At 60.4% G+C, this 230,686-nt stretch carries 182 protein-coding genes, 2 tRNA genes, 3 pseudogenes and 1 riboswitch (2 of these 188 running past the window's edge); of the genes and pseudogenes, 101 read left to right on the top strand and 86 right to left on the bottom strand.

What is annotated here, in order from left to right; genetic code table 11:
* The 18 genes from J3P75_RS25620 to J3P75_RS25535 all read right to left on the bottom strand — a co-directional run.
* Positions 1-83: the 5' end (the start) of a hotdog family protein gene (locus tag J3P75_RS25620; RefSeq protein ID WP_090280456.1), read on the bottom strand. 382 nt of this gene lie to the left of the window's left edge; the window shows 83 of its 465 coding nt (coding positions 1-83); its start codon is at positions 81-83; its stop codon lies off the left edge, out of view.
* A complete protein-coding gene (locus J3P75_RS25615) occupies positions 80-1,276 on the bottom strand; it encodes a beta-ketoacyl-[acyl-carrier-protein] synthase family protein (RefSeq protein ID WP_434708645.1) in 1,197 nt (398 codons plus the stop codon). The genes J3P75_RS25620 and J3P75_RS25615 overlap by 4 nt, the downstream gene beginning before the upstream one ends.
* The gene (locus tag J3P75_RS25610; RefSeq protein WP_434711369.1) at positions 1,273-1,728 is read right to left on the bottom strand and encodes a hypothetical protein; all 456 of its coding nucleotides are present in this window, start codon (positions 1,726-1,728) and stop codon (positions 1,273-1,275) included. The genes J3P75_RS25615 and J3P75_RS25610 overlap by 4 nt, the downstream gene beginning before the upstream one ends.
* Positions 1,729-1,887: 159 nt before the next feature.
* Positions 1,888-2,613: a class I SAM-dependent methyltransferase gene (locus J3P75_RS25605; RefSeq protein ID WP_434708644.1), complete on the bottom strand. Its 726-nt coding sequence runs from the start codon at positions 2,611-2,613 to the stop codon at positions 1,888-1,890.
* Positions 2,610-3,857, bottom strand: a complete 1,248-nt coding sequence (locus J3P75_RS25600) for an NAD(P)/FAD-dependent oxidoreductase (RefSeq protein WP_434708643.1) — start codon at positions 3,855-3,857, stop codon at positions 2,610-2,612. The genes J3P75_RS25605 and J3P75_RS25600 overlap by 4 nt, the downstream gene beginning before the upstream one ends.
* A complete protein-coding gene (locus J3P75_RS25595; RefSeq protein WP_434708642.1) occupies positions 3,844-5,007 on the bottom strand; it encodes a sodium:proton antiporter in 1,164 nt (387 codons plus the stop codon). The genes J3P75_RS25600 and J3P75_RS25595 overlap by 14 nt, the downstream gene beginning before the upstream one ends.
* Positions 5,004-7,343 (bottom strand): MMPL family transporter, encoded by a 2,340-nt coding sequence (locus J3P75_RS25590; protein ID WP_434708641.1) that lies wholly within the window; start codon positions 7,341-7,343, stop codon positions 5,004-5,006. The genes J3P75_RS25595 and J3P75_RS25590 overlap by 4 nt, the downstream gene beginning before the upstream one ends.
* Positions 7,327-7,929, bottom strand: coding sequence for an outer membrane lipoprotein carrier protein LolA (locus J3P75_RS25585; RefSeq protein WP_434708640.1), 603 nt, complete (start codon positions 7,927-7,929; stop codon positions 7,327-7,329). The genes J3P75_RS25590 and J3P75_RS25585 overlap by 17 nt, the downstream gene beginning before the upstream one ends.
* Positions 7,926-8,351: an acyl-CoA thioesterase gene (locus J3P75_RS25580; RefSeq protein ID WP_434708639.1), complete on the bottom strand. Its 426-nt coding sequence runs from the start codon at positions 8,349-8,351 to the stop codon at positions 7,926-7,928. Before J3P75_RS25580 ends, J3P75_RS25585 begins: the two co-directional genes overlap by 4 nt.
* Entirely contained in the window at positions 8,344-9,888 is a 1,545-nt protein-coding gene (locus tag J3P75_RS25575) for an HAL/PAL/TAL family ammonia-lyase (RefSeq protein WP_434708638.1), read from the bottom strand. Before J3P75_RS25575 ends, J3P75_RS25580 begins: the two co-directional genes overlap by 8 nt.
* Complete coding sequence (locus J3P75_RS25570; RefSeq protein WP_434708637.1) at positions 9,869-10,816, bottom strand: glycosyl transferase; 948 nt, start codon at positions 10,814-10,816, stop codon at positions 9,869-9,871. The genes J3P75_RS25575 and J3P75_RS25570 overlap by 20 nt, the downstream gene beginning before the upstream one ends.
* The gene (locus tag J3P75_RS25565; RefSeq protein WP_434708636.1) at positions 10,813-11,547 is read right to left on the bottom strand and encodes a glycosyltransferase family 2 protein; all 735 of its coding nucleotides are present in this window, start codon (positions 11,545-11,547) and stop codon (positions 10,813-10,815) included. The genes J3P75_RS25570 and J3P75_RS25565 overlap by 4 nt, the downstream gene beginning before the upstream one ends.
* A gap of 168 nt (positions 11,548-11,715) precedes the next feature.
* Complete coding sequence (locus J3P75_RS25560; protein WP_434708635.1) at positions 11,716-13,395, bottom strand: ApeI family dehydratase; 1,680 nt, start codon at positions 13,393-13,395, stop codon at positions 11,716-11,718.
* Positions 13,392-13,937 (bottom strand): hypothetical protein, encoded by a 546-nt coding sequence (locus tag J3P75_RS25555; RefSeq protein ID WP_434708634.1) that lies wholly within the window; start codon positions 13,935-13,937, stop codon positions 13,392-13,394. The genes J3P75_RS25560 and J3P75_RS25555 overlap by 4 nt, the downstream gene beginning before the upstream one ends.
* The gene (locus J3P75_RS25550; RefSeq protein WP_065615459.1) at positions 13,934-14,188 is read right to left on the bottom strand and encodes an acyl carrier protein; all 255 of its coding nucleotides are present in this window, start codon (positions 14,186-14,188) and stop codon (positions 13,934-13,936) included. Before J3P75_RS25550 ends, J3P75_RS25555 begins: the two co-directional genes overlap by 4 nt.
* A 9-nt stretch (positions 14,189-14,197) precedes the next feature.
* Positions 14,198-14,470, bottom strand: a complete 273-nt coding sequence (locus J3P75_RS25545; protein ID WP_434708633.1) for a phosphopantetheine-binding protein — start codon at positions 14,468-14,470, stop codon at positions 14,198-14,200.
* Positions 14,448-15,260 carry a lysophospholipid acyltransferase family protein gene (locus J3P75_RS25540; RefSeq protein WP_434708632.1) on the bottom strand — a complete coding sequence of 271 codons (813 nt, stop codon included), beginning with the start codon at positions 15,258-15,260 and terminating at the stop codon, positions 14,448-14,450. Before J3P75_RS25540 ends, J3P75_RS25545 begins: the two co-directional genes overlap by 23 nt.
* A complete protein-coding gene (locus tag J3P75_RS25535) occupies positions 15,236-15,961 on the bottom strand; it encodes a beta-ketoacyl synthase chain length factor (RefSeq protein ID WP_336355889.1) in 726 nt (241 codons plus the stop codon). The genes J3P75_RS25540 and J3P75_RS25535 overlap by 25 nt, the downstream gene beginning before the upstream one ends.
* Before the next feature lie 357 nt (positions 15,962-16,318).
* Here J3P75_RS25535 and J3P75_RS25530 point away from each other — a divergent pair, with 357 nt between their 5' ends.
* Positions 16,319-17,089, top strand: a complete 771-nt coding sequence (locus J3P75_RS25530) for a ParA family protein (protein ID WP_434708631.1) — start codon at positions 16,319-16,321, stop codon at positions 17,087-17,089.
* 132 nt (positions 17,090-17,221) lie between these two features.
* Here the strand turns inward: J3P75_RS25530 and trxC are convergent, their stop codons facing one another.
* Positions 17,222-17,656 (bottom strand): thioredoxin TrxC, encoded by a 435-nt coding sequence (gene trxC / locus J3P75_RS25525; RefSeq protein ID WP_434708630.1) that lies wholly within the window; start codon positions 17,654-17,656, stop codon positions 17,222-17,224.
* A 198-nt stretch (positions 17,657-17,854) separates the two neighbouring features.
* On the opposite strand from trxC, the gene J3P75_RS25520 reads away from it, so the two are divergent.
* On the top strand, positions 17,855-18,289 hold the full coding sequence (locus J3P75_RS25520; protein ID WP_434708629.1) for a helix-turn-helix domain-containing protein: 435 nt from the start codon (positions 17,855-17,857) through the stop codon (positions 18,287-18,289).
* 7 nt (positions 18,290-18,296) lie between these two features.
* On the opposite strand, the gene selO is transcribed toward J3P75_RS25520, so the two are convergent.
* The 5 genes and pseudogenes from selO to J3P75_RS25495 all read right to left on the bottom strand — a co-directional run.
* Positions 18,297-19,760: a protein adenylyltransferase SelO gene (gene selO, locus J3P75_RS25515; protein WP_434708628.1), complete on the bottom strand. Its 1,464-nt coding sequence runs from the start codon at positions 19,758-19,760 to the stop codon at positions 18,297-18,299.
* 48 nt (positions 19,761-19,808) lie between these two features.
* Positions 19,809-23,162: a mechanosensitive channel MscK gene (mscK, locus tag J3P75_RS25510; protein WP_434708627.1), complete on the bottom strand. Its 3,354-nt coding sequence runs from the start codon at positions 23,160-23,162 to the stop codon at positions 19,809-19,811.
* 34 nt (positions 23,163-23,196) lie between these two features.
* Positions 23,197-24,939 carry a potassium/proton antiporter gene (locus J3P75_RS25505; protein ID WP_434593104.1) on the bottom strand — a complete coding sequence of 581 codons (1,743 nt, stop codon included), beginning with the start codon at positions 24,937-24,939 and terminating at the stop codon, positions 23,197-23,199.
* 318 nt (positions 24,940-25,257) lie between these two features.
* Positions 25,258-25,857, bottom strand: a pseudogene (locus J3P75_RS25500) (methyl-accepting chemotaxis protein); the annotation flags it as partial.
* A gap of 303 nt (positions 25,858-26,160) precedes the next feature.
* Positions 26,161-26,817 (bottom strand): annotated as a pseudogene (locus J3P75_RS25495) (MCP four helix bundle domain-containing protein); the annotation flags it as partial.
* Positions 26,818-27,159: 342 nt separating this feature from the next.
* On the opposite strand from J3P75_RS25495, the gene J3P75_RS25490 reads away from it, so the two are divergent.
* The 4 genes and pseudogenes from J3P75_RS25490 to J3P75_RS25475 all read left to right on the top strand — a co-directional run bounded on the left by J3P75_RS25490 (position 27,160) and on the right by J3P75_RS25475 (position 29,726).
* Positions 27,160-27,390, top strand: a complete 231-nt coding sequence (locus tag J3P75_RS25490) for a hypothetical protein (RefSeq protein WP_007909525.1) — start codon at positions 27,160-27,162, stop codon at positions 27,388-27,390.
* On the top strand, positions 27,387-27,689 hold the full coding sequence (locus J3P75_RS25485; RefSeq protein ID WP_186619599.1) for a cell division protein ZapA: 303 nt from the start codon (positions 27,387-27,389) through the stop codon (positions 27,687-27,689). Before J3P75_RS25490 ends, J3P75_RS25485 begins: the two co-directional genes overlap by 4 nt.
* A gap of 99 nt (positions 27,690-27,788) precedes the next feature.
* Positions 27,789-28,811: pseudogene (locus J3P75_RS25480) on the top strand (cache domain-containing protein); the annotation flags it as partial.
* A gap of 69 nt (positions 28,812-28,880) precedes the next feature.
* Positions 28,881-29,726, top strand: a complete 846-nt coding sequence (locus tag J3P75_RS25475) for a methyl-accepting chemotaxis protein (protein WP_434598484.1) — start codon at positions 28,881-28,883, stop codon at positions 29,724-29,726.
* A gap of 66 nt (positions 29,727-29,792) precedes the next feature.
* Here J3P75_RS25475 and J3P75_RS25470 read toward each other — a convergent pair whose 3' ends face one another.
* The 3 genes from J3P75_RS25470 to putA form a co-directional block, all read right to left on the bottom strand.
* Positions 29,793-30,491, bottom strand: a complete 699-nt coding sequence (locus J3P75_RS25470; RefSeq protein ID WP_434708625.1) for a hypothetical protein — start codon at positions 30,489-30,491, stop codon at positions 29,793-29,795.
* Positions 30,492-30,666: 175 nt separating this feature from the next.
* Entirely contained in the window at positions 30,667-32,469 is a 1,803-nt protein-coding gene (locus tag J3P75_RS25465) for an acyl-CoA dehydrogenase (RefSeq protein ID WP_434708624.1), read from the bottom strand.
* A 245-nt stretch (positions 32,470-32,714) separates the two neighbouring features.
* Positions 32,715-36,668 (bottom strand): trifunctional transcriptional regulator/proline dehydrogenase/L-glutamate gamma-semialdehyde dehydrogenase, encoded by a 3,954-nt coding sequence (gene putA, locus J3P75_RS25460; protein ID WP_434708623.1) that lies wholly within the window; start codon positions 36,666-36,668, stop codon positions 32,715-32,717.
* Positions 36,669-37,125: 457 nt separating this feature from the next.
* Here putA and putP point away from each other — a divergent pair, with 457 nt between their 5' ends.
* The 4 genes from putP (at position 37,126) to J3P75_RS25440 (ending at position 42,329) form a co-directional block, all read left to right on the top strand.
* Complete coding sequence (gene putP, locus J3P75_RS25455) at positions 37,126-38,610, top strand: sodium/proline symporter PutP (protein WP_434708622.1); 1,485 nt, start codon at positions 37,126-37,128, stop codon at positions 38,608-38,610.
* Between the two features lie 348 nt (positions 38,611-38,958).
* On the top strand, positions 38,959-40,974 hold the full coding sequence (locus tag J3P75_RS25450; RefSeq protein WP_434708621.1) for a type VI secretion system tip protein VgrG: 2,016 nt from the start codon (positions 38,959-38,961) through the stop codon (positions 40,972-40,974).
* Positions 40,964-41,677 carry a DUF4123 domain-containing protein gene (locus tag J3P75_RS25445; RefSeq protein ID WP_434708620.1) on the top strand — a complete coding sequence of 238 codons (714 nt, stop codon included), beginning with the start codon at positions 40,964-40,966 and terminating at the stop codon, positions 41,675-41,677. The genes J3P75_RS25450 and J3P75_RS25445 overlap by 11 nt, the downstream gene beginning before the upstream one ends.
* 334 nt (positions 41,678-42,011) lie before the next feature.
* Positions 42,012-42,329, top strand: a complete 318-nt coding sequence (locus J3P75_RS25440; protein WP_434708619.1) for a hypothetical protein — start codon at positions 42,012-42,014, stop codon at positions 42,327-42,329.
* Positions 42,330-42,395: 66 nt separating this feature from the next.
* Here J3P75_RS25440 and J3P75_RS25435 read toward each other — a convergent pair whose 3' ends face one another.
* Genes J3P75_RS25435 through J3P75_RS25425 form a run of 3 tightly spaced genes read right to left on the bottom strand, consistent with a single transcriptional unit; the run spans position 42,396 to position 43,965 of the window.
* Positions 42,396-42,812, bottom strand: a complete 417-nt coding sequence (locus J3P75_RS25435; RefSeq protein WP_434708618.1) for a hypothetical protein — start codon at positions 42,810-42,812, stop codon at positions 42,396-42,398.
* Positions 42,809-43,381, bottom strand: a complete 573-nt coding sequence (locus J3P75_RS25430) for a type VI secretion system amidase effector protein Tae4 (protein WP_434708617.1) — start codon at positions 43,379-43,381, stop codon at positions 42,809-42,811. The genes J3P75_RS25435 and J3P75_RS25430 overlap by 4 nt, the downstream gene beginning before the upstream one ends.
* The gene (locus tag J3P75_RS25425; RefSeq protein WP_434708616.1) at positions 43,381-43,965 is read right to left on the bottom strand and encodes a PAAR domain-containing protein; all 585 of its coding nucleotides are present in this window, start codon (positions 43,963-43,965) and stop codon (positions 43,381-43,383) included. The genes J3P75_RS25430 and J3P75_RS25425 overlap by 1 nt, the downstream gene beginning before the upstream one ends.
* Positions 43,966-44,126: 161 nt before the next feature.
* Between J3P75_RS25425 and J3P75_RS25420 the strand changes: the two genes are divergently transcribed.
* Together J3P75_RS25420 and J3P75_RS25415 are read left to right on the top strand one after the other, a co-directional pair.
* Positions 44,127-44,258 (top strand): hypothetical protein, encoded by a 132-nt coding sequence (locus tag J3P75_RS25420; protein ID WP_434708615.1) that lies wholly within the window; start codon positions 44,127-44,129, stop codon positions 44,256-44,258.
* Between the two features lie 360 nt (positions 44,259-44,618).
* Positions 44,619-45,458 carry a 23S rRNA (adenine(2030)-N(6))-methyltransferase RlmJ gene (locus tag J3P75_RS25415; protein ID WP_434708614.1) on the top strand — a complete coding sequence of 280 codons (840 nt, stop codon included), beginning with the start codon at positions 44,619-44,621 and terminating at the stop codon, positions 45,456-45,458.
* A 129-nt stretch (positions 45,459-45,587) separates the two neighbouring features.
* On the opposite strand, the gene msrA is transcribed toward J3P75_RS25415, so the two are convergent.
* The 5 genes from msrA to aceE all read right to left on the bottom strand — a co-directional run bounded on the left by msrA (position 45,588) and on the right by aceE (position 55,708).
* Complete coding sequence (msrA, locus tag J3P75_RS25410; RefSeq protein WP_434708613.1) at positions 45,588-46,253, bottom strand: peptide-methionine (S)-S-oxide reductase MsrA; 666 nt, start codon at positions 46,251-46,253, stop codon at positions 45,588-45,590.
* A gap of 223 nt (positions 46,254-46,476) precedes the next feature.
* Positions 46,477-49,173, bottom strand: a complete 2,697-nt coding sequence (locus J3P75_RS25405) for a putative bifunctional diguanylate cyclase/phosphodiesterase (protein ID WP_434708612.1) — start codon at positions 49,171-49,173, stop codon at positions 46,477-46,479.
* A 243-nt stretch (positions 49,174-49,416) separates the two neighbouring features.
* The gene (locus J3P75_RS25400; RefSeq protein ID WP_434708611.1) at positions 49,417-50,814 is read right to left on the bottom strand and encodes an alkaline phosphatase D family protein; all 1,398 of its coding nucleotides are present in this window, start codon (positions 50,812-50,814) and stop codon (positions 49,417-49,419) included.
* Between the two features lie 275 nt (positions 50,815-51,089).
* Entirely contained in the window at positions 51,090-53,051 is a 1,962-nt protein-coding gene (gene aceF / locus J3P75_RS25395; RefSeq protein WP_434708610.1) for a dihydrolipoyllysine-residue acetyltransferase, read from the bottom strand.
* Between the two features lie 11 nt (positions 53,052-53,062).
* Complete coding sequence (gene aceE, locus J3P75_RS25390; protein WP_206414728.1) at positions 53,063-55,708, bottom strand: pyruvate dehydrogenase (acetyl-transferring), homodimeric type; 2,646 nt, start codon at positions 55,706-55,708, stop codon at positions 53,063-53,065.
* Between the two features lie 384 nt (positions 55,709-56,092).
* Here aceE and glnE point away from each other — a divergent pair, with 384 nt between their 5' ends.
* From glnE to J3P75_RS25335, 11 genes are all read left to right on the top strand, one after another.
* Positions 56,093-59,032, top strand: coding sequence for a bifunctional [glutamate--ammonia ligase]-adenylyl-L-tyrosine phosphorylase/[glutamate--ammonia-ligase] adenylyltransferase (gene glnE / locus J3P75_RS25385; RefSeq protein ID WP_434708609.1), 2,940 nt, complete (start codon positions 56,093-56,095; stop codon positions 59,030-59,032).
* Between the two features lie 310 nt (positions 59,033-59,342).
* Positions 59,343-60,377 carry a lipopolysaccharide heptosyltransferase II gene (gene waaF / locus J3P75_RS25380; protein ID WP_090280601.1) on the top strand — a complete coding sequence of 345 codons (1,035 nt, stop codon included), beginning with the start codon at positions 59,343-59,345 and terminating at the stop codon, positions 60,375-60,377.
* Between the two features lies 1 nt (position 60,378).
* Positions 60,379-61,440 (top strand): lipopolysaccharide heptosyltransferase I, encoded by a 1,062-nt coding sequence (gene waaC, locus J3P75_RS25375; RefSeq protein WP_434708608.1) that lies wholly within the window; start codon positions 60,379-60,381, stop codon positions 61,438-61,440.
* Positions 61,440-62,561 carry a glycosyltransferase family 4 protein gene (locus J3P75_RS25370; RefSeq protein ID WP_206414731.1) on the top strand — a complete coding sequence of 374 codons (1,122 nt, stop codon included), beginning with the start codon at positions 61,440-61,442 and terminating at the stop codon, positions 62,559-62,561. The genes waaC and J3P75_RS25370 overlap by 1 nt, the downstream gene beginning before the upstream one ends.
* The gene (rfaP, locus tag J3P75_RS25365; protein WP_434708607.1) at positions 62,561-63,367 is read left to right on the top strand and encodes a lipopolysaccharide core heptose(I) kinase RfaP; all 807 of its coding nucleotides are present in this window, start codon (positions 62,561-62,563) and stop codon (positions 63,365-63,367) included. The genes J3P75_RS25370 and rfaP overlap by 1 nt, the downstream gene beginning before the upstream one ends.
* Positions 63,367-64,101 carry a lipopolysaccharide kinase InaA family protein gene (locus J3P75_RS25360; protein WP_434708605.1) on the top strand — a complete coding sequence of 245 codons (735 nt, stop codon included), beginning with the start codon at positions 63,367-63,369 and terminating at the stop codon, positions 64,099-64,101. Before rfaP ends, J3P75_RS25360 begins: the two co-directional genes overlap by 1 nt.
* A complete protein-coding gene (locus J3P75_RS25355) occupies positions 64,098-64,850 on the top strand; it encodes a lipopolysaccharide kinase InaA family protein (protein ID WP_434708604.1) in 753 nt (250 codons plus the stop codon). Before J3P75_RS25360 ends, J3P75_RS25355 begins: the two co-directional genes overlap by 4 nt.
* Entirely contained in the window at positions 64,850-66,295 is a 1,446-nt protein-coding gene (locus J3P75_RS25350; protein WP_434708603.1) for a lipopolysaccharide kinase InaA family protein, read from the top strand. The genes J3P75_RS25355 and J3P75_RS25350 overlap by 1 nt, the downstream gene beginning before the upstream one ends.
* A gap of 140 nt (positions 66,296-66,435) precedes the next feature.
* Positions 66,436-68,190: a carbamoyltransferase family protein gene (locus tag J3P75_RS25345; RefSeq protein ID WP_434708602.1), complete on the top strand. Its 1,755-nt coding sequence runs from the start codon at positions 66,436-66,438 to the stop codon at positions 68,188-68,190.
* The gene (locus J3P75_RS25340; RefSeq protein WP_434708601.1) at positions 68,183-69,091 is read left to right on the top strand and encodes a glycosyltransferase family 2 protein; all 909 of its coding nucleotides are present in this window, start codon (positions 68,183-68,185) and stop codon (positions 69,089-69,091) included. Before J3P75_RS25345 ends, J3P75_RS25340 begins: the two co-directional genes overlap by 8 nt.
* A gap of 59 nt (positions 69,092-69,150) precedes the next feature.
* Complete coding sequence (locus J3P75_RS25335) at positions 69,151-70,596, top strand: hypothetical protein (protein ID WP_434708600.1); 1,446 nt, start codon at positions 69,151-69,153, stop codon at positions 70,594-70,596.
* A gap of 3 nt (positions 70,597-70,599) precedes the next feature.
* Here J3P75_RS25335 and J3P75_RS25330 read toward each other — a convergent pair whose 3' ends face one another.
* A complete protein-coding gene (locus tag J3P75_RS25330) occupies positions 70,600-71,253 on the bottom strand; it encodes a toluene tolerance protein (protein ID WP_434708599.1) in 654 nt (217 codons plus the stop codon).
* Between the two features lie 125 nt (positions 71,254-71,378).
* Here J3P75_RS25330 and msbA point away from each other — a divergent pair, with 125 nt between their 5' ends.
* The 7 genes from msbA (at position 71,379) to J3P75_RS25295 (ending at position 79,631) form a co-directional block, all read left to right on the top strand.
* The gene (msbA, locus tag J3P75_RS25325; RefSeq protein WP_434708598.1) at positions 71,379-73,199 is read left to right on the top strand and encodes a lipid A export permease/ATP-binding protein MsbA; all 1,821 of its coding nucleotides are present in this window, start codon (positions 71,379-71,381) and stop codon (positions 73,197-73,199) included.
* On the top strand, positions 73,193-74,089 hold the full coding sequence (locus J3P75_RS25320) for a GNAT family N-acetyltransferase (RefSeq protein ID WP_434708597.1): 897 nt from the start codon (positions 73,193-73,195) through the stop codon (positions 74,087-74,089). Before msbA ends, J3P75_RS25320 begins: the two co-directional genes overlap by 7 nt.
* Positions 74,090-74,093: 4 nt before the next feature.
* Positions 74,094-75,488, top strand: a complete 1,395-nt coding sequence (locus J3P75_RS25315; RefSeq protein WP_434708596.1) for a PIG-L deacetylase family protein — start codon at positions 74,094-74,096, stop codon at positions 75,486-75,488.
* Positions 75,489-75,558: 70 nt separating this feature from the next.
* Positions 75,559-76,980, top strand: a complete 1,422-nt coding sequence (gene hldE, locus J3P75_RS25310) for a bifunctional D-glycero-beta-D-manno-heptose-7-phosphate kinase/D-glycero-beta-D-manno-heptose 1-phosphate adenylyltransferase HldE (RefSeq protein ID WP_434708595.1) — start codon at positions 75,559-75,561, stop codon at positions 76,978-76,980.
* 129 nt (positions 76,981-77,109) lie between these two features.
* Complete coding sequence (locus tag J3P75_RS25305; RefSeq protein WP_434708594.1) at positions 77,110-78,084, top strand: glycosyltransferase family protein; 975 nt, start codon at positions 77,110-77,112, stop codon at positions 78,082-78,084.
* A gap of 1 nt (position 78,085) precedes the next feature.
* Positions 78,086-78,772, top strand: coding sequence for a hypothetical protein (locus J3P75_RS25300; protein WP_434708593.1), 687 nt, complete (start codon positions 78,086-78,088; stop codon positions 78,770-78,772).
* A 58-nt stretch (positions 78,773-78,830) separates the two neighbouring features.
* On the top strand, positions 78,831-79,631 hold the full coding sequence (locus J3P75_RS25295; RefSeq protein ID WP_434708592.1) for a hypothetical protein: 801 nt from the start codon (positions 78,831-78,833) through the stop codon (positions 79,629-79,631).
* 1 nt (position 79,632) lies between these two features.
* On the opposite strand, the gene J3P75_RS25290 is transcribed toward J3P75_RS25295, so the two are convergent.
* The 4 genes from J3P75_RS25290 to J3P75_RS25275 all read right to left on the bottom strand — a co-directional run bounded on the left by J3P75_RS25290 (position 79,633) and on the right by J3P75_RS25275 (position 83,148).
* Positions 79,633-80,601, bottom strand: coding sequence for a metal ABC transporter ATPase (locus J3P75_RS25290; protein ID WP_090280655.1), 969 nt, complete (start codon positions 80,599-80,601; stop codon positions 79,633-79,635).
* A gap of 31 nt (positions 80,602-80,632) precedes the next feature.
* Positions 80,633-81,445, bottom strand: a complete 813-nt coding sequence (locus J3P75_RS25285; protein ID WP_434708591.1) for an aldo/keto reductase — start codon at positions 81,443-81,445, stop codon at positions 80,633-80,635.
* The gene (locus J3P75_RS25280; protein ID WP_434708590.1) at positions 81,442-82,617 is read right to left on the bottom strand and encodes an NAD(P)/FAD-dependent oxidoreductase; all 1,176 of its coding nucleotides are present in this window, start codon (positions 82,615-82,617) and stop codon (positions 81,442-81,444) included. The genes J3P75_RS25285 and J3P75_RS25280 overlap by 4 nt, the downstream gene beginning before the upstream one ends.
* Positions 82,618-82,815: 198 nt before the next feature.
* Positions 82,816-83,148, bottom strand: a complete 333-nt coding sequence (locus J3P75_RS25275; RefSeq protein ID WP_434708589.1) for a DMT family transporter — start codon at positions 83,146-83,148, stop codon at positions 82,816-82,818.
* A 108-nt stretch (positions 83,149-83,256) separates the two neighbouring features.
* Here J3P75_RS25275 and J3P75_RS25270 point away from each other — a divergent pair, with 108 nt between their 5' ends.
* From J3P75_RS25270 to J3P75_RS25260, 3 genes are all read left to right on the top strand, one after another.
* The gene (locus tag J3P75_RS25270; RefSeq protein ID WP_434708588.1) at positions 83,257-84,153 is read left to right on the top strand and encodes a LysR family transcriptional regulator; all 897 of its coding nucleotides are present in this window, start codon (positions 83,257-83,259) and stop codon (positions 84,151-84,153) included.
* Positions 84,154-84,164: 11 nt separating this feature from the next.
* Positions 84,165-85,439 (top strand): lipid IV(A) 3-deoxy-D-manno-octulosonic acid transferase, encoded by a 1,275-nt coding sequence (waaA, locus tag J3P75_RS25265; RefSeq protein ID WP_434708587.1) that lies wholly within the window; start codon positions 84,165-84,167, stop codon positions 85,437-85,439.
* 128 nt (positions 85,440-85,567) lie between these two features.
* Positions 85,568-88,315, top strand: a complete 2,748-nt coding sequence (locus J3P75_RS25260; protein WP_434708586.1) for an RHS repeat domain-containing protein — start codon at positions 85,568-85,570, stop codon at positions 88,313-88,315.
* An 80-nt stretch (positions 88,316-88,395) separates the two neighbouring features.
* Here J3P75_RS25260 and J3P75_RS25255 read toward each other — a convergent pair whose 3' ends face one another.
* Positions 88,396-89,829, bottom strand: coding sequence for a TolC family outer membrane protein (locus J3P75_RS25255; RefSeq protein ID WP_090280671.1), 1,434 nt, complete (start codon positions 89,827-89,829; stop codon positions 88,396-88,398).
* Between the two features lie 206 nt (positions 89,830-90,035).
* Positions 90,036-90,141: riboswitch (TPP riboswitch) on the top strand.
* A 147-nt stretch (positions 90,142-90,288) separates the two neighbouring features.
* On the opposite strand from J3P75_RS25255, the gene thiC reads away from it, so the two are divergent.
* Both thiC and cytX read left to right on the top strand, forming a co-directional pair.
* A complete protein-coding gene (thiC, locus tag J3P75_RS25250) occupies positions 90,289-92,178 on the top strand; it encodes a phosphomethylpyrimidine synthase ThiC (protein ID WP_206414740.1) in 1,890 nt (629 codons plus the stop codon).
* 183 nt (positions 92,179-92,361) lie between these two features.
* On the top strand, positions 92,362-93,654 hold the full coding sequence (gene cytX / locus J3P75_RS25245; protein ID WP_434708585.1) for a putative hydroxymethylpyrimidine transporter CytX: 1,293 nt from the start codon (positions 92,362-92,364) through the stop codon (positions 93,652-93,654).
* On the opposite strand, the gene J3P75_RS25240 is transcribed toward cytX, so the two are convergent.
* Positions 93,623-94,369 carry an RsiV family protein gene (locus J3P75_RS25240; protein ID WP_434708584.1) on the bottom strand — a complete coding sequence of 249 codons (747 nt, stop codon included), beginning with the start codon at positions 94,367-94,369 and terminating at the stop codon, positions 93,623-93,625. The genes cytX and J3P75_RS25240 overlap by 32 nt on opposite strands.
* 229 nt (positions 94,370-94,598) lie before the next feature.
* Here J3P75_RS25240 and J3P75_RS25235 point away from each other — a divergent pair, with 229 nt between their 5' ends.
* The 9 genes from J3P75_RS25235 (at position 94,599) to J3P75_RS25195 (ending at position 104,105) form a co-directional block, all read left to right on the top strand.
* A complete protein-coding gene (locus J3P75_RS25235; protein ID WP_093105471.1) occupies positions 94,599-95,216 on the top strand; it encodes an NUDIX domain-containing protein in 618 nt (205 codons plus the stop codon).
* Positions 95,207-95,659 carry a DUF1249 domain-containing protein gene (locus J3P75_RS25230; RefSeq protein WP_434708583.1) on the top strand — a complete coding sequence of 151 codons (453 nt, stop codon included), beginning with the start codon at positions 95,207-95,209 and terminating at the stop codon, positions 95,657-95,659. Before J3P75_RS25235 ends, J3P75_RS25230 begins: the two co-directional genes overlap by 10 nt.
* 100 nt (positions 95,660-95,759) lie before the next feature.
* Positions 95,760-96,575, top strand: coding sequence for a 3',5'-cyclic-AMP phosphodiesterase (gene cpdA, locus J3P75_RS25225; protein WP_434708582.1), 816 nt, complete (start codon positions 95,760-95,762; stop codon positions 96,573-96,575).
* 291 nt (positions 96,576-96,866) lie between these two features.
* Positions 96,867-97,475, top strand: coding sequence for a YqiA/YcfP family alpha/beta fold hydrolase (locus J3P75_RS25220; protein ID WP_434708581.1), 609 nt, complete (start codon positions 96,867-96,869; stop codon positions 97,473-97,475).
* 41 nt (positions 97,476-97,516) lie between these two features.
* Positions 97,517-99,424 carry a DNA topoisomerase IV subunit B gene (gene parE, locus J3P75_RS25215; protein ID WP_093105463.1) on the top strand — a complete coding sequence of 636 codons (1,908 nt, stop codon included), beginning with the start codon at positions 97,517-97,519 and terminating at the stop codon, positions 99,422-99,424.
* Entirely contained in the window at positions 99,424-100,413 is a 990-nt protein-coding gene (locus J3P75_RS25210; RefSeq protein WP_434708580.1) for an esterase-like activity of phytase family protein, read from the top strand. The genes parE and J3P75_RS25210 overlap by 1 nt, the downstream gene beginning before the upstream one ends.
* Positions 100,410-100,934, top strand: a complete 525-nt coding sequence (locus tag J3P75_RS25205) for a retropepsin-like aspartic protease family protein (protein ID WP_434592995.1) — start codon at positions 100,410-100,412, stop codon at positions 100,932-100,934. The genes J3P75_RS25210 and J3P75_RS25205 overlap by 4 nt, the downstream gene beginning before the upstream one ends.
* Positions 100,935-100,941: 7 nt before the next feature.
* Positions 100,942-103,206 (top strand): DNA topoisomerase IV subunit A, encoded by a 2,265-nt coding sequence (gene parC, locus J3P75_RS25200; RefSeq protein ID WP_203420485.1) that lies wholly within the window; start codon positions 100,942-100,944, stop codon positions 103,204-103,206.
* A 185-nt stretch (positions 103,207-103,391) separates the two neighbouring features.
* A complete protein-coding gene (locus J3P75_RS25195) occupies positions 103,392-104,105 on the top strand; it encodes a PqiC family protein (protein ID WP_090280706.1) in 714 nt (237 codons plus the stop codon).
* Positions 104,106-104,482: 377 nt separating this feature from the next.
* Here J3P75_RS25195 and J3P75_RS25190 read toward each other — a convergent pair whose 3' ends face one another.
* Positions 104,483-105,988, bottom strand: coding sequence for an AhpA/YtjB family protein (locus J3P75_RS25190; protein WP_434708579.1), 1,506 nt, complete (start codon positions 105,986-105,988; stop codon positions 104,483-104,485).
* Positions 105,989-106,121: 133 nt separating this feature from the next.
* Here J3P75_RS25190 and serB point away from each other — a divergent pair, with 133 nt between their 5' ends.
* Positions 106,122-107,336: a phosphoserine phosphatase SerB gene (gene serB, locus J3P75_RS25185; protein WP_090280709.1), complete on the top strand. Its 1,215-nt coding sequence runs from the start codon at positions 106,122-106,124 to the stop codon at positions 107,334-107,336.
* Between the two features lie 167 nt (positions 107,337-107,503).
* Here the strand turns inward: serB and J3P75_RS25180 are convergent, their stop codons facing one another.
* The 4 genes from J3P75_RS25180 to J3P75_RS25165 all read right to left on the bottom strand — a co-directional run bounded on the left by J3P75_RS25180 (position 107,504) and on the right by J3P75_RS25165 (position 112,591).
* On the bottom strand, positions 107,504-109,249 hold the full coding sequence (locus J3P75_RS25180; protein WP_434708578.1) for a molecular chaperone: 1,746 nt from the start codon (positions 109,247-109,249) through the stop codon (positions 107,504-107,506).
* Between the two features lie 67 nt (positions 109,250-109,316).
* Positions 109,317-110,177 carry an archaetidylserine decarboxylase gene (gene asd / locus J3P75_RS25175; protein ID WP_434708577.1) on the bottom strand — a complete coding sequence of 287 codons (861 nt, stop codon included), beginning with the start codon at positions 110,175-110,177 and terminating at the stop codon, positions 109,317-109,319.
* A complete protein-coding gene (locus J3P75_RS25170; protein ID WP_434592977.1) occupies positions 110,174-111,010 on the bottom strand; it encodes a rhodanese-like domain-containing protein in 837 nt (278 codons plus the stop codon). The genes asd and J3P75_RS25170 overlap by 4 nt, the downstream gene beginning before the upstream one ends.
* Before the next feature lie 42 nt (positions 111,011-111,052).
* Positions 111,053-112,591: an HDOD domain-containing protein gene (locus J3P75_RS25165; protein WP_434708576.1), complete on the bottom strand. Its 1,539-nt coding sequence runs from the start codon at positions 112,589-112,591 to the stop codon at positions 111,053-111,055.
* Positions 112,592-112,757: 166 nt separating this feature from the next.
* Between J3P75_RS25165 and motA the strand changes: the two genes are divergently transcribed.
* Both motA and motB read left to right on the top strand, forming a co-directional pair.
* On the top strand, positions 112,758-113,609 hold the full coding sequence (gene motA, locus J3P75_RS25160; RefSeq protein WP_024011357.1) for a flagellar motor stator protein MotA: 852 nt from the start codon (positions 112,758-112,760) through the stop codon (positions 113,607-113,609).
* A 3-nt stretch (positions 113,610-113,612) separates the two neighbouring features.
* Complete coding sequence (gene motB, locus J3P75_RS25155; protein ID WP_332765261.1) at positions 113,613-114,653, top strand: flagellar motor protein MotB; 1,041 nt, start codon at positions 113,613-113,615, stop codon at positions 114,651-114,653.
* A 276-nt stretch (positions 114,654-114,929) separates the two neighbouring features.
* Here the strand turns inward: motB and J3P75_RS25150 are convergent, their stop codons facing one another.
* The 4 genes from J3P75_RS25150 to rsgA form a co-directional block, all read right to left on the bottom strand.
* Positions 114,930-115,415, bottom strand: coding sequence for a toll/interleukin-1 receptor domain-containing protein (locus J3P75_RS25150; protein WP_206414748.1), 486 nt, complete (start codon positions 115,413-115,415; stop codon positions 114,930-114,932).
* A complete protein-coding gene (locus tag J3P75_RS25145; RefSeq protein ID WP_332765257.1) occupies positions 115,415-116,374 on the bottom strand; it encodes a caspase family protein in 960 nt (319 codons plus the stop codon). Before J3P75_RS25145 ends, J3P75_RS25150 begins: the two co-directional genes overlap by 1 nt.
* Before the next feature lie 2 nt (positions 116,375-116,376).
* Positions 116,377-116,784, bottom strand: coding sequence for a TIR domain-containing protein (locus tag J3P75_RS25140; protein WP_090280733.1), 408 nt, complete (start codon positions 116,782-116,784; stop codon positions 116,377-116,379).
* Positions 116,785-116,993: 209 nt separating this feature from the next.
* Positions 116,994-118,025: a small ribosomal subunit biogenesis GTPase RsgA gene (gene rsgA / locus J3P75_RS25135; RefSeq protein ID WP_434708575.1), complete on the bottom strand. Its 1,032-nt coding sequence runs from the start codon at positions 118,023-118,025 to the stop codon at positions 116,994-116,996.
* A 107-nt stretch (positions 118,026-118,132) separates the two neighbouring features.
* On the opposite strand from rsgA, the gene orn reads away from it, so the two are divergent.
* From orn to J3P75_RS25085, 10 genes are all read left to right on the top strand, one after another.
* Positions 118,133-118,675 carry an oligoribonuclease gene (gene orn, locus J3P75_RS25130; RefSeq protein ID WP_053116764.1) on the top strand — a complete coding sequence of 181 codons (543 nt, stop codon included), beginning with the start codon at positions 118,133-118,135 and terminating at the stop codon, positions 118,673-118,675.
* A gap of 362 nt (positions 118,676-119,037) precedes the next feature.
* Positions 119,038-120,063 (top strand): hypothetical protein, encoded by a 1,026-nt coding sequence (locus tag J3P75_RS25125; RefSeq protein ID WP_434708574.1) that lies wholly within the window; start codon positions 119,038-119,040, stop codon positions 120,061-120,063.
* Positions 120,064-120,128: 65 nt separating this feature from the next.
* On the top strand, positions 120,129-120,740 hold the full coding sequence (locus tag J3P75_RS25120) for a trimeric intracellular cation channel family protein (protein ID WP_203420498.1): 612 nt from the start codon (positions 120,129-120,131) through the stop codon (positions 120,738-120,740).
* A gap of 167 nt (positions 120,741-120,907) precedes the next feature.
* On the top strand, positions 120,908-121,939 hold the full coding sequence (locus J3P75_RS25115; protein WP_434708573.1) for a hypothetical protein: 1,032 nt from the start codon (positions 120,908-120,910) through the stop codon (positions 121,937-121,939).
* 183 nt (positions 121,940-122,122) lie between these two features.
* On the top strand, positions 122,123-122,719 hold the full coding sequence (locus J3P75_RS25110) for a hypothetical protein (protein WP_434708572.1): 597 nt from the start codon (positions 122,123-122,125) through the stop codon (positions 122,717-122,719).
* Positions 122,716-123,930: a hypothetical protein gene (locus J3P75_RS25105; protein WP_434708571.1), complete on the top strand. Its 1,215-nt coding sequence runs from the start codon at positions 122,716-122,718 to the stop codon at positions 123,928-123,930. Before J3P75_RS25110 ends, J3P75_RS25105 begins: the two co-directional genes overlap by 4 nt.
* A gap of 358 nt (positions 123,931-124,288) precedes the next feature.
* Positions 124,289-124,540: a hypothetical protein gene (locus J3P75_RS25100; protein WP_434708569.1), complete on the top strand. Its 252-nt coding sequence runs from the start codon at positions 124,289-124,291 to the stop codon at positions 124,538-124,540.
* A gap of 339 nt (positions 124,541-124,879) precedes the next feature.
* A complete protein-coding gene (locus J3P75_RS25095; RefSeq protein ID WP_434708568.1) occupies positions 124,880-125,866 on the top strand; it encodes a hypothetical protein in 987 nt (328 codons plus the stop codon).
* A 78-nt stretch (positions 125,867-125,944) separates the two neighbouring features.
* Entirely contained in the window at positions 125,945-130,681 is a 4,737-nt protein-coding gene (locus J3P75_RS25090) for an RHS repeat domain-containing protein (protein ID WP_434708567.1), read from the top strand.
* Positions 130,682-131,033: 352 nt separating this feature from the next.
* The gene (locus J3P75_RS25085) at positions 131,034-132,530 is read left to right on the top strand and encodes a leucine-rich repeat domain-containing protein (protein ID WP_434708566.1); all 1,497 of its coding nucleotides are present in this window, start codon (positions 131,034-131,036) and stop codon (positions 132,528-132,530) included.
* Positions 132,531-132,608: 78 nt separating this feature from the next.
* On the opposite strand, the gene queG is transcribed toward J3P75_RS25085, so the two are convergent.
* Positions 132,609-133,679 (bottom strand): tRNA epoxyqueuosine(34) reductase QueG, encoded by a 1,071-nt coding sequence (queG, locus tag J3P75_RS25080; RefSeq protein ID WP_434708565.1) that lies wholly within the window; start codon positions 133,677-133,679, stop codon positions 132,609-132,611.
* A 63-nt stretch (positions 133,680-133,742) separates the two neighbouring features.
* Between queG and J3P75_RS25075 the strand changes: the two genes are divergently transcribed.
* The 12 genes from J3P75_RS25075 (at position 133,743) to J3P75_RS25020 (ending at position 148,734) form a co-directional block, all read left to right on the top strand.
* On the top strand, positions 133,743-135,242 hold the full coding sequence (locus J3P75_RS25075) for an NAD(P)H-hydrate dehydratase (protein WP_434708564.1): 1,500 nt from the start codon (positions 133,743-133,745) through the stop codon (positions 135,240-135,242).
* Positions 135,230-135,700, top strand: a complete 471-nt coding sequence (gene tsaE / locus J3P75_RS25070) for a tRNA (adenosine(37)-N6)-threonylcarbamoyltransferase complex ATPase subunit type 1 TsaE (RefSeq protein WP_434708563.1) — start codon at positions 135,230-135,232, stop codon at positions 135,698-135,700. The genes J3P75_RS25075 and tsaE overlap by 13 nt, the downstream gene beginning before the upstream one ends.
* A gap of 51 nt (positions 135,701-135,751) precedes the next feature.
* Entirely contained in the window at positions 135,752-137,131 is a 1,380-nt protein-coding gene (locus J3P75_RS25065; protein WP_394505899.1) for an N-acetylmuramoyl-L-alanine amidase, read from the top strand.
* Positions 137,128-139,035 carry a DNA mismatch repair endonuclease MutL gene (gene mutL, locus J3P75_RS25060; RefSeq protein ID WP_203420505.1) on the top strand — a complete coding sequence of 636 codons (1,908 nt, stop codon included), beginning with the start codon at positions 137,128-137,130 and terminating at the stop codon, positions 139,033-139,035. The genes J3P75_RS25065 and mutL overlap by 4 nt, the downstream gene beginning before the upstream one ends.
* The gene (miaA, locus tag J3P75_RS25055) at positions 139,035-140,006 is read left to right on the top strand and encodes a tRNA (adenosine(37)-N6)-dimethylallyltransferase MiaA (protein ID WP_434708562.1); all 972 of its coding nucleotides are present in this window, start codon (positions 139,035-139,037) and stop codon (positions 140,004-140,006) included. The genes mutL and miaA overlap by 1 nt, the downstream gene beginning before the upstream one ends.
* 95 nt (positions 140,007-140,101) lie before the next feature.
* A complete protein-coding gene (gene hfq / locus J3P75_RS25050) occupies positions 140,102-140,368 on the top strand; it encodes an RNA chaperone Hfq (RefSeq protein WP_090280768.1) in 267 nt (88 codons plus the stop codon).
* A 12-nt stretch (positions 140,369-140,380) separates the two neighbouring features.
* Entirely contained in the window at positions 140,381-141,682 is a 1,302-nt protein-coding gene (hflX, locus tag J3P75_RS25045) for a ribosome rescue GTPase HflX (protein ID WP_090280771.1), read from the top strand.
* 96 nt (positions 141,683-141,778) lie between these two features.
* A complete protein-coding gene (hflK, locus tag J3P75_RS25040; protein ID WP_093105372.1) occupies positions 141,779-142,945 on the top strand; it encodes an FtsH protease activity modulator HflK in 1,167 nt (388 codons plus the stop codon).
* Entirely contained in the window at positions 142,945-143,814 is an 870-nt protein-coding gene (gene hflC / locus J3P75_RS25035; protein ID WP_039756857.1) for a protease modulator HflC, read from the top strand. The genes hflK and hflC overlap by 1 nt, the downstream gene beginning before the upstream one ends.
* Before the next feature lie 313 nt (positions 143,815-144,127).
* On the top strand, positions 144,128-145,315 hold the full coding sequence (locus J3P75_RS25030; RefSeq protein WP_090280774.1) for an ATP phosphoribosyltransferase regulatory subunit: 1,188 nt from the start codon (positions 144,128-144,130) through the stop codon (positions 145,313-145,315).
* A gap of 54 nt (positions 145,316-145,369) precedes the next feature.
* A complete protein-coding gene (locus J3P75_RS25025; RefSeq protein ID WP_101157743.1) occupies positions 145,370-146,659 on the top strand; it encodes an adenylosuccinate synthase in 1,290 nt (429 codons plus the stop codon).
* 140 nt (positions 146,660-146,799) lie between these two features.
* Positions 146,800-148,734: a methyl-accepting chemotaxis protein gene (locus J3P75_RS25020; RefSeq protein ID WP_093105364.1), complete on the top strand. Its 1,935-nt coding sequence runs from the start codon at positions 146,800-146,802 to the stop codon at positions 148,732-148,734.
* 90 nt (positions 148,735-148,824) lie between these two features.
* Here the strand turns inward: J3P75_RS25020 and J3P75_RS25015 are convergent, their stop codons facing one another.
* The 4 genes from J3P75_RS25015 to J3P75_RS25000 form a co-directional block, all read right to left on the bottom strand.
* Positions 148,825-150,390, bottom strand: coding sequence for an ABC transporter permease (locus J3P75_RS25015; protein ID WP_434708561.1), 1,566 nt, complete (start codon positions 150,388-150,390; stop codon positions 148,825-148,827).
* Complete coding sequence (locus J3P75_RS25010; RefSeq protein ID WP_434708560.1) at positions 150,390-151,400, bottom strand: extracellular solute-binding protein; 1,011 nt, start codon at positions 151,398-151,400, stop codon at positions 150,390-150,392. The genes J3P75_RS25015 and J3P75_RS25010 overlap by 1 nt, the downstream gene beginning before the upstream one ends.
* Positions 151,401-151,592: 192 nt before the next feature.
* Positions 151,593-151,679 (bottom strand) — tRNA-Leu (locus J3P75_RS25005).
* Between the two features lie 179 nt (positions 151,680-151,858).
* A tRNA-Leu gene (locus tag J3P75_RS25000) sits at positions 151,859-151,945 on the bottom strand.
* Positions 151,946-152,171: 226 nt separating this feature from the next.
* On the opposite strand from J3P75_RS25000, the gene rnr reads away from it, so the two are divergent.
* The 7 genes from rnr to dnaB all read left to right on the top strand — a co-directional run bounded on the left by rnr (position 152,172) and on the right by dnaB (position 159,469).
* Positions 152,172-154,802, top strand: a complete 2,631-nt coding sequence (gene rnr, locus J3P75_RS24995) for a ribonuclease R (protein WP_434708559.1) — start codon at positions 152,172-152,174, stop codon at positions 154,800-154,802.
* On the top strand, positions 154,799-155,566 hold the full coding sequence (gene rlmB / locus J3P75_RS24990; protein WP_434708558.1) for a 23S rRNA (guanosine(2251)-2'-O)-methyltransferase RlmB: 768 nt from the start codon (positions 154,799-154,801) through the stop codon (positions 155,564-155,566). The genes rnr and rlmB overlap by 4 nt, the downstream gene beginning before the upstream one ends.
* Positions 155,567-155,872: 306 nt before the next feature.
* On the top strand, positions 155,873-156,295 hold the full coding sequence (gene rpsF, locus J3P75_RS24985; protein ID WP_016771938.1) for a 30S ribosomal protein S6: 423 nt from the start codon (positions 155,873-155,875) through the stop codon (positions 156,293-156,295).
* Between the two features lie 29 nt (positions 156,296-156,324).
* A complete protein-coding gene (gene rpsR, locus J3P75_RS24980; RefSeq protein WP_002551829.1) occupies positions 156,325-156,555 on the top strand; it encodes a 30S ribosomal protein S18 in 231 nt (76 codons plus the stop codon).
* 36 nt (positions 156,556-156,591) lie between these two features.
* Entirely contained in the window at positions 156,592-157,485 is an 894-nt protein-coding gene (locus J3P75_RS24975; protein ID WP_095187324.1) for a hypothetical protein, read from the top strand.
* An 18-nt stretch (positions 157,486-157,503) separates the two neighbouring features.
* Complete coding sequence (rplI, locus tag J3P75_RS24970) at positions 157,504-157,950, top strand: 50S ribosomal protein L9 (protein WP_003221136.1); 447 nt, start codon at positions 157,504-157,506, stop codon at positions 157,948-157,950.
* Positions 157,951-158,071: 121 nt separating this feature from the next.
* Positions 158,072-159,469 (top strand): replicative DNA helicase, encoded by a 1,398-nt coding sequence (gene dnaB / locus J3P75_RS24965; RefSeq protein ID WP_008016882.1) that lies wholly within the window; start codon positions 158,072-158,074, stop codon positions 159,467-159,469.
* 37 nt (positions 159,470-159,506) lie between these two features.
* On the opposite strand, the gene J3P75_RS24960 is transcribed toward dnaB, so the two are convergent.
* The 3 genes from J3P75_RS24960 to J3P75_RS24950 all read right to left on the bottom strand — a co-directional run bounded on the left by J3P75_RS24960 (position 159,507) and on the right by J3P75_RS24950 (position 169,624).
* Positions 159,507-164,138, bottom strand: a complete 4,632-nt coding sequence (locus tag J3P75_RS24960) for an NEL-type E3 ubiquitin ligase domain-containing protein (RefSeq protein ID WP_434708557.1) — start codon at positions 164,136-164,138, stop codon at positions 159,507-159,509.
* Between the two features lie 84 nt (positions 164,139-164,222).
* Positions 164,223-166,616: a hypothetical protein gene (locus J3P75_RS24955; protein ID WP_434708556.1), complete on the bottom strand. Its 2,394-nt coding sequence runs from the start codon at positions 166,614-166,616 to the stop codon at positions 164,223-164,225.
* A 386-nt stretch (positions 166,617-167,002) separates the two neighbouring features.
* Complete coding sequence (locus J3P75_RS24950; RefSeq protein ID WP_434708555.1) at positions 167,003-169,624, bottom strand: hypothetical protein; 2,622 nt, start codon at positions 169,622-169,624, stop codon at positions 167,003-167,005.
* Between the two features lie 212 nt (positions 169,625-169,836).
* Here J3P75_RS24950 and J3P75_RS24945 point away from each other — a divergent pair, with 212 nt between their 5' ends.
* The 5 genes from J3P75_RS24945 to J3P75_RS24925 all read left to right on the top strand — a co-directional run bounded on the left by J3P75_RS24945 (position 169,837) and on the right by J3P75_RS24925 (position 180,680).
* Positions 169,837-172,149: a YgiQ family radical SAM protein gene (locus J3P75_RS24945; protein WP_434708554.1), complete on the top strand. Its 2,313-nt coding sequence runs from the start codon at positions 169,837-169,839 to the stop codon at positions 172,147-172,149.
* Between the two features lie 413 nt (positions 172,150-172,562).
* Positions 172,563-173,705 (top strand): IS481 family transposase, encoded by a 1,143-nt coding sequence (locus J3P75_RS24940; RefSeq protein ID WP_434707542.1) that lies wholly within the window; start codon positions 172,563-172,565, stop codon positions 173,703-173,705.
* Positions 173,706-173,939: 234 nt separating this feature from the next.
* Entirely contained in the window at positions 173,940-177,233 is a 3,294-nt protein-coding gene (locus tag J3P75_RS24935) for a DUF2126 domain-containing protein (protein WP_434708553.1), read from the top strand.
* A gap of 70 nt (positions 177,234-177,303) precedes the next feature.
* Positions 177,304-179,790: a circularly permuted type 2 ATP-grasp protein gene (locus J3P75_RS24930; protein ID WP_434708552.1), complete on the top strand. Its 2,487-nt coding sequence runs from the start codon at positions 177,304-177,306 to the stop codon at positions 179,788-179,790.
* Positions 179,790-180,680, top strand: a complete 891-nt coding sequence (locus J3P75_RS24925; protein WP_434708551.1) for a transglutaminase family protein — start codon at positions 179,790-179,792, stop codon at positions 180,678-180,680. The genes J3P75_RS24930 and J3P75_RS24925 overlap by 1 nt, the downstream gene beginning before the upstream one ends.
* A 205-nt stretch (positions 180,681-180,885) precedes the next feature.
* Here J3P75_RS24925 and J3P75_RS24920 read toward each other — a convergent pair whose 3' ends face one another.
* Positions 180,886-181,083, bottom strand: coding sequence for a hypothetical protein (locus tag J3P75_RS24920; RefSeq protein WP_332765198.1), 198 nt, complete (start codon positions 181,081-181,083; stop codon positions 180,886-180,888).
* Positions 181,084-181,150: 67 nt separating this feature from the next.
* Positions 181,151-181,738: a TIGR00730 family Rossman fold protein gene (locus J3P75_RS24915; RefSeq protein ID WP_434708550.1), complete on the bottom strand. Its 588-nt coding sequence runs from the start codon at positions 181,736-181,738 to the stop codon at positions 181,151-181,153.
* Between the two features lie 339 nt (positions 181,739-182,077).
* Here J3P75_RS24915 and azu point away from each other — a divergent pair, with 339 nt between their 5' ends.
* On the top strand, positions 182,078-182,521 hold the full coding sequence (gene azu, locus J3P75_RS24910) for an azurin (RefSeq protein ID WP_093105336.1): 444 nt from the start codon (positions 182,078-182,080) through the stop codon (positions 182,519-182,521).
* A gap of 116 nt (positions 182,522-182,637) precedes the next feature.
* Here the strand turns inward: azu and nadE are convergent, their stop codons facing one another.
* From nadE to J3P75_RS24895, 3 genes are all read right to left on the bottom strand, one after another.
* Positions 182,638-183,465: an ammonia-dependent NAD(+) synthetase gene (gene nadE, locus J3P75_RS24905; RefSeq protein WP_434708549.1), complete on the bottom strand. Its 828-nt coding sequence runs from the start codon at positions 183,463-183,465 to the stop codon at positions 182,638-182,640.
* 4 nt (positions 183,466-183,469) lie between these two features.
* Positions 183,470-184,693, bottom strand: coding sequence for a nicotinate phosphoribosyltransferase (pncB, locus tag J3P75_RS24900; RefSeq protein ID WP_203420521.1), 1,224 nt, complete (start codon positions 184,691-184,693; stop codon positions 183,470-183,472).
* 215 nt (positions 184,694-184,908) lie between these two features.
* On the bottom strand, positions 184,909-185,808 hold the full coding sequence (locus J3P75_RS24895) for a LysR family transcriptional regulator (RefSeq protein ID WP_434708548.1): 900 nt from the start codon (positions 185,806-185,808) through the stop codon (positions 184,909-184,911).
* Between the two features lie 162 nt (positions 185,809-185,970).
* Between J3P75_RS24895 and amaB the strand changes: the two genes are divergently transcribed.
* The 8 genes from amaB to J3P75_RS24855 all read left to right on the top strand — a co-directional run bounded on the left by amaB (position 185,971) and on the right by J3P75_RS24855 (position 196,048).
* The gene (gene amaB / locus J3P75_RS24890) at positions 185,971-187,461 is read left to right on the top strand and encodes an L-piperidine-6-carboxylate dehydrogenase (RefSeq protein ID WP_434708547.1); all 1,491 of its coding nucleotides are present in this window, start codon (positions 185,971-185,973) and stop codon (positions 187,459-187,461) included.
* Positions 187,462-187,615: 154 nt separating this feature from the next.
* Positions 187,616-188,899: an L-pipecolate oxidase gene (gene amaA, locus J3P75_RS24885; RefSeq protein WP_434708546.1), complete on the top strand. Its 1,284-nt coding sequence runs from the start codon at positions 187,616-187,618 to the stop codon at positions 188,897-188,899.
* A 367-nt stretch (positions 188,900-189,266) separates the two neighbouring features.
* The gene (locus J3P75_RS24880; protein WP_126359604.1) at positions 189,267-190,400 is read left to right on the top strand and encodes a branched-chain amino acid ABC transporter substrate-binding protein; all 1,134 of its coding nucleotides are present in this window, start codon (positions 189,267-189,269) and stop codon (positions 190,398-190,400) included.
* Between the two features lie 241 nt (positions 190,401-190,641).
* A complete protein-coding gene (locus tag J3P75_RS24875) occupies positions 190,642-191,556 on the top strand; it encodes an ABC transporter permease subunit (protein WP_041480712.1) in 915 nt (304 codons plus the stop codon).
* Positions 191,557-191,559: 3 nt separating this feature from the next.
* Complete coding sequence (livM, locus tag J3P75_RS24870; protein WP_434708545.1) at positions 191,560-192,864, top strand: high-affinity branched-chain amino acid ABC transporter permease LivM; 1,305 nt, start codon at positions 191,560-191,562, stop codon at positions 192,862-192,864.
* Complete coding sequence (locus tag J3P75_RS24865) at positions 192,861-193,733, top strand: ABC transporter ATP-binding protein (protein ID WP_093105315.1); 873 nt, start codon at positions 192,861-192,863, stop codon at positions 193,731-193,733. Before livM ends, J3P75_RS24865 begins: the two co-directional genes overlap by 4 nt.
* Positions 193,730-194,446 carry an ABC transporter ATP-binding protein gene (locus J3P75_RS24860; RefSeq protein WP_203420527.1) on the top strand — a complete coding sequence of 239 codons (717 nt, stop codon included), beginning with the start codon at positions 193,730-193,732 and terminating at the stop codon, positions 194,444-194,446. The genes J3P75_RS24865 and J3P75_RS24860 overlap by 4 nt, the downstream gene beginning before the upstream one ends.
* Positions 194,447-195,283: 837 nt before the next feature.
* Positions 195,284-196,048 (top strand): SDR family oxidoreductase, encoded by a 765-nt coding sequence (locus tag J3P75_RS24855; protein ID WP_434708543.1) that lies wholly within the window; start codon positions 195,284-195,286, stop codon positions 196,046-196,048.
* A 93-nt stretch (positions 196,049-196,141) separates the two neighbouring features.
* Here the strand turns inward: J3P75_RS24855 and J3P75_RS24850 are convergent, their stop codons facing one another.
* The 7 genes from J3P75_RS24850 to J3P75_RS24820 all read right to left on the bottom strand — a co-directional run bounded on the left by J3P75_RS24850 (position 196,142) and on the right by J3P75_RS24820 (position 201,401).
* Positions 196,142-197,275, bottom strand: coding sequence for an AGE family epimerase/isomerase (locus J3P75_RS24850; RefSeq protein ID WP_434708542.1), 1,134 nt, complete (start codon positions 197,273-197,275; stop codon positions 196,142-196,144).
* A gap of 183 nt (positions 197,276-197,458) precedes the next feature.
* Positions 197,459-198,031 carry a HupE/UreJ family protein gene (locus J3P75_RS24845; protein WP_434708541.1) on the bottom strand — a complete coding sequence of 191 codons (573 nt, stop codon included), beginning with the start codon at positions 198,029-198,031 and terminating at the stop codon, positions 197,459-197,461.
* A gap of 27 nt (positions 198,032-198,058) precedes the next feature.
* Positions 198,059-198,673, bottom strand: coding sequence for an urease accessory protein UreG (ureG, locus tag J3P75_RS24840; protein WP_434708540.1), 615 nt, complete (start codon positions 198,671-198,673; stop codon positions 198,059-198,061).
* A gap of 12 nt (positions 198,674-198,685) precedes the next feature.
* The gene (locus tag J3P75_RS24835; RefSeq protein ID WP_434708539.1) at positions 198,686-199,360 is read right to left on the bottom strand and encodes an urease accessory protein UreF; all 675 of its coding nucleotides are present in this window, start codon (positions 199,358-199,360) and stop codon (positions 198,686-198,688) included.
* Positions 199,357-199,857, bottom strand: coding sequence for an urease accessory protein UreE (ureE, locus tag J3P75_RS24830; protein WP_434708538.1), 501 nt, complete (start codon positions 199,855-199,857; stop codon positions 199,357-199,359). The genes J3P75_RS24835 and ureE overlap by 4 nt, the downstream gene beginning before the upstream one ends.
* 289 nt (positions 199,858-200,146) lie before the next feature.
* A complete protein-coding gene (locus J3P75_RS24825) occupies positions 200,147-200,779 on the bottom strand; it encodes a TetR family transcriptional regulator (protein WP_093105297.1) in 633 nt (210 codons plus the stop codon).
* A 154-nt stretch (positions 200,780-200,933) separates the two neighbouring features.
* Positions 200,934-201,401, bottom strand: a complete 468-nt coding sequence (locus tag J3P75_RS24820) for a hypothetical protein (protein WP_434708537.1) — start codon at positions 201,399-201,401, stop codon at positions 200,934-200,936.
* A gap of 385 nt (positions 201,402-201,786) precedes the next feature.
* On the opposite strand from J3P75_RS24820, the gene J3P75_RS24815 reads away from it, so the two are divergent.
* Positions 201,787-203,862, top strand: coding sequence for an AsmA family protein (locus J3P75_RS24815; RefSeq protein WP_434708536.1), 2,076 nt, complete (start codon positions 201,787-201,789; stop codon positions 203,860-203,862).
* 106 nt (positions 203,863-203,968) lie between these two features.
* On the opposite strand, the gene J3P75_RS24810 is transcribed toward J3P75_RS24815, so the two are convergent.
* Both J3P75_RS24810 and J3P75_RS24805 read right to left on the bottom strand, forming a co-directional pair.
* Positions 203,969-204,502 carry a ferritin-like domain-containing protein gene (locus tag J3P75_RS24810; RefSeq protein WP_090280893.1) on the bottom strand — a complete coding sequence of 178 codons (534 nt, stop codon included), beginning with the start codon at positions 204,500-204,502 and terminating at the stop codon, positions 203,969-203,971.
* A 92-nt stretch (positions 204,503-204,594) separates the two neighbouring features.
* Complete coding sequence (locus J3P75_RS24805; RefSeq protein WP_434708535.1) at positions 204,595-205,524, bottom strand: LysR substrate-binding domain-containing protein; 930 nt, start codon at positions 205,522-205,524, stop codon at positions 204,595-204,597.
* A 108-nt stretch (positions 205,525-205,632) separates the two neighbouring features.
* Here J3P75_RS24805 and J3P75_RS24800 point away from each other — a divergent pair, with 108 nt between their 5' ends.
* From J3P75_RS24800 to J3P75_RS24790, 3 genes are all read left to right on the top strand, one after another.
* Positions 205,633-206,271 (top strand): FMN-dependent NADH-azoreductase, encoded by a 639-nt coding sequence (locus tag J3P75_RS24800; protein WP_434708534.1) that lies wholly within the window; start codon positions 205,633-205,635, stop codon positions 206,269-206,271.
* Positions 206,271-206,576 carry a DMT family transporter gene (locus J3P75_RS24795; protein ID WP_434708533.1) on the top strand — a complete coding sequence of 102 codons (306 nt, stop codon included), beginning with the start codon at positions 206,271-206,273 and terminating at the stop codon, positions 206,574-206,576. The genes J3P75_RS24800 and J3P75_RS24795 overlap by 1 nt, the downstream gene beginning before the upstream one ends.
* A 92-nt stretch (positions 206,577-206,668) precedes the next feature.
* Entirely contained in the window at positions 206,669-207,547 is an 879-nt protein-coding gene (locus J3P75_RS24790; protein ID WP_434708532.1) for an alpha/beta fold hydrolase, read from the top strand.
* A gap of 96 nt (positions 207,548-207,643) precedes the next feature.
* Here J3P75_RS24790 and J3P75_RS24785 read toward each other — a convergent pair whose 3' ends face one another.
* Positions 207,644-208,531 (bottom strand): DMT family transporter, encoded by an 888-nt coding sequence (locus tag J3P75_RS24785; protein WP_434708531.1) that lies wholly within the window; start codon positions 208,529-208,531, stop codon positions 207,644-207,646.
* A gap of 96 nt (positions 208,532-208,627) precedes the next feature.
* On the opposite strand from J3P75_RS24785, the gene J3P75_RS24780 reads away from it, so the two are divergent.
* The 3 genes from J3P75_RS24780 (at position 208,628) to J3P75_RS24770 (ending at position 211,135) form a co-directional block, all read left to right on the top strand.
* Complete coding sequence (locus J3P75_RS24780) at positions 208,628-209,422, top strand: AraC family transcriptional regulator (RefSeq protein WP_434708530.1); 795 nt, start codon at positions 208,628-208,630, stop codon at positions 209,420-209,422.
* 63 nt (positions 209,423-209,485) lie between these two features.
* Positions 209,486-209,791 carry a PsiF family protein gene (locus J3P75_RS24775; protein ID WP_090280913.1) on the top strand — a complete coding sequence of 102 codons (306 nt, stop codon included), beginning with the start codon at positions 209,486-209,488 and terminating at the stop codon, positions 209,789-209,791.
* A gap of 330 nt (positions 209,792-210,121) precedes the next feature.
* Positions 210,122-211,135: an AI-2E family transporter gene (locus J3P75_RS24770; protein WP_203420543.1), complete on the top strand. Its 1,014-nt coding sequence runs from the start codon at positions 210,122-210,124 to the stop codon at positions 211,133-211,135.
* 133 nt (positions 211,136-211,268) lie between these two features.
* Here the strand turns inward: J3P75_RS24770 and J3P75_RS24765 are convergent, their stop codons facing one another.
* Entirely contained in the window at positions 211,269-212,543 is a 1,275-nt protein-coding gene (locus J3P75_RS24765; RefSeq protein WP_434708529.1) for an Hsp70 family protein, read from the bottom strand.
* A 292-nt stretch (positions 212,544-212,835) separates the two neighbouring features.
* On the opposite strand from J3P75_RS24765, the gene J3P75_RS24760 reads away from it, so the two are divergent.
* From J3P75_RS24760 to J3P75_RS24750, 3 genes are all read left to right on the top strand, one after another.
* The gene (locus J3P75_RS24760) at positions 212,836-213,780 is read left to right on the top strand and encodes a DnaJ C-terminal domain-containing protein (RefSeq protein ID WP_434708528.1); all 945 of its coding nucleotides are present in this window, start codon (positions 212,836-212,838) and stop codon (positions 213,778-213,780) included.
* A 23-nt stretch (positions 213,781-213,803) separates the two neighbouring features.
* A complete protein-coding gene (locus J3P75_RS24755) occupies positions 213,804-214,109 on the top strand; it encodes a chaperone modulator CbpM (RefSeq protein ID WP_093105256.1) in 306 nt (101 codons plus the stop codon).
* 360 nt (positions 214,110-214,469) lie between these two features.
* Positions 214,470-215,669, top strand: coding sequence for an SET domain-containing protein (locus J3P75_RS24750; RefSeq protein ID WP_434708527.1), 1,200 nt, complete (start codon positions 214,470-214,472; stop codon positions 215,667-215,669).
* Between the two features lie 57 nt (positions 215,670-215,726).
* On the opposite strand, the gene ureC is transcribed toward J3P75_RS24750, so the two are convergent.
* The 11 genes from ureC to urtA all read right to left on the bottom strand — a co-directional run bounded on the left by ureC (position 215,727) and on the right by urtA (position 226,155).
* Entirely contained in the window at positions 215,727-217,427 is a 1,701-nt protein-coding gene (gene ureC, locus J3P75_RS24745; RefSeq protein ID WP_258450658.1) for an urease subunit alpha, read from the bottom strand.
* Positions 217,428-217,552: 125 nt separating this feature from the next.
* Positions 217,553-217,861, bottom strand: coding sequence for an urease subunit beta (locus tag J3P75_RS24740; RefSeq protein WP_208938918.1), 309 nt, complete (start codon positions 217,859-217,861; stop codon positions 217,553-217,555).
* Positions 217,861-218,394: a GNAT family N-acetyltransferase gene (locus tag J3P75_RS24735; protein WP_434708526.1), complete on the bottom strand. Its 534-nt coding sequence runs from the start codon at positions 218,392-218,394 to the stop codon at positions 217,861-217,863. Before J3P75_RS24735 ends, J3P75_RS24740 begins: the two co-directional genes overlap by 1 nt.
* Positions 218,395-218,399: 5 nt before the next feature.
* Positions 218,400-218,933: a GNAT family N-acetyltransferase gene (locus J3P75_RS24730; protein WP_434708525.1), complete on the bottom strand. Its 534-nt coding sequence runs from the start codon at positions 218,931-218,933 to the stop codon at positions 218,400-218,402.
* A gap of 8 nt (positions 218,934-218,941) precedes the next feature.
* Entirely contained in the window at positions 218,942-219,244 is a 303-nt protein-coding gene (gene ureA / locus J3P75_RS24725) for an urease subunit gamma (RefSeq protein WP_042608931.1), read from the bottom strand.
* A 227-nt stretch (positions 219,245-219,471) separates the two neighbouring features.
* On the bottom strand, positions 219,472-220,311 hold the full coding sequence (locus tag J3P75_RS24720; RefSeq protein WP_434708524.1) for an urease accessory protein UreD: 840 nt from the start codon (positions 220,309-220,311) through the stop codon (positions 219,472-219,474).
* A 43-nt stretch (positions 220,312-220,354) separates the two neighbouring features.
* Positions 220,355-221,053 carry an urea ABC transporter ATP-binding subunit UrtE gene (gene urtE, locus J3P75_RS24715; protein ID WP_203420552.1) on the bottom strand — a complete coding sequence of 233 codons (699 nt, stop codon included), beginning with the start codon at positions 221,051-221,053 and terminating at the stop codon, positions 220,355-220,357.
* A 133-nt stretch (positions 221,054-221,186) separates the two neighbouring features.
* A complete protein-coding gene (gene urtD, locus J3P75_RS24710; RefSeq protein ID WP_434708523.1) occupies positions 221,187-222,056 on the bottom strand; it encodes an urea ABC transporter ATP-binding protein UrtD in 870 nt (289 codons plus the stop codon).
* Positions 222,053-223,132, bottom strand: a complete 1,080-nt coding sequence (gene urtC, locus J3P75_RS24705) for an urea ABC transporter permease subunit UrtC (protein WP_258450655.1) — start codon at positions 223,130-223,132, stop codon at positions 222,053-222,055. The genes urtD and urtC overlap by 4 nt, the downstream gene beginning before the upstream one ends.
* Positions 223,132-224,634 carry an urea ABC transporter permease subunit UrtB gene (urtB, locus tag J3P75_RS24700; protein WP_434708522.1) on the bottom strand — a complete coding sequence of 501 codons (1,503 nt, stop codon included), beginning with the start codon at positions 224,632-224,634 and terminating at the stop codon, positions 223,132-223,134. The genes urtC and urtB overlap by 1 nt, the downstream gene beginning before the upstream one ends.
* A 255-nt stretch (positions 224,635-224,889) precedes the next feature.
* Positions 224,890-226,155 carry an urea ABC transporter substrate-binding protein gene (urtA, locus tag J3P75_RS24695; RefSeq protein ID WP_434708521.1) on the bottom strand — a complete coding sequence of 422 codons (1,266 nt, stop codon included), beginning with the start codon at positions 226,153-226,155 and terminating at the stop codon, positions 224,890-224,892.
* 300 nt (positions 226,156-226,455) lie between these two features.
* On the opposite strand from urtA, the gene J3P75_RS24690 reads away from it, so the two are divergent.
* On the top strand, positions 226,456-230,686 hold the 5' portion of the coding sequence (locus J3P75_RS24690) for a DUF4329 domain-containing protein (RefSeq protein WP_434708520.1). 578 nt of this gene lie beyond the right edge of the window; the window shows 4,231 of its 4,809 coding nt (coding positions 1-4,231); the start codon lies at positions 226,456-226,458; its stop codon lies beyond the right edge, outside the window.

Genomic DNA, 230,686 nt, shown 5'->3' with positions numbered 1-230,686 from the left:
TCGTCGTCGAAACGCTCGATCGCGTCGATCAGAATCATGTCACCGGCGTGGGGCAACAATTCCGCGAGCGGCCAGGGGGTCATGGGGCGTCTCCGATAATCAGGCTGACGTTGTTGCCGCCGAAGGCAAACGAATTGCTCATCAGGTAGCGCGGTGCAATGGACGACAGGCGCGTGCTCGCGGTCACCCAGTTCAGCGCAGGCAGGGCAGGATCGGCCGCGCTGTCCCATACGTGCGGAGGCAAGGCGTGATCGTGGTTGTCGGCACTCAGGCTCAGCCAGCAGAACGCCGCTTCCAGCGCGCCGGCAGCGCCGAGGGTGTGGCCAGTCAGCGGCTTGGTCGAGGAACAGGCGACGCCTTCGGCAAACAGCGCTGCGACCGCCAGACTTTCCATGGCGTCGTTGTGCTGGGTCGCCGTGCCGTGCAGGTTGAGGTAGTTGATTTGCGCTGCTTGCAGCTGCCCGCGGCTCAAGGCTTTCTGCATCGCTTGCAGAGCGCCGCGACCGCTCGGCTCCGGCGCGGAAATATGGTGCGCATCGGAACTGGCGCCGGCACCGAGCAGCGCGATAGCCGGGCCTGCGCCTGGCTGTTTGCTCATCACGAACAGCACTGCGGCTTCACCGATGTTGATGCCGTTGCGGTTGGCCGAGAACGGATTGCAACGCTCGTCCGACATCGCTTCCAGTGAAGAAAAACCGTTCAGGGTCAGTTTGCACAGGCTGTCGACACCGCCGCACAGGACGGCGTCGCACAGGCCCAGATCGAGCAGGCGCTGAGCGCTCATCAACGCCCGGGCGCTGGAAGTGCACGCAGTGGAAATCACATACGCCGGGCCGCTGAGTTGCAGCCACTCGGCAAGAAAATTCGCCGGGGCGCCGAGTTCCTGTTGCCGATAATCGTATTCGGCCGGGAAATGCTGCTCACGGATGTAGTGCGCCAGACCCCGGCTGGCCTCGTCGATGCCCGAGGTGCTGGTGCCGAGCACCACGCCGATGCGCTCGCGGCCGTAAGTCTGGATCGCTTGCTCGATGTCGTCGCGGATCTGCAGCGCGGCTTCGAGCAGCAATTGATTGTTGCGCGTGCTGTGCTCGGCCAGTTCCGCCGGGATCGGCGCCAGCTCACCGGGCACGGCGGCCACCGGCAGCGCGCGCTGCGGCACCCAGGCCGATTCCCGGCGCAGGCCCGAGCAATCGCCGGCAAACAGCTTGCTCGCGACTTCATGTTTGTCACGGCCCAGCGCGCAGATCACACCGAGGGCATTCAGATAAGCGGTCATGGCGTGGAATCACCGAGCGGAGAAACGCGGTAGTGCGGGCCTTGCGGCAGATTCAATTCGAAGCTCAACGGTTGTGCATAGTCAATGGTCCAGCGCGCGGGCAGGGAGCGCTGCTCGTGCTGTTGCTGCGCGGCGGGATAGTTGCGCAGCAGTTCGCCGGACGGGGTCAGGGCGAACAGCAGCGCGGCAAACAATTCCCGCGCCTCGGGGTTCGGCGGCAGCAGACCATCGGCCTGCCACTGGCCGTCGATCAATTGCTGACGGGCTTGCGGGATGCCCAGCGGATCCATCATCGACCAGCGGATGCCCGGGCCTTCGCGCTGGATTACCAACAGCCAGTCCTGACGCTGCCCGGCCTGCTGGCGCTCGATGTGCAGTTGCAGCGGCAGGGGCAAGGTCGGGTTGGCTGCGGGCAGCGGCGCCTGACTGGCGCAGGCACTTAACAACAGCATCGCGCCGATCACCAACAGTCGCAGCACAGAGACCCCTGTGGGAGCTGGCTTGCCAGCGATAGCGACGGCACATCGAATATTTTGGTTGGCTGACACACCTCTATCGCTGGCAAGCCAGCTCCCACAGGTTTTCGGGTGTGCAGGTCGATGGCTGTACATTCAGGAAATTCCTGCCAATGGCTTGCGCGCGACAACATTGACCAAGGTTTCCTCACGCTGCCCAAACGGCTTCGGTTTGCGAAGCCCCAAGCGCTCCAGCAAACCGAAATCCTTCGACCGGCTCCACCACAGGTACGGGTAAGACACATTGCGCTGGTCAAACTCGAAACCCTGCTCGCCAATCATCTGCAGATACTGCGCCGCGCTCTTCTGCACATGCATCGGATGGCGGAACAGCCAGCGGATTACCCAGGTATCGATGTAAGCCTCGGTGGACTCGGCGAACAGCAGATAGCCGCCCGGTTTCAGTACGCGATAGAACTCGGCGAGGGCTTTTTCCTGCTCGACCAGGTGATGGAACGTCTGATGGCAGAACAGCAGGTCGACACTGGCGTCCGGCACATTGAGCTTGGCACAGTCGCTGCCGATCAACTCGACGTCCAGTTCCAGACGTGCTGCTTCAGCAGCACTCAGTTCGAGGCTGTGCCGATCGGCGTCGATACCGATCAGGCGCTGCGGGGCGAAGGTCTGGCGCAGATGAGCGAACGACTTGCCCTGGCCGCACCCGGCGTCGAGCAGCACCGGTTTTTGCGGCAGCGCCTCGCTGAACAAGCCCCGCAGATCATTGATCGCCACGCGCAGTACATGGTGCTGCCAGGTGTGGCTGCGCAGGAACCAGAAACCGAAGCGGGTTTCTTCGACGTAGCTGTCGCTCAAGTGGTTCATGTGGCGTCCTTTGCACAGAGTTCGGAAATCATTTTCAGGCGTCGGCGCGCTTCGCTGACGAACGGGTTGCGTTCGTCCCAGGCGTAACCGGCGAGAATCGAGCAGATCATCCGGCGAATGTCCGCCTGACCATTTTCATAAAAGATCACGTCCTGAAAGGTGCCGGCGTACCAGCCCTCGACGTAGCAGCGGAAGGTGTCGACGCCGCGCTTGAGCGGCTCGGCAAACTCGCTTTGCCAATCGACCGCTTCACCCTGCAACTGACGGTGCAGCACCGCGGCGGCCATGCTCGCCGAGCGCATGGCGATGGTCACGCCGGAGGAAAACACCGGGTCGAGAAATTCCGCGGCATTGCCGAGCAAGGCAAAACCCGGCCCGTGCAGGGTTTTCACATTCGCCGCGTAACCGCCGAGGGTTCGTGCCGGGGTATCCCACACGGCATTGTTCAGTACGCCGGCCAGACTCGGCGTTTCCCTGATGAAGCCGCGCAGGCAGTCGTCCAGATCAGCGTCGCGACCGTCGAAGTGTGCAGCGGCAGCCACCACGCCCACCGAGCAACGGCCATTGCTGAACGGAATCGTCCAGAACCACACGTCGCGGTGTTCAGGGTGGGTGGTGACGAGAATTTTCTCGCGGTCGAAGGCCGGGTTGTCGATGTGATCTTCGACATGCGTGAACACTGCCTGGCGCACGGGGAAATTCGACGGTGCCTCCAGATCCAGCAAGCGCGACAACACCCGCCCGTAGCCGCTGGCATCCAGCACGAAATCGGCTTCAACGCGGTACTCGTTGCCGTCCTCGCGACGTACATCAAGCTGTGGTCGGGTCCGCTCGAAATCGACCCTGACGATGGCATCGCCGTAACGTATCTCGGCGCCTTGCAACGCCGCTTGATCGGCCAGCAGTTTGTCGAAGTCGGCGCGTTGCACCTGAAACGTGGTCGGCTTGCCATCGGTGAAGGTGTCGCTGAAATCGAAGGCGCTGTAGCGCTCGCCCCAGGCGAAGGCAGCGCCGGTCTTGCGCTGGAAACCGGCGGCATTCACCGCGTCGAGCATGCCGGCCTCTTCGACGAAATCCAGGCAATGGCTGAGCAGGCTTTCACCAATGGAAAAGCGTGGGAAATGCTGGCGCTCGATCACCAGCACATCGTGGCCCTTGCGCTTGAGCAGGGCGGCGGCGATGGCACCGGACGGGCCGGCACCGATGATCACTACCTGACGCGATTGCAGTTCAGCGATTGGCACGGGAACTCCGGGGCAAATGAGATTTGATAGTCAGTGGTGCGCGGTGCAGACCGATCAGCGCCGGCAACAACGTTGCAATCAGGCCCATCAGCATCAAGGCAAAGTACAGCGCCGGGCTGATCAGTTGTTGCTGCAACAGCAGATTGAGAAAAACGATTTCGCTCAGGCCGCGAATGTTCAGCAGCACGCTTTCGCGCCAGCGGCTGGCGCCTGCGAACGAAGCCCCGGCCCAGCCGAGGCCGAGCCAGTTGCCAAGCAGTTTACTGGCAATCGGCAACAGCAGCAGCGCCGCCCATTGCAGTGCGTCGAGGCTGGCGAACGCGCTGTGCACATCGATCTGGACGATGCCGAAAGTCAGGATCAGCGGAATCGCCAGCCACGTCTGCAAACGGTTCATCCACAGCGCGGGCAAGGGCAGCACCAACGGCATTTTCAGGGCTGCCATGCACAGCAGGTAACCGATGCCGAGAATCAGCGCGTTGAGTTTGTAATGCTCGGCCATCACCAGCAGCGCAAAGAAGCCGAGGCTGAACGTCAGCGGTCGACGCACACCGCACAGGCGCAGCAGCAACGGCACGCCAGTCAGGGCCAGCGGCAGCAACAGACTGCTCAGGTGCAGACTGCCCTGAGCGAGGCCGAATAGCGTCCAGCAGGTCAGATCGATAAGGATGGCGGTCTGCACCAAGCGGCGCGTCGCGGCGGGCGGGTAATCGATATGGCGCAGATACAGATACAGCACCGGAATCGCGGTAATCGCGAACACCAGCCCGATCGCCAGCGAACTCAGCCACGCTTGCGCCGGCAACAGCCAACACGCCGCCGCCAGACCCGCAGCGAAAGGCACAGCGAAACTCGGTACGGCGATCTTCAGGCTTTGCCGATCCAGTTTCAGATCGATGACATCGCTGAGAATGTGCCCCAGCAGCAAGGCAAAACTCAGGCTGTACAGGCTCTTCAACCAGTCTGGTGCAATCAGTTGCGCGCCGCTGAGCTGCCAACTCGGCTCGACCCAAAAGTACATCAACAGCGGCAGACCGAAACTGGCCAACAGTAACTGGCTGACAATCGGGATCAGACCGAAGTGGCGGCCAACGCGAGTCGCCACGGCGAACAAGGCCAGGGCCAACAGCCAGAAAACCGCGATCATCATGTTCGCGGCTCCGTAACAGCGGCGCTGTGCGCGGGACGTCCGGCCCACGGCGCGAGCATGAAGCTGAATGCCAGACCGAGGCTCACCGACAGACCGAAGTTGCTCACCGCCGGCGTGCTGGACACCGCTAGCAGACCGAACGACAGCCAGGTCGTCACCGCTGCCAGCAAGGTGCCGAGCAAACTTACCGCCGCACCGCCGACCTGTTCACGCATGAGAATCGCGTAGTCGACACTGATCGCGGTCACCAGCAGCAGGCCGAACAGACTGAACAACGTCAGCGGCTGACCGAGCCAGCCGAGGCTGGCCAGGCTGCACAGCGCCGCGAGCAGTGGCAGGGCGACGATGCGCAACGCGCCACCGAGGCCGAACGGCAACATCAGCACCAGCACGATCAGCACGCAGGAGGCGAGCTTGAGTTCGGCGGCGCTGACCTGCGTGGCGGCGAAGACTTCATTCAATTCGCCGAGACGATCGACCAGTCGCACGCCCGGCAAATCCAGCGCCTGCACTCGCAGCAGCGCCGGGTTGTTCAGGCCTTGCAGGCTGGTGATCGCCGCGACGCCATCGTCGGTCGGGCCGAGCCACAGCGTGCGGTACGGTTCGCCCAGCGGACCGGCCAGTGCGGCGTCGATGTCTTCGGCAGGCACAGTCTGCAACTGCTGTAGCTCGGCTTGCAGCGCCGCGAGCGGTACGCCGAGATCGAGCAGTGGCTGCCAGTGCTGTGGCAGTTGATTCAGCGCGGCGCGCACCCGCTCTTGCTGTGTTGGCGGGCTGACCAATTGATCGAGCGCCAGATAGCCTTGCAGCTTGTCGAGATTGACCAGTTGCTGCAGGCGCTCGCTGAGCGCCGCCTGACGCTCGAGCAGTTGTTCCTGGTTGGCGGCGCGAACGAGGAAAAACTGGCTGGTCGGCTGATAACCGGTGATGTGCGCAATGGTTTGCGCTTCATCGGTGAGCTGTTGCGGCGCGCCGACCCACTGGCGGATGTCGTTCTTGCTTTGCAATTGCATCAGGCCACCGGCGCAGAAGGCAATCAGCAGCGCCAGCAGCACCGGCGTACGAACGCGTTCAAGCAGTCTTTCGCGCAGCGTGACCAAGCGTTCGGCCAGTTGCAGCGGCCATTGTGCCGGACGCAGTTCGAGGTTGTTCAGCAGCGCCGGCAGCAGGCAAACGGCGGATAAATAAGCGCCGAACAATCCGGCCGCAGAGAACACCGCAATCTGCGTCAGCGCCGGGAACGGTGTCCACGCCAGCGCCAGATAGCCGATGGCGCTGGTGACCAGACTCAGCGTCAGCCCGGAAAGCGTCAAACGTAGCGCCGGCCAACTGCACCACGGCTTCAGGCTCCAGCTTTTCGACAGGTAATGCAGCGGGTAATCCACCGCCACCCCGATCAGGCTGGAGCCGAGCACCAAGGTCATCACGTGCATATGGCCGAACAGCGCGACACACGCGACCGCGCCAAACAGCATGCCGACCAGCACCGGCACGAACGCCAGCAACACCCGCCAGCGGCGGAACGCGAGTAACAGCAGCAACAGAATGCCGACCGTGGCACCGCCACCCACCCAGGTCATTTCCCGGGTCGCCTGCTGCTGGCCGTTGGCGGCATACAGCAAGCCGCTGGCGGCCAGCAGTTGCACGTCGGATTTCGCCGCTTGCGCGCGACTTTGCGCGAGCAGATCCGCGACTTGCAGCGGCAGGTTCATGTCGAAGGCGTTGCCGCGGGTACGCGCCCGCAGCAGCACCCAGCTCTTGCCGTCGGCGTCGGCGATCAACGCGCCGCTGCCGATGTCCAGTTGCACCGCGCCGTGTTGCGGCTGGCTATTCTGGATGCGCCCGGTCAGGCCCAGCCAGTCCTCTTGACTCGAGACCAGACTGAAACCGCTGAACGGGTCGAACAGCGCCTGAACCCGTTGCTGAATGAACGCGTCGGGATGTTCGATCAGCAATTGCCGGTCATCGGCCGAGAGCATCGCCAGCCGCCCTTGCAGCAGTTGCGCGCGCAGGGCCGGCAGATCGGCTTGCAGGTTCCACTGCACGGCCTCGAACAAGCCGCTGGCCTGCCATTGCTCGCCCAGCATCTGCGCCATGGCCACCGCCTGCTGGCGATCGGCGTGGCCGACCAGCACCAGCATCTCGCGGTTGAGCGGTTCCTGCATGCGCTGTTCGGCGCGCTGTTCGAGGGCGTCAGGCTGGGTGCCGGGCACCAGTTCCATGAGGTTCGCCGACAGTGGCGGACCGGTGCGCCACTGCCAGCCGGCCAGCGCAACGACCGCCAGCAGCAGGATCAGAAACAGCCACGGCAGCCAGCGTTCACTCGGCAAAGTCATGTTGCTCCGCGTCGCTCAACGGCTGCTCGGCCGTGCTGTTCTGCATGCGCAGTACGGTGCTGTCGCCTTGGGTTTCCAGCAGTTCGATGGTCTGCACCAGCGCACCGCCATCAATGTTGATCTGTTTGAACACTTGCTGGAGCAGCAGCGAACGCGGAGTCAGGGTCAGTTGCCACTGTTGCGCATCGCCTTTCAGGGCCAGCTCGAAATCCCGTTGCAGGCCGCTGCTGTCGCCTTGCAGTACGGCAAGGAACAAACGGTTCTGCTCGGAACCGGCGCTCTTGTTCGGCAACAGTTGCCAGCCCGCGCCGTCACGCCGGGCGATGCCCTTGGCGCTGATGCGGTAGTCCTGTTGCAACGGCGTTTTCAACAGCCACAGCAAACCGTGATTTTTCGCCAGGACGAAGCTGCCCTTGCTGATCAGCGGCTGTGGCAGGGCGCGCAGGTGTTTTTCCTGAACGAACTGGCCGTGGATGACCTCCGGCTTCGCCAGTTGTGCGCTCAGTTGTTGCAGGTCGAAGGCCTGGGCCAGTGACGAGATGAGCAGCAGCGTCAACGCGCCGAGGCTTTTGACGAGAACGTTCATCGCAGCATCCTTTCTACGGCGTCGGTAAAGACTTTCGGCGACACCAGTTGCATCTCACGGCGGCTGACTTCGACGGCGACCTGCACCGAGCTGGCGCGGGTCAGGCGCTCACCGGTTTGCAGGTCGGTGATCAGGTAGTTGATCTTCAGACGGTTTTCCCACTCGACCAGGCTGGCGCGCACATTCAACCTCTGGCCGAACACCGCGCCGCGCACGTAGCGCAGTTGCAGGTCGATCACCGGCCAGGCGTAACCGGACTCGACCATCGCCGTGTAGTTATGGCCGATCTTGTCCAGCAGCGCACACCGCGCCACTTCCAGGTATTTGACGTAATGCCCGTGCCAGACCACATGCATGGTGTCGACGTCAAAGAACGGCACGAGGATTTCCGTGTCGGCGTGCAGCACTCCTACGCTACGCATGCAGCCTCCAGTGTTGCGCGGCGATGCGTTGCAGGCACAGGCGCAGCTCGCCTTCCAGCGCGCGGTCTTCGATGACCGGCGGGAAGTCTTTGCTCAGCGCTTCATGCATGGCGGCCAGTGCTGGTGGCAGCGGCCGCGCATCGTCAGCTTGAGCGCGCAGCCATACGCCCTGATTGGCGGCGAGCAAGGTGGCGGCGGCGACCTGTTCGGTCAGCTCCAGCACGCGGATCGCATCGCGGGCGGCGATGGTGCCCATGCTCACCTTGTCCTGATTGTGGCACTCGGTGGAGCGCGAGAACACGCTGGCCGGCATGGTGTTTTTCAGCGCCTCGGCAGTCCACGCGCTGGTGCCTATCTGCACGGCCTTGAAGCCGTGATTGATCATCGCCCGATCCGCTGGAGCGCCGGAAAGGTTGCTCGGCAAGCCATGGTTGTAACGCTCGTCGACCAGCAACGCCAACTGTCGATCAAGCAGATCGGCGACGTTCGCCACCAGATTTTTCAGGCTGTCCATGGCGAAGGCGATGTGCCCGCCGTAGAAGTGCCCGCCATGCAGCACGCGCTCGGCTTCGGCGTCGATGATCGGGTTGTCGTTGGCGCTGTTCAGTTCGGTTTCGATGAACGAGCGCAGCCAGTTCAGGCTGTCGGCCAGCACGCCGAGCACGTGCGGGGCGCAGCGCAGCGAGTAACGGTCCTGCAGGCGATGCAGCGGCGCGGTCGGTGCGTCGATCGCCAGATCCTTGCGCAACCACGCCGCCACCTGCATTTGCCCTGGATGCGGTTTGGCCGCGAACAGCCGCTCATCGAAATGCTCGGGATTGCCTTGCAGCGCCACCACGTTGAGCGCGGTGATGCGCGTGGCCAGTTGCAGCAGGTAGTCGGCACGGGCGAAGGCGAGACAGGCAAGGCCGGTCATCACCGCAGTGCCGTTCATCAGCGCCAGCGCTTCTTTGGGCCGCAGCACCAGCGGCGTCCAGCCGAGTTCACGGTGCACATCGGCGGCCTCGCGGCGTTCGCCACGCAGCAGCACTTCACGCTCGCCGGAGAGCGTTGCGGCGACATACGACAACGGCGTCAGATCACCGCTGGCGCCGACCGAACCTTCTTCAGGAATCAGCGGCAGGATGTCATGTTCGAGGAATGCGTGCAGACGCTCCAGCAACTCGACCCGCACTCCCGAAACGCCGTGACACAGCGATTGCAAACGCGCCGCCAGCACTGCGCGGGTGGCTTGCGCGTCGAGCAGTTTACCCAGGCCGCAACCGTGAAACGTGTAGAGGTGACGCGGCAACGCTTCGACGTGATGCAGCGGTACCGCCACCACGCAGGAGTCGCCATAACCGGTGGTCACGCCGTAAATGACGCCTTCCTTGTCCAGCAGCGAATCGAGAAACCGCGCGCCTTTGGCGATGCGTTCGCGGTAATCGGCATCGTTCTGCAACTGCACGGGCGCCTGACGGTTGGCCAGGGCCAGCACGTCTTCGATGCGCAAGGGGCGTTCGCCGAAGGTTACCGGCTCAGGAATTGGCGTGGTCATCGGTTTTCCAGAAAGGGTAGAAGTTGAACCATTGCTGTGGCGCTTCGAGGCAATAGTGACTCAGGCGCTGCGCATAACGGCTGGCCCACTGATGAATGACCTGCTCGCGCTCGCGGCGCGTCCACACCACAGCGTCGGCGAACGGTTCGAGGGTCAGGCGATAGTGGCCGTCGGGTTGTTTCAGGCACATCAAAAGATTGACCGGGCACTTCAACAGGCCGGCCAGCAACCACGGCCCTTGCGGAAATGGCGCCGGGTGGCCGAGAAAGTCGACGGTGACGCTGCGCCCGCCATGCAGCGGCACGCGGTCGCCGGCAATCGCCAGCCACTCGCCGCGCTCCAGCCGTTCGTGCAGTTGCAGCATGATCAACGGGTCGAGTTCGCTGACCTGGATCAGTCGCAGATTGGTCGCCCCGGCCTCGCCGAGCAAACGGTTGAATTGCTCGGCGTGCTTGGTGTGCACCAGCACGTTCATGGTGACTTTTTCGCCGATTTCCGCCAGTGCGCGGCAGACCTCGAGGTTGCCCAGGTGCGCGCCGACCAGCAGCTGACCACGACTGCCGCGCAACTGCTTGCGCAACAACGCCGGGTCGATGATTTCGATCTGCTCGATGCGCAGCTTGCCGTTCCACACGTCGAGCTTGTCGAGCAGCGAATCGGCAAACGTCATGAACTGGCTGAAGACGCGCCAGTGGCTCGGGCGCAGATCTTCGCGCTGGCTCCATTCGGCCAAGCGCTGCTGGTACTGCCAGGCGCTGCGCCGGGCGATGCGGCCGAACAGGAAAAAATACAGCACGATGCCATACAGCAAAGGGCTGAGCAGGCGGCGGCCAAGGACCTTGGCGGCCACCGCGGTGAATTTCATCAGCAGGAAACTGCCGCGCTCTTCGCGGTCGGCCCAGTGCTTGTTGTCGACTTCTTCGCTCATGGTTTGCACCGACGCCAGAGGATCACCGGTAAACGCAGCAACATGCCGAAGAACAGCCGCGTGTGCATGCTGGAAATCAGCGCGTTGTCATGGAACAGGCGAAAGTGCGAGACCCCGTCCAGCGGGTAATGCACGCTGGTTTGCAGCCAGCGCATCGGCTGATTGCGCCATGCCAGACGCACAAGGATGTCGGAATCGAAATCCATGCGCTTGCCGACTTTCGCCGAGTCGATCACCGCCAGCGTCGGCGCCAGCGGATACACGCGAAAGCCGCACATCGAATCGCGGATCTGCAGCGACAGCGTGTTGATCCACACCATCACATGCGTCAGGTAGCGCGCATACAAACGGCCCTTGGGCACGCTTTCATCGAACAGCGGATAACCGCAGATCATCGCCTCGGGATGCGCACGGGATTCGGCGACGAACCGGGCGACATCCTGCAAATCGTGCTGACCGTCGGCGTCGACCTGCAGGGCATGGCTGAAACCCAGCCGCGAGGCTTCGCGCAACCCGGTCATCACCGCGCCGCCCTTGCCTTGATTGGCGGTCAGACGCACCAGAAACGCGTCGTCACGCTGGGCCAGGCCATCGAGCACACGCGCGCAGGAAGGCGCGCTGGCATCGTCGACCAGAATGCACGGCAGGCCTTGGGCGAGGAGGGCGTCGACTACGGTGCCGACGGCGGTTTCATGGTTGTACACCGGAATCACGGCGCAGGGCTTATGCATGTCGGTTCTCCACAGGGAGACCGCGTTGGCCGCTTCGCGGGCAGGCTCGCTCCCACAGGGATTGTGCGAAATTGGCGCAGGGCTTATGCATGCAGAATCTCCTCTGACACACCGCAAACCCTGTGGGAGCGAGCCTGCTCGCGATTGAGTGCGCAGCACTCAGCGAAATCAACCATGTTCAACACCCAGCAAGATCCGTCCACTGGAACACGTCGCCGTGTCATTGCGATAGGCAAAATACAACTTGCGTCGCTCGGCATCGAAACGCAGGTGCAGTTGAATTTCATCACCCGGGCGCACCAGTTGCTGGAATTTCAGCACTTCCATGCCGGCGAATGCACCGTCGAGCTTCAGTAACTGACGGCCGAGATTCAGCGCCCACTCCACCTGCACCAACCCAGGCAAAACCGGCGCTTTGGGAAAGTGCCCACTAAAGTAGGCCAGGTCCGGCGGCACGCTGAGTTGCAGACTCCACTCACCGTCCGTTTCGATCTGTTCCAGCACTTCAGGCGCTTTCGGGCGCGGCGCAATCAGCAAGGCGTCGACTTCGGCCTGGGGCAGTTTGCCCTGGCTGTTGAGCGGTAACTGCCGCAACAGCCGCCAGCGCCGCGGCAGGGCCAGCGCCTCGCAATGTGCCTTGAGGTGTTCGCGCAGCGACTTGGTCAAGCCGCGGCGGCCGTGTTCGCGCAAGGCAAACAGGCCAGCGTCGCTCAGCACCAGCAATGCACCGAGCGAGGCGCGATTTTCCTGCACCACACCCAGACGCGCTTCGGCGACCCACGCGTGGGCAACCAGGGCCTGTTCGAGCATGGGCAGAGAGATGCGTTTTTCTTCGAGTTTGACGATCCGGTCGAGGCGCCCGAGCAGTTCGAAACGCCCATCAGCGGCGATGCGTGCGGCGTCGGCGCTGTGCTCGACATGCCCCGCCGGCAAGTAAGGTGAGGCGATCAGCAGTGCGCCGTCGCTGTCTTGACTCAGTTCGACCGCGGCGAACGGTTGCCACAGTACGTCGCCCTGACGCCAGGCAATCCCGCCGGTTTCCGAGCTGCCGAGAATTTCCGTCGGCCATTGCTGCAAGCGTTGCTCGAGGCTTTGCGCGGCCTCAAGCGGCAGCGCGCCGCCGGAGGAAAATACCCGGCGCACCGCGCTCAGCGCTGGCCAGTCGAGGTTGTCGCCCATGCGCTTGAGCAATGCCGGGCTGGCGACCCAGGCGAAGGCTGGATGTTCGCGGCTGGCGCGCTGCATGTCTTCGGGGAATGCCAGTTGTTTGCGCACGAACGGGCGCCCGGCGCACAGCGGCCACAGTACGCGAAACAGCAAACCGTAGATGTGCTGGGTGGCGACGCTGCCGATAATGCACGCCTCGCCCAGATCCGAGCCCCACAACTGCTCCAGCGCCTCGACTTCATTGGCCAGTTGCCGCAGGGACTTGTCGATGCGCTTGGGTTCGCCGCTGGAGCCCGAGGTGCACAGGCTCAGTCGGCATTGATCGAGATCCAGCGCGGCGCCCGGCAAGGGGGGCTGCTGAAGTTGATCGAGGCGGGTATCGCCAGGCTGATCGGTGAGCCATAGGTCGACATCCCCCGCCCAGCGCTGGCGAGTTTGCCCTTGCAGATCCGCAGGCAACAGCACACTGACGCCTGCGCGCCAGGCAGCCAGCAGCGCGATGGCCAGTTCGGCCGCGTCTTGCAGATGCACCGCCAGACTGCGAACACCACGTGCTTGCAGACCGGCGGCGACGCTCAGCGCCTGGTCGCACAGTGCGGCATGCTCAAGTGCCGGTGCGTGGCTGACAGCCCGCAGCGGTTGGGCCTTGAGCAACAGGTGCTCAAGTTTTATCCAGTTCATGTACGGCCTCTTACCCGTTGTCGTATCAGCCATTCAATGGCAAACATCAGGCCGATCAATCCATAGGAGATCAGGCCGGTGTACAACATCCACCAATCCAGCGGCGCCCACAGGGTCAGGAGCGCGGCGCACAAACCGTTGCAGAAGAAAAACACACTCCAGGCCAGCGTGACCTGACGCGTGTAGCGAATCGCCTCGGGTGGCAGATACGGCTCACGCAGGCGCGCCAGCCGCTCGACCATCGGCGTGCCGAACGTCAGGCTCGAGGCGAACAGCACCAGCATGAAGCCGCTGATCAGCACCGGGTACCAGCGCAGCAATTGCGGGCTGTCGAACAGCGCCAGCAGCACGCAAAAGGCGATCGCCACGCCGGCCATCCATACGCTGCCGGGTTTGCGCTCACCACTGAGCACCCGCGCCAGCCACAGGCTGCCCAACAGCAGGCCGAACTGCCACGGCGCGAAGTGCTCCATGCCGAAATACACCGCAAAGGGGTACAGCAGGCCGGCCAATAGCAGGCCGAGGCCGATCAATCGGCTCATGCGGCCGGTTGAACCAGACGGTAAACCGCCTCGACCACGTCGCCGACGGTGCGCACCGACTTGAATTCTTCGGCGGCAATTTTCTTGCCGGTCTGGCGTTTGATGTGATCGATCAGATCGACCGCGTCGATGCTGTCGATCTCCAGATCCTGATACAGATTGGCGTCCATGCTTACGCGGGCCGGATCGAGCTCGAACAGCTCGACCAGGGCATCGCGCAGGGTGTTGAAAATATCGTCACGAGTTTGCATGGTCCGGTCTCAAGCTGCTTTGGCCGTGACAAAAGCCGCAAGGCTCGCCACGTTGGTGAAATGGTTGCGAGTGTCTTTGGCATCGGCGTCTATCTTGATGCCGTATTTTTTCTGGATGGCCAGGCCCAGTTCCAGCGCGTCGACCGAATCCAGGCCCAGGCCTTCGCCAAACAGCGTCTGCTCGTCACCGATGTCGTCGGGGGCGATGTCTTCGAGACCGAGGGCGTCGATGATCAGCAGTTTGATGTCACGCATCAGGCTAGCGGTGTTCAGTTCGCTCATCTTCGGCGAGCTCCTTAATGAAATAGTCATGCAAATAATCGTTGAGCTTGCGCGAGGCCTGCGGGGCAGGTCCTTGCGCGGCGAAGGTCTGTGGGTCTATATCGGCGCCCACGCGAAAACTGAAGTGCACGCGGCGCTTGGGGATGCGGTACCAGGGTTCGGCTTTGGTCAGGGTGGTCGGGCTGACCTTGATCATCACCGGCGTGAGTATTTTCGCACCGCGCAAGGCAATCGCAGCGGCCCCCCGATGAAAGGCCGGCGGCTGCCCCGGCTGGGTGCGAGTGCCCTCCGGGAAGATGATCAGGGTCTGGCCGTTTTGCAGGGATTGGGCGGCGGCGTCGAGCATGTCCATGCTGCCGTCATTGCTGATGTACTCGGTACTGCGCAGCGGGCCACGGGTGAAGGGGTTTTCCCACAGGCTTTTTTTCACCACGCAATTGGCCTGGCGCACCATACCGATCAGGAACACCACGTCGATCAGCGACGGGTGATTGGCGATGATCATCTGCCCCGGTCGACCGAGGCGCTCGGCGCCCTGTATTTCGTAGGTCAAGACACCGGTGCGGGCCATGAAACGCACGAAAAACCAGAACAACCGGCTGACGGTCTTGCGTGCCCGTTGCCGGTGCGCAAGGGCATCGCCGGGCAGGCAGTTGAGCAATGGAAATACCAGCACGCGCAGGCACAGGCCGCCCAGCCCGAACAGGCCGAAGCTGGCGGCGGTGGCCAGCAAGCGCCAGTAATAGGCGTCGCGGTTTTTCTCGGTCACGGGTTGCGTTGCCAGGTCCATACACGATTTTTCCACGCATGTTGGCAATGGGGTTGCTGGCCGAGCAGGGTACGCAGCAGGTTCAGCGCGTGTGGCCAGTGCGCCTTGGACCGTGTTTGCGGGGCGCTGTTCAAGGTCAGCCGCCAGTCGGTACCCGGCGTGAGCAGAAGCCCGAGCGCATAAGGGAATGGCACGTCATCGACCCATGCCGAATAGGCCGCTGGCGGTTGCTCCTCGGTAATCACCAGCAGCACCGCCGGCGCGCCTTCAGCGAGCAGGGCCGCGGCCTCGAGCATGCCATGTTCGAGGCCGTCACCAGCGGCGGCGAGGGCGGTCATTTCACTGGTTTCGCCGCGCATGATCGACCACAGGCCGATGATCGCGTTGTGCACCGAGAGGCTGAACTGGGTGGGCGACAGCGGCTGTTCATTGGCCAGGTCGCAAAGGATGTCGAAGGTGCGCGGGGTTTCGCCGTGGCGCGAGACGAACACCAGCGGCAGGTTGTCCCGTCCGTCGGCCAGCGGCCAGCCGACGCTGAAGGCCATTCGCGCCAGGCGGCTCAGGCGGCGGCGCTGCATGGCCGGCAAAAACGACACATCGGGCGCGGCATCACTGCTCTGCAGCACGACCGGTTGTCGGCTCCAGGCCTGCCAGGCGTCCACGCTGTCGAGCCCGGGGGCCCACGCGCGCCATTGGGCGATGTTGAAGTTGATCACGGACATTCATCCCGCCCCTGCGGGCAATTATTGACGCGTTGAATCGCCCAGGCCGCGGCAGGCCTGACGTGGCGCTCGGCGCCGGGTGGCGCGCATTATCCCGGTGCGACGGGTGTGTAGCAAATGCTGGTTACATTTTGCCCAACGAAATGTACCGACCGGTTCAGTGGGGCGACTGTCACATGGCCATTATCCAGATTCTCAGCGGCGTGTCTGTCGGCCTTCTCGGCGATCAGTGGCGGTAATCACGCTTTCTGACCGCGGACTTTTGCCCCTGAGGTTGTAGTCCGCGTCCGTGAAGGTAGCGAAGCGAGGTCACGCGCATCTACACTCGGTCATTCTTTGATACACGGAGGTTTTGTCATGCGGCGCGTGGTGTTCAATCAGAAAGGTGGCGTAGGCAAGTCGAGCATTGCCTGCAATCTGGCGGCGGTCAGCGCCAGCGAGGGTTATCGCACACTGTTGGTCGACCTCGATGCCCAAGCCAACTCCACTCAGTATCTGACCGGGCTGACCGGCGACGACATTCCGATGGGCATCGCCGATTTCTTCAAACAGACCCTGTCTTCCGGGCCGTTTTCCAAGAAGAACCAGGCCGACATCTACGAAACCCCGTTCGACAACCTCCATATCATCACCGCCACCGCCGAACTGGCCGACTTGCAGCCCAAGCTCGAGGCCAAACACAAGATCAACAAGCTGCGTAAATTGCTTGATGAGCTGGACGAAGATTACGACCGTATCTACCTCGACACGCCGCCCGCGTTGAACTTTTACGCGGTATCAGCGTTGATCGCCGCTGATCGGGTGCTGATTCCCTTCGACTGCGACAGTTTTTCCCGTCAGGCGCTGTACGGACTGATCGCCGAAATCGAAGAGCTCAAGGATGACCACAACGAAGGCCTGGAAGTCGAAGGCATCGTGGTCAATCAATTCCAGGCTCGGGCCAGCCTGCCGCAGCAGATCCTCGATGAACTGATCGCCGAAGGTCTGCCGGTGCTGCCGGTGTACCTGTCCAGCTCGGTGCGCATGCGCGAATCCCATCAGGCCAGCATGCCGCTGATCCACCTCGATCCACGGCACAAGCTGACCCAGCAGTTCGTCGAGCTGCATGACCTGCTCGAAGGCCACTGAACCCCCGAACCCCACGCAAATCCCCTGTAGGAGTGAGCCTGCTCGCGATAAGGCCGTCACATTCAACACTTGCATTGGCTGACACGACGCCATCGCGAGCAGGCTCACTCCTACAGTTGGATCGGCGGTGTATCAGATCCCCTGGCTGCGCAACCAGGCCATCAACTGCGGCAACGGAAACGCACCACTTTGCCGCGCCACTTCCCTGCCGTTCTTGAACAGAATCAAACTCGGAATCGAGCGAATCCCCAACTGCGCCGACAACTGCTGATTGGCCTCGCTGTCGAGCTTGGCCAACCGACACTTGCCCGCCAGCTGCGCCGCCGCTTGTTCGAACACCGGCGCAAACGACTTGCACGGTCCGCACCAGTCCGCCCAGACATCCACCAGCAGCGGCAGATCGCCCTTGATCTGACTGGCGTAATCGCCTTGCTTGAGTTCGAAGGGTTTGCTTAACAACACCGCCGATTTGCAGCGCCCGCATTTGGGCTGATCAGTGAGGCGCTCGGCGGGGATGCGGTTGAGGCCGTTGCAGGACGGGCAGGGGATGAGGAGTGGTTCGGGCATGATGGGCTCTCCGGCGGAAGTCTATGAGACTGATCTGGAGGCAAAGTCACCATTATCAAGGATCGGTCCGTAGGTCATTACCTTCGCTATTGGGGGAAATGGCCTACGTGCGTTAGTGCGGCGGCTGACTATCTGTATCTGATCGAATCAGTAATCTTGTGCGGACCTGAACAAGTTATCTTTTGGACGTCCATCTTTATGACCGTCAAAACAATTAACCGCCTCTCACTCTCGGAGCCTGTAAAGGGTTCTGAATATCGAAATACGGGTCTCTTCCCTCATTCGCTGCATCCTCCAGAAAGTGAAGATGACTACGATACCTTGGTGTTAGTGCTCGACGAACTGCTAGAGATTACGGGCGACGATGAGTCGCATCCTTTGATGAGCCTTGTCGATATTATCGGTGACTGGATCGAGGAGTGGGATCACACCCATCACCCCATGGCCCAAGCGAGTGGCGAAGAGGTTCTCGGTTACATGATGCGTGAACACGGTCTGACCCAAAGCGACTTGCCGGGCGTCGGTCCTCAATCCGTCGTTTCGGAAATTCTCAGTGGCAAGCGCAAGCTGAACCTGCGCCAAATTCGCTGGTTGGCTGAGCGCTTCAATGTGCCCATCGACGTGTTTACCTGATTCTGGCTCAGGAAGAACAACTGATCTCCAGATGCTTGCCCCACTCCGGCGGCCGTTCGGCGTAACTCTCCATCCCCGGCTGCTGCTCAAACGGGTTGCTCAACACTGCGTGCAGTCGGCGCACTTCGGCGTAATCGCCTTGCTCGGCCGCGTCGATGGCTTTTTGCGCCAGGTAGTTGCGCAGGATGTACAGCGGATTGACCGCGTGCATCCGCGCGCGGCGCTGCTCTTGATCGGTATCGCCGTCGCGAGCGACACGGGCGACGTAGCGTTCGCCCCAGGCATCGAAACCCTTGATATCGACGAAGTCATCACGCAAGCGGGCGACGGCCTGTTCGGCTGACTCTTCACCGAGGCGGCGGAAGAACAGTGTGTAATCGACGCCGCTGTTCTGCATCAGTTGCAGCAGGTTTTCCAGCAGTTGCTGGTCGTCATCTTCGGCAGTGGTGAAGCCGAAGCGGCGGCGCATCAGGTCGAGGTAATGTGCCTGGAACAGTGGTAAATACAAGCCGAGGGCTTCGCGCAGGGCTTCGACGCTGATGAACGGTGTCAGTGCCTGGGCGAGGGCGCTGAGGTTCCACTGGCCGACCGGCACCTGATTGCTGAACGAGTAGCGGCCTTGGTCATCCGAGTGGTTGCAGATGAAGTTGGCGTCGAAATCGTCGAGGAAGGCGAACGGGCCGAAGTCGAAGGTGATGCCGAGGATCGACATGTTGTCGGTGTTCATCACGCCGTGGCAGAAGCCGTAGGCCTGCCATTTGGCGATCAGTTCGGCGTTGCGCTCGACGACCTCGCGGAACATCGCCAGATACGGTTCCGGTTGTTCCAGGCATTCGGGGAAATGCATCGCCAGCACGTGCTCGCCAAGCTGTTTTTGCTGCTCGGGGCGCTTGGTGTAGTAGAAATATTCGAAATGGCCGAAGCGGATATGACTCGGTGCCAGGCGCAGCACCATCGCCGCGCGTTCCTGTTTCTCCCGCCAGACCGGCGTGTCGGAGCCGATCACGCAGGCCGCGCGCGAGGAAGGGATGTTCAGCGCATAGAGGGCTTCGGAAGCGAGGAATTCGCGGATCGATGAACGCAACACTGCACGGCCATCGCCCATGCGCGAAAACGGCGTCTGCCCGGCGCCCTTGAGGTGCAGGTCCCAATGTTCGCCGGCGTTGTTGTAGACCTCGCCGAGCAGCAAACCACGACCGTCGCCCAGTTGCGGCGTATAGCCGCCGAACTGGTGGCCGGAGTACACCATCGCCCGTGGCTCGGCATCCGCCCACAGCTTGTGGCCGCCGAACAGTTCGGCAAATTCATCGGTTTCGGCCGTCGCCGGGTCCAGATCGAGCAGGGCCAGTGCGGCCGGGCTGGCCACGACCAGCCGTGGATTATCGATCGGCTCGGGCAGTACGTGGGCGGAGAACGCGTCGCCGAGGCGGGCGAAGCGATTGTCGAAAGTCAGTTCGTCGAGGGCTTTCACGGGCCGGCTCCAGCAGAATGTCCGAGCATTCTGCTGGGACCATAGCGGTTAGTCGAGTTTGCTCGGCGGCGGTTCCGGCAACGGTTTCTCTGCGTCGACGACCGGCGCGATGGTTTTGTTCTCTGGCTCCACCGGCACCATCTTGTATTCCTGACCGTGCAGATTCTTCAGATAAATCTCCATCTGCCGGAACGAGATGTTGATGTGCTGCTTCTTGAACTCGCGGTTGATGAAGCGGTTGACCTCATCGAGTACCGGGTTGCGGTCGCCGAGGTCGCGCACATGCATGCGCAGCTCGTGGTCGAGAGTGCTTTCGCCGAAATTGAGGAAATACACGTGCGGCTCTGGTTCCTTGAGCACGCGCGGGTTCTCGCGGGCAGCCTTGAGCAGCAATTCCTTGACCAGATCCAGGTCGGAGCCGTAATCCACACCAAGTTTCAGGGTGACGCGGGTGATCGTGTCGGTCAGCGACCAGTTGATCAACTGGCCGGTGATGAAGGTTTTGTTCGGGACAATGATGTCCTTGCGGTCGAAGTCGGTAATGGTAGTGGCGCGAATGCGGATCTTGCTCACCGTGCCCGACAGGTTGCCGATGGTGATGGTGTCGCCGATCCGCACCGGACGTTCGAACAGGATCATGATGCCGGAGATGAAGTTGGCGAAGATCTCCTGCATACCGAAACCGAGACCGACCGACAACGCCGCCACCAGCCATTGCAACTTGTCCCAGCTCACGCCGAGGGTCGACAGGGTCGAGACGAAGCCGACGCCGGCAATCACATACGACAACAGGGTCGTGGTCGCGTAGGCGCTGCCCTGAGCCAGATCGAGCTTGGACAGCACGAACACTTCAAGCAGACCGGGCAAGTTGCGCGCCAGGGCGAAGGTGATGCCGATGATGATCAGCGCGCCGAGCATGTCGCCGATGCTGATCGGCACCATGCTCATGTTGGCGCCGGTGCCGCTGGTGTATTCGTAGAGGGTGATGTTGTCGAGGTACGAGAACACCGAAATCAGGTCCGACCAGACCCAGTACAGCGCGGCGATGAAGCCGCCGAGCAGGGCCAGACGGATCAGGCGCAGGGACTGCTCGTTGACCTTTTCGATGTCCAGCGTCGGCTCTTCGATCACCGCTTCACCGTCGCCGGCCTCTTTCGCCGCCTGCCGCTTGGCCAGCGCACGCTGGTAAGCCAGGCGTCGTGCGGCAACGCTCAGACCGCGAACGAAGGTGGCTTCGATCACCAGCCAGAACATCAGCAGATACAGCGTGTTGATCAGTCGGTCGCTGAGTTTCAATGCGGTGTAGTAGTAGCCGAAGCACACCGCGACAAACAGGGCGATCGGCAGCAGGGTGAACAGCACGCCGACGGCCTTGCGGAACAGTGAAGTGTTTTCGTGGGTCGGGCTGGCAATCAGCAAGCGGCTGAGCAGCCACGCCATTAGTGCGTAGCAGGTCAGCACCACCGGCATGCCAAGCACGTCATCGGCTAGCGCGGCCGGTTGCAGTTCTGCGACGGCCACGATGGTCACCAGCGCCATCACCACCAGTCCGAGGCGACGGATCCAGCCCTGGAGGAATTCGACCTGTGGCTTTTCCCAGCGGAAGTGCAATTCAGCCACGCCGCCCGGCGCCAGAATCCGGTAGGCGGTGTAGAACACCAGCCACGCCTGGCCCATCTGCAGCAGCGCAGCGCCCATGTTGGCGTTCTGCCCGCGCGCGTCGATCTGCAAGGCCAGACCGCACAGCGCCAGACCCAACGCGACGGGCATCGCGAGCAGAATATTGATCAGGATCGCCTGCGGCGTATGCCACTGGCTGTCGCGTTTGAAGTGACCGATGTCCTGATGGACTTTGTTCAGCCGCGCATAAAGGTTCTTGCGCCGCCACAGCAACGCGCCGATCAACAGCGCCAGCGGCAGGAACAGCAGCGGTCGCTGAGTCAGGCCGTCGATCAGTTCGCTCAGGCTCGATGCCCACGGCAGGGTGTTGACCTGACGCTCCAGGCGTTCCGGCACGCCGCGCATCCATTCGACATCCAGCGGTTTGTTGCTGGGAATCCAGAACATCTGTTCATCGAGGGTCGCGCGCAGGCTCTGCGCGGTGCTGAGCAATTGCTTCTGGTTGAGCTGCAGGGTGATCGATTCGTTGAGCACGGCGCTCAATTCGCGGTTCAGTCGCTCCAGCAGATCCGCGCGGGTGTTGGCCAGATCGAGCAGGCTCTTGCGCAGTTGCGGGGTGACCTGCTCCGGCGGTTGCGTGGCCAGCAGGTTGTCGACGTAGGTCGCCGGGTTGCTGAGTAATTCGCGCTGCTGGCTGACTTCGAACTGGTACAAACGGATATCGGCAATCTGATCGGCCAGATCGCGGTCGACCTTGAGATGCGGCAGCGCCTGTTTCTGTTTATAGAGAATCTTCGACAGCAGCAGGCTGCCCTTGAGCACGTTGATCTGCTCGTCGAGCGCTGAATCGCTCTGGGTCAGGCTGTCGAGTTGCTGTTTGGTCTGCAGGTTCTGCTGGGTGACTTCGTTGAGCCGATCAGTGCTTTTGAGCAGATAGTCGGAAAGTTTGAGGTTGGCCGTACTTTCACTGGCGAGCAGGCTGCTGCCGCCGGCCTTCTGCGCTTCGATCGACTGCTGGGTCACGGTTTCCTGCGACTGCGCCAGACGCTTCTGGTTGATCAGGGTTTGCAGTTCCTGAATCTCGCGGTCGAGGCGGTCGGATTTTTCCGAGAGGAGGTCATGTTGAGCGTTGCCCAGATCCTGCAACTGGCTGTTTCCGGCCAGTTCTTGACGGCGCAGCGGGATCAACGCATTCAGCGCTGCCAGCTCGGCATTCAACTGGTCGCGCTGCTCGGCGCTAACGGTTTTACCCGCATCCTTGCCGGATTTGAGGATGTTGTTGATCTGCTGAATACGCGTCTGGCTGGCAGAGATCTCTGCCTGGGCGCGCTCAGGGCGAGTCTGCGCGGTGATGATCAGGCTGTTGGCGTCGGCCAGGGCCTTTTGCAAGTCGCTTTGCTGGGTGGAGCGCTCGGTGAGGATCTGCTCCAGCTGTGGGATGGACTCCTTGGCGAAACGCTGCGCCACCGGCACCACGGCGGTGGCTTTGAGGCGTGCCAGCTCGCGGGTGTTTTCGATGGTCTGCTTGGGGGCGCTGGCCAGTTGCTGTTTGAGATCGACCAGTTTCTGCTCGTAATCACGGCGATTGGTCAACTGCGTGAGGGTGCTCTGCAGCACGCCCTGCAAGGTCTTTTTATCGGCGTCCGGCAGTTTGCTGTCGGCAAGCTTGTCGAGGCTTGCCTGCACGGCATCGCTGGACGGTGGTTCGGCGGCGTACAACGGGCCGACAGTGAGACTCAGGCCCAGCAGGGCCGCGGCGAAAAAGGAGCGCAGGGTAGGCATAGAGACCGGTCAAGCAAGTGAGAGTGAACGCAGTTTAGAGGAAGAGCCCGGGGCCCGGGCGACTTCCTTCGGGGAATCTGACGCCCACTTTGCCGATCTTGTTCCCGTCCATGACCGCCACGGTCCAATGGGTGTTGTTCCACTCCACCTGGTCGCCGACGATGGGCGCACCACCAACTTTCTGCGCAATGAAGGCGCCCAGGGTCATGTCCGGATCGATGCCCTCGGCCGGTAAGCCATAAAGCGCCGCAACCGCTTTAAGCTGGGCGTCTCCTTCGAGTACGAAGTCGCCGAAAAAGCGCAGATCGAGGCCGCGCTGCGGCGCCTGACTGAACAGTTTTCCGAGCGCGCCGAGGTTGTGTTCATGGCCAATAACACACAGCAAATCATCGACTTCCAGCACCGTACTACCCGACGGATGGAGCAGTTGCTGACCACGAAACAGGGCTGCGATGCGGGTGCCTTCGGGCATTTTCAGCTCGCGCAGGGGCGAGCCGATGCACCATTTCTCCGCGCCGAGCTTGTAGACGAACAGCTCCCACTCACTGGTGACATGGACTTCCAGTGCCGAGCGGGAAATCGGCGCCGGCTCCGGCGGCACCGTCACCTTCAACAGTTTCGCCACCCACGGCAGGCTCGTGCCTTGCAGCAGCAGCGACACCAGCACGATGAAAAACGCCAGATTGAAATACAGCTGCGCATTCGGCAGCCCGGCCATCAGCGGGAACACCGCGAGAATGATCGGCACCGCGCCACGCAGGCCGACCCAGGAAATAAAGGCTTTTTCGCGACCATGGAAAGCCTTGAACGGCAGCAGGCCGACCATCACCGACAGTGGCCGCGCAAACAGAATCATCCACAGCGCCAGAGCAAGCGCAGGCACGGCGATCGGCAGCAGATCGTGCGGGGTGACCAGCAACCCCAGTACCAGAAACATGCCGATCTGTGCCAGCCAGGCCATGCCGTCGAGCATGTGCAGGATGCCATGACGGCTGCGCACCGGACGGTTGCCGATCACCAGACCGCACAAATAAACGGCGAGGAAGCCGCTGCCGTGCAAGGCATTGGTCAAGGCGAACACCACCAGCCCGCCGGCGATCATCAGAATCGGATACAGACCGGTCGCCAGGTTGATCCGGTTGACCAGTTGCAGCAACACCCAGCCGCCGCCGAGGCCGATCACGCCGCCGATGCCGAATTCGCGGATCAGGTGGGTCAGCAGGCTCCAGTGCAGGCCGGTCTGGCCGCTGGCAAGCATGTCGATCAAGGTGACGGTGAGAAACACTGCCATCGGGTCGTTGCTGCCGGATTCGATTTCCAGGCTGGCACTGACTCGCTCGTTGAGGCCCTTGCCGCCGAGCAGCGAAAACACTGCTGCGGCGTCAGTCGAGCCAACGATGGCGCCGATCAGCAGGCCTTGGATCAGGTTCAAGTCGAACAGCCACGCTGCGGCCATGCCGGTGAGCCCGGTGGTGATCAACACACCGACGGTGGCCAGCGATAGCGCTGGCCATAACGCCACGCGGAAACTCGACACCCGCGTGCGCAAACCGCCGTCGAGGAGAATCACCGCCAGCGCGAGGTTGCCGACCAGATAAGCCGTGGGGTAGTTATCGAAAATGATCCCGCCGCCATCGACCCCGGCGGCCATGCCGACCGCGAGAATGATCACCAGAATCGGAATGCCGAGGCGCGAGGAGAGTGAGCTGACCAGAATACTTGCGCCTACCAGCAACGCGCCGATCAAGAACAGGCTGTTGATGGTCGTCGCATTCAAAGGCAGTACTCCAGAAGCGTAAAGACGGGCACAAACTGACCATGCAGTCTGCGTGCCAGCGATTCTAACCTGTTGAAATGTGATGCTGTCAAAAAGCTTTTGCAGCGAGGCATCCGGATCTGCGCTCGGCGGGCGACCGCTGCCCACCCTAGCCCTCTCCCGGAGGGAGAGGGGACTGATTGCGGTGTTTATGCGAGGTGCGCCGGCCTGCGATTGCGAGTCGAACTCAGGTTTGAACAGCATGAAGATCTGCTCCCTTTCCCCCTCTCCCTCTGGGAGAGGGCTGGGGTGAGGGTGCTTTTGATCTTGATCTGCTGATTAAAGGCTGAACCGCCCAACCATGTTGTTCAGATCCAGCGCCAGCCGCGACAACTCATTGCTCGCCGCGCTGGTCTGGTTCGCCCCGGTCGCCGATTGCACCGACAGATCACGAATGTTGACCAGATTGCGATCAACCTCGCGCGCCACTTGCGCCTGCTCTTCGGCGGCGCTGGCAATCACCAGGTTGCGCTCGTTGATTTCGACGATGGCGCTGTTGATGGTGTCGAGCGACATACCGGCACCACGGGCGATGTTCAGCGTCGATTCGGCGCGCTCGGTGCTGTTGCGCATCGAGTCGACGGCGTGTTCGGTGCCGCTCTGGATGCTGCCGATCATCCGCTCGATCTCGCTGGTCGACTGCTGCGTGCGATGAGCCAGCGCGCGGACTTCATCGGCAACTACCGCAAAACCACGCCCGGCCTCGCCCGCGCGGGCCGCTTCGATGGCCGCGTTCAGCGCCAGCAGGTTGGTCTGATCCGCCAGGCCGCGAATCACGTCGAGCACCTTGCCGATATCGCGGGATTCATTAGCCAGATCGCCGATCAACGAAGCGGTGCTCTGCACATCGGCGCTCATGCGTTCGATGGCGCTGACGGTTTCCTGCACCAGATCGCGACCGTCGCCAGCCGACGTGGTGGCATTTTTCGAGGCTTCCGAAGTGCTGACGGCGTTGCGCGCAACTTCTTCTACGGCGCTGGTCATCTCGTTGACCGCGGTGGCCGCCTGTTCGATTTCGTTGTTCTGCTGAGTCAGGCCACGGGCGCTTTCGTCGGTGACGCTGTTCAGCTCTTCGGCGGCAGAGGCAAGCTGGGTAGCCGAGCCGGAGATGCGCTGCAGGGTGTCGCGCAGTTTCGCTTGCATCTTGGCCATGGCCGCGAGCAGACGCCCGGCCTCATCGCTGCCATCGACATGGATCGGCTGGGTCAGGTTGCCTTCGGCGATGGTTTCCGCCGCATCGAGTGCCTTGGCGATCGGCTTGGTGATGCTCACGGTCAGCAGCCACGCGAACAGCATTGTCAGGCCGGAGGCGATCAGCAGCAGGCTGACCACCAGATTGAAAGACATCGAATACTGATCCTTGGCCCCCTGGTCGATGTCGGCGATCTGCTGAGTATTGATGTCCAGCAAGCGTGCCAGCGCGGTGTTCACCGCTTCCGAATTGGACAACAGGTCGGTGTTGAGCAGTTGCTGCAACGCATCGATCTGATTGTTGCGCGAGAGGGTTTTCATCCGCTCTTCGAGCTGGCGGTATTGTCCCAGCAACTGCACATACTGATCGTACGCCGAGCGTTCTTCAGGGCTGGAGATCAGCGGCTCGTAAGCACGTTGCGCCTCGGTGATCTGGCGGTTGCGCATGTCGAACAGCTCGATGGTTTTCTGCTGCACGTCCGCTTCGCGGTTGATCAGCAGGCGATACGACAGAACGCGCAAGCGCAGGGTCAGCTGGGTGAATTCATCCAGTGCCTTGATCGACGGCACACTGGTGTTGGCGATGTCTTCGCCCGCCGAGCGGATCTTGCTCATCTGATTCAAGGCGAAGACGCCGAGAATCAACATCAGGCCGCCGATCAGGGCGAAACCGGTGAACGCCCGGGGGGCGATATTCATATTGCGAAGGGACATGGGCGGATACCGAAAAGGGCCGCATCCATGCGGGTTGAGCTGCTGTATGGCTGACTTATCGGTCATACGACTAAAGTCTTGAGTCGGTGTGCGCATTTGTCGCAGCGGGAGCGGGGCGACGAAGTGCAGGAACCAGATCGGCCGATCACAGTCTTTTAAACTCGCGGGAACGGTCCCCCGCCAGGAAAATCAAGGCCTTGCGCCGGTTTAACCCTGGCATCCGTGGTGACTTTTCTTTATCGTACGCGCCCTTTGAAAAACGCTTGGAAGATCAAAATGTTGGAAGCATCCCTCAGCCAATTGGAACAGCTCGTCAGCGACCTGGTGCAACAGAACCAGACCCTCGCGCAGACCAACCAGACCCTGTCCACGGAACTGGCCCAGGCCAAGGATGAAAACGAAAGCCTGCAACTGAACCTGATGGAGCAGGAAGAAAAACACGGCGCCACCGCTGCCCGCATCCAGGCACTGGTTGATCGCGTCAACGCCGGCCCTGTCAGCGCATGAACCACGGCACAGCAGGGGTAAAAGTCATCTCGATTCTCGGGGAGGACTATTCGATCAAGGCACCGGCCGGGGAAGAACAGACCCTGCTGGACGCGGCCATGATGCTCAAGGCCACCCTGGAAGACACCAAGCGCAAATACCCGACCCTGATCGGCGACCGTTTGCTGGTGCTGGCGGCGATGAATCTGTGCTCGCAGCAGATTGAAATGAAGAAGCAGCATCAGGAAGAACTCGACCGTTATCAAGAGCAAGTCAGCGCCACGGTCGACACCATCGCCAAGACCATCAATCAGGGTTGAGGCTGTTGGGCACAACCAAAGAATAGATTGTCGATTGCGCTGTATACAATCGGCACGGCTGTTGCAGTGTTTCAGCCACTTATTCTTTGGGGGTGCTCCATGCAGTGGTGGCGACGCAGTATTCAATGGCAGCTGATTCTCGGCATGGGCGCAGCCCTGCTGTTCAGCATTCTGATCGTGGTTGGCATTTATACCCTGGTGGTCAATCGCCTCGCCCAGTCCTATCTGGTCGAGCAGGCCCTGCCGTCGAGCATTGAAGCGACGCGCAACGATATCGAACGCATCCTCGTGCAGCCGCTGACGGCAGCCAAGGACATCGCCAGCAATTCCATGGTCCGCGATTGGCTCGCGGCAGGCGAAGACAGCGGCAAACTCGCGGGCTTCGCGGAGTATCTGGAAGGCATCCGCGCCGAACATAAAGCCTTTACCGCTTTGATCATTGGCACTGAGTCCAATCATTACATCACCGAAAAAGGCCTGGATCGGACCCTCAGCCGGGACAAGCCGGCCGATGCCTGGTTCTATTCCTTTCTCGACAGCGATCAGCCACGCACCCTCAATATCGATAACGACGGCGCGACCGGTGAGTTGGCGTTGTTCATCGATCTCAAGGTTGAACAGGCGGGAAAAGTGGTCGGCGTTGCCGGGCTCGGGCTGAGCATGAAAGAGCTTTCCGAGCTGATTCATGATTTCAGCTTCGGTGAGCGCGGCAAGGTCTATCTCGTGCGCTCTGACGGGTTGATACAGGTGCATCCCGAAGCGCAGTTCAGCGGCAAGCGCACCTTGAGCGAGCAGATCGGCACCGATGCGGCGCAGGCGCTGATGGGCCACAAGAATGCGGTCAACAGCAGCTTCCAGCGTGACGGCGAAGATTTCCTCGCGTTCAGCTTGCCACTGCGCGATCTCGGCTGGACCCTGGTGGCAGAAGTGCCGCAGTCGCAGATCTACGCCGAAGCGCGCAAAGCCATGTGGATGAGTGGCGGTATTGGTCTGCTGGTGGCGTTGGTGTGCCTCGCCTTGGTGGTCTGGCTGGCGCGAGGGCTAGTGCGGCCGATTCGTCAGGTAACAGCGGCGCTGGTAGCAATCGGTAGCGGTGGTGGAGATTTGACCCAGCGGTTAGATTCCAGCCGCGCCGATGAACTGGGTGACCTTGCGCGCGGCTTCAACCGCTTCCTCGACAGTCAGCGCGCGATGATCGGCGAAGTGCTGACCACCAGCGAGAACCTGCGCACCGCCGTGGGTCAGGTGGCAAAAGTGGTGGACAACACCGCCGAGCGCTCCGGTCGTCAGCAGGAAATGACCGATATGGTCGCCACGGCGGTTCATGAAATGGGCCTGACCGTGCAGGAAATCGCGCAGAACGCCGGCAACGCCGCGTTCGCCTCGCAAGCCGCCCGCGACGAAGCTTTGCAGGCGCGGGAAGTGGTCGGCGGCTCGATTCGGCATATCGAAAGCATGTCCGACGAGATCGGCGTGGCGGCCGGCGCGGTCGGTGAATTGGCCCAGCAGGTGGCGTCCATCGATTCCGTGCTGGCGGTGATTCGTGGCGTGTCCGAACAAACCAATCTACTCGCGCTCAACGCCGCAATCGAAGCCGCGCGCGCTGGGGATATGGGTCGAGGCTTTGCGGTGGTAGCCGATGAAGTGCGGACTTTGGCGCGTCGCACCCAGGCCTCGACCGACGAAATTCAACAAATGATCGGCAGCCTCAAGCAAGGCGCGGAAAACGCCGTGTCGTCGATGCGCACCGGGCAGGCAGCGACCGGCACCGGGGTTGAATCGAGCCAGCGCACCGGCGCATCGTTGACGGCGATTACCGGACAGGTCGAGCGCATCAGCGACATGAATCACCAAGTGGCGACGGCGACCGAAGAGCAGTCGGCGGTAACCGAAGAGATCAATCGCAACGTGCAAGGGATTTCCGATCTGGCCCGGGCGACAGCGGGGGAGGTTCGCGCGTGTCGTGAGGATTGCCGGATGCTGCAGACGCTGGCGGATGATCTGGCGCGGCAGATGGGTGGATTTCGTTTGAGCTGAGTTAGTTCTGTCTTTGTAAGGAGTCGACGCGCCTCAAAGGCGCGTCGGATTCGCTTCCATTTCGCTTCAGAAAAGCAGAATTTCTCGCCCATAAAAATCGATGCCGCCAATGGTCTCCAGATAAAACACCCGCTTCTCCCGGACAGTCCACACTTGCTGGCCCTCGTGATAAGTATCACCAGCTGCGACTGTTCTAAACATATCGTCGCTGTTGAAATCCGTAGTGCTGAGATAGCTCGAGCGCGGAGTAACAACCATGGCTTGATAAAGATTTGCACCCTTTTTGATATAGCGTTTTTCGCTGACACGCTCAGCAGAGGGATCGTTGACAACGTCATTGACTCGCGCTGAAAAAACGAACTCTGCTGCGGTTAGATTGACGTACGGATCAATAAGCCGCTCGGGGGCTGCGCCGCCATAGACCACTGCTCGCCACTGACTGGCGCTGATGAAAGTGTAATCTTTGAAGGCGACGCGATTGTCCGTGTCATAGCGGTCCTCCGCCGTAATGATCTCAAACATTGCTGTTGCCGTTGTCTCGACAGCCGGTACTGAGTTATCCGGCGCTGTCGTGATGCTGATCAGTGATCGTTCATCAGAAAGGCGATGGTGATTTTTGCTGATGACAGTAGAAACCGAGGAGTCTTTGTTAGTCCACACCGTGCCGTTTCGCATTCCAAATTGCGAAATCGAGGCAAGGACGCAATAGTCCCGCGTTACCAGCCCGGCAAGTTTGATGGTTTGATCGGCAGTCTGGTTGTCCATGTGGCTCGCTCTTTCCAGGGTAAGAAGAGGACGTGAAGTCCGAGTTTGCCGGGCAAAGTTCAAACTACATGTCTGGCCAAGCCAGCCTACTGCGCCAGGGCCATTTCCACACCTGTCAAACATGACAGGTGTGCAATCCCCGAAAATGTGTTTTGTCTGAGTGCAAACGCTTGACTCAGAACCACTCCTCCCACATCCCCAGACACGTATCATCGCGCGCCTCGAGCAGGTCCAGCTCATGCTGGCAACCCGGCACTTCCCACGTCAGGAAATACCGCGCCGCCTGCAACTTGCCTTTATAGAAGTCGACGTCCGCCGCGTTGCCCTTGGCCAGCCCTTCTTCGGCGCGAATCGCCTGCTCCAGCCAGCGCCAGCCAATCACCGTGTGCCCGAATACCTTCAGGTACAGCGCCGAGTTCGCCAGACTGCTGTTGACCTTGCCCTGCGCCAGGTCGGTGAGCAAACCGAGGGTCACGGTTTGCAGGCGGGCCACGAGTTTTTCCAGCGGCTGACGCAGAGCGGTCAACGATTCATGCGCGGTTGCACGTTCGCCCGTAGTGGCGATCAGGCGGATCAGTTGTTTCAAGCCTGCGCCGCCGTTCTGCGCTAGTTTGCGCCCGAGCAGGTCCAGCGACTGAATGCCATGGGTGCCTTCGTGAATCGGGTTCAAACGGTTGTCGCGGTAATACTGCTCGACCGGGTATTCGCGGGTATAACCGTGGCCGCCAAGAATCTGGATCGCCAGTTCGTTGGCCTTCAGGCAGAACTCGGAGGGCCAGGATTTGACGATCGGCGTCAGCAGATCCAGCAACTCATGGGCCTGTTTGCGCTCGGCTTCGGTTTCGAGGGTGGTGGTGTCATCGAACAGGCGCGCGGCGTACAGACCGAGGTCAAAGGCGCCTTCGACGTAGGACTTTTGCGTCAGCAGCATGCGTCTGACGTCAGCGTGCTGAATGATCGCCACCGGCGCGGTGGTCGGGTCTTTACTGTCCGGCACCCGGCCTTGTGGCCGTTCGCGGGCGTATTCCAGCGAATACAGGTAACCGGCGTAACCGAGCATCACCGCGCCCATGCCGACGCCGATGCGCGCCTCGTTCATCATCTGGAACATGTAGCTCAAGCCCTGATGCGGCTTGCCCACCAGATAGCCGACGCACTCGCCGTTATCGCCGAAATTCAGCGCCGTGGACGTGGTGCCACGCCAGCCCATCTTGTGAAACAGCCCGGCCAGCAGTACGTCATTGCGTTGGCCAAGGCTGCCGTCGTCGTTGACCAGAAACTTCGGCACGATAAACAGCGAAATACCTTTCACCCCCGGTGGAGCGTCCGGCAGCTTGGCGAGGACCATGTGCACAATGTTTTCCGACAGCGGATGGTCGCCGCCGGAAATGAAGATCTTGTTGCCCTTGAGGCGATACGTGCCGTCAGACGCAGGCTCGGCGCGCGTCCGAATATCCGACAACGACGAACCGGCATGCGGTTCGGTCAGGGCCATGGTGCCGAAGAAGCGCCCGTCGATCATTGGCTGCAGAAAGCGCTGTTTCTGCTCCTCGGTGCCAAAGCTTTCGATCAGGTTTGCCGCGCCCATGGTCAAAAACGGGTACGAGGTCGACGCCGCGTTGGCCGACTGGAAATGCGCGAAGCACGCTTGCGACAGCAGTGTAGGAAGTTGCATGCCGCCAGCCTCGAAACTTCTCGCGGCGTTGAGGAATCCGGCTTCGAGGAAGGCATCCACCGCCGGTTTCACTTCAGGAATCAGAATTGCCTTGCCGTCTTCGTAGCGTGGCTCGTTCTCGTCGCCCTTGCGGTTGTGCGGGGCGAAATACTTGTCGGCGATGCTGCGCGCGGTGCCGATGGCGGCGTCGAAGGTTTCACGATTGTGCTCGGCAAAACGCTCACGCCGGGTCAGGCCCTCGGCATCGAGGACTTCGTACAGCTCGAAAGCCAGATTGCGGGAACTGAGCAGCGTCTCGGACATGGTGGCTTACCTGAAAAGGAGGTTGGGCCGAGTCTAAGGCGCGGGAATAGAGGCTGAACAGGATGATTGATGGCGGTGATGGAGGGGTGAGGGCAACACTAATCAAATGTAGGAGTGAGCCTGCTCGCGATAGCGGTCTGTCAGACAAAATGAATGTGTCTGACAGACCGCTATCGCGAGCAGGCTCACTCCTACAGGTATTGCATTCCAGGCGACCATTGCGGTCGCCTGGACTTGCAACGGTATCAGCCGATCGTCATCAGGCTGGCATTACCACCCGCCGCCGCGGTGTTAACGCTCAACGCGCGCTCGATCACCAGACGTTCCAGAGCAATGTTGGTCTCGCCCTGGGACAGGCCCTGAACCCCGACAATCGCGCCAGCACGCTTGGCGATTTGCTGGCAGACCCCGCGCAACTGGTCGGAGTGGCCGTGATGCAGAACCGCATCGAACACCACTTCATCCTTGTTCCAGTCGGAAACCAGTTTGATCCGCGCCTGAATCTCCTTTGGCAGGCGTGCGAACAAGGCCTTGCTGATGTCGGACTCCGGCCACACCGCCGAACCGCCCACTGCCAATACCGCGGCCAGTTGCGTCAGCAGATCGCCTTCGACTTCCGCCAGGCACAGCACGTGTTCGCGCGGCAGGATGGCGTAGCTGTTGCGCTCGCCGGTCGGGCCGGCCAGTACGCGGGTGACGCCGCTCTGCGATTGCGCCGCGTACTGCACGCACAGAGTGCTCAGATCGGCGTACTGGTTGCTTTCGGCCCAGGCTTTCAGCGCGGTCAACGGTTTGCTCATGGCGTCGCGCAGGCGAACGTCCGGCGCTACAACGGCATCATCGCGAGCGAAGGATTGTTCGATGGCGTCGGTAGGACGTGTCGACAGCAGACGGTACAGGTACAGCGGGCCACCGGCTTTCGGACCAGTCCCCGACAGGCCTTCGCCGCCGAATGGCTGCACGCCGACCACGGCACCGACGATGTTGCGGTTGACGTAGACGTTACCGGCGTTGACGTTGTCGATCACCTTGGCGATGGTCTCGTCGATGCGCGTGTGCACACCCAGCGTCAGGCCGTAGCCGGATGCGTTGATCTGGCCGATCAGTTGATCCAGCTCTTTGCGCTTGTAGCGCACCACGTGCAGCACTGGGCCGAAGATCTCGCGTTGCAATTCGTCGAAGCTTTCCAGTTCGATCAGGGTCGGCATGACGAAGGTGCCGCGTTTGACTTCTTCGCTGTCGGCGATCGCCACTTGATAAACGGTGCGACCTTTGTCGCGCATGGCCTGGATGTGCTTGTCGATGCCAGCCTTGGCTTCTGCGTCGATCACCGGGCCGATGTCCACGGACAGGCGTTCAGGGTTGCCGAGACGGCTTTCCGCCATGGCGCCTTTGAGCATTTCGATGACGCGATCGGCGGAATCTTCCTGCAGGCACAGTACCCGCAGCGCCGAGCAACGCTGACCGGCGCTGTCGAAGGCCGACGACACCACGTCGATCACCACTTGTTCGGTGAGTGCCGAGGAGTCGACGATCATCGCGTTCTGGCCGCCGGTTTCGGCGATCAGCGGAATCGGACGGCCCTGGCTGTCGAGACGCCCGGCAATGTTGCGTTGCAGCAGACGGGCCACTTCGGTGGAGCCGGTGAACATCACGCCTTTGACCCGCTCATCGCCGACCAGACCGGCACCGACGGTTTCACCGCGACCCGGCAGCAACTGCAGCACGCCTTCCGGAATCCCGGCTTCGAGCAGCAGGCGCACGGCTTGAGCCGCGACCAGCGGAGTCTGTTCGGCCGGTTTGGCCAGTACCGGGTTACCGGCAGCCAGCGCCGCGGCGACTTGACCACTGAAGATCGCCAGCGGGAAGTTCCATGGGCTGATGCACACCACCGGGCCCAGTGGGCGGTGGGCGTCGTTGCTGAAATCGTTGCGTGCCTGCACCGCGTAATAACGCAGGAAGTCGACCGCTTCGCGGACTTCAGCGATGGCGTTGGCGTAGGTCTTGCCGGCTTCGCGAGCCAGCAGGCCCATCAGCGGCTGGATCTCGCCTTCCATCAAGTCAGCGGCACGTTCCAGAATCGCCGCGCGCTCGGCTGGCGGGGTGGCCTGCCAGATCGGTGCGGCGTTGAGTGCGCATTGAATGGCGTTGTCGACGTCCTCGACGGTGGCTTCCTGAACGTGACCGACTACATCGCGATGATCCGATGGGTTCAGTACCGCGGCCGGCGTTTCGTTGCTGGACGCACAGCCGAGCATCGGCGCGGCTTTCCAGTCGTTGTGCGCCGTGGCGAGCAAGGCGCAGGACAGCGAAGCCAGACGATGTTCGTTGGCCATGTCGATGCCGCTGGAGTTGGCGCGCTCGGCTCCGTACAGGTCACGCGGCAGCGGAATGCGCGGGTGCGGCAGACCGAAACCGCCTTCGACGGTGGCCATCTGCTCGATCTGTGCCACCGGATCGGCAACCAGTTCCTGAATCGAAATCGACTGGTCGGCGATGCGGTTGACGAACGAGGTGTTGGCGCCGTTTTCCAGCAAGCGACGCACCAGATACGCCAGCAGCGTTTCGTGTGTGCCGACCGGCGCGTACACGCGGCACGGACGGTTCAGCTTGCCTTCGGCGACTTTGCCGACAACCTGTTCGTAGAGCGGTTCGCCCATGCCGTGCAGGCACTGGAATTCGTACTGGCCCGGGTAATAGTTCTGACCGGCAATGTGGTAAATCGCCGACAGGGTGTGGGCGTTGTGCGTAGCGAACTGCGGGTAGATGGCTTCCGGCACCGACAGCAGTTTGCGTGCGCAGGCGATGTAGGAAACGTCGGTGTACACCTTGCGGGTGTAGACCGGATAGCCTTCCAGGCCTTCAACCTGGGCGCGCTTGATTTCGCTGTCCCAGTACGCGCCCTTCACCAGACGAATCATCAAACGGTGACGGCTGCGACGAGCCAGATCGATCACATAGTCGATCACGTACGGGCAGCGCTTCTGGTAAGCCTGAATGACGAAACCGATGCCGTTCCAGCCGGTCAGCTGCGGCTCGAAGCACAGGCGCTCGAGCAGATCCAGCGACAGTTCGAGACGGTCGGCTTCTTCGGCATCGATGTTCAGGCCGATGTCGTATTGCTTGGCCAGCAAGGTCAGCGACAACAGGCGCGGGTACAGCTCGTCCATCACGCGCTCGTATTGCGCACGGCTGTAACGCGGGTGCAGTGCCGACAGCTTGATGGAGATGCCCGGGCCTTCATAAATCCCACGGCCGTGGGACGCTTTGCCGATCGAATGAATGGCTTGTTCGTACGACGCCAGGTACTTCTGCGCATCGTGTTCGGTCAGCGCCGCTTCACCGAGCATGTCGTAGGAGTAACGGAAACCTTTGGCTTCGAACTTGCTCGCATTCGCCAGGGCTTCGGCGATGGTTTCGCCGGTGACGAACTGCTCGCCCATCAGGCGCATGGCCATGTCGACGCCCTTGCGGATCATCGGCTCGCCGCTCTTGCCGATGATGCGGCTCAGCGACGAAGTCAGGCCGGCTTCGTTGTGCGTCGAGACCAGTTTGCCGGTCAGCAGCAAGCCCCAGGTCGCAGCGTTGACGAACAGCGACGGGCTGTTGCCCAAGTGCGGCTGCCAATTGCCGGTGCTGATCTTGTCGCGGATCAGTGCATCGCGAGTGCCCTTGTCGGGGATACGCAGCAGTGCTTCGGCCAGGCACATCAGCGCCACGCCTTCCTGGGACGACAGGGAAAATTCCTGCAGCAGACCCTGAACGATGCCGGCACGGCCGCCAGCACTTTTCTGGTTACGCAGTTTTTCCGCGATGGTTGCGGCCAGCTTGTTGGTGGCTTCGGCCATCGCTGCCGGCAGACGTGCCTGCTCGATCAGCATCGGCACCACTTCTGGCTCAGGGCGACGGTAAGCAGCAGTGATCGAGGCGCGCAGCACCGATTGCGGCAGGATGCTTTCGGCGAATTCCAGGAAGCACTGGTGGGCGTGATCGGTATGGACCTCACCGGCGTCGTCGGCGTCCTTGGCGGTCAAACCGTTCAGCTCGGTCAGGGTTGCACCACCCTCGAGTTTTTCCAGGTAATTGAAAATTGCCTGCTTGATCAGCCAGTGCGGCGTACGATCGATCGAGGTTGCGGCAGCCTTCAGGCGTTCGCGGGTCGGGTCGTCGAGTTTGACCCCAAGGGTGGTGGTAGCCATATTTTTATCCTCATGGTTGCCACAGTTGCGTGGCATCAGCTGGCGGCAAGATTAGCCGTGCGTCGAATGAGGTGCAACCGGGTGCAACCCTTTTTTGTCGGAAAAATCCGCAACTCGTCAGGAAATAAATTCCGCGACGAAACTACTGCTCCTGCTTGGTGCTTTTGCTTCTAGCAAAGGGCCATGACTGCTACAAAAGGGAGCAAAAACACGGCGACTGTCGGTAATTCCGACTGGGTGCAACTTATTCTCATGAAATTGGTTGCACCTCATTTGATTTGTTGCATAGCATTCGCGCCCAAGGTGCAACCGGATCTGATTCGGTGTACCGGCTGATGGCTTTCCTGGGGAAACATCAGTCATAAATGCGCGGGATCCCGGATCGTCTGCCAAACGTCGTCGTTTGCGTGCGGTTCATCACCGCCGCTACATAAAAACAAAGCCAGGGCGTAACTCAATGAGCGTAAGCAATCCAACCCTGATCACGTTCGTGATCTACATCGCAGCAATGGTGCTGATCGGCTTGATGGCCTATCGCTCCACCAACAACCTTTCCGACTATATTCTCGGCGGTCGCAGCCTCGGCAGCGTGGTTACCGCGCTGTCTGCCGGTGCCTCGGACATGAGCGGCTGGTTGCTGATGGGCCTGCCGGGCGCCATCTACATGTCCGGTCTGTCCGAAAGCTGGATCGCCATCGGTCTGGTCATCGGTGCCTACCTGAACTGGCTGTTCGTTGCCGGCCGTCTGCGCGTGCAGACCGAGCACAACGGCGACGCCCTGACCCTGCCGGACTACTTCGCCAGCCGTTTTGAAGACAAGAGCGGCCTGTTGCGGATCATCTCGGCGATCGTGATTCTGGTGTTCTTCACCATCTACTGCGCTTCCGGCATTGTGGCCGGTGCCCGTCTGTTCGAAAGCACTTTCGGCATGTCCTACGAAACGGCGCTGTGGGCCGGTGCGGCGGCAACGATTGCCTACACCTTCATCGGCGGTTTCCTCGCGGTGAGCTGGACCGACACCGTACAAGCCACGCTGATGATCTTCGCGTTGATCCTTACGCCGATCATCGTCCTGCTGGCCACCGGCGGCGTCGACACCACGTTCCTGGCGATCGAAGCCAAGGACCCGAGCAACTTCGACATGCTTAAAGGCACCACTTTCATCGGCATCATCTCGCTGATGGGCTGGGGTCTGGGCTACTTCGGTCAGCCGCACATCCTCGCGCGTTTCATGGCCGCGGATTCGGTGAAATCGATCGCCAAGGCGCGTCGCATTTCCATGACCTGGATGATCCTGTGCCTGGGCGGCACCGTGGCGGTGGGCTTCTTCGGTATCGCTTACTTCTCGGCGCACCCGGAAGTGGCAGGCGCGGTGACTGAAAACCCTGAGCGCGTGTTCATCGAGCTGGCGAAGATCCTGTTCAACCCGTGGGTGGCCGGTGTCCTGCTGTCGGCGATTCTGGCGGCGGTAATGAGCACGTTGAGCTGCCAGTTGCTGGTGTGCTCGAGCGCCCTGACCGAAGACTTCTACAAAACCTTCCTGCGTAAATCGGCTTCGCAGCTGGAGCTGGTCTGGGTCGGTCGCGCCATGGTCCTGCTGGTTGCGCTGATCGCCATTGCGCTGGCCGCCAACCCGGAAAACCGCGTACTGGGCCTGGTGTCCTACGCCTGGGCCGGTTTCGGTGCCGCGTTCGGTCCGGTGGTGCTGATTTCCGTGATCTGGAAAGACATGACCCGTAACGGCGCGTTGGCCGGCATCATCGTCGGTGCGGTCACCGTGGTGGTGTGGAAGCATTTCGAACTGCTGGGTCTGTACGAAATCATCCCGGGCTTCATCTTCGCCAGCCTGGCGATCTACTTTGTCAGCAAGGCCGGTGAACCGACCCGCGGCATGGTCGAGCGCTTCCAGGCAGCGGAAAAGGATTTCAATCTGAACAAGTAAGGCGCTGAGCTTCGGCTCACATCAAACGGCCCGTTTCCGAAAGGAGACGGGTCGTTTTTTTTGTGCCTGTGATTCTCTGATTCACCACCAACACTTGTAGGAGTGAGCCTGCTCGCGATAGCGGTGTGTCAGTGACGAAAATGTTGACTGAGACACCGCTATCGCGAGCAGGCTCACTCCTACAGGGTTCGGTGGTGTGTTTAAGGGAAATGTCTGTAGTCGCAGGCGTTTGTTATCGGGGTTTTTTCGCCAAGGCAAGTAGGGCAAATCTGATTTTCCCGTCCGCCGCTCACCACCCCTTGCCCCTCATGCAGAATCGCCCGCCCTCAAACTGCAGAGAGACATCGGATGTTCGCGCCTGCCAATCAACCGCGTTTCACGTTGACCCTCGAAGGCGCCCGGGATGAGCTCAAAGTGCTTGAGTTCACGGGCAAGGAAGCCATCAGCCAACCCTATCGTTTTGAGCTGGAACTGGTCAGCGAACGGCCGGATCTGGACCTCGAAAGCCTCCTGCACGGTCAGGCGTTTCTGAGTTTCGATGCTGACGGTCACGGTATTCACGGTCAGATCGATCAGGTCGGGCAGGGCGATTCCGGGAAACGTCTGACGCGCTATCACGTCACTCTGGTACCGCGTCTGAGCTATCTTGGCCATCGCATCAATCAGCGGATTTTCCAGCATCAGACGGTGCCGCAGATTGTTGCGCGGGTGCTCAAGGATCATTCGATCCTGCGCGATGCCTTTGAATTTCGCCTCGGCAGTGAATATTCGGTGCGTGAATACTGCGTGCAGTACGCCGAAAGCGATCTGGCGTTCATCCAGCGACTGTGCGCCGAGGTCGGCATTCATTACCACTTTCAGCACAGCCCGCAGGGCCATCTGCTGGTGTTCGGCGATGACCAGACGGTTTTCGCGCGTCTGCCCGAACCGACGATATACCTGCCGGGCAGCGGCATGTCCGCCGGGGCGTCGGCGGTGCAGCGCTTCAATGTGCGGGTGCAGACCCGCACCAGCGTTGTCACCCGGCGTGACTACAACTTCGAAAAGCCGCACCTGCAACTGCACAGCCGTGTCGACAGCGAACAGCGCCCGGTGCTGGAGGACTATCAGTTCCCGGCCGGTTTCACCGACCGGAAAACCGGCAACCATCTTGCTCAACGGGCGCTGGAACGTCACGTCGCTGATTATCGTCTGGCCGAAGGCATCAGCGATGAGTCCGCGCTGGCCTGTGGACATTTCCTGCAACTGACCGAGCATCCGCGTCAGGACTGGAACGATCTGTGGCTGCTGACCGCCATCGAACACCATGGGCGTCAGCCGCAGGTGCTGGAGGAATCGGTGACCAGCGATGGCGAAGGCTTCCAGGGTTACCGTAATACTTTTCTCGCCACGCCGTGGGACGTGTTCTTCCGCCCGGCGCTGGGGCCGGACAAACCGCGCATGCTCGGCTATCAACCCGCTGTGGTGACGGGGCCGAAAGACAGTGAAATCCACTGCGACGAGTACGGTCGGGTGAAGGTGCAGCTGGCCTGGGATCGTGACGGTGAACTGAACGAGCATTCCAGTTGCTGGCTGCGCGTTGCGACCAATTGGGCCCATGACCGTTACGGCAGCGTGATGATTCCCCGGGTCGGCATGGAGGTGCTGGTCGGTTTCATCGATGCCGACGCCGACAAGCCTTTGGTAATGGGTTGTCTGCCCAACGCGGCGACGCCGGTGCCGCTGGATCTGCCGGCCGACAAGACCCGCAGCATTTTTCGCAGCCAGAGCAGCCCCGGCGGCGCTGGCTATAACGAACTGCGCATCGAGGACAGGAAAGGCGCCGAGGAAATCTACCTGCGCGCTCAGCGCAACTGGACCCAACATGTGTTGCACGACCAGCAAGTGCAGGTCGACAACCAGCGCAGCGTTGTCGTCACCGGCACCGCCCGGCACGAGCTGAAGGCCGATGAACAGCGCATCACCCACGGCCAGCGGCAGACCGAGGTCAGGCAGGACGACCATCTGACCGTCAGCGGCGAGCGGCATATTCGTGTCGGCAGCCAAACCCTCAGCGCCAGCGCTCAGTTTCACGTCAGCGCTGGTCAGCAAGTGGTCATCGATGGCGGCGCAAGCGCGACGATTCAGGCGGGCGGGCAGTGGATCAACATCGGCCCGGGGGGGATTTTCAGCAGCGTGCCGATCGTCGTCGGTGGCGCGCCGATGGCAGCGATGAGCGCCGCGCCGGTCGCGCCGGGGTTGCCGGAAAAACTCGCCGCCGCGCCGGCTGCCGTGCTGACCGCCGCGCAGATCATGAGCTTCAAGGGCGATGCGCCATTCTGTGAAGAATGCGAGCGCTGCAAGGACGGTGTCTGTGCCGCCTGATTCCCTCTCACCTGCCGATTGGCTGGCGCAAGCGCCGTTGCAGGACTGCGAGCAATTGTTCGCGGTGTTGAGCCATGCCAGCACCGCCAAACCGCCCCGGGCCTGGCTCGACGCGGCGAGTCCGCTGTGGGCTGACACGGTGTATGCCGAGTGGGATGCGGTGATGCCATGCGTGGGAATTGTCAGCGTCGACAGTGAGTTTTTGCGTTGGGTCGCCGACACCGAGTCGCGCGATTGGGGCTGGCTGTTGGTGTCTTCGGCAAGCCTGGAGGTGCTGGTCGAGCATTTCCGCAGCCTGACTCAAGTGCTGATGCCGAACGGCAAAACGGTGTTCTTCCGCTTCTGGGACGGGCGCTTTTTATTGCCGATTTTGCACTCTGAAGAGGTGGATGCGCGGCTAGTGTTTCCGCTGGTCAGTCGCGCTCTGATCAACGGCCAGGCGCTGCACATCGGCGGCGCAGCGCAGACTTCAGACAAGGTCTTTCCATGGTGGCGGGTACCGGAATCGGTGTTGGCACTGGAGGGCAATGCCGTCCGCACGGCCAATGCGATGCAGTGGCTGAGCGAAGAAAGCCCGGCGATATATGAAGCTTTTCCCGAGGCCGTTTTGCGCTGCAAGGTCAGGCAGTTTTTTCAGCTTTCATTGTCGGAAGATTCTTCGCAATCGGCGTTGCTGGCGTATTTGCTGGCAGAGCTGGAGTGACATTTCGGGGCAACGGCCTCGGAGATTTCCTTCGAAGTGCGGCGGATTGCGTGAACTGGTGGGCGGTGGGTTGCAGGGATAGTCTTTTCGTTGTCACTGCGGGAGTGGTGACGGGTGTAGGAACCCTGACAAATTCACCGTGCATCAGCGCTATCGTTTGATTGCGGCACTTAATCCGTGTCCATCAAATCTTTGCGGCGGCTGTGCGCGGGAACGCTTCGGCGTAGCTGAGTTTGGTGGGTTTCTCAGTTTCCTACTCTCGCGCACGGCTGCCACCCAAACCTGTAGGAAGGTCGTTGGCCGCCTCTCTTAAACCTATTGAGGTGCAACTGATATGGCTACGCTTAAACCCGATCCACCGTACGAAAAAATCATTCCTCACCCCGACAACCGCTTCATGGCGCTGACCGACAATTGCAGCGACATGCCAACGCTGTTCATCGACACCCACGTCCCCCTCGACATCCTCATGGACGCCGCCAATCACCGTTTGCGCGCCGTGATTCAGGTTCTGGAAAACATGTGCATGCGCGGCTCGGTCGAATGCGACTCCGTCATCCTCAGCGACTTCGCCCGGCTCTGCGTGATTCCCTTGCGTGATGGCTGCGATGTGCTGGATGTGATCGGCTCGCGCTTGCGCGGCATGCCTTAATACAAGCGTTGTGATAGATCCTTCCAGTCACGGACTATGGAAGGATCACCAGCTTATGGAACTTTGTCATTGTTGTAGGTATTGATCTTGTGCCTTGATAAATGCATCGAAGGCAGGAGAGTTATAAATTTCGAGGCAAGAATAGAACACGATATTTTTCCCCGACTGTTTGCTGGTTGAAGATGCTTTCGTATAAGCGTCTGTCACGAATTTTTCGGTTTCAAGGTAGGGGTCGTGGGTCACTTCGAGCGTGTCCTCATTTTGCAGTATGGCGTGTTGTCCCTTTCCCATAGCGGAATAGGCCCCAATCGCAAGTCCAAGGTCCGATTTGATGTCTGAGTCGCTCGTGAACTGGTTCGATATGCAGTTAGCGAGGCCATAGTTCTTAAGTGATGTTCTGGCAGTGCTGAGATCTGCTTCACTCGAGATTGCGTTAGCGGATAAGCCAAGAATACTTATTGACAAAAGAAGCCGGATTTTCATCCCTTTAACTCCCAGAAATTAATTTTTTCCAGCTTTACGTCTGGCCTGTCGTAAGTGTGGCTGTCTGGACGATGGTAGTCACTGTTATCACCTGTGGCGCTACCGTTCCACAAAGTCGCGTGGCCTGTCGCATCGCTCCAGCCATTGATCTCCATGATGATCACGCCTTTCTTGCCATTGATGTAATGAGCCTCGCCCATTTTTAATTCACGATCTGGGGCACCCCAATTGTGTTTCAGGAAATCCAGGAAATCTGCGACTTTCATGATGTAGGGGAGTTGATCCGCACCAGCAAGACGATAAATGGATTTGCTTGGAATGATCGTTCCTTTCGGGATTTTATAACCACCATAGTTAAACCCTCTACTTATCCTGAGAGCGCACGCATTCGCGTAAGCATCTGGTTTTTCCGCTCTCGCCGCTTCGACGTTGCCTCCTACAAGCGCGTACACTTCAATCGAGCTTTTAAGTCCAACTTCTGCGTAGGCCGTCCATAGGGTGCTGAATTTTGGTCTTTTTACGAGGATGTTGGAGGTAACGCCACCCGCACTGATATTGAGCTGAGCCATTAAATTTCGCCCTCCATGTCAAAGGCTTCAGCCTCAAAAGCGTTGGGAATGATCGCTATACCTTTCGGGCCCACGGTCCCAGACAGCGTTTTTTCAGTTGCACCGCTGATCGTTACGGCAACGGTCTCGCCGGGTGAGTAGCCGGAAGTTTTCACATGAATATTCAAGTCGGTGTAAAAGCGTGACACAGAGTCCACCGGCGTTTGGTTGTCTCCATACGAAAACGTTATGCGTTGAATACTTTTCGGTTTGGGAACCTGAGGAATGATGGGAGAGAAGCTTGCAGCGCTATGTTCGCCCCCACCAAAGACGGAGGATTGAGCAAATAGAACAGTGTTCGATTTTGGTGGGCAGCCACACGCTACATAATCACCTTCTAGCGCAACCAGGCCGGCAGGCAGAGTGATAGTTCGCGGGCCTACGGCAACAATCGGGCCTTTACCCGGAGGACATACGGGACAGCTCGCCATATGACCGACAGATGAAGTGCTAACCGCGTAATCAATGTTGATTCCGATGTTTCCTTCCAGAACCGCGCCCCCGGTTGATGTTGGGGCGCCGATACCGATCATCTTTCTTCCCATGTAAATTTCCCTCTTTACAGGTTTTAAGTGATACGGATATTCGCATTGCCTTAGCTTGGGCGACGACGGTTATCCTTCCGCGCGATGTTTCTGGATGTTGCTCGTGCAGTTAGGGGAACCGTTCATAACCGTCTTGATTCAAGTACTGGGGAAGCATGTGCATGCGCACGCGCGGCTCGGTCGAATGCGACTCCGTCATCCTCAGCGACTTCGCCCCGCTCTGCGTGATCCCCTTGCGTGATGGCTGCGATGTGCTGGATGTGATCGGCTCGCGCTTGCGCTCAATGCCATAAAAGCAAAGCCCCTCACCCTAGCCCTCTCCCAGAGGGAGAGGGAACTGATCGAGTTGTCTGGGAGACGTTCGCCGACCTGCGGCTTCAATGGTGAACTTGGCTTGGGCAGGCTTGGTATGAGTTGTTCTTTCTGCGGACTGACCGAAGAGTGCCGACCTGCGACTTGCGCTGATCTTCGATTGGCTAAGCCTGAGATCACGCTGATCTTTCAGGTCGATGTAACCCGCAATATCACCACCGTCAGTCCCCTCTCCCTCGGGAGAGGGCTAGGGTGAGGGGCAGGCTTTTGCCCGCTCGGCCGCCAACCCCTGACTTGCCACGCGGTAAAAGGTAAACTTTGCGCCCTTCGCAGGAGCAGCCATGAATTATCGTCACGCCTTCCATGCCGGCAATCACGCCGATGTGTTCAAACACCTGACCTTGACCCGCCTCATCGCCCTGATGTCGCGCAAGGAGCAGCCGTTTGCCTATCTCGACAGCCACGCCGGCATCGGTCTGTACGACTTGCAAGGCGATCAGGCCAGTCGTACCGGCGAGTACCTGGAAGGCATCGCGCGCTTGTGGGATCAGCCAGACCTGCCGGCGCTGACCGCTGACTACATGAACGTGCTGCACGAGATGAACCCGGATGGCCAGTTGCGCTATTACCCCGGTTCGCCGGAGCTGGCGCGGCGTCTGACCCGCCCGCAGGATCGGGTGATGCTCAACGAGAAGCACCCCGAAGACGGCGTGTTGCTCAAGGACAACATGGCCGGTGATCGCCGGGTGAAAGTGCATCTGGGCGAAGGCTGGCATGTCGCGCGGGCGATGTTGCCGGTGCAGGAAAAGCGCGCGGTGATGTTGATCGATCCGCCGTTCGAGCAGCTCGATGAAATGCAGCGCTGCGCGGCGTCGATGAAAGAAGCGATCGGCCGCATGCGCCAGACCGTGGCGGCGATCTGGTACCCGGTCAAGGATCAGCGTGCGTTACGGCGTTTCTATCAGGACCTGGCCGGCACCGGGGCGCCGAAGTTGTTGCGCGTGGAACTGCTGGTGCATCCGCTGGATACGCCGAACAGCCTGAACGGCTCGGGTCTGGCGATTGCCAATCCGCCGTGGGGGCTGGAAGAAGAACTGCGCGAGTTGCTACCGTGGCTGTCGAAAAAACTGGGACAGACTCAGGGTGGCTGGCAGATGGATTGGCTGATCGCCGAAAGCTGATAAACCGCAAGACTGATCGTTCCCACGCTCTGCGTGGGAATGCCTCAATGGACGCTCTGCGTCCGCTGTTGGGACGCGGAGCGTCCCGGGCTGCATTCCTTTGCTGCGCGTGGGAACGATCAGTCGGTGTTAGTTCCCCGCCAGGCTCGCCGGCATACACACGCCGGTACCGCCGATCCCGCAATAGCCTTCCGGATTCTTCGCCAGATACTGCTGGTGATACGCCTCAGCAAAGTACACGGTCGGCGCCTGGTCGATTTCGGTGCTGATTTCGCCCAGCCCGGCCTTCGCCAGTTCCGCCTGGTACAGCGCTTTGCTTTTCAGCGCCGCATCCAGTTGCTCAGGGGAGGTCGCATAGATCACCGAGCGGTACTGTGTGCCGATGTCGTTGCCCTGGCGCATGCCTTGGGTCGGGTTGTGCAGTTCCCAGAACATCGCCAGCAACTCTTCGTAGCTGACAGCGGCCTTGTCATACACCACCAGCACCACTTCGGCGTGACCGGTCAGGCCCGAGCAGACTTCTTCGTAAGTCGGGTTCGGCGTGAAGCCGCCGGCATAACCCACGACCGTGCTGACCACGCCTTCACGCTGCCAAAAGCGCCGTTCCGCACCCCAGAAGCAGCCGAGGCCGAAGATGGCGAAGTCGACGTCCTGAAAGAACGGGCCGAGCAGTGGGGTGTCTTCGAAGACGAAATGCTTTTCAGGCAGGGTCATCGCGGTTTCGCGGCCGGGCAGGGCTTGTTCTTTGGTTGGAAGCACGTTTTTGTTCACCAGAATTTCCGAGCGCAGAACCATGAGCGTTCCTCTCAGTCAGGTTGGATATGAAAAGTCAGACCGCCAGTGTGCCCAATGATGCCCGGTTAATCACTACCCAAAATGTATGGGTACTCAACCTTGTGGGAGCCAGCCTGCTGGCGATAGCGGTGGGTCAGCGAGGCCAATGTTGATTGGCTTGGCGCAATCGCCAGCAGGCTGGCTCCCACAGGGGAAATCATTTACCGGGAAAAGACGCTGGGGATCAGAGGCACAGCGGCCCGCGCGGATAGCGCTTGAGCGCCGGGATCAGTTCGGCGCCGGGGATCGGCCGGTCGAACAGGTAGCCCTGGCCGACGTCGCAGCGGTGGCGGCGCAGGAATGCCAGTTGCTCGGCGGTCTCGATGCCTTCGGCGACCACCTTGAGTTTCAGGTTGTGGGCCATGGCGATCACCGCCGAGGTGATTTCCATGTCGTCCTGGTTGTCGGGGATTTCGTGGATGAAGCTGCGATCGATCTTGATGATGTCGATCGGGAATTTCTTCAGGTAGCTGAGCGACGAATAGCCGGTGCCGAAGTCGTCCATCGCCAGGGTCAGGCCCAGACGCTTGAGCTGATCGAGCTGCAAGTGCGTGTCTTCGGTAGCTTCCAGCAGCAGGCCTTCGGTCAGTTCCAGCTCCAGCAAGTTGGCCGGCAGCGCTTCTTCCTTGAGGATGTTGGCAATGGAGGCGACCAGATCCGGGTCGGAAAACTGCTTGGGTGACAGATTGATTGCCACTTGCAGGTTGCCCAGACCCGCCGCGGTCAGGGCTTTGCTCATGCGGCAGGCCTGACGGGCGATCCATTTGCCGATCGGAATGATCAGGCCGGTCTCTTCGGCGACGCTGATGAACTGATCCGGGCGAATCATCCCGCGTTCCGGGTGGTTCCAGCGCAACAGCGCTTCCATGCCCAGCAGGCGACCGCTGCGCAGGCACAGCTTGGGCTGATAGAACACGTCCAGCTCGTTCTGGGTCAGGGCGCGGCGCAGGTTGTTCTCGACGAACAGTTTGTAACTGGCTTCGGCATTCAGCGCTTCGGTGAACACCTGCAACTGGTGTTTGCCGTTGGCCTTGGCCTTGTGCAGCGCCAGACCGGCGTTACGCATCAGCGTCTGCGGGTCGCGCCCGTGCAACGGTGCGCAGGCCAGACCGACCGAACCGGTGACGCTGATCAACTGGTTGTCGACGAACATCGGTTTGTCGAGGGTCAGCAGCAACTGGCTGGCAATCCGCTGCCCGGCTTCGAGATCGGTATTGTCGAGCAGCACGGCGAATTCATTACTGGCGAAACGCGCCAGACTGCCGCTTGGGCTGAGGCTGTTGCGCAGGCGTCGGGCCAGACTGATCAGCAGCTTGTCGCCGGTCTGATGGCCGAGGCTGTCGTTGATGCGCTTGAAGTTGTCGATATCCACCAGCAGCAGGCTGATCGGCGTATCGCTGTCACGGGCGAAGCGCTCGTCGAGGTTGCGGATGAATGCCGGGCGGTTGCCGAGGTTGGTCAGGTTGTCGGTGTAAGCCAGACGTTCGATGCGCTGCTGCGCGAGTTTGGTCTGGGTGATGTCTTCGTAGATGCCGATGTAATGGGTCAGCTCACGGTTGTCGCCGTACACCTTGGAAATCGACAACTGGCCCCAGTACGGTTCGAGATTCTTGCGTCGGCTTTTGAATTCGCCCTGCCAGCTGTTGCTCTGAGCCAGCGCCGAGGGCGCGTCGAACAGCAGTTCGCTGAGGTTTTCCAGTGCCGGCAGTTCCGACAGGCGCTGGCCGTGGACTTCTTCGGTGGTGTACTGGGTGATCGCGGTAAAGCTCGGGTTGACGTACTCGACCACACCGTCGCAGTTGACCAGCAAAAAGGCGTTGGCGCTTTGCTCGACCGCACGCTGGAACAGGTGCAGGGCGCTGGTGGCGGTGCGGCGGTTGTGGTTGTTGATGACTTGCGCGAACTGATCGGCCAGCTCACCGGCAAACGCGATCTCGTCGGACTGCCAGGCGCGGGTCACGCCGGTCTGCTCCAGACACAGCACGCCGACCACCTGGCCGTCGACGCGGATACTTGCGTCGAGCATGGCGTTGACGTCACGCGGGCGCAGGGCTTCGGCCATCTCGCGGGTGCGCGGGTCGCGCATCGCATTGTGCGCATCGATGGCGCGGCTGCCGTGCAGCGCTTCCAGGTAGTCGGGGAAGCTGCCGATATCGATCACGTCCGGAAGAATGTATTCCTGCGTTGCGCGATGGTAGGCCGAGATCGGCACCAGCAGATTGCCCTCGAGATTCCACAGGCTGGCGCAGTCGATTTCATAGATGTCGCATGCACAACGGGTGATCAGCTCGGCGGCTTCCTGCAGCGAGTTGTGCGTGCTGTAGCGCTGACGGGCGAGCAGCAGAATCAGTTCCTGCTGGGCGCGCACGCGCTCCAGGTGCTGCAGTTGTTCCTGCTGCGCGCGTTGATTGAGTTCGAGGGCGATCTGCAGCCGTGAGTTCTGCGTTTCCAGATCGACGGAGGGCAGTAGCGGCGGCTCGCTGAATACATCGTCGACCGCCAGCAGGTAACCGCGCAGCAGATGCCGATTGTGCTGTTTGTAGGCTTCACCCAATTCCAGAATGCTCAGCGCCCCGGAGGCGGTGTGCAGGGTGTAGCGCACCAGGTAATGCGGGCTGACGGTGAGCTGTTGCTGGATCGCGTCATGCAATTGATAGCGCGCTTCTGGTTCCATCAGGCTGGCATACGGCGAGCCGACCAGCGCGCACAGCTCGACGGCCGGCTGGCCGAACTGGCGTTCACAGTTGGGATCGAGAAACAGCATGGCCCAACTGGCTTCATTCAAGCGCTCGAAACGCAGCATGCCGAGCCGCGAGGGCACAGGCAACTGCGTCACTACCTCGGCCGCCATACGGCTGGCGGCATCGGGTTGGCTCTTCATGAAGGGAACTCGCTTGGAAATATGCTGAACGCGCCGGGCTCGCGCCCTCTTAACTGTTGCCTGCGGCAAGGTTGCATCATTGCGGCCCCGACTGACAAGAGAGATGAAGGCCAAGTGCTATAAGAATATGTCGGCTGGGCTGAACATTTCTCCAGCCAGTGCACAAAACTAATGCACTGAGCATGACCGAGCGCCGTTCCAGAGCGGTTGGTGCTCGGCAACAGCGCCCAGTGCACCTACTGATCAGCGTAGGGGAATGACGATCGATTGCAGGCGTTTGCCGTCTCGGTCGTGATAGTTGACCTGAATCTGCCCGGCCTCGACCACCAGGTGGGCAAAATTGTCCTCGCTGACCACTTTGCCTGTCAGCTCATGCCGATAATCCCCGGCGGCGGTGCGCACCAGCGGTTGATCGAGTATGAACGTCGACGCTTTGGCATACGGCAGCAACTTGCTGTTGCACAGCGGCGATGACACCACCGTGTGTACCTCGAAGTCCGGGTCTTCGCTGTGACTCAGGCGCGCGGTCAGCGAACCATGGACATCACCGGAGATGAACACGACGTTCCTGATCCGTCGGGTGCGAATCGTTTCCAGCAGGCGCAGGCGTTGTTCGGGGAAGGCTTTCCAGGCGTCATCGCCATGAAGCTTGCGGTCCGGGTAGAACATCACACTGGTCACCACGAACTTGACCCGCGCTTCGCTGTGGATCAGCCATTTGAGCAACGCCTGTTCCTGAGCCTCATCGAGAATGCGCCGATCATCCGCCGACAAGTTGCGGCGGGTACGGCTGTCCGTCACGAACCATTCGATATCGCCGTCGCTGAATTGGTACCAGTAATGCTCAAGCGACGAGCGATCTACTTCACCGTTAGTTGTCAGCGGATGTACCGGGCTGTGACTGGCTTGATACAACTCATAGGCCGCCATCGCATTGCGAAACAAGTCTACGTCGGACTTGTTGGCATTGGCCGGCCAGTTGTCTTCGATTTCATGGTCATCAAGAATCATGTAAGTCGAAGTGCCAGACATCAAACGTTTTATATTGGGTTGCGAAAACGCCGCACGGTACTTGCTGAGAATATCCTGATACTCACGATCCGGCGCAATCAGATTCAAATCGTCAACGTAGATTTGGTCTCCGGTCATCAACACTGCGCTGATCGGTGGCTCAATACCCTCGATCACTTGATTGATCGAAGAAAAGATCCGGTCGCCCAGCTGTGGCAGTGAGGCGATTCCCGCGGTCATGCGCAGGTAGCGACACGAACCGACAATATAGGCCCGGGGCTGCATCGGCTTGCTGGAGCGGGTACGCAGACGATAAATCTCTCGCGGCCATTGCAGCGGCAACTCGGCAACGCTATCCGGTGTATGAACCGGACTCATCGGGCTGAACCAGCCGGCCTGATATTCATATTCGGTGTCGGCACTCAAGTTGTTGAGAGCGAATACGTGTGACATGTCACGTATAGCGCTCAGGTGCGCAAAGTAAGCTTTTGACCATTGTTGTGCACCGGCTGCGCGATAACGTACTCCGGCAAATACCCGTGAGTTGTTCTGGGCATCGCCACGCAGAAATATGCGTGCATGAGTAGTTGTAACGTGGCCGATGATCGGCCCGATAGTTGGTTTTAACATGTCGAATCCATTCGAAGTAACTTGAATTAACTGGGATTCACTAACTTTGGTTAGTTGAATTGGCTGCGCCTAGGTTAGTTGCGTGCCGGACAAAAAAGATCAGCGCCAAGTCGACCAGGGTTGTGGCCGAAATCAGCGCAACGTGTGGGAAAAAGCCGAGAGGCAGGTTTCTTCAGGCAAAAAAAAGCCCCGCCAGATGACGGGGTTGAGGTACGAGCGTGTGGCGCTCGAAAGGGTGCAGCAAGCGGCCCTCCGTTGCCGGAGGGCCGTTTGGATTACAGCAGGATGGTGCGGATATCGCCCAACAGGCTGCCCAGACGCTGGGTGAAGCGTGCGGCTGCAGCGCCGTTGATCACACGGTGATCGTAGGACAGCGACAGTGGCAGCATCAGTTTCGGCTGGAAGACTTTGCCATCCCAGACTGGCTGGATGGTTGCCTTGGACACACCGAGGATCGCTACTTCCGGCGCGTTGACGATCGGCGTGAAGCCGGTGCCGCCAATATGGCCGAGGCTGGAAATGGTGAAGCACGCGCCTTGCATTTCGTCCGAGGACAGCTTCTTGGTGCGGGCTTTTTCAGCCAGCGAAGCCGCTTCGGCCGCCAGTTGCAGCAGGCTCTTCTGGTCGACGTTCTTGATGACCGGTACCAGCAGGCCATCCGGGGTGTCGACGGCGAAGCCGATGTTCACGTATTTCTTGCGGATGATCGCTTTGCCGCTTGGCGCCAGCGAACTGTTGAAGTCCGGCAGCTCCTTGAGCAGATGCGCGCAGGTCTTGAGCAGCAGCGGCAGGATGGTCAGCTTGACGCCAGCCTTCTCGGCCACGGCCTTCTGTGCAACACGGAAAGCTTCCAGCTCGGTGATGTCTGCCGAGTCGAATTGCGTCACGTGTGGCACGTTCAGCCAGCTGCGGTGCAGGTTGGCAGCGCCGACTTGCATCAGGCGAGTCATCGGCACTTCTTCGATTTCGCCGAAACGGCTGAAATCGACCACCGGAATCGGCGGGATACCCGCGCCACCGGTTGCGCCAGCAGCAGCGGCCGGTGCTTCCTTGGCCTTCTGCATCATCGCTTTGACGTAGGTCTGCACGTCTTCTTTCAGAATACGACCGTGCGGGCCGCTGGCGCCGACAGCGCTCAGCTCGACGCCAAACTCACGGGCCAGTTGACGCACGGCGGGACCAGCGTGAACTTTCGCGCCCGGCTTGGCCGGTGCGGCAGCTTGAGCAGCAGCAGGTGCGGCGGCAGCCGGGGCAGCAGCGGCAGGTGCCGGTGCGCTCGGTGCAGCAGCGGCCGCTGGAGCCGGGGCAGCAGCAGGTGCCGCGCCTTTGACTTTCAGCTTGAGGATCAGGTCGCCGGTGCCGACTTCGTCATCCAGCTTGATCGAAACGCTTTCGACCACGCCAGCGGCAGGCGATGGAATTTCCATGCTGGCCTTGTCGGATTCCAGGGTGATCAGCGACTGGTCGGCTTCGACGGTGTCACCGGCCTTGACCAGCACTTCGATGATCTTGGCCTTGCCGGCCGAACCGATGTCCGGAACGTGGATGTCCTGCACGCTGTCGGCGACCGGCGCCGCCGGAGCAGCAGTCGGCGCTGGCGCAGCGGCGGAAGCAGGCGCGGCAGCCTGAGCCGGAGCGGCCGCAGCAGGCGCCGCAGCACCCGCCACTTCCAGATCCAGAATCAGGTCGCCAGTGCCGACTTCGTCGTTGAGCTTGACGCTGATGGCCTTGACCACGCCAGCGGCAGGCGAGGGGATTTCCATGCTCGCCTTGTCGGATTCCAGAGTGATCAGCGATTGATCAGCTTCGACGGTGTCGCCGACCTTGACCTGAATCTCGATGATCTGCGCCTTGCCCGACGAACCGATGTCCGGCACGTGCACTTGCTGTACCGAAGCGGCAGCAGGGGCAGCAGCAGGCGCGGCAGCAGCCGGGGCGGCCGCCGGTTTTTCTTCAGCTTTGGCAGCCGGAGCCGCCGCAGGAGCAGGGGCTGCCTCAGCGGCGCCCTCGACTTCCAGCTCAAGCAGTTCGTCGCCTTCTTTCAGGCGGTCGCCCAGCTTCACTTTCAGGCTCTTGATGACGCCGGCTTTCGGAGCCGGCACTTCCATGCTGGCCTTGTCCGATTCCAGGGTCAGGATGCTCTGGTCGGCTTCGATGCGGTCGCCGACCTTCACAAACAGTTCAATTACTTCACCTTCACCGCTGCCGATGTCAGGTACGCGAATGAGTTCGCTCACAAAATGTCTCCTCAGCAGTCCAGTGGGTTGCGTTTTTCCGGGTCGATGCCGAACTTGACGATGGCCTCAGCCACGACTTTAGGTTCGATATCACCACGGTCAGCCAGTGCTTCCAGGGCTGCCAACACCACGAAATGACGGTCGACTTCGAAGAAATGACGCAGTTTCTTGCGGCTGTCGCTGCGGCCGAAACCGTCGGTGCCCAGGACTTTGAATTCCTTGGACGGTACCCACTGACGGATCTGCTCGGCGAACAGCTTCATGTAGTCGGTAGAGGCGATGACCGGACCTTTACGGCCGTTCAGGCACTCTTCGACGTAGCTCAGCTTTGGCTTCTGGCCAGGCTTGAGACGGTTGCTGCGCTCCACGGCCAGACCGTCGCGACGCAGTTCGTTGAAGCTGGTCACGCTCCACACGTCGGCGCCGATGTTGAACTCTTCACGCAGGATCTTCGCCGCTTCACGCACTTCGCGCAGGATGGTGCCGGAGCCCATGAGCTGGACGTGGTGCGCCGCGTCGCGAGTGTCTTCCTCGAGCAGGTACATGCCTTTCTTGATGCCTTCTTCGGCACCGGCCGGCATGGCTGGCTGCTGGTACGACTCGTTCATCACAGTGATGTAATAGAAGATGTCCTGTTGCTCTTCGGTCATCTTCTTCATGCCGTCCTGAATGATCACCGCCAGCTCGTAGCCGTAGGTCGGATCGTAGGTGCGGCAGTTCGGGATGGTCGCGGCCAGCAGGTGGCTGTGACCGTCTTCGTGCTGCAGACCTTCACCGTTCAGGGTGGTACGGCCAGCGGTGCCGCCGATCAGGAAGCCACGGGTACGGCTGTCGCCGGCAGCCCAGGCCAGGTCGCCAATACGCTGGAAGCCGAACATCGAATAGAAGATGTAGAACGGCAGCATCGGCTGGTTGTGGCTGGAGTACGAAGTGCCGGCGGCGATGAACGAGCTCATGGCGCCTGCTTCGTTGATGCCTTCTTCAAGGATCTGACCTTTCTGGTCTTCCTTGTAGAACATCACCTGGTCTTTATCGACTGGCTCGTAGAGCTGGCCGACGGACGAGTAGATGCCGAGCTGACGGAACATGCCTTCCATACCGAAGGTACGGGCCTCGTCCGGGATGATCGGAACGATGCGCGGGCCGATTTCCTTGTCCTTGACCAGTTGCGCGAGGATCCGCACGAAGGCCATGGTGGTGGAAATTTCACGGTCGCCGGAACCGTCGAGGATGGCCTTGAGGGTGTCCAGGTCCGGAGTCGGTACGCTGAAGCTCTGCGCGCGGCGCTGCGGTACGAAACCGCCCAATGCCGAGCGACGCTCGGCGAGGTAGCGGGCTTCGGCGCTGTTTGGCTCAGGCTTGAAGAACGGCAGGTTCTCCAGCTCTTCGTCCCGGACCGGGATGTCGAAACGATCGCGGAACAACTTCAGGCTGTCGACATCGACTTTCTTGGTGTTGTGCGCGGTGTTTTTCGCTTCGCCGGCACCGGTGCCATAACCTTTGATGGTCTTGGCGAGGATGACGGTTGGTTGTTCTTTGTGGTTGACCGCTTCGTGGTACGCCGCGTAGACCTTGTACGGGTCGTGGCCGCCACGGTTGAGTTTCCAGATCTCGTCGTCGGACAGATCGGCAACCATCGCCTTGAGTTCAGGCGTGTTGAAGAAGTGCTCGCGAACGAACGCGCCGTCTTTGGCTTTGTAGTTCTGGTACTCGCCGTCGATGACTTCGTCCATGCGACGTTGCAGGATGCCGTCGACGTCCTTGGCCAGCAGTGGGTCCCAGAAACGGCCCCAGATGACTTTGGTCACGTTCCACTGTGCACCGCGGAACACGCCTTCGAGTTCCTGGATGATCTTGCCGTTGCCGCGAACCGGGCCGTCGAGGCGCTGCAGGTTGCAGTTGATGACGAAGATCAGGTTGTCCAGCTTCTCGCGGCCGGCCAGGGAGATCGCGCCCAGGGATTCCGGCTCGTCGCACTCGCCGTCGCCCAGGAAGCACCAGACTTTCTGTTTGCCCGGCTGAATGAAACCGCGGTGTTCCAGGTACTTCATGAAACGTGCCTGGTAGATTGCCTGGATCGGACCCAGACCCATCGATACGGTCGGGAACTGCCAGAAGTCAGGCATCAGCCACGGGTGCGGATAGGACGACAGGCCTTGACCATCGACTTCCTGACGGAAGTTGTTCATCTGGTCTTCGGTGATGCGGCCTTCCATGAAGGCACGGGCGTAAACGCCTGGCGAGGTGTGGCCCTGGAAGTAGATCAGGTCGCCGCCGTGTTCGTCGGTCGGGGCCTGGAAGAAGTAGTTGAAGCCGATGTCATACAGGGTCGCACTGGAAGCGAAGCTGGAGATGTGACCACCCAGGTCAGAATCCTTCAGGTTCGTACGCATTACCATGGCCATCGCGTTCCAGCGTACCAGCGAGCGAATGCGGCGTTCCATGAACAGGTCGCCAGGCATGCGTGCTTCGTGGGTAACGGGGATCGTGTTGCGGTAAGGCGTGGTGATGGCGTAAGGGAGTTGCGAACCGCTGCGGGTCGCCAGTTCACCCATACGGGTCATCAGATAGTGAGCACGGTCTTCGCCTTCTTTGTCGAGAACCGATTCCAGGGCGTCCAGCCATTCCTGGGTTTCGACGGGATCGAGGTCTTGCATGGCTTGCTCCAGGGCGGAAAGGCTTCCAGAATCGGTTGCCTGAGTTTGCGACTGGCCTTGTGGGCAGACGATTTAAAATTCTTGGATTGCCGACAGGTTGTTCCGGCGGCGTGTAGTTTTACTACAAATCTTCCGGCATTTCAGCCTTTCGAATGTATAGACGAGTAGTAAAACTACAGAAGAATGGCTCGTGGCCTCCAACTGCGTTGTGAGAATAATCGTTAAGGTTGGTCTTTTGCCATCCGAAAAAGGTGAAACTTTGATATTCGCTGCCAACGACAATGAATTTTCAGCTATTTCTAACTTTTGTTCGACACTCCAGCGGGTAGCGGGTTTTCGCCAATCACTACAAGCGGCCATTTACACGCCGATCAAGGATAGACCATGACCCTGCCCGTGCTTGCCGAACTGCCCGCCATTCTCCTGCCGTTGGTCAATCGATCCGAGCAGTCGTTCCGTACGGCCGTCGCCGCGCTGGATGACGATCACGGTCTGGCGAACTGGTCCGCCGAGCGCTGGGCGCAATTCGCCCGCGTCAGCGCTGCCAGCGAGTTTGTCATTGAACAGAGCATTCGTGACCCTTTGATGTTGCTGGCGCTGGCGCAGTCCGGTGAACTCGACCGGGCGTTCGCACCGGGCGAACTGTGCACGCAAATAGCCGCTGCGGTAAATGCCGCGCAGAGCGAAGACGAGCTCGGCCGCGCCCTGCGCCGCCAGCGTGCCCGGCATCAGGTGCGGATCATCTGGCGTGACCTCACCCGCCAGGCCGATCTGGTGCAGACCTGTCGCGATCTTTCGGACATGGCCGACGCCACCATCGACCAGGCCTATCAATGGCTGTACAGCCGTCATTGCGAACAGTTCGGCACGCCGACCGGGCGTCGCAGCGGTCTGCCGCAGCAGATGGTCATCCTCGGCATGGGCAAGCTCGGCGCCGTCGAATTGAATCTGTCGTCGGACATCGACCTGATTTTCGCCTATCCCGAAGGCGGCGAAACCGTTGGGGTGAAGCGCTCGCTGGATAACCAGGAATTTTTCATCCGTCTCGGCCAGCGCCTGATCAAAGCGCTCGACCCGATGACCGTCGACGGCTTCGTCTTTCGTGTCGACATGCGTCTGCGTCCGTACGGTTCGTCCGGCGCGCTGGTGCTGAGCTTCAATGCGCTGGAGCAGTATTACCAGGACCAGGGGCGCGATTGGGAACGCTACGCGATGATCAAGGCGCGGGTGGTGGCCGGCGATCAGGCGGCGGGTGCGCAATTGCTCGACATGCTGCGGCCGTTCGTTTACCGGCGTTATCTGGATTTCTCGGCGATCGAAGCGCTGCGCACCATGAAGCAGTTGATCCAGCAGGAAGTGCGGCGCAAGGGCATGGCCGACAACATCAAGCTGGGCTCCGGTGGCATCCGCGAGGTCGAGTTCATCGCCCAGGCCTTTCAGTTGATTCACGGCGGCCGCGATCTGAGCCTGCAGCAGCGTCCTCTATCAAAGGTGTTGAGCACGCTGGAGGGGCAGGGCTATCTGCCGCCGGCGGTGGTCAGTGAGTTGCGCGAAGGCTACGAATTCTTGCGTTACACCGAACACGCCATCCAGGCGATCGCTGACCGCCAGACCCAGATGTTGCCGGACAGCGCGCAGGATCAGGCGCGCATTGCCTTCATGCTCGGTTTCGCCGATTGGGAGGCTTTCCACGAAAAACTGATGTTCTGGCGCAGCCGCGTGGCCTGGCATTTCGCCCAGGTGATTGCCGATCCCGACGAGGAAGAGGGCGCCGAAAACGAAGTGGTGGTTGGCGGCGAATGGCTGCCATTGTGGGAAGAAGCGCAGGACGAAGAAGCGGCCTGCCGTCAGTTGCAGGAGGCCGGTTTTGCCGATTCGAGCAAAGCCCTGAAAGCCCTGGCCGGTTTGCGCGGCAGTCCGCAGTTGCGCGCGATGCAGCGGCTGGGGCGAGAACGACTCGATGCGTTCATTCCGCGTCTGCTCGCGCAAGCGGTGGAGCATGACAACCCTGATCTGGTGCTTGAGCGGGTACTGCCGTTGGTCGAGGCGGTGGCTCGGCGTTCGGCTTATCTGGTGCTGTTGACCGAGAACCCCGGTGCCCTGCGGCGTTTGTTGACGCTGTGCGCGGCGAGTCCCTGGATCGCTGAGCAGATCACCCGCTTCCCGCTGCTGCTCGACGAGTTGCTGAATGAGGGGCGCCTGTTCAAGCCGCCCTTGGCACCGGAGCTGGCCGCCGAGTTGCGCGAACGGCTGACGCGGATTCCCGAAGACGACCTTGAACAGCAGATGGAAGCCCTGCGTCATTTCAAACTGGCGCACCGCTTGCGCGTCGCCGCTTCGGAAATCGCCGGCAGCCTGCCGTTGATGAAAGTCAGCGATTACCTGACCTGGCTGGCCGAAGCGATTCTCGAACAGGTACTGGCCCTGGCCTGGCGCCAGACGGTGGCCAAATACGGCACGCCGCTGCGCACCGACGGTACTTTGTGCGACCCCGGCTTCATTATTGTCGGTTATGGCAAGGTCGGCGGTCTGGAGCTGGGGCATGGTTCGGATCTGGATCTGGTGTTCATTCACGACGGCGATCCGCAGGCGGAAACCGACGGGCCGAAATCGATCGACGGTGCGCAATTCTTCACGCGGCTGGGGCAGCGGATCATTCACCTGCTGACGGCGCAGACCAACTCCGGTCAGCTCTATGAGGTCGACATGCGGCTGCGGCCGTCCGGTGCGGCGGGGCTGCTGGTCAGCTCGCTCGGCGCGTTCGCCCGCTATCAGGAAAATGAAGCCTGGACCTGGGAACACCAGGCGTTGGTGCGGGCGCGGGTGCTGGTCGGCAGTCAGGACGTTGGCCAGGCATTCGAAAAAGTCCGCGCGCAAGTACTGGGCAAGCCCCGCGATCTGGCGAAGCTGCAGCAGGAAGTCAGCGAGATGCGCGCGAAGATGCGCGACAACCTCGGCACCAAGAGCACCGCAGCCGGCACGGCGGCCAATGCCTTCGAGGCCACAGCCTCGTTCGACCTCAAGCAGGACGCCGGAGGTATCGTCGATATTGAATTTATGGTGCAATACGCGGCTCTGGCGTGGTCGCAAAGCCACCCGCCACTGCTGCGCTGGACCGATAACATCCGCATTCTGGAAGCGCTGGAACACGCAGGTCTGATGCCTGCCGAAGACGCCAGCCTGCTGCGCGAGGCTTATAAAGCCTATCGCTCGGCCGCGCACCGGCAGGCCTTGCAGAAGGACGCTGGGGTGATAACGGGCGATCAGTTTGCCGAAGAGCGCCGGCAGGTCATGCGAATCTGGCGTGAGTTGGGGCTAAGCTGATCCACAAATGTGTGAATGAATACAAAACCCTGTAGGCCTTCGCCTGCTCGCGATAGCGGACTGTCAAACGACAACACTGTTGAATGTTACGACCCCATCGCGAGCAGGCTCACTCCTACAATCGATCTGCGGCGAGTCGCAGATGTGTGAATAGACGGAAAACCATGTAGGAGCGAGCCTGCTCGCGATAGCGGAGTGACAGTCGACAGTGATGTTGAAGGAAATGACCCATCGCCAGCAGCGCCGCTCCCTCAGTGATTCTCGAGGCGGGGAGGCGTAATTGCCTCCCCGGTTCGTTTTTGGAAAGCACATGAATATTTTGATCGTTGGGCCCAGTTGGGTCGGTGACATGGTGATGGCGCAGACACTGTTTCAGTGTCTCAGGCAGCGCCACCCGCAATGCGCAATCGACGTGCTGGCGCCCGAGTGGAGCCGGCCGATCCTTGAACGCATGCCAGAAGTGCGCAAGGCCTTGAGCTTCCCGCTCGGCCACGGCGCGCTGGAACTGGCGACGCGTCGGCGCATCGGCAAATCTCTGGCCGGGCAGTACGATCAGGCGATCCTGCTGCCCAACTCGTTGAAGTCGGCGCTGGTGCCGTTTTTTGCCGGCATCCCCAAGCGCACCGGCTGGCGTGGCGAGTTCCGTTACGGCCTGCTCAACGATGTGCGCACGCTGGATAAAGAACGTTATCCGCTGATGATCGAGCGCTTCATGGCCCTGGCCTACGAGCCGAACGCTGAATTGCCGAAACCCTACCCGCGGCCGAGCCTGCAAATCGATCCGCAGACCCGCGAAGCGGCGCTGGCCAAGTTCGGCCTGAGCCTCGACCGCCCGGTGTTGGCCCTGTGCCCCGGCGCCGAGTTCGGCGAATCCAAGCGCTGGCCGTCCGAGCACTACGCCAAAGTCGCCGAAGCGCGCATTCGCGAAGGCTGGCAGGTGTGGCTGTTCGGTTCGAAAAACGATCACGCGGTCGGCGAAGACATCCGCGCGCGTTTGATCCCGGGCCTGCGGGAGGAATCGGTCAATCTCAGTGGCGGTACTTCGTTGGCCGAGGCCATCGACCTGCTGTCGTGTGCCGACTCGGTGGTGTCCAACGACTCCGGCCTGATGCACGTCGCCGCTGCGTTGAACCGCCCGCTGGTCGCCGTCTACGGTTCGACTTCGCCGGGCTTCACCCCGCCGCTGGCCGAGCAGGTCGAAGTCGTGCGCCTGGGCATCGAATGCAGCCCGTGCTTCGACCGTACCTGCCGATTCGGCCATTACAACTGCCTGCGCCAATTGATGCCGGACGCCGTCAACGACGCCTTGCACAAGTTGCACGGCTCCGTGGTCGAGGTTCATTAAGTTGCGGGTACTGTTGATCAAGACTTCATCGCTGGGCGACGTGATTCATGCGTTGCCGGCGCTGACCGACGCGGCCCGGGCGATTCCCGGGATCAAGTTCGACTGGGTGGTGGAGGAAGGCTTCGCCGAGATTCCGACCTGGCACCCGGCGGTCGGCAAAGTGATCCCGGTGGCGATCCGCCGCTGGCGCAAGAATCTTTGGAAAACCCTCAGCAGCGGCGAATGGAAGCGCTTCAAGCAAAGCGTGCGCGCCAATAAATACGATCTGGTGATCGATGCCCAGGGCCTGCTGAAAAGCGCCTGGCTGACCCGCTACGTCAAAGCCCCGGTCGCCGGCCTCGATAAAACCTCGGCCCGCGAGCCGTTGGCGGCGCGTTTCTATGATCGCAAACTGGCCGTGGCTCGTGGTCAGCACGCCGTCGAGCGGGTACGGCAACTGTTCGCCATCGCGCTGGGCTATGACCTGCCCAAAGGCCTGGGCGATTACGGCCTCAACGTCGAGCGCCTGGTCGAGCTGCCGCGCAAGAACGCCTTCGTGGTGTTCCTGCATGGCACCACCTGGGACACCAAGCACTGGCCGGAAATCTACTGGCGCGAGCTGACCGAGCGGGTCGGCTACCTTGGCGTCGGCGTGAAGCTGCCGTGGGGTAATGAGCAGGAAAAGGCCCGCGCCGAAAGAATCGCCGCTGGCTTCAAGCATGCCGAAGTGCTGCCAAAGCTGAATCTGGCCGGCGTCGGCAAAGTGCTTGCCGGCGCGCAAGCCTGCGTCGCAGTGGACACCGGCCTCGGTCATCTGGCCGCGGCGCTCGACGTGCCGACCATCTCGCTGTTCGGCCCGACCAACCCGGGCCTGACCGGCGCTTACGGCAAGCTGCAGATTCACCTGGCCAGCGATTTTCCGTGCGCACCGTGCATGCAGAAGAAATGTACCTATCAACCGACCGCGCAGGATGCCCGTCAGTTTGACCTCAAGCGTGAACAGCCACTGTGCTTCACGCGTGTAAACCCCGAGCGTGTCGCCAGCCGACTGAGCACGTTGTTAATGGCTGAGGAGCTGCGCTGATGCAATTGGCATTCGTCCTGTACAAATATTTCCCGTTCGGCGGCTTGCAGCGCGACTTCATGCGCATCGCCCTCGAATGCCAGCAGCGCGGCCATCAGATCCGCGTCTACACGCTGATCTGGGAAGGCGACGTGCCGCCGGGCTTCGAAGTGCTGGTGGCGCCGGTCAAGGCGTTGTTCAACCATCGTCGCAACGAAAAGCTCAGTGCGTGGATGCAAGCAGATCTGGCCAAGCGTCCGGTCGACCGCCTGATCGGCTTCAACAAGATGCCGGGGCTCGACGTCTATTACGCGGCTGACGGCTGTTTCGAGGACAAGGCACAGAATCTGCGTAATTCGCTGTACCGCCGCTGGGGCCGTTACCGCCACTTCGCCGAATACGAGCGCGCGGTATTCGCGAAAGATGCGAAAACCGAAGTGCTGATGATTTCCGAAGTGCAGCAGCCGCTGTTCATCAAGCATTACGACACTCCGCTCGAACGCTTCCATCTGCTACCACCAGGCATTGCCCAGGACCGTCGACGCCCGGCGAATGCCGATGAAATTCGTGCCGGTTTCCGTGCCGAATTCAATCTCAAGGACGACGAGCTGCTGCTGGTGCAGATCGGCTCCGGCTTCAAGACCAAGGGTGTCGATCGCAGCCTCAAGGCGCTCGCCGCGCTGCCCGCCGAACTGAAGAAACGCACCCGGTTGTTTGTAATCGGCCAGGATGACCCCAAGTTATTCCAGATGCAGAGTGCGACGTTGGGCCTGGGTGACAACGTGACCTTCCTCAAGGGTCGCAGCGATATCCCGCGGTTTTTGCTCGGCGCCGATCTGTTGATCCACCCGGCGTACAACGAAAACACCGGCACTGTGCTGCTTGAAGCGCTGGTCGCCGGCCTGCCGGTACTGGTCAGCGCGGTCTGCGGTTACGCCCATTACATCGCCGAGGCCGACGCCGGGCGAGTACTGGACGAACCGTTCGAGCAGACGCAGTTGACGCAATATCTGACTGACATGTTGAGCGACGACGCTGCACGGGCGGCCTGGAGCCGCAATGGTCTGGCCTTCGCCGAGACGGCCGACCTCTACAGCATGCCGCAGCACGCGGCCGATGTGATTCTGGCGGAGCACGCTTAATGAAGTTGATGCTGGCTGAACCGTTCAAAAGCCTTTGGGCCGGACGCGATCCGTTCGCCGAAGTCGAAGGCTTGCAGGGCGAGGTATACCGCGAGCTGGAAGCACGCCGGACACTGCGCACGGAAGTCGACGGCAATGGGTTTTTCGTGAAAATCCACCGTGGCATCGGCTGGGGCGAAATCTTCAAGAACCTGCTGACCGCCAAGCTGCCGGTACTCGGCGCGGGCCAGGAATGGCAGGCGATTCAACGTCTGCAGGACGTCGGCGTGCCGACCATGACCGCTGTGGCCTATGGCGAGAAGGGCAGCAACCCGGCGGATCAGCATTCGTTCATTGTTACCGAAGAACTGGCGCCGACCATCAGCCTGGAAGACTTCAGCATCGACTGGGTCAAGCAGCCGCCCGAGCCAAAGCTCAAGCGCGCATTGATTGCCGAGGTCGCCCGCATGACCGGCATGATGCACCGCGCTGGGGTGAATCACCGTGACTGCTACATCTGCCACTTCCTGCTGCACACCGATAAACCGGTGACGCCGGAAGATTTCAAGCTGTCGGTGATCGACCTGCACCGCGCGCAGACCCGCCCGGCGATTACCCAGCGCTGGCGCAACAAGGATCTGGCGGCGCTGTACTTTTCTGCGCTGGACATCGGCCTGACCCGCCGCGACAAGCTGCGTTTTCTCAAGGGCTATTTCCAGCAGCCGCTGCGCCAGATCCTCGCCGAAGAAGCGCCGTTGTTGAACTGGCTGCAAGGCAAGGCCGACAAGCTTTACGCGCGCAAACAGCGTTACGGGGATGCGCTCTGATGGCGGGGTGGATTCTGGAGCCCGCCTACAGCGACCTCGCCGAAGATTTCGGCAGTCTCGAAGCGGTGTTTGCCCTGCAAGGCGAGCGCCTGACCCGCGACCCGCTGTCCGAAGTGATTCGCGTGCAGCGCAACGGCGTCAATTATTACGTCAAACGCTACGTCGGTGCCGGTAAAGGCCTGCGCCGTTATCTCGGCAAGCCGCGGGTGAAGATGGAGTGGCAGAACCTCAAGCGCTTCGCCAAGTGGGGCATCCCCACTGCCGAAGTGGTCGCCTGGGGTCTGGAGCGACGTGGCGCCGCCTATGATCGCGGCGCGATGATTACCCGCGAACTGCCGCGTACCGAAGACCTCTCGGCGCTTGCCGAACGCAAGGATCCGAAACTCAAGGATCGCGCCTGGGTCGACGGCGTCAGTCAGCAGCTGGCCGGTTATACCCGGACAATGCACGATCACCGTTTCACCCATAACGATCTGAAATGGCGCAACCTGTTGATCGACGATCAGGCGCACATCTTTCTGATCGATTGCCCCAATGGCGAGTTCTGGCGCGGCTTCTGGCTCAAGTATCGGATCACCAAGGATCTGGCCTGTCTCGACAAGCTCGCCAAATATCACCTGTCGAACACCCAGCGCTTGCGCTTTTACAAGCAGTATCGCCAGTGCGATCGGCTTGATAACGCCGACAAGAAGCGGATTCGGCACGTGGTGAGATTTTTCGAGGGACGTGAATGACTGATTTTCTGGCCGACGATGACCGCGCACTGCTGGCGCGCCATGGCCTGGACACTTTTGATGCGCTATGGGCAAAAGAGCTTGAGGCGGTCGACGAACCCAACACCGTCGGCGGTGGCTGGAGCAGTGTGTTTCGTCTGAATCTGGAGGGGCAGGGCTATTACCTCAAGCGCCAGAGCAACTACCTGACGCGCACGCTGCATGCGCCGTTCGGCGAGCCCAGTTTCGCCCGCGAGTTTCGCAACATCAGCCGCTATCGCAAGCTCGGCATACCGGCGTTGCAAGCGGTGTTCTTCGGTGAGCGCAAGGTCAGCGGTGAGGTGCGCGCCATTCTGCTGACCCGCGCGCTGGACGGCTGGAGCGACCTGGATTCGCTGTTGCAACGCTGGGCCCAACTCGACCGCGAGCAGCAGTCAGCAATCCTGCGCGCCTGCGGGCTGCTGGCGCAGCGCCTGCATGGTGTGCGCCAGGTGCACGGCTGTTTTTATCCCAAACATATTTTCTTGCAGGCCGCAGGTGGCGAGTACCAGGCGCAATTGATCGATCTGGAAAAGACCCGGCCGTTGCTGTTCGGCCTGCGCGACCGCATCAAGGACCTGGAGCCGTTGCAGCGCCGTGCGCCGCAGTGGACCGAGGCGCAATTGCGCGAGTTGCTGGCGGCTTACCTGGATCAGCCTGGCGACAGCTCGCTGGTCGACAGCTGGCTCGCCCGGCTGACCGCGCGTCGCACGCACAAGGAGACGCGCTGATGCGATTGTCCGAACTGGCCAATGTCGGCCGTACCCCGGCGCTGCCGCTGACAATAACCCTGGCCGATGCCGCCGGCAGTGCCGACTTGCAACTGTTGAGTCTGCTGCGGGTATTGCCGGGGCAACGTTATGTGGGTGCCGGCGTCTGGCGCGGCCGGCCGGTGCTGGCCAAGTTGCTGGTTGGCAGCAAGGCCGCGCGGCATTTTCAGCGTGAGCTGCAAGGCGTGCGTCTGCTCGCTGAGCAAGGCCTGACCACACCACTGCTGCTGGCCGATGGGCTGACCAGTGGCGAGGGTGGCTGGCTGCTGTTCGAACTACTGGAAAACGCCGAAAGCCTGGGCGACGCCTGGGCGCAGGTCGAATCCCTGCCGGTGTTAGCCGACGAGCAGTCCGCGGTGCTGGCCGAGGCGCTGGGCGCGATTGGCCAATTGCACGGCAAAGGCCTCTGGCAGGAAGACCTGCACCTGGACAATCTGCTGCGCCATGGCGGCCAGTTGTACTTGATCGACGGCGCTGGTATTCGCGCGGAAACCGCCGGGCAACCGTTGTCGCGGCAAAAGGTTCTGGAAAACCTCGGGGTGTTTTTCGCCCAGTTGCCCAAGGCGCTGGAACCGTTCACAGAAGAGTTGCTGGTGTATTACCTGCTGAGCAACAGCGAGCACGCGTTGCCGCTGGAAGCCTTGCAGAAACAGATCGACAAAGTGCGCCGCTGGCGGCTGAAGGACTTTCTGCTCAAGGTCGGCCGCGAATGCACGCTGTTCAGCGTACGGCGTGGCGCATTCGGCCTGCGGGCGATCCGCCGCGAAGAAGAAGCGGCGATGGTGCCGGTGCTGGAACAGGCCGATGCATTGCTTGCTCAGGGTCATCTCTACAAGACCGGCGGCGCGGCGAGCGTCGGCAAGGTCCAGGTGGGCCAGCGTACGCTGTTGATCAAGCGCTACAACATCAAGGGGTTCGCCCATTGGCTCAAGCGCTTCTGGCGACCGAGCCGTGCGTGGCACTCGTGGCGCGAAGGCAATCGCCTGGCGTTTCTCGGGATCGCCACACCGAAACCTCTGGCCGTGCTGGAAAAACGCTTCCTGTGGCTGCGCGGTCGCGCCTGGCTGGTGACCGAGTTCTTGCCGGGCCCGGACATCATCGAGCGCTTTGCGCCGTATGTCGAAAGTGGCGAAGCGCCCGAGGCGGAACTGCAGGCGCTGGATTCGCTGTTCGCGCAATTGATCAATGAACGCATCAGTCACGGTGATTTCAAAGGGCACAACCTGTTCTGGCACGAAGATCGCTGGGCATTGATCGATCTGGACTCGATGTGTCAGCACGGCTTTATCAGCAGTTTTGCGCAGGCGTATGCCCGTGACCGCGCGCGATTCATGCGCAACTGGCCGCAAGGCAGTGCGTTGTATCGGGTGATTGATCAGCGTTTACCGAATGAGGTGGGCGATTGATCCGCGGCTAATCGCACAGGGTAATTCCCCTGTCGTTTACGCTATAATCCCGCGCTTTAGCTGTCTCTCGCCTGTGCGGGGATACATCCATTTTTCAAGGCGCATCGCGCCTGTACGCAGACTAAAGAGGCTAGACCCCTGTGGCATTGACGATTCTTGGCCTGTCCGGCGCCCTTAGCCATGACCCTTCAGCAGCCTTGTACATCGACGGCAAGCTGGTGGCGGCGGCTGAAGAAGAGCGCTTCGTACGCGATAAGCATGCAAAGAACCGCATGCCCTACGAATCGGCAAAGTTCTGTCTGGAACAGGCCGGCATCAAGCCGTCCGATGTTGACGTGGTTGCGATCCCGTTTGCTCCGATCAGTCTCTTCGGCAAGGCCCGCTGGCACTATGCCAAGCGCTACTGGTATGCCCCGGATCGCGCCCTCGATGCGATCCTGATGGGCAACCGCCGCTACAAGCGCTACCGCAACAAGATCGTCTGGTGCCTGGAGCAACTGGGTTTCGATCCGAAAAAGATCAAGATCGAGCCGGTCGAACATCACCTGGCCCACGCCTCCAGCGCTTACCACTGTTCCGGTTTCAAGGAAAAAACCGCGATCCTCGGGATCGACGGCAAGGGCGAGTACGCCACAACTTTCTTCGGCTACGGCGAAAACGGCAAGATCCACAAGATCAAGGAATTCTTCGATCCGGACTCCCTCGGCGGTCTGTACGGGGCGATCACCGAGTTCCTCGGCTTCGAAATGCTCGACGGCGAGTTCAAGGTCATGGGCATGGCGCCCTACGGTGATGCCAGCAAGTACGACTTTTCGCGTCTGGCCTCGTTCGAGAACGGCGAGTTGGTGATCAACACCGACTACGCCAACGTGATCGGCCTGCGTCGCTACAAGGAGAAGGGCAAAGGCTTCTACTTCTCGCCGAAGCTGATCGAGTGGCTGGGCCCGAAGCGCGAAGGTGATATCGCCGACGAGCCTTACATCCACTACGCCGCGAGCATGCAAGCGCTGTTCGAGAAATTGGCGTTGCAGATGATCGACCACTATCTGGGCGACGTGCTCAAGGAAACCGGCAAGCTGGCGTTCGCCGGTGGCTGTGCGTTGAACGTCAAGCTGAACCAGAAAATCATCGCCCGCGACGACATCAAGGAGCTGTTCGTGCAGCCTGCGTCCGGCGATGCCGGCACCGCAGTGGGCGCCGCGGCTTATGTGTCGCACGCGCGTGGCGTACCGGTGGAGAAGATGGAACATGTCTATCTCGGCCCGTCCTACAGCAACGAAGACGTGATCGCCGCGTGCGCTCGTCACGCCAACAAGCCGGCCTGGCGCAAGCTCGACAACATGCCGGAGCAGATCGCTAAAATCATGGTCGACGGCAACCCTGTCGCCTGGTTCCAGGGGCGCATGGAGTTCGGCCCGCGTGCCTTGGGCGGTCGTTCGATCATCGGTTGCCCGAGCGTCGCCGGCGTGGCTGACCGGATCAACCACCAGATCAAGTTCCGCGAGCGCTGGAGGCCTTTCTGCCCGTCGATGCTCGACACCGTTGCGCCGCAGATGATCAAGATCGATCACCCGGCACCGTTCATGACGTTCACCTTCGAAGTCGCTGAAGAGTGGAAAACCCGTGTGCCGGAAGTCGTCCACGAAGACGGCACTTCTCGCGCCCAGGTACTCAAGCGTGAATACAACCCGCGCTACTACGACATGATGAAGGCGCTGGAAAACCTCACCGGCAACGGTGTATCGCTGAACACCTCGCTCAATCGTCGTGGCGAGCCGATGATCTGTTCGCCAACCGATGCGCTGAACATGTTTTTCGGTTCGGATCTGGAATACCTGATCATGGAAGATATTCTGGTCGTGAAAGAGGGTGTGAAAGGATACGGACTTGACTGAAACACTGATCAGCGTCGTCATTCCGGTTTACAACTACGCGCGAACTCTTTCACGTGCAGTGGAGTCGGTGTTGGCGCAGCTGGATGAGGCGACCGCGGATCTATTGGTCATTGACGACGGATCGACGGACGACACGCCTGAGGTCGTCGAACAGCTTTTGCGCAAGCATGGCGGGCGATTTCGTGCGCTGCGCAAAAGCAATGGTGGATTGTCCTCGGTGCGCAATCTTGGCATCGAGGAAACCACCGGGCAGTTTCTGGTGTTTCTCGATTCTGATGACGAGATGGCACCGGGCGCATTGGCGGCGCTGTCGCAACACATCGCCGGTAACCCGCAAAGCCTGATGGTGATCGGTTCGCACTGGTCGGTATTCGCTGATGGCAAGCGCAGCTTGCAGGCCGCCAGGCCATTGCCGGCGGCGCCGCGACAGCGGTTGCAGAGTTACTTGCTGGACAAGACCGTATCTATATCAAATGGCGCATGCGCGATGCATCGCAGCGTTTTCGCCCCGGGCAATTATCCTGAGCATCTGCGCAACGTTGAAGACTTGCCGGTATTCGCCCAGGTTCTGGCGCGCTTTCCCTGCAGTGTCGTGAACGAACCGTTGGCGCTCATTTACAAGCACGCGGACAGCATGCGCCATGATTTGCGCCAGAGCCTTGCGGCTGGCACCGATCAGGTGGTCAACGAAGTGTTTTCCAAGCGGCGCATGCCTGAACAAATGCAGGATTTACGGCAGGCATTTCTGGCGCAGCGTTGTCTGTCCTTGTTTCGCGATTGCTACTCGCACGGCGAATACCAATTGGCCAAGGACTTCTATTTAAAGGCCTTGCGTGCTGACTGGCGCACAATCAAACGCTGGTCCTACGCGCGCAAGGCGTTGCGATCACTGTTTCGTTAAACCGCAGGGAAGTGCGTGTACCTGATAATGGATGAGGTGGCTGGGTGAGGGTTGTGAGCATGAAGATTGGGGCTCAAGTCTCCCGGATCATCGATGAATATCCTGTAGGGCTGGCATTTTTCGCCAGTGTGCTGTTATCGCTGATCGCTGTGTCGGGCACGGCGACGGTGGGGCGCGATGCCGCGCTGTACATTGATATTGCGCAACAGGTCGCCGAGCTCGGCCCCAATGTGGCATGGGCAACGTTCGACTGGCCGTGGTTTTCGTTACTGCTCGCCGCCACGCACAATGTTTTGCGCTTGCCGCTGGAATTGAGCGCGTATCTCTGGTGCGGTCTGTTTTTCGCCGGTACCAGCGCGTTGATGGTCGATTGCGTGCGTCAGCGTTCGCCTGATCTGGCGCGCTGGGCCTGCCTTGTGGTGCTGGCGATGCCGGCGGTCAACGCCTTTCGAAACGACATCATCCGCGAATGCGGCTTCTGGTTTTTCTGTACCTTGGCGCTGTGGCTCGCCTCGCGCTGGCAATCACGCGGCGGTTGGCTGTGGGCGGCCGCCATTCATCTGGCGATTGCTGCTGCGGCGCTGTTTCGCCTTGAGGCGCTGCTGCTGGTGCCGGCTCTGGCACTGTGGCAACTGCCCAATCTGTGGACGCCGAACCGTCGCATGCAATTCGTGCAGTTCTCGATTCTGCCGATGGCAGGCCTGCTGCTGGTGGTCGTAACGGGTGTGTTGATGTCGGCGCGGGTCATGCTCTATCTGGACATGATCGAGCCTCGCGGTGTGCTGGCCTCCTTCCAGATGTTGTGCGATCAGTTCGGCAATTCGCTGATCAACAAATATTCCCGGGACGAGGCCGGCCGTATCATCTTTTTCGGCATCCTGGCGACGATGACCATCTCGTTCGTGAAGCTGATGGGGCCGTTCGCTGTGCCGTTCGTTCTGCGTCGCCATTGGGGCGTGCTCGGCACTTACTGGCGCGATTACCGCCCGTTCGCCTGGGCGGCGCTGCTGTATCTGGTGGTGCTGGTGCTGTTTTTCGTCAAGCAGCAGTTCATGAACGCGCGCTATCTGAGCTTCCTCAACCTGTTGTTCGTGCCGGTGATGGCGATGGGGCTGGCGGCGTTCGTTCGCCAGTTTCCGTGGCTGGGCAAGGCGCTGGTCGTTCTGGGCTTGCTGATGATGCTGGCGAATGTGGTGTCTACCGGGGCCGGCAAGACGCATTACGTTGCCGCCGGGCGCTGGGCGTCAAGCCACATCGAGCGTGGCGTGCCGACCTACTTCGAGGACGGTCGGATCAGTTATTACGCCGGTCGCGGCTATGTGCTGCCGAGCCTGACCCGCGAAGAAGCGATGTCGCCGACGCACGCGGCAAAATTCCGCTACTTCGTGATCGAGGCGAAGGGCGATGAGCCGTGGCTGGAGGAGTGGCTGGCGGCGCACCAAATGCACGTGCTCGAACACTTCAAGAATCGCAAGGGTGCCACGCTCGTAGTCATCGGACGCTGAGGCTTACGCCAGCAACGGCCGCAGGCGCGAGATCAGTGGCGCCTGTCGGTTGCTCGGCAGTGCCTGGCGGTAGCCTTCGATAAAGCTGGCGCCGGCGTCGTCGCCAAGCAACCACTGACGGTCTTCCTTGTAGCGCAGCAAGTGCGCGAAGTTGCGCAGGCGTTTGCTGTCACTCAGTGCGCGTTTCTGGCAGCGCAAGTCGGCGATGTCGATCAGGCCCAATAGGTTGTCTGGCGTCAGCACCACGTTGCCAAAGTGCAGCGATCGAAAATACACGCCTTTTTCATGCAGTAGCGCAAAGTAGCTGCCCAGCTGCATTCTCAGTGAATCGCCAGCCTCGGGCGAACCTTGCAACTGGCGCACCGTACGGCCTTCCAGCGGACTGTAGTAAACGCCGTCGCGTTCGATGCTCGGGATGCGATAGACCGCGATGACTTGCGGGCAAAGAATGCCGCGTTGCTGAAGCGCCCGGGTGTTGTTGGCAAAGCGCTGCGCGTAGGGGAAGAACAGCGCCGAGCTGAGCAGGCGCTTGCGACGGAACAGTTTGAGCATGCGGCCGTCGGCAAGCTTCAACACTTTGTCGCCGGAACCGTCGGCCTCCAGAACCTGTGCACCTTTGCGCAGTGCCTCGTAAGTACTGTGGTCAATCGATTGCATAGCGGGCTCCCCATCGTTAGCGGCGTATCTTAACCGACTTGGTCAAAGGCTGGCGCGCCGTCATGTTTATCGGGGAAAAAAGGCCTGTGATATCATCCCCGCCTCACTGAATTGTGCGGATCACCATGAGCAGTCCTGAACCGAAAGCCCAGTCAACGCTGGCGATCTACTTCCGCCTTTTGGCTTACGTGCGGCCCTATGCCGGTCTTTTTCTCCTCAGCATCGTCGGGTTTCTGATTTTCGCATCGACCCAGCCGATGCTCGCCTACATCCTCAAGTACTTCGTCGACGGCCTGGCCAATCCTGAAGCCAGCCTGTTCCCGGGCAACCCTTATCTGGGCGATTTGCAGTTGCTGCAAACCGTGCCGCTGATGATCGTGTTCATCGCCTTGTTGCAGGGCGTGGGTTCGTATCTCGGTAACTTCTTTCTCGCCCGGGTTTCTCTGGGGCTGGTCCACGACCTGCGGGTGGTGCTGTTCAACAAATTGCTGGAACTGCCGAACCGCTTCTTCGACAAGAACAACTCCGGTCATCTGATTTCGCGGATCACCTTTAACGTGACCATGGTCACCGGCGCGGCAACGGACGCGATCAAAGTGGTCATCCGCGAAGGCATGACCGTGATCTTTCTGTTCTGCACGTTGTTGTGGATGAACTGGAAGCTGACCCTGGTGATGGTGGCGATCCTGCCGGTCATCGGCATCATGGTGAACAGCACCAGCAAGAAATTCCGCAAGCAGAGCAAGAAGATCCAGGTGTCGATGGGCAACGTCACACATGTGGCCTCCGAGACCATCCATGGTTATCGTGTGGTGCGCAGCTTCGGCGGCGAAACCTATGAGAAGCAACGCTTTCGCGATGCCAGCCAGAGCAATACCGACAAGCAACTGACGATGACCAAGACCGGCGCGGTGTACACGCCGATGCTGCAATTGGTGACCTACAGCGCCATGGCCGTGGTCATGTTCCTCGTGCTTTACCTTCGCGGCGATGCCTCGCCGGGTGATCTGGTGGCCTACATCACCATGGCGGGTCTGTTGCCCAAGCCGATCCGGCAGTTGTCGGAAGTCAGCTCGACGATTCAGAAAGGCGTGGCCGGTGCCGAAAGCATTTTCGAGCAACTGGATGAGCCGGCCGAGGTGGATCAGGGCAGCGTCGAACGCGATCGCCTCGAAGGACGCCTGGAAGTGCGCAACCTGACCTTTCAGTACCCGGACACCGACAAACCGGTGCTCAACGACATCAGTTTCAGCGTCGAGCCGGGGCAGATGGTTGCGCTGGTCGGGCGTTCGGGCAGCGGCAAGTCGACTCTCGCCGGGTTGATTCCGCGCTTCTACCAGCACGAGCACGGGCAGATTCTGCTCGACGGCGTCGAAGTCCAGGACTTCACCCTGCGCAGCCTGCGCCGCCAGATCGCACTGGTGACCCAGGCCGTGACGCTGTTCAACGATACCGTCACCAACAACATCGCTTACGGCGACCTCGCCGGTGCGCCGCTGGAGGAAGTCAAGCGCGCGGCTCGCGAGGCCTACGCCGACGAGTTCATTGCCAAGATGCCTCAGGGTTACGAAACCATGGTTGGTGAAAACGGCGTGCTGTTGTCCGGCGGTCAGCGTCAGCGCATTGCTATCGCCCGCGCCTTGCTCAAGGATGCGCCGCTGCTGATCCTCGACGAGGCTACATCGGCCCTCGATACCGAGTCGGAGCGGCACATTCAGGCGGCGCTCGATCATGTTGTGCAAAACCGCACCACGCTGGTGATCGCGCACCGCTTGAGCACCATCGAAAAAGCCGACCTGATTCTGGTCATGGACGAAGGGCGGATCGTCGAGCGCGGCTCCCATGTGCAATTGCTTGAGCAGAACGGCTATTACGCACGCCTGCACGCCAAGGAATTCGAAGAAGGTGACGAACCTCAGCCGACCCACGCGACCGACGTATGCTGACGGTGTTTCGCAGCTTCCGTGAGCGTGGCTGGACCGAGATCGACCGCGACAGTTATGCCCAGGCCTGGCAGCGTTTCGGCGGCAGCTTTGCGACGCACCCCGACGTGGTCGAGCGCTTGTCGAGCTTCGTCAATATCGAGCTGCGCTATCTGGGCTGGCTGGTCGGCGGCGAAGTCGTCGCCGCCGTGCCGTGCTGGGGCCGGCATGTGGCGTTGTCCAAAGAAGTGCTCAAGCGCGAGGGCAAGCGCGGCTTGCTCGACATGGGCAACGCGGAAATCATCCTGCCGATTGCGGCTGAGGTAGTGGTGCCGGTGCGCCAGCGCATGGCGTACGTGTCGCAGCTCAATGCCACGCAGATCAGCACGCTGAAACCGCAGCCCGAAGGTTTGGCCCTGGCGCGATTGCCGGAAGAATATTCAAAGAAGTTCCGCTACAACCAGCGCCGCGAGCAGCGTCTGCTGGAAGAAGCGGGCGGGTCTCTGGTGCCGATGTCCGACTTTACCGCGCAAGAGCAGGCCGCCGCTTACGGCGATCTGTTTCAGCGACGCTGGGGTTTTGACGTGCCGGGCAAGGCCGGGCTGGTTGAAGTGTTCAGCTTGTTGCGCGAGTTCATGACCGGCTCGGTGGCGATGCTCGATTCATCGCCGGTGGCCATTCAGGTGTTGTATCGCGTCGAGGCCCCACAGTGGGTTTCGCTGGAATACATCAACGGTGGGGTCGATCCGCAAAGCCGCGAATTCAGCCCCGGCAGTGTGCTGAGTTTCGTCAACACCCAGCAGGCGTGGGCGGATGCCCAGGCGCTGGGCAAGCCGCTGCGTTACTCGTTCGGCCGTGCCGACCGGGAATACAAGGATCGCTGGTGCCACACGGTGCCGGTCTACAAGGTCTGAATCGATGAGCGCACGCAAGCAGCAACTCCTCAAGGCCCACCGGCGCAACAAGCGCCTGTTCCTGATCGGCTTTGTGCTGGCGCTGTTGCTGATCGGCGTTCTGCTCAAGTGGTGGCTGGTGCCGCTGTTGCTGGTGCTGGCCTGGATCGCACATGAGGCGTGGTTCGCCGATCACCTGTTCTATCGGCCGTCTGACGACTATCAATACAACTTCCCCCCACAGACAGCGCGGCAGACGGTGAGCGTCGACGCTGGCGTGGTGCGCCTGAGCGAGCCGTTGGCGCCGGGCGATACGCTGGTGCTGGAGCTGGAACTGAAGTCGACATGGCTGGGTCGCTGGCTCGACCCGTATGTTCAGCTCGGCGATGATCGTCAGGAATTCGAGCGCGGAGTGCGCGGGCGACGCTTCCTCAATCTGTCCGGGCAGGAAACAGCCTTGGCGCAGGGTTCGCTGACATTGCGCGGTCGCCATTGCGTGCCAGCGAACACGGGTGTGCTGTGGGTCATGGCCAACCCCGATTTCAGCCGGCAGCGGGTCATGGTCATCGCGCCCCATGCCGATGACGCCGAACTGGCAGCGTTCGGCCTTTACAGTCGTTGCGATGACGTCAGCATCGTCACGTTGACCCAAGGCGAAATCGAGGCTGAGGATTATCAGCGGCTGGGGCTCGATCAAGCCGCGGCGGCGCGTTTGAAGGGGCGTTTGCGCAGCTGGGACAGTCTGGTGATTCCACTTTGGGGTGGCGTGCCCGCCGAGCGCTGCGTGCAACTGGGTTATTACTGTCTGCAACTGCCGGCGATGGCCGCCGCGCCAACGACGTCTTTCGGCTCCCGCGAGTCGCAGGAAAGCGATGTGCGCAGTGTTCGTCGGCACAATCCGTTGCGCCTGCCCGCCGATGGCGACGGCCAGCCGACCTGGGAGAATCTGCTCGGCGATCTGACCGTGCTGCTTGAGCACTATCGCCCCGAAGTGCTGGTGACACCGCATCCCGAACTCGATCCGCACAGTGATCATGTCGCGTCGACGCAAGCGCTGCTTGAGGCGGTCAGCCGCAGTCAGTGGAAGCCGACCACGCTGCTGATGTACGCCAATCATCTGCACGACAACGATCGCTGGCCGATGGGCCCCGCCGGTTGCGGTATCGCGCTGCCGCCGGCCATCGAGCCATTGCCGGCCGATCGCCTGTGGAGCCCGCTGCTGTCTGCGCAGGTGCAACTGGACAAAGCCATGGCGCTGGCCATGGAGCACGATCTGCAGGGCGCCGAGGTGTTCAAGCGCAAACTGCGCCGCTGGCTCCAGAAGGGTCTGGCGGGCCGGCGCTGGCCCGCCACTGGCAGTAACGAGTTTTTCCGCAAGTCTGTACGACGTCACGAATTGTTCTGGGTGCGCGACCTTTGAGATTGAGGCGGACGGCGCTTTACCCTGTGGTAATATCGCGCCCCTGTTCATTTTGTATGTGGGTTGCTCCATGAAGTTGTCCATGCCGCGTTTCGATCAAGCCCCGGTCTTGGTAGTCGGCGATGTCATGCTCGACCGCTACTGGCATGGCGGAACCTCACGGATTTCCCCTGAGGCGCCAGTGCCGGTGGTCAAGGTCGAACAAATCGAAGACCGCCCGGGCGGTGCCGCCAACGTTGCCCTGAACATTGCCGCGCTGGGTGCGCCGGCGTCGCTGGTCGGTGTGACCGGCGATGACGAAGCCGCCGACAGCCTGAGCAACAGTCTCAAGGGGGCGGGCGTCCGCGCCTTGTTCCAGCGCATTGCGCACCAGCCGACCATCGTCAAATTGCGGGTCATGAGCCGGCACCAGCAATTGCTGCGTATCGATTTCGAAGAGCCGTTCGCCACCGATGCTTTGGCCCTCGGCTCGCAGGTCGATGACTTGCTCGAAGGCATCAAGGTGCTGGTCCTTTCCGACTACGGCAAAGGCGCACTGAAAAATCATCAGGCGCTGATCCAGGCCGCCCGCGCCAAGAACATCCCGGTGCTGGCCGATCCGAAAGGCAAGGATTTCTCGATCTATCGTGGCGCCAGCCTGATCACCCCCAATCTCAGCGAATTCGAAGCCATCGTCGGCGGTTGTGTCGATGAGCATGAGCTGGTGAGCAAGGGCGCCACGTTGATGCAGGATCTCGAACTCGGGGCGCTGCTGGTGACCCGCGGCGAGCACGGCATGACCCTGCTGCGCCCGGACCAACCGGCGCTGCACTTGCCGGCGCGAGCCCGCGAAGTCTTTGACGTCACCGGTGCCGGTGACACGGTGATTTCCACCCTGGCCGCAGCGATTGCCGCCGGTGAAGACCTGCCCCATGCGGTCGCACTGGCCAATCTGGCCGCCGGCATCGTGGTCGGCAAGCTCGGTACGGCCGCCATCAGTGCCCCGGAACTGCGTCGCGCCATCCAGCGTGAAGAAGGTTCCGAGCGTGGTGTGCTGGGCCTGGAGCAACTGCTGCTCGCGGTTGCCGATGCGCGCGCGCACAACGAGACCATCGTGTTCACCAACGGCTGCTTCGACATCCTGCACGCTGGGCATGTGACCTATCTGGAGCAGGCGCGGGCGCAGGGCGATCGCTTGATCGTCGCGGTCAACGACGATGCCTCGGTCAGCCGCCTGAAAGGGCCGGGCCGACCGATCAACAGCGTGGACCGGCGCATGGCGGTTCTTGCCGGGCTGGGTGCGGTGGACTGGGTGATCAGCTTCTCTGAAGGCACCCCGGAAAATCTGCTGCGCGAGTTCAAGCCGGACGTGTTGGTCAAGGGGGGCGATTACGGCATCGATCAGGTGGTCGGCGCCGATATCGTCAGCGCTTACGGCGGCACCGTGAAGGTGTTGGGACTGGTGGAAAACAGCTCGACGACGGCGATTGTCGAGAAGATCCGCAGTCGCTGATCAGATGAATCTTTACCGTTGTGTACTGCGTGTGAACGGATTTTGCCTTGGGGATCTCACCGTTTCCGTTGAAGTTGGCAGGTTTGAATCCGCTGCGCTTGCCTGCCAATGTCGCGTGGACATTAACTTATGAAAGTCATGCTCCTGGTGATGGACGAACAGCGGGTCATTCTCGACCGGCTCTACGACATCGTGCAGCAGAACTGTGATGAATGCGTCATCCATCGTTTGACCAAACAGCAGCAGATGAACCTGGGGCCGTTTCTGGCCTCGGTGGATTATCAGACCTTCGATCGTGTGGTGATTTTCTCCCGCGTCAAACGTCTGACTCCGCAGTTGCGGGTGCTCAAGTGCATACCGGGGCTGGTTTTCCTTGAACACGACGCCTATCAGAACTACATGCCGGCGAGTAAGTACCGCGGCGTGTATTCGCGGTTGTACCGGCGGTTGCCGAGTTGCCGGGCGCTGGTGTCCGGTGCAGTAGTTGCGCGCAAGATGCTCGCCGAGGGCATCGACACGGTGTTCGTCTCCAAGGGTTATGACGAGCAGATGCTGCACAACACCGGCGTCGAGCGCGACATTCCCATCGGTTTTCTCGGCAGCCTGAAAAGCACCGAGTACGCCGAGCGCAAGGCCATGCTCGAGTCGCTTTCGCGGCGGACCGGAATGCTGGTGACCCGGACCAAATCCGGTGAGGAATACCTGCAGACCCTCAACCGCATCCGCATCTTCGTCAGCGCCGACATCGGCATGAATGAGTTCATGATCAAGAACTTCGAGGCCATGGCCTGCGGCTGCGTGCTGCTGGCCTGGAGCCAGGGCGAGGAAGACCGCCTGCTCGGTTTCGAAGACATGCACAACACCGTGTTCTATCGCAGCGAAGAAGAAGCGGTGGAGAAGATCAAGCTGCTGCAGAGCGATCCCGAACTGGCCGAGCGCATTGCCCGCAATGGCCAGGCGTTTGCCGAGAGCCGCTATTCGTTTGCCCGTGTCGGGCAAGCCTTGGCGGCAGAAATTCAGCGCGAAATGCGCCCGTGGCAGCCACCGTCGGCATTCACGCAATGGTGGGTCAAAGTGCATTACGGGATGAAGGTGCCGGTCTGAAATGAAGGATCAACCCATGGCGCTGGATGCGCTGCCCGGTGGCGATCAAGCGGTGTTCGAGGCATTGCCGGCAGCGCTGCGCGACTGCCTGGGTCGTGCGGCGCGGGTGGTGCTGATTGCCAATAACCCGGCCATCACCGCAGCGGACTTTCAGGCGCTGAACCTTGGCGCCGATGACGTTGTGGTCAGCTTCAATACCTGTATCAAGGCAGCGTTGCTCAACGAGCAAAGCGTCAACGTCTTCGTGCACGGTTACAACGCGCCGGACGCCTACTTTTTTGGTTTGCCTTACGGGCCACTTGTACAGCAAATGTTCGAGCGCTCGGGCGAACGCTGTTTCAGCATGCTGGTGGGCTGCGCTGCGCCGATGTGTCCGTTGCCGCGCGTGGTCATGTACTGGGACCGCATTCCGCTGCCACCCCTATGGAATTACCCGGTTGACCGTCCGGGCGGCAAACGCTATGTCGGGCCATCCACCGGTTTCAATACGCTGGTGCTGTTCGATTGGCTGCGCGGTGAGGCCGGCTATAGCTATCAAGTGTTGACCCTGGGCTTTTCCAACGAAGCCGGGAAACTCTGGGGTGGGCACGCCTGGGACTACGAGCGCGACTGGCTACGCCAATCGAATATCGTCGCCATAGCGCTGCAACCGCAGCGCTGGTGGCAAAAGCTGTTTCGACGAAAGTAAGCGAAATCGTTTATCCGGATGCCGGCAGGCCCGAACGACTATCAAAAGGTGCTGTTGAGTGTTGAAAATCGCCGTGGCTTTTTTCGGGATCCCGAGAAATTCGCCGATCTGCTTCCCTTCCATCGAACAGAATGTTCTGGCGCAGTTGCCGGCGGGCAGCGAGGTGCAGTGCTTCTACCATCTGTACAAGGTCGATGAGGTGCAGAATGCGCGCTCCGGTGAAAAAGGCGCGCTGACGGCTGACAACTACCAGCCTTTCGAGGCGATGACCGGCACGCTGACGTCGACCGAAGGCGTGCTGGAGCGCTGGGATTTTGAACGGGTCAAGTCACTCGGTGACACCTGGGCCGATGACTATGCGTCGCTGCGCAATCTGATTTACCAGCTCAATTCGCTGCACACCGTGACCACGATGATCGAAGCCTTCGCCCCGGACTTCGTCGTTTACGTGCGCCCGGACAACTTCTTCCACACAGCGTTGCCCGGCTACGTGTTCAATCATGCCCAGGCTCGGCGGCACTACGCCTATATCCCGGACTGGCAATGGTGGGGCGGGCTCAATGATCGGTTTGCAGTGTGCGGACGCGATACCTACGTCGCGTATGGCAAGCGCATCGAGCGGATCTTCGACTTCTGCCAGGCGACCGGCAGAAAGCTGCACTCCGAGCGCTTGCTCAAATACGCGCTGCAACAGGCAGATGCAAAAATCTGCACATTGCCGACCCAGGCGTCACGCGTGCGTATTACCGGTGCCTTCGCCGAAGAGTCGTTCTCGCCCAAGCGTGGCATGGGCAAGCGTGAGAACCGTTACTTCCATTTCTTCGCCACGCTGCGGACCTGGTTCGATCGCCGGCGTTGACTTATGACTTGGCCGGTTTCTTTTTGCCCAGGCCAACCAGTCGCAGCGCCTTGATGCTCAATTGCTTGAGCCCCGAACGCGGGGCTTTGGCCGGTTGCAGACCTTGTTGCACCAGCCAGTCCTTCCAGCGAATCCGCTCCTCGCGCACCACCCAGCCTTGCTGAGTGGCGAAGCTCTCGGCCAGATAGAGCCCGCGGGTACTGGCCGGGACAAGTTTGTCGCGCTTGAGCGTGTACAGCTCGGCCACTGGCGCGCCGTCCTTGAGCGGCATCAGGTACAGGTCGGGGCGCTTGCGATCGAGGCGGGCCACCAGTTGGTCACCTTCCAGCCGCTCATCGACATGGAACAGGCTCAGGGACTTGGCTTCCTTGGGCACGTCCAGGCGCAAGTCGTAGATCAATTGCAGGGAAGCGGTCGGCAGGTGCACATAGGCCCGCGGCCGTTCGAGCAATTGCAGACTGGCGCAACGCACCGGTCGTGCCGAGCCGGACAGCGGCGTCAGGCGAAACGGCAGCGCTTCGCGATAATGCAGGGCCGCCGAGTAGGGCGCCGGTAGCCAGGTGTCATTGAAGCGTCCGCCGAGCCAGCCTTCCGGCGTTTCCAGCAGGCACTCTTCGGCAATTTCCTGAATCGCTGTGTGCAGCGGAATATTCAATTCGTGGGCCGGCACGTAACCGGAAATCAATTTCAGCACCACGTCGCCGCGATCCTGGCGGCGCTGGCGCACCAGCACCCAGTAATCGCGATTCTGCCAGTGGAGGGTCAGGCGCACCGAGACGCCGAGGTTGGCCAGTTCCAGCGAGAAGTGCTCGGCATCGGCCACGCTCACCGGCTTGCGTCGCTGCAGGGTCTGCGCGAAATTCAGCGGCATGCCGACGCTCTGGTAGCTCAGGCCTTCGGCAGTGGCTTCGACGAACAGCGGCAGGGTCTTGAAGTTGCTCGGGTTCTTGCGGATCAGCGTGCGCGGCATATCGGCTCCTGCTTAAGGCCGCGGGGCGGCGTCAGTGACCACGAAGGACCTGGGCAACGGTCGCAACGTTGTGGGCGAGGTGCAGCGGATTGATCGTGCCGACAATAGCACTGGCGACGCCAGCTTGCGCGAACAGCAACTCGAAGCTGGCACGCACCGGATCCACGCCCGGACTCAGACAGACGTGACCGCTGGCCAAGGCTTTTTTCACCAGAATGGCTTTGCCGTGGGCAGCAGCATAGTCAATGACCGCCCTCTCGTTTTGTTCGTTCAGATTGTAGGTGACCATCGCACAGTCGCCTTGCTCGAGGGCTTTGAGACCGCCCTCGACGGTTTTGCCGGAAAAGCCGAAGCCGCGAATCTTGCCCTCGGCCTTGAGCGCCGCGAGTGTCGCGTAAACCTCTTCGCGTTCAAGGATTGCCAGATCGTTGCCGTCGGAGTGCACCAGCACCAGGTCGATAAAATCGGTTTCCAGACGTTGCAGGCTGCGTTCCACCGACATTCGCGTGTGCGCTGCGCTGAAATCGTGGCGCGACAGGCCGTCGGCAAACTCCTCGCCGACCTTGCTGACGATCACCCAGTCCTGGCGCTGGCCGCGCAGCAGCGGGCCGAGGCGTTCTTCGCTGCGGCCATAGGCCGGGGCGGTGTCGATCAGGTTGATGCCCAGCTCGTGGGCCTGACGCAGCAGCATGCGCGCGGCGTCGTCGTCGGGAATCTGAAAACCGTTGGGGTATTTCACCCCTTGGTCGCGGCCGAGTTTGACCGTGCCCAGACCCAGCGGCGAAACCGTCAGGCCCAGGCTGCCCAATGGACGATGAAAATCATGCAGGGTGGCGATGGTCATGGCAGCAATTGCTCCCAGGCCGGCACACCCAATGGCGGTTTTGGCAGTGGCGGCAATGGCTCGGCGGCTTGCGGCGCAATACCGTCGCGCTCCAGCGCGGCGATGACCCGATCGGCAAAATCCGGCGCCAGCGCCAGTTTGGTCGGCCAGCCGACCAGCAAGCGGCCCTGCTCGGCGAGGAAGGCGTTGTCTGGCCGCGTCAGCCCGGTTTGCAGCGGCTCGGCGCGGTCGACACGCAGGGTCGCCCATTGCGTGGTGCTGAGGTCGATCCACGGCAGCAACTGAGCAATTTCCTTTTGCGCGGTGGCGATCTGCTCGGCCGGCTCGCGATGCACGCCTTCGCTCTCGGCGATATCGCCGCCCATGTACCAGACCCATTGGCCATCAGCGGCCGGGTGGGTGGTCACGGTAATGCGCGGTTTGGTCCCGCCGCCGAGGCAGTGGGCGTACAGCGGTTTCAGGCCCGGACCTTTGGCGATGATCATGTGCAGCGGCCGGCGTTGCATCGCCGGTTGGCTGAGGCCGAGCGCTTCGAGCAACTGCGCAGTGCCGGCGCCAGCACTGAGGACGATGCGCTGCGCACGGATGGCGCGGTCGTCAACCGTCAGGCCGACCAGCACGCCATCCTCGAGCAGCGGTTCGATGGACTGCCCGGCGAGCAGGCCATCGCCGGCCAGGTCGGCCAGCCGCTGAATCAGGCTCGGCACGTCGACCACCAGTTCGGCGAGACGGTAGACCTTGCCCTTGAAGCGCTTGTCTTGCAGGGCCGGCGGCAGCTCGTCGCCCTTGACCTGATCGACGCGGCCACGCACGGCTTTGCTGGCGAAGAAACTGGTGAGGTTGCCGGCCAGCGTGCCCGGCGACCACAGATAATGGGCTTCGGACAGCAGGCGCACGCCGGAAAGATCCAGCTCGCCGTTGCCGGCCAGCGCTTCGCGCCAGCGCCGCGGCATGTCGGCGATCGCTTCCGAAGCCCCGGTCAATGCGCCGTGCAAGGCGTATTTGGCGCCGCCATGAATGATCCCCTGCGACTTCACGCTTTGCCCGCCGCCGAGGCTGGCGCTTTCCACCAGCACGGTCGAAAAACCCTGACGGCGCAGGCGCGCGTTCAGCCAGAGGCCGGCGACACCAGCGCCGACAATCAGAACGTCGGTGGAAATAACGGATGGCATGCAGCGACCTCAGTGTTCAAGACGAGGGCGCAGTATACAGACTCGGGAAAGGGGCGGATTTGTCGATGATCAACAGAGGAAACGCATATCTGTAGGAGTGAGCCTGCTCGCGATAGCGGTCTACCAGACGACATGAATGTTGAATGGCAGACCGCTATCGCGAGCACGCTCACTCCTACAGGGGGATGTGTTTTGTTTTTAGTGGCCTGCGGTTTTCGAGAACAGCTGGATGACGACTACGCCCAGCACGATCAGCGCCATCCCCGCCATCGCCGGTAAATCGAGTTTCTGCCCGTACAGAAACAGCGCCGCGACGCTGACCATCACGATACCCATGCCGGCCCATACCGCGTAGGCGACGCCGACCGGAACGGTGCGCACCACCAGCGTCAGCATCCAGAACGCGATTGCATAGCCGACGATGACCAGGATCAGCGGCAGCGGCGTGCTGAAACCCTTGACGGCTTTCATCGACACGGTGGCGATCACTTCGGCGCAGATTGCGATGGCCAGATAGGCGTAAGCGTTCATGATTTCAATCCTCAAATAAATTGTTGCTCACTGAGGCGGCATTCTAGGGATTCGTCAGATGGGGTAAAGTCATTACCTATCTGTTCTGTAGATGGGTTGGTAAGCCACATGCAATGGGATCTTGACCAGTTGCGCGTATTTGTAGAGGTCGCCGAACAGCGATCGTTCTCCGCCGTGGCGCGTCAGCAGCGCAAGGCCCAATCAGCCATCAGCAGCACAATCGCCATGCTTGAAGCCGACTTGGGTGTGAGCCTGTTCGAACGCAGCAGCGGGCGTCAGCCGACGCTTACCGAGGCGGGGGAAGCCTTGCTTGAAGAGGCGCGCGAAGTGCTGCGCCAGTGCGAACGCCTGAACGGCCGCGCCATGGCGATGTTGCGCGGCCAGGAAGCGCAATTGCGCGTGGCGCAGGATGAAGCGATGCCGTATCAGGCGTTGGTGGAAAGTTTCGGTGAGCTGGCCGAGCAGTTTCCCAGTCTCGAAGTGCAACTGACCAGCGCCGCCCAAGGCGAAGTCGCACACAAACTGGTCGAGCGCCGCGCCGATCTTGGCCTGCTGTTCTATCACGATGAAATTCCCGAAGCGCTCGAACGGCGTGTGCTCGGCAGCGTGGAAATGGTCACGGTGTGCGGCATCCATCATCCGTTGGCAGCGCAGTCTTACGTGACTTGCCAGCAGTTGGCGCAGCACCGGCAATTATTAATGTCCACGCAAACCAGCGTCTACCCCGGTAACGAAGCGGCCAGTCCACAAGTGTGGCGCGCTGACAGTTTCTATGTGATGTCCGAATGGCTGGTGCGCAACCTTGGCTGGGCCTGGTTGCCACGCCATGTGGTGCAGTATTCGGCCTATCAAGGGCAGATGGTCGAACTCGCCAGCGAATGGACGCCGCCGGCCCTGGTGGTGGAACTGGTCTGGCGCCGTGACGAGCCGCTCGGCCCGGCCGCGCGCTGGCTGGCTGAACGTTTTGCCGTGCACTTGCGCGCGATCGGCGACAAAAGCCGATAAACTCCGCCGCCATGAATAGAACTCTGTACACCGCGCTGTTTTACCTGGGGCTGCCACTGGTGGCGATTCGGCTGTGGCTGCGCGCGCGCAAGGCGCCGGCCTACGCCAAACGGATCGGCGAACGTTTCTCCTGCAACATGCCGACACTGCAGCCCGGCGGCATCTGGGTCCACGCCGTATCAGTGGGCGAAAGCATTGCCGCGGCGCCGATGATTCGCGCCTTGCTGCAACGTTATCCACAGTTGCCGATCACCGTGACCTGCATGACGCCGACCGGTTCGGAGCGGATTCAGGCGCTGTTCGCCAACGAACCGCGCATCCAGCATTGCTATCTGCCGTATGACTTGCCCTGCGCGGCGGCGCGTTTTCTTGATCGCGTCCAGCCAAAACTCGCGGTGATCATGGAAACCGAGTTGTGGCCCAATCATATTCACCAATGCGCCAATCGCGGCATACCGGTGGCGTTGGCCAACGGACGCTTGTCCGAGCGCTCAGCGAAAGGCTACGCCCGCTTCAGCAAATTGACCGCGCCAATGCTCGCCGAGATGAGTCTGCTTGCCGTGCAGACCGACGCCGAGGCTCAGCGCTTCCGCGATCTGGGCGCGCGGCCGGAAACCGTCGAGGTCACCGGTTCGATCAAGTTCGACCTGACCATAGACCCGCAACTGCTGCAACGCGCCGCCGAACTGCGCGGTCAGTGGCAGGCGCAGGATCGTCCAGTGTGGATCGCCGCCAGCACCCACGAAGGCGAAGACGAAGTGGTGCTCGACGCCCATCGTCGCCTGTTGGCCAATCATCCGGATGCATTGTTGATTCTGGTACCGCGCCACCCCGAACGTTTCAATGCGGTGTTCGAACTGTGCCAGCGCGAAGGTTTCGCCACGGTACGGCGCTCGACCGGTGCCCATGTCGATGCGCAGACGAGCGTGCTGCTCGGCGACACCATGGGCGAGTTGCTGTTTCTCTACGCCCTGGCCGACAGCGCCCTCGTCGGCGGCAGTCTGGTCCCGAACGGCGGACACAATCTGCTCGAGCCGGCAGCACTGGCAAAACCGATAATCAGCGGTCCGCACTTGTTCAACTTCCTCGATATCGCCGCGCAACTGCGCGAAGCCGGGGCACTGGCCGAAGTGGACGATGCTGAAGGGTTGGCAGTCGAGGTGCAGCGTTTGTTCGAATTACCGCGCGATGCGCAGCGCATGGCCGAGGCCGGGCTGGCGGTGATGCGCCGTAATCAGGGCGCCTTGCAGCGACTGCTGGAGGGTTTGGGCAGGTTGGTGGGGTAGCCTTCGAGCGGACGGGCGCCGAGAAGCACAGCACGCCAGAGACGTAAATACACCTGTTACTTCTTACAGTAGCGGATCCGTAAACAAGCGTTCAGTCTATTCCCTGGGTACAAGGGAATTTATCAGACATGAACGTTCAGCCTTATGCCACTACACCGACGTTATCGGTTGTGGAGTCACGTGGCCTGGTCATCCGTGACGTTGATTATTATCTGCATCCGGATCAATCGGTTGTGGACCCTCGCATTACGCGTCATGTATTCGATGGCGTTGGGCGCGTGGTGCAGTCCTGGGATGCACGATTATGGGGTGCTGCGCCGACGCCGAACACTGAAACGGTTTATGGTTTGAGCGGTCAGGTTGTATTGACTGACAGTGTTGATGCGGGCTGGCAATTGAGCCTGTTGGGCCAGGCGGGCTTGCCGCATTTACTATGGGATGGACGGGGGAACCAGCGTCATCTCGGTTATGACGAGCAGCAGCGACCGTTAGTGGTTACGGAACATGCTGCTGATGAGCTGCCCAAAGTGGTGGAGCGGATGCTCTATGGAGACCTGACTGCCGAGCATAATCAATGCGGCCGGCTGGTTCGCCACGATGATCCGGCGGGCTCTCAGACCTTCGAAGAATATGGTTTGGCAGGGGGTGTGCTGATTGAAAACAGGCGTTTTCTGATCGAACTGGAAACGCCCGACTGGCCCGTGAACGAAGAGGCCAGAGACGCGTTGCTGGAGCCTCGGGCTTTCGTCACGCACCGCGCTATCGCGCCCACGAATGAGGTTTATCAGCAATTTGATGCCATGGGCAATATGCGAACCTTCGGTTATGACGCCGCAGGGCAGTTGCTTGATGTTCGGCTGTTGCAGGCGGGTGAAACCCGACAACCGCAACTATTGGTCAGCAATATCCGCTACAACGCACAGGGCCTGATTGAAAGCGAAACCGCTGGCAATGGTTTGACAAGTTACGCCACATACGCGCGAGAAGATGGCAGGCTTATCAGGCTGTTTACGGCAATCGCGAACCAGAGCCCCTTGCAAGATCTTAGTTACGTTTACGATCCGGTGGGCAATGTCATCGAGCAGGAAGACAAATCCCAAGCCGTAGCCCACTTCAATAATCAGCGGGTTGAGCCGGTCAACCGCTATCGCTACGACAGCTTCTATCAACTGGTCGAAACCCGGGGGTGGGAAGTCAGTCAGCCGAGCCACGGCCCTTGTTTGCCGGCTATGCTGCCCTTGCCGTTAGACCCCAACCAACGGCGTAATTACACCCGGTGCTTCGACTATGACCGTGCCGGTAACCTGCTCGCTCGCTACCAGAGTGGCTCGCCGGGTCTCTCGATGTTCACTTCGGCGCGCAGCAACCGCAGTCTCGCTCAACGGGATGATGGGACATTGCCAGAAGAATCCGACATTGCTGCTGGTTTCGATGCCTGCGGTAATCAGCGCGAATTGCAACGTGGTCAAGGCATGACCTGGGACTGTCGCAATCTGTTGCGCAAGGTGTCGTTGGTCAAGCGCAAAGGTGAGGCTGACGATGATGAGTGTTATGTCTACGCTCATCCCGGTCTTCGAATACGTAAAACAAGAACTGCCCGAAGTGGCAGCCGGACGCAGAGTACCGATGTCCGTTATCTTCCGGGGCTGGAGATCCATTACGGCAGCGGTGGGGTCGAACACCATGTCATCAGCATCAAAGCCGGCCGCAATCAGGTTCGAGCGCTGCATTGGCCGGCAGGCACGCCGAACGATCAACTACGCTATAGCCTTTGTGATCATCTCGGCTCCAACACACTAGAGCTGAACCACGAGGGCAGCGTACTGACGCAAGAACATTATTATCCTTTTGGCGGGACGGCATGTTGGGCGGGGCGAAGCGCAGTGGTGGCGCAGCATAAAACCGTGCGCTATGCAGGTAAGGAACGGGATGCGACGGGGCTTTATTATTACGGTTATCGGTATTACGCGTCGTGGTTTCAGCGCTGGATAACGGCAGATCCCGCGCGAAACATTGACGGGCTTAATCTATATCTATTTTGCGGAAATAATCCTGCAACTTATCAAGACGCATCGGGATTGGCTAAATATAAAGGCAAGGGCGACGCAGTCGAGAAGTTCAGGGGCGACATGGGAGGGGTAATTGCCGCACGAGGATTGAAGGAAATAAAGAAAAAGTTTCCGGAGAAAGGCCAGCGTTTGGAAAACAGCCTGCAGCTTATCCCCAAGGCGACAGCGGAGGCGATTCGCGTATTGAAAGAAGAGAATGTTGATTGGGTTTATCAGCATTTTACCTCACGAATATTTGGGACCCACTCCACCCCGGAGGCTCTGCGTCAGCAACTATTAAGCGTGCTGGTGCCGTTGAAGAAGACTGCTGATAAATACGCGGGTGGCAGATCAGAGCGTCTGGTTTTGGCTGAACGAGGTGGGAATTTGGGGAACACAGCGAATACCCACCCGGAAGACCCGCGTAAAAGGATATTTCTAAGCGACGAAGCTCTCGATATGTCGCCTGCCAGTTTTGTAACTACGATTGTGCACGAATCATCACATCGTTTGAAAAAACCGACTCACGATTTCGTGTATTACGCTTTGGATTTTACGTTGACCGCTGATGATTCTGATCATTCAACCTCTATAGTCGACCGGATCTCCAGTGGTCAAGAGAATAGATATTTGGCAGAAACGGCAATGAAAAAACTTACTGATGATGCGCGCGCAGAGTTTTTCGGAAATATGGATGTTCAGGCGGTTACCGAAAAAATGAATGGCGATCCTGGTTTCTTGCAAAAAATCCTGCTATCGAATGCCGACTCCTACGCGCTGTTAGTGAAATCGATATCGAATCCGCTGTTGAAGAATAGTAACTTCTAATGACAAACCTATAGCGCAGATAATCTCAAGCCCATCGCAGCTCCCATGGGAACCCCCTGGAGCTGCGGCGATTTCGATTTTCATGGCCGGGCCTTGAGCTGCGCCTCGGCCGCTGAGGCCAGATCCGGCGGCAAGAAATCCTTGTCCGGGTTGTAGTCGGCTTTCAGATAGCGCCGCAGGTCTTGCAGATCCCCCGGGTTCAACGTGCCCGCTGCCTGTTTCAGGCGCAGGTTGTCGAGGATGTAGTCGTAGCGGGTGTTGTTGTAGTTGCGCACCGAGGTGTACAGCTGACGCTGGGCGTCGAGCACGTCGACGATGTTGCGCGTGCCGACCTGATAACCGATTTCCGTGGCTTCCACCGCGCTCTGGTTGGAGATGATCGACTGCCGGCGCGCCTGCACCTGCTCGACGTCGGTGTTCACTGCGCGGTGCAGGTTACGGGTGTTTTCCACCACCTGACGGCGCAGCGATTCGCGCTGCTGCTCGCTCTGATCGAGTTGTGCGTAGGACTGGCGCACTTGCGAACTGGTCAGCCCGCCGCTGTAGATCGGAATGCTCAGTTGCAGGCCCAGGGTGCTTTGTTCGACGTTGCCACCATAAGGCGCACCGAAGGAGTTCGGGTTGGCAAAGCCCAGCGCGTCGTTATCACCTTTTTCATATTTGGCTACGGCATCGAGGGTCGGCAAGTGCCCGGCCTTGCGCTGCTTGAGCGTTTGTTCGGCCGAGCTGACGGCGTAGTTGCTGGCGAGCAGATTGAGGTTCTGCCGCGCCGCGGTGTCGACCCAGGATTTCGCATCGTTCGGCGCCGGCGGCAGAATCGGCAGCGTGTGAACGATGCCCTGAATCGAGTTGTACTGGCGGTTGGTCAGGGTGATCAACGCTTCGAAGGCATCATCGACCTGGCGTTGCGCGACGATGCGGTTGGCCCGCGCGGTGTCGTAACTGGCTTGCGATTGCAGCACGTCGGTCTTGTCCGACAGGCCGACATCGAAGCGCTCGTTGGACTGATCGAGCTGACGCTTGAACGCGGCTTCTTCAGCCTTGGTCGAGGCGAGGTTGTCCTGGCTGCGCAGCACATTGAAATAGCTTTCGGCGGTTTGCAGGATCAGGTTCTGCTCGGTCGCCGAGAGTTGCAGGGCGGCCTGTTCATTGACGTCCTTGGCGGCCTGATACTGGAACCAGCGATCGGCGCGGAACAGCGGTTGGGCGAGGGTCGCCTGATACGAATGAGCGCTGCGATTGGCAATCGCCGAAGGCTGGTCGATCGAGGTGCGCACGTCGGCGACTTCGGCGCCACCGGACAGATTCGGCAGCAAGCCGGCGCGGGCCTGCGGCACCACTTCTTTTTGCGCGCCGTACTGGGCGCGGGCGGCGGCCAGATCGGCATTGTTGTCGACCGCTTCCTGATAGACGCTGACCAGATCGGTTTTGGTCGACAAGGGCGCTTCGGCCGCCCAGGCCATTGCGTTGGACGCACAAGACACGGCCACAGCCAGTGAGAGTTTGCGCAGCATGAGGCGATCCCTAGCATTAATATTATGGAAATAATCCGGGCGCCCAAGGTAAGGCGCGGCCTGCACAGCGTCAAGGCGGGGCAGAGCAAGGCGAGTGTAGTTGTGCAAACGCCTCACAACAATCGGCCGAGCCCCTGTATTTATGCCATTGATCATGGCGTTTGCCGCGGTGTTGGCGTTCTTTGCCAGTTGTGTCTAGACTGGCCGGGTTCTTGTCGGGGTGCCTTGCTATGAGGCTGAGATCGAATAATTTCGGATCCCGTTGAACCTGATCAGGTTAGCGCCTGCGTAGGGAACAAGATTTCTCGTCACCCGGCGAGTCCTCTTGTGCTTCGTCCGGGAAATTGTTCGACAATCGAACGCCCCCATGACGAATGCACAGCACCGGTTCTGGTGCGTCCGTGCCTCTCAGGTTCTGCTCCGACAATCCACTGCTGGATGCTGTCTGGAGAGCCCGTGATGACGACAAAAGAAAAAAACGCGATCAACCTCAGTGACTCGGCCAAGGTCGATGAGCAATCGGTCAAGCCGTTCACCCGTTCGCAAAAAGTCTACGTTCAGGGCTCGCGCCCGGACATCCGCGTGCCGATGCGCGAAATCAGCCTGGACGTGACCCCGACCGACTTCGGCGGCGAAATCAACGCGCCGGTCACCGTCTACGACACCTCCGGCCCGTACACCGATCCGAACGTGGTCATCGATGTGCGCAAAGGTCTGGCCGATGTGCGTTCGGCGTGGATCGACGACCGTGGCGACACCGAGCGTCTGCCGGGCCTGAGTTCGAACTTCGGCCGCGAGCGCCTCGCCGATCCAGAACTGACCAAACTGCGCTTCGCTCACGTCAACAATCCGCGCCGCGCGAAGGCCGGTGGCAATGTCACGCAGATGCACTACGCGCGTCAGGGCATCATCACGCCCGAGATGGAATTCGTCGCCATCCGCGAAAACATGAAGCTGGAAGTAGCCCGCGCCGCCGGATTGCTGGATCAGCAACACCCGGGCCACAGCTTCGGCGCCAGCGTACCGAAAATCATCACCCCTGAATTCGTGCGTGACGAGATCGCCCGGGGCCGCGCAATCATCCCGGCCAACATCAACCACACCGAACTGGAACCGATGATCATCGGCCGTAACTTCCTGGTGAAGATCAACGGCAACATCGGCAACAGCGCTCTGGGTTCGTCCATCGAAGAAGAAGTGGCGAAACTGACGTGGGGCATTCGCTGGGGCGCGGACAACATCATGGACTTGTCCACCGGCAAGCACATTCACGAAACCCGCGAATGGATCATCCGTAACTCGCCAGTGCCGATCGGCACGGTGCCTATCTATCAGGCCCTGGAAAAAGTCGGCGGCGCGGCCGAAGACCTGACCTGGGAGCTGTTCCGCGACACGCTGATCGAGCAGGCCGAGCAGGGCGTCGACTACTTCACCATCCACGCCGGTGTGTTGCTGCGCTATGTGCCGCTGACCGCCAAACGCGTGACCGGCATCGTTTCCCGTGGCGGTTCGATCATGGCCAAGTGGTGCCTGGCGCACCACAAGGAGAACTTCGCCTACACGCATTTCGAAGAAATCTGCGAAATCATGAAAGCCTACGATGTCAGCTTTTCGCTGGGCGATGGCTTGCGTCCGGGCTCGATCGCCGACGCCAACGACGCCGCGCAATTCGGCGAACTGGAAACCCTCGGCGAGCTGACCAAGATCGCCTGGAAGCACGATGTGCAAACGATGATCGAAGGCCCGGGTCACGTGCCGATGCAGTTGATCAAAGAGAACATGGACAAGCAGCTCGAGTGCTGCGATGAGGCGCCGTTCTACACCCTCGGCCCGCTGACAACCGACATCGCTCCGGGTTACGACCACATTACTTCCGGTATCGGTGCGGCAATGATCGGCTGGTTCGGCTGCGCGATGCTCTGCTACGTGACGCCGAAGGAACACCTGGGCCTGCCGAACAAGGATGACGTGAAGACCGGGATCATCACTTACAAGATCGCCGCGCACGCTGCTGATCTCGCGAAAGGGCATCCGGGTGCGCAGATTCGCGACAACGCCTTGAGCAAGGCGCGTTTCGAATTCCGTTGGGAAGACCAGTTCAACCTCGGCCTGGACCCGGACACCGCGCGTTCCTACCACGACGAAACCCTGCCGAAGGACTCGGCCAAGGTCGCGCATTTCTGCTCGATGTGCGGGCCGAAATTCTGCTCGATGAAGATCACCCAGGAAGTCCGCGAATACGCCGCCAACCAGCGCATCGACGCAGTCGACGTTGACGTCGCCAAGGGCCTGGCGGAACAGGCCGAGCGGTTCAAGCAGGAAGGCAGTCAGCTTTATAAAAAAGTCTGATCCCGTTTTCACTGATCGTTCCCACGCTCCGCGTGGGAATGCAGCCCGTGACGCTCCGTGTCACTGAACGCGGAGCGTCCCTAGAGGCATTCCCACGCAGAGCGTGGGAACGATCAGTCCTGGAGCCAGCCTGCTGGCGATAGCGATCAACACAACAACAATTGTTCCTCTGAGATAACACCCTTGAGCATTCAACCCGGTACCTATTCTCCCGACCTCGCCGTACCCGCTGACAAGCGTGTCTTCGGTGGTCGCGATCTGTTTTCCCTGTGGTTTTCCCTCGGCATTGGCCTGATGGTCTTGCAGACCGGTGCCTTGCTCGCACCCGGCCTGGGCCTGTCCGGCTCGCTGCTGGCGATTTTCCTCGGCACGCTGGTCGGTGTGCTGTTGCTGGCCGCCGTCGGCGTGATCGGCAGCGACACTGGCTTGTCGTCAATGGCGGCGCTGAAGCTCAGCCTCGGCAGCAAAGGTGCGAGCCTGCCGGCGCTGCTCAATCTGCTGCAACTGATCGGTTGGGGCTCGTTCGAAATCATTGTCATGCGCGACGCCGCCAGCCTGCTCAGCACCCGCGCATTCAGCGAAGGTTCGCTGTGGGCGAATCCGATCCTGTGGACGCTGTTTTTCGGTGCGCTGGCGACCTTGCTGGCAGTCAGTGGGCCGCTGACGTTTGTGCGGCAGATCCTGCGCAAGTGGGGCATCTGGCTGTTGCTCGCGGCCTGCCTGTGGCTGACCTGGAACCTGTTCGCCAAAGCCGATCTGGCTGCATTGTGGGCGCGCGCCGGTGATGGTTCGATGCCGTTTGCCGTGGGCTTCGACATTGCCATCGCCATGCCGCTGTCGTGGCTGCCGCTGATTGCCGATTACTCGCGTTTCGGCAAGCGCGCGAAGAATGTTTTCGGCGGGACCGCTGTGGGTTTTTTCATCGGCAACTTCTGGCTGATGAGCCTCGGCGTCGCCTACACCCTGGCTTTCGCGCCGAGCGGTGAGGTCAACGCGCTGCTGCTGGCACTGGCGGGTGCCGGGCTGGGCATTCCGCTGCTGCTGATTCTGCTGGACGAGTCGGAAAACGCCTTCGCCGACATTCATTCGGCCGCGGTATCGAGCGGGATTCTGTTGCGCCTGAAAGTCGAGCATCTGGCCTTGGCCATCGGCGTGATCTGCACGCTGATCGCACTGCTGGCGCCGTTGGCGCAGTACCAGAATTTCCTTTTGCTGATCGGCTCGGTGTTTGCGCCGCTGTTCGGCGTGGTGCTGGTCGATCACTTCATCCTGCGCAAGCGCAGTGCCCAGGTGGCCTCAGCCGCGTTGCGCTGGCCGGCGTTGCTGGCGTGGCTGGGTGGCGTGAGTACTTACCACTTGCTGGCCAATCTGTATCCGGATGTCGGTGCAACCCTGCCGGCGCTGGTGCTGGCAGGGCTGTTGCAGCTGATATTGGGTCGGGCTTTCAGTTACGGCCGGGAAACAGCTCAGGCTTGAGAATGCCGTTCAGACGCGGATAAGGAATCTTCAGTTCGACGTGGCCCAGCGCGTAAGGCGCAATGGTGGTCACGTCGTACTTGAGGATCACGCCGCCGTAGGTCAGCGCCACGTTCGGGGTTTTCACGAACGGCCAGTTCGCCACGAATTCCGGCTCCTGGTCGAGCTTGGTGCTGATCAGCCAGCTGTTGTGCGCAACCTGCGCGGCTTTCCAGAAGGCTTCTTCCTGGCCCGGCAGCAACATGTCGGACAGGTTCAGCACCTTGTGCTGCTGACGCGAATAATTGATGAAACCGCGACCCGGTGTGCCATGAGCACCGCCGGTATCGAGGTAGCTCGACAGCTCGATGATCACCAAGCCGTCATGCTGCTCGCGTACTTTCGCTTGCAGGTAGCTGCTGTAGCGCGGGCCGGCGCTGGCCAGAAGCTGTTCGCGATAAGCCGCCAGTGTCGGCGCGACCGGGGCGTTCTTCTCGGTGCGGGTCATCTGCAGCAGGCGTTTTTCAATGATGCCGTCCAGTGCCGGTTCGTCCGGAAACTGCAACGTATCGATGTTCACCAGCGGGCATTCAGGGTTGGCGCAGCCGGGCTTGAGCTGTTCCGAGGCATCGCGTTTGGTTTCCAGCGGCGTGCGGTAGTTGGGCTGGAACAGGCTGGCACAGGCGCCCAGAGTCAGGGCGATAGCGGCCACAGAGGCAATTTTGAAAAGCGACATGGGCGTCCTTTCGAAAGCAGGGGAAGGCAAAAAAGTTACCGCTTCGACTCTCAACGAAGCAGTCAGTTCGCCACTAAGCTAATTAGAGTGGGTTTCGCCGTCACCGTCCATCCCGCTGACGGTAAAGGGGCTGCATCAAACGGTGCGGGCGCGTTAGGATGGCGCGAAGTCGAGGTTGCCCGGTCACCCAGCGCAACCTCCTCATGGACTTGTAGTAGAGAGGATGCTCATGACCGATTTTGCCAACGCCATTCCGACCGCCGTGGATATTGTGCGGCGCGAAAAATGCTATGAGGGCTTCTACAAGCTCGATCGCGTGCACCTGCGCCATGAGCTGTTTGCCGGTGGCATGAGCCGCGAAATCAACCGGGAAATTTTTGTTCGCCACGACGCTGTGTGCGTGCTGCCCTACGATCCGCAGCGCGACGAAGTGGTGCTGATCGAGCAGTTTCGCGTCGGCGCCATGGGCAAGGCCGACAATCCGTGGCTGGTCGAACTGGTTGCCGGTCTGATCGACAAGGATGAGCAGCCGGAAGAAGTTGCTCACCGCGAAGCGCAGGAGGAAGCTGGACTGGACATCAAGGCGCTGTGGCCGATGACCAAGTATTTCCCCTCGCCGGGTGGCAGCAACGAATTCGTGCATTTGTATCTGGGGCGTTGCAGTACCGAGGGTGTGGGCGGTCTGCATGGTCTGGAAGAAGAGGCAGAAGATATCCGCGTCACGGTCTGGGCTTTTGAAGATGCCTTGCAGGCCGTCCGTGACGGACGCATTGCCAATGCGGCGAGCATCATCGCCTTGCAGTGGCTGGCGCTGAACCGCGCCGAAGTGAGGGGGTTATGGTTGTAAACAAGCTGCGCGATCGTTATCGAGTCGACCTCGTGGCGCTGCAAGCCGCCTGCGAGGCCAACTACGCGCGCCTGATGCGCTTGCTGCCGGACATGCGCAGCGAGCCCGAGGCGCGGCGCATCGCCGTGACCCAGGGCGAGCAGATGCTCGGCGTGCTTGCCCTCGAAGTGCTGCAGACCTGCCCGTACACCACGACGTTGCAGGTGCGCCAGGAACACAGCCTGCCCTGGCTGCCGGTGCCGCAACTGGAAGTGCAGGTCTATCACGACGCACGCATGGCCGAAGTGGTCAGCGCCGAACATGCACGCCGCTTTCGCGGCATCTATCCTTACCCGAATGCTTCGATGTACCAGCCGGATGAAAAGGCTCAGCTCAATCTGTTCCTGGGGGAATGGCTGAGCCATTGCCTGGCGTTGGGGCATGAGTACGAAGTCGTACGCTAGTTGTGAACTGTGTCCGGTTCGCCGGTTTCCTCTTTGCCTGAACCCCCAGCATAATTGCGGCACCTGACCGATTCCGTGCTTTTGCCTTGGGAGAACGCCTTTGCCGAGCGTATCCACGTTGACCACCGCCGATCCGGCGCTGCTGGTGCAGTTGTCCGACAGCCATCTGTTCGCTGAGGCGGACGGTGCGCTGCTGGGCATGAAAACCCGCGAGAGCCTGCAAAAGGTCATTGAGCGGGTGCTGGAGCAGCAGCCGCAGATCGATCTGCTGCTGGCCACCGGCGATATCTCCCAGGACGGCACGCTGGAGTCGTATCAACGGTTTCGCCAGATGAGCGCGCAAATCGACGCGCCGGCGCGGTGGATTCCCGGCAACCACGATGAACCGATGATCATGGCGCAGGCAGCGGTGCAAAGTACGCTGCTGGAGCCGGTGGTCGATATCGGCAACTGGCGAGTGACGCTGCTCGACTCGGCGGTGCCGGGATCGGTACCCGGGTATCTGCAGGACGATCAGTTGCAGTTGCTGGCCCGCTCGCTGAGCGAAGCGCCGGAGCGCCATCATCTGGTGTGTTTCCACCATCATCCGGTGTCGATTGGCTGTGCGTGGATGGAGCCGATCGGTTTGCGCAACCCCGAAGCGTTTTTCGAGGTGCTGGATCGCTTTCCGCAGGTGCGCGCAGTGTTGTGGGGGCATGTGCATCAGGAAATCGACCGCGAGCGCAATGGCGTGCGCTTGCTGGCCTCGCCATCGACCTGCATTCAGTTCGAGCCGGGAAGTGTGGATTTCAAGGTGGGCGAGCAGGCGCCGGGGTATCGATGGCTGCGGCTGTGGCCGGATGGGCGGTTGGAGACCGGCGTGGAGCGCCTGACCGGTTTTGCTTTTACCGTTGATTACGGTTCCAACGGCTACTGAGCTGATAATCAAAAGCCCCTCACCCCAACCCTCTCCCAGGGGGAGAGGGGGCCGACCGCGGTGTGTTTCGAGATCCGCCGACCTGAATCAGCGGCGTCGATTATGGATTCACTGAAGTTCGCTCAAGTCGGTGTAGTACGTGAATATCCCCCATTCAGTCCCCTCTCCCTCCGGGAGAGGGCTAGGGTGAGGGCGGCTCTTGCAGTTACACCAATTTATCGAGCCCACCCCCAATCCCGGCCCTTCTCCCTGTAAACTCCGCTATCTTTCGCCGACAGCCAGGGAGCTCAAATGTCCGGTTCGATCCTCTATATCCACGGTTTCAACAGCGCGCCGGCCTCGAAGAAGGCCTGTCAGCTGGTAACGGTGATGGAGCGGCTGGGTTTGAGCGAGCAACTGCGAGTACCGGCCCTGCATCACCATCCGCGCGAAGCCATCGGTCAGTTGCAGCAAGCGATTGCCGAGCTGGGCCGGCCGCTGCTGGTGGGAAGTTCGCTCGGCGGCTACTATGCGACTCACCTGGCCGAGCGCCATGGCCTGAAAGCCCTGCTGGTCAACCCGGCGGTCAGCCCGCACCGGATGTTCGACGGCTATCTGGGCCCGCAGAAAAACCTGTATACCGATGAAACCTGGGATTTGACCCACGACCACGTCGCGGCGCTGGCCGAACTGCAAGTGCCGGCACCGCAGGATGCGCAGCGCTATCAGGTCTGGTTGCAAACCGGCGACGAAACGCTGGATTATCGCCTCGCCCAGCAGTATTACCGCGCCTGTGCCCTGCGCATCCAGGCCGGCGGCGATCACAGTTTCCAGGGCTTTGCCGGGCAGTTGCCAGCATTGCTGAGTTTTGCCGGCATTGGCGCCGATATGTATCAGGCAATCGATTTCACCGCACTGTGAAGTGTTGCCCCTATTCAATGAATGACTGACGACGAGACCCTATGGCCACTCCCAGCGCTAGCTCTTATAACGCCGACGCCATCGAAGTCCTCTCGGGCCTCGACCCGGTGCGCAAACGCCCCGGCATGTACACCGACACCAGTCGGCCGAACCACCTCGCCCAGGAAGTCATCGACAACAGCGTCGACGAAGCCTTGGCCGGCCACGCCAGATCCGTACAGGTCATCCTGCACGCCGACCACTCGCTGGAAGTCAGCGACGACGGCCGTGGCATGCCGGTCGACATCCACCCGGAAGAGGGCGTGTCAGGCGTCGAACTGATCCTGACCAAGCTGCATGCGGGCGGCAAGTTTTCCAACAAGAACTACCAGTTCTCCGGCGGTCTGCACGGGGTGGGTATTTCCGTGGTCAACGCGCTGTCGACCGAAGTGCGCGTGCGCGTCAAGCGCGACGGCAATGAATACCAGATGACCTTCAAGGACGGCTTCAAGGCCTCCGAACTGGAAATCGTCGGCACCGTTGGCAAGCGCAACACAGGCACCAGCGTGTACTTCGCGCCGGACCCGAAATACTTCGATTCACCGAAATTCTCCATCAGCCGCCTCAAGCATGTGCTCAAGGCCAAGGCTGTGCTGTGCCCGGGGCTGCTGGTCAGCTTTGAAGACAAAGGCACCGGCGAAAAAGTCGAATGGCATTACGAAGACGGACTGCGCTCGTATCTGGTCGACGCGGTCAGCGAATTCGAACGCCTGCCTAACGAGCCGTTCTGCGGTGCGTTTGCCGGTAATAAAGAAGCGGTCGACTGGGCGCTGCTATGGCTGCCCGAAGGTGGCGACGCGGTGCAGGAAAGCTACGTCAACCTGATCCCGACGGCGCAGGGCGGCACCCACGTCAACGGTTTGCGTCAGGGCCTGCTCGATGCGATGCGCGAGTTCTGCGAATTCCGCAGCCTGCTGCCGCGCGGCGTGAAGCTGGCGCCGGAAGACGTCTGGGAGCGCATCGCTTTCGTTCTGTCGATGAAAATGCAGGAGCCGCAATTCTCCGGCCAGACCAAAGAACGCCTGTCATCGCGTGAAGCCGCGGCGTTCGTCTCCGGAGTGGTCAAGGACGCGTTCAGCCTGTGGCTCAACGCCAACCCGGAAACCGGTCTGGCCCTGGCTGAACTGGCGATCAACAACGCCGGCCGTCGCCTCAAGGCGAGCAAAAAAGTCGAGCGCAAGCGCGTCACTCAAGGCCCGGCGCTGCCCGGCAAACTGGCCGACTGCGCCGGGCAGGACCCGATGCGGTCCGAGCTGTTTCTGGTCGAAGGTGATTCCGCCGGCGGTTCCGCCAAACAAGCGCGGGACAAGGAATTCCAGGCGATCCTGCCGTTGCGCGGCAAGATCCTCAACACCTGGGAAGTCGACGGCAGCGAAGTGCTCGCCAGTCAGGAAGTGCACAACATCGCCGTGGCCATCGGCGTTGATCCGGGCGCGGCGGACATGAGCCAGCTGCGCTACGGCAAGATCTGCATCCTCGCCGACGCCGACTCCGACGGTCTGCACATTGCCACGCTGCTCTGCGCGTTGTTCGTCCAGCACTTCCGCCCGTTGGTCGATGCCGGTCACGTCTACGTAGCGATGCCGCCGCTGTATCGCATCGACCTGGGCAAGGAAATCTATTACGCCCTCGACGAGGCCGAGCGCGACGGCATTCTCGATCGTCTGGTCGCCGAGAAAAAGCGCGGCAAGCCGCAGGTCACCCGATTCAAGGGTCTGGGTGAAATGAACCCGCCGCAACTGCGCGAAACCACCATGGACCCGAACACCCGGCGCCTGGTGCAGTTGACGCTCGGCGAAGATTTCGCCGAGACCTCGGAAATGATGGACATGCTGCTGGCGAAAAAACGCGCCGGTGACCGTAAATCCTGGCTCGAATCCAAAGGTAACCTTGCCGAGGTGCTGGCCTGATGCGGTGTGGCTGGGCCCTGGCGTGTGCGTTGCTGCTGAGTGCGATGAGCGTGTCGGCCGAGCCGTTGCAGGAATTGCGCGTGCTGTCCGAACATGCCGTTGAAGGCATGCGCGGCGGCAATCTGTCGGGGCTGGCGATGTGCGGCGACGCACTGTGGGCGGTATCGGATCGCGATGACGATCAGATCTATCGACTCGATACCACCGCTCAGGTCTGGCAGGCCCAAGTCATGCGCATCGACGTGCCACTGGTGCCGGACACCGGTTTGCCATGGGGATTGCGCTCGCGCAATTGGGCGGCGTCGTTCGTGCGCGGTGGCGATCTGGATTTCGAAGGCATCAGCTGCGACAGCGCGGGCAATCGCTATCTGGTCAGCGAAGGTCATGCCGCCGTGTTACAGGTGCCGCTCATCGGCCCGGCCAACTGGCTGAAGATTTCACCGATGATGGTGCGTGAAGCACGGGCCAGCGGGATGTTGCTGCATTTCAATGCGATTTTCGAAGGTCTGGCTATCAACCCGGCGGGCGATCAAATGTGGCTGGCCGCCGAACGACAAAGCCGCGGCTTGCTGCTGATCAAGCGCCAGCAGACGGTGTGGGATTGCGAGGGTCGCTGCGTGCTGCTCAGCGAGGGTGGCAAAGAGATGCAGCCGCCGCAGTTTCCCCACGCCAGGGCCGTCGATCGCGACTTTTCCGACATTGCGCTGTTCAACGGCAAGCTGTTTACCCTTGAGCGCAACGCATTTCAGATATGTCGTCGCGATGCGCAGACCGCCAAGGTCGAACAGTGCTGGTCGTATGCCGCCGAACTGTTGCAGGCCAATCGCCGTTATTCACAGAACTACGGGCTGGAAGAAGCGTTAATCATCGACGCCGATGGGGCCTGGGTGGGCGTCGACAATAATTTCGGACCGCGGGCCGACGGTGAAGTCCGCCCGATCGTCTGGCGTTTCGCTGCGCCTGACGGTGGCTGGGGTGCGAAGCCTTGAGCCAGCAGCCACCGGGCAAACGCGCCGGGCGGGTGCTGATGGTGCTCGCCTGGTGCGCGGCGCTGTTTCTCGCTACGCGATTTTTCGGCCAGTGGGAACAGCGTCAGCAGAATCCGAACATCGTCGTGACGTCGGAGCAGGGCGAAGGGTTTGTCGAAGTGAAACTGGCGAGCAATGCCCAGGGGCATTTCGTTGCCAGCGGCCAGATCAACGGCGAGCCGGTGGAGTTCATGCTCGACACCGGTGCGACCGATGTGTCGATCCCGGCGGATCTGGCCAAGCGTTTGAAGCTCGAAGAAGGTTTCGGTGTGACCCTGAGCACGGCCAACGGCCTGAGCCAGGGCTACCGAACCAAAATTGCCCGCCTGCAACTGGGCGACATCGTCTTGCGTGACGTTCGCGCACTGGTGGCGCCGGGGTTGCATGGCGATCAGGTGCTGCTCGGCATGAGCGCCCTGAACAGACTTGAATTTACTCAGCGCGGTGGCACCATGCTGCTGCGCCAGACAACGAACCGATGAGGCCCGCATGAGCGACTCCCTTGATCTCAGCCTGGACGGTGTAGAACGCCGGTCGCTGGCTGACTTCACCGAAAATGCCTACCTCAACTATTCCATGTACGTGATCATGGACCGCGCGCTGCCGCATATCGGCGACGGCCTGAAACCGGTGCAGCGGCGTATCGTCTACGCCATGAGCGAGCTGGGGCTGGATGCCGATTCCAAGCACAAGAAGTCGGCGCGTACCGTCGGTGACGTGCTCGGCAAGTTCCACCCGCACGGCGACTCGGCGTGCTACGAAGCGATGGTGCTGATGGCCCAGCCGTTCAGCTATCGCTACACGCTGGTCGACGGCCAGGGTAACTGGGGCGCTCCGGACGATCCGAAGTCGTTCGCCGCCATGCGTTACACCGAAGCGCGGCTGTCGCGCTATTCCGAAGTGCTGCTCAGCGAACTGGGCCAGGGCACTGCCGACTGGGGCCCGAACTTCGACGGCACCCTGCAGGAACCGCTGGTGCTGCCGGCGCGCCTGCCGAACATACTGCTCAACGGCACCACCGGTATCGCCGTGGGCATGGCCACCGACGTACCGCCGCATAACCTGCGCGAAGTCGCCACCGCCTGCGTGCGCCTGCTCGACGAGCCGAAGGCCACGGTCGAGCAGCTCTGCGAGCACATTCAGGGCCCGGATTATCCGACCGAAGCGGAAATCATCACGCCGCGTGCCGACCTGCTGAAGATGTACGAAACCGGCAAGGGCTCGGTGCGCATGCGCGCCGTGTACCACGTCGAGGACGGCGACATCATCGTCACCGCGCTGCCACACCAGGTTTCCGGTGCGAAAGTGCTGGAGCAGATCGCCGCATTGATGCAGGCGAAACCGTCGAAAGCGCCGCAGATCGCTGATTTGCGCGACGAGTCCGACCACGAAAACCCGTGCCGCATCGTGATCATCCCGGTCAACAGCCGCGTCGATCATGAAGCGCTGATGCAGCACTTGTTCGCCAGTACCGAGCTGGAGTCGACCTATCGGGTCAACGTCAACATCATCGGTCTGGATGGCAAGCCGCAGCTGAAAAACCTGCGCGCGTTGCTGGTCGAGTGGCTGGAATTCCGCGTGCTGACCGTGCGTCGCCGCCTGCAATTCCGCCTCGACAAGGTCGAGCGTCGCCTGCACCTGTTGGACGGTTTGCTGATTGCCTACCTCAACCTGGATGAAGTGATCCACATCATCCGTACCGAGGAGCACCCCAAGGCCAAACTGATCGAGCGTTTCGCCCTCAGCGAAATCCAGGCGGACTACATTCTCGATACCCGTCTGCGTCAGTTGGCGCGACTGGAGGAAATGAAGCTGCGCGACGAGCAGGACGAACTGCTCAAGGAACAAGCCAAGCTGCAAGCCCTGCTGGGCAGCGAAGCCAAGCTGAAGAAGCTGGTGCGTACCGAACTGCTCAAGGACGCTGAAACCTACGGCGACGACCGTCGTTCGCCGATCGTCGAGCGCGCCGAAGCCAAGGCGCTGACCGAGCACGATCTGCTGCCGAACGAGAAAGTCACCGTGGTGCTGTCGGAAAAAGGCTGGGTGCGTTCGGCCAAGGGCCACGACATCGACGCCACTGGCCTGTCGTACAAGGCCGGTGACGGCTTCAAGACCTCGGCAGCGGGGCGCTCCAACCAGTTTGCAGTGTTTATCGACTCGACCGGCCGCAGCTATTCGGTCGCTGCGCACACCTTGCCTTCGGCCCGTGGCCAGGGCGAACCGTTGACCGGTCGTCTGACGCCGCCGCCGGGTGCCTCGTTCGAATGCGTGCTGATGCCTGAAGACGACGCGCTCTACGTGATCGCCTCCGACGCCGGCTACGGCTTCGTGGTCAAGGGCGAAGACCTGCAAGCCAAGAACAAGGCCGGCAAGGCTTTGTTGAGCCTGCCGAACAACGCCAAGGTCATTTCGCCGCGTCCCGTCGCCGACCGTGAACAAAACTGGCTGGCATCGGTCACGACCGAAGGTCGCCTGCTGATCTTCAAAATCAGCGATCTGCCACAATTGGGTAAGGGCAAGGGCAACAAGATCATCGGTATCTCCGGTGAACGCGTGGCCAGCCGCGAGGAATACGTGACGGACATCGCCGTCCTTCCGGAAGGCGCCACCCTGGTGTTGCAGGCTGGCAAACGCACCCTGTCACTGAAGGCCGATGACCTCGAACACTACAAAGGTGAGCGTGGTCGCCGCGGAAATAAACTCCCGAGGGGCTTTCAGCGGGTTGATGCGCTGCTCGTCGAAAACCTCAATTAGACGAGAACGCCTTCCTAGAGCGCTCGATCTGCGATTAAACACGTAGATCGACGCTTTGGCGCTGGAGTCGGAGCGCATATTCACGGATGATATGGCCTTTCAAGCGCCGGCGTGGCCGAGCGTTCTTCATATTTATTGAGTATTTTCACTGTGGTCAGCCTTGTGGCGGCCACCTGGACGGGATGATGACTGCTCTGCGCCTTCCTCTTTTTTTGTTGCTCGCTGGCGTTCTTGGCCTGGCGGGTTGCAGCGTACACCAGCCGGTGTCGCTGTATCAGCTGGACAGCGGAAGTCCGGCTCAGCCTGCGCAAAGCGCGGGTATGGCGGTTTTACTGGGGCCGGTAGTCGTAGCCGATTACCTGCAACGAGAGACTTTGCTGCAACGCCAGCCCGACGGCAGCCTGCAGGCGGCGACAGACGGTCGCTGGGCCGGCAGCCTTTCGTCGGATATCGATCAGTTGCTGATGCGTCAGGTCGCCGGTCATCTGGACAGCCAGCGTGTAGTGCTGGCGCCGGCGACGACCGGGTTCAATCCGGATGTGCAAGTGTTGCTGACCATCACGCGTCTGGATTCCGGTGCCAAACAACCGGCGATTCTCGATGCGCAGTGGCGTTTGATCGACCGTCGTGGTCAGGTGCGCGATAACCGCATCGTTCATCTGCAGGAGCTGCATGCCGGCAGCACCGCTTCGCAGGTGCAGGCACAGGGCATTCTGCTGCAGCGTCTGGCCGAGCAGCTGTCGGTGGCACTCAAGCCGTTGGCCAATCAGCCTCCGGTAGCCGAGGCGCCGCGTAAGCGGGACGCCAAACCGGCAGCCCCGGCGGCCGAAGCTGAAAAGCAGCCGAAGATTCCGATGGCATCGCCGATACGTACGGATATGGAAGTGTTTCGCTTCTAAGCCTGGATCGAGCCAGAACAGAGCCCGCCTTGTGCGGGCTTTGTTGTGTCTGGGGCTCCGTAGGCAAGATCAAAAGCCCCTCATCGGAACGCCGCCCGCCTAGCCCTCTCCCAAAGGGAGAGGGGACTGACCGAGGTGACTGAAGTCTTACGTCGATCTGAAAGAGCTTGGCGATTATGGATTCGAAGCAGGACGTGCAGGTCGGAGTATTTCGGCAATATCCCCCGATCAGTCCCTCTCCCTCTGGGAGAGGACTAGGCGGGCGGCGTTCCGATGAGGGGTTTTTAGGGGATGAACGCGACCTCAATAACGCCGCATACAAAAAAGCCCGCAGACAATTCCTCATCTGCGGGCTTTTCATATTTCAGGCCATAGGCTTAAGCCCGGCGCTCATGCATCCGTGCCAGTTGCCGCTCGAGCATCGACGGATACGGCTCCATCAACCGTTCGACGCAGCAAGCACCCTCGGGGCTGGCGATCGGGCGGATCCGTGCACGCTGGCGGATCAGCGCATCGTCACTGATCTTGCGCTCGACTAGCAGCAGGTTGCGGCTGTGTTGCGACAATGCCAGGGCATCCTGCGCCGAATCGGTCAGCAGCAGGTCGATCTGGCTCAGGCCTAACAACTCGTCGCCCAGCGTCAGGCCCAATTGCAATTGCAGGGTGATGCCGCTGTCCGCGACCTCGATCTGCAACTGATGACCGAGTGCGCGCAGCAGTTCGCCGCAGCAGATCGCGTTGGTCAGGTAGTCGTCGCCGCAGTCTTCCGTGTGGAACAGCATCAGCGTGCTGCCGTCGTTCAGCGTTTCAATCTCGCCCTGATACAGCGAAGCGGCCTGCTCTAGGCAATCGCGGTAGCGTTCCTGCAGTTCTTCCAGACGCGCACGCGGCAAACGCCGCAGTTGCTCTTGCGAGCCGAGCTGCACGGCCAGTACGGCGCTGTGCTGTGGCACGCTCGGGGTCGGCTTGCGCACGAGCGGTTGCGCCGGCGCATCAAGCGATTCGTCACGCAGATCGGCAAACGCGTCATCGTCGTCATCGTCCTCGACGGTGCTGACCAGATGCCGCGGTGCAGGCTTTTGAGCAGCCATCGGGCGCGTTTCGTCGAAGCTTGGGTCGCGCAGATTGCGCACTTCGAATTCCGGCTCGTCTTCTTCGTCTTCGAACACTGGCTCCGGTTCCGGGGCGGGCTCCGGGGCGTAGCTGGCGTGCAGTTGCCGCGCCAGATCGCCGATTTCATCCTGACGATCGATCCCCGGCGTGTGTTCGTCGATCCGCCGCAGCCATACGCGCAACTGCAGCAATGGTGTCGACAGGTGCCGGCCCATGCGCAAGCTCAAGGCCAGCGACAGCGCCAGCAGAATCCCGCTGAGGATGCCCATGCTTTGCAGGCTGATGGTCATCGGCTGCTGGAACTGATCCATGTCCAGGCTGATGCGCAGTTGCCCGGCAGTCACGTCCTGGAAGGTGATCTTGCTCTCGTACAAACCTTCGGCTTCGCCCAGCAGGCTGTGCTTGGGGCGCTGACCGGATTCGGCGAGGATGCGGTTATCCACGCTGTAGATCGCCGCGTGGGCCACCAGTTTGTTCTTGGTCAGGTTGTTCAGCAGCACATTCAGGCTGAGGATGTCGTTGGACACCAACAGCTCGGTGGCCGAAGTCGCGGTCTGCGTGGTCAGGCTTTCGCCCAGCGCATCGGCCTGCTGGTGCATGGCCTGCTTGAATTGCAGGCCCATCACTGCGGCATAGATCACCAGGGCCAGAGCGACCAGGATCACGTTATGGCTGGCAATGCGCAATGCAATCGGTACACGGCGGTGGCGCAGTGCACGGAAGATCAGCAGGAAGAAGTTATCGGTTTTAACAGGCGTGGGCCGGTTCACTGAGCTCGGCTCTTTGTCCGTGAAGTTGACGCGCAGTATAGCGACAGGCCCCAGACCGGCAAAGCGCTGGCGGTGCCCGATGGTCACTGAAAGTGCGTAGAATGCGGTTTTTTTCCAGTTGCGGGGGTGCGCGTTGCGCGAAATCGTCCTGATTAACATCACGGGAGTCGACCGGCCGGGTCTGACGGCGGCCATTACCGGTGTTCTGGCCCAGGGTGGCGTGAACATTCTCGACATCGGTCAGGCGGTGATCCACGACACCCTGTCGTTCGGCATCCTGGTTGAAATCCCCGACTCCGAGCAAGGCAAAGCCGTGCTCAAGGACATTCTGTTCAAAGGCTACGAGCTCGACCAGCAGGTGCGCTTCACCCCGGTGTCCGAAGCGGATTACCAGCAATGGGTGGGCAATCAGGGCAAAAAACGCCACATCGTCACGCTGTTGACCCGCAAAGTCACCGCCGAACAATTGCAGGCGGTCAGTTCGATCACCGCCAGATACGGTTTGAATATCGACCACATCGACCGTTTGTCGGGGCGGATGGCGCTGGACACTCCGGCCGATCAGGGCAAGGGCTGCATCGAGTTTTCCGTGCGCGGTGAGGCCGCCGACCCGCAAGCGCTGCGTGCGGAATTCCTCAGCGTTGCTCAGGAATTGAACGTCGACATCGCGTTCCAGGAAGATTCGCTGTTCCGCCGCAACCGGCGTCTGGCCGTGTTCGACATGGACTCGACGCTGATCGAAGCCGAGGTAATCGACGAGTTGGCCAAGGCTGCCGGTGTTGGCGATCGCGTCTCGGAAATCACCGAACGCGCCATGGCCGGGGAACTGGATTTTCGCGCCAGCTTCAAGGAGCGTCTGGCCTTGCTCAAAGGTCTGGACGTCAGCGTGCTCGATTCGATCGGCGCTTCGTTGCGCCTGACCGAAGGCGCGGAAACGCTGTTCGCCGAACTCAAGCGGCTGGGCTACAAAACCGCCATTCTGTCCGGCGGCTTTACCTACTTCGCCAAGCAACTGCAGGCCAAACTCGGCATCGACTACGTGTTCGCCAACGAACTGGAAGTGGTCGACGGCAAGTGCACCGGTGTGGCGATCGAACCGATTGTCGATGCCCAGCGCAAGGCTGATCTGCTCAAGGAACTGGCGCACAAGGAAGGTTTGCGTCTGGAGCAGACCATTGCCGTGGGCGATGGCGCGAATGATCTGCCGATGCTGGCGATTGCCGGGCTGGGCGTGGCGTTCCGTGCCAAGCCGCTGGTCAAGCAATCGGCGAAACAGGCGATTTCGACGCTTGGCCTGGATGGTGTGCTGTATCTGCTGGGCTTTCGCGATCGTGACGGGCAGGTCTGAGATCTTCATTGCCTGAATGGGCGCCATCGCTTGCAGGCAAGCTCCCACATTGGATCTTTGACAATCCAACAATCCCTGTGGGTGCATGAGAACCAATGATGTTCACACAACCCTGTGGGAGCTAGCCCTGCTAGCGATTGCATCGCCGCCGATCTGGCGGCGAGCATTCAAAGCGACTTCCACAACGAGTCAAAATCCTCCTCGTTACCGCCATTCTGCGCGGCTTCCAGCGAGCGATAGGCGAATTGATTGAAGCTGTGCGTACTCGCCACGCGTCGGTCCAGCCCGGCACGATGCTCTTCGCCCAGTGTGTTGATCAGTACTTTTTGCCCTTCCTGAAACGGCAGGCGCGGCGTGAGCAAGGTTGCCGGCAAGTCGATTGCGCTGATCTCCGGCAACAGCAAACCGCGCAGATACTGGCTGTGGTCATCCTCTGAACGCACCAGTTGCAGCCCACAAGGCTGGGCATGCGGCGCCACCAGTTCGATGCCCATCTGCGTTCCGCCCCCGCGTACCTGGCGTATCCAGCGAATCACTGCAATGCTCCAGCTTTGACTCGCGCTGTCGCGAATGCCGAGCATTTCCCCGGCCTGCAATTCGGCGGGGACTTCGTTCGGCCACGCCAGGCAATAACCGCCGGGGCTGTGATTGATCACCGGCAGAGCGTAGGTCGGATAATCCGCTGTGGCTTCGCTGCCCTCATCTTCGACCAATTGGTCGTACTGGATTTCTTCGTAGGGCAGATATTCCTCGTTGCTTTGCGGCGCCGCGTCGAAGGCCTGGCTCCAGCTGTCCTTTTCGCCCTTGGCGACCACCTGGCTGAAATTCGCCGGACGCGCTCCGGGGTGCTTCAGCAGTTCACTGAAAGTGCGCCCGCCACCGAGGTAAAAGTGCAGGGCGCTCATGCCCACGCACACGGTCAGATCGCCTTGGCCGGCGGTACGTTGAAAGCTGCGCTCGGCGGTCTGGCCCCAGGTGGCGTGTAAATGCTGCAGGGTATCGAGGCTGAGCGCTGCGGGGATTGGCAGCGTCGCGGCCGACTGCTGATTAAGATGCGCCTCGATGGCGCCCACCAGCGGTTGCGGATCGAAGCTGAGCAGGCTGCTGCGTTGCTCGCTGCGAAACATGCTGCGGTAACGCGGGCCGACATCCAGTTCGGCGCTGATCGCAAACAGACCGGTGTCCGGCCCGGCGGGCTGCAACTTGAGCAGGGCACTCCATGGCTCCAGCGCTTCGCCCAGCCGGGCAATCTGATTCTGGCGCAACTGATTGCACCGGGCGCTGCCCAGCAGCAGCGCGGCGATGTAGGTCTGTTCCAGGCTCAGTTCAGGCGTGAGGCTGGCCAGCTCGTCGCGCACGCGGCGGTGTTGCAATTGCAGGTCAACCGCGCTGCGATAGAGCTGATGCAGTTCGAACCACAGCTGCTCCGGCGGCGCGCTGTACAGCTGGGTGGCGCGCAGCAATTGGCCTTTGAGGGCATGCGCGGCCCGTTGCAGGGCGGTGCTGACCAGTGCTGCGCGCTCCTTGCGGTATTTCGGCGCAATGCGCAGGACGATCTGTATATAGCCGATCGCCAGATGGCCTTGCAGGGCCTGGCACAGATTGCTGATCTTGCGCGAACGCTCGTCGAGCATGATCGCCTGATGCAGAAAGTGCCGCTCCAGATGCTGACAGACGAAATACACCTCGGGCCGCAGCAATTCGAGCAAGGCGAGGCGGTTGTCGCTGGGCGTGAGCAGTTGATTGAGTTCGCCAAGGCCCTGATACAACTGGCGCGCGGTTTCGCCAATGTTGGCTTTGGGCAGGCTGGCGATCCAGCGCTTGAGGTCGCGCGGGTTCGCTTCGCAAAATGACAGGCGCGGCTGACTAGGAGTCGGGGCACGCAGCCGGAGTGGGGAGTTGGTCTGGCTCATGCCAAAAACCATAGCAGCAAATGGCGGGGTGCGGGAGCAGCGCAGCGCTGCCCCAGCTGACCTCGAATCAGGCTTTTGGCAATGCCAGGCCTTGGCCCATTTGCACTGGCGAACCGGCCACCAGTTCTTCGGCCCACTGCACTTGATCAGGGCCAAACAGCACGATCGCCGTTGAACCGAGCTTGAAGCGCCCAAGTTCCGCGCCTTTTTCCAGATGAATCGGCGCGCGCGCGGCTTCGTCGTAACGGAATGTTTTCAGCTCGCGCTTCGGCGGCGTGACCAAGCCGGCCCAGACGGTTTCGATCGACGCAACGATCATCGCGCCGACCAGAACCACGGCCATCGGGCCTCGTTCAGTGTCGAAAATGCACGCTACACGCTCGTTGCGGGCGAACAGTTCCGGGACGTTTTCGGCGGTGGTCTGGTTGACCGAAAAAATCCGCCCAGGAATGTAGACCATTTCACGCAGGGTACCGGCCAGCGGCATGTGCACGCGGTGGTAATCCTTCGGCGACAGGTAAATGGTGGCGAAGTCGCCGCCCATGAACGGCGCGGCGTTGGCTGCGTCACCGCCGAGCAATTCGAGCACGCTGAAACTGTGGCCCTTGGCCTGGAACACGCGACCATGCTCGATCGGGCCGAGCTGGCTGACCGCACCATCGGCCGGGCTGAGAATCGCGCCTGGGGTCTGGTCCAGCGGACGCGCGCCGTCTTTCAGGGCGCGGGTGAAGAAGGCGTTGAAGTGCTCGTACGCGGTCAGGTCTTCGACCAGCGCTTGCGACATGTCCACCTGATAACGCTTGGCGAACCATTGGGTGAAGGCATTCTTGAACCAGCGCACGCGGCACTCGGCAATGCAGCCGGCCAGGCGCGACAGCAGGTGATGCGGCAGCAGGTACTGGCTGAGGATAAACAGACGCTCTTTCATTGATTTTCCTTGGAAGCTTGAATCTCGACGGGCGTGTCGGGGTGGTTGCCCCATTCGCCCCAGGAACCGGCGTAGCCCTTGACCCGCGGATAACCGAGGGACTTGGCCACCAGATACGTGAAGCCCGACCGGTGATGGGTCTGGCAGTGGGTAATGATTTCTTTGTCTTTAGTGATGCCGAGCTCTTCGAGGATCTGCGGCATGTCGGTGCGGATGCGCAACTGGCGCGCCTTGTCCATGCCGGCAGTCCATTCGAAATTGACCGCACCGGGAATGTGTCCGCCCTTGGCCGCGAGGATTTTTTCACCGGAATACTCCAGTGGACCGCGCGCATCCCAGATCGCCAGATCGGCGGCGCCGAGGCGGCTTTGCAGGTATTCACGGGTGGCTGTCGGCCCTTCGTGCAGTGTCAACGCCACCGGGCCACCGACGGCTGGCGGTACCTGAATCGACATCGGCAGACCTTCCGCCAGCCAGGCCGGCAGGCCACCGTCTATATAGTGGTATTTATCGTGGCCGATCACATCGAGCAGCCAGATGAACCGTCCGGCCCAGCCGCCGCCCTCGTCGTCATACACCACGTAGACCGCATCCGGACGATGCCCCAGCTCACCGAACAACGCTTCCATATCGGCTTGCGCTGGCAGCAGGCCCGGTGCCGGGGGCTGGCCGAGCTGGGTGCGTTTCGGGTCGACAAAACGTGCGCCGGGCAGGTGACCCTCGGTGTAGCGCGCAGGGCTGGTCAGGTCCACCAGGATCAGCTCCGGGGACTCGAGTCGCGGGAGCAGGTCGCTCGGCTCGATGACGAGCGGCAAGCCAGAGAAGTCAGACATGCGAGGTCTCCAGAGCACAAAGGGGAGGATTGTAGCGCAGCCTCATCGGCCGCGGCTGCTAAAGCTGTGCAGGGCTTTTTCGATGCACTGCGCGGTTTTAGCGAAGGCTTGCACGGTGATGTCGGCGAATGGCCCGCCGCCCTGATCGGCGACGACGATCATGATCACTCGGCCGTTGTTGACCAGCGAGCGCAGGAATAGATGTTCGCCACGGAACAGCGTACGCAGGCTCGCCGGCAGCAGCGCGGAAAACTGCGCGTTGTTGTCCGGGGTGATTCGCACCTGCGCCTGTTGCGTCAGCAGGCGTTGCAGCACCTTGCTTTGACTGACGACGAAACTCAGCGCGCCGGCTTCCTTCGGCAGGCCGGCAGTCTGCTGCACGCGCAGCGTCGAGTGCGTGCGGTCGGCCATCAGAATCATCACCCGACGCATGCCGCTGGCCACCAGCGCATTGCGTGCAGCGACGGTCAGGCTCATGGCGTTGGTGAAGCGGCTGGGTTCGGCGAGCAGTTCGGCGCATTGCCGACGCCACTGGCCGAGGTCGTCCGACGACGGTGCTGCCGCGGGCAGCATGCCTGCGGGCAAGCGTCGCGTGCCCCACGGCCACAGCAGCGCAACCGCCGGGTGCCACACATCCGGCATGGCGTGCTGGCGCGCGCTGTTCGCCGCTTGCTGGTGCAACTGCTGTTGCACCTCGTCCATGGACATCTGCAGATAAAGGCTGGTCAGGTACTGCCAGCGTTCGCTGTGCGGACTGTCCCAGGCCTGATGCGCCGACAGCGCCAGCCCGTTGGCCAGCAGCACGGTGTTGGCCGGCTGATTGAGCCAGCGGCGCAGGGTCGGGTCATCGTCGAGGCGGTTTTGCTGGCGTAACGGATGTTCGCTGTCGCGGGCGATACGCAACACCTGCACCAGTTCACGCTGTTCGTTGAGCAGCAATTTATAGCCTTGCTGGACCCAGATCGGCAGGCGCCAGGCCTCGACCAGCGCATCGGCAATCTTCAGCAGGCGCACGCCAAACAACTGCTTTTCGACGAGGTGCGCCGGTTCGCGTTTATGGATCACCCGCAGCTCCCATTCCTCAAGCAGCTGCGGGAAGGTCAGCGCCAGCGGCCACAGCGGCGAGAGAAACAGCAGGCTGCCCCAATGGATGTCCTGCCACAGCCGCGCCAGGCGACTGGCAAAAAAACCGTTGGCCTGTTGCGTCGCGTGCTGACTGATCAATTGCAGTTGGCGCAGGGCTTTGGGGATCTGCATCTGCGGTTCGGCGGGCAGGCGTGCGAGCAGTTCTTCAGTGCGAGCCAGGCCGAGGCGGTTGATGGCGACCTCGAGATTTTCCGCTGGCGTGGCCATGGTGCCGTGGGTGTGACGATTCGCCTCACGCAGGATGCTCAAGGCCAGCGCCGGGCTGTCCTGCATCAGGTCGGCGATGTCGCGCAGCGAGCTGCGATTGTCGCGGATCGCGCGGCACACTTTGTCGTGCGCCGCTTGCGGGACGGGCAGGCGGACGCTGTCGAGCAGCTTTACCCAGCCGTCGAGAGTGGTCGGTTTTGCGTGTGGGACGTTCGTTTCATTAGCCATGTCTGGACGGAATCTTCACTGACTGTAGACGCGCCCGGCACGGGCTAAATTGGCTTTTCGCCTGAACTGGCTATAGTCTGGCGCAGTTTTGCCGATAAGTAGAAGAAGAGATTTTTTAACTTCCGAATATGACCTTGAACCCGACTTAAACAAGTACCTTCTACCTATGGCTAAAATTATCGGCATCATCGTCGTATTCGCGAGCGTGCTCGGCGGATACGTGCTCTCCCACGGCAAGATTGCCGCCCTGATCCAGCCCTTCGAGGTGATGATCATCGGCGGTGCAGCACTGGGCGCGTTCCTGCAGGCAAACCCCGGCTACATGACCATGCACGTGCTCAAGAAATCCCTGAGCATGTTCGGTTCGCGTTTCACCCACACCTTCTATCTGGAAGTGCTCGGGCTGATCTACGAGATCCTCAACAAGAGCCGCCGCGAAGGCATGATGGCTATCGAAGGCGACATCGAAGATGCCGCCGCGAGCCCGATCTTCGCCAAGTACCCGGCGGTACTCAAGGATGAACGCATGACCGCGTTCGTCTGCGATTACCTGCGCATCATGTCCTCCGGCAACATGGCTCCGCACGAGCTCGAAGGCCTGTTCGACATGGAGCTGTACAGTCTTAAAGAAGACCTTGAGCACCCATCGCATGCAGTCAACGGCATCGCCGATGGCATGCCCGGTTTCGGTATCGTCGCGGCGGTACTCGGTATCGTGGTGACCATGGCCTCGCTGGGCGAAGGCGACCAGGCGTCGATCGGTCTGCACGTCGGTGCGGCACTCGTCGGTACGTTCTTCGGTATTCTCGCGGCGTACGGTTTCTTCGGCCCGCTGGCGCACTCGCTGGCTCACGATGCCAAGGAAGAACTCAACGTCTACGAAGCCATCAAGGCCTCGCTGGTGGCCTCCGCTTCCGGCATGCCGCCGTCGCTGGCGGTCGAGTTCGGTCGCAAGGTTCTGTATCCGGCCCACCGTCCAAGCTTTGCCGAGCTGGAACAAGCCGTTCGCGGTCGTTAAGAAATGGAAAATAATCAGCCGATCATAGTCAAGCGCGTCAAGCGCATTGCCGGCGGGCACCACGGCGGGGCGTGGAAAATCGCCTTCGCCGACTTCGCCACCGCGATGATGGCGTTCTTCCTGGTGTTGTGGCTGCTGTCCACGGCGACGCCGGAACAGAAAATCGCCATCGCCGGTTACTTCAAGGACCCGGTCGGCTTCTCCGAAAGCGGTACGCCGTACATCATCGATCTGGGCGGCACGCCGACCCTGGCGCCGGAAAATACCCTCAACCCGGAGGTGAAGTCGCAGCCGCAGCCCGACAAGGTCACGGTCGACACCGAGCAGGTTGAAGGCATGGCCGAGCAGGTCGAGAAGGAGCGTCTGGAGCTGTTGCTGCAAGAATTGCAGAACAAGGTCGACGAGAACCCGCAGCTGCAGAAATTCAAAGACCAGATCCTCTTCGAGATCACGCCGAACGGCTTGCGCATCCAGATCATGGACGCCGAGAACCGGCCGATGTTCGACTCAGGTTCCGCACGTCTGAAGCCGTACTTCGAAGACATCCTGCTGGCGATGGCCGACACGATCAAAGCGGTGCCGAACAAGATCAGCATCAGCGGTCACACCGATGCCAAGCCTTACATCGGCAGCGGCGACTACGGCAACTGGGAGCTGTCGGCCAACCGCGCCAACGCCGCCCGGCGTGCCTTGGTCGCTGGCAGCTACCCGGATGCACAAGTGGCGCGGGTGGTCGGTTATGCCTCGTCGGCGCTGTTTGACCGCGAGAACCCGTTCAACCCGGTCAACCGCCGTATCGATATCGTCGTGCTGACCAAGAAGGCCCAGGCGGCCATCGAGGGTGCGCAAGGTGCCGATGCGGCCAAGCCAGCGGATCAGAGTCAGAACGGTGCTGCACCGGCGGCGCCTGCTGATCCGAATGCATTGCCGGCGGATCAGCAACCGGTGCCTGCGCATGAGCTGCGTGAGCGGTTGAATCTGTTTGATGATGCCGCGCCGAAGCCGGCGGCGCCGGGTGGGGCGGCGCCAGCGCCGAAGCAGTGATTGATAAAAAAACCGACAGTGATGTCGGTTTTTTTTTTGCCCGGTTTTCGGCTTGAGGATTACTGTGCCGCGAAGGTCGCAGCCCCTCACCAGCCCTCTCCCCCAGGAGAGGGAGCCGATCGGGTGACGCTGGAGCTCAGCCTCGACCTGATCGTGCTCTGCTGAATCCATAATCGCTGCGATCTTTCAGGTCGGCGGACAGCGCAAGACACCTCTGTCAGTCCCCTCTCCCTCCGGGAGAGGGCCAGGGTGAGGGGCTTTCAGGCATGACGACGTCTAGAAACCGCGCCGAATCCGGTTCTTCAGCTGTTCATGAAAGAACTCGGCATTGCGCTTGTAGGTGCCCTTGATCGATTCATTGATCGAATCCAGCGCCATCGAGCGCTTGCTCATGACTTCATCGCGATAGGCGTCGATGAAAAAATCCAGATCGCTGTTGGTACTCAGCTTCGGCCATTTATCCAGATACAGCGGCAACTCCGCCGGGCCGGTCTTGAACGAGCAGATCCGTCGGTTGCTGATGGTCGCTTCACCAATCTCGAACGGCACCCACCACGACAGCGCCGTCTTCTCCGAAACCACCGCCAGCAAATGCGTGCACTCGGTGATGTTGCGCGTGATTACCCCGGTGATGTCATCGGTGGTCTGCGACTCTGGGTCGAGCACGTCGAGGTAAGTCTTGATCTTTGCCTGGGTCAGACGGGCATTGATAGCGATCGCATGGGCGCGGTCCATGTGGCGGTAGCTGATGAATACGGGCATTAGAAATGTCCTTTGATGGCGAGTTCGCGGTAGTAGGCGCCGAGGGCGGTAAGGCGGCAGCCGGTGGAATGGAGCGCGGCGTAATACATGTGCTCGGCGTCGACCGGCTCGATCAGGCTGTGGCGGTTGCACATCTGCAGTTGCTTGAAAATCGCCCCGTGGTCGGCATCGAAGGTGGCTTCGGTGGGCTCGTAACTGGGGTCGAGCCGGAACACGGAGCTGGGCTCGGGGAACCAGTCCTTGAGCTTGCGCAGGGTTTCTTCGGCGATCAGCGGCGCGACTTCGCGCAATGGCACGAACTGCGACACGTTGGTCTTGAACACCGGACGTTGTTCCCACGCGCCCAGCGCGTTGTCGACAAACGAATACACACTGCCTGGGGTGACCTTGCCCAGCACATTCGCCGCACCGCCGTGCAACGCCTGCAACAGCAGATCGGTAAACACGCCGTGGCCGCGGCTTTCCAGGGCGTACTGTTCTTTCTTGCACGCGGTGAGAATGGTCATCCCTTCGCCGATCACACTGCTGCCGCCGCGCAAGTTGCGCAGGGCGCCCGCTGCACCGGCCTGACAACAATCGAGAATGATGATCTTGTTCTTGATGTGCGGCGCTTGATCCGCCCATTGCAGGATGTCGCTGATGCGAATGCCTTCACCGCCGTGTTTGAAGTCCTGCGGGATCAGCAGACCCTCATCGATGCTGGTATCGAACTGACCGTGACCGGCGAAGTACAGCAGCGCTACGTCGCAATCGCCTGAGAACAGACTTTGAATCTGCTGTTTCAGGGTCGCCAGTGTCAGGTTGTCTTCGGCCGAGGTCAGCACTTTGCAGCTGAAATTGGGGCGTCCGTTGGCGTGACGTTCCAGTACCGAGGCCATGGCCATCGCATCGTTGTTGCATCCACTCAACGGTGAAACGTGGGCGTAATGGTTGATGCCGATAAACAGTCCCTTGCGCATGCTCACACCGCCGTATGCAGACGAATCGCACTGACGATGCTGTTGGTGTTCCAGGCGCATTCGGCGTGTGCGGCGTTGCGCACCACGGTCGAGATGCGCTCGGCGCCGAACGGTTTGATCGCAATGATCACTTTGCCCATGCGTTTGGCGATCTCGATTTCCTTGTTGATCCACTTGCTGTAGGTCGAATACATGCCAGCCATGATCAGCACCGCCGAGCAGGGACGAATCTTGTTTTCGATGGCTTGCTCAAGCTCCTGATCGGTGCGGGCATCAAGAATCGGATTGTGCGTTGGCACTGAAAAATTCTTGTAGGTAAAACCCGGTTTCGCATTGAGCAGGCGCACCAGATTGTCGTGGGCGTGGGCGTAGCTCCACGAATGGCTGATGAACAGGTGATAGGTTTGCATGGCGTTCCTCGGAGATCGCAAGAAGCGAGAGAGGAACCGAATGTAGGCATCTGGAACGCGCTCACAAGGTCTGCGCGGCAAAACAGAAACGTCTTGCAAGCAGGCGTGCGAACGCCCTACAGCGAAGTCTGACGTTTAAAAGAAGCGGGGAAGATCAGGCGCAGACTGACACGCGGCAGCCCCGCGCAAGAGGCTGCCGACAGGCCTGTTTAATAGCCGTTTTCAGGCAGGCTGGCGATGATCGAGCGGTAGCTGTTCATCCGTTGCTGCTGGATGCGCCCGTCTTCCAGCGCCTTGAGCAGCGCACAGCCCGGTTCGCGGTCGTGCTTGCAGTCGCGGAAACGGCAGGTGCCGAGCAAATCGTCGAATTCGATGAAGCCGGCTTCAACATCGGCACGGCTGACGTGGCCGAGGCCGAATTCGCGGATACCCGGCGAGTCGATCAGTTCGCCGCCGCCAGGGAAGTGGAACAGCCGCGCGGTGGTGGTGGTGTGCGTGCCCTGGCCGGACAACTCGGACAATGGCCCGACCCGGGTTTCAACCTCGGGCAGCAAGCTGTTGACCAGCGAGGACTTGCCGACGCCGGATTGGCCGACGAACACGCTGATGCGCCCGTCGAGCTGTTTCTGCAGCTGTTCCATGCCATCGCCGTGGTGCGCCGAGACTTCCAGCACCGGATAACCCAGCGTGCGATACACCGCCAGCAGCGCGTTGAGTGCCGGGGCGTTCTGCTCGTCGATCAGGTCGAATTTGTTCAGCAGCAGAAGAGGGCGGATGCCGGCGTGTTCAGCGGCGACCAGATAGCGGTCGATCAGGTTGGCATGCGGCTCGGGCAGTGGCGCGAAGACAATGACGATCATGTCAACGTTGGCCGCTACTGGTTTCAGCTGGCCACGGCTGTCCGGGCGGCACAGTTCGGTGCTGCGCGGCAATTGCGCGACGATCACGCCGATGCCCTGGTTGCCGGCGCGCCAGACGACTTTGTCGCCGGTTACCAGCGCTGGCAGGTTGGCGCGCAAGTGGCAGCGAAATACCTGGCCAGCCAGTTCGCCGTCAGCGGCCTCGACTTCGACCTGCACGCCAAAGTGCGCGATCACCAGCCCGTGTTGTTCAGGGCCGAGGTCGCCGCCCTCGAGCGCTTCGACCGCCGAGGACTCGCGTTTGGCGGCGCGGGCGGCGCGCTCGCCCTGAATCTTTTCGATGCGCCAGTTTTGACGACGATTGAGTTGGCGTTTGGCCATGGGTGTTCCGTCTGAAGAATGCAGCGATTAGGTAAAACGGCCGCGAGTTTAGCACGCCCGGCCAGCGGCCTAGGCTAAACTGCGCAGCATTGCCCAGGAGCCCGAATATGCAAAACCCGCAGAACCTGATCTGGATCGACCTTGAAATGACCGGTCTGGACCCGGATAACGACGTCATCATCGAGATGGCCACCATCGTCACCGACAGCGACCTCAACACGTTGGCCGAAGGCCCGGTGATCGCAATCCACCACAGCGACGAAGTCCTCGCGCGCATGGACGAGTGGAACACCCGCACCCACGGCAACTCGGGCCTGACCCAGCGTGTTCGCGACAGCCGCATCAGCATGGCCGAAGCCGAAGCCGAAACCATCGCCTTCCTCGAAAAATGGGTGCCAAAGGGCAAGTCGCCGATCTGCGGCAACAGCATCTGCCAGGATCGTCGCTTCCTCTATACCCACATGAAAGCGCTGGAAAGCTACTTTCACTACCGCAACCTCGACGTTTCCACGCTCAAGGAACTGGCCGCACGCTGGGCGCCAGACGTGCGCGACAGCTTCAAGAAGGGCAGTACGCACCTGGCGCTGGACGACATCCGCGAATCGATTGCCGAGTTGCAGCATTACCGCAAGCACTTCATCAAGTTCTGACGGGGTTTGTGCAGGAGCTGCCGCGTGTTGCTCCTGCATTGGAACGCCGTGTCGTGCCAGCGTAAAGCGGGCTGGTGGCAGTTGCCGCTGATGTCGAAATTTGTCGCAAATGGCCTGCCGTCAAACTTTCGAAGCAGTTGTTATCTATTAATACTGTTGCGAAAGGCTGAATTTGAGTGTCGAACCGAGTTTCACTTGCATCGGAATGTAAGTTCAGGTTCGTCATTTTAATAATGTAACGATCGCTTTCTCGTTTTTTATTACACATTTCCAATACGAGTGAGATTTGCCTCGTGCTATTACTTGCGCTCTATTTCGAGTTGCGAAGTGTTCGAGACTCAAGTTTGGCAAGGAAGAAATTCATGAGTGAGCAGTTGGATGCATTACAAGGCCAAACCGACCAGTCGGGTGCAGCAGAAAGTATCGGTAGTTTGACGGTAAAGTTTGATGCAGGTGGGTTCAGCCGAAACAAGGTTCTATATGCCAACGGGCGCATGCAGGTTAAAGTCCAGGTCGTAGTATCTGGTCTGGATCGCGACGGTGACGTCGTTGCGGTTTCCGACGAGGTCATGGAAAGTATTCGTCTCATTGACTATGACAGCGGCTGGACCTTGCGCAACGGTTGGCAAGCCAGCACGGAGCAAGGCCGTTTCACCCTGGCGGTAACGCAGACCACTACCGTTGCGGAGGATGAGGATGATAGGGACGAGGATTCTTCGGGCCAGCGCCGGGTCCGCACGTTCTGGGTTTCCAGCGAAAATGTCGAAACCATCCAGATCGGTGCGTCCATAAAGTTTGCTAACAAAACCATCCGCAGCAACGGCACAACGCTGTCGAGCAGGCATGACAGCAGCGTCAACGTTGAGGCCATCCTGCCAGTTACCTTTGCGGTGGAGCAATTCCGTTGGGAAGATGTCTGGTATGACGGTGGGTTTAGAAACCATCGTATTTACAAGTACTACCTCGGCCTGTATCCAAATTTTCAACAAATAAAGTTGGTGGACTGGATTGCTGAGGGGGCTGACATGAACGTTGTTTTTGCCTTTGGTAATAAAACCAAAGGATGGAATGCAGCGTTCCAGGCAGGCATTATTGTCCGCCCTGACCAGCAAAGTATTGAGCTGTCGTTACCGTATAGCGACGTCGTCGGATGGACGCCAGACTCCATCAGAGATATTTATCATGAGAAGGACTACGAGGTTCGAATCAACGACCGCATCGGAGAGCTGACTGTTGTCCAGTTACTGTCTCCAACTGCACGGGACCAACCGCCGGTCGACAGATCGGAAGTTTTCCGCTTTACCGCTCTGGATCAATTCGGTACGGAGCATAAGCTGGCTATCCGCACTGACTTCAAAGAACGAAGCTTCAGGCTGGAACGAGGCTAACGCCATCTCTTTTGATACCGGTGCGAAGTGGCTAGACTGCGCGCCTCTCTGCCGGGATCGCCGCCATGTTGCTGATGCTCTATCTGATTGCCATTACTGCTGAAGCCATGACCGGGGCTTTGTCTGCCGGTCGTCGCGGTATGGACTGGTTTGGTGTGGTGCTGATTGCCTGCATCACAGCGCTGGGCGGCGGTTCGGTTCGTGATGTGCTGTTGGGACATTACCCGCTGACATGGGTCAAACACCCGGAATACCTGGTGTTGACCTCGGTTGCGGCGATGTTCACCGTGTTCACCGCGCGCTGGATGCGCCACCTGCGCTCATTGTTTCTGGTGCTCGATGCAGTCGGTCTGGTGGCGTTCACCCTGATCGGCTGCATGACCGCGCTGGAAATGGGCCACGGCATGCTGGTGGCCTCGGTCAGCGGGGTGATCACCGGGGTATTCGGCGGCATTCTTCGCGATATTTTCTGCAACGACATTCCGTTGATCTTTCGTCGCGAACTTTATGCGAGCGTGTCGTTTGCTGCAGCATGGTGCTACATGCTGTGTCTTTATCTTGACCTGCCCAGCGAACAGGCCATTCTCATCACTTTGTTTGGCGGGTTCCTGTTACGACTGCTGGCAATTCGTTTTCATTGGGAGATGCCCAAGTTTGTTTATAATGACGAGCATTGATAGATATAAATTTTTGGTAACTGAATAAGTGTCAGTAAGGTTCTAGAAGTTTGCAAGTGTATGTCATTACATTTTTCACTTTGCTATTCGCTTGAAAGGCATGTAATTATTTTGCTGGCGTTTTTCCAGGTCAACATTTAAATATACACTTTCAAAGAGGATGCATCATGAATGAAAGCATGGACGCTACAAACAATCAGCAGACCATTCCGCCCGTTCTTTCAGGCGTCACGGCGAACGTCAAGTTTGATGCGGGCGATAATGCTCGCAGCAAATTGTTGTTCGGCAATGGTCGAATGCAGGTGAAATTGCAGGTCCTGGTTTCCGGGATAGATGTCGACGGCGACGCCATGCACGTGCCGGCTGATGTGATGGAAAGCATCGAACTGATTCATTACAGCACTAGCAAGACGTTGCGCGACGGCTGGGTGGCGAGCACGGTACAAGGGCGCTATACCGTTGAGACGCAACCTTTACCCAACGTCGGAGTGGTTCACGACGATGATCTGGAGAGTGACGGTGTCCATCCTCAGGTCCGTACGTTCTGGGTTTCCTCTTCGAGCGCCGGGACAACTCAGATCGCAGCACGTCTGACGCTGAATGGGAAGAGGATACTCACCAATGGAACTACCCTTTCCAGTGTCCAGGACAGTAGCGTGACTATCGAAGCACAAGCTCCTTTGACTTATTCGACTGGATTGTTCGAATGGTTTCAGACCCGCTGTGGCAATGAACAACCCGGCAATCGTATCTGGAACTATTATCTAGGACTGTTTCCGCAGGGGCAGCAAGTCAGGCTGGTCGACTGGATTGTAGATGAAGTGGAACCAGGCGATGATCATGTCTTTGCGGGAGGTAACAAGCTCAATGAAATAAAGACAAATTATATGCTGGTTACGCTTGTTCGCCGCGAACGGTCGGAGTTCTTAACGTACTTGCCGTTTGCTGGAAATTCTAACTTGTATACGTTTACGTCTGACGCAATAACCAAGGAAGAAAAGCGATATAGCGTAACCGTAAATGATCGCGAGGGTTACCTGACAGTTGTTCAAGCCCTGTCCGAATACTCGAAAGATGCGGGAAAATACAGAATCGGCAATGTTCTTCATTTTCGTGCCATTGATCAATACGGTACGGAGCATAAACTGGCGATTCGCACGAATTTTTATGAGCGTAATTTATATCTGGAACGAGGCTGATGTCTGGCGTCCACTGATGCAATGTCGGTGGACGTAGTAGATGCATATGTTTTTGGCGTTGCGACTATTGATAAGCTGTTATGTTCAATAATCAGGTATTCGCACCCAAAGTGCTTTACTGATTTGGGCGTTGACCCTTCAGTTATGTGGGGCCAACGTAACCTCACCTCAAGAATGACTTTCATGACTGGCAAACCGCCAAAGGTCAAACCTGTTTCTGCCCCAACCAAAACTCCTGATGTCAATGCGGATGGCTCTTTCCGGCCACCGCTCGCTTCTCCAGTAACGCCACATCAGTCCACAGCGCATCGACTGGAGGCGTTGCAGCCTTCCTACAAGCCTGACTCGGTCGCGGTGACGCCAGCGGTCAGCGTGAGCGCGAACCCGAGTTCTTCCGCAATCGACGAGTTTGCACGGCTTGCCGCGAAGTTCTCGCTGGCAGATTACTGGGTTCCCACACCCAAAAAAATCGGCGAGGCCGATGCGCAGGGCATCCGGATTTTGAAGCAGCGTCAGTATGTTGCCGTCGCTGATGACTATCTCGTGCAAGTGGTTCCGGACGCTGAGAGCGGTCTGCTTCGTGCCACGCTGGCCAGAGAGCGCAATCCTTCCGGACCTCTATTGAAGCGGGACGGCGAAGGCCGGTTTTGGGTCGCTCTGAACAATGGCGGCGTCACCTTCCCCGCTTCGATTACAGCTCAGACCGCAGAATTTTTTCGCCGAATGGACGCTCCGTTGCGCAGTTTTCCGACACCACGTTTGTACGCCTGCTGGCAGTGAGCGGGGTCAACGAAGAGGTGCTGCGCGCTGTGATCGTGCATGATCATCCTGTGCCTTTTCTGTTGGAGGATACCCTCAGGCGATTCGAACTTGATCAGCAAGTTCAGGCAGAGGGCGGGGGAGCCACCGAGAGTTTCACGCGCTTCAAAGACGCTGAGGATGTCTTCGAGTCCGATTGTGATGAAAACACTTTGCGGATGCGCCGAGTATTTCCTGATCTACCGAAAACCACTGCACAGGCGATATGGAGTAATACCAGTGCTGCCGAGCGGTTGCATATGCATAACCATTCGGGCATGCCACGGCAGATGCCAGAGGAAGCGTTAGTGGCACTGCGCTATGTTCGTCTCGCAAGAGCCTGCGAAGGCCTCTATCTGGATTCGGTTTTCAGTGCGGACAGTGAGCGACTGGCGTTAAAGATGACGGGGCATCTTGCCGGATGGCCGTCAAAGATTCGTATCGAGATTCGTCACGGCGTACCGGAAGGGAACATTTCGAGCGCTATCGGCGATAGCGATTCGCCGGTTCGTCACCTGCTGATTCGGCAAGATGAAGGCTACGTCATCCAGGACAGCGACAATCTGATTCCCCAAGGTTCGAAGGGTCTGTCCATGGCAGTCTGGCACCTGTTGCAACCCGCGCAACGCCAGTTGCTGGGTGCGACCGACGGCGGTGGTGCGGCATTGCAGCGGTTGCTTCGAGCACAGCCGTTGCCATCGCGCCAGGACGTGAGCGAATTGCTCGGGCTTGCGCCGTTGCCGGTCACTTCCGTCGCTGCTCAATACAGGCGCGCGTGGCAGTTGCGAGGCGGTGGTGACAATAACTCGCAACCGCCAAAGCCGACTGTCGAGCGTGTACGTGCGCTTTATCCGCAGCTTTCGGATGAGGAGGTGAGTTCGTTTGTCGCAGAACGTTTGAAGAGTGATCCAGCCGGCGTATTGACCCGCCTGGAAAAAGAATTTGCGACATTGCGTGATGAGTTGGCGATATGGAATGCCAATGGGGCGTCACCTCATGCGCAAACGACGGAACCAGAAGGCGCGCCGGCCGCCGCCGGACAACGCCAGGCTCGCGAGCAGTTCAGCGCGAAGCTGCAGGATATCTGGCAGCGCAAGTCGGTTCGAAGTGGGACGACGGAGACGATGGTTTTTCTCACTATGTCGAATTTCCGGGTGAGTTACCAAAACTGTTCGCCCGTTTTGAATATGTAACAGAGCTGCTATTGACCGCAAATGAACCGGGCGCACGGTTGGGCGCATTTCTTGGCAGCTTTCCCAATCCCCAATATTTAGGGGTCGTTGGCATAAAAGTAGAGGAGTTTCCGTCAGGCATATTTCAACTGCGCCAGTTACGTGAACTTACGATGGACGGGTGATCACTAAAACTGTCCGAGAGCACAGCTGAAGGATTGTCCAGAATCGAAACGCTGGGCCGATTTAACCTGGCAAATAACCCTCTGACGGTTGCTCCGTATGTAGGACACATGGTGGGTCTGACCGGATTGATGCTAAGCAACGCAAATCTTCCAGCGTTTCTTCAGGCATAGATAAGCTCAGGAAGTTAGGTGTCATGGCGCTGCATAATAATAATATTTCTGATGTTGGAGATGAGTTGTTCGATATTCCGGATACCCAGAGTCTGTTCGTTGGTTTGTCGGGTAACCCGCTGAGTGACGTTTCGAGGCAACGAATTCATCAGTATTTGGAAAATTCCAGTCTGGATCGCAAGGTGGATATCCAGTCGGATGATATGGTTTCGGAATCTGACTCCGATAGTGAGTCTTCAGAAAGCGGATTTTCGACTGGTTCGGACAGCGACTGAATATTTGTGAAAGTAACGGGATCTTGGTTTTCATAACATACCCTGACAAGAATAAACTGCCTGGCGGCTCTCTTCTGATTCGGCGCGCTTGAAATCAGGAGGGGAGAATGATCTTCGCGAGGCGGAATCAAAGGGGCAGGATAGAAGTTGCTTATGTCCGTATCGTAAAGTTTGCGCTTTTCAATTCTATTAGTGTTTGTGAGATTTTTTGGTGGTGGTGTGGAGTTATTACTTCTTCACAATTTGTCGAATGTCGCGGCTGTTCTTATTTAAAACGAGCCTCAATACTTTGCTGAGTCCTTAAAGGATGAAATTTATCAATAAGCAAGGTGGTAGTAAATGTTTGATGATCAAATTGGTATTTCCCGTATCGAGGTAAAAGTCGACTCCACGCGTTCAGGCCAGCACAAGGCGCTTTATGCCAACGGTCGTATGCAGGTGCGTGTATTGGTGCTTCTGCACGGCATCGATAACGATGGCGACGGCGCATCGCTGTATGGGCATCCCGCATTGCAATCACTGCGATTGATTGCCTATAACGGCGCGCGGCCGCTGGAGGGTGACTGGAGTGTATCGCTTCAAGAGAATCGTTATGCGCATGAAATATCGGGTGGTGCGCCGCGTGTTACCCAAGTTCCACGTGCCACGCACAATCGGATAAGTGACGAGACTGATCCAGTGCAGATTTTCCAGTTTTGGGTTTCGGCCACCAGGCCCGGGATCATGGAGGTGGCCGCCGAAATTGTCATGGAAGGTGTGATATTACGCAGTAACGGAGTTGGTTTTGACAGCAGTGTGACCCTGGAGGCAATTCCACCGAGCGAATACTCCTTGAAGAATTTTACATTTAACCAATATGGTGAGAAACAGCAGAAGGCTCGTTATGACTCGGTACAGAACTTTCATCTCGGGCTACATGCGGAGGGCCGGCAGATTCACTTGCTGGACTGGTACAGCAGTGAAGTAAAACTTGATCCCTATGATTCCGAAGACGCGGTACAGATCTATGCGTCCGGGAACATTCGGGGCACCCTCGACGGGCGTAGAAATTTCTACGGCTACATGGCACCTATCTATGGGCTGCAAGCATCATTTCGCAGCCCCCTCGGCAGGATGCTCGTGCCGATCAACAAAGTTCCCGGCCAGTTGACACTCATTCAATATACTTCCGCTGACTCTCAAGCAGGCCGAGAAAGCGAAGGTGCATTCGAATTCGCCGTCATCGATGAATTCGGTACGCAACACAGACTTTCTATCGACGGTAATAAAGAACAGCGTACTTTTATTCTGGGCGAGTCCAAGCGGCCAATGAAACAGCTTGTCTGATTTCATGAGCTAGCCATCAAGTAGTCGCTGGCAAGTTTCATAAGTCTATATTTATCTGAAAATAAAGGACGCTTTTCAATGGCAAATCATTCAGTCGCCGCTGTACATTCAAACGCTTTCAATTTTGGTGAGTTTGTTTCCGGGGGCGTTGATCCACGAACGGGCATGTACACCTGCGCCTTTTCGTTGGGAAAGTTGCACTCGCTGGATCTCAATGGCCCTGAGCTCGCACTTTCATTGGGTTTCAATCCGCTCAATCAAACGGACTCAGGTTTTGGTCTGGGCTGGTCCTTGACCCTGACCAGTTACGACTTGCGCAGCAAGGTCATGACGCTGTCCAGCGGCGAGCGGTACAAGGCAGTCGAGACGTCCAGCGGTCTGCAATTCAAGGAAATGAAACTGCAAACGGCAAAAGTGCTGGTGACCGGACCAGGACGCTATGAAGTTCGATACAGGGATGGTCGGCGTGAACTGCTCAAAGTCTTGGCTGGCACTCAGGTCGCCGTAGCGGAAAAAATAATTGCGGCGAACGGTGTGAGCGTCGCGTTGAAGCACGAATTGTTCAACCAGTTTCCCAGGTTGAGCGAAGTCCGTGACGCCAAACGATGCCTATTGAGAATTACACGCAATGCAGGTCGGGTAACATTGACCCGGCATCCTGATACCTCGTCCAGTTGCGATTACAAGTTGATCTTGAAAAACGCTCGGGTAGCGGCGATCGAACTTCCGGTCGGTAAAGGTTGGGAACTGGAATATGAAGTCATTGATCAGGCCAGCTATTTGCGTCGTGTCGTCAATCCGTTGCGCGGCGTGGAAATCATTCGCTACAAGCGGCAAGGTCACCGTTTCATAAAGGGTGTGGAACAAACACTGCCATTTGTTATCGCTCATGATATTTACCCGGGGCGTGGTCAACCCCGTTTATGCAAGTCGTACGGATTTTCCGATAGAAATTTTCTCGGGCACGGCCTGATTCCCGGCAAGGATGAGACTGGGGATCCTCTCTACCGCGCGCCTGACAGCTATACTTACACTTCGGATGAATACTTGGTGGTAAGCGGGAAGGTGCATACCCACATCAAGCGGACCTACAACAAGTTTCATTTGCAGGTGGCAGAGGTCACGACCAGTGGGCAAGCACAAACCACCATTGCCACCGAGTATTACTGTTCGGTCAGTAAAGCGTTCACTGAACAACCCGCCCAGTTCCGCATGCCAAAGATACAAACGGTCACCTATCTGAACCGCCTGACCAAAGACAAGCGTGAGGAAATTACGGTTACAGAATTCGACAGCGAAGGCAATCTGCTCAAGCACGTCGAGCCGAGCGGGATGACCACACTTTCGGAATTCTATCCGACAAGTGGCGCAGACAATTGCCCAGAGGATCCGCTGGGCTTCGTCAGGTTTCAAAAGAAAAAAACCGTCATTGCCGCCGCAGGTGGCTTTTCGGCGGTCACGCACTATGTCTATGCGTTGCATCCCGTACTTGACGGTGACGAACTGCCCAGTGTTGTACCCGTTGAAGAACGTTATTGCGAAGTGGTTGACGGTGTCGAGGCCCTGCGCTCGAAAACCGAACGGACCTTTCTGTCCACGCCAAAGGATCCGCTCAGGCACGGTGCTCCCAAAGAACAGACGATCACCCACAATGGTAAAAGAACCTCGACGCAGTTTACCTACGAGGTGGACGGTATCCGGCTGCGAGTGAGGTCCGTTACACGTGGGTTCGATGACTCATTGCAAACCAGGGAGACCGTCCGTTCGACTCTGACCGGATTACAATTGGCACAAGTCGGTATCGATGGTGAGCACATCGAATATGAACACGACGCGATCGGTCGTGGGGTCCGTACAACGATTGCGCCTGGCACAGCGTGGGAGGTGTCTACAACATCCGCCTATCAAGCTGCCAGCAAACAGCATCCGGCTACGGTAATCACCACGGATCCTGCGGGCGGTGAGCAGAAAATGGCTTACGATGGCCTGGAAAGGCTCATTACAGTGCAGGAAAAAGACTGTGACCATCCAGATGAGGAAGGGCTTGTGCAGTCGCGCGATGTCTACGCTGTCCTGCACGACTCGGCGGGCCGTCGTGTGCAATCGACGCTGACTGATTGGCGCAAGGGTATCGGCAGTCCGGTCGTTACTTCCTATGAGTACGATGACTGGGGGCACAATAGCAAGACACTACTGGCTGACGGGCGAGTCGAGCACAGCATCGCGGATCCGGTGCTGCGCAAGCAGACCAGTTGGCTGCAAGGGATGGGCAAGACGGTCACCTTCGTCAACGAATTCGGCAAACCAGTAAGCGTCGAAATCTTCGATTTGAAAGAAAACAGCTTGGGCAAAACCGTGTACACCCATGACGGGTTAGGGCGTACGACCAGTCAGAAGGATCCATTGGGCAATGTCACACGATATGAGTACGACGTGTTTGATCGGCTGACCTGCACTGAGTTGCCCGACGGAAGCAAAGTGCTGACCAGCTATGCGGATCATAGCGACAAACTGTTGCCGGTCGAGGTCAAGGTCGATAACAAAGTTTTAGGCCAGCAAACCTTCGATGGCTTGCACCGTCTCACCCACAGAGTCGTAGGTGACCGTCTATCCGAGGCTGGCTACGAAGCAGGCTTCAGTCAGCCGCAGTGGCACAAGACTGCCGATGGCCGGAAAACCGAATTTACCTATTTGCGTGAACTGGGTAGTGCACTGACTGACCGCAAGTCTGGCCTGTTGCACACCAGCATGACTTACGATCCGGTCAATGGTCATCCTTTGAGCTGTAGTGAAAACGGCAACCAGCGCATTTTGACCTATTACCCATCTGGCCGCATCAAGTCAGAAACGACCACCTACGATAATTTGAGCAAGAGCACGGCGTTTACTTATTCGATGCAGGGGCGTCCGCTCACCCATGTCGATGTACTCGGTGCCGAGCACAAGTGCGAGTACGACACATACGGTCGCTTGCAATCGAGCGTACAGGGCACGCTTACCACTGACTTTCACTACAACAGCCAGTCATTAGTGGAGTGGTCTCGGACTACGGACACTTCGACGAAGCGCCAGATGATTACACGGTTTACCTACGATGACATTGGCCGGGAAAGCAGCCGGACATTTGAAATCAAAGGACAACCCGACCAGACACTGACGTCGACTTACACACTGGCTGGCAAACTGGCGCGAAAAGTCGCCAAGCGCGGCACGCAGGTGTTACGTGACGAACAGTTCGTTTATGACGCGCGCGGACGACTGGTCAAGTACGACTGCAGCGGAACCGAAAAGCCTCGGGACCCCTACGGCAAAGAAATCATTCAGCAGACGTTTACCTTCGATGCGCTGGATAACCTGCTGGTCGCGCAGACTCGGTTCCCGCTGGGTGTGAACCTGACGACGTTCACATACGATAATCCTGATCCGGTACAGCTGAGCGCCGTCAGTCACTCCCATCCGGATTATCCAGCAGCGGTCACTCTGGAATACGACGCCAACGGCAGAATGATCAAGGATGATCAGGCGCGGACCCTTGCCTATGACGCCTTCGGACGTCTTGTACAATTGACCGACGCCAGCGGGCAGATCGTTCGCGATTACCATTACGACGGGTTCGACCGTCTCGTCAAGCTGTCGCAACCGGATGCGCCACCGGCTCTGCGTTATTACCACGAGGGTCGGGTAAGCAACGAAATCAGTGGCGAAAACTCTTCCAGCGTCGTGCGGCATGGTGGGTTGTTAGTGGGGCAGCGACAGCTTGGATCGAATGCTGGCACGCGGATTTTGGGCACTGATCAGCAGCAGAGCGTGCTTCTGGAAATGGCTGGCAACGCCCTGAGCGTTTGCGCTTACAGCCCTTACGGACACCGCCCTGTCGAAGGTGGACTATTCAGCCTGGCCGGCTTCAATGGTGAGCAACTGGATCCGGCAACCGGACTTTATCTGCTGGGCAATGGCTATAGAGCTTACAGTCCGACGCTGATGCGTTTTCTGAGCCCTGACAGCATGAGCCCATTTGGTGAGGGTGGCTTGAATACGTACGCATATTGCCTGGGGGATCCGGTCAATCGAGTTGATCCTACCGGGCATATTTCGTGGCAGTCGATTGCGGGCATTGCTCTAGGGTTTATCGGGATCGTCTCCAGCATCGCGACTCTGGGAGCGACCACGCCGCTAGCCGTGTTGGCCTTGGGTTTAGGTGTGGCTTCGGGAGTCACGGCGATAGGCAGTACGCTGGCAAAGGAGTTGGATCCGGATTCCCAGGTGGGTAATGTTCTCGGCTATCTCAGCCTGGGACTTGGGCTGGCATCCCTGGGTGCTGGTGTTGCAGCGTTGGCAGTGAAAGGCGCCAACAAGTTGGCGGGGGCTTTCAAGCAAGGGCTGGGCGGCAAGCGTCCCCAGCATAGTCCGATTACGGCCGTGGAGCCGGTCGCAGGCCCACCAAAGTGGACTTACAAGACGATTAATTTCAGAGGGAAAGTGGCTGGGCAAAAAACGGGAGAGGGCGCAATTCCCGGTTTTGAGAACCTTAACAAGGATATGCAAGGCAAATTTTTCAAGTTCAAAGATGCCATCAAGGATGAAGGGAAGTCACACTTGCAAGCCATTGACGAGCTTGCGATTGATACCAAACTCAAAGAGATTCTGCCATTCCGACATGCTACTGCTGAACAACTGGCAGATCCGGGTTTCTTCAATCAGACCGGCCAGTTCGAAGCCCGGCTTAGTGGCGGAATGCGCATGTTTTTCTTTGCCGATCGGCAAAGGCATACCGTGACGATGCAGAAGTTCAGTCACACAGTGAAGGGAGGATGATGTACTTGTAGGGCGAGGTTCTAACGCCTTGTCGTAGGCCGGTTACAGCAGTGTCGATTCACCGTCTTTTGTAATCGGCTCAGACGGCTAAACGCCACCGCGCCGTCAATGACTCCAGCCGTTGACGGCGCGCTTTCATTCCTTCGGATTGTCCACTGCTTCTCGTAATCCCTATTTTGCGCGGCGGGTAAAAAATCTATTCTCCTATAGTTGTGTATATCTATACGCAGCAGATAGTCCGGTAAGCTGGATTCCGGTCACCAAGCAATCCTTATGTGGCTTATTCATATGAATGTCCCATTCTGATTTCCCAGCGTTGCGGGCACCCTATAAATCTCAAGGATGAGAGTGTATGTCTGGCAGAACACCAAAGGTCAAACCCGGCCTTGGCAAAAAGAGCGATTTCAACACTGACGGCCTCGACGGCCTTGCGCAAACCAGTCGAAACACCCCACCAATCGCCCATCAATCCGATCTGTTATTTCCTCCACTCAGGTTAGAGGCTGGCGCAGCTGCGCCGTTGGCCGGCGCGAATCAGGGTGTAACGATTTCCATGATTGACGAGATAGTGAAAGCCGCTTCAGCTCATTCGTTTGCGGATTATTGGGTGCCTGCCCAGAAACGATTTGGCCAGGCCGATGCACGCGGTATTCGAATGTACAAACAGCGCCAATATGTGGCCGTTGCCGAAGATTATTTCGTGCAAGTGGTTCGAGATGCCGAGAGCGGCGAGTTTCGCGCTACGGTCGCCAGCGAACGCAACGCATCCGGCCCACAAATGCAACCGGATGAAAGTGGCAAATACTGGCGTCCGGTGGAGCGGGCTACCTGGTTATCGGAGGACGGGGGAGTTCAATCAGGGGGGCTGGCCACGATTGACGAGCGTCTGGCCAAGTTGTATCCCACCATGACCGATGATGCGCGACGAGCAATGCGTCGCGACCGATTGGTCGACGGTCTTGCGTTAACCCGACTGGAAGCCGAATACTCCACCCTCGTAAAAGAACTATCGGTATGGGCACGAGAAGTACCCTCTCATCACGAGGAAACAGGCATGGCCCTCTCCGATGACGAGGTGTTAGTGCAGCGAGGCAAAAGACAGCGATTCGCCGAAGAGTTACATGCCAGTTGGTCTCGGCAGGCATCGAATGCAAGCCCTGACGCCTCACCGCCTCTGGAATATAAACTGGATATCTTGGGTCACATGCCGAAGTTGTCGGCAGTCTTTTCCCACGTTAGTGAAGTAAATTTCTCCAGCGCTTTCCCGCTGAGTGGCAGCGAATTTCTCGCGAGCTTTCCCGGTGTGCGGTACTTGACCCTGACCGGTTTTGCGATGAAATCGCTTCCTGTTGAAATCTTCCAGATGAGAGACCTGGTCACGTTAACCCTGGACAATTGCCAGATCCGGCTATCCGAGGCGACCGTCGAAGGTCTCGCCCATATTGAAACGTTGACGCTTTTGGACCTAAGCGAAAACCCGCTAGGCTTGACGCCAGATGTCAGTTTCATGCAGCGCCTGGATAGTCTCTATCTGTCGAATGCGGGCCTGACTGAAACTCCCATCGGGTTGTTCGACATCGAGAGTCTGGCCTATGCGGATTTGCGGCGTAATGTAATTACGAACTTGCCGCAGGAGCTGTTCGACGTACCCGACGTCCGCGAGGTCAACTATAACTTTCGAAACAATCCGCTGGATGACGAGAGTCTACAGCGCGTCACTGCCTATAGGGATGGCGCCGGTTTAGACAGGAAAGTCCTGATTCAAGTGGATGGCGATGAGTGGGTGCCCCAACAGAATGCCGTGCTGGATGGCGTGGACAGTGGGCTGGAGAGTTCCGACGAGGGCTGACTCATTGGCAGGCAATATGTTCAGTTCAACGAACTGTGCAGGCGATTGTTCACACCGTAAAAGTGGATCAAAAGTCTATTACAGCGTCTCAGGGAGATGCTGGCGCAACGCCCATTCAACATGCTCTTTCACCAGTTCTGACGGATAATCCCGTCGCGCCTTCAACGCTTCCAGCACGACAATCGTTGAAGGCGCATTGCCCAGCCCCACCGCCAGATTTCTCAACCAGCGCTCATACCCCGCCCGCCGCAACGGCGAACCTTCAGTACTGCTCAAGAACTTCTCTTCATCCCACAAAAACAGTTCGGCCAACTCGGCATTGTCGAGGTTGTGCCGTGGCTTGAAATCGCTTTCCCCGGAAGGTTTGGCGAAGCGGTTCCACGGGCAGACGATCTGGCAGTCATCGCAGCCGAATACTCGATTACCGATCAGCGGGCGCAGCTCTTCGGGGATGGCGGTTTTCAGTTCAATGGTCAGATAGGAAATGCAGCGCCGCGCGTCCAGCACATACGGGCCGACGAAGGCGTTGGTCGGGCAGATGTCCAGGCACGCCGTGCAACGGCCGCAATGTTCGCTGCTGTGCGATTCATCCACCGGCAGCGGCAGATCGACGAACAATTCGCTCAAGAAGAAATAGCTGCCGGCCTTGCGATTCAATACCAGAGTGTTCTTGCCGATCCAGCCCAGCCCGGCCTGTTCGGCGATGGCTTTTTCCAGCACCGGCGCGCTGTCGACAAATGCGCGAAAACCGAACGGGCCGATCTCGGCCTGAATTTTGTCAGCTAATTGTTGAACACGTTTACGGATCAATTTGTGGTAATCGCGGCCCAAGGCATAACGCGACACATAGGCTTTTTCCGGTTGCGCCAGCATTTGCGCCATTTGCGTGTCACCCGGCAGGTAGTCCATGCGCAGCGAGACCACGCGCAACGTGCCCGGCACCAGTTCCTCGGGATGCGAGCGTTTGCTGCCATGGGCGCCCATGTAGTCCATTTCGCCGTGGTAGCCGGCCGCGAGCCAGCGCTCGAGGTGCTGCTCGTGTTCGGCGAGATTCAGGCCGCTGATGCCGACTTGCTGAAAGCCCAGCTCGCGGCCCCACTCCTTGATCGATTGGGCGAGGGCGGGCAGGTCTGTGGTGATGGCGGACATGAGGCGAGAGAAACCGGAGCTGAGGTGCGTATAATTCTGCCAGACATCGGAGCCCGAAGACGCATGCCGCAGACGAAAGATGAATTACCCGACGCACTGTACGGCGCCGCCCAAGTGCGTGAGCTCGACGCGCGGCTGAGTGCCGCCGGCACGCCGGGCTTCGAATTGATGCAGCGCGCGGCCCGGGCGACCTGGCGCGCGCTGGTGCGGCAATGGCCGAACGCGAACGAACTGACGGTGCTCGTCGGGCATGGCAACAACGCAGGCGACGGTTACCTGATCGCTGCACTGGCATTGCGCGCCGGTTGGGCTGTGCGCGTGCTGGCGGTGGGCGATCCGCAGCGCTTGCAAGGGGATGCGGCGCTTGCTCATGCCGAGGCACTGGCCGCAGGTGTTGCCTTGCAGCACTGGACAGATGACAGCGAGCTGCGTGGTGTGCTCGTCGATGCCTTGCTTGGCACAGGCTTGAGCGGCGAGGTACGCGAGCCTTATGCGGCTGCGATCAACGCGATCAATGCCAGCGGCCTGCCTGTTGCGGCAGTCGATATCCCCTCCGGGCTTTGCGCCGACACCGGGCGAACCTTGGGTGTCGCGGTGCGTGCCGATCTCACGGTGACGTTTATTGGGCTGAAGGTCGGCCTGTTCACTGGCGACGCCGCCGATCACATCGGTGAGCTGGTGTTCAATGATCTGCAGGCCGGCGCCGACATTTATAGTGACATTGCTGTCCGTGCCCGGCGCCTCAACTCGGCTAATCTTCCGCGACCAGCGCCGCGCGCACCGACGGCGCACAAGGGTCGCTTTGGTCATGTGCTGCTGATCGGCGGCGATCACGGCTTTGGCGGGGCCATTTTGCTCAGTACGGAGATGGCCCTGCGCAGCGGCGCGGGCATGGTGTCGCTGGCGACGCGTCCCGAACACGTCCCGGCGGCGCTGACCCGGGTGCCGGAAGCCATGGCCCTCGGCACCTCGTCGGCCAATCAGTTGATGGGTTTGCTGGAAAAGGTCTCGACGCTGGTCGTCGGTCCCGGGTTGGGGCAGGCCAGCTGGGGGCGCGCATTGTTGTCCGCCGCAGCCAACGCCTCCTTGCCACAGGTGTGGGACGCCGATGCGTTGAACCTGCTGGCCAGCGGCTTTGTTCAATTACCCAAGGATTGCGTGATTACCCCGCATCCGGGCGAAGCGGCGCGGTTGTTGGGTATTGGCACCGCCGAGGTGCAGGCGGATCGCCCGGCGGCAGCGCTGGCGTTGAGCAAAAAATACTCAGCGGTGGTCGTGCTCAAAGGTTCGGGTAGCCTGATCGCGCATCCCGACGGGCGCCTTTCGCTGTGTCATCAAGGCCATCCGGCGATGGCCACGGGCGGCCTCGGCGACGTGCTGGCCGGTTTGATCGGCGCACTGCTGGCGCAGGGCATGGAGGCGTTCGATGCCGCAAGCCTTGCCGTGTGGCTGCACGCCAATGCTGGTTTGCAGCAAGGCAAATTCGGCCGTGGGCTGGCGGCCAGTGATCTGATTCCAGCCATTCGTCAGTTGTTGGAGGAGCAAGCACCGTGTCTGAAGTAACCCTGTACGTGGCCGATGAACAGGCGATGAGCGACTTTGGCGCACGGATCGCCCGCGTGACCCAGGGTCATGGCCTGATTTTTCTCGAAGGCAACCTGGGCATGGGCAAAACCACCCTGTCGCGCGGCATCATTCGCGGGCTGGGGCATGTCGGTGCGGTAAAAAGTCCGACCTTCACCTTGGTCGAACCCTACGAGATCGGTGACACTCGTGCCTTCCACTTTGACCTGTATCGCCTGGTCGATCCGGAAGAACTGGAGTTTCTCGGCATCCGTGACTACTTCGAAGACGATGCCCTGTGCCTGATCGAATGGCCCGATAAAGGTGCAGGCTTTTTGCCAAAGCCTGACCTGACCATTACCATTAGCCCGCAAGACAGCGGGCGTTCGCTGAAAATTTTATCCCAGGGCTCGCGTGGCGAGGCCTGGTGTGCCGCTTTGGCATTGGAATCCAATTAAATGATGGGGTTTGGTATGCGCTTTCGCGCGTTGGTGGCTGCCGCTGGACTGATGTTGATGGCAGTAACCGTCAACGCTGTGGCCGATTCAAAGGTCAACAGCGTGCGCCTGTGGCGGGCGCCGGACAACACGCGGCTGGTCTTCGACCTGAGCGGCCCGGTACAGCACAGCGTATTTACCCTGACTGCACCGGACCGTCTGGTCATCGACATCAATGGCGCCACTCTCGGTGCACCCTTGAACGTGCAGACCGCCAACACGCCGATCACCGCGATGCGTTCGGCCCAGCGCACGCCGACCGATTTGCGTGTGGTCATCGACCTGAAGAAAGCCGTCACCCCGAAAAGCTTCTCGCTGGCGCCCAATGCGCAGTACGGCAACCGTTTGGTGGTCGATCTGTTCGACAACCCGGCCGATGCCGCGCCGCCACCTGCGCCAACGCCTTCGGTGGCGACCGTGCCGGCAGTACCGGTGACCCCGACTGAACCGGCGATCAAACTGCCGCCAGCCCCGGCCGGCAAGCGCGACATCATTGTGGTGATCGACGCCGGCCATGGTGGTGAAGACCCGGGTGCGTCCGGCTCGCGCGGCCAGCGTGAAAAAGACGTGGTGCTGCAGATCGCTCGCGAATTGCAGCGTCAGGTCAACGGCATGAAAGGCTTCCGCGCCGAACTGACCCGCACCGGCGACTACTTCATTCCGTTGCGTGGGCGTACCGAAATTGCCCGCAAGAAGGGCGCCGACCTGTTCGTTTCGATTCACGCCGACGCCGCGCCATCCGCAGCAGCGTTCGGTGCATCGGTGTTTGCCCTGTCTGATCGCGGCGCCACGTCGGAAACCGCCCGTTGGCTGGCCGACAGCGAAAACCGTTCCGACCTGATCGGTGGTGCCGGCAACGTCAGCCTCGATGACAAGGACCGCATGCTCGCTGGCGTGCTGCTCGACCTGTCGATGACGGCGTCGCTGACCTCCAGTCTCAACGTCGGCCAAAAGGTACTGACCAACATCGGCCGTGTCACGCCGTTGCACAAACAGCGCGTGGAACAGGCCGGGTTCATGGTACTGAAATCGCCGGACATCCCGTCGATTCTGGTCGAAACCGGTTTTATCTCGAACGCCAACGAAGCGAACAAGCTTTCGGCATCGAGCCATCAGCAAGCGCTGGCCCGCTCGATCAGCAGCGGCGTTCGGCAGTTCTTCCAGCAGAACCCGCCACCGGGCACTTACATCGCCTGGCTGCGTGATTCCGGCAAGATCGCCCAAGGCCCGCGCGACCACCGCGTCGGTCCGGGTGAAACGCTGGCAATGATCGGAGTGCGCTATCAAGTGTCGCCGGCCACGTTGCGCGCGGCGAACAACTTGAAGACCGATGAGCTGAAAGTCGGCCAGCACCTCACCATTCCCGGCACCGAACTGGCGTCGAAAGAATGAACCAGGTTCTGAACACTGCTCGCATCGAACTGCTCAGCCCACGGCTGGCGAACCAGATTGCCGCCGGTGAGGTGGTCGAACGGCCGGCCTCGGTGATCAAGGAATTGCTGGAAAACAGCCTCGATTCCGGCGCCAAACGTATCGATGTCGACGTCGAGCAGGGTGGCGTCAAGCTGCTGCGGGTGCGTGACGATGGCAGCGGCATTTCCGCCGACGACCTGCCGCTGGCGCTGGCCCGTCATGCGACCAGCAAGATTCGCAACCTCGAAGACCTCGAACAGGTGATGAGCCTGGGTTTTCGTGGTGAGGCACTGGCGTCGATCAGTTCGGTGGCGCGCCTGACCCTGACCTCGCGCACCCGCGATGCCGAGCAGGCCTGGCAGGTCGAAACCGAGGGCCGCGACATGGCGCCTCGCGTGCAGCCCGCCGCGCACCCAGTCGGCACGTCGGTAGAAGTCCGTGATCTGTTCTTCAATACTCCGGCGCGACGCAAATTCCTCAAGACCGAAAAAACCGAATTCGATCACCTGCAAGAAGTGATCAAACGTCTGGCGCTGGCGCGTTTCGACGTGGCCTTCCATCTGCGCCACAACGGCAAAACCATCCTCAGCCTGCACGAGGCCCACGATGATGCGGCCCGCGCCAGGCGTGTGGCGGCGATCTGCGGCTCGGGTTTCCTTGAGCAGGCCTTGCCGATCGAGATCGAGCGCAACGGTCTGCACCTGTGGGGCTGGGTCGGTTTGCCGACGTTCAACCGCAGTCAGGCGGATTTGCAGTATTTCTTTGTAAATGGCCGCGCGGTGCGCGACAAACTGGTCGCCCACGCGGTGCGCCAGGCTTATCGCGACGTGCTGTTCAATGGTCGCCACCCGACGTTCGCGCTGTTTTTCGAGGTCGATCCGGCAGCGGTCGATGTCAACGTGCACCCGACCAAACACGAAGTGCGCTTCCGCGACGGGCGCATGGTCCACGACTTCCTTTATGGCACCTTGCACCGTGCATTGGGCGATGTGCGTCCGGAAGACCAGTTGGCCGGCTCCGTGACCACGGCAATCGTGCGACCGAGCGGAATCGAGGCGGGTGAATTTGGCCCGCAAGGCGAGATGCGACTTGCGGCGAATGCGTTGCTCGAGCAACCGCAGGCGCAACCGGCGTTCAATACCTCGTCCGGTGCCAGTGCTGGCGGCGCTTATCAGTATCAGTACACGCCACGCCCGCAATCGGCCGTGCCTGCTGCCGAGGCTCAAGCCGCTTACAAAGAATTTTTCGCGCCGCTGCCTGAAGCCAATGCCAGCGCACTTCCGACGGGCCAGGAAGACATTCCGCCGCTCGGCTATGCGCTGGCGCAGCTCAAGGGTATCTACATTCTTTCCGAGAACGCCCATGGCCTGGTGCTGGTGGACATGCATGCTGCCCATGAGCGGATCATGTACGAACGCCTGAAGATCGCCATGGCCAGTGAAGGCCTGAGCGGGCAGCCGTTGCTGGTGCCGGAGTCGCTGGCGGTGAGTCAGCGTGAAGCCGATTGCGCCGAGGAGCATGCCGCGTGGTTCCAGCGGCTGGGCTTCGAACTGCAGCGGCTGGGCCCGGAAACCCTGGCGATCCGGCAGATTCCGGCGTTGCTCAAGCAGGCCGAGGCCAACCGTTTGGTCGGTGACGTGCTCTCGGACTTGATGGAATACGGCACCAGCGACCGCATTCAGGCGCACCTCAACGAATTGCTCGGCACCATGGCCTGTCACGGCGCGATTCGCGCCAACCGGCGTCTGGCCCTGCCGGAAATGAACGGCCTGCTGCGGGACATGGAAAACACCGAGCGCAGCGGTCAATGCAACCATGGCCGACCGACCTGGACCCAACTGGGTCTGGACGATCTGGACAAACTGTTCCTGCGCGGTCGTTGATGAGCCAGCTTCCTCCAGCGATTTTCCTGATGGGCCCGACCGCTGCGGGCAAGACCGACCTGGCCATCGAGCTGACCAAGGTGCTGCCGTGCGAGCTGATCAGTGTCGATTCGGCGCTGGTCTATCGCGGCATGGACATCGGCACCGCCAAGCCTTCAAAAGCACTGTTGGCCGAACATCCGCACCGCTTGATCGACATTCTTGATCCGGCCGAAGCTTATTCGGCTGCGGATTTTCGCCGCGATGCCCTGCAAGCCATGGCCGACATCACCGCGCGCGGGAAGATTCCGCTGCTGGTGGGCGGCACGATGCTCTATTACAAGGCTTTGGTCGACGGTCTGGCGGACATGCCCGCCGCCGATCCCGAGGTCCGCGCGCAGATCGAAGAAGAAGCCGTGCGCCTTGGCTGGCAGGCCCTGCACGATCAATTGGCGATCATCGACCCGGTGTCGGCGGCGCGGATTCACCCCAATGATCCGCAACGCCTGAGTCGCGCCCTCGAAGTTTATCGCGTCAGCGGTCGCAGCATGACCGAGCTGCGGCAGCAACAATCTGCGCAAAGTACCGAAGCAGCCGCTTCGGGACTGCAACAATTGCCCTATACTGTCGCGAACCTGGCCATTGCCCCGGCGGATCGCCAGGTACTGCATGAACGCATCAAACAAAGATTCACAAATATGTTGGAACAGGGATTCATCGACGAGGTCGTAGCCCTGCGTAATAGAAGTGACCTGCATGCCGGGTTGCCGTCTATACGTGCGGTAGGCTATCGCCAAGTCTGGGACTACCTGGATGGCAAGCTGACGTTGGCCGAAATGCAGGAGCGCGGCATCATCGCCACGCGCCAATTGGCCAAACGCCAGTTCACCTGGCTGCGCAGCTGGGAAGATTTACACTGGCTGGACAGTCTTGATTGCGACAATCTGCCACGCGCCTTGAAATACCTTGGGACCATCTCCATATTGAGCTGAGTCCTTGCAATTGCCGTCTATCCTTGGGGGTGTGGCGGCCAAAGCCATCTGAATTACCTATTTTTTATTATTGAATCCTTAAAGGAGTGCGGCACATGTCAAAAGGGCATTCGCTACAAGACCCTTACCTGAATACTTTACGTAAAGAGAAAGTCGGGGTTTCCATCTACCTGGTGAACGGTATCAAACTGCAAGGCACGATCGAGTCGTTCGACCAGTTCGTGATCCTGCTGAAGAACACCGTAAGCCAGATGGTTTACAAACACGCTATCTCGACCGTAGTGCCGGTTCGTCCGATTCGTCTGCCTAGCGCAACCGAAAACGAACAGGGCGACGCAGAGCCAGCTCCGGGTAACGCCTGATAGGAGTCTCCTTTGTTCTTTGAGCGCCACGGTGGTGGTGAACGAGTAATCCTCGTTCACTTGGATGGACAGGACCCTGAGGCGCGCGAAGATCCGCAGGAGTTTCAGGAGTTGGCTAATTCGGCCGGCGCCGAGACCGTTGCGTTTTTTAACGTGCCGCGTCATCGGCCAACCGCCAAATACCTGATCGGCAGCGGCAAGGTCGAAGAGCTACGCGACCTGGTCAAGGCTGAAGAAGCCGATCTGGTGATTTTCAACCACGTCCTCACGCCCAGCCAGGAACGCAACCTCGAACGTGTTTTCGAGTGTCGCGTGATCGACCGCACCGGTCTGATTCTCGATATTTTCGCCCAACGCGCCCGCACTCATGAAGGCAAGCTCCAGGTCGAACTGGCCCAGCTTGACCACATGAGCACCCGGCTGGTCCGCGGCTGGACTCACCTTGAGCGTCAGGGTGGCGGCATCGGCATGCGCGGTCCGGGGGAAACCCAGCTCGAAACCGACCGGCGTTTGCTGCGGGTTCGGCTGCGGCAGATCAAGGGTCGGCTGGAGAAGGTACGCAGCCAGCGCGAGCAATCGCGTCGCGGCCGCTCGCGGGCGGAGATTCCGACCGTATCGCTGGTTGGCTACACCAACGCCGGCAAGTCCACGCTGTTCAACAACGTGACCAAATCCGAGGTCTACGCGGCGGACCAGTTGTTCGCCACACTCGACCCGACCCTGCGTCGTCTGGATCTGGATGACCTGGGGCCGATTGTCCTGGCGGACACGGTAGGTTTCATTCGGCACTTGCCGCACAAGCTGGTTGAAGCATTTCGGTCTACCCTCGAAGAGTCGAGCAACTCGGATCTGCTATTGCACGTCATCGACGCCGCGGAACCGGATCGCATGTTGCAGATTGAACAGGTGATGGTGGTGCTGGGCGAGATTGGTGCCCAGGACTTGCCGATCCTCGAGGTCTATAACAAACTCGATTTGCTCGAAGGCGTCGAGCCGCAAATCCAGCGCGACGAAGACGGCAAGCCCCAGCGGGTCTGGTTGTCGGCGCGCGATGGCAGCGGTCTGGAATTGCTCGAACAGGCGATTGCCGAATTGCTCGGCAGTGATCTGTTTGTCGGTACCTTGCGTTTGCCGCAACGATTCGCGCGACTGCGTGCGCAGTTTTTCGAACTCGGCGCGGTGCAGAAAGAAGAGCACGACGAAGAAGGTGTCAGTCTGCTGACCGTTCGTTTGCCCCGGATCGAGTTGAATCGACTGGTAAGCCGCGAAGGATTGCAGCCGATGGAATTCATCGAGCAACACACTTTGCAATAAAAGCCTGAAAAAGCGGTTGTGCCGCAACGGCAGGCATTCTGTAGCATTGGTCGGCGCGCCGTGGGTGCGTCTTTGCTTTATCAGATGGAGAGCGCTATGGCTTGGAATGAGCCGGGTGGCAACTCGAACAATCAGGATCCCTGGGGTGGCAAGCGCCGCAATAACGGCGACCGCAAGGGGCCACCGGATCTCGACGAGGCCTTCCGAAAGCTGCAGGAAAGCCTGAACGGGTTGTTCGGTGGTGGCAAGAAACGGGGTGATGACGGCGGTGGTTCGGGCAAGAGCAGCGGCGGCTTCGGCGGCCTGCTCGGCATCGGCCTGGTCGTGCTGGCGGCCGTCTGGCTGTACAGCGCCGTCTACGTGGTGGACGAGCAGGAGCAGGCCGTGGTGCTGCGCTTCGGCAAGTACTACGAGACTGTCGGCCCGGGCCTGAACATCTATTTCCCGCCGATCGACAAGAAGTACATGGAAAACGTGACGCGTGAGCGTGCGTACTCCAAGCAGGGCCAGATGCTCACTGAAGACGAAAACATCGTCGAAGTGCCGTTGACCGTGCAGTACAAGATCAGCAACCTGCAGGACTTCGTGCTGAACGTCGATCAGCCGGAAATCAGTCTGCAGCACGCGACGGAAAGTGCCCTGCGCCACGTGGTCGGTTCGACCGCCATGGACCAGGTGCTGACCGAAGGTCGTGAATTGATGGCCAGCGAAATCAAGGAGCGTCTGCAACGTTTCCTCGATACCTATCGCACCGGTATCACCGTTACCCAGGTCAACGTACAGAGCGCAGCGGCACCGCGTGAAGTACAGGAAGCCTTCGACGACGTGATCCGCGCCCGTGAAGACGAGCAGCGTTCGCGCAACCAGGCCGAAACCTACGCCAACGGCGTGGTGCCGGAAGCCCGTGGTCAGGCCCAGCGCATCATCGAAGATGCCAACGGTTACCGCGACGAAACGATCTCGCGCGCCAAGGGTGAGGCCGATCGCTTTACCAAACTGGTTGCCGAATATCGCAAGGCACCTGAAGTCACCCGCGAGCGTCTGTACCTGGACACCATGCAGGAAGTCTTCAGCAACACCAGCAAGGTACTCGTGACCGGCAACAAGAACGGCCAGAGCAATCTGCTCTACCTGCCGTTGGACAAGATGATCCAGAACAGCTCGGGCAACGCACCGATCACCGGTTCGGCCGCCAGCAACAACACGGACGTCACGCCGCATGTCACTGACGTGCCGCAGACGCGTACAAGGGAGACCCGCTGATGAGCAATAAATCGCTGATCGCCCTGATCGTTGGCGTCGTCGTGGTACTGGTGGGCTGGAATTGCTTCTACATCGTCGCTCAGACCGAGCGCGCGGTGCTGCTGCAATTCGGTCGCGTGGTTCAGGCCGATGTCCAGCCTGGTCTGCATGTGAAGGTGCCTTACGTTAACCAGGTGCGCAAGTTCGACGCACGCCTGTTGACGCTGGACGCACCGACGCAGCGCTTCCTGACCCTGGAAAAGAAAGCCGTGATGGTCGATGCCTACGCCAAGTGGCGCGTCAAGGATGCCGAGCGCTTCTACACCGCGACTTCCGGTCTCAAGCAGATTGCCGACGAGCGCCTGTCGCGTCGTCTGGAATCGGGCCTGCGTGACCAGTTCGGCAAGCGCACCCTGCACGAAGTGGTGTCGGGTGAGCGTGATGCACTGATGGCTGACATCACTGCATCGCTGAACAAGATGGCGGAAAAAGAGCTGGGTATTGAAGTCGTCGATGTCCGGGTCAAGGCCATCGATCTGCCGAAGGAAGTGAACCGCAGCGTGTTCGAACGTATGAGCACCGAGCGTGAGCGTGAAGCTCGCGAGCACCGCGCCAAGGGTAACGAGCTGGCCGAAGGCATCCGTGCCGACGCCGATCGTCAACGCCGCGTGTTGCTGGCTGAAGCCTATCGTGAATCCGAAGAGGTTCGCGGTGATGGTGACGCCCAGGCCGCTGCGATCTACTCCAAGGCCTACGGTCAGGATCAGGAGTTCTACGGTTTCTACCGCAGCCTGCGTGCCTACCGTGAAAGCTTCGCGAACAAATCCGACGTCATGGTCCTCGACCCAAGCAGCGACTTCTTCCGCTACCTGGAAAAAGCCAAGCCTTGATGCGACGTTGACCTGAATCGCTCCGCCCGGCGGCTAAATCCTCGGGCGGGGTGATCCTTTGGGAAAACGTGTGTATGATGCGGCAGCCGGGAAATTCCCGGCTTTTTTGCGTCTGCACGTTTGATTGCTGTTTTTTGTTGCAGGCATCGGGTTGAATGGCCCGAACGTTTTTCGAGGAAAGTGGTGGGCGAAGCCGGTAACAGGCCTTTTGCCGCGTCGTTCATGCGCGTGCGTTTTGAACGGATCGACCATTTTCTGCTTCACTCAAGGCTCGCCCGCAGGCTGGCCGCCCGGATCAAAGGGGAATGGCGTAATGGCAACGGTAGACCGCTGGCTGCTGCCAGATGGCATCGAAGAAGTACTGCCACCGGAAGCGGCGCGCATCGAAGTCGCGCGTCGTCAGGTGTTGGATCTGTTCCAGAGCTGGGGTTACGAATTTGTCGTGACTCCCCATATCGAGTACCTGGAATCCCTGCTGACCGGTGCAGGCCAGGACCTGGATCTGCGCACCTTCAAGGTCATCGACCCGCAGTCGGGTCGGCAGATGGGATTTCGCGCCGACATCACGCCGCAGGTCGCGCGCATTGATGCACACACCCTGCGCCGCGAAGGCCCGAGCCGCCTGTGCTACGCCGGCAGCGTGCTGCACGCCCAGCCGCGGGCCTTGTCGTCCTCGCGCAGCCCGATCCAGTTGGGTGCCGAGTTGTACGGCGACGCCAGCCCGAGCAGCGACGTTGAAGTGATCAGCCTGATGCTGGCCATGCTGCAACTGGCCGACGTGCCGGATGTGCACATGGACCTTGGTCATGTCGGCATCTATCGCGGTCTGGCGCGCGCTGCCGGTTTGTCCGGTGAAGTCGAACAGCAGTTGTTCGATGCGCTGCAACGCAAGGCCATCGACGAGGTCATTACCCTGACCGAAGGCTTGCCAGCGGATCTGTCCGACATGTTGCGCGCGCTGGTCGACCTGTGTGGCGGTCGTGAAGTGTTGAGCGCTGCGCGCGAGCGCCTGGCCAATGCGCCGGCGCCAGTGCTGGCGGCCCTGGAAGACTTGCTGGCGATTGCCGAGCGTCTTTCGGTGCGCTTCCCTGATCTGCCGTTGTACTTCGACCTGGGTGAATTGCGCGGCTATCACTACCACACCGGTGTGGTGTTCGCCGTGTTCGTGCCGGGTGTGGGTCAGTCCATCGCTCAGGGCGGTCGTTACGATGACATCGGCGCCGATTTTGGTCGTGCGCGTCCGGCGACCGGTTTCTCTACCGATTTGAAAACCCTGGTGACCCTGGGGCGTGCTGAGATCGAGCTACCGTCTGGCGGTATCTGGATGCCTGACAGTACGGATGCGGCACTCTGGCAGCAGGTTTGCCAGTTGCGCAGTGAGGGTCAGCGTGTCGTTCAGGCCTTGCCTGGACAACCTTTGGCCGCCGCCCGTGATGCGGACTGCGACCGGCAATTGATTCAGCAGAACGGGCTTTGGCAAGTATCGCCACTGGCTTCTTGAGTTTTCCTGCCGGCCATCGCCGGCACCAAGTTTGCGCGAATGAGGACAAGTGTTATGGGTAAGAATGTCGTAGTCCTGGGCACCCAGTGGGGTGATGAGGGCAAAGGCAAGATCGTTGATCTGCTGACCGAACATGCTGCCGCCGTAGTGCGCTACCAGGGTGGCCACAACGCGGGCCACACGCTGGTGATCGACGGCGAGAAAACCGTCTTGCACCTGATTCCATCGGGCGTGCTGCGCGAAGGCGTGCAGTGCCTGATCGGCAATGGCGTGGTCGTCGCACCTGACGCCCTGCTGCGCGAGATCACCAAGCTGGAAGAGAAAGGCGTACCGGTGCGCGAGCGCCTGCGTATCAGCCCGTCCTGCCCGCTGATCCTGTCCTTCCACGTTGCGCTGGACCAGGCCCGTGAAAAGGCCCGTGGCGAGCTGAAGATCGGCACCACCGGTCGCGGCATCGGCCCGGCCTACGAAGACAAGGTTGCTCGTCGTGGCCTGCGTGTCGGCGACCTGCTGAACATGCCGCGCTTTGAAGACAAGCTGCGTGAATTGGTGGATTACCACAACTTCATGCTGGTCGGTTACTACAAAGAGCCGGCCATCGAGTTCGAAAAGACCCTGGCCGAGTGCAAGGAATACGCTGAACTGCTCAAGCCGTTGATGCTCGACGTCACCGCCGAGCTGCACGACCTGCGCCGTGCCGGCAAAGACATCATGTTCGAAGGCGCCCAGGGTTCGTTGCTCGACATCGACCACGGTACCTATCCGTACGTGACCAGCTCCAACACCACCGCGGGTGGCGTGGCGACCGGTTCGGGCGTTGGCCCGATGTTCCTCGATTACATCCTCGGCATCACCAAGGCGTACACCACGCGCGTCGGTTCGGGTCCGTTCCCGACTGAGCTGTTCGACGACGTTGGTGCTCACCTGGCCAAGCAAGGTCACGAGTTCGGTGCCACCACCGGGCGTGCTCGTCGTTGCGGCTGGTTCGACGCGGTCATCCTGCGTCGCGCTATCGATGTGAACAGCATTTCGGGCATCTGCCTGACCAAGCTGGACGTACTCGACGGTCTGCAAACCATCAACATCTGCGTCGGCTACAAAGACGCGCAGGGCAATGCCGTTGCTCCGACCGACGCTGACAGCTACGTCGGCCTGCAGCCGGTGTACGAAGAAGTGCCGGGCTGGAGCGAATCGACCGTGGGTGCCAAGACCCTGGAAGAGCTGCCGGCCAACGCTCGCGCCTACATCAAACGGGTCGAAGAATTGATCGGCGCACCGATCGACATTATTTCGACGGGCCCGGACCGCAACGAAACCATCGTTCTGCGTCATCCGTTTGCTTGATAAGTCGTTGATGTAAAAAACAAAGGCCCCTTAATCGGGGCCTTTGTCGTTTATGCCTGTTGGACGGCATGACCTTTGCTGTGAATCTGTCTACAAGAGTGCCATCAAATTAATGGCGTCAGACGTAGAGGGATTTCAAAGTGTCGGCCGTTCTCTCACTGTTACAAAGCCGTTTGCTGCGGCCTGTGTTCGTTACCTTGGGTATCGCCCTTTTGGTGCAAGTCTTGGTGGCGGTTGCCCTGACGCGGAGCACCGTCACGGCGCTGGAAGCGGATCTGGCGACGCGCCTGGGAACCGACAGCCAGAAGCTGTCCGGCGAACTGGAGCAGGCCGGGCGGGAGGTCACCTCCAGTCTCGACGCTTTATCTGCCAGTACCCGGCAGCGACTCACCGCTGGCCTGTCTTCACGTCTGAAGGAAGAGCAGGCGCAACTGCGTGCCACGCTGGAAAAAGACCTCAAGGACTCCGCCAATGACATGGCACAGTTGCTCGCCTCGGTTGCCCCGCGGGCGATGTGGGACAGCGACGTACCGACCCTGTCGGAATTTGCCCGCCGCGCCCAGCGCAATCCCAACGTGTTGTTCGTGGTCTATGACGACGCCACCGGCCAGCACCTGACCCGCTACCTCAACCGGGAAAACCCGATCAACAAGGCCTTGCTGGAAAAAGGTCAGGGCGAGCGTGCGCTGGATAAAGTGCTGGATGCAGCGAAAAACGATCCCTCGGTTTATTACCTCGAGGCGTCCATCAATCCCAATGGTGTGGAAATCGGCAAGGTGCTGATGGGCGTTTCGACGGCCTCGGTGGAAACCGATCTGGTCGAACTCGACAAGCGTTTCTCGGCGTTGATCGCCAGCAGCGACCAACTGGTTGGTGACAGCCTCAAAGGCGCCGCGGCGGACAGCGCAAAAGCCATGCAGGCGCGCCTGCAGTCGGCGCAGTCCACGGCTGGCGAGATGAAAGCCAATACCGCGCAGACCGTTCAAGAGGCAGCGGCGACGCTGCGCTGGCGTATCGGCCTCGGCCTGGCGCTGGTCGGTTGCGCGGTACTGTTGTTGCTGGCCGTGGTGTTGGGTCATCGCGTAGTCAATCGCCTGAAGATGCTCAACGCAGCGATGGATGATCTGGCGGCGGGCGAGGGCGATCTGACCAAGCGTGTGCAGATCAACAGCAAGGATGAAATCGGCGACATGGCCTCGGCGGTCAACCGCTTTGTGGACAAGTTGCAGCCGATCGTGCGCGAAGCTGGCGACGTGGCGCAGCGTACCGGCGTCGAAATTGGCGCGATGACCCTGCGTAACGCCGGCGCCGATGCGGCGGCAGGCATGCAGCGTGATGAAGTCGCCGAGAGCCTGCGCGCGTTGTCGCAAATGGCCGACGAGGCGCAATCGGAAAGCCATGCGATGCAGGCCGCACTCAAGCAAGTGGTGGAAATCCGTCAAGCAACCGATGAAAACACCCGCACCTCGGCCAAGGTTGGTGGTCTGATCGAGGCGCTGGCCGGACAGGTCGACACCGGGGCGAAAGTCATCGAGCGGCTGGCGCAGCAGAGTGAACAGATTGAAGTGGTGCTGACGGTGATTCATGGCATCGCTGAGCAGACCAACCTGCTGGCCTTGAATGCGGCGATTGAAGCGGCGCGCGCGGGCGAGACGGGGCGCGGCTTTGCTGTGGTGGCGGACGAAGTGCGTGCATTGGCGAGCAAGACGCAAAGCTCCACCGGCGACATTCAGGCGCACATCGTCGCGTTGCAGCAGGGCGCGCGAGAAGCGGTCGAGGCGATCGGCCAGGCCGGGCGTCAGGCCAGTGAAGGCTTGCTGGTGTTGCGTGACAGCGCGCGACTGCAGCAATCGGTGCAGGCCTCGGTTGAACAGGTGCACGCAGCGATTGGCCTCGCAACACAAGCGGCAGCGCATCAGGCGCAGGGTGCGCAGGCGGTGCGTGGGCGGGTGGAAACCATTCATGCCCAGGCTGAAAAAGCCGCGCAGGCGGTGGTGGAAACCACGGCCAGTGGCAAGGTGCTGGATGGTCTGGCGGCGCAGCTCAAAGCGAGCCTGGGGCAGTTCAGGGCTTGATGTTGATTGGGCTGGCCTCATCGCAAGCAGGCTCACTCCTGCATTTGGAATGCATTCCCTGTAGGAGTGAGCCTGCTCGCGATAGCTTTTTCAGCGGCTCAAATACATCCGGGTAGTCAGTAGATAAACCGGCAACCCCGACACCACAATCAACAACGCCGCATAAGGCGCCGCCGCCGCGAACTCGACATTCGCCGTATGCGCCCAGACCTCGGTCGCCAGCGTATTGAGCCCGGTCGGACTGAGTAGCAGCGTCGCCGTCAATTCCTTCATCGCATCGAGAAACACCAGCGCAAACGCCGCGCCCAGAGCCGGGAAAATGATCGGCAGCGTCACCCGGCAAAATGCCGTGAACGACGAAGCTCCGAGCGTGCGCGCCGCCTCTTCCAGCTGCGGCGCAGCCTTGTTCAGCGCGGTGCGAATCGGCGCCTGCGCCAACGGCAGAAACAGCAGCGCATAAGCAATCAGCAGCAGTCCCGAGGTTTGATACAGCACCGGCACGTAATGCAGGGCGAAATACACCAGCGTCAAAGCAATCACCAACCCCGGCAGCGCGTGCAGCAGATACGGCAAGCGTTCGGCCCAGATCGCCAATTGGCCTTTGTAGCGCACCACCAGCAGCCCCACCGGAACCGCCAGCAGCAGGCAAAGCGCCGCGCCACCCAGGGACAATGCCAGTGAAGACAGCAGCGCTTCGGTAATCGCCGCTACCGGAAACGCCGCCGATGAACCGACCGCCAGCCAGTAGGTGAGCATTGCCAACGGAACCCCGCTGCCGACAATCGCCAATGCCAGGCAGTACAACTGACCGAGCGCAGCCCAGGGGCCCAGGCGGACCTGTTCGGCCTGACGCGCTGCGCCCTGCCCGGTGCGCACATGCCGGCCCTTGCCGCGCACGCGCAGTTCCAGCCACAGCAACAGCAGGCACAGCGCGAGCAATACCGCCGAGAGCATCGCTGCGTTGGCGTTGCTGAATTCCAGCTCGAACTGCTGATAGATCGCAGTGGTGAAAGTTTGCAGGCCAATGATCGACAGCGCGCCGAACTCCACCAGCATGTGCAAGGCGATCAACAGCGAGCCGGCCAAAAGCGATGGCCAGAGCAGTGGCAGGGTCACGCGAAAAAATACTCCCCAACGATTCTGCCCCAATGTGCGTGCGGACTCCTCGAGTGAAGGATCAAGGTTGCGCAACGTCGCCGCGACCGGCAAAAAGATCAGCGGATACTTCGACAGGCTCATCACCAATATGGCCCCGCCAAGGCCTTCGAACTGCGCGCTCAGCGAAACCCAGGTAAAGCTGCTGACAAATGCCGGCACGGCAAACGGCAGGCACAGGATTACGCCCCACACGCGCCGCCCCGGCAGATTGCTGCGCTCAAGCAGCCACGCCAGCGACAGGCCGATCACGCCGCAAGTGATCGTCACGCCGACCATCAGCGCCAAGGTATTGCGCAACAAGCCAAACACATACGGGCGCCACAGCAAATGCAGCGCTTCGGCCCAACCCGCCTGCCACGCTTTGAGCCCGACATAGGCCAGCGGCAACAGGCTCAACACCACCAATAGCAATACCGGCAGCAGCAGCCAGACCGATGGCCGTTTGCGTTTCGGCACGTAACCCCCGCGCGCGGCGGGGGCGGATAACGATGCGCTCATCAGTTCAAGCCAACTTCGCGTTCCAGTTCCAGCGCTTCTTCGGCATTGCCCAGATCGGCCGGCGTCACGTTCGGTGCTTCCAGTTCTCTGAACGGCTTGAGCCCGCGATCCGATTCCATGCCTTTGTGCAGCGGATATTCGGCGGTGGTCTGGGTGATCACGCGCTGACCTTCTTCGCTGGCCATGTAGGCGAGGAATTGCTGGGCTTCTTTTGGATGTTTGCTGGATTTCAGCACGGCAGCGCTGGATACCGTGATCAGGCCGCCGGCGTCACCGCCGGTGAAGTAGTGCAGTTTCGAATCGAGCTCGCCTTTTTCGCGTTGCAGGGCGAACCAGTAGTAGTTGTTCACCAGCACGGTGGCGACCTCACCGTTCTCCACGGCTTTGAGCGCGACCATGTTGTTGCTGTAAGTCTTGCCGAACGCGCGCAGGCCGGTCAGCCACTCTTCGGCGGCGTCACGCCCGTGCAGCTTGATGATCGCCACGGCCTGTTCCTGGAATGCACCGCTGGTCGGCACGAAACCGACCTTGCCTTGCCATTGCGGCTCGGAGAATTCCATCACCGATTTCGGCAGGTCTTTCTCGTCGATCAGCTTCGGATTGAACGCAACCACCCGTACGCGGGCGGTAACGCCGATCCAGGTACCGTTGGCGGCTACGTATTTTTCCGGCAATACCGCCAGGGTCGCGGCGTCGGCCTTGGCTAGCAGGCCTTGTTCGCCGAGGTTGTTCAGCGGTGGCGATTCTTCGGTGTAGATCACGTCGGCGGGGGAGCGGTCGCCTTCCTCGATGATCTGGCTGGCGAGCTGATTGCTGCTGCCTTTACGGACGTTGACGTGAATGCCGGTCTTGGCTTCGAACGCCTTGGCAATCGCATCGCCGACTTCTTTGTGCTGGCCGTTGTACAGAGTCAGGGAAACCGCATCGGCCGCCTGGGTGAGGGGAGTGGCGAGCGCCAGGCCAAGGAGGGTGAAGGTCAGGCCTCGGCGCAGGGTATTTCGAAACGTCATTCGCAGGGTTCCTCACTGTCGCATTGCAAAAACTTGCAACAATGATAAACGATATTGGTTCTCAGATGCGCCTTGCGCGGGCGTTGGCGTTTTGATAGCGGCTGTGGCAATTCAGGTTTCGGAAGGCCGGAAACGCAAAAACCCGCTTTCGCGGGTTCTGTGCAATTCAAGGCCTGAACCTTGAATTTGAATTGGTGCCCAGAAGAAGACTCGAACTTCCACGACCGTAAGGTCACCAGCACCTGAAGCTGGCGTGTCTACCAATTTCACCATCTGGGCAATCATCGCGAGCGTTGCCGCTGTTGATGTGGCGCACTATACGGAGCGCATTTTGATCTGTAAACCCCTGATTTAATATTAATAAATCGGTTTTAAGAAAACCCGGGCTTAGAATGCAAAAAACCCGCTTTCGCGGGTTTTGTGTGAGCCTTGAACTGATCTAGTCTCAAGCTCGAAATTGGTGCCCAGAAGAAGACTCGAACTTCCACGACCGTAAGGTCACCAGCACCTGAAGCTGGCGTGTCTACCAATTTCACCATCTGGGCAGTATCGTCAACGCATCTGCGTCGTCAATGGCGCGCACTATACGGAGGGTCTTTTTAGCTGTAAACCCCTGCCAGCAAAAAATATGATTTTTTTTACCGGCGGTGGTCAAAATGGCTTTCGCACGGCAGATCATGGCATCAGTTGCGCCTTATATAGCCGGAAATTTCCCGTTTCATGGCGCCTATGCCAAACTAACCCGCATATAGACAAGGTGAAAACTCTCTAATGGCCGATTGGCAGTCCCTCGATCCCGAGGCCGCTCGTGAAGCGGAAAAATACGAAAACCCTATTCCTAGCCGCGAACTGATCCTGGCGCATCTCGCCGATCGTGGTTCGCCGGCTGCCCGCGAGCAACTGGTCGAAGAGTTCGGTCTGACCACCGAAGACCAGATTGAAGCCCTGCGCCGCCGTCTGCGCGCCATGGAACGCGACGCTCAACTGATCTACACCCGTCGTGGCACCTATGCGCCGGTGGACAAGCTCGATCTGATCCTCGGTCGCATCAGCGGTCACCGTGACGGTTTCGGCTTCCTGGTCCCGGACGACGGCAGCGACGATCTGTTCATGAGCCCGGCGCAAATGCGTCTGGTGTTCGATGGCGACCGTGCGCTGGCCCGCGTTTCCGGCCTGGACCGTCGCGGTCGTCGCGAGGGCGTGATCGTTGAAGTGGTGTCCCGTGCCCACGAAACCATCGTCGGTCGTTACTTCGAAGAAGGCGGCATCGGCTTCGTCGTTGCCGACAACCCGAAGATTCAGCAGGAGGTGCTGGTCACGCCGGGCCGCAACGCCAACGCGCAGATCGGTCAGTTCGTCGAGGTGAAAATCACCCACTGGCCGACGCCGCGCTTCCAGCCGCAGGGCGATGTGGTCGAAGTGGTCGGCAACTACATGGCGCCGGGCATGGAAATCGATGTTGCCCTGCGCACCTATGACATTCCGCATGTCTGGCCTGAAGCCGTACTGAAGGAAGCCGCCAAGCTCAAGCCGGAAGTCGAGGAAAAAGACAAAGAGAAGCGCATCGACCTGCGTCATCTGCCGTTCGTCACCATCGACGGCGAAGATGCCCGCGACTTCGACGACGCGGTTTACTGCGAAGCCAAACCGGGCAAGCTGCGCCTGTTCTCCGGCGGCTGGAAGTTGTACGTGGCGATTGCCGACGTCTCCAGCTACGTGAAAATCGGCTCGGCGCTGGACAACGAAGCGCAGGTGCGCGGCAACTCGGTGTATTTCCCCGAGCGCGTGATTCCGATGCTGCCTGAGCAACTGTCCAACGGCCTGTGCTCGCTGAACCCGCACGTCGATCGTCTGGCCATGGTCTGCGAGATGACCATCTCCAAGTCCGGCGAAATGACCGACTACTGCTTCTACGAGGCGGTGATTCACTCCCACGCCCGCCTGACCTACAACAAGGTCAGCGCGATGCTGGAAACGCCGAAGGTGGCCGAAGCGCGCAAACTGCGCGGCGAGTACACCGACGTCGTACCGCACTTGAAGCAACTTTATGCGCTGTACAAAGTGCTGCTGGCTGCCCGTCACGTACGTGGTGCGATCGATTTCGAAACGCAGGAAACCCGGATCATCTTCGGTTCCGAGCGCAAGATCGCCGAAATCCGTCCGACCATCCGCAACGATGCGCACAAGCTGATCGAGGAATGCATGCTGGCGGCCAACGTGGCCACCGCCGAATTCCTCAAGAAGCACGAAATTCCTGCGTTGTATCGCGTTCACGCCGGTCCGCCGCCGGAGCGTCTGGAAAAACTGCGCGCGTTCCTGGGCGAGCTTGGCCTGTCCCTGCACAAAGGCAAGGACGGTCCGTCGCCGAAGGACTATCAGGCCTTACTGGCGGGCATCAAGGATCGTCCGGATTTCCATCTGATCCAGACCGTCATGCTGCGCTCGTTGAGCCAGGCAGTGTACAGCGCTGAGAACGACGGCCATTTCGGCCTGAATTACGAAGCCTATACCCACTTCACTTCGCCGATCCGTCGTTATCCGGACCTGCTGACGCACCGCGCGATCCGCAGCGTGATCCATTCGAAACAGGACACCCCGCACGTTCGCCGTGCCGGTGCGATGACCATTCCGAAGGCGCGCATCTATCCATACGACGAGGCAGCGCTGGAGCAGCTCGGCGAGCAATGCTCGATGAGCGAACGCCGCGCCGACGAAGCGACCCGCGACGTAGTCAACTGGCTCAAGTGCGAGTTCATGAAGGATCGCGTCGGCGAGTCGTTCCCGGGCGTGATCACTGCGGTGACCGGTTTCGGTCTGTTCGTCGAACTGACCGATATCTACGTCGAAGGCCTGGTGCACGTCACTGCGCTGCCGGGCGATTACTACCACTTCGACCCTGTGCATCACCGCTTGGCGGGCGAGCGCACCGGTCGCAGCTTCCGCCTCGGCGATACCGTTGAAGTACGAGTCATGCGCGTCGATCTCGACGAACGCAAGATCGACTTCGAGATGGCAGAAAAAACCATCAGCGCGCCGATCGGCCGCAAAAAGCGTGGCGCTGAAACAGCTGCTCCGGCTGCCAAGGCATCGGAAGACAAGGCCCCGGCGAAAGGCGCCAGCCGTCGTCCGGCCAAGGAAAAGGCCTCCGAGGCTTATCGGCCCAGCGACGCCGTGGCAAAAAACGCCGAGCTGCGTAAAAGCCGCGAAATGAAAAAGGCCTTGCTCGCCGATGCGAAAAGCGGTGGTAAAGCGGCGTCTGCGGGAAAGACCGGACGGTCGGCGCCTGACAAGGCGACCGGCGGCAAGCCAGCCAAACCGAGCAAGCACCGCAAGGGCCCGCCAAAAGCGGGTTCCGCTCCTGCCAAAAGTGGCGGAGCCCGTAAACCGAAGGCGAAGTCATGAGTCAGTTGGAAAAAATCTACGGCGTTCACGCGGTAGAAGCGTTGCTGCGTCACCACCCAAAACGCGTCAAGCAGATCTGGCTGGCGGAAAGCCGCAACGATCCACGGGTGCAGACGCTGGTTGAGCTGGCCAATGAAAATCGTGTCCAGGTCGGCCAGGCCGAGCGCCGCGAAATGGACGCCTGGGTCGAAGGCATTCATCAGGGCGTGGTTGCGGAAGTGAGCCCGAGCCAGGTCTGGGGCGAGGCGATGCTCGACGAGTTGCTTGATCGCACCGAAGGCGCGCCGCTGCTGCTGGTGCTCGACGGCGTGACCGACCCGCACAACCTCGGCGCCTGCCTGCGCTCGGCCGATGCGGCCGGCGCGCTGGCGGTCATCGTGCCGAAAGACAAGTCGGCGACCCTGACACCGGTGGTGCGCAAAGTCGCCTGCGGTGCGGCGGAAGTGATTCCGCTGGTCGCGGTGACCAACCTCGCCCGCACGCTGGAGAAGCTGCAGCAGCGCGGTTTGTGGGTAGTCGGTACGGCGGGGGAGGCCGAGGTCAGCATTTATGACCAGGACCTGACCGGCCCGACCATCCTGATCATGGGCGCCGAAGGCAAAGGCATGCGTCGCCTGACTCGCGAGCACTGCGACTATCTGGTGAACCTGCCGATGGCCGGTAGCGTCAGCAGTCTCAACGTCTCCGTGGCCACCGGCGTCTGCCTGTTCGAGGCCCAGCGCCAGCGCGGCGCCAAGGCCAAGGCTGCTACGAAGAAGTCCTGAGCCACTGCAAATCCCCTGTAGGAGTGAGCCTGCTCGCGATAGCGGTGCAACATTCATCATCAAAGTTGAATGTTGCACCGCTATCGCGAGCAGGCTCACTCCTACATTGTTTTGTGTCTCGGCGAAGATTGGTGGTTGTTCAAATATTCACCAATTACCTTGCACCCCCGCAGTCCCTTCTCTACAATTGCGCCCCTTGCTGTGGCGGCAGGCACGCATGTGCCCCGGGCCAGCAAGTCCATAAGTGTCATTCACTCCTTGTCTGACCGTTTTTGAGCGGCAGGCTACAACCCGTAAGGAGCATTCATGCGTCATTACGAAATCATCTTTCTGGTCCACCCGGATCAGAGCGAGCAAGTCGGCGGCATGGTTGAGCGTTACACCAAGCTGATCGAAGAAGACGGCGGCAAAATCCACCGTCTGGAAGATTGGGGCCGTCGTCAACTGGCCTACGCAATCAACAATGTTCACAAGGCTCACTACGTGATGCTGAACGTTGAGTGCACTGGCAAGGCCCTGGCCGAGCTGGAAGACAACTTCCGCTACAACGATGCAGTGATCCGTAACCTGGTCATCCGTCGCGACGAAGCCGTTACCGGCCAGTCCGAGATGCTCAAGGCTGAAGAAAACCGCAGTGAGCGCCGTGAGCGTCGCGACCGTCCTGAGCACGAAGGCGCCGAAGGCACCGACAGTGATGACAGCGACAACAGCGATAACGCTGACGAGTAATCCACGGACCTTATTAAGGAGCCTATCAAATGGCACGTTTCTTCCGTCGTCGTAAATTCTGCCGCTTCACCGCTGAAGACGTGAAAGAGATCGATTACAAAGATCTCAACACTCTGAAAGCCTACGTATCCGAGACCGGCAAAATCGTTCCAAGCCGCATCACCGGTACCAAAGCTCGTTATCAGCGTCAGCTGGCCACCGCTATCAAGCGCGCCCGCTTCCTGGCCCTGCTGGCCTACACCGACAGCCACGGCCGCTGAGACCGGGCAGTCGACAAGTAGCAAAGGATTGAATGCATGCGCGCCTTAGCTGAGTTCATCATGCGCGGCCGTATGCAGGCCACTCTTGTGGTGGCCGGATGTGCAACATTGCCGTTGTTGTATTGGTTGGGTGCTGCCGCCGGGAGCCTTGTGCTGCTGCGGCGCGGACTGACGGACGCCCTGGGTGTTCTGTCTCTGGGGCTGCTGCCAGCGTTGATCTGGTGGCTGTATGCCGATGACCCACGGGCGCTTCTGGTGCTGCTGGGGTCTTCGGGGCTTGCGCTGGTTTTGCGCGCAAGCGAGTCCTGGGTCCGTACGCTGCTGGTCAGCGTAGCCATTGGCGTGGTGTTTTCAGTGGTGCTCGGGGCCGCGTTTGCGGCCCAGATCGAGATGCTCGCGCAGGCCTTGATAAAGGTCATGCCAGCGCTTCTCGGTGAAACCTACAAGCAATTGTCGGTGGATGAGCAAGCGCGTTTCGCGTCCCTGATCGCACCCGTCCTGACCGGACTGATTGCGGCATTGTTGCAAATCGTCAGCGTGCTGAGCCTGATTGTCGGGCGGCATTGGCAGGCGTTGTTGTACAACCCGGGTGGTTTTGGTCGCGAGTTTCGCGCCATCCGCATTCCGCTGGGGCCGGCGATGTTACTGCTGGCGTTGATGCTTCTGGGCCCGAATCTCGGTGCACAGATGGCCATGTTGACGCCGTTGTGCAGTGTACCGCTGGTGTTCGCCGGGCTGGCCCTGATTCACGGGCTGGTCGGGCAGAAGCGACTGGCCGGTTTCTGGCTGGTGGGGTTGTACGTCACGCTGCTGCTGTTCATGCAGCTGATCTATCCGTTGCTCGTGGTTCTGGCCATTGTCGACAGCCTGATTGATTTTCGCGGTCGTCACGTGTCGAAAGACACCGACAGCGCGAACGGTGAAGGTTAAAAGTTAGAGGATTTTCACATGCAACTGATCCTTCTGGAAAAAATCGCCAACCTGGGCAACCTGGGCGACAAAGTAAACGTTAAGGCCGGTTACGGCCGTAACTACCTGCTGCCTTTCGGCAAGGCTACCGCTGCGACCGCTGCCAACCTGGCTGCGTTCGAAGAGCGTCGCGCCGAGCTGGAAAAAGCCGCCGCAGACCGTAAGGCATCGGCTGAAAGCCGTGCTGCCCAACTGGCCGAGCTGGAAGTGACCATCACTGCCACCGCTGGCGACGAAGGCAAGCTGTTCGGTTCGATCGGTACTCACGACATCGCTGACGCACTGACCGCTTCCGGCGTTGAAGTGCAGAAGAGCGAAGTTCGTCTGCCGAACGGCACCATCCGCAACGTGGGTGAATTCGACGTAGCCGTGCACCTGCACGCCGAAGTTGAAGCCACCGTACGCGTTGTCGTGGTAGCAGCTTAAGCAACACCGGATCGGCTGGCGGCTTGTCCGTCAGGCGGTTAACATCGGGCACGATCCTGTTTACAGGTCGTGCCCTTTGTCTTTCTGAATCCCCTGCTTTTCACCTAATTCTCAAGTGGCCATGAACGATATCTCCGCTCCCGAGCAATACGATCTGCAAACCGCTGCCCTGAAGGTGCCGCCACACTCCATCGAGGCCGAACAGGCCGTACTCGGTGGTTTGATGCTGGACAACAACGCCTGGGAACGCGTGCTCGATCAAGTCTCCGACGGCGATTTCTATCGACATGACCACCGTCTGATCTTCCGTGCGATCGCCAAACTGGCCGATCAGAACATGCCGATCGACGTGGTGACCCTGTCCGAACAACTGGACAAGGAAGGCCAGACGTCCCAGGTTGGCGGTCTCGGTTATCTCGGCGAACTGGCGAAAAACACGCCGTCCGTCGCCAACATCAAGGCCTATGCGCAAATCGTCCGCCAGCGTGCGACGTTGCGCCAACTGATCGGCATCAGCACCGAAATCGCCGACAGCGCCTTCAATCCTGAAGGCCGCACCGCCGAAGAAATCCTCGACGAAGCCGAACGGCAGATCTTTCAGATCGCCGAAGCGCGGCCAAAGACCGGCGGCCCGGTCGGCGTCAACGAACTGTTGACCAAAGCCATCGATCGCATCGACACCCTGTTCAACACCGATAACGCCATTACCGGCCTGTCCACCGGCTACACCGACCTCGACGAGAAGACCAGCGGCCTGCAACCGGCCGACTTGATCATCGTCGCCGGCCGTCCGTCGATGGGTAAAACCACCTTCGCCATGAACCTGGTGGAAAACGCCGTGTTGCGCAGCGAAAAAGCCGTCCTGGTGTACTCCCTCGAGATGCCAGGCGAATCGCTGATCATGCGTATGCTTTCTTCGCTCGGTCGTATTGACCAGACCAAAGTGCGTTCCGGCCAACTGGAAGACGATGACTGGCCGCGCCTGACCTCGGCGGTCAATCTGCTCAACGATCGCAAGCTGTTCATCGATGACACCGCCGGCATCAGCCCGTCGGAAATGCGCGCGCGGACGCGGCGTCTGGTGCGTGAGCACGGTGACGTTGGCCTGATCATGATCGACTACCTGCAACTGATGCAGATCCCGGGCTCCAGCGGCGATAACCGCACCAACGAAATTTCCGAGATCTCGCGATCCCTGAAAGCGCTGGCCAAGGAATTCAACTGCCCGGTAGTGGCCCTGTCGCAGCTCAACCGTTCCCTCGAACAGCGCCCGAACAAACGCCCGGTGAACTCCGACTTGCGTGAATCCGGTGCAATCGAGCAGGACGCCGACGTGATCATGTTCGTGTACCGGGACGAGGTATACCACCCGGAAACCGAGCACAAAGGCATCGCCGAAATCATCATCGGCAAGCAGCGTAACGGCCCGATCGGCTTTATCCGCCTGGCGTTCATCGGCAAATACACCCGTTTCGAAAACCTCGCGCCGGGCAGCTACAACTTCGACGACGACGAGTAAGGGCTGGCCGAACACCGTCGGCCAGCACTCGCCTCATTCAGCTTGCACTTGTGCCGGCGGCTTCCTCGTCAGTGCCGCTGGCCTTGTATTGCGCCAGTTCCTGGCGGCTCAGCGTTTCGATCAGGGCCGCTTCTTCGATCACCCACTCTGCCTGCATCGTTTTCGATTGCGCGTCGTAGTCGGCGAACGACAATTCATTTGCTGCAAATGACTCATCGAGGGCTGCCTGACGGTCCTGAAATGGCTGGCGTTGGGTTTCGAAGTTTTCCTGAAATTTATGCGTCAGATATTTTTGCCAGAACTCCCTCGACACCAATGCCTGAAACTCTTCGGCTGAGTTATCCCGCGCGATCACGGTTTGATAAGCGCTTTCCAGTTGCGCTTTGGATACGCCGGCCAGGCGGGCGAAGCCCATTTTTTCCGGTTGCCCGGGCAACTGCAGGCGGTCCTTCAGGCCGTGACGATAAAACAGCCTGATTTCGACTTCTTCCGGCACATGCGGCGGTGGCAGGGTGGCAGCCTCTTGTGGTGTTCTGCCGGCGACTATGCTTGCCTCGCGTCGGGCGATGTCCGCCGAGGCGATCTTGTCGACTTCATGCAAGCGGAACAAAGCCCGAGACAGCTTGAACAGTTCAGGCCCCTGCGTCTTGTCGCCGGCCCGGGCCATCGCGTTGTGCATCATGGCGGCGGTTTCCAGATTGGCGAAGGTGAACGCCGCCCGATCACAGCAGGCCGCGTCGCCTGCGCGATCGAACACTTCGTTGCGCAAGCGTTCGGACTGCGGCGTGTTTTCGGTGATGCTGTCGATCAGCCTCCAGACTCGCCCCTGTAGCTCCTGATGGCCGGTGGCGGTATCCAGCAGACGTTCCAGGGTGTTGAACAAACCGTCCGAGCGCGGCTGGTCGCGCAGGGTTTGCCATTGCCGCGTGCGTTTGGCCACCTGATTCTCGGTCAGGCCTGCGGTCCAGCGCACCATCGGGTCAGCCGTGGCCAGGCGAAAAGGCTGCGGGCGCCTGATGCGCGCTGTTTCGAGAAGGTTTCTCGCACCTGTCAGCGGTGTGCCGGCTGCTCTCAGGCGACTGCGGTAGTGGATCAGGCGGTTGGCCGTTGCATTCGACAATGGGTTGTTCGAAATATCGGTGATGTTGTTGATGCGCACGCTGTTCGCCAATTGATCATCTGGCGGCGCGATGACGGCGTCGGGGATTTCCATGATTCGGTTGTCGTTCAGATTGATGGTATCCAGCAGCGGCTGGTTCAGGATGCCGGTAGGGAAGGTATCGATTCCCGTGTAGCCCAAATTGATGTGGCGCAGGTCAACGATTCGGCTCAGGTCCGGGACGACACCCAGTTGCGGGTTTTCCTGCAGTTCCAGTGCACGCAAGGTGGTGCGGCTCGCCAGAACGCGCGCACTGTCAGCGGTCAGGGAAATGAAGTTTCGTTGCAAGGTCAGACGCGTCAGCCCGTGCATTTCGCCAACGGCGGGGGGTAATTCGCGCAATCGATTTCGCGACAGGTCCAGCCAGCGTATATGGCGGAAACGCGTCAGGAAACCTTCCGGAGAGGTACTCAGGTTCATGTTCCGCAGTGTGAGCGAGCCGACATGACTGAAGTCAGCGTCCAGATCCGGCAGGCTTGGCAGGCGCAGATCGCTGAGATCCAGTTCCAGACCGATGGGCGTCCCGTCATTGGCGTGTCTTTGCCGTGTCTCTTGTCGCCAGCAACTGGTGATCCTGTTGCTGGCGGTCACCCGGTCAGCGCGTGTCTGTGCGTTGAGCGCCAGTTGGTCGGCGCGAATGTATCCGCCCAGATTGCCGCCGCCGGAAAACACCCAGGCATCGAGCTGGCGTTTCAGTACCTTGAATTCCCGCTCGAGACTGCGCACTTTGATCGGCGCGGTGTCCGCGTCAAGGCTCCACAGGTACTCCCTGCACTGCTTCATGTTCTTGCCCGGAAACAGCCGGTGATAACGCTGCGCAAGGGAGTTGCCGCTATCGAAGTGCGGGTTGTAGAGCAGATCGGGAGCGACTTCGCTGACGCGTTTCCAGAAGTCATCGAACTTCTTGCCGTAACCGGCGGGAAAACGGTTGCCCGTGAGTTGCGTCGCGGCGTTGATCCGGGCGATCGTCAATAACTGTTCCGCAGGCGGGTCGAGGAAGGTCGCAGGCACTTCCTGCAAGCGGGTGTTGCTCAGGTCCAGACTGACCAGATCGGTCTTGTTCTGCAATCCACTCGGCCACTGCTCGATGCCCGTGTTATTGAGCCCTACTTCCCTCAGCCTGGACATACCGTTGAAATCAGGCGTCGTGCCGAGGTCCGGATTGTCCCGCAGACTGATCACCTCAAGCTGGCTCTTGGCACCGAGTATTGCTGCGCTGTCCTCTGTCAATTGCAGACGATTGCTGGCCAGACTCAGGTCGATCAGGTCGTGCATGGCAGCGATGGGGGCGGGCAGACTTTCCAGCCCGCAGTGATTGATGGCCAAACGCTCCAGATTGGGGAAAGCCGACAGGAACGTATCGGCGTCGCCCGACCACGTGGCAGCGTTGATAAGCAGCGTTTTGACATGACTGAAGTCGGCGCTGAGCGGCGGCAATGACGCTTTGGTCAAGGGCAGCCTCAGCGTGTCCCTCGAGTCCAGCCAACAGGCTTTGATGAGGTCGGCGACACGGCGCGCCTGGATTCTGTCCGATGTGTCTGCCGCCGAAGAACCGGGCTGGCCGCGGTCGACGTAGGTCTCAAGCTGGGATTCCAGCGAGTCCAGCGCTGCGACTCGCCGTGCCAGTTGCGCTTTGCCTTCGTCGTTCAGGGCGAGGAGAAAGGCGCGCAGCTGCTGAGGATTCTTGTCCGGGTAGACCCGCTTCACGTCGGGGGTTTCCGGCATGTCACTGGGGAGTCTGAATGCATCGGTCAGAGCGCTGTTGCCCAGCTCCGATTGTTCGATCGCCACTCGTTGCCAAAAGGCTTCCAGTTTCGTCCAGTAGCCAGGCGGGAACGGGTTGCCTTCGAGCAGGGTGACGATATTGATACGGGCGAGCGCGTCAAACTGATCGGCTGGCGGATTCAGGTTCGCCTCCGGCACTGCGCTCAAGCGGTTGTTGCGCAAGTCCAGAAGCGTCAGCCGGGTCTGGCTGTGCAGGCCCGCTGGCCACTGATCCAGCTGCGCGTCGCTCAGGTTCAGCGCCTTTAGCTGAGTCATTGCGGAAAAGTCCGGCGAGTCGCCCAATGGATTGCTGGAAAGGTCCAGCTCCCTGAGTGTGCCCAGTGCGCTCAGTTGCGCAGTTGACTCTTCGTTGAGAACGATACGGTTCGCACTCAGATTGAGGCTTTTCAGGTTAACCATCTGCGCAAGCGCGGCCGGCAGCTTTTCCAGCGTCGAGCCGCTGAGATGCAGACTTTCCAGGCCGGAAAAGTTGCCAAGCAAAGTACTTGCTGCATCTGACCAGTCGACCGCTTGCAGCGTCAGGTGCCGGACATGGCTGAAGTCCGCTTGCAGCGCCGGCAGCGTGCCGTTGCCGGCCTCCAGCCACAGAATGGCACCGGTCTGGTGGCGCCAGCAGCGCTTGAGGCTTTGCGCGATCTGCTGCGCATGGACCGGTGAAGTGCCCGGCGGCGCTGCGTTGGCGGCTTGCCGCAGCCAGGCATCAAGCTCGGTTTTGAGGGATTTGTAAGCGCTCTCGCGCTGGGTCAGACCGCCAGCAACGTCATTGCCCAAGGACTCGATGTAACGGCCGATTTCTTCATCGGTGTGGTCCGGAAACAATTTTCGCGCCCGCGATTGCGGGTTGCGCAAGCGGTTCAGGGTCTGCGACAGCCGCTCGCGCATGCTCGAACGCGCCGGCACGTTGGCGCCGTCGCCGCGCATCATGCCACCGGCGCCAGCCACGCTGATGCCAACCCAACCGTGGATGGCGTCGAACACAATCGGTTCCGAACGGCCGGGACGCGTTGCGACGTAAAGATTGGCGCTGTCGCTGGCGACGGGGTCATCACTGCGCACGATGCGCATCACGCTGGCCACTGGCGTCGAGGCGTCCGGGTCGTGCAGCACTTGATAGGCATGGTTTTCGATCAGGGCATACAGTTTGCCGTCAAAGCGGTGGAGCTCGTCGCTGCCGGGTTCGACGTGGTTGAACGCAAGTGTTGTGCGAAACGCTGCCAGCCGGTTATCGCTGAGCGCGAAGGTGACTGGTTCGAAGTTTTCCAGCGGATGCCACAGTCCGCTGTCTGGATCGCGCAGCAGAGCCGGGCCGGAAGGTTTCTGTTCACTGGGCAATCTGGCCCGGAACAAGTCGGTCTCAGCGTCCTTGCCGACCTGCACAATCCCGACGTCGAGCACGTCTGCGTATTGGCGTCCTTTGAATATGCGCAAACCATCGGCGTTGGCTGCCGGCAAACCGGCAGCGGCCGTGACCCGGTAATGTTCCAGCGGCATACCGACAGCGTGGAGTGTTTCGTTCGGCGCTGTCGATGGATGCACGGTAACGGTGGGCGCCGGAGTGATTGCATCGAGGTCGGCGTCTCCAGCGGGCGCGAGGGGGCGTGACGGCAGGCCAAGGCTGTCAAAGCCCGGTCGCAGCGTTGTATCAGGGCGCAGCGTAGTCACATCCGGCGTCGGTGTCGGGCGAACGTGGGTAGTGTTGCCTTTAGGCGGCAATTTGATTGGCATGGATAACTTCCCTGTGTAGTTGCCGGCAACGCCCGTAAGCGGGCAATGGCTGGCTGGTTCGGCGTCATTGCCGGTTTGGTTGTATCAACGGGTCGCCACGGCGGCGTCGCTGACGAGCGCGAAAATCCTGTTCGCGGTCTTGCCATCGAAGGTCTGGCGCCAGATGGCGGCATGGGGCAGGCCGGCTTGCTCGTCGCGCCGTTGCGACTCGATGCCGCGTCTGCTCTGTTCGAGAGTTTTCAGGTGGCTGCCCTTGATGGTGAAATTCAGCGGCTCGCTGTTCTGTTTCTCATAGTGAAAATGCGCTTCCCACAACGGCGCATCGTTAGCCCGGTCTCTTATCAAGTAAACGTCGAGAAAGGATTTGTCCTTGCCTTTGCCCAGCTGTTTGCGGTCAACCGTTTTCAGTGCCTTGAGCTCTGCGTGATCGATCAGCCAGTTCAGGCGCATGATGTCCAGTACGTCTTTGTTCTTGTACATGCGCACCAGCACCCCTTGCCCTTGCGCAGACAAGGTGTCGGCGGCGCTGTGCAAACGATCGATCAGGCTTTGAACTTCAGCGTCCTTCTGTGCTTTTTCGAGATTGTGCAAGCGCCTTGCCTGTTCCTTGAGCTTTTCACTGGGCTTGCCCAAATCCTCGACAATGTTCGTCGGATTATCCTTTTGCGCTTCTCGGGCCTTGGTCTCGGCGATGTGCTCTTCGACTTCCGCCAACAGCCGATTGGCTTCGGCAATCAGTTGCGGTTTTGGTGTAACAGCAAGCGGTGGGCGAACCGGCAGCCACTCGCCGTGGCGCTGCTCATAGCGTTCGACCGGGCCGTCGGGTTGCAGCGGGTTGGCGACCTTGATGACGATGCTGCCATCTGCGGCGGTTTCGGTGTCGCCGATCAGAATTCTTGAAGTGCCGTGTCGACGGGTGCGGAACACCTTGCGGGTCGCTGGTGGCGAGGCTGTTACGCTGTCGCTTGGCCGGGGCGGAAGGAAGCTGAAGTCGATGTCCTGATCCAGGCTCGGCAGTTCGGTATGGCGATCGAACGTGGCGAAGAGTTCGTTCAGACGGGTTTCGATGCGGGTTTCGATCGGATCGACCAACGCGATGATTTGCCGGGCGAATTCGGCTTTCTCGCCCTCGGTAGACACTTGGGATTCGAAACGGCTTTTGTCGCTTCTGATCTGATCAAGCGTCAGCATCAATGCCAGTGGGTGCGAGCGTTCCGGGACGTTTTTCAATTCGCCGGTGACCAGATCGATGGACGCAAGCGAGGGCATCGTCGAGTTGGGCGAATGCGCTGGCGTGTCTGCGAACAGGTGGACGTATAACGTCAGTTTGTTGAAGTTGATACGCTCGGCCGAGGGCACTTCCTGGCTGAGCTCGACCAGTGTGGGCGCCGCGCCGGGGGACGCCTTCCTGACCTCCTCCATGACCCCTTGGCGCTCTTCGAGCAGCTTCAGCTTCTTGTTCAGGTGCGTGATCATTTTTTTACAGGTATCGGCGCTCAGCGTCGCGAACGCCGGAGCAACACGCAAGTCCATGACGGCCATGAGCCGATTCAGATAGCGCACGCGGTCCAGGCGGAACGTGTGCAGCTCTTCCTTGTAAACCCCGCCGACTTTCAGTTGGACCATCCAGTCCTTGTTATCGACAAGGGACTGGACGAAATCTGTCTGCTTTTTGATGTGCTTGAGCAGATGGACTTCAACGGCGATCAGGGCTGCGGTTTTCCCCGCGCTGTCCTGCGCCTGCGCACGTGCCTCACTCCAGAGATTGTCGAAGCGGGTAGCGGAGTCGACCAGTTCCTGGTGTGTGGCGGCGATGGGCGCATAGCGTTGCAACAGTATCGCCAGGTTAGCCTGGGCCAGCTCGCGGCGGCGCATGCCGCCGCTCAAGCCAGGAGAAACCAGCACCCAGACGTTTTGTGCATTGCGCGTTATGGCGCGGGATTCGCCGCTGCGGCTGGCGTGGTAAATATTTTCACTGTCGCTGGCCACCGGATCCTTGGCCTTGACGATGCGCCAGACCTTTTGCCCGGGCGTCGAGGCCTGTGTATCGAGCAGCGCTTGATGGGCGTAGTTGTGGATGACCACGTAACGTTTGCCATCGTGGTGAAACAAACCGTCAATGTCGGGTTCGCTGGTACTGAAGTCCAGATCCATACGAAACGCTCGCAGGCTGGCATCGGTAAGAGGGGCAGTAATGATTTCGTCGGCATCGTTTGGCCGCCAGAATCCGCTATCGACATCGCGAACCAGGACAGGGCCGGAAGGCTTCGATTCGCTCGTCAGGTGAGCCCGGTACTGTCCGGTCTCGGCGTCTTTGGCGACATGCACAACCCCGACATTGACCACATCGACATACTGGCGGCCTTTATGAACTCTGAAACCCTCGAAATTGGCTGCCGGCAGGGCGACAGCGGCCGTGACCCGGTAATCCTCCAGCGGCAGACCGACCGCGCGTGGTGTTTCGCTCGGCGATGTCAATGGGTGAACAATAACGATAGGCGCTGAAGTGATCGTATCGGGTTCGATGCCGCCAGGTGATCCGCCCGGTCGGAATTTCGGACGGATCGACGTTGCAGTGTCGAAGCCTGACCGCACTGTTATGTCGGGGCGAGGAGCAGGTGAATCCACTGCGGTATCCGGCCGCGTATGCACTTGGGCGGTAGTATTGCCTTTTGAAAGTGTTTTGATTGGCATGGTTTACGTTCCTTGTGAAGTTGGCCAGCAGCCTTCCGATGCAGCTGGTGTTCTCGGCGTCATGGCCGGAGAGTGATGACGAAGTGGCTGTATCGGATTCTTTCCCGGCGAACGGCGCGCCGGATTACTTTCCGGTCAGGCGGCACGATGCCTGGCCGGGGAAACAGCCATTACGTGACGCGATCAGTAGTGGTTGCCGCCAGATCGAAAATTCTTTGCGCGGTGCGTTTGTCGAAGTCAGGGCGCCAAATGGCGACGTGTCGTCGTCCCGCCTGTTCTTCTCTGCGCTGCGACATGCTGCCCTTTGCGCTTTGCTCAAGCGTTTTCAAGTGACCGCCACGCACGTTGAAGTTCAGAGCGGGCGTGTCTACGGCAGGGTAATGAAAGTGCGCGTGCCAAAGTGGCGCGCCGGTGTGGGCATCCGTCAGCACGTAAATGTCGAGGTATTCTCTTTCCTGGCCCTTGCCCCGTTTCAGGCGGCTGGCGGTTTTCCGCGCCCGGACGTGCTCCCTGTCGATCAGATAAATCACCCGGTCGACGCAGAGAAAACTCTTGTCCTTGTAAATCCGGATGCGAATGTCCTCACCTGCGGACCGCAGGCGCTGACTGTCCTGTTTCAGTCTTTGGATCAACGCCTTGGCGTTGGCATCGCTGTGTTCGAATCTCTGAAGCTGCAGGGCTGTGTCATCCAGCGCTCCGACTCTCCCTTCCAGTGTTTCGACAATATTGTCCGGGTTGTATTTTTTCTGCTCTTCCCTGAGGGCGGTATTGACGTGCGAGTCGGATTTGCGCAGCAGTCGATCGGCCTTTTCCAGCAGCGCCGGCAAGGGTTTTTTCCGAATCGTCTGTACCGGGCGCCATTCTCCCTCTCTGTGCTCGTAGGTTTGTATGGGTTGCTTGGGATCAAAGGGGCTGCTGACGTCGATGACTTCTTCCCCGAGATCGGTGCGTCGTGACTCGCCGATGTTGATCTTGCTGACACCGTTTTTTTTCGCCCGAAACAGGCGCCAGGGTTTTGTTTGCGGGCCGCTTCGGTCTTGTGGCGGAATATAGTCGAAGTCAATCGGCTGATCCGGGGCGGGTCGTGCGGAGCCGTCCGGCTGGTCCAGATAGAGGCGCGTCAGGCGGGTTTCCAGGGTGTGCTCGAACGCCTGGATTTCTGCGTTGATGTCATTGCGTGAGGTGACGTGTTCGGGGCCAACTGGCAGGTCCAGTCGGTCGTACCAGTCACGCAGTGCGGCGCATTGCTGAGACAGGCCACTGAGTACCGATACGTGCAGGTCTTCCGGGATTTTGCCAAGCGCTGCGTAGACGAGGGTTGCCTGACCGAACTGGACAGCCAGGTGAGAAGCCTGAACAGCGTTGCCGACCAACAGAGGATTGTCCAGCAGTACACTTTTGGTGAGCACCCACGAGGCGACGACGTTATGAGTGTCCGCCGATGAAAGTATGTCGCTCAAATCGTCCGGCGAGACCTTCCATTTTTTCACTAGATTATCGGCAATGAGCTGGCGCTCTTTCAGGTGGCCCATCAATCGGTAGAGGAAGCTGACGGTCCGTGGAAGCCTGTCAGGAGCAAGGTCAAGTAGTGGACCCTCCAGTGCGCGACGACTCAGGCCGCATTCAATGAGCTGTTGATAGGCGAGCATTTTCCCTTTTTGCAACGCGATCATTTTGTTTCTGTAACTGTCCTTCGTAATAACGGTAATTACGACGGATTTTTGCTCTTTGTAGTAGTTCAGGGCCCTCTCCAGACTTTCCAGTTCCTGGTGGCTGTGCAGCTCGCGATGTATAAGTGCGTTTAATTCGGCCGCAACCCGCTTGGCGGGCTCACCCTCCAGATCCTTCGCAGTCAGCCAGGCAGCGATCAGCTCTTGACGTTTCTCGTGAGCTATTTGGACTCGCAGATTTATCTGGTCAAGTTCAGAGCCCACTTCCAGACGCTGCCAATAGGCACTTGAAGACTCTGCCACGGTTCGCGGCATACCTGCGGCACCGTACACAATCGTGCCCTGCCAGCCGTGCCGGCTATCGAACGCGACAGGCTCCGAACTGCCGGGGCGCGAAGCCACGTAAAGATTGCCAGCATCGGTGGCGACCGCGTCCCCGGGACGAACGATGCGCATCACCGACCTCTGCGGCGACGAAGCATCGAGATCATGCAGGACTTGATAGGCATGTTGCTCTATCCATGCGTAGAGCTTGCCATTGAAGCGATACAGTCCATCACTGCCCGGATCGGCCGTGCTGAAATCCAGGTCGGTGCGAAACGCCTCCAGTCGTGCCGTTGACAGCGGATAGGTCAACGGCACCAGACGTTCAACGGGATACCAGAGCGAACGTTCGACGTCGGGCTTTAAAACCGGTCCTGAAGGTATCAGTTCACTCGATAATTTCGCGCGATAAAGGCCACTGCCCGGATCTACTCCGATCTGGACATAACCGCCGTCTGGCACTTCTACATACTGACGTCCTTTGTAGACCGAAATACCTTGGGCGTCAGGTGCCGGCAGCACCGCCAGCGACGTGATCCAGTAGTCCTTCAGTGGACGCTCGGGCAGAGCGGGGGCGGGGGCTGAGTTTGCAGTTGAGCTGATCGCAACTCGCGGTGGCGCAGGAGTGATGACCGAGTGAGCTGGATCGGTCGATGACGAAGGGTGCCGGGCAGGAGAAGGAGGCGCCAACGTGCCGCCGAATGAATTCCTGTTAACGGGCCCGGGCACCGAGTCGCTGACGCGCGTCCCATGGACCGATGCGGTTGTTGAGCCTCTGACTGGCGGTTTGATTGGCATTGCTTGTCATCCTTTAACGTTCACGCCTCGCTATCCCGAAGATGCGCTGAGTGGTCGGCTTCCTTGCCGTATGGTGCGTCGTGCGTTCATATGGAACGCGTGATGTCCGGATGGGCGGCCTCTTGGAGAAACCGACCACTGCCGTCGGAATTGGTCAAAATTTGTGCTATATTCCGCGCCCGCGATTTTTCACTTCAACACCGGTCGTCGACATGCAAGCAGCCAAGCCGTTATTTGACTATCCAAAATATTGGGCCGAATGTTTCGGACCAGCGCCATTCCTGCCGATGAGCAGGGAGGAGATGGATCAGCTTGGCTGGGATTCGTGCGACATCATCATTGTTACCGGTGATGCCTACGTCGATCACCCATCGTTCGGCATGGCGATCATTGGCCGGCTGCTGGAGTCGCAAGGCTTCCGCGTCGGGATCATTGCCCAGCCGAACTGGCAGTCCAAAGACGACTTCATGAAGCTTGGCGAGCCGAACCTGTTCTTCGGCGTCGCAGCGGGCAACATGGATTCGATGATCAACCGCTACACCGCCGACAAGAAAATCCGTTCCGACGACGCCTACACGCCCGGCGGCATGGCAGGCAAACGTCCGGACCGCGCGAGTCTGGTCTACAGCCAGCGCTGCAAGGAAGCCTACAAGCACGTGCCGATCGTCCTCGGCGGCATCGAAGCTTCGCTGCGCCGCATCGCCCACTACGACTACTGGCAGGATCGGGTGCGCAACTCGATCCTGATCGACGCCAGCGCCGACATCCTCCTGTACGGCAACGCCGAGCGGGCCATCGTTGAAGTCGCCCAGCGTCTGTCCTACGGCCACAAGATCGAAGACATCACCGATGTGCGCGGCACGGCGTTCATCCGCCGTGACACCCCGCAGGGCTGGTACGAAGTCGATTCCACGCGCATCGACCGTCCGGGCAAGGTCGACAAGATCATCAACCCGTACGTCAACACCCAGGACACTCAGGCTTGCGCCATCGAGCAGGAGAAAGGCCCGGTTGAAGATCCGCAGGAAGCCAAGGTCGTGCAGATCCTGGCCAGCCCGCGCATGACTCGCGACAAGACGGTGATCCGTCTGCCGTCGATGGAAAAAGTCCGCAACGACCCGGTTCTCTATGCCCACGCCAACCGCGTGCTGCACCTGGAAACCAACCCGGGCAACGCCCGCGCGCTGGTGCAGAAGCACGGCGAGATCGACGTCTGGTTCAACCCGCCGCCGATTCCGATGACCACTGAAGAAATGGACTACGTGTTCGGCATGCCTTACGCGCGTGTTCCGCACCCGGCGTACGGCAAGGAGAAAATTCCCGCCTACGACATGATCCGTTTTTCGGTGAACATCATGCGTGGCTGCTTCGGCGGCTGCACCTTCTGCTCGATCACCGAGCACGAAGGCCGGATCATCCAGAACCGTTCCGAAGAATCGATCATTCGCGAAATCGAAGAGATCCGCGACAAGGTTCCGGGCTTCACCGGGGTCATTTCCGACCTCGGCGGGCCGACCGCGAACATGTACCGCATCGCCTGCAAAAGCCCGGAAATCGAATCCGCGTGCCGCAAGCCATCGTGCGTGTTCCCGGGGATCTGCCCGAATCTGAATACCGATCACTCGTCGCTGATTCAGCTGTACCGCAGCGCCCGTGCGTTGCCGGGGGTGAAGAAGATTCTGATTGCTTCTGGCCTGCGTTACGACCTCGCGGTCGAGTCGCCGGAATACGTCAAGGAGCTGGTGACCCACCACGTTGGCGGCTACCTGAAGATCGCCCCGGAGCATACCGAGGAAGGTCCGCTCAACCAGATGATGAAACCGGGCATCGGCAGCTATGACAAGTTCAAGCGCATGTTCGAGAAGTACACCAAGGAAGCGGGTAAAGAGCAGTACCTGATCCCGTACTTCATCGCGGCGCATCCGGGCACCACCGACGAAGACATGATGAACCTTGCGCTGTGGCTCAAGGGCAACGGCTTCCGCGCCGACCAGGTGCAGGCGTTCTACCCGTCGCCGATGGCCACCGCCACCGCGATGTACCACTCGGGCAAGAACCCGCTGCGCAAGGTGACGTACAAGAGCGACGGCGTGACCATCGTCAAGAGCGAGGATCAGCGTCGCCTGCACAAGGCGTTCCTGCGTTATCACGACCCGAAAGGCTGGCCGATGCTGCGCGAAGCATTGATCCGCATGGGCCGTGGCGATCTGATCGGCCCGGGCAAGGATCAACTGATCCCGGCGCACCAGCCGGCCACCGATAGCTATCAGAGCGCGCGTCGCAAGAATTCGACGCCGGCGGGTAGCCATAAAGTGGCGAAGGAAGGCAAAGAGAAGACCACCAAAATCCTCACCCAGCACAACGGCCTGCCGCCGCGTGCCAGTGATGGTGGCAATCCTTGGGACAAGCGTGAACAGGCCAAGGCCGCGGCATTCGCCCGCAACCAGCAGGTTGCCAAGGAACGCAAGGACGCCGCCAAAGGCAAAGGGCCGAAGCCGACGCGCAAGCCGGTCGTACCACGCTAAAAGAAAACGCCAACCTTCGGGTTGGCGTTTTGCTGATCGTTCCCACGCTCCTGCGTGGGAATGTCTCAAGGGACGCTCTGCGTTCCAGCCGTTACTCGCAGTATTGTCGAACAGGGTTGTGACGCGGAGCGTCACGGGCTGCATTCCCACGCAGAGCGTGGGAACGATCACTATCCATCCCCCTCACCCCAGCCCTCTCCCCCATGGGGGGCAAGGGGGAAGGGAGCCGATCGCTGTGCTTTTCAGAATCGAAGTTCCACTCGAAGTTTCAAGTCGGTGTAGCTCGCATAATCAACTCGGTCAGTCCCCTCTCCCTCTGGGAGTGTATGTACCGGACACATGGTGGACAGGTGTTCGGAGACATGGTGGACACTTTTTAATAGGCACATTGCTCATCATCAAGGAGATGACCTGTGTCCTGGCAAGAGGCATCCACCATGCAACTTCGTACAGAGTTTGTGCATTTAGCTCGGCAAGAAGGAGCGAATGTTCGGCAGCTTTGCCGTCGATTCAATATCAGCCCAAGTACTGCCTACAAATGGCTCAACAGGTTTGAAATATCAGGTGTAGAGGGGTTGCACGATCAGTCCCGTCGACCGAAAACATCACCGAAACGTTGTGCTGATGAGGTTGAGCAGCGGATTCTGACCATGAGTCAGCGATACGAGGCCTGGGGTGCCCGCAAGCTCAAGCGCGTGCTGGAAGATGAAGGCGCTGTGATGCCCTCTGTCAGCACTGTGCATGCGGTTTTGCAGCGTCATTCGCGTGTTGATCCAAAGGCTACCGAGATCAAACCATTTATCCGCTTTGAGCACGAAGCGCCTAACGATCTATGGCAGATCGACTTCAAGGGACATTTCAGTCTGAGCCACGGACGCTGCCATCCATTCACAATACTGGACGACCACTCACGCTTTTCGCTATGCATTGCCGCATGTGCCAATGAACAGCGCCAAACTGTACAAGACCATCTAATCCGGACGTTTCGACGCTACGGCCTGCCGTTGCGCATGACGATGGACAACGGCTCGCCATGGGGCGATCAGACTGGCGTTTATACTGCGCTGGAAGTCTGGCTGATGAGCCAGGGCATTAAGGTCGGTCACTCCCGGCCTTATCATCCTCAGACTCAGGGAAAACTGGAGCGCTTCCACCGCAGCCTGAAAAATGAAGTCCTGCAAGGCCGGTTTTTCACCGATCTCGACGACGCACAACGGGCGTTTGATACCTGGCGCGACATCTACAACCAAAAACGCCCTCATCAGGCGCTGGGCATGGCGGTGCCGGCGGCTCGTTACAGTGGCAGCCCAAGGGAATATCAGGAGCGACCGGCGGAACCGGAGTACAGCGACGCGGATGTGGTCAGGAAGGTACAGGTGGGAGGCGAAATCTTTTGGAGGAATCGGGAATACAAGATTGGAAAGGCTTTTTATGGCAGGTGCATAGCGATCAGGGAGACGACGGAGGACGGCATCCACGATGTCTACTGGAGTAGACATCGTGTCGCTCGAATCGACTTGAACTTGCAGGTCGTGACGGCAGGTAAGAAGATCTAAAACCGTCCACCATGTCTCCGAACATGTGTCCACCATGTCTCCGGTACATACAGGGAGAGGGCTAGGGTGAGGGAGCTCTTAGCAACATTTACGTGCAATCTGCCCAAACCATTTCCTCCCGTCGCCCGATTTTGGTGCTGTACTGCCCTGAGCATTCCGCGAAAGCGCGCAAGCCTGTGCATGGCATAAGTCTTGCGCGCTTTCCAATACGCCCAGGCTCGCAGGAGGCACGCCGTGTCGATTCATGTCGCATTGCATCACGTCACGCATTACCGCTACGACCGCGCTGTCGAACTCGGCCCGCAGATCGTGCGTCTGCGCCCGGCTGCCCACAGCCGCACGCGGATTTTGTCCTATGCGCTGAAAGTCTCGCCCGAGCAGCATTTCATCAACTGGCAGCAGGACCCCCAGGGCAATTACCTCGCGCGTCTGGTATTTCCCGAGAAAACTCGTGAGCTGCGCATCGAAGTCGACCTGCTCGCCGAGATGGCGGTGTTCAATCCGTTCGACTTCTTCCTCGAGCCTTACGCCGAAAAGATCCCGTTTGCCTATGCCGCTGACGAGCGCAAGGAACTGGCGCCGTACCTCGAAACCCTGCCGCTGACGCCCGGATTCAAAGCCTATCTGGACGCCATCGACCGCACGCCATTGCCGGCGGTGGATTTCCTCGTCGCCCTCAACCAGCGCCTGAGTGAGGACATCGGCTACCTGATCCGCATGGAGCCGGGCGTACAAACCCCCGAGCACACCCTCGAACACGCCTCCGGCTCCTGCCGCGATTCGGCGTGGCTGCTGGTGCAATTGCTGCGCAACCTCGGGCTGGCGGCGCGGTTTGTTTCCGGATACCTGATCCAGCTCACCGCCGACGTGAAAAGCCTCGACGGCCCGTCCGGCACCGAGGTGGACTTCACCGATCTGCATGCCTGGTGCGAAGTGTATTTACCGGGTGCCGGCTGGATCGGCCTCGATGCGACTTCAGGGTTGTTTGCCGGTGAAGGGCACATCCCATTGGCTTGCAGCCCCGATCCGTCCTCGGCGGCACCGATCAGTGGTCTGGTGGAACCGTGTGAATGTGAGTTCAGCCACGAAATGTCGGTCGAGCGCGTCTGGGAAGCGCCGCGGGTCACCAAGCCCTACACCGATGAACAATGGCGGGCGATTGAAGCGCTGGGCCGGCAGATCGATGCCGATCTGCTTGAAGGCGACGTGCGCCTGACCATGGGCGGCGAACCGACCTTCGTCTCCATCGACGACCCGGACGGCGCCGAGTGGAATACCGCCGCGCTGGGGCCGGCCAAACGCCGGCTTTCCGCCGAACTGTTCGCGCGCATGCGCACGCACTACGCGCCGCAGGGGCTGGTGCATTTCGGCCAGGGCAAGTGGTACCCCGGCGAGCAATTGCCGCGCTGGTCGCTCAATTGTTATTGGCGCCGCGATGGCGTGCCGATCTGGCACAACAACGCGCTGATTGCCGACGAGCAGCAAGACTACGGCGCCGACGGCGAACTGGCCGGGCGCTTTCTGGCGAGCGTCGCCGAACGTCTGAAACTGCCGCCGCGTTTTGTCTTTCCGGCCTATGAGGACAATTTTTATTACCTGTGGCGCGAGGGGACGTTGCCGAGCAACGTCAGCGCCGAAGATGCGCGTCTGGAGGAGCCGCTGGAGCGCGCACGATTGCGCAAAGTCTTCAGCCAGGGCTTGAACAAGGTGATTGGCCAGGTGCTGCCGCTGGCGCGTACTGCCAAGGGCGATCAATGGCAGAGCGGGCGCTGGTATCTGCGCGAGGAACATTGCCGCCTGGTACCGGGGGACTCGCCGCTCGGCTATCGTCTGCCGCTGGCTTCGCAGCCGTGGGTGAAAGCGGCGGAGTACCCGTTCATTCATCCGCAGGATCCGAACCAGGACTTCCCCGAATTGCCAGACGCCGGACAGCTCAACCGGCACGGCGAACCGGCGCCCACTGACGAGCGCGTGCCGGGCATCGACGTATCCGCCGACTGGCTGACCCGCACCGCATTCTGCGCCGAGGCGCGCGACGGGCGTTTGTATCTGTTCATGCCGCCGCTGGAGCGGGTCGAGGACTATCTTGAACTGGTCGCGGCCATTGAGGCGACTGCCGAAGAACTGCATTGCCCGGTGGTGCTGGAGGGCTATGAGCCGCCGAGCGATCCGCGCCTGAGCAACTTCCGTATTACCCCTGACCCCGGCGTGATCGAAGTCAACGTACAGCCTTCGGCAACGTGGAGCGAGTTGGTCGAACGCACCGAATTCCTGTATGAGCAGGCGCGGCAAACCCGACTGACCACCGAGAAATTCATGATCGATGGTCGCCACACCGGTACCGGTGGCGGCAACCATTTCGTGCTCGGTGGCGCGACGCCGGCGGACTCGCCGTTCCTGCGTCGGCCGGACCTGCTGCGCAGCTTGATCAGTTACTGGCACAACCATCCGTCGTTGTCGTATCTGTTTTCCGGTTTGTTCATCGGCCCGACCTCTCAGGCGCCGCGGGTCGACGAGGCGCGCAACGATGCGCTGTACGAGCTGGAAATCGCCTTCGCGCAGATGCCGGCACCGGGCGAAGCCTGCGCGCCATGGCTGGTCGATCGTCTGCTGCGCAATTTGCTCATCGACGTCACCGGCAATACCCATCGCGCCGAATTCTGCATCGACAAACTGTATTCGCCGGACGGCGCCACCGGGCGCCTCGGCCTGCTGGAACTGCGCGCCTTTGAAATGCCGCCGCACGCGCGCATGAGCCTGGCCCAGCAATTGTTGCTGCGAGCGCTGGTGGCGCGGTTCTGGCGCGAGCCTTATGCGCCGCCGAAACTGGCACGCTGGGGCACCGAACTGCACGACCGTTTTCTGCTGCCGCACTTTATCGAACAGGACTTTGCTGACGTCATCGTTGAACTCAACAACGCTGGGTATCCCGTGCGCGCCGAATGGTTCGCTGCGCACCTGGAGTTTCGTTTTCCCAAGGTCGGCGATTATGCGGTCAACGGCATCGAGCTCGAGCTGCGTCAGGCATTGGAACCCTGGCATGTGCTGGGCGAGGAGGGCGCGGCGGGCGGCGCGGTGCGCTACGTCGATTCATCGCTGGAGCGTTTGCAGGTCAAACTCAAAGGCCTGCCACCGCAGCGCTATCTGCTGACCTGCAACGGCGTTGCGGTGCCGCTGCACCCGACCGGGCGTATCGGTGAGTTCGTCGCTGGCGTGCGTTATCGCGCCTGGCAACCGGCCAACTGCCTGCAACCGACGATCCCGGTGCACGCACCGCTGGTGTTCGACCTGCTCGACATCTGGATGGGCCGTTCGCTGGGCGGTTGCCAGTATCACGTTGCTCATCCGGGGGGGCGCAATTACGAGACATTGCCGGTCAACGCCAACGAAGCGGAGAGTCGGCGCATGGCGCGGTTTTTCCGCGTCGGACACACGCCGGGGAAACTTCCGACTCCCCCTGTCGAAATCACTGACGAGCTGCCGATGACCCTCGATTTGCGACGTTTCCATGTCGTGCGCGACGAGTAGATTTTTCGTCTATCCGGACGTCATCTGCCTGCGTTAGTCTGACCGTTCCTTGCTGTCTGCCGAGCTTTCCATGCCTGACCTGCTAGACCGCTACCCGCTGAATGCGGGCACTTATCATGAACTGCTCGACGGCAGTGGAGCGGTGCGCGCGCATTGGCAGCGGCTGTTCGATCAGTTGCAGCGCAGCACCCCGGCGCAGCTGATTCAGCGCCAGGCACTGCTGGCCCGGCAGATCCAGGAAAACGGCGTGACCTATAACGTCTACGCCGACCCAAAAGGCGCCGACCGGCCGTGGGAACTGGACCTGCTGCCGCATGTGATTGCGGCGGATGAATGGCAGCAATTGTCCGCCGGCATCGCCCAGCGCGCCCGGCTGCTCAACGCGGTACTGGCCGACCTGTACGGCCCGCAACGGCTGATCAGCGAAGGTCTGCTGCCAGCGGAGCTGGTATTCGGCCACAACAACTTCCTCTGGCCGTGCCAGCACGTCGCAACCCCGGAACAGACCTTTTTGCACTTGTATGCGGTGGACCTGGCGCGGACCCCGGACGGGCGCTGGTGGGTGACGGCTGATCGCACCCAGGCGCCGTCCGGCGCCGGTTATGCCCTGGAAAACCGCACCATCGTCTCGCGCGCGTTCCCCGAGTTATACCGCGATCTCAAGGTGCAGCATCTGGCCGGATTTTTCCGCACCTTGCAGGAAACCCTTGCGCGGCAGGCGCCGTGCGACGATGACGCGCCGTTGGTGGTGCTGCTCACACCGGGGCGCTTCAACGAAAGCTATTTCGAGCATTTGTATCTGGCTCGCCAGCTCGGCTATCCCCTGGTCGAGGGCGGTGATCTGACGGTGCGCGATGCCACGGTCTATCTGAAAACCCTGAGCGGCCTGCGCCGGGTGCACGCGATCATGCGCCGGCTTGATGATGATTTCTGCGATCCGCTGGAGCTGCGCACGGACTCGGCGCTTGGTGTGCCCGGCCTGCTCGAAGCGGTGCGGCAGGGCCGGGTGCTGGTGGCCAATGCGTTGGGCAGCGGGGTGCTGGAGTCGCCGGGGTTGCTCGGGTTTCTGCCGAAAATCAATCAATACCTGTTTGGCGAAGAACTGATCCTGCCGTCGATTGCCACATGGTGGTGCGGCGAAGCGCCGGTGCTCGCGCAGGCATTGGAAAAACTCCCGGAGCTGCTGATCAAGCCGGCGTTTCCCTCACAAAGTTTCGCCCCGGTGTTCGGTCGCGATTTGTCTGAAACGCAACGTCAGGAACTGGCCGCGCGCATGCAGGCCCGGCCGTATGCCTATGTAGCGCAGGAGCTGGCGCAGCTGTCCCAGGCGCCCGTCTGGCAAGCCGACGAAGGCCAGTTGCAGCCGCGGGCGATCGGCATGCGCATGTATGCGGTGGCCAGCGCTGATGGTTATCGGGTGCTGCCCGGCGGCTTGACCCGGGTCGCCGCCGAAGCTGATGCCGAAGTGGTGTCGATGCAGCGTGGCGGGGCGAGCAAGGATACCTGGGTGCTCGGTGAGCGACCGCCGAGTGGCGAGCAGTGGAAGAGCCAGCGCAATGTCGGGGTCCATGATCTGGTGCGGCGTGATCCGTACCTGCCGTCACGGGTGGTGGAGAATCTGTTCTGGTTCGGTCGCTATTGCGAGCGCTGCGATGACAGCGCGCGTCTGTTGCGGATCATGCTCGCCCGCCATGTCGATGGCGATGACCCGCAAGCATTGCAGGCCGCGGTCGATCTCGGTGAGCGGCTGTCGCTGCTGCCCGACGAAGGCGAACTGCCGGAACGCCTGCTTGCAGCCTTGCTCGGCGACGACTGGTCATTCAGCCTGCGTTCCAATCTGCAACGCTTGCAGTGGGCGGCGTCGCAGGTGCGCGGCAAGCTTTCGCGGGAGAACTGGCAAGCGCTGGTCGAATTGCAGCGCGAAGCGATGGAACTGGAAACCGATGAGCCGGACTTTGCCGAATTGCTGGATTTCCTCAACCGTCTGGTAATGTCGCTGGCGGCGCTGTCCGGTTTCGCCCTGGATGACATGACTCGTGACGAGGGCTGGCGCTTCCTGATGATTGGCCGGCGCATCGAGCGTCTGCAGTTTCTCAGCAGCAGCCTCGCCGCATTTTTGCGCGGCGCCGGGGCCTATGATCAGGCCGGGCTGGAATGGCTGCTGGAACTGGGCAACAGCAGCATCACTTACCGCTCACGCTATCTGGCCGTGGCGCAGTTGATTCCGGTGCTCGACTTGCTGCTGCTCGATGAGCAAAACCCGCACGCGGTGCTGTTTCAGCTGAAACTGGTGACGCGCACGCTGAAACGCCTGAACGATGATTTCGGCGCGCCACGGGAGACCGGCCTGGCGAAACTGGTCGAGCGTCTGGCGCGGTTCGATCTGGGCTGCCTGGAAAATCCGTTGTTCGGTGAGTCCAGCGTGCGCGCCGCGCTCGAGGGGCTGGCCGATCTGCTGCAGGACATCGCCGAAGCCAGCGGCCAGGTTTCCGATCGCCTGGCGCTGCGGCATTTCGCTCATGTCGATGATGTCAGCCAGCGCACGGTGTCCGTCTGATGAATGCTCGCTACCAGATCTTCCACGACACCTGTTACCACTACGACAGCCCGGTTTCGCTGGCGCAACAACTGGCGCACCTGTGGCCACGTGAATGCGCCTGGCAGCGCTGCACTGAACAGCAATTGCTGATCAGCCCGGAGCCTACGTCGCGCCGCGATGAATTGGATGTATTCGGCAATCCGCTGACCCGTCTGGCGTTCGAGCGCCCGCATGACCAACTGCAGGTCGGCGCACGGCTGACCGTCGAGGTGCTGGCGCGGCCGGTGCTGGATTTCAACCAGTCGCCGGCCTGGGAATCGACCCGCGATGCGCTGACCTACAGCAGCCAGCCGTTGCCTGCCGATGTGCTCGAAGCGTGCCGTTATCGGTTCCAGTCGCCTTACGTACATCTGAAACGCAGCTTCGTTGAGTTTTCCCACAGCTGTTTTCCGCCCGGCCGCCCGTTACTGTTGGGCGTGCAGGACTTGATGGAGAAAATCTTCAGCGAATTCACCTTCGATGCCGAGGCGACCCAGGTGGCGACGCCGCTGGTGGAGGTGCTGGAGCGCCGGCGCGGGGTCTGTCAGGACTTTGCGCACTTGATGCTGGCGTGTGTGCGCTCGCGAGGGCTGGCGGCGCGCTACGTCAGCGGTTATTTGCTGACTCAACCGCCACCGGGACAGCCACGGCTGATCGGCGCTGATGCTTCGCATGCCTGGGTGTCGGTGTTCTGCCCGGTGCTGGGCTGGGTGGATTTCGATCCGACCAACAACGTGCAACCGGCGCTGGAGCACATCACCCTGGCGTGGGGGCGGGATTTTTCCGATGTCTCACCGCTGCGCGGGGTGATTCTGGGGGGCGGCAATCATGACCCGGAAGTGAGCGTGACGGTAATGCCGCTGGACTAACGCAGATCAACCTGTAGGAGTGAGCCTGCTCGCGATGGCGGTGTGTCAGCGATGAATATCATGACTGACACGCCGCCATCGCGAGCAGGCTCACTCCTACAAGGGAATCGGGGGGGCGCGAAGGGGGCTGTGAGGGCCGGCAGCAGAACCGCCAGCCCTGTCACAAATCCGCAGGGTTCGATGCGCTGATCAAACCCGGTGGGGCTCAGGCGTCGGGCGCCTGGTCTTTCGGTGCATCAGGTGCATCGGGTGCATCAACATCATCTTGCGTCGCCACTTCACCGTCAGGGTTCAGTGCCGCTTCTTCAGCGGTTTGTTTCTTGCGCTGAAGCTTTTCCTCTTTCTTCTGTTCCTTTGCCAGGTCTCGTTGACGTTTGGCGAAGGAGTAATTGGGTTTGGCCATGGGCGATCCTCTAGGTCGAAGGTGAGGTTGAGCGGCGCGTATTCTGCCCTGTATCGGTGCCCGAGGGTTAACCGGGTTTTTGGTCGACCCACTTGGGCGTGACGGTCGGCCGCCATTGATCAAGGGCGTCGAGCAGGGAATCCGGCGATTCGCTCACTTGCAGCATGTCACGGTGTGGCGCGCGAACGAAGCCTTCGCCGACGATATGGTCGAGAAAAGCCGTCAGTTTGCTGTAGAAAGCGTTCACTTCCAGCAGGCCGAGCGGCTTGGGATGGTAGCCGAGCTGGCCCCAGGTCCAGACTTCGAACAGCTCTTCGAGCGTGCCGAGGCCACCGGGCAGCGCAATGAACGCATCGCTGAGTTCGGCCATCCGCGCCTTGCGCGCATGCATGCCGTCGACGACTTCCAGACGCGTCAGGCCTTTGTGACCGATTTCCTTGTCCATCAGGCTTTGCGGAATGATCCCGAGCACTTCACCGCCAGCGGCCAGGGCCGCATCGGCAACAATGCCCATCAAACCCACGGCACCGCCGCCGTAAACCAGCGTCAGCTGCCGTTCGGCCAGTGCTTGGCCGAGGGCCACGGCGGCTTCGCTGTAAGCCGGATCAGCGCCCGCATTGGCACCGCAAAACACACAAACGGATTTCAAAGACATGCCTTACTCCTGAGTCGATCCGTCACAGGGTAATGGCTGGCACGCCTCGAACCAAGGGCTAAACTTCGCGCTCTGGCGATTCGAACGTGCCGCTGGCGCCACAGGCGTAGGCGGCGAGCAAACTGCGTAACAGACCGTTGATGAACATGATCGTACTCCGTCTCGGTTGATGGGCCGATCATAGGTGGGGCCGCCTGAATTGGCCGTTAGATTGTTTCCATGAGTGTCATAGCCTGAAAGTTGTATACAATTTTTGACACAAGTCATAGGAACTTGCGAAGATTTCAGGCAGTCTTTCCACCACTAGTGCTTTTGTTAACCCTGCCTTGGAGATTCACCATGTTTTCCAAAGTTGTTGCGGTATCCCTGCTGGCGCTGGCCAGCAGCCAATTGATGGCCGCCGAGTGCAAAACCACCGTTGACTCCACCGATCAGATGTCCTTCAACACCAAGGAAATCGTGATCGACAAGAGCTGCAAAACGTTCACCGTCGAGCTGACCCACTCCGGCAATCTGCCGAAGAACGTCATGGGCCATAACCTGGTGATCAGCAAAGAAGCTGACATGCAGCCAATCGCTACCGACGGCCTGGCAGCGGGTATCGACAAGAACTACCTGAAGGAAGGCGATGCGCGCATCATCGCGCACACCAAGATCATCGGCGCCAAGGAAACCGACTCGCTGACTTTCGACGTGTCGAAAGTGGCTGATGGCGGCTACGGTTTCTTCTGCTCGTTCCCGGGCCACATCTCGATGATGAAAGGCACCATCGTCGTCAAGTAAACCTGTGGGAGCGAGCCTGCTCGCGAAGAGGCCATCAGCCTCACAGAAATATTGATGACCAAAGAAAAGCCCGCTGAGGATCACTCCCCAGCGGGCTTTTTCATGCCTTCACAAGATCAGGGCGCAAACGGCATGACCCGCTTGTGATGCGTCTTGTTGTACGTATCGACAATGATCTTCGCCGCCTCGTCACGCACCGTTTTACCGTGCAGAAACGCGTCGATTTCGGCATAGGTCACGCCATGCGCCGCTTCGTCCGGTTTGCCCGGCGAGAGATCTTCCAGGTCCGCCGTCGGCACTTTCTCGACCAGCGACTCCGGTGCACCAAAGCTACGGGCAATTGCGCGCACATGATTTTTCACCAGACCGCTGAGCGGGGCGAGGTCACAAGCGCCATCGCCAAACTTGGTGAAGAAACCCATCACCGCTTCCGCCGCATGGTCGGTACCAATCACCAGACCGCCCGCCACACCGGCAATCGTGTACTGCGCAACCATGCGCATGCGCGCCTTGGTGTTGCCCAGCACAAAATCCACCGACGCCGCCGGTTTGCCTTCAAACGCACCCACCTGCGCGGCCAGCGCCTTGACGGCCGGGCCGATGTTCACAGTGTGAATTTCGTCCGGGGCGATGCAGTCGAGCGAAGCCTGTGCATCATGCTCGTCGAACTGGGTTTCGTACGGCAGGCGTACGGCGATGAATTTGTAGCCAGTGTCGCCGGTCTTTTCGCGCAACTCACGCATGGCGCGCTGGGCCAGCAGGCCGGCGGTCAGCGAATCGACGCCGCCGCTGATGCCGAGCACCAGTGTCTTGAGCCCGGAATTGACCAGGCAATCCTGAATGAACGTCAGGCGCCGGACGATTTCGGCCTGCAGGGCCTGATCATCGGCGAATGGCGGTTGCACCTTGAGCTGCTCAGCAATCTCACGCTGTACGGCTTGCATGAATTCACTCCTTGCTAGATAGACTGGAATCGGCAGGAACCTGGAACACATGTCGCAAATAGGCGACGAAATTCGGGTCTTTGCAATGGGTCTTGCCTGGCTCGTCGGAGATCTTCGCCACCGGCTGGCCGTTGCAGGCGGTCATTTTAAGCACGATGCTCATCGGTTCGACACCCGGGATATCACAGGTGAAGTTGGTACCGATGCCGAAGCTCACATTAATGCGACCGTGCAATGCGCGGAAAATCTCCAGCGATTTTGGCAGCGTCAGACTGTCGGAAAACACCAGGGTCTTGCTCATCGGGTCGATGCCGAGCTTGTGGTAATGGGCGATGCACTTTTCGCCCCAGGCCACCGGATCGCCGGAGTCATGGCGCAAGCCGTCGAACAGCTTGGCGAAAAACAGATCGAAATCGCCGAGGAAGGCATCGGTGGTGATGCAGTCGGTGAGGGCGATGCCGAGCAGCCCGCGGTACTCGCGGACCCAGCAATCGAGCGCGGCAATCTGGCTGTCGATCAGGCGCGGGCCGAGTTGCTGGTGGGCCATGATCCATTCGTGGGCCATGGTGCCCAGCGGTTTCATGTCCAGCTCGCGCGACAGGTGCACGTTGCTGGTACCGACGAAGCGGCCGGGGAAGTCGTGTTTGAGCACATTGACCACTTCGGCCTGCACACCATAGGAGAAGCGCCGGCGGGTGCCGAAATCGGCGACTTGCAGCTGCGACAATTCATCGGCCGAAGCATTGGCGCTCAGCCAGTCGAACTTGCGGTACAGCTGCTCGCGCGCGCGTTCCAGCGACATGTCGTGATAGCGATGGCGGTTGCGCACCTCGCTGACAATCGCCAACAACGGTACTTCATAGAGGATCACATGCAGCCACGGCCCGCGCAGGCGGATGAACAGCTCGCCGTTCTCGATGCCGGTCTGCACGTAGCGGAGGTTAAAGCGAAACAGCCCGAGAAAGCGCAAAAAGTCCGGTTTGAGAAAACTGATGCGTTCAAGGAAATTCAGTTGATCGCCGCTCAGGCTGGTTTCGGCCAGGCGCTCGATCTGAAAGCGGATCTCCGCCAGATACGGGCGCAGGTCCTCGCTGTTACGGCAACGGAACTCCCATTCGACCTCGACGTTGGGGTAGTTGTGCAGCACCGCCTGCATCATCGTCAGTTTGTAGAAGTCGGTGTCGAGCAGGTTCTGCACGATGCGATCGGCAAACACACTCTCGCTCATAACGGGGTCTCCAGGTGCGCCGCGCCGTGGCGCGGTCTATATCGATGGCGCTAGTGGCGCATATCAGCGGTGGGGATTGCCAGCATTTTTTAAGTCCATCGCAGAGCCCTGTGGGAGCGAGCCTGCTCGCGAAAGCGGTGTATCAGCTGAATACAGGTTGACTGACCCGACGCCTTCGCGAGCAGGCTCGCTCCCACAGGGGCACCGGGCGTATTTCAGGTTGGACTGTCAATCTGCTCCAGCATCCACTTCACGAAATCCCGCACCTTGGGCACTTCCGCCGCGTGCTCCGGATACGCCAGGTAGTAGGCATCCGTGCTGAGCATTGCATGCGCCCACGGAATGACCAGTTTGCCGTCGGCCAATTCCTCTTCCACCAAAAAGCGTGGTAACAGCGCCACGCCGCAGCCGACTTGCGCTGCGCGGATGCACATATAAAAGGTTTCGAAACGCGGCCCGTGATAGCTGTGTTCGGTCTGGTAGCCCTGGCTGTCGAACCAGTCGTGCCACGCTTGCGGTCGCGACGCATTTTGCAGCAGGACCAGATCGGTCAGTTGCGTCGGATCAGTCAATGGCGCAGCTGGCAAGCTGCCCGGTGCGCAAACCGGCACCAGCTCTTCGCCGAACAGTTTCAGACACTCGGTCCCCGGTCGCGCGCCCTGACCGAAATAGAACGCCAGATCGCTGCGCCCTTGCAGCAAATCGTCCGCCTCCTGCTCGTTGCACAGGTCCAGATGGATCGACGGATGGCGCAGGCGCCAGCCTTTCAGGCGCGGCACCAGCCAGCGGGCGCCGAAGGTCGACGGCGTGGAGACGCGCAGGACTTCGGTTTCGCCGCCGTAGGAACGCAGGTAATGCGTCGACATCTCGACCTGGGTGAGGATTTTTCTCACTTCCACCAGGTACAAATCCCCGGCCGGGGTCATCTGCAAGCGCCGACGCACGCGGCGGAACAACAAATGCTGTAACAACTCTTCAAGCTGCGCGACCTGTTTGCTCACCGCGCTCTGGGTCAGGTTCAGTTCTTCCGCCGCGCGGGTGAAGCTCAGGTGTCGGGTCACGGCCTCGAAGCACTGCAACGCGGTGATCGAGGGCAAGTGGCGTTTGTTCAGCATGGCCAGTCCTTTTCTTGTCTTTCTATGCTCAGCATGAATAAACGGAATGATATCTGGCGTAAAGGTCGTTTGTTGCCGCCGTCATTGAACGCTACAACTAAAGGCCTCCCGGTCGTGAAAAGGCGGCCGCACACATTCAGTTTTTCGCTTGAGGAGTGACCCATGGTTGCCGCATTGCTTGATCGTCTCGGTGTGAACCCGGCCCTGTATCAGAACGGCAAAGTGCCGGTGCATTCACCGATCGACGGCAGCCGCATCGCGGCGGTGAACTGGGAAGGTGCGGCCGAAGTCGAGCAGCACATCAGTCGCGCCGATCATGCATTCGAACAATGGCGCAAAGTGCCAGCCCCGCGTCGAGGCGAGCTGGTGCGCCAATTTGGCGAAGTGTTGCGCGAATACAAGGCCGACCTCGGTGAGCTGGTGTCGTGGGAAGCAGGCAAGATCACTCAGGAAGGCCTGGGCGAAGTGCAGGAGATGATCGACATCTGCGATTTCGCCGTCGGCCTGTCGCGTCAGTTGTACGGTTTGACCATCGCTTCCGAGCGCCCGGGCCATCACATGCGCGAAACCTGGCATCCGCTCGGCGTGGTCGGGGTGATCAGTGCGTTCAACTTCCCGGTCGCGGTGTGGGCGTGGAATACCACCCTGGCGCTGGTCTGCGGCAATCCGGTGGTATGGAAGCCGTCGGAGAAAACCCCGCTGACCGCGCTGGCCTGTCAGGCCTTGTTCGATCGCGTGGTGAAGAACTTCAGCGATGCGCCGGCGAGCCTTTGCCAGGTCATCATCGGTGGTCGCGATGCCGGTGAAGCGCTGGTCGATGACCCGCGTGTTGCGCTGATCAGCGCCACCGGCAGCACGCGCATGGGCCGCGAAGTGGCGCCAAAGGTCGCCGCGCGTTTTGCCCGCAGTATTCTTGAACTGGGTGGCAACAACGCGATGATCCTCGGCCCGAGCGCCGATCTGGACATGGCCGTGCGTGCCATTCTGTTCAGCGCCGTTGGCACCGCCGGGCAGCGTTGCACCACGTTGCGCCGGCTGATCGCCCATGAGTCGGTGAAAGACGAAATCGTCACCCGCCTTAAAGCCGCGTATTCGAAAGTGCGTATCGGCCATCCATTGCAAGGCAATCTGGTCGGCCCGCTGATCGACAAGCACAGCTTCGAAAACATGCAGGACGCGCTGGAGCAGGCGCTGAGCGAGGGCGGTCGGGTGTTCGGCGGCCAGCGTCAGCTTGAAGACCAGTTCCCCAACGCTTACTACGTGTCGCCGGCCATCGTCGAAATGCCCGAGCAGAGCGACGTGGTCTGCAGCGAAACCTTCGCGCCGATTCTCTACGTGGTCGGCTACAGCGACTTCGAGGAAGCACTGCGCCTGAACAACGCGGTGCCGCAAGGCCTGTCGTCGTGCATCTTCACCACCGATGTGCGTGAAGCCGAGTGCTTCATGTCTGCGGTGGGCAGCGATTGCGGCATTGCCAACGTCAACATCGGCCCGAGCGGTGCGGAAATCGGCGGCGCGTTCGGTGGTGAAAAGGAAACCGGCGGCGGCCGCGAATCCGGCTCCGACGCCTGGCGCGCCTACATGCGCCGGCAGACCAACACGGTCAACTATTCGCTGGAGCTGCCTTTGGCGCAGGGCATTACATTCGACTGATTGGCAGATTGAGGTGATCCCCTGTGGGAGCGAGCCTGCTCGCGAATGCGCCAGGTCAGTCGACATCGATGTTGGCTGATTTACCGCTTTCGCGAGCAGGCTCGCTCCCACAGGATCTGCAGTGTGTTTGTTGGGTTTCTGTTGGAGTCTGGCAATGCCGTTACGCGAAGAATGTCTGTGGGAAACGCTCACGCCACAACGCCCGGATCACACCGCGCTCAGGGGCGAGGTCAAGGTCGATGTCTGCGTGATCGGCGCCGGGTTCACCGGGTTGTCGGCGGCGCTGCACTTGCTGGAAAAAGGTAAAAGCGTCTGCATTGTCGAGGCACATCGCGCCGGGCATGGCGGGTCCGGGCGCAACGTCGGGCTGGTCAATGCCGGCCTGTGGATCCCACCGGACGAGATCGAAGCCGGCTTCGGCGAGGCGGTCGGCAGCCAGCTCAACCGCATGCTCGGTGCGGCGCCGGCGCTGGTGTTCAGCCTTGTGGATAAATACCGCATCGACTGTCAGCTGCGCCGCGAAGGCACTTTGCACATGGCGCATAACGCCAAGGGCGAGGCCGACCTGCGCAGTCGCGAACAACAATGGCAGCGCCGTGGCGCGCCGGTCGAACTGCTGACCGGCAAGGCCTGCGAGCAAGCCACCGGTACGCAGAAAATCGCCGCCGCGCTACTTGATCGTCGCGCCGGCACGCTCAACCCGATGGCGTATGTGACCGGGCTGGCCAATGCGGTGCTCGGGCTTGGCGGGCAGATGTTCGATCATTCACCGGTCACCCGCCTCGAACGCGTCGGCCAGCAATGGTCAGTGCAGACCGGGCAAGGCTCGGTACTCGCCGAGCAAGTGGTGATCGCCTCCAACGCCTACACCGAAGGCGACTGGACCGAGCTCAAGCGCAATTTTTTTCCCGGCTATTACTATCAGGTCGCTTCCGTCCCGCTGAGCGAAGACGCCGCACAGGAAATTCTGCCCGGCGGGCAGGGTTCGTGGGACACCCGTCAGGTGCTGAGCAGCATCCGCCGTGACAAGGAAGGGCGGTTATTGCTCGGCAGCCTCGGCAATGGCAATCAGAAACCGACCTGGTTTCTCAAGGCCTGGGCCGACCGGGTGCAGCAGCATTACTTCCCCAATCTGAAGCCGGTCGAGTGGGAATGCACCTGGACCGGGCGCATTGCCTTTACGCCCGATCACCTGATGCGCCTGTTCGAACCGGCACCGGGGCTGGTGGCCGTCACCGGCTACAACGGCCGCGGCGTCACCACCGGCACGGTGGTGGGCAAAGCCTTCGCCGATTATTTATGCAATGGCGACCCGCAGGCATTGCCGATTCCCTTTGCACCGATGCAGCCCCTGGCCGGCGTCGGCTTGCGCAGTTGCCTGTACGAAGCTGGATTCTCGCTGTATCACGCGGGCCAGTGCCTGCGCATCGTCATTTGAGTGTTGAAATTTGTTGCCGGAAGCGGCGCTTTTGAATCGAGCGACTAGCCTGTAATGGTGCGGGTTGTAGCAGTCCCGCACCAGCAGTGTGCAGTTCGGTGACGCGGGCTGTTACAGGCTGGTTGCACGTCGTTTGCCGCTGCGGTTGCAATGATGGCGCACGCAGGTTGCGCCTGAAAAAAACAATGGTTTCACCTTCCGCGGTTTAGACGGTTGCACGCCCAATGAAAATGGGAACGAAACAGTCGAAATAACAAGAAAGCAGCGACTTTTTGAAGAATAAAAAACCGCTGGCACGGGCCTTGCTCTGAGCTTTGAGTGAAGTGAAGTCGCAGTGCCAACTAAAAAAACCTTGGAGCACCACCTCATGTCCCAGACGTTTTACAAGAAAGGCTTTCTGGCCCTCGCAGTAGCTGCTGCGCTGGGTGTTTCTGCGTTTGCTCAAGCTGATATCAAGATCGGTGTAGCGGGTCCAATGACGGGCGCCAACGCGGCGTTTGGCGAGCAGTACATGAAAGGGGCACAGGCAGCGGCTGACGCAGTCAATGCGGCGGGCGGCGTCAACGGGGAGAAAATCGTTCTGGTCAAGGGCGATGACGCCTGCGAACCGAAGCAGGCCGTGACGGTCGCCAAGGACCTAACCAACCAGAAAGTCGCCGGCGTGGTCGGTCACTTCTGCTCTTCTTCGACCATTCCAGCCTCGGAAATCTACGACGAAGCCGGAATCATCGCGATTACCCCGGGTTCGACCAACCCGCAAGTCACCGAGCGTGGCCTCAGCGCCATGTTCCGCATGTGCGGGCGTGACGACCAGCAGGGCATCGTCGCCGGCGATTACATCGTCGACATGCTCAAGGGCAAGAAAGTCGTCGTGCTGCATGACAAGGACACCTACGGTCAAGGCCTGGCAGATGCCACCAAGGCTCAGCTGGAAAAACGCGGCGTCAAACCGGTGCTGTACGAAGGCCTGACCCGTGGCGAGAAAGACTTCAGCACCATCGTTACCAAGATCCGTGGCGCCGGTGCCGACGTCGTCTACTTCGGCGGTCTGCACCCGGAAGCCGGTCCACTGGTTCGCCAGTTGCGTGAACAAGGTCTGAAAGACGTCAAATTCATGTCCGATGACGGCATCGTGACCGACGAACTGGTGACCACCGCTGGCGGTCCGCAATTCACCGATGGCGTGCTGATGACCTTCGGCGCCGACCCGCGCCTGCTGCCAGAAAGCAAAACCGTAGTGGATGCTTTCCGCAAGGCCGGCACCGAGCCTGAAGGCTACACCCTGTACGCCTACGCCTCGGTCCAGACCCTGGCAGCTGCATTCAACGGCGCGAAGAAAAACGACGGCGAAGCGGCGGCGAAGTGGCTGAAAGCCAACCCGGTGAAAACCGTGATGGGCGAGAAGACCTGGGATGCCAAGGGCGACCTGAAAGTCTCCGACTACGTGGTTTACCAGTGGGACAAGGACGGCAAATACCACCAGCTGGAAAAACAGAAGTAAGGGCTGAGGTGATCATCTGATCACCACGGTTCCCTTGTAGGAGTGAGCCTGCTCGCGATAGCGGTTGAACATTCGACACATGTGTTGCCTGTCAGTCCGTCATCGCGAGCAGGCTCACTCCTACAGGGGGCGGTGGTGGTCCGATGATCACACTCCGACATTGCTCCGACGTAAATCTGTATTTTTCCTAGAAGAACCGAGCGCCCAGGGCGCGCAGGTTCTCACTGCGTGAGATTGCGTTATGGATGGTATTTTCCTGCAGCAACTGGTCAACGGCCTGACCCTCGGGTCGGTCTATGGCCTGATCGCCATCGGCTACACAATGGTCTATGGCATCATCGGCATGATCAACTTCGCCCACGGCGAGGTTTACATGATTTCTGCTTACCTGGCGGCAATCAGTCTGGCTCTGCTGGCTTACTTCGGTATTGAATCCTTCCCGCTGCTGATGCTCGGCACCCTGATCTTCACCATCGTGGTTACGGCGGTGTATGGCTGGGTCATTGAGCGCGTCGCTTACAAACCCCTGCGCAACTCGACCCGACTGGCACCGCTGATCAGCGCCATCGGTATTTCGCTGATTCTGCAAAACTATGCACAGATCGCCCAGGGCGCCAAACAACAGGGCGTGCCTACCCTGCTGACCGGTGCCTGGCGTGTCGAAGTCGGGACCGGCTTCGTGCAATTGACCTACACCAAAGTCTTCATCCTGATCGCCGCTTTCGTCGGCATGGGGTTGCTGACCTACATCATCAAATACACCAAGCTGGGGCGCATGTGCCGGGCCACCCAGCAAGACCGCAAGATGGCCTCGATCCTCGGGATCAACACCGACCGGGTGATTTCCTACGTGTTCATCATCGGTGCAGCCATGGCGGCACTGGCCGGCGTGCTGATCACCATGAACTACGGCACCTTCGACTTCTATGCCGGCTTCATCATCGGCATCAAGGCATTCACCGCAGCGGTACTCGGCGGGATCGGTTCACTGCCCGGTGCGATGCTCGGCGGGATCATCCTCGGCATCTCCGAGTCGTTGTTCTCCGGCCTGGTCAACTCCGACTACAAAGACGTGTTCAGCTTCTCGCTGCTCGTACTTGTTCTGGTCTTCCGACCGCAAGGTCTGTTGGGCCGTCCTCTTGTGTCGAAGGTGTAAGCGATGTCTTCAACAACCACTGAAAAATCCATCGATATCAAAAAAAGCCTGGTCGAGGCGATTCTCGCCGGCCTGATTGCCCTGATCGTGTTCGGACCGATTGTCGGCGTGGTGCTCGACGGCTACAGCTTCAATCTGGAATCGACCCGCGTGGCGTGGATCATTGCCATCGTCATGGCCGGCCGCTTCGCCCTCAGCCTGTTCCTGCAAACGCCCAAAGGCCTGAAAATCCTCGACAGCTTCGAAAGCAGCGGCTCCGGCGTGCACGTGCTGTCGCCGGATTACAAGTCGCGGCTGCGCTGGATCATCCCGCTGATGATTGTGCTGGCGATCATTGTGCCGTTTGTTTCCAACTCCTATCTGCTGGGGGTGGTCATTCTCGGATTGATCTACGTCCTGCTGGGGTTGGGCCTGAACATCGTGGTCGGTCTGGCCGGTCTGCTCGATCTGGGTTACGTGGCGTTCTACGCCATCGGCGCCTATGGCCTGGCGCTGGGTTACCAGTACCTCGGTCTGGGTTTCTGGACGGTGCTGCCTCTGGCGGCAATCACTGCGGGCCTTGCCGGTTGCATCCTCGGTTTCCCTGTGTTGCGTCTGCATGGCGACTACCTGGCGATCGTGACCCTGGGCTTCGGTGAAATCATTCGTCTGGTGCTGAACAACTGGCTGTCGCTGACCGGCGGCCCGAACGGCATGCCGGCGCCACTGCCAACGTTCTTCGGTCTGGAGTTCGGCAAGCGCGCGAAGGATGGCGGGGTGCCGTTTCACGAGTTCTTCGGCCTGACCTACAACCCGGACGTGAAGTATTACTTCATCTACGCGGTGCTGTTCCTGGTAGTGCTGGCGGTGCTGTACATCAAGCATCGTCTGGTGAAAATGCCGGTCGGTCGTGCCTGGGAAGCGTTGCGCGAAGACGAGATTGCCTGCCGCTCGATGGGTCTCAATCACGTACTGGTCAAGCTTTCGGCGTTCACCATCGGTGCGTCGACCGCGGGGCTGGCCGGGGTGTTCTTCGCCACCTATCAGGGCTTCGTCAACCCGACCTCGTTCACCTTCTTCGAATCGGCGCTGATTCTCGCCATCGTCGTGCTCGGCGGCATGGGCTCGACCATCGGTGTGGTGATCGCGGCGTTCGTGCTCACCGTCGCCCCGGAACTGCTGCGTGGCTTCGCTGAATATCGCGTGCTGCTGTTCGGCATCCTGATGGTGCTGATGATGATCTGGCGACCACGCGGGCTTATCCGAATCAGCCGCTCCGGAGTCAAACCACGCAAAGGTGCCATTCATTACGAGAGGGCTGCGCCATGAGTGAAGTCGTACTCTCCGTTGAAAAACTGATGATGCATTTCGGTGGCATCAAGGCTTTGAGCGATGTCAGCCTGAAGGTCAAACGCAACTCGATCTTCGCCCTGATCGGCCCCAACGGCGCCGGCAAGACCACGGTGTTCAACTGCCTGACCGGGTTCTACAAGGCTTCGGGCGGCAAGATCGAACTGAACGTGCGCGGCCAGCAGACCAACGTCATCCAGTTGCTGGGCGAGTCGTTCAAACCGACCGACTTCGTCTCGCCGAAGTCCTTCCTCAGTCGGCTGTATTACAAAATGTTCGGCGGCACCCATCTGGTGAACCGTGCCGGTCTGGCGCGGACGTTCCAGAACATTCGCTTGTTCAAGGAAATGTCGGTGCTGGAAAACCTGCTGGTGGCCCAACACATGTGGGTCAACCGCAACATGCTTGCCGGCATCCTCAACACCAAGGGCTACCGCAAGGCCGAAAGCGATGCGCTGGACTGCGCGTTCTATTGGCTTGAAGTGGTCGACCTGGTCGACTGCGCCAACCGCCTCGCCGGGGAACTGTCCTACGGTCAGCAACGTCGTCTGGAAATTGCCCGGGCCATGTGCACGCGGCCGCAGATCATATGCCTCGACGAGCCGGCCGCCGGCCTCAACCCTCAGGAAACCGAAGCGCTGAGCGCGATGATCCGGCTGCTGCGCGACGAGCATGATCTGACCGTGGTGCTGATCGAACACGACATGGGCATGGTGATGAGCATTTCCGACCACATCGTGGTACTGGACCACGGCATCGTGATTGCCGAAGGCGGGCCGGACGCGATCCGCAACGACCCGAAAGTGATCGCGGCCTATCTGGGCGCCGATGAAGAGGAAGTGGCATGACCCAACCCATCCTCGAACTGAAAAACCTCGATGTGTTCTACGGCCCGATCCAGGCGCTCAAGGGCGTTTCGCTGCAGATCAACGAAGGCGAAACCGTCAGCCTGATCGGCTCCAACGGCGCCGGCAAATCGACTTTGCTGATGTCGATTTTCGGCCAGCCACGCGCGGCGGGCGGACAGATTCTCTACCAGGGCGTCGACATCACCCACAAGTCATCGCACTACATCGCTTCCAACGGCATTGCGCAATCGCCGGAAGGGCGGCGGGTATTCCCCGATATGACCGTCGAGGAAAACCTGTTGATGGGCACTATCCCGATTGGCGACAAGTACGCCAAAGAGGACATGCAGCGCATGTTCGAGCTGTTTCCACGGCTCGAAGAGCGGCGCACCCAGCGGGCAATGACCATGTCCGGTGGCGAACAGCAGATGCTCGCCATCGCCCGGGCGTTGATGAGTCGGCCGAAGTTGTTGCTGCTCGACGAGCCAAGCCTGGGGCTGGCGCCGATCGTAGTGAAGCAGATCTTCGCAACGCTGCGCGAGCTGGCGAAAACCGGCATGACGATCTTCCTCGTCGAGCAGAACGCCAATCATGCGCTGAAGCTGTCTGACCGCGCCTATGTCATGGTCAACGGCGAAATTCGCCTGTCCGGCACCGGTAAAGAGCTGCTGGTGAATGAGGAGGTGCGTAACGCCTATCTGGGCGGGCACTGATTAATCACAAGTTGTCCACAAACCCCGACATGCAAATGTCGGGGTTTTTTTATCTCTACCATCCGACACAACCCCTGTAGGAGTGAGCCTGCTCGCGATTACGGTGTAGCAGTCAACGGTAATGTCGGCTGGAAAACCGCTATCGCGAGCAGGCTCACTCCTACAAGGGAAATGCGTGTGTTCGGCATTGTGGAAAACAAATCCACCAAGCTGCCAAAGCGCGACATATAGACGCTGCAAACGCCTGTTTTTCCACGGTTTTGACTTGTCCCCGTTTGCTGTGGAGCTGGCTGTGAATAACGTGGGTGTAGTCGGCTGAAGGCCTTGTATGACGGGGCTTGCAGGCGATTGATCGTTTTTTGATCGGGTGATTTTGAGGGAGCGGCAAGCGCCATTGTCAACCCTTTTATCGTGCCGCGAGCACGGCCTCTCTGCTGCACGCATGCCTGTGGATAAGTCTGTGATTAAACTCTGGAAAGACTTCGCCAAGGGCCGTCAGCACTGGCCTTGCGCAATCACTGCGCTGAGCGCTCTATCGTGAAGGATGCCCTGTCCGGCATAACTGCCACTGCCGGGTCAAGCAAAAAACTTTCTGTTTCGCCCGCAAAGCCTTGTGTGGCGGGGCTTTGGGTATTTCCACTTGCCCCCGGAATCTGTGGAACGGACTGTGGATAACATGCGTGTATATGGCTGCAGGCCACGCTGGCCGTGGTGTCGACAGGTTTGGTTGTTTTTTATACAGCTTATGGCAGTTGCCCGTAAAAGCGCGGGCGGGCATGCTGCCTGCTGATTTTCTATTCCAAGGGCTGCCGCGGCGGCCGAAGCAAGGAGAACACGATGTCCAACACCCTGTTTATCACCGGCGCGACCTCCGGTTTTGGTGAAGCCTGTGCCCGTCGTTTTGCCGAGGCTGGCTGGAAACTGGTGCTGACCGGCCGTCGTGAAGAACGCCTCAATGCGCTGTGCACCGAGCTGTCGAAACAGACCGAAGTGCATGGTCTGGTGCTTGATGTGCGTGATCGCCAAGCGATGGAGCAGGCGATCGCCAATCTGCCACCGTCGTTCGCCACCCTGCGCGGCTTGATCAACAACGCCGGGCTGGCCCTGGGGGTCGACCCGGCGCCGAAGTGCGATCTGGATGATTGGGACACCATGGTCGACACCAACATCAAAGGCCTGATGTACGCCACGCGCCTGTTGCTGCCGCGTCTGATCGGCCACGGCCGTGGCGCTGGCATCATCAACCTTGGCTCCATCGCCGGTAACTACCCCTATCCGGGCAGCCACGTATATGGCGCGACCAAGGCCTTCGTCAAACAGTTCTCGCTGAACCTGCGTTGCGACTTGCAGGGCACCGGCGTGCGGGTCAGCAACATAGAGCCGGGGCTGTGTGAAAGCGAGTTCTCGCTGGTGCGTTTCGCCGGCGATCAGGAGCGCTACAACGCGACCTACGCCGGTGCCGAGCCGATCCAGCCGCAGGACATTGCCGAGACAATCTTCTGGGTGATGAACACCCCGGCGCACATCAACATCAACAGCCTGGAATTGATGCCGGTGAGCCAGACCTGGGCTGGATTTGCCATTGAGCGGAACAAGGCTTGAAACTGCGCCACTGCTGATCGCCAGCAGGCTGGCTCCCACATTGGAATATGTTCGCCTGTGGGAGCGAGCCTGTTCGCGAAAGCGCTTTATCGGTCAGCGCAGATATTCAGCCAGACCGCTGTAGCAAGTCGCCAAATGATAGGGCGTGGTGGAAGGCATGTCCTTGCGGCTGACTTTCCCCTGCTCATCCCGACACTCATACCAGCCGCCGGCATGCAGGAACCGCTGCTGCAACGCCTGCAATTGGCGCAGAACCGCCGCTTCACAGTCCGGGCGCAGTGTCAGCGCACGTAGATATTCCGCCTGAGCCCAGATCCGCTGAGTCGAATCCCGTGGCCGTCCGTTGCTTTCCAGATCAAGCATGGCGCGCACTGCACCGCAGGCTTCGAGCACACCGTATTGCTCGGTAAAGGCGAAAGCGCGATCCAGCGCCCGGTGCAATTTCGAATCGCGTAGCAGCGGCGAGGATTGCAGCAGGAAATACCATTCGAACTGGTGGCCCGGTTCATACCAGTTATCCACAGCGCCGAGCGGTTTTTCCATCAATACGCCATATTGCGGATCGACGAAGTGCTTGTGCATCGCTGTGCATAATTCGAGCAGGTCCTTTTGGGTCTGCGGGTCTTCGCGCACGGCCAGCGTCGCGAGGAACGCTTCGGCCAGATGCATCAGCGGGTTTTGCAGCGGACCGGTTTGCAGCGTCATCCAGTCTCGATCCAGACACGCCTCATACAAACCATCGCCGGTGGCGAAGCGACGACCAATGATTTCCAGCGCGGCATTCAAGGTTGACTCGACCAGCGGATCAGCGGACTTTGCCCGGTAATGCGCGCAGGCGAACAGGATGAAGGCGTGGGTGTAGAGGTCTTTGCGCTGATCGAGCGGCTTGCCCTGGGCATCGACGCTGTAGAACCAGCCGCCGTGCTCGGCATCGTGAAAATGCCGTTGCAGCGAACGGAACAGCGCTGCTGCGCGAACTTCAGCGTTATCCACAACCCCGATCAGGCTGGAAAACAGGTACAGCTGCCGCGCGCAGGCCATGGCCCGATAGCGTTGCACGGGCAGCGGTTGCTGTGTGGCGTCCAGCGCCTCATACGGCAACGCCATGTCGGCGTTCCAGCCCGGACCTTGCCAGAGCGGCACGATCACGTTGACGAAGTGCTGTTGCACAGCGCCGAACAGGGCGGTCAATTCAGGCAGGGCGGTGGAGCGGCAAGCGTGGGGCATGAGCGGACGTCGTCACGGGCAAGGGCGATTGCGCGACATGGTAGCAGAGCAGCAGCCTTTAGCGACGCGGTGTCGGTCAGGCCGCCATCGCCAGCAGGCTGGCTCCCACAGTGGATTTGCGCTGTAAACAAAACCTGTGGGAGCCAGCCTGCTGGCGATGGGGCCGGTGCAGACGCTAAATAATCAACCGGCGAGCAACCACACGCCAGTCGCCGCCGACGCCGCACCCGCCAACCGCACCAGCGGCGCCGCAGCCTGCGGCAACACGCGCACCACGCCATAGCCGGCGGCATGCAAAGCGGCCGTGGCGACCACGAAACCCGCTGCATACGCCCACGGACTGCTCATTTCCGGCAACTCCAGCCCGTGCGCCACGCCATGGAACAACGCAAACAGCGCAGTCGAGGCCACCGCCATGACCAGCGGCGGACGCACCGCCAGCGCCACCGCCAGACCCAGCGCCAGCACCGAGGCGGCAATCCCGCTTTCCAGTGCTGGTAATTGCAGCCCTTCAAAACCCAGCAGGCCGCCGAGCAGCATGGTGCCGACAAACGTGCACGGTAGCGCCCAGCGTGCCGCGCCTTGCTGTTGCGCCGCCCACAAACCGACGGCGAGCATTGCCAGCAAATGATCGAGGCCGCCGATCGGGTGGCTGATGCCTGCGATCAGACCGCTGTCGCCATGCCCGGGATGGGCAAAGGCCAGCGCCGGGGTCAGCAGCAGCGCAACGGCGCCAAGAATGCGTTTAAGTGTCATGGATAAGCTTCCTTGTTGATAAGTGAATCAGGCTGCGCTCAGCAGGCCTTGGCGTTCGATGAAGGCAATGATCTGCTCAAGGCCTTGGCCGGTTTTCTGATTGCTGAAAACGAACGGCTTGCCGTTGCGCATGCGCGTGGTGTCGCTGTCCATCATTTCCAGCGAGGCGCCCACCAGCGGCGCCAGGTCGATTTTGTTGATGACCAGCAAGTCGGACTTGCAGATGCCCGGACCGCCCTTGCGCGGCAGCTTGTCGCCGGCGGACACGTCGATCACGTAGATGGTCAGGTCGGACAGTTCCGGGCTGAACGTTGCGGAAAGATTGTCGCCACCGGATTCCACCAGAATCAGATCGAGGCCCGGAAAGCGCCGGTTCAGTTGATCGACCGCTTCGAGGTTGATCGAGGCGTCTTCGCGGATCGCCGTGTGCGGGCAGCCACCGGTTTCCACGCCAATGATCCGCTCCGGGGCCAGAGCTTCGTTGCGCACGAGGAAATCGGCGTCTTCGCGGGTGTAGATGTCGTTGGTCACCACGGCGAGGTTGTAGCGCTCGCGCAGGGCCAGGCACAGGGCCAGGGTCAATGCGGTTTTGCCGGAACCGACCGGGCCGCCGATGCCGACGCGCAGAGGTTGGGTATTCATTTGATGGTTCTCCTAAGAGCGAAAGAGGCGGCTGTACTGGCGCTCATGGGCCATACACGCCAGGGACAAGCCGAATGCGGCGCTGCCGAGGTGGTCAGGGTCGATGCGGGTCGCGTCCTGCTGCGCTTGCTGCAGCAGCGGCAGCAGTTCGCTGGTCAGGCGCTGCGCGGCTTGCTGGCCGAGCGGCAGGGTTTTCATCAGCACTGCGAGCTGGTTTTCCAGCCAGCTCCACAGCCACGCGGCGAGGGCATCCTGTGGGCTGATCTGCCAGGCACGCGCGGCCAGAGCCCAACCGAGGGCCAGGTGCGGTTCGGCGCATTGTTCAAGAAAGGCACGCGCAGGCGCGTCGAGCTCCGGCAAGCCGTTGAGCAGTTGCTGCAATGAGTAGCCCATCTGCCGGCTCTCCAGATGCAGCTCGCGGGTTTCGCGACTGGCGCGATGGAGTTCGCAGATTTGCAGCAGCTCGGCCCAGTGTTCATCGGCGGCCGCCTGGCAGTGCGCAAGCAGCAGCGGCGCCTCGAAGCGTGCCAGGTTGAGCAGCAACTGATCGCTGATCCAGCGGCGCGCGCTGTCCGGGTTGTTGACCCGGCCGTTGTCCACCGCCATTTCCAGACCTTGCGAATAGCTGTAACCGCCAATCGGCAACTGCGGACTGGCCAGGCGCAACAGCGCCCAGGCCGGATTCACAGGCGTACGCCGAACTGATGGAGTTTCGGCGCGTAGTTGAAATCTTCGTCGCCATGGCGTGAATGATGATGGCCGCCGCCGTAGGCGCCGTGTTCCGGCTGGAACGGCGCCTCAATGGCGACGACCTGCGCGCCCAATTGTTCGAGCATGGCCTTGAGTACGTAATCGTCGAGCAGGCGCAACCAGCCATCGCCGACTTGCAGGGCAACATGACGATTGCCCAGATGATAGGCGGCGCGGGTCAATTCAAACGCGCTGGCGCAGGTGACGTGCAGCAATTGCTCGGGGCGGGCGCAGACGCGGACGATGCGGCCGTCTTCGGCTTGCAGGCATTCGCCGTCATGCAACGGCGGCTGGCCGCGCTCCAAAAACAACCCGACGTCTTCGCCCTCGGCACTGAAACAGCGCAAACGGCTCTTGCTGCGCGCTTCGAAGGTCAGGTGCAACTCGGCGGCCCAGACGGGTTGAGGGTCGATTCTGCGGTGAATCACCAGCATCGGAAATCTTCCAGCAATGGACAATGATCAGGCTAGAGCAAGGGCCGCGCCAATCGGCCGATCTGTAGGAAATGGCTGTCGGCGCGTGGCTGATCTTTCAACAGGCGGGAGGATTCTGGAAGGTTTTGGTGCATGAAGATTTTGTCATGCACCAAATCAATGCGGCGTCGCTGCACCTTTGTAGGAGTGAGCCTGCTCGCGATAGCGGTATGTCAGGTAGAGATGCTTCGCTTGGCATACCGCTATCGCGAGCAGGCTCACTCCTACACAAAGATGGGGGCGGCGGCGGTTATTCGGTACTGCCCAACCCCTGCCAATGCTTGAGACCGATAAAGATGAAGCGCAGTTGCTGGGTGATCTTCGCTTGCGGGGTCAGATGCTCGGGCAAGGCTTCTGCCGGCGGGTCGATGATGTCTGGCAGGGTGGCGAATACTGATTTGACGATCAGGTCGGCCATCACGCTCAGACCGGCTATGTCCAGATGTTGCAGTTTGGGCATCAACGCCAGGTCTGCGGCGAGGTCGGCGCTGATGTTTTCGCGCAAGCGGCCAATCGCCTGGCGCACCGGCAACGAACCGCCATATTGTTCGCGGGCCAGAAACAGGAATTGCGAGCGATTGGCGCTGACTACGTCCAGAAAGATCCGCACCGAGGCATCGATAATGCCGCCCATGACGAATTCGTTGTGGCGCACCAGGCGGATGGTTTCGCGGAAGGTCTGGCCGACTTCGCTGACCAGCACCAGACCCAGTTCGTCCATATCGGCAAAGTGTCGATAGAAACCGGTGGGCACGATGCCGGCGGTTTTGCTGACTTCGCGCAGGCTCAGGCTGCCGAAACCGCGGCCGCTTTCCATCAAATGGCGGGCAGCGTCCATCAGAGCGTTGCGGGTCTGTTGTTTCTGTTCGGCGCGGGGCAGCATCGCAGGGCGTGTTCTTTGGCAGGACAAGCGTCGCACTCTAGCAAATCGGCTTTGCCGGCGTCGAACGGGAGAAGGTGGGACAGGCGTTGCAGCGGGGCAGAAAAGTCAAAAGCCCAATCCGGGGATTGGGCTTTTTTTCGAGGCCACCATGGGCTTAGCTCAAGGCGCTGTTGCGTTCGATCACACGGTCACCACCGCCTTCGGCGATTGCCTGACCCAGTGGGGCTTTATCGAAACCGTCATCAGCCAGGGTTTGGCCTTGTGGGGTACGGTCGCTGCCGTCGGAGGCCAGGGTCTGACCTTGTGGAGTGCGGTCGCTACCGTCGGACGCCAGGGTCTGACCTTGTGGGGTGCGCTCGCTACCGTCGGAGGCCAAAGCTTGACCTTGTGGGGTGCGATCCGAACCGTCTTGCACCAGACCTTTCTCTTCCAGGCGATCACGACCGCCTTCAGCCAGGGTCTGGCCTTGTGGGGTGCGGTCGGAACCATCGGCGGCTACGGTCTGGCTGAACACAGCGTGGCTGGATTTGACTTGCGGAGTCGCTTGATCGGCAGCGGGCAGAGCGAAAGCAGTGCTGGCTAGCATCGACAGGGTAAGGCTGAGCAGTAATTGGCGTTTCATGATGGGTTGCTCCTTGGGAGGGCGATAAAGTGGGTACGAGGGCAATGCTACTCTCGATAAGTCGATATAAAAGTTCATAAACGCAATGGTAATAATCAACAGAATTGATTGTTCGCTGCGATGGCTCTAGAACGGGCCTTTGCGGCCGGCAGTTTTGCACCGAGGTGGGTATTTTCGACTCAATCGCGCCTCGCAAAAGTGCGGGTCGCGGTAACACTGCTCGACCGATCGGTCAGATTTGCCAGGCTTTTTATGGCTTAAACTGCCTTTCCATTAAACCTGCGGGCCTTTCGCCAGTCACAGACTGCATGAGGGCCGCTTCGGTCTGCCGTTTCAAACTGTGCGTCGGGATCCAGACGTGCGGTCGTGATCAGGAGCTTTGTGCATGACGCGCAATGGAAAAATCTTCAGCTGGACCTTCGCCACTCTCGTACTGCTGTTGGCAGTGCTGATTCTGATCATCGTGTTTTTCGACTGGAACCGGATCAAACCCACGATCAACAACAAAGTCTCCGAAGAGCTGCACCGCGCGTTTGCCATCAATGGCAACCTGGCGGTTATCTGGCAGCGCGAGCCTGAAGAAGGCGGCTGGCGCGCCTGGGTGCCGTGGCCGCACGTGGTTGCCGAGGATCTGAGCCTGGGCAACCCGGACTGGTCGAAACAGGCGCAGATGGTCACCCTGAAAAAGGTCGAGCTGCGCATTTCGCCGCTGGCCTTGCTGGCGCAGCGCGTGGTGATCCCGCGCATCGACCTGACCGAACCCAACGCCGAGCTGCAACGCCTGGCCGACGGTCGCGCCAACTGGGTGTTCAAGTTCGACCCGAAAGACCCCAACGCAGAACCGTCGAACTGGGTGGTCGACATCGGCGCCATCGGTTTCGACAAGGGCCACGTCACCCTTGATGATCAGACCCTCAAGACCCGCCTCGATGTGCTGATCGATCCGCTCGGCAAGCCGATTCCGTACAGCGACATCGTCGGCGCCAAAGCGGCAAAAACCGCGCAGGACAAGGGCGGCGCGCCACAGGATTATGCCTTTGCGCTGAAGGTCAAAGGCCAGTATCACGGCCAGAACCTGACCGGCCAAGGCAAGATCGGCGGGCTGCTGGCGTTGCAGGACGCGCGCAAACCCTTCCCGTTGCAGGCGCAGGCGCAGATCGGCGACACCCGCATCGAACTGGCGGGTACCCTGACCGACCCGCTCAACCTCGGCGCCCTCGATTTGCGCCTGAAACTCGCCGGCGCCAGCCTCGGCAATCTCTACCCGCTGACCGGCGTGACCCTGCCGGACACGCCGCCGTATTCCACCGATGGCCACCTGATCGCCAAGCTGCATGACGAGGCAGGGGCGAAGTTCACCTACGAGAAATTCAACGGCAAGATCGGCGACAGCGACATTCATGGCGACCTGACCTATGTCGCCAGCCAGCCACGGCCGAAACTCAGCGGCGCGCTGCTCTCCAATCAATTGCTCTTCGCCGATCTCGCGCCGTTGATTGGCGCTGACTCCAACACCGAGCAAAAGGCCCGTGGCGGTGCGAGCAAGCAACCGACCGACAAGGTGCTGCCGGTCGAGGAATTCAAGACCGATCGCTGGCGCGCGATGGACGCTGACGTCGAATTCACCGGCAAGCGCATCGTGCACAGCGAAAAGCTGCCATTCACCGACCTCTACACCCATCTGAAACTCGACGACGGCGAACTCAGCCTTGAGCCGCTGCGCTTTGGCGTGGCCGGCGGCAATCTGGATGCGCAGATCCGCCTCAACGGTCGCACCGAGCCGCTCGAAGGCCGGGCCCGCTTGACCGCGCGCAAGTTCAAGCTCAAGGAGCTGTTCCCGACCTTCGAACCGATGAAGACCAGTTTCGGTGAGCTCAACGGCGATGCGGATATCAGCGGTCGCGGCAATTCGGTGGCGAAGCTGCTGGGTGGTGCCAACGGCAAGTTGAAAATGTTGATCAACGACGGTGCGATCAGCCGCGAATTGATGGAACTGGCCGGGCTTAACGTTGGTAACTATGTGGTCGGCAAGATCTTTGGCGACAAGGAAGTGAAGATCAATTGCGCTGCTGCCGACTTTGATATCAAGACCGGGCTGGCGACGACGCAGTTGTTCGTCTTCGATACCGAGAACGCAATTATCTACATCGACGGCACAGCGAACATGGCCACCGAGCAACTGGACCTGACGGTGACGCCGGAATCCAAGGGCTGGCGCCTGATCTCGCTGCGCTCGCCGCTGTATGTGCGCGGCAAGTTCATCAAGCCGGATGCCGGGGTTAAGGCTGTGCCGTTGATGTTGCGTGGCGCGGGCATGGTCGCGCTGGGTGTGATCGCCGCGCCGGCGGCGGGGCTGTTGGCGCTGGTCGCGCCGAGCGGCGGCGAGCCGAACCAGTGCGCGCCGTTGCTGGAGCAGATGAAGCAGGGCAAGGCGCCGGTCACTGTTAAACCGACCCGGTAATTTTTTCAGCGCCTACAAATACGCCATCGCGAGCAGGCTCACTCCTACAGGGGAATGCATTTCGACCTGTGGGAGCGAGCCTGCTCGCGATGGCGGTGTTGAATGGTTACAGGTCTTTCAGAATGTCCGCCATGTCATCGGCGTGTTCTTCTTCCTGGGCCAGAATGTCTTCGAAGATACGCCGGGTGGTCGGGTCCTTGTCGCCGAGGTACTGGATGATCTCGCGGTAGCTGTCGATGGCGATCCGCTCGGCCACCAGGTCTTCGTAAACCATTTCCTTGAGCGTATTGCCCGCGACGTATTGCGCGTGAGACAGCCGCGACAGTACGTCCGGATTGAACTCCGGCTCACCGCCCAGTTGCACGATGCGCTCGGCCAGGCGATCAGCGTGCTCGGCTTCCTGCACTGCATGCTCAAGGAATTCATCGGCGGCTGCTTTGGCTTTCAGGCCGGTTGCCATGAAGTAGTGACGTTTATAGCGCAAGGTGCACACCAGCTCGGTGGCCAGCGATTCGTTGAGCAAGCGCAGCACTTCTTCGCGGTTGGCGCTGTAGCTCTCGGTCACGGCGCCGTTTTCGACGTGTTGGCGCGCCCGTTCGCGCAGGGTTTGTACATCTGACAAATGCAGGTCGTCGCTCATGTGAGTCTCTCCAGGAGGCTAATCCAATGGGCGCCACGTTCTGCTGACGCGGTCGCTACCCATGCTGTGAGTGACGCGCACGGCGAAAAGTTTTATGCGATTTGCGCCGACCTTGGGGTCAGCCCGGAGCGCAGCGCTTCTTCACGCAGCCAGGCGAAAAAGGCCCGCACCGGCGGATGCCGTTCGCGGCCCGGCACGCACAAGGCGCTGTAGCCAGCGCCATCGACCTGCACCTCGCCGCGGTACGGCACCAGCACACCGCTGGCGACGCTTTGCGAAACCAGAATATTGCTCGCCAGCACCAAGCCTTGTCCGGCGATCGCCGCTTGCAGGGCGTAATGCTCCTCGTCGTATTCGCGGATGGCCGGTGTCGGACTCAGCCAATTCTCGCCAGACTTTGCGCACCACGCTTGCCAGCCATGCGCATAGAGCCTGGAGTTGTACCAGTGCACGTTGATCAGCGTCGGCGTGCGCTGCGCGGCCAGCGCCACCTGCTCGGGCGAGCCATAGACGCCGAACGACTCATCGAACAGGCACAGGCCATACAGGTTCGGGTAGTCGTCGAGGCTGTAGCGCAGCACCAGATCGACGCTGGCGTCCTGATGCAGATCGATGACTTCGCAATGGGTGTCGAGGCGCACGTTGATGTCCGGATGCTGTGCATAGAAACGCCCGAGCCGCGGCACCAGCCACAGCGCGGCGAACGCCGCCGTGGTCGACAGCGTCAGGCTGCTGCCGCTGCGCTGCGGGCGCAGAGTATCGACGCTTTGCGCCACCTCCAGCAGCGCGCCGTGCAGGCTGCGAAACAGACGTTCGCCACCCTCGGTCAGGCGCACCTGGCGCGGCAGACGCTCGAACAGCGCCACACCCAGCCAATCTTCCAGGGCGCGGACCTGATGGGAAATCGCGGTGGGCGTCACGGACAGTTCTTCGGCAGCAGCCTTGAAACTCAGCAGCCGCGAAGCTGATTCAAAAGCACGCAGGGCGGTCAGCGGCAACGAGGCGAACATGTGCAACTCCATGGATGAAATAAATTCATCCCGACTGATTTTTTCTCATTTGAGATGAAGCAGCGGCTAGCTTCAAGCTGCAAGCATCAAGTGGTCAGATTCTAGTCGGGAGATTTATAGATGAGCAGGATTCTTGTGGTGCACGGCAGTCCGCGGGGTGATCGGTCGACTTCGCGGCGGCTGGCGGAAGGGTTTTTGAGTGCCTGGCAGGCGCGTCATTCGGGGGCGCAGGTGACTCGCCGTGAGGTCGGGCGGGCGGTGATCCCCGCGGTCAGTGAGGCGTTTGTGGCAGCAGCTTTTTATCCAGAGCCCGAAGCGCGACCCTTGGTGATGCAGGCGGATCTGGCGTTGAGTGACGCGTTGGTGGGTGAACTGTTTGATCACGACCTGCTGCTGATTTCCACGCCGATGTACAACTTCAACGTGCCCAGCGGCCTCAAGGCCTGGGTCGATCAGATTGTGCGTCTGGGGTTGACCTTCGACCACACGCTGGACAACGGCGTCGCTCAGTACACGCCATTGTTGCAGGGCAAGAAAGCCCTGATCGTCACCAGTCGCGGCGGTTTTGGCTTCGGTCCGGGCGGCGAGCTCGAAGCCTTGAACCATGCTGATCCGTGGCTGCGCACGGCGTTGGGTTTCATCGGCATCAACGACGTCACGGTTGTCGCCGCCGAAGGCGAGGAGTCCGCCGAGCGCACCTTCGCGGTGTCGGTGGCCGAGGCCGAGCAACGGCTGCTCGACCTGGCCCGGACATTCTGATGGCCTGGCTGTTCTTGCTGATCGCTGCCGGGTTTGAAGTGACGTTCGCCATGGGTATGAAGTACGCCGAAGGCTTCACTCGCCCATGGTCTTCGTTGATCACCGTGGTTGCGGCGGTCGGCGGGATTTACTTCCTGACCTTGGCGATGCGTGACTTGCCGGTGAGCATCGCGTATCCGATCTGGACTGCAATCGGCTCGCTGGGCACCGTGTTTCTCGGTTTCGCCCTGCTGGGCGAGAGCCTGACCCTGGTCAAACTGCTCTCGGTGGGGCTGATTGTGGCGGGGGTGGTGGGCCTGAAGTAGGCGGGTGGTCGAGTTGTCATGATCCGCGTGGATGCTTGGCGAGCGTTTTGCACACCCTCGCATTCACTCACCGACCACAAGGATGTCCGCCGATGTCGACACGTTATCCACTGGTGCTGGTGCCGGGCATGCTCGGGTTCGTCCGGCTGCTGTTCTACCCGTATTGGTACGGCATCATCAAGGCGTTGCGCCGCACGGGGGCGACGGTGATTGCCGTGCAGGTGTCACCGCTCAATTCAACCGAGGTGCGTGGCGAGCAGTTGCTGCTGCGAATCGATGAAATCCTGCGCGAGGCCGGTGCGTCGAAGGTCAATCTGTTTGGCCATAGCCAAGGGGCGCTGACCGCGCGTTATGTGGCGGCGAAACGCCCGGATCTGGTCGCCTCGGTGACGTCCGTGGCCGGGCCGAATCACGGTTCGGAACTGGCTGACTATCTTGAAACCAACTATCCCGCCGACAGCCCCCGGGGCCGCCTGCTCGAAGCCCTGCTGCGCCTGGTCGGCTGGGTCATGGCCTTGCTCGACACCGGCTACCACGGGCCGAAACTGCCGGTGGATATTCACGCCTCGCACCATTCGCTGACCACGGCGGGCGTGACGCTGTTCAATCAGCGTTATCCACAGGGCTTGCCGCCAATCTGGGGCGGGCACGGGCCGGAGGAGGTCAATGGGGTGCGCTATTACTCGTGGTCAGGCACGTTGCAGCCGGGCAAGACTGATCGGGGCGGCAATCTGTTCGACGGGACCAATCGCAGCTGCCGCTTGTTTGCGAAAACCTTCGTGCGCGAGCCGGGTCAGTGCGATGGCATGGTCGGGCGCTACAGCTCGCATCTGGGTACGGTGATTGGCGATGACTTTGCGCTGGACCACTTCGACATCGTCAACCAGTCGTTGGGTCTGGTGGGCAAGGGCGCGGATCCGGTGCGGTTGTTTGTCGAGCATGCGGCGCGGCTGGAGGCGGCCGGGTGTTAGCAGGCAGACCGCGTTATCGTTCATCGCGAGCAGGCTCACTCCTACAGGGGAACGCATTCCAATTGTAGGAGTGAGCTTGCTCGCGATAGGGCCGGATCAGGCGACGCTGATTCTACGGCCCAACACTGTGGTCCAGCGCTCCGACAACACCACCCCTCCCAACGTCAGCAACCCGCCGACCAGGTGATACATCGCCAACTGCTCCTTCAACACCACCGCCGCAATCAGCGCGGTAATCAGCGGCAGCAAATTGAAGAACAACGTCGTGCGGCTCGGCCCCAGACGCTGCACTGCCTGCATCCAAGCCAGCGGCGCGAGCATTGATGCCAGCAGGCAGGCGTACAGCACCAGCGGAATGTTCTGTACGGTCAGCCCGGTTTTCGGTGAAGCGGCGTACAGCGGAAACAATACGACGATCGCCACCAACACCTGCAAGTACAGCAACACCAGCGGTGGCAAACGCAGTTGCCATTTTTTCAGCAGCGTGCTGTAGATCGCGTAGGCCAGCGTGGCGATCAGCATCATCGCGTCGCCCAGATTCACCCCGTGTTGCAGCAGGCTGCCAAGGCTGCCGGACGACACCACCACCAGCACCCCGGCGAACGACAGCACCGCGCCAACCAGCGCCCCGGCAGTCAAACGTTGTCCGAGGCTGATGATCGCCATGGCCAGCGCCATCAACGGCATCAGCGAGAGGATGATGCCCATGTTGGTCGCAGTGGTCAGGGTTGCAGCAAAGTAGGCGAGGCTCTGATAGACCGCCATGCCCAGCACACCGAGGATGAAAATCCTGCCCAGGTTCGGGCGAATCTGCGGCCAGTGCGCGATCACCGCTTTGAACATGAACGGAGTGAACAGCAGGCCCGCCAGCAGCCAGCGGTAGAAACCGATCTCGGCCGGGAAAATCGCCCCGACCGCCAGTTTGTTGATCACGGTATTGCCGGCCCAGATAAAAATTGCCAGCAGTGGAAACGCGTATTGCATGAGTTGGAACCAGTACGTTGATGAACAGCGATTATCGCTTGTCTGGATGCAGGCCTATACTGCGAAACGGACAACCTGCCTCTGCAACCGGACAGCATGAACAGTAAACACATCGATCTGCTGGATTTCAGTGAGCTGCCGTCGGCGGTGTACTTTCGCTACGCCGATTTCAACGCTCACGAATTTGCCGCACCGCATCGGCACCCGTGGGGCACGCTGGAATACGCGGCCCACGGTGTGCTGCACATGGAGGTCGATGGCAGCCGCTTCATGTCACCGCCGCAATACGCCGTGTGGGTGCCGCCGCAGGTCGAACACAGTTTCTACAGCCATCAACCGGTCAACTATCGCGCGGTGTGCCTTGATCCCAAGGTCTGCGCCGAGTTGCCGACGCGGGCCTGCACCCTGGCGATAAGCGACATTCTCAAGGCGATCCTCAAGGACTTCGCCGCCCGCGACGTGAAGATCCCGCAACTCGATGCCGATCAGCGCCTGGCGCAGGTGCTGGTCGATCAGCTGCGGCAGGCGCCAGCGCATGAATGCTACCTGCCGTACGCCAGCAGCCCCGGTTTGCTGGCGATTCTTGATGCGTTGCAGGCCGAGCCGGGCAACAATCAGCCGCTGGCCCACTGGGCGCTGCAGGTGCATGTCAGCGAGCGCACGCTGGCCCGGCAGTTTGTCCGTGAGCTGGGGATGAGTTTCGGTGAGTGGCGCCAGCGTTTGCGTTACCTTGCCGCCATCGAGGCGCTGGAAACCGCACGCAGCGTGCAGGAAATCGCCTTCGATCTCGGCTACAGCAGCGGCTCGGCGTTCATCGCCATGTTCGCCCGCCAGGCGGGGTGCACGCCGGAGCAATATCGCCGCAGCCACCTGGAAGGCAGGAAGGTGTAACAGGATTTGGCTACACTCCAGCCGAGGTCGCATCCATCGGTGCGGCAACCAGGAGAAAACTCCATGAAGATGTTGCGTGTGCCTTTGTTGATGATCGGTCTGCTCCTGTGTTCCCAGGGTTTCGCCGCCACGGCGCAACAGAACAAGATGACCACCTGCAATGCCGATGCGACCGCCAAGAGTCTGAAAGGTGACGAGCGCAAGACTTTCATGAGCACCTGCCTCAAGGCCACCCCGGCAGCGAACGACGGCAAGGTCCTGACTCCGCAGCAGCAGAAGATGAGCACCTGCAATGCCGACGCGAAAACCAAGGCGCTGACCGGCGATGCGCGCAAGGCGTTCATGAGTGATTGTCTGAAGAAGAAATAAGGCGGAACGCGTGTTTTTTGGCTGCGATGCAGGGCTTGAGAGCGGCCCTCACCCTAACCCTCTCCCGGAGGGAGAGGGGACTGACCGCGTCGATGCCGAGTAGGTCTGCATACTGAAAAACCCGATCGATTCTGGATTCGGCATGCACGCTCAGGTCGGCGGATCTCTGCAGCAACCCCCGGTCGGTCCCCTCTCCCTTTGGGAGAGGGCTAGGGTGAGGGAAAAATTCGCAAGCCCTGCGCGGAAATCCGAAACCCTGCATATCCCTAGTGCTCTCCCCGGATCGCTGGCAGACTGCCCATCCTTTTACGCCGTTCGTTTTGAGGCTGTATGCCAACGTTTTCTCAGCGTCATGTCGTGTTCTGGGTCAGTTGCATCATCATTTTCGGCGGTTTGCTGCTGGTGCTGCCGCTGCGTTTGTTGCCAAGTCTGCTGGCCGGGTTGCTGGTGTTCGAGCTGGTCAACATGCTGACCCCGCAGTTGCAACGCTTGATCGAAGGCCGCCGAGCGCGCTGGCTGGCGGTGGCGTTGCTGGGCACGCTGGTGGTGAGTGTGCTGGCGCTGATCTTCGCTGGCGCGATCAGTTTTCTGTTGCACGAAGCGGAAAACCCCGGCGCTTCCCTTGATAAATTCATGGGTGTGGTCGATCGTGCGCGCGGGCAATTGCCGCCGTTCATCGACGCTTATCTGCCGGCCAGTGCGGCGGAGTTTCGCGTAGCAATTGGCGAATGGCTGGGCAAGCACCTGTCCGACCTGCAACTGGTCGGCAAGGACGCCGCACACATGTTCGTCACGCTGCTGATCGGCATGGTGCTCGGCGCGATCATTGCCCTGCAACGCATTCCCGACGTGACCAAACGCAAGCCACTGGCTGCGGCCCTGTTTGATCGTCTGCACCTGTTGGTGCAGGCGTTTCGCAACATCGTCTTCGCGCAGATCAAGATTTCCCTGCTCAACACCTTCTTCACCGGGATCTTTCTTGCAGTGGTCTTGCCGATGTTCGGGATCAAGCTGCCGCTGACCAAGACCCTGATCGTGCTGACCTTCCTGCTCGGCCTGCTGCCGGTGATCGGCAATCTGATTTCCAACACGCTGATCACCATCGTCGGCCTCTCGCTGTCGATCTGGGTGGCCGTTGCGGCGCTGGGTTATCTGATCGTTATCCACAAGCTGGAATACTTCCTCAACGCGCGCATCGTCGGTGGGCAGATCAGTGCGAAGTCGTGGGAGTTGCTGCTGGCGATGCTGGTGTTCGAAGCCGCGTTCGGTTTGCCGGGAGTGGTGGCGGGGCCGATTTATTACGCGTACCTGAAGAGCGAGTTGAAGCTGGGCGGGATGGTGTAACTCCAGATCGTTCTCACGCTCTGCGTGGGAATGCATCCCGTGACGCTCCGCGTCACAGCCTCAACAGCGGACGCAGAGCGTCCATGGCGGCATTCCTGCGCGGAGCGTTGGAACGATCAGGTCTCAAGGCAGATCAGGCCATCGCGCCATAACGCTTCATGGCTTCAATCGCCAGGCCGCTGCCAATGCTGCCGAAGATATTGCCTTCGACATGCCGCGCTTTCGGCAGCATCGCCGAGACGCTGTTGCGCAGTGCCGGGATGCCGCTGGAGCCGCCGGTGAAGAACACCGTATCGACCTGATCGACCGCCACACCGGCATCGCTCAACAGCTGCGTGACGCTGCCGCGCACCCGCTCCAGCAGCGCATCGATCGACGATTCGAACAGCGCCCGCGTCAGTTCCACGCTCAAACCGGCTTCGATGCGATCCAGCGGCACATGGCGACTGTCGGTGTGGGTCAGCTGGATCTTGGTTTCTTCGACTTCCATCGCCAGCCAGTGCCCGGCACGCTGCTCGATCAGCTTGAACAGCCGGTCGATGCCGCCGGTGTCTTCGATGTCGTAGCGCATGCTGCCCAGCGCCAACGTCGACTTCTGCGAGTACACCGAGTTGATGGTGTGCCAGGTCGCCAGGTTCATGTGATGGCTGGTCGGCATGTAGGCGCCGCTTTTCATCCGGCTGCCGTAGCCGAACAGCGGCATCAGGCCTTGCAGACTCAGCTGTTTGTCGAAGTCGGTACCGCCGATGTGCACGCCGCCAGTGGCGAGGATGTCGTCGTGACGGTTATCCACTGCGCGGCGCTCGGGCGACAGGCGTACCAGCGAGAAGTCCGATGTACCGCCGCCGATGTCGACAATCAGCACCAGCTCTTCTTTCTCGATGGTCGACTCGTAATCGAACGCCGCAGCGATCGGTTCGTACTGGAACGACACATCCTTGAAACCGATCTTGCGAGCGACCTCGACCAGGGTGTCTTCGGCTTCCTGGTCGGCCAGCGGATCGTCATCGACGAAAAACACCGGGCGCCCCAGCACCACTTGCTCGAATTCACGACCGGCGGCGGTTTCGGCGCGGCTCTTGAGCTGGCCGATGAACAGCCCGAGCAGGTCCTTGAACGGCATCGCCGTGCCGAGCACGCTGGTGTCGTGCTTGATCAGCTTGGAACCGAGCAGACTTTTCAGCGAGCGCATCAGCCGGCCTTCGTAGCCTTCCAGATACTCGTGCAGCGCCAGGCGCCCGTAGACCGGACGGCGTTCCTCGATATTGAAGAAGACCACCGAGGGCAGGGTGATCTTGTCGTCTTCCAGCGCGATCATGGTGTCCATGCCGGGGCGCAGCCAGCCGACGGTGGAGTTGGACGTGCCGAAGTCGATGCCGCAGGCACGGGCTGGAGAGGCGTCTTTCATGTCTTTCGGTTCCGGTCAAAAAAACGGCCGCGCAGTGTATGTCAGTGCGCGCCAGATTCGAAGGCCGGTCATCTGCTATTTCGCATCCCGGTTGCCTTGAAACCTCGCGGTTCGCCCCAAACTTGCTGGCATGGGCCGGCAGATACATCGGCGGTCAACAGAACCGCCGGCCACTGCCGATAAACTTCTGCGGCGCCACCCGGTCACAATCTTGAGATCGGTCAACCCGGCACGTGCCAATCGGGCGCAGGCTGGCAACGGCGCGAAATCGATAACGGATGGTGATCCTTCAATGGACTTCAAAGACTATTACAAGATACTCGGCGTGGAGCCGACAGCGGACGACAAGGCGATCAAGGCGGCCTATCGCAAGCTGGCGCGCAAATACCACCCCGATGTCAGCAAGGAAAAGGACGCCGAGGCCAAATTCAAAGACGCCTCGGAAGCCTATGAAGCGCTGAAAAGCGCCGACAAGCGCGCCGAATACGACGAGCTGCGCCGTTATGGCCAGCACGGTCAGCCCTTCCAGGGGCCACCGGGCTGGCAGAGCCGTGGCGGCTTTGGTGGCGGCGGTGCCGATTCCGGCGACTTCTCGGACTTCTTCAGTTCGATCTTCGGCAATCGCGGCCCCGGTTTCGGTGGCGGCGAAGGCCGGCAATCCCGTGGGCGGCGAGGGCAGGACGTGGAAATGGAATTGCCGGTGTTTCTTGAGGAAACCCTGTCGAACGAGTCGAAGAAAGTCACCTTCCAGGTGCCGCAATACAACGCGCACGGCCAACACGTCAGCAACACCAGCAAGAGCCTCAACGTGAAAATTCCGGCGGGCGTTGCCGATGGCGAGCGCATCCGCTTGAAGGGCCAGGGCGCGCCGGGTGTCGGTGGCGGGGCGAATGGTGATCTGTATCTGACCATCCGCTTTGCGCCGCACCCCAAGTTCGATGTCGAAGGCGACAACCTGATCATCACCTTGCCGCTGGCACCGTGGGAGCTGGCGCTGGGCACCGAAGTGGCGGTACCGACGCTGACCGGCAAGATCAACCTCAAGGTGCCGGCCGGCAGTCAGAACGGCCAGCGCATGCGTGCCAAGGGCCACGGTCTGAAGAGCAAGAGCGGCGAGCGCGGCTATCTGTTCGTGCAACTCAAGGCCGTGATGCCGAAAGCGGCCGACGATGAGGTCAAGGCGCTGTGGCAGGAACTGGCGAAAAAAGCCGCGTTCAACCCGCGAGAGAACTTCTGAATTCGACGACGGAGTAGCCCATCATGAGCACCCCCCTGAGCGTTCAACTGGACATGGCAGAATTCTGTGAGGCGGCCGATCTGTCGGACGTCTACGTGATCGAGATCGTCGAACACGGCATCCTCGAACCTCAGGGCGGGCCGCCGCGCGAATGGCGTTTCACCGATTACGAACTGGCCCTGGCCAAACGCGCCGCCAAGCTGCGACGCGACCTGGAGCTGGAATGGGAAGGCGTCGCCCTGGCGCTGGACCTGCTCGAAGAAGTGCGCGAGCTGCGCGCCGAAAACCGCATGTTGCGCCAGCGCCTGGGGCGTTTGCTGGTCGAGTAGAGCGGCAACGTCAGGTTATTGTTTGCACACATTTCTCTGGTTTGAGCGGGCGAAGCGCTCTGCTAGCTTTCGCTGAGGATCGGCAATGGACGCCGATTGACGTAGCGCTACGCTCACCGTGGCGCTGCGCAGTTCTTATAAGGAAATGTACGCATGCCAGTCAAACCCAAGCCGCCAACGCCCGGCACGACCCGTGTCGACGTACCCCCTCGCCCGCGCACGCCGGCTGATTCAACGCCGTCCGGAGCAGAAACAACCCGGTTCACACCTGACCCCGTGACGCGCCGAACACCTGGCGATACGCCTGAAGCTGCCGGCAGCACCGCCGATTCCTCGCAGGCAACGATCTCGAGGGTGCAGGTGCATGCATCCACGTCCGCTACCGCTGAAACCGTCAGCGCCGACGTCTCCGCGCTGCAGCAATACCTGATACCCGCGGCGACCACCTTGCCTGATGCTGACGCGGAGGGCGTTCGCACGTTCAAGGGGCGGCGCTACGCCGATGTTCAGGGGGGCGGCACGGTGTTGCTCGCTGTCGATGCGCAAACCGGGCTGCACCGGGCCCGGCTGGCGAGCGAACTGCAAGCCTCGGGCCCGGTGCTGGCGCATGACGCAGCCAGCAACCACTGGTATCCGTTGCAGGATTTCACCATTTCCACGCCGCAGGCTGTCATGCCGCGCAAGAGTCGTCGCTCGCCTCGTCGCAGTGACGACGAGTTCGAAATGGCCCTGGAGGAACTGCCGCGCAATGATGACGGAGGATCGGAAGAGTTTTTCCTCGCCTCCGAATCCATGCCGATCAAACCCTACACAGCACAGGAACTGAGCACGATGCGCAGCGAAACGCGCTATTCGTTTCTCGGTAACCAGTTGGGCACTTACAACCGCGCCAACAATGGCAAATATCCGCTACGTGACGTTGCCGGCAGACCGATCCGCATTCGAAAGCTGCAGACCAAAGTGCGCTTTGAAAACGGCGATCAGTTCACTTCCGAACAGATCAAGCCCTACATCAGGTACGAAGGTTATGAAGACGTGGCGATGCTCTATGAGGAGAAGCTGCAATGGCGCGTGTTTACCGAGGCCGACGCGAAAGTCCCCGGTGAAAAGGCCTTGATCGGCCAGTCCATGGTGGTGGCCAATCGGCGCATCGCCAAGGGCGAGGCCATCGGCGTCTACGGTGGCGTCATCACGCCGGCAAGGTTCGTGCGGCCTTATGAACAAACGTTCAGCATGCTCGCCGGGATGCGTCTGCAATATGGCCCGGGGCGAATGCTGCCTGATCCGCTGGCGATACTGGGCGACAACATCATTTCGCGGATCAACTCCAACTTCGAATACAACGAGGCAGGCAAGCCGATTCGCCAGGCGCCGAATGGCTATAACGTGGAAACCGTGCCGTTCGATATCGAGGCGCAACAGTGGGTAGGCGATAAACAGGTGACCCGCGACTTTATCCTCAACACGCTGTTCGCGTCGCAAGATATCCCGGCCGGCACCGAGCTGCGTCTGGATTACAACTACAGCGAACAACAGATGTCGTGGGCGTTCCCTGATTGATCAGGCAGCGCTGCCGGGCACGGACCTGAGCGTCCGTTTCCGACAGCGCAACCGCGGTCAGAAGAGGAAGTAACGCTGCGCCATCGGCAAGGTTTCCGCCGGCTCACACCACAGCAACACGCCGTCGGCCTTGACCTGATAGGTCTGCGGGTCGACGTCGATGTCCGGCAGGTAATCGTTGTGGATCAGGTCGGTTTTCTGCACGTCACGGCAACCTTTGACCACGGCGATTTTCTTCTTCAAACCCAGTGCTTCAGGCAAGCCGGCCTCCTGCGCCGCCTGACTGATGAAGGTCAGGCTGGTGGCATGCAGCGAACCCCCGTAGCTGGCGAACATCGGGCGGTAGTGCACCGGTTGCGGGGTCGGAATCGAGGCGTTGGCATCACCCATCAGGCTCGCGGCAATCGCCCCGCCCTTCAGAATCAGCGTTGGCTTCACACCGAAAAACGCCGGACGCCACAGCACCAGGTCGGCCCATTTGCCGACTTCCACCGAGCCGACTTCGTGGCTGATGCCATGGGTGATCGCCGGGTTGATGGTGTACTTGGCGATGTAGCGTTTGGCGCGGAAGTTGTCGTTGCCTTCGCCGTCCTGTGGCAGCGGGCCGCGCTGTTTTTTCATTTTGTCGGCGGTCTGCCAGGTGCGCGTGATGACTTCGCCGACACGGCCCATGGCCTGGCTGTCGGAGCTGATCATCGAGAATGCGCCGAGGTCGTGAAGGATATCTTCGGCGGCAATCGTCTCGCGGCGGATGCGGCTTTCGGCAAACGCGACGTCTTCGGCGATGCTCGGGTCGAGGTGGTGGCAGACCATCAGCATGTCGAGGTGTTCGTCGATGGTGTTGCGGGTGAACGGGCGGGTCGGGTTGGTCGAACTCGGCAAAACATTTGGGAAACCACAGGCTTTGATGATATCGGGCGCGTGCCCGCCGCCAGCCCCTTCGGTGTGATAGGTGTGGATGGTGCGGCCCTTGAACGCGCCGAGAGTGGTTTCGACAAAGCCGGATTCGTTGAGGGTGTCAGTGTGGATCGCCACCTGCACGTCGAACTGATCGGCGACGCTCAGGCAGTTGTCGATACTCGCCGGGGTGGTGCCCCAATCTTCGTGCAGCTTGAGGCCGATGGCGCCGGCCTTGACCTGTTCGATCAACGGTTCCGGCAGGCTGGCGTTGCCCTTGCCGGTGAGGCCGATGTTCATCGGGAACGCGTCGGCCGCCTGAAGCATGCGCGCCAGGTGCCAAGGGCCGGATGTGCAGGTGGTGGCGTTGGTGCCGGTGGCCGGGCCGGTGCCGCCGCCGATCATCGTGGTGACGCCGCTCATCAGTGCTTCTTCGATCTGCTGCGGGCAGATGAAATGGATGTGGGTGTCGATGCCGCCAGCGGTGAGGATCATGCCCTCGCCGGCAATCACTTCGGTGCCGGCACCGATGGCGATGGTCACGTCGGGCTGCACGTCGGGGTTGCCGGCCTTGCCGATCGCCGCAATGCGCCCGTCCTTGAGGCCGACGTCGGCCTTGACGATGCCCCAGTGGTCGATGATCAGCGCGTTGGTGATCAGCGTGTCGACCACTTCCGCAGCGAGCAACTGGCTTTGGCCCTGACCGTCGCGGATGACCTTGCCGCCACCGAACTTCACTTCTTCGCCGTAGGTGGTGAAGTCTTTCTCGACTTCGATCCACAGCTCGGTGTCGGCCAGGCGCACCTTGTCGCCGACGGTGGGGCCGAACATGTCGGCGTAGGCGCTTCTGGAAATCTTCATGTGCTTGCCTTATTTGATCGTTCCCACGCTCTGCGTGGGAATGCCGCCATGGACGCTCTGCGTCCGCCTTTTGTGACGCGGAGCGTCACGGGATGCATTCCCACGCGGAGCGTGGGAACGATCAGTCAGTCGAGATCACCCATGATGCGTCCGGCAAACCCGAACACCCGGCGATGCCCGGCGTAATCCACCAGCTCGACTTCACGGCTCTGCCCCGGCTCGAAACGCACCGCCGTGCCGGCCGGAATGTTCAGGCGCATGCCGCGGCTGGCGGCGCGGTCGAACAGCAGTGCGTCATTGGTTTCAAAAAAGTGATAGTGCGAACCGACCTGAATCGGCCGGTCACCGCTGTTGGCGACTTTCAGGCTGACGGTGCGGCGGCCGACGTTGAGTTCGATGTCGCCGGGCTGGATCTGGTACTGGCCAGGAATCATCACTGGGCTCCTTGCAGAATCTTGTAGTAGAGAGCGGTCGGTCGATAGGTGCCTTTCGGGTCGCAGGCGTAATCTGGAATTTGACCCGCGCGGGTGTAGCCCAACGCCTTGTAGAAATCTTCGGCGGGGGAGCCGGCTTCAGTGTCGAGGTAGAGCAGGCCGCGCTGGTGTTTGCGCGCTTCAAGCTCCAGCGCCTGCATCAACTGCTGACCGAGGCCGCGCCGCCGCGCGTGTTCGCGCACCAGCAGTTTCTGCACTTCGGCGCGATTGCGGCCGTTGGCTTTCTGGCACAAGCCCAATTGCACGCTGGCCAGCACTTGCTCGTCCTTGACCACCACCCAGAGCAGCACGCTGCCCTTGTTGACGTTGTCCTGCACTTCATCGAAATAGACGCGCGCCTGCGCCGCATCGAGGTCAGCCATGAAGCCGACGCTGGCGCCATAACCGACGGCGTCGAGCAACAGATCGATCAAGCCCTGGCGGTAATGCGCAAAGCTCTCAGCGTTGACGCGGCGCAACTGGGCGGCGTTCATCGGTGTCACTCCTTGTGGGCGTCAGGCGGTTGCGCGCCAGGGTTGAGGGTCAGTTGCATGAAGGTCAGATCGAGCCAGCGGCCGAACTTGGTACCGACCTGCGGCATCTGCCCGGTGATGCTGAAACCGGCGCGCTCGTGCAGACGAATCGAGGCGGCGTTGCCGCTTTCGATGGCGGCGACCATGACGTGTTTGCCGCAGGTTTTCGCGCGCTCGATCAGCGCCGTCATCAGTTGCGGGCCGAGGCCGTTGCCGCGCTGATCGCTGCGCACGTAAACCGAGTGTTCGACCGTGTGGCGGAAGCCGTCGAATGGGCGCCAGTCACCGAACGAAGCGTAGCCGAGCACGGCGTCGTCGCTGTCGACGATCACCAGAATCGGATAAGCCTGAGCCTGCCGCGCGCTGAACCACGCCTGGCGGTTGCCGAGGTCGACGGCTTGCTCGTTCCAGATTGCCGTGGTGTTGAGCACCGCGTCGTTGTAGATCTCGCGGATCGCTGGCAGGTCTGCGTGGACGGCATCGCGAATGGAATAAATCATGGCGCGCCTCAGACGATCGGTTGGTGAACGGTGACCAGTTTGGTGCCGTCGGGGAACGTCGCTTCGACCTGGATTTCCGGAATCATTTCCGCGATGCCCTCCATCACTTGCTCGCGGCTGAGCAGCGTGGTGCCGTAGTGCATCAACTCGGCGACGGTCTGGCCGTCACGCGCACCTTCAAGCAGCGCCGCGGAGATATAGGCCATGGCTTCCGGGTAATTGAGTTTCACGCCACGGGCCAGACGCCGCTCGGCAACGAGGCCGGCGGTGAAGATCAGCAGCTTGTCTTTTTCGCGTGGAGTCAGGTCCATGGTTCGGGTTCCATCAGGGCAGATTTGTGTAGTGTTCGCACCGGGCGGGGTGCCAGTCAAAGCGGCCCCTCACCCTAGCCCTCTCCCGAGGGAGAGGGAACAGATCTCGATTGTTTTCACTGGCCGGTTCAGTCAGCAGTATTTTTTCAAGCAATTGAATCCATCTCGGACGGCTCGGTCTGGCTCCCTCTCCCTCCGGGAGAGGGCGGGGGGTGAGGGTCTGGATTTCAGGTGCTCCATATTCTTGGCGCGACAGCCTCGCGACCGAGCAACGCAGGTCTGAGCAGTCGCCATAAATCAATCAGCCAGGCACGGGCGAGTAATGCTTCAGAGGCCAGACACCGCGCCACCAGCAACCCCGGCAACTGCGTCAGATCCCCATGCACGGCGTGGCCCAGCGAGCGACAGCGCTCCATGAGTTCAGCATCAATTTCACCGCTCACCAGCAACGTCGCAAACACCGGCTGGCCATCCAGCCCGATCGGCGAATCGAGCAAGCCATCGGCGCCGACGATGCGCTGGCGTTCATGCCAGAGCAAGCGGCCGTCGCGGCGGATATCCAGATGCGCCTGAAAGTGCCCCAGGTCGAAGCGCTCGCCACTGGCCGGCCTGCCCAGCGCCACGACATCCCAGTAGAACAGTCGCGCATCGCCCTCAAGGTCTATGGTCGTACTCAATTCAGCCTGCGCGGCGCTGTAGACGATGGTTTCCTGCGGCAGCCATTCCAGCGTCGCCCCGGCTGCCACGTGCAGATCGAGTTTTTGATAAGCCGGCCCTCCGGCGCGGTACCACTTGGCTGCGCCGGGGCTGGTGATCTGCGCCCAGGCGTTGGCTTCGACGCGGGCGCTGATGTCGAGGCGATCACCGCCGGCAATCCCCCCCGGCGGATGGACGATGATGTGCTGGCAGACTTCGGGCCCTTCGGCGTACAAATGCTTTTGCACACGCAGCGGGCCGAGGTGCCGGCGCATGACCGGACGTGTGCAATCGCCGAAGCGCGCGTAGGCCAGCTCCAGCTCGGCGTGCCAGCTCGGGGTAAACAGGGCAGGTGAGGCAAGTGAATTCATGGTGTGTGATTATCGTTAGGAAGCTACAGATTAGACCGGCGCGTTAGATCGTGACCAGCCCGCGAACACCTTCGGCCTCCATATTTTCACCGCGACCCTGCTGGACGATCTCGCCTCGCGACATCACCAGATACTGATCGGCCAGTTCCGCAGCGAAATCGTAGAACTGCTCGACCAGCAAAATCGCCATGTCGCCGCGTTCCGCGAGTTTCTTGATCACCGCGCCGATCTCTTTGATCACCGACGGTTGAATGCCTTCGGTGGGCTCGTCGAGAATCAGCAGCCGTGGACGACTGGCCAGTGCGCGACCAATCGCCAGTTGCTGTTGCTGACCACCGGACAGATCACCGCCGCGGCGCTGCTTCATTTGTAGCAGCACCGGGAACAACTCGTAGATGAAACCTGGAACTTCCCTGGCTTCACTGCCGGGAAAGCGCGACAGGCCCATCAGCAGATTTTCTTCAACCGTCAGGCGCCCAAAGATCTCGCGGCCTTGCGGCACATAAGCAATCCCGGCGTGCACGCGCTGGTGCGGCTTGAGCGTGGTGATCGGTTTGCCTTCCCAATTCACCGCGCCTTCCTTGGCGGGCAGCAGGCCCATCAGGCATTTGAGCAAAGTGGTCTTGCCCACGCCGTTACGCCCGAGCAGGCAGGTGACTTCGCCGACCTTCACGTCAAACGAGAGGCCGCGCAGGATGTGGCTACCGCCGTAGTACTGATGAAGTTTGTCGACTTGCAGCATGTTCGGATTCCCCCGGTGATCGTTCCCACGCTCTGCGTGGGAATGCCGCCACGGACGCTCTGCGTCCGCCGTTGTGTGACGCGGAGCGTCACGAGATGCATTCCCACGCGGAGCGTGGGAACGATCAAAGTGCCTAGCGGCCGAGATAGACCTCGATCACCCGCTCGTTTTCCTGCACCTGCTCAAGCGAGCCTTCGGCCAAAACGCTGCCCTGATGCAACACGGTGACATGGTCGGCAATCGAGCCGACAAAGCCCATGTCATGCTCGACCACCATCAGCGAATGCTTGCCCGCCAGCGACCTGAACAGCTCGGCAGTGAACTCGGTTTCGGCATCGGTCATGCCCGCGACCGGCTCATCGAGCAGGAGCAGTTGCGGGTCCTGCATCAGCAGCATGCCGATCTCCAGGAACTGCTTCTGGCCGTGGGACAACAGGCCCGCCGGACGATTGACCGAGGGGGTCAGGCGAATGGTTTCCAGCACTTCGCTGATGCGATCCTTTTGCTCGCCACTGAGGCGCGCACGCAAACTGGCCCACACCGACTTGTCGGTTTTCTGCGCCAGCTCGAGGTTCTCGAACACGCTCAGGGCTTCGAACACCGTTGGTTTCTGAAACTTGCGGCCGATCCCGGCTTGGGCGATCTGCACTTCGCTCATCTGCGTCAAATCCAGCGTTTCACCGAACCACGCCTTGCCGTGGCTCGGCCGGGTCTTGCCGGTGATCACGTCCATCAACGTGGTCTTGCCCGCGCCGTTGGGGCCGATAATGCAGCGCAGTTCGCCGACGCCGATGTACAGGTTGAGATTGTTCAGCGCACGGAAGCCATCGAAGCTGACGCTAATGTCTTCCAGGGTGAGGATCGTGCCGTGACGCGTATCGAGCCCCGGGCCGACGCGCTGGCCGAGGCCGATCGAGTCGCGGCTGGTGCCCTCGTCCTTGTTCGGCTCGACCGGGAAGAACGCCGGTTCGAGCATGAATTCAGCGCTCGCGGTTACTCTCATTGTTCACCTCGTTTCTTCAGCAGGCCGATCACGCCTTTGGGCAGGTACAGCGTCACGACGATGAACAGCGCGCCGAGGAAGAACAGCCAGTACTCCGGGAAAGCCACGGTGAACCAGCTCTTCATGCCGTTGACCACGCCGGCGCCGAGCAGCGGCCCGATCAGCGTGCCGCGCCCGCCGAGAGCGACCCACACCGCCGCTTCAATCGAGTTGGTCGGCGACATTTCGCTCGGGTTGATGATGCCCACCTGCGGTACATACAAGGCCCCGGCCAGACCGCACAACACTGCGCTCAACACCCAGACGAACAGCTTGAAACCGCGCGGGTCGTAGCCGCAGAACATCAAACGGTTTTCTGCATCGCGCAGTGCGGTCAGCACACGGCCGAACTTGCTCTGCGCCAGACGCCAGCCGATGAACAGACTCGCCACCAGCAGCAACACGGTGGCCAGAAACAGCACCGCACGGGTGCCCGGTTCGGTGATGCCGAAACCGAGGATCGTGCGGAAATTGGTGAAACCGTTGTTGCCGCCGAACCCGGTCTCGTTGCGGAAAAACAACAGCATGCCGGCGAACGTCAGCGCCTGGGTCATGATCGAGAAATACACGCCTTTGATCCGCGAGCGGAAGGCGAAGAATCCGAACACCAGCGCCAGCAGACCCGGCGCCAACACCACCAGACACAGCGCCCAGACAAAGCTGCTGGTACCGGTCCAGTACCACGGCAATTCGCTCCACGACAGAAACGTCATGAACGCCGGCAAGCCATCGCCGGCGGCCTGACGCATCAGGTACATGCCCATCGCATAGCCGCCGAGGGCGAAGAACAGACCGTGGCCCAGCGACAACAGCCCGGCATAGCCCCAGACCAGATCCAGCGCCAGAGCGACGATGGCGTAGCAGAGGATTTTGCCGACCAGCGTCAGGGTGTATGCCGAGATCGACAGTGCATTTTCCGCTGGCAACAACGACAGCAGTGGCAGGGCGATCAGCAAGGCCAGAACTACCGCGCCAACCGCGATGGTGACTTTCGGCCCGGCCTTTTGTGTGGCCGTGACTAACAGAGGCTGGTTCATCAGTCGATCACCCGTCCTTTCAGTGCGAAGAGGCCTTGCGGACGTTTCTGAATGAACAGAATGATCAGCGCGAGGATCAGGATCTTGCCGAGCACCGCACCGATCTGCGGTTCGAGAATCTTGTTGGCGATGCCTAAGCCAAATGCTGCGAGCACGCTACCGGCGAGTTGCCCGACGCCGCCGAGCACCACCACCAGAAACGAGTCGATGATGTAGCTCTGGCCCAGATCCGGGCCGACGTTGCCAATCTGACTCAGCGCGACACCACCGAGGCCGGCGATGCCCGAACCGAGGCCGAACGCAAGCATGTCGACACGCCCGGTCGGCACGCCGCAACAAGCGGCCATGTTGCGGTTCTGAGTCACGGCGCGCACGTTCAGGCCGAGGCGGGTCTTGTTCAGCAGCAGCCAGGTCAGCACCACCACGAACAGCGCGAACGCGATGATCACGATGCGGTTGTACGGCAGCACCAGGTTCGGCAGCACCTGAATGCCGCCCGACAGCCAGGCCGGGTTGGCGACTTCAACGTTTTGCGCACCGAACACCAGACGCACCAGTTGGATGAGCATCAGGCTGATGCCCCAGGTCGCGAGCAGGGTTTCCAGCGGGCGGCCGTAGAGGTGACGAATCACCGTGCGCTCCAGCGCCATGCCGATTGCCGCCGTGACGAAAAACGCCACTGGCAGCGCGATCAAGGGATAGAACTCGATGGCCTGCGGTGCGTAGCGCTGGAACATCAACTGCACCACGTAGGTCGAGTAGGCACCGAGCATCAGCATCTCGCCGTGGGCCATGTTGATCACCCCGAGCAGGCCGAAGGTGATCGCCAGACCGAGCGCCGCGAGTAGCAGAATCGAGCCGAGGGACATGCCGCTGAATGCCTGACCGAGGACTTCGCCGATCAGCAGTTTGCGTTTGACCTGAGCGAGGCTGGTTTCAGCGGCGGTGCGCACGCCGGCATCGCTTTCGACGCCGGGTTCGAGCAGGCCTTCGAGGCGTGTGCGTGCCAGCGGATCGCCGGTTTCACCGAGCAGGCGCACGGCGGCGAGGCGCACGGCCGGATCGGCGTCGACCAGTTGCAGATTGGCCAGCGCCAGACTCAGGGCTGCGTGGACACTTTCGTCCTTTTCGCCAGCCAGTTGCTGGTCGAGGAATTTCAGCTGCGCGGGTTTCGCGCTTTTCTGCAATTGCTGCGCGGCGCTCAGACGGATTTTGGCGTCAGCGGCGAGCAATTGATGGCTGGCCATCGCGGTGTCGATCAGACCCCGCAGGCGATTGTTCAGGCGCAGGGTTTTGGTTTGGCCGTCGATGCTCAGTTCGCCTTGTTGCAAGGCGCCAAGCAATTCGATACGCGCCGGATCGGGCTGCGCGGCCCAGGCTTCCAGCAGTCTGGCCTGTTGCGTCGGGTTGGCCGCGACGAAGTCTTCGGCGTCGCCGGCGTGGGCCAGTAGCGGCAGAAAGACTGCGATGGCAAGAAGCAAACGGTGTATGGCAGTGGGCATTAGAGGTGTGTCCTTTCTTGCGGTGGCCGATGGAGCGGTGTCCGGCTTTGAGTCCGCCCCTCACCCTAACCCTCTCCCAGAGGGAGAGGGGACTGACCGGGTTGTCAGGTCATCCAGCGTCGACCTGACATTTCTGCGCCGAACTCAGGTTCTGAAAGCGATAGAGATCAGCTCCCTTCCCCCTCGCCCCCTTGGGGGAGAGGGTTGGGGTGAGGGGGAAAGGATCTCCGCCTCACGACAAAACCCAAGTCAGACTCAGTTGCTCTTCACCGCATAATCGGGCTTCTTGTCGTTGCCCTGAATGAATGGGCTCCACGGTTGGGCGCGCACCGGGCCTTCGGTCTGCCAGACGACGTTGAACTGACCGTCGCTCTGGATCTCGCCGATCATCACCGGTTTGTGCAGGTGGTGGTTGGTCTTGTCCATGGTCAGGGTGTAACCGGACGGCGCGGCGAAGGTCTGGCCGGCGAGGGCTTCGCGGACCTTTTCGACGTCGGTGGATTTGGCTTTTTCGACGGCCTGCGCCCACATATGGATGCCGACATAAGTCGCTTCCATCGGATCGTTGGTCACCGCTTTGTCGGCGCCCGGCAGGTTGTGTTTCTTCGCGTAGGCTTTCCAGTCTGCGACGAACTTCTGGTTCACCGGGTTCTCGACGGATTCGAAGTAGTTCCACGCCGCGAGGTTGCCCACCAGCGGCTTGGTGTCGATGCCGCGCAGCTCTTCTTCACCGACCGAGAACGCTACAACCGGCACGTCGGTGGCCTTCAGACCCTGGTTGGCCAGCTCTTTATAGAACGGCACGTTGGAGTCGCCATTGACTGTCGAAATGACCGCTGTCTTGCCGCCGGCCGAGAACTTTTTGATGTTGGCAACGATGGTCTGGTAATCGCTGTGACCGAACGGCGTGTAGACCTCTTCGATGTCCTTGTCAGCCACGCCTTTGGAGTGCAGGAACGCGCGCAAAATCTTGTTGGTGGTGCGCGGGTAAACGTAGTCGGTGCCGAGCAGGAAATAGCGCTTGGCGCTGCCGCCTTCTTCGCTCATCAGGTATTCCACCGCCGGGATCGCCTGCTGGTTCGGCGCCGCGCCGGTGTAGAACACGTTCGGCGACATCTCTTCGCCTTCGTATTGCACCGGATAGAACAGCAGACCGTTGAGTTCTTCGAACACCGGCAGCACCGATTTGCGCGACACCGAAGTCCAGCAGCCGAACACCACAGCGACCTTGTCCTGGGTCAGCAGTTGCCGGCCCTTTTCCGCGAACAGCGGCCAGTTGGACGCCGGGTCGACCACCACCGGCTCGAGCATCTTGCCGTTCACACCGCCCTTGGCGTTGATCTCATCGATGGTCATCAGGGCCATGTCCTTGAGCGATGTTTCGGAGATCGCCATGGTCCCGGACAACGAATGCAGAATCCCGACCTTGATGGTCTCGGCGGCCTGGACAGTCCAGGTCATGCCCATCGCGGCAATGGATGCCGTGAGTGTGAAAGCCTTGATCAAACTGCGACGCTTCATTGTGCGATCTCCATGAACATTGAATTTTTATGGTTGGCAGATGCGGACGACTGAAGGGTGTTTTGCAAGGGCTGTGCCCGGTCGGGTTTCAGCAACTAAATGTCGTATCAGAGCGGTTGCTGGAAGGAACGGGTGCACCATCAGGGGACGCTCATGGCGCGTCGGTGCACACGGCTGCGCCAGATTGGGGCGTCGATGTCGACGTCGATATGGATACACAAACGATAAACATATACCGCGGTTGACCCGCCCCGCCGACGCACACTCATTCGCTCATCCCGATTTCTGCGCAGGTTTTTTATGAGTGATGTGTCTGGCCGGTCCGGTCGCACCGCAATTTCTCCGGCAACGTTCAAGCTACCGCCCTTGAGCCCGGCATTTCTGAGCGAAGAAGACGCCGCCTATTGGGTTCATACGCGAGTTCCGCTTAATCCCGACAAGGAGTACGGGAGCGTGGTGCTGCTGCGCCCGGACGGAAAGTTTGTGGCCACCTCACCTGCGGCAGGTGAAGCGACAGGCTTCGACTTTGGCACCATTGTCCAGACCGATGCACTTGGCGCAATGCTCCATCCGTTGGGCTACCGCTGCATCGCCAGCGTCCACAGCCACCCGCCCATCCATGACCAGGTCCGCGTGGGCCATTCGTTATCCGATGAAATGCTGGTCAGGCTGTTCATCGGTTTTTACTCCGAGGGCGATTTCATCGGTGATGCAGTAGCGCGGGATTTTTTCCGCAGCGCTTATCTGTCGGGCCCTGACGGCACCCTGCTCAAGTACGTGTCGAGCGGATCGCCAGAGGAGCGCAATTTCTCCCTCCAGTTGCAATTGGGTGCGCCGTCGGCAACTTCCGATGTCGTCGCTTTGATCCGTACACTGGCGACAGTGGGCGAACTCAAAGTCATTGTTTCGAATGCCGACTGGGGCCACTCGGTGGGACGGGTGCCCAGGGACTGGAAGCCGGGCAAGGCGTTTTCCACCGGTGTGCCGAGCGAGTTGCCACTGCTTACGCGGGTCTGTGTCAACGCCGAGCGCGCCGTGCTCGCGGCATTGAAATCCAGAGGCGCACAGGCTGCCGGTTTGCTGTTGAAAAAGCTCAACGGCAAAGCCTATGTCGCGACCCATGCACGCCCGGCCGGATTGGCTGCCTGGGATGCGCAAAAGATTTTCCCGCTGGACGCCGATGGTCAGCTGCAATTGCCGAAAGGTTACGTACTGGAAGGCTTTTACTGCGTCTCGCACGCTGAGTCCGAGCGGGTGCCGTCGGCGCAAGCCTGGCTCTATGAAAATTTTTTCACGCCTCAGGATATCGCCCTGGCCATCGCCGCCAAGGGTCGCAACCAACGATGGTCCGACAAGCGGCAGTTGTCGCTGTACCTTCGGACCCGCGATCAGGCGATGTTGCAATACGTTTTCAGCGCAAGTGCGATTGAAGCGGCGCTGAGCGTCGAGCATGCCGACGGCAGCATTGGCGACAACGGCGTGCAAGCCAGGTTGATGGCGGGCACTCTTCGGCCACGTGTATTCGTCTCGATGCTGGTGCTGGCCGGCAGCCTGAGCGTTGTGCGCGGCAGCGCTTTATGGGCGCAACTGGGGCAGGTAGGCCTGGATTGGCAGCCGTTCGCGCATTTTGACTGGCCGGTGCTGAGCCAGGCTTTTCTCAGCGCCGATGACGCAGCCCGTTATGCGCATGAACAAATCGGCATTCGCCGTGACCGGCAATACATCGGGTATGTGTTTCGGCGCGACGATGGACGCTTCGTCGTCACCGAACCGCGGGAAGGTGACATCGATTCGCTCATTCACGCTCGTCTCTATCCGGTCGACAACCACGGCCGGAAGATTTTCCCTGACGATCATCAACTGCACGCCCGTTACGTCTCCCATGTGGCGTTGTCGCGACTCGATCCGGTGCAGGTCGACTATTACCGCTGGACGCTCCAGGAGGCGCTGCTGAGTCTGCAAATGTTAAACGCCGCAGAAGTACGCCAGGCACTCCAGGACGGGATCACACTGTATTGCTCCGGCGCGCGCAACAGCCTGGTCAGCTTCAAATCTTCACCGAGCGCGGCGGCCAGGAATCTGGAGAGTCGCCTCGGCACCTCTCGGCAGCCGGGGACACTGGCACGTGAACTGGACGCCGGCACTCAACGACCGCAGGCATTCGTCCGTGAGCAAGCGGGGGCCGGCGAATTGTTCAACCTGATCGACGACCCGACATGGGGCTATCGAGGGCGCATTGCAGTGCACTGGAACCTGCCGGTCTCGCCTGTGCCAACGTCCAGCGAACTCCCAACGCCGACACCGGTCACGCACGTACCGACGTTGCCTGCACCGTCCGGTTCCGAGTTTGAGTCGCCGCACCATCGCGAATCGACGCTGCCCCGGCCGCCCTTGCTGTTGCCACTACCCTGGCGGCCTCCGGCGTTCGTCGTTTATGGTGCGGTCTGTGCCTCGGCAGACGAAGCTGCACACAGTCAGTACGCCCGCGACACACGCTTGCAGGACGACAAGCGCGCGTGGTTCGGCTTTATTCTCAAGCACAGGGTGCACGAGCAATTCATCGCCACTGAACTGCTGCCGGTCAGCGAACGGCGCGACAATCTGTTCGACCTCAATAGCGTGTTCGACTCACTGACCGCCGAGCCTTGGTATCGCTATCCCGAAGGCTTCGAACTGTTTGGCAGCTTCTATTGCCATCAGCGAGTGAAAGATCCGTCCGACCGGCCCATGGACTGGCTGGCGCATTATTTCATCACCCCCGATGACCTGACCGTTGCGATGTATTACTCGCCGCGGCGTCCAGTGGCCGCCTCGGACTTGCCCGCAGCGCTGTACATTGCCAGTCGTGAAGGCGCGCTGTTGAAGTACTGCTACAGCAAGACCAGCAAACTGTTTCACGATGACACCTCGCAAACGACGCTCGACAACCTCAAACGCGATCTCGTTTCCGGTGCCAGACTGCCGACGGATTTTGTCCAGGTTGTGGCCAGTAGCGGCGAACTGTCGGTATTGCGCACGAGCCTGTGCTGGGATCGCCAAGGCCAGGTGAAACCGACCTGGCAGCCTTACGCCAACCTCGAGCGCCGGTGGCTCAGCCCGGCATTTCAAAGCGCAGATGACGCAGCGGTGTATGTCCGGTCTCGGTTGCCAAGCGCTGCCGACAAGACCTGGGGCGGGCTGATTCTGCGTCGAGCCGATGGGCTGTACGTGGCCACGCTACCGGTCGAAGTGTCGCGGGAAGATTTTGACAGTACCGAGATCCTCCCGGAGGAGGGCCGTGGCGTCGGCGTGTTTCCTTCCGACTGCAAAATTTCGGCGCGTTACCGATCGCGTGTCGTACGAGAGCTGTCGGTGGCGTTTTCCGCGGTCCAGAAAGAGATCTACCTGAACATGTTGTCGGTCGACACCGTTTATTCGGCGTTCACCCGCCGCCTGAAAAATTGGGACGAATACCTGTTCGCACCGGATGGGGCATTGATTCGTTACCAGGCAGGTGCCTGGCAGCGCTTTCGTGCTGATGTGCTGGCAGCTTTGTCGGACAACCAGAAGGTGCCCGTCACTCTCGACGCCGATCTGATCAAACAACGCATACACAGCGGTGAGTTGAAACCGATTGCCTGGATCGACTCTCTGGCCAGAATCGGCTACTTGCACGTTGTGGTCGGCAGCGAAGTCTGGGGCTCGCCCCGCGCGGTCCAGCAGTGGGTACCTTATGCCCAAGACCTGCAACCCTCGGCCGATTACGTCAAGGCCACGAGTGAACCACCCTGCAGCCCGGTCTTCATACAGGCCGATGCCGCCGCCCGGTATGTGCACGAGGCAATGGTCAGTCGCGACGCGCTGACATTCGGGGTCATCCTGTATGCCAGAGAAGGCGTGTACCTCGCCACGTTGCCGCTGACCGCGCAACGTTCCGGGTTGGCGATGGATCGGCTTTTCGTGCAGGGCCAATGGCTGCGCGGCTATGCATGGGACGCGTTGTATCTGCGCGCGCCGTTGCCTCCCGTCGGCGTGCGCGCCAATGACGTGCGCCATTCTTTTTTTACTCCCGACGCCGTCCAGCAGGCGTGCAGGCGCGCCACCACGCCCCAAGGATACAAGCCGCTCTATTTTTCCTGTGCCGACGGTGCGTTGTTGAAGCTGCAATTGCATGCCTTTGAGCCCGGTGAATTTTTTGACCGGTTCGGCCAGATCGAATTACGCTCCAACGCCTTCGTATCGCGCGTCCAGGCAGCGGTCGATGAGCGTGCTATGGCCCGAGGCCGCTTCGGGTTCCCCGAATACGTGCAGCGGATGGCCAGGGCCGGTCGGCTTGAGGTCATCGAAACCAGTGAGTGCTGGTCGCGTCATGGGCCGGTGGATGAAGACTGGCAGCCGCGCCTTGCCGACACGCCACCTGAGCAACGCTGGCAAAATCATCCGGTGCCGGCCCTGGGCCCGATCTTCCATCACCTGGACGATGCCGCGCGCTACGCTCACCAGCGTGTCGACAGCGAAACGCTGACCCGAAGCGGCTATGAGGGGGCAATTC

The organism is Pseudomonas sp. R1-1, assembly GCF_051132135.1.
GTDB lineage: Bacteria > Pseudomonadota > Gammaproteobacteria > Pseudomonadales > Pseudomonadaceae > Aquipseudomonas.
The sequence above is the reverse complement of the archived record's forward strand: the minus strand, read 5'-3'. Positions and strand labels throughout refer to the sequence as shown.

Excerpts from the sequence above, each read along its gene's own strand:
- J3P75_RS25120 (WP_203420498.1), top strand. The coding sequence starts at position 120,129 with ATGTTGCTGATGCTCTATCTGATTGCCATTACTGCTGAAGCCATGACC.
- motA (WP_024011357.1), top strand. The coding sequence starts at position 112,758 with ATGGCTAAAATTATCGGCATCATCGTCGTATTCGCGAGCGTGCTCGGC.
- J3P75_RS25490 (WP_007909525.1), top strand. The coding sequence starts at position 27,160 with ATGTTGGAAGCATCCCTCAGCCAATTGGAACAGCTCGTCAGCGACCTG.
- J3P75_RS24855 (WP_434708543.1), top strand. The coding sequence starts at position 195,284 with ATGTCCAACACCCTGTTTATCACCGGCGCGACCTCCGGTTTTGGTGAA.
- J3P75_RS25575 (WP_434708638.1), bottom strand. The coding sequence starts at position 9,888 with ATGACCACGCCAATTCCTGAGCCGGTAACCTTCGGCGAACGCCCCTTG.
- J3P75_RS25585 (WP_434708640.1), bottom strand. The coding sequence starts at position 7,929 with ATGAACGTTCTCGTCAAAAGCCTCGGCGCGTTGACGCTGCTGCTCATC.
- pncB (WP_203420521.1), bottom strand. The coding sequence starts at position 184,693 with ATGAGCGAGAGTGTGTTTGCCGATCGCATCGTGCAGAACCTGCTCGAC.
- J3P75_RS25370 (WP_206414731.1), top strand. The coding sequence starts at position 61,440 with ATGCAATTGGCATTCGTCCTGTACAAATATTTCCCGTTCGGCGGCTTG.
- miaA (WP_434708562.1), top strand. The coding sequence starts at position 139,035 with ATGAGCCAGCTTCCTCCAGCGATTTTCCTGATGGGCCCGACCGCTGCG.
- J3P75_RS24735 (WP_434708526.1), bottom strand. The coding sequence starts at position 218,394 with ATGAACGCCGCCCAGTTGCGCCGCGTCAACGCTGAGAGCTTTGCGCAT.
- J3P75_RS24720 (WP_434708524.1), bottom strand. The coding sequence starts at position 220,311 with ATGAATTCACTTGCCTCACCTGCCCTGTTTACCCCGAGCTGGCACGCC.
- J3P75_RS25315 (WP_434708596.1), top strand. The coding sequence starts at position 74,094 with ATGAGCGCACGCAAGCAGCAACTCCTCAAGGCCCACCGGCGCAACAAG.
- J3P75_RS24915 (WP_434708550.1), bottom strand. The coding sequence starts at position 181,738 with ATGTCTTTGAAATCCGTTTGTGTGTTTTGCGGTGCCAATGCGGGCGCT.
- J3P75_RS25230 (WP_434708583.1), top strand. The coding sequence starts at position 95,207 with ATGGTTGTAAACAAGCTGCGCGATCGTTATCGAGTCGACCTCGTGGCG.
- J3P75_RS24790 (WP_434708532.1), top strand. The coding sequence starts at position 206,669 with ATGTCGACACGTTATCCACTGGTGCTGGTGCCGGGCATGCTCGGGTTC.
- motB (WP_332765261.1), top strand. The coding sequence starts at position 113,613 with ATGGAAAATAATCAGCCGATCATAGTCAAGCGCGTCAAGCGCATTGCC.
- J3P75_RS24780 (WP_434708530.1), top strand. The coding sequence starts at position 208,628 with ATGAACAGTAAACACATCGATCTGCTGGATTTCAGTGAGCTGCCGTCG.
- urtE (WP_203420552.1), bottom strand. The coding sequence starts at position 221,053 with ATGCTGCAAGTCGACAAACTTCATCAGTACTACGGCGGTAGCCACATC.
- J3P75_RS25165 (WP_434708576.1), bottom strand. The coding sequence starts at position 112,591 with ATGGCTAATGAAACGAACGTCCCACACGCAAAACCGACCACTCTCGAC.
- J3P75_RS24975 (WP_095187324.1), top strand. The coding sequence starts at position 156,592 with ATGCGCGCCTTAGCTGAGTTCATCATGCGCGGCCGTATGCAGGCCACT.
- queG (WP_434708565.1), bottom strand. The coding sequence starts at position 133,679 with ATGTCCGCCATCACCACAGACCTGCCCGCCCTCGCCCAATCGATCAAG.
- urtB (WP_434708522.1), bottom strand. The coding sequence starts at position 224,634 with ATGCCCACTGCCATACACCGTTTGCTTCTTGCCATCGCAGTCTTTCTG.
- J3P75_RS25195 (WP_090280706.1), top strand. The coding sequence starts at position 103,392 with ATGACTGCTCTGCGCCTTCCTCTTTTTTTGTTGCTCGCTGGCGTTCTT.
- J3P75_RS24930 (WP_434708552.1), top strand. The coding sequence starts at position 177,304 with ATGCCTGACCTGCTAGACCGCTACCCGCTGAATGCGGGCACTTATCAT.
- urtA (WP_434708521.1), bottom strand. The coding sequence starts at position 226,155 with ATGAAGCGTCGCAGTTTGATCAAGGCTTTCACACTCACGGCATCCATT.
- J3P75_RS25470 (WP_434708625.1), bottom strand. The coding sequence starts at position 30,491 with ATGGACAACCAGACTGCCGATCAAACCATCAAACTTGCCGGGCTGGTA.
- J3P75_RS24865 (WP_093105315.1), top strand. The coding sequence starts at position 192,861 with ATGAGTGAAGTCGTACTCTCCGTTGAAAAACTGATGATGCATTTCGGT.
- J3P75_RS25450 (WP_434708621.1), top strand. The coding sequence starts at position 38,959 with ATGTTCGCGCCTGCCAATCAACCGCGTTTCACGTTGACCCTCGAAGGC.
- glnE (WP_434708609.1), top strand. The coding sequence starts at position 56,093 with ATGACCCTGCCCGTGCTTGCCGAACTGCCCGCCATTCTCCTGCCGTTG.
- J3P75_RS24785 (WP_434708531.1), bottom strand. The coding sequence starts at position 208,531 with ATGCAATACGCGTTTCCACTGCTGGCAATTTTTATCTGGGCCGGCAAT.
- J3P75_RS25065 (WP_394505899.1), top strand. The coding sequence starts at position 135,752 with ATGTTGATGGCAGTAACCGTCAACGCTGTGGCCGATTCAAAGGTCAAC.
- hflC (WP_039756857.1), top strand. The coding sequence starts at position 142,945 with ATGAGCAATAAATCGCTGATCGCCCTGATCGTTGGCGTCGTCGTGGTA.
- J3P75_RS25075 (WP_434708564.1), top strand. The coding sequence starts at position 133,743 with ATGCCGCAGACGAAAGATGAATTACCCGACGCACTGTACGGCGCCGCC.
- J3P75_RS24845 (WP_434708541.1), bottom strand. The coding sequence starts at position 198,031 with ATGACACTTAAACGCATTCTTGGCGCCGTTGCGCTGCTGCTGACCCCG.
- J3P75_RS24920 (WP_332765198.1), bottom strand. The coding sequence starts at position 181,083 with ATGGCCAAACCCAATTACTCCTTCGCCAAACGTCAACGAGACCTGGCA.
- hldE (WP_434708595.1), top strand. The coding sequence starts at position 75,559 with ATGAAGTTGTCCATGCCGCGTTTCGATCAAGCCCCGGTCTTGGTAGTC.
- J3P75_RS25145 (WP_332765257.1), bottom strand. The coding sequence starts at position 116,374 with ATGCGCAAGGGACTGTTTATCGGCATCAACCATTACGCCCACGTTTCA.
- J3P75_RS25110 (WP_434708572.1), top strand. The coding sequence starts at position 122,123 with ATGACTGGCAAACCGCCAAAGGTCAAACCTGTTTCTGCCCCAACCAAA.
- putA (WP_434708623.1), bottom strand. The coding sequence starts at position 36,668 with ATGGCTACCACCACCCTTGGGGTCAAACTCGACGACCCGACCCGCGAA.
- J3P75_RS25610 (WP_434711369.1), bottom strand. The coding sequence starts at position 1,728 with ATGCTGTTGTTAAGTGCCTGCGCCAGTCAGGCGCCGCTGCCCGCAGCC.
- J3P75_RS25100 (WP_434708569.1), top strand. The coding sequence starts at position 124,289 with ATGGCGCTGCATAATAATAATATTTCTGATGTTGGAGATGAGTTGTTC.
- J3P75_RS24960 (WP_434708557.1), bottom strand. The coding sequence starts at position 164,138 with ATGCCAATCAAATTGCCGCCTAAAGGCAACACTACCCACGTTCGCCCG.
- nadE (WP_434708549.1), bottom strand. The coding sequence starts at position 183,465 with ATGCAAGCCGTACAGCGTGAGATTGCTGAGCAGCTCAAGGTGCAACCG.
- J3P75_RS24740 (WP_208938918.1), bottom strand. The coding sequence starts at position 217,861 with ATGATTCCTGGCCAGTACCAGATCCAGCCCGGCGACATCGAACTCAAC.
- J3P75_RS25555 (WP_434708634.1), bottom strand. The coding sequence starts at position 13,937 with ATGAGCCGATTGATCGGCCTCGGCCTGCTATTGGCCGGCCTGCTGTAC.
- J3P75_RS25465 (WP_434708624.1), bottom strand. The coding sequence starts at position 32,469 with ATGTCCGAGACGCTGCTCAGTTCCCGCAATCTGGCTTTCGAGCTGTAC.
- J3P75_RS25090 (WP_434708567.1), top strand. The coding sequence starts at position 125,945 with ATGGCAAATCATTCAGTCGCCGCTGTACATTCAAACGCTTTCAATTTT.
- J3P75_RS25030 (WP_090280774.1), top strand. The coding sequence starts at position 144,128 with ATGGCAACGGTAGACCGCTGGCTGCTGCCAGATGGCATCGAAGAAGTA.
- J3P75_RS25010 (WP_434708560.1), bottom strand. The coding sequence starts at position 151,400 with ATGACGTTTCGAAATACCCTGCGCCGAGGCCTGACCTTCACCCTCCTT.
- J3P75_RS25360 (WP_434708605.1), top strand. The coding sequence starts at position 63,367 with ATGGCGGGGTGGATTCTGGAGCCCGCCTACAGCGACCTCGCCGAAGAT.
- J3P75_RS24760 (WP_434708528.1), top strand. The coding sequence starts at position 212,836 with ATGGACTTCAAAGACTATTACAAGATACTCGGCGTGGAGCCGACAGCG.
- J3P75_RS25240 (WP_434708584.1), bottom strand. The coding sequence starts at position 94,369 with ATGTCGCTTTTCAAAATTGCCTCTGTGGCCGCTATCGCCCTGACTCTG.
- J3P75_RS25085 (WP_434708566.1), top strand. The coding sequence starts at position 131,034 with ATGTCTGGCAGAACACCAAAGGTCAAACCCGGCCTTGGCAAAAAGAGC.
- J3P75_RS25305 (WP_434708594.1), top strand. The coding sequence starts at position 77,110 with ATGAAAGTCATGCTCCTGGTGATGGACGAACAGCGGGTCATTCTCGAC.
- J3P75_RS24880 (WP_126359604.1), top strand. The coding sequence starts at position 189,267 with ATGTCCCAGACGTTTTACAAGAAAGGCTTTCTGGCCCTCGCAGTAGCT.
- hflK (WP_093105372.1), top strand. The coding sequence starts at position 141,779 with ATGGCTTGGAATGAGCCGGGTGGCAACTCGAACAATCAGGATCCCTGG.
- J3P75_RS25420 (WP_434708615.1), top strand. The coding sequence starts at position 44,127 with ATGCGCACGCGCGGCTCGGTCGAATGCGACTCCGTCATCCTCAGCGAC.
- J3P75_RS25435 (WP_434708618.1), bottom strand. The coding sequence starts at position 42,812 with ATGAAAATCCGGCTTCTTTTGTCAATAAGTATTCTTGGCTTATCCGCT.
- J3P75_RS24800 (WP_434708534.1), top strand. The coding sequence starts at position 205,633 with ATGAGCAGGATTCTTGTGGTGCACGGCAGTCCGCGGGGTGATCGGTCG.
- J3P75_RS25405 (WP_434708612.1), bottom strand. The coding sequence starts at position 49,173 with ATGAAGAGCCAACCCGATGCCGCCAGCCGTATGGCGGCCGAGGTAGTG.
- asd (WP_434708577.1), bottom strand. The coding sequence starts at position 110,177 with ATGAAAGAGCGTCTGTTTATCCTCAGCCAGTACCTGCTGCCGCATCAC.
- J3P75_RS25180 (WP_434708578.1), bottom strand. The coding sequence starts at position 109,249 with ATGAGCCAGACCAACTCCCCACTCCGGCTGCGTGCCCCGACTCCTAGT.
- thiC (WP_206414740.1), top strand. The coding sequence starts at position 90,289 with ATGACGACAAAAGAAAAAAACGCGATCAACCTCAGTGACTCGGCCAAG.
- J3P75_RS25535 (WP_336355889.1), bottom strand. The coding sequence starts at position 15,961 with ATGTCCGTGATCAACTTCAACATCGCCCAATGGCGCGCGTGGGCCCCC.
- livM (WP_434708545.1), top strand. The coding sequence starts at position 191,560 with ATGTCTTCAACAACCACTGAAAAATCCATCGATATCAAAAAAAGCCTG.
- parC (WP_203420485.1), top strand. The coding sequence starts at position 100,942 with ATGAGCGACTCCCTTGATCTCAGCCTGGACGGTGTAGAACGCCGGTCG.
- waaF (WP_090280601.1), top strand. The coding sequence starts at position 59,343 with ATGAATATTTTGATCGTTGGGCCCAGTTGGGTCGGTGACATGGTGATG.
- urtC (WP_258450655.1), bottom strand. The coding sequence starts at position 223,132 with ATGAACCAGCCTCTGTTAGTCACGGCCACACAAAAGGCCGGGCCGAAA.
- J3P75_RS24815 (WP_434708536.1), top strand. The coding sequence starts at position 201,787 with ATGACGCGCAATGGAAAAATCTTCAGCTGGACCTTCGCCACTCTCGTA.
- rpsF (WP_016771938.1), top strand. The coding sequence starts at position 155,873 with ATGCGTCATTACGAAATCATCTTTCTGGTCCACCCGGATCAGAGCGAG.
- J3P75_RS25290 (WP_090280655.1), bottom strand. The coding sequence starts at position 80,601 with ATGCCGCGCACGCTGATCCGCAAGAACCCGAGCAACTTCAAGACCCTG.
- orn (WP_053116764.1), top strand. The coding sequence starts at position 118,133 with ATGCAAAACCCGCAGAACCTGATCTGGATCGACCTTGAAATGACCGGT.
- rnr (WP_434708559.1), top strand. The coding sequence starts at position 152,172 with ATGGCCGATTGGCAGTCCCTCGATCCCGAGGCCGCTCGTGAAGCGGAA.
- J3P75_RS25025 (WP_101157743.1), top strand. The coding sequence starts at position 145,370 with ATGGGTAAGAATGTCGTAGTCCTGGGCACCCAGTGGGGTGATGAGGGC.
- J3P75_RS25565 (WP_434708636.1), bottom strand. The coding sequence starts at position 11,547 with ATGCATAAGCCCTGCGCCGTGATTCCGGTGTACAACCATGAAACCGCC.
- parE (WP_093105463.1), top strand. The coding sequence starts at position 97,517 with ATGGCCACTCCCAGCGCTAGCTCTTATAACGCCGACGCCATCGAAGTC.
- J3P75_RS25150 (WP_206414748.1), bottom strand. The coding sequence starts at position 115,415 with ATGCCCGTATTCATCAGCTACCGCCACATGGACCGCGCCCATGCGATC.
- J3P75_RS24895 (WP_434708548.1), bottom strand. The coding sequence starts at position 185,808 with ATGCTGAACAAACGCCACTTGCCCTCGATCACCGCGTTGCAGTGCTTC.
- J3P75_RS24805 (WP_434708535.1), bottom strand. The coding sequence starts at position 205,524 with ATGGAGTTGCACATGTTCGCCTCGTTGCCGCTGACCGCCCTGCGTGCT.
- J3P75_RS25095 (WP_434708568.1), top strand. The coding sequence starts at position 124,880 with ATGTTTGATGATCAAATTGGTATTTCCCGTATCGAGGTAAAAGTCGAC.
- mutL (WP_203420505.1), top strand. The coding sequence starts at position 137,128 with ATGAACCAGGTTCTGAACACTGCTCGCATCGAACTGCTCAGCCCACGG.
- J3P75_RS25125 (WP_434708574.1), top strand. The coding sequence starts at position 119,038 with ATGAGTGAGCAGTTGGATGCATTACAAGGCCAAACCGACCAGTCGGGT.
- J3P75_RS25485 (WP_186619599.1), top strand. The coding sequence starts at position 27,387 with ATGAACCACGGCACAGCAGGGGTAAAAGTCATCTCGATTCTCGGGGAG.
- dnaB (WP_008016882.1), top strand. The coding sequence starts at position 158,072 with ATGAACGATATCTCCGCTCCCGAGCAATACGATCTGCAAACCGCTGCC.
- ureA (WP_042608931.1), bottom strand. The coding sequence starts at position 219,244 with ATGGACCTGACTCCACGCGAAAAAGACAAGCTGCTGATCTTCACCGCC.
- azu (WP_093105336.1), top strand. The coding sequence starts at position 182,078 with ATGTTTTCCAAAGTTGTTGCGGTATCCCTGCTGGCGCTGGCCAGCAGC.
- amaB (WP_434708547.1), top strand. The coding sequence starts at position 185,971 with ATGGTTGCCGCATTGCTTGATCGTCTCGGTGTGAACCCGGCCCTGTAT.
- J3P75_RS24950 (WP_434708555.1), bottom strand. The coding sequence starts at position 169,624 with ATGCCAATCAAACCGCCAGTCAGAGGCTCAACAACCGCATCGGTCCAT.
- J3P75_RS25350 (WP_434708603.1), top strand. The coding sequence starts at position 64,850 with ATGCGATTGTCCGAACTGGCCAATGTCGGCCGTACCCCGGCGCTGCCG.
- J3P75_RS25615 (WP_434708645.1), bottom strand. The coding sequence starts at position 1,276 with ATGACCGCTTATCTGAATGCCCTCGGTGTGATCTGCGCGCTGGGCCGT.
- J3P75_RS25550 (WP_065615459.1), bottom strand. The coding sequence starts at position 14,188 with ATGCAAACTCGTGACGATATTTTCAACACCCTGCGCGATGCCCTGGTC.
- J3P75_RS24765 (WP_434708529.1), bottom strand. The coding sequence starts at position 212,543 with ATGAAAGACGCCTCTCCAGCCCGTGCCTGCGGCATCGACTTCGGCACG.
- J3P75_RS24860 (WP_203420527.1), top strand. The coding sequence starts at position 193,730 with ATGACCCAACCCATCCTCGAACTGAAAAACCTCGATGTGTTCTACGGC.
- J3P75_RS25275 (WP_434708589.1), bottom strand. The coding sequence starts at position 83,148 with ATGAACGCTTACGCCTATCTGGCCATCGCAATCTGCGCCGAAGTGATC.
- J3P75_RS25590 (WP_434708641.1), bottom strand. The coding sequence starts at position 7,343 with ATGACTTTGCCGAGTGAACGCTGGCTGCCGTGGCTGTTTCTGATCCTG.
- J3P75_RS25330 (WP_434708599.1), bottom strand. The coding sequence starts at position 71,253 with ATGCAATCGATTGACCACAGTACTTACGAGGCACTGCGCAAAGGTGCA.
- J3P75_RS24820 (WP_434708537.1), bottom strand. The coding sequence starts at position 201,401 with ATGAAACGCCAATTACTGCTCAGCCTTACCCTGTCGATGCTAGCCAGC.
- J3P75_RS25270 (WP_434708588.1), top strand. The coding sequence starts at position 83,257 with ATGCAATGGGATCTTGACCAGTTGCGCGTATTTGTAGAGGTCGCCGAA.
- J3P75_RS24925 (WP_434708551.1), top strand. The coding sequence starts at position 179,790 with ATGAATGCTCGCTACCAGATCTTCCACGACACCTGTTACCACTACGAC.
- J3P75_RS25400 (WP_434708611.1), bottom strand. The coding sequence starts at position 50,814 with ATGTTAAAACCAACTATCGGGCCGATCATCGGCCACGTTACAACTACT.
- J3P75_RS25285 (WP_434708591.1), bottom strand. The coding sequence starts at position 81,445 with ATGACCATCGCCACCCTGCATGATTTTCATCGTCCATTGGGCAGCCTG.
- aceE (WP_206414728.1), bottom strand. The coding sequence starts at position 55,708 with ATGCAAGACCTCGATCCCGTCGAAACCCAGGAATGGCTGGACGCCCTG.
- waaA (WP_434708587.1), top strand. The coding sequence starts at position 84,165 with ATGAATAGAACTCTGTACACCGCGCTGTTTTACCTGGGGCTGCCACTG.
- J3P75_RS25260 (WP_434708586.1), top strand. The coding sequence starts at position 85,568 with ATGAACGTTCAGCCTTATGCCACTACACCGACGTTATCGGTTGTGGAG.
- J3P75_RS25425 (WP_434708616.1), bottom strand. The coding sequence starts at position 43,965 with ATGGGAAGAAAGATGATCGGTATCGGCGCCCCAACATCAACCGGGGGC.
- ureE (WP_434708538.1), bottom strand. The coding sequence starts at position 199,857 with ATGCTGGTGATTCACCGCAGAATCGACCCTCAACCCGTCTGGGCCGCC.
- J3P75_RS25605 (WP_434708644.1), bottom strand. The coding sequence starts at position 2,613 with ATGAACCACTTGAGCGACAGCTACGTCGAAGAAACCCGCTTCGGTTTC.
- J3P75_RS24755 (WP_093105256.1), top strand. The coding sequence starts at position 213,804 with ATGAGCACCCCCCTGAGCGTTCAACTGGACATGGCAGAATTCTGTGAG.
- J3P75_RS25115 (WP_434708573.1), top strand. The coding sequence starts at position 120,908 with ATGAATGAAAGCATGGACGCTACAAACAATCAGCAGACCATTCCGCCC.
- J3P75_RS25015 (WP_434708561.1), bottom strand. The coding sequence starts at position 150,390 with ATGAGCGCATCGTTATCCGCCCCCGCCGCGCGCGGGGGTTACGTGCCG.
- J3P75_RS25475 (WP_434598484.1), top strand. The coding sequence starts at position 28,881 with ATGATCGGCGAAGTGCTGACCACCAGCGAGAACCTGCGCACCGCCGTG.
- amaA (WP_434708546.1), top strand. The coding sequence starts at position 187,616 with ATGCCGTTACGCGAAGAATGTCTGTGGGAAACGCTCACGCCACAACGC.
- J3P75_RS25140 (WP_090280733.1), bottom strand. The coding sequence starts at position 116,784 with ATGCAAACCTATCACCTGTTCATCAGCCATTCGTGGAGCTACGCCCAC.
- J3P75_RS24825 (WP_093105297.1), bottom strand. The coding sequence starts at position 200,779 with ATGCTGCCCCGCGCCGAACAGAAACAACAGACCCGCAACGCTCTGATG.
- putP (WP_434708622.1), top strand. The coding sequence starts at position 37,126 with ATGAGCGTAAGCAATCCAACCCTGATCACGTTCGTGATCTACATCGCA.
- rsgA (WP_434708575.1), bottom strand. The coding sequence starts at position 118,025 with ATGGCCAAACGCCAACTCAATCGTCGTCAAAACTGGCGCATCGAAAAG.
- J3P75_RS25545 (WP_434708633.1), bottom strand. The coding sequence starts at position 14,470 with ATGAGCGAACTGAACACCGCTAGCCTGATGCGTGACATCAAACTGCTG.
- rplI (WP_003221136.1), top strand. The coding sequence starts at position 157,504 with ATGCAACTGATCCTTCTGGAAAAAATCGCCAACCTGGGCAACCTGGGC.
- J3P75_RS24850 (WP_434708542.1), bottom strand. The coding sequence starts at position 197,275 with ATGCCCCACGCTTGCCGCTCCACCGCCCTGCCTGAATTGACCGCCCTG.
- J3P75_RS25540 (WP_434708632.1), bottom strand. The coding sequence starts at position 15,260 with ATGGACCTGGCAACGCAACCCGTGACCGAGAAAAACCGCGACGCCTAT.
- mscK (WP_434708627.1), bottom strand. The coding sequence starts at position 23,162 with ATGCCTACCCTGCGCTCCTTTTTCGCCGCGGCCCTGCTGGGCCTGAGT.
- rpsR (WP_002551829.1), top strand. The coding sequence starts at position 156,325 with ATGGCACGTTTCTTCCGTCGTCGTAAATTCTGCCGCTTCACCGCTGAA.
- J3P75_RS25235 (WP_093105471.1), top strand. The coding sequence starts at position 94,599 with ATGACCGATTTTGCCAACGCCATTCCGACCGCCGTGGATATTGTGCGG.
- J3P75_RS25570 (WP_434708637.1), bottom strand. The coding sequence starts at position 10,816 with ATGAGCGAAGAAGTCGACAACAAGCACTGGGCCGACCGCGAAGAGCGC.
- urtD (WP_434708523.1), bottom strand. The coding sequence starts at position 222,056 with ATGAGAGTAACCGCGAGCGCTGAATTCATGCTCGAACCGGCGTTCTTC.
- J3P75_RS25335 (WP_434708600.1), top strand. The coding sequence starts at position 69,151 with ATGAAGATTGGGGCTCAAGTCTCCCGGATCATCGATGAATATCCTGTA.
- J3P75_RS25255 (WP_090280671.1), bottom strand. The coding sequence starts at position 89,829 with ATGCTGCGCAAACTCTCACTGGCTGTGGCCGTGTCTTGTGCGTCCAAC.
- ureG (WP_434708540.1), bottom strand. The coding sequence starts at position 198,673 with ATGAATACCCAACCTCTGCGCGTCGGCATCGGCGGCCCGGTCGGTTCC.
- J3P75_RS25280 (WP_434708590.1), bottom strand. The coding sequence starts at position 82,617 with ATGCCATCCGTTATTTCCACCGACGTTCTGATTGTCGGCGCTGGTGTC.
- J3P75_RS25580 (WP_434708639.1), bottom strand. The coding sequence starts at position 8,351 with ATGCGTAGCGTAGGAGTGCTGCACGCCGACACGGAAATCCTCGTGCCG.
- msbA (WP_434708598.1), top strand. The coding sequence starts at position 71,379 with ATGAGCAGTCCTGAACCGAAAGCCCAGTCAACGCTGGCGATCTACTTC.
- J3P75_RS25220 (WP_434708581.1), top strand. The coding sequence starts at position 96,867 with ATGTCCGGTTCGATCCTCTATATCCACGGTTTCAACAGCGCGCCGGCC.
- J3P75_RS25210 (WP_434708580.1), top strand. The coding sequence starts at position 99,424 with ATGCGGTGTGGCTGGGCCCTGGCGTGTGCGTTGCTGCTGAGTGCGATG.
- J3P75_RS24775 (WP_090280913.1), top strand. The coding sequence starts at position 209,486 with ATGAAGATGTTGCGTGTGCCTTTGTTGATGATCGGTCTGCTCCTGTGT.
- J3P75_RS25355 (WP_434708604.1), top strand. The coding sequence starts at position 64,098 with ATGACTGATTTTCTGGCCGACGATGACCGCGCACTGCTGGCGCGCCAT.
- J3P75_RS25300 (WP_434708593.1), top strand. The coding sequence starts at position 78,086 with ATGAAGGATCAACCCATGGCGCTGGATGCGCTGCCCGGTGGCGATCAA.
- J3P75_RS25595 (WP_434708642.1), bottom strand. The coding sequence starts at position 5,007 with ATGATGATCGCGGTTTTCTGGCTGTTGGCCCTGGCCTTGTTCGCCGTG.
- msrA (WP_434708613.1), bottom strand. The coding sequence starts at position 46,253 with ATGGTTCTGCGCTCGGAAATTCTGGTGAACAAAAACGTGCTTCCAACC.
- J3P75_RS25170 (WP_434592977.1), bottom strand. The coding sequence starts at position 111,010 with ATGTCTGACTTCTCTGGCTTGCCGCTCGTCATCGAGCCGAGCGACCTG.
- J3P75_RS24770 (WP_203420543.1), top strand. The coding sequence starts at position 210,122 with ATGCCAACGTTTTCTCAGCGTCATGTCGTGTTCTGGGTCAGTTGCATC.
- J3P75_RS25320 (WP_434708597.1), top strand. The coding sequence starts at position 73,193 with ATGCTGACGGTGTTTCGCAGCTTCCGTGAGCGTGGCTGGACCGAGATC.
- J3P75_RS25440 (WP_434708619.1), top strand. The coding sequence starts at position 42,012 with ATGGCTACGCTTAAACCCGATCCACCGTACGAAAAAATCATTCCTCAC.
- rlmB (WP_434708558.1), top strand. The coding sequence starts at position 154,799 with ATGAGTCAGTTGGAAAAAATCTACGGCGTTCACGCGGTAGAAGCGTTG.
- J3P75_RS25520 (WP_434708629.1), top strand. The coding sequence starts at position 17,855 with ATGACCGTCAAAACAATTAACCGCCTCTCACTCTCGGAGCCTGTAAAG.
- J3P75_RS24945 (WP_434708554.1), top strand. The coding sequence starts at position 169,837 with ATGCAAGCAGCCAAGCCGTTATTTGACTATCCAAAATATTGGGCCGAA.
- J3P75_RS24795 (WP_434708533.1), top strand. The coding sequence starts at position 206,271 with ATGGCCTGGCTGTTCTTGCTGATCGCTGCCGGGTTTGAAGTGACGTTC.
- J3P75_RS24730 (WP_434708525.1), bottom strand. The coding sequence starts at position 218,933 with ATGATTTATTCCATTCGCGATGCCGTCCACGCAGACCTGCCAGCGATC.
- ureC (WP_258450658.1), bottom strand. The coding sequence starts at position 217,427 with ATGAAGATTTCCAGAAGCGCCTACGCCGACATGTTCGGCCCCACCGTC.
- J3P75_RS24875 (WP_041480712.1), top strand. The coding sequence starts at position 190,642 with ATGGATGGTATTTTCCTGCAGCAACTGGTCAACGGCCTGACCCTCGGG.
- hfq (WP_090280768.1), top strand. The coding sequence starts at position 140,102 with ATGTCAAAAGGGCATTCGCTACAAGACCCTTACCTGAATACTTTACGT.
- J3P75_RS25530 (WP_434708631.1), top strand. The coding sequence starts at position 16,319 with ATGCGGCGCGTGGTGTTCAATCAGAAAGGTGGCGTAGGCAAGTCGAGC.
- rfaP (WP_434708607.1), top strand. The coding sequence starts at position 62,561 with ATGAAGTTGATGCTGGCTGAACCGTTCAAAAGCCTTTGGGCCGGACGC.
- trxC (WP_434708630.1), bottom strand. The coding sequence starts at position 17,656 with ATGCCCGAACCACTCCTCATCCCCTGCCCGTCCTGCAACGGCCTCAAC.
- J3P75_RS25430 (WP_434708617.1), bottom strand. The coding sequence starts at position 43,381 with ATGGCTCAGCTCAATATCAGTGCGGGTGGCGTTACCTCCAACATCCTC.
- J3P75_RS25560 (WP_434708635.1), bottom strand. The coding sequence starts at position 13,395 with ATGAACTGGATAAAACTTGAGCACCTGTTGCTCAAGGCCCAACCGCTG.
- J3P75_RS25415 (WP_434708614.1), top strand. The coding sequence starts at position 44,619 with ATGAATTATCGTCACGCCTTCCATGCCGGCAATCACGCCGATGTGTTC.
- J3P75_RS24810 (WP_090280893.1), bottom strand. The coding sequence starts at position 204,502 with ATGAGCGACGACCTGCATTTGTCAGATGTACAAACCCTGCGCGAACGG.